General features: G+C 60.0%; 180 protein-coding genes, 2 tRNA genes and 3 pseudogenes (1 of these 185 only partly in view). 82 read left to right on the top strand and 103 right to left on the bottom strand.

Annotated features, from left to right (window positions below; translation table 11 throughout):
* Positions 1-261: 261 nt before the first annotated feature.
* A complete protein-coding gene (locus tag QRN48_RS10280; protein ID WP_285350393.1) occupies positions 262-1,629 on the bottom strand; it encodes a CYTH domain-containing protein in 1,368 nt (455 codons plus the stop codon).
* A gap of 166 nt (positions 1,630-1,795) precedes the next feature.
* Here QRN48_RS10280 and argE point away from each other — a divergent pair, with 166 nt between their 5' ends.
* Both argE and argA read left to right on the top strand, forming a co-directional pair.
* A complete protein-coding gene (gene argE, locus QRN48_RS10275; RefSeq protein ID WP_037016459.1) occupies positions 1,796-2,944 on the top strand; it encodes an acetylornithine deacetylase in 1,149 nt (382 codons plus the stop codon).
* A 129-nt stretch (positions 2,945-3,073) separates the two neighbouring features.
* Positions 3,074-4,372, top strand: coding sequence for an amino-acid N-acetyltransferase (gene argA / locus QRN48_RS10270; protein ID WP_285350391.1), 1,299 nt, complete (start codon positions 3,074-3,076; stop codon positions 4,370-4,372).
* Between the two features lie 950 nt (positions 4,373-5,322).
* On the opposite strand, the gene gshA is transcribed toward argA, so the two are convergent.
* From gshA to QRN48_RS10255, 3 genes are all read right to left on the bottom strand, one after another.
* Positions 5,323-6,909: a glutamate--cysteine ligase gene (gshA, locus tag QRN48_RS10265; protein ID WP_285350390.1), complete on the bottom strand. Its 1,587-nt coding sequence runs from the start codon at positions 6,907-6,909 to the stop codon at positions 5,323-5,325.
* Positions 6,910-7,107: 198 nt separating this feature from the next.
* Entirely contained in the window at positions 7,108-7,491 is a 384-nt protein-coding gene (locus QRN48_RS10260) for a PaaI family thioesterase (RefSeq protein ID WP_037016450.1), read from the bottom strand.
* Entirely contained in the window at positions 7,491-9,815 is a 2,325-nt protein-coding gene (locus tag QRN48_RS10255; protein WP_285350389.1) for a Tex family protein, read from the bottom strand. Before QRN48_RS10255 ends, QRN48_RS10260 begins: the two co-directional genes overlap by 1 nt.
* 281 nt (positions 9,816-10,096) lie before the next feature.
* On the opposite strand from QRN48_RS10255, the gene ompR reads away from it, so the two are divergent.
* Together ompR and QRN48_RS10245 are read left to right on the top strand one after the other, a co-directional pair.
* Positions 10,097-10,837 carry an osmolarity response regulator transcription factor OmpR gene (gene ompR, locus QRN48_RS10250; protein WP_037016444.1) on the top strand — a complete coding sequence of 247 codons (741 nt, stop codon included), beginning with the start codon at positions 10,097-10,099 and terminating at the stop codon, positions 10,835-10,837.
* Between the two features lie 167 nt (positions 10,838-11,004).
* Positions 11,005-12,318, top strand: coding sequence for an ATP-binding protein (locus tag QRN48_RS10245; RefSeq protein ID WP_037016441.1), 1,314 nt, complete (start codon positions 11,005-11,007; stop codon positions 12,316-12,318).
* Between the two features lie 66 nt (positions 12,319-12,384).
* Here QRN48_RS10245 and rimK read toward each other — a convergent pair whose 3' ends face one another.
* The 3 genes from rimK to rimA are packed head-to-tail and all read right to left on the bottom strand — an operon-like array spanning position 12,385 to position 14,558.
* Positions 12,385-13,290 (bottom strand): 30S ribosomal protein S6--L-glutamate ligase, encoded by a 906-nt coding sequence (rimK, locus tag QRN48_RS10240; RefSeq protein WP_037016438.1) that lies wholly within the window; start codon positions 13,288-13,290, stop codon positions 12,385-12,387.
* A complete protein-coding gene (gene rimB, locus QRN48_RS10235) occupies positions 13,287-13,769 on the bottom strand; it encodes a retropepsin-like aspartic endopeptidase RimB (RefSeq protein WP_037016436.1) in 483 nt (160 codons plus the stop codon). The genes rimK and rimB overlap by 4 nt, the downstream gene beginning before the upstream one ends.
* A 15-nt stretch (positions 13,770-13,784) precedes the next feature.
* Complete coding sequence (gene rimA, locus QRN48_RS10230; protein WP_191944097.1) at positions 13,785-14,558, bottom strand: S6 modification regulatory phosphodiesterase RimA; 774 nt, start codon at positions 14,556-14,558, stop codon at positions 13,785-13,787.
* A gap of 118 nt (positions 14,559-14,676) precedes the next feature.
* Between rimA and QRN48_RS10225 the strand changes: the two genes are divergently transcribed.
* On the top strand, positions 14,677-15,078 hold the full coding sequence (locus QRN48_RS10225; protein ID WP_037016432.1) for an RNA-binding S4 domain-containing protein: 402 nt from the start codon (positions 14,677-14,679) through the stop codon (positions 15,076-15,078).
* 67 nt (positions 15,079-15,145) lie between these two features.
* On the opposite strand, the gene QRN48_RS10220 is transcribed toward QRN48_RS10225, so the two are convergent.
* Positions 15,146-15,955 carry a phosphatase PAP2 family protein gene (locus QRN48_RS10220; protein WP_191944096.1) on the bottom strand — a complete coding sequence of 270 codons (810 nt, stop codon included), beginning with the start codon at positions 15,953-15,955 and terminating at the stop codon, positions 15,146-15,148.
* A 98-nt stretch (positions 15,956-16,053) separates the two neighbouring features.
* Between QRN48_RS10220 and hslO the strand changes: the two genes are divergently transcribed.
* Both hslO and QRN48_RS10210 read left to right on the top strand, forming a co-directional pair.
* On the top strand, positions 16,054-16,956 hold the full coding sequence (gene hslO, locus QRN48_RS10215) for an Hsp33 family molecular chaperone HslO (RefSeq protein ID WP_191944095.1): 903 nt from the start codon (positions 16,054-16,056) through the stop codon (positions 16,954-16,956).
* 191 nt (positions 16,957-17,147) lie between these two features.
* Entirely contained in the window at positions 17,148-18,689 is a 1,542-nt protein-coding gene (locus tag QRN48_RS10210; RefSeq protein ID WP_037016423.1) for a phosphoenolpyruvate carboxykinase, read from the top strand.
* A gap of 142 nt (positions 18,690-18,831) precedes the next feature.
* Here QRN48_RS10210 and QRN48_RS10205 read toward each other — a convergent pair whose 3' ends face one another.
* Positions 18,832-19,371: a hypothetical protein gene (locus tag QRN48_RS10205; RefSeq protein WP_285350381.1), complete on the bottom strand. Its 540-nt coding sequence runs from the start codon at positions 19,369-19,371 to the stop codon at positions 18,832-18,834.
* 529 nt (positions 19,372-19,900) lie between these two features.
* Positions 19,901-20,713 (bottom strand): hypothetical protein, encoded by an 813-nt coding sequence (locus tag QRN48_RS10200; RefSeq protein ID WP_285350379.1) that lies wholly within the window; start codon positions 20,711-20,713, stop codon positions 19,901-19,903.
* Positions 20,714-20,949: 236 nt separating this feature from the next.
* On the opposite strand from QRN48_RS10200, the gene QRN48_RS10195 reads away from it, so the two are divergent.
* Together QRN48_RS10195 and QRN48_RS10190 are read left to right on the top strand one after the other, a co-directional pair.
* Complete coding sequence (locus QRN48_RS10195) at positions 20,950-22,881, top strand: RecQ family ATP-dependent DNA helicase (protein ID WP_285350377.1); 1,932 nt, start codon at positions 20,950-20,952, stop codon at positions 22,879-22,881.
* A gap of 53 nt (positions 22,882-22,934) precedes the next feature.
* Complete coding sequence (locus QRN48_RS10190) at positions 22,935-23,363, top strand: acyl-CoA thioesterase (protein WP_191944091.1); 429 nt, start codon at positions 22,935-22,937, stop codon at positions 23,361-23,363.
* Positions 23,364-23,432: 69 nt separating this feature from the next.
* Here the strand turns inward: QRN48_RS10190 and QRN48_RS10185 are convergent, their stop codons facing one another.
* From QRN48_RS10185 to QRN48_RS10170, 4 genes are all read right to left on the bottom strand, one after another.
* Positions 23,433-23,894 carry a YMGG-like glycine zipper-containing protein gene (locus QRN48_RS10185; RefSeq protein WP_037016408.1) on the bottom strand — a complete coding sequence of 154 codons (462 nt, stop codon included), beginning with the start codon at positions 23,892-23,894 and terminating at the stop codon, positions 23,433-23,435.
* A 215-nt stretch (positions 23,895-24,109) separates the two neighbouring features.
* Positions 24,110-26,440, bottom strand: coding sequence for an FdhF/YdeP family oxidoreductase (locus QRN48_RS10180; protein WP_285350411.1), 2,331 nt, complete (start codon positions 26,438-26,440; stop codon positions 24,110-24,112).
* A gap of 2 nt (positions 26,441-26,442) precedes the next feature.
* Positions 26,443-27,282, bottom strand: coding sequence for a formate dehydrogenase accessory sulfurtransferase FdhD (fdhD, locus tag QRN48_RS10175; RefSeq protein ID WP_037016404.1), 840 nt, complete (start codon positions 27,280-27,282; stop codon positions 26,443-26,445).
* A gap of 94 nt (positions 27,283-27,376) precedes the next feature.
* The gene (locus QRN48_RS10170; RefSeq protein WP_037016401.1) at positions 27,377-28,264 is read right to left on the bottom strand and encodes a LysR family transcriptional regulator; all 888 of its coding nucleotides are present in this window, start codon (positions 28,262-28,264) and stop codon (positions 27,377-27,379) included.
* Between the two features lie 159 nt (positions 28,265-28,423).
* Between QRN48_RS10170 and lysM the strand changes: the two genes are divergently transcribed.
* A complete protein-coding gene (gene lysM, locus QRN48_RS10165) occupies positions 28,424-28,870 on the top strand; it encodes a peptidoglycan-binding protein LysM (RefSeq protein ID WP_037016399.1) in 447 nt (148 codons plus the stop codon).
* A gap of 159 nt (positions 28,871-29,029) precedes the next feature.
* On the opposite strand, the gene yrfG is transcribed toward lysM, so the two are convergent.
* The gene (gene yrfG, locus QRN48_RS10160) at positions 29,030-29,692 is read right to left on the bottom strand and encodes a GMP/IMP nucleotidase (protein ID WP_285350373.1); all 663 of its coding nucleotides are present in this window, start codon (positions 29,690-29,692) and stop codon (positions 29,030-29,032) included.
* A 95-nt stretch (positions 29,693-29,787) separates the two neighbouring features.
* Here yrfG and nudE point away from each other — a divergent pair, with 95 nt between their 5' ends.
* Positions 29,788-30,354, top strand: a complete 567-nt coding sequence (gene nudE, locus QRN48_RS10155; RefSeq protein WP_037016393.1) for an ADP compounds hydrolase NudE — start codon at positions 29,788-29,790, stop codon at positions 30,352-30,354.
* A complete protein-coding gene (gene cysQ, locus QRN48_RS10150; protein ID WP_285350370.1) occupies positions 30,351-31,199 on the top strand; it encodes a 3'(2'),5'-bisphosphate nucleotidase CysQ in 849 nt (282 codons plus the stop codon). Before nudE ends, cysQ begins: the two co-directional genes overlap by 4 nt.
* Before the next feature lie 369 nt (positions 31,200-31,568).
* Here cysQ and QRN48_RS10145 read toward each other — a convergent pair whose 3' ends face one another.
* The 7 genes from QRN48_RS10145 to rfbB form a co-directional block, all read right to left on the bottom strand.
* Positions 31,569-32,036, bottom strand: a complete 468-nt coding sequence (locus tag QRN48_RS10145; RefSeq protein WP_285350368.1) for a YiiD C-terminal domain-containing protein — start codon at positions 32,034-32,036, stop codon at positions 31,569-31,571.
* Entirely contained in the window at positions 32,029-33,408 is a 1,380-nt protein-coding gene (locus QRN48_RS10140; protein ID WP_285350366.1) for a sigma-54-dependent transcriptional regulator, read from the bottom strand. Before QRN48_RS10140 ends, QRN48_RS10145 begins: the two co-directional genes overlap by 8 nt.
* Positions 33,405-35,219 (bottom strand): sensor histidine kinase, encoded by a 1,815-nt coding sequence (locus QRN48_RS10135; RefSeq protein ID WP_285350409.1) that lies wholly within the window; start codon positions 35,217-35,219, stop codon positions 33,405-33,407. The genes QRN48_RS10140 and QRN48_RS10135 overlap by 4 nt, the downstream gene beginning before the upstream one ends.
* An 89-nt stretch (positions 35,220-35,308) precedes the next feature.
* The gene (rfbD, locus tag QRN48_RS10130) at positions 35,309-36,190 is read right to left on the bottom strand and encodes a dTDP-4-dehydrorhamnose reductase (RefSeq protein WP_285350365.1); all 882 of its coding nucleotides are present in this window, start codon (positions 36,188-36,190) and stop codon (positions 35,309-35,311) included.
* Positions 36,187-36,732, bottom strand: coding sequence for a dTDP-4-dehydrorhamnose 3,5-epimerase (rfbC, locus tag QRN48_RS10125; RefSeq protein ID WP_037016381.1), 546 nt, complete (start codon positions 36,730-36,732; stop codon positions 36,187-36,189). Before rfbC ends, rfbD begins: the two co-directional genes overlap by 4 nt.
* Positions 36,729-37,604 (bottom strand): glucose-1-phosphate thymidylyltransferase RfbA, encoded by an 876-nt coding sequence (gene rfbA, locus QRN48_RS10120; protein WP_037016379.1) that lies wholly within the window; start codon positions 37,602-37,604, stop codon positions 36,729-36,731. The genes rfbC and rfbA overlap by 4 nt, the downstream gene beginning before the upstream one ends.
* Positions 37,601-38,680, bottom strand: a complete 1,080-nt coding sequence (gene rfbB, locus QRN48_RS10115; RefSeq protein ID WP_285350361.1) for a dTDP-glucose 4,6-dehydratase — start codon at positions 38,678-38,680, stop codon at positions 37,601-37,603. The genes rfbA and rfbB overlap by 4 nt, the downstream gene beginning before the upstream one ends.
* A 279-nt stretch (positions 38,681-38,959) precedes the next feature.
* On the opposite strand from rfbB, the gene QRN48_RS10110 reads away from it, so the two are divergent.
* The 7 genes from QRN48_RS10110 (at position 38,960) to QRN48_RS10080 (ending at position 47,374) form a co-directional block, all read left to right on the top strand.
* Positions 38,960-41,881 carry an aminotransferase gene (locus QRN48_RS10110; protein ID WP_285350407.1) on the top strand — a complete coding sequence of 974 codons (2,922 nt, stop codon included), beginning with the start codon at positions 38,960-38,962 and terminating at the stop codon, positions 41,879-41,881.
* A 159-nt stretch (positions 41,882-42,040) separates the two neighbouring features.
* A complete protein-coding gene (aguA, locus tag QRN48_RS10105; RefSeq protein ID WP_285350359.1) occupies positions 42,041-43,147 on the top strand; it encodes an agmatine deiminase in 1,107 nt (368 codons plus the stop codon).
* Between the two features lie 178 nt (positions 43,148-43,325).
* Positions 43,326-43,556 carry a hypothetical protein gene (locus QRN48_RS10100; RefSeq protein ID WP_081955421.1) on the top strand — a complete coding sequence of 77 codons (231 nt, stop codon included), beginning with the start codon at positions 43,326-43,328 and terminating at the stop codon, positions 43,554-43,556.
* Between the two features lie 247 nt (positions 43,557-43,803).
* Positions 43,804-45,072, top strand: coding sequence for an OprD family porin (locus QRN48_RS10095; protein ID WP_191944082.1), 1,269 nt, complete (start codon positions 43,804-43,806; stop codon positions 45,070-45,072).
* A gap of 221 nt (positions 45,073-45,293) precedes the next feature.
* Complete coding sequence (locus QRN48_RS10090) at positions 45,294-46,070, top strand: AraC family transcriptional regulator (protein ID WP_191944081.1); 777 nt, start codon at positions 45,294-45,296, stop codon at positions 46,068-46,070.
* Between the two features lie 132 nt (positions 46,071-46,202).
* Entirely contained in the window at positions 46,203-46,376 is a 174-nt protein-coding gene (locus QRN48_RS10085; RefSeq protein WP_081955420.1) for a DUF1427 family protein, read from the top strand.
* Positions 46,377-46,414: 38 nt separating this feature from the next.
* Entirely contained in the window at positions 46,415-47,374 is a 960-nt protein-coding gene (locus QRN48_RS10080; RefSeq protein ID WP_191944080.1) for a quinone oxidoreductase family protein, read from the top strand.
* Positions 47,375-47,413: 39 nt separating this feature from the next.
* Here QRN48_RS10080 and QRN48_RS10075 read toward each other — a convergent pair whose 3' ends face one another.
* The 8 genes from QRN48_RS10075 to QRN48_RS10040 all read right to left on the bottom strand — a co-directional run bounded on the left by QRN48_RS10075 (position 47,414) and on the right by QRN48_RS10040 (position 54,484).
* A complete protein-coding gene (locus tag QRN48_RS10075) occupies positions 47,414-48,163 on the bottom strand; it encodes a substrate-binding periplasmic protein (protein WP_191944079.1) in 750 nt (249 codons plus the stop codon).
* 142 nt (positions 48,164-48,305) lie between these two features.
* Complete coding sequence (locus QRN48_RS10070) at positions 48,306-48,626, bottom strand: hypothetical protein (RefSeq protein ID WP_037016364.1); 321 nt, start codon at positions 48,624-48,626, stop codon at positions 48,306-48,308.
* 199 nt (positions 48,627-48,825) lie between these two features.
* Positions 48,826-49,311 (bottom strand): P-loop nucleotide/nucleoside kinase family protein, encoded by a 486-nt coding sequence (locus QRN48_RS10065; RefSeq protein WP_285350355.1) that lies wholly within the window; start codon positions 49,309-49,311, stop codon positions 48,826-48,828.
* A gap of 53 nt (positions 49,312-49,364) precedes the next feature.
* Positions 49,365-50,183 carry a carbon-nitrogen hydrolase family protein gene (locus tag QRN48_RS10060; protein WP_285350353.1) on the bottom strand — a complete coding sequence of 273 codons (819 nt, stop codon included), beginning with the start codon at positions 50,181-50,183 and terminating at the stop codon, positions 49,365-49,367.
* A 51-nt stretch (positions 50,184-50,234) separates the two neighbouring features.
* On the bottom strand, positions 50,235-51,980 hold the full coding sequence (locus QRN48_RS10055; protein ID WP_285350351.1) for an OPT family oligopeptide transporter: 1,746 nt from the start codon (positions 51,978-51,980) through the stop codon (positions 50,235-50,237).
* 164 nt (positions 51,981-52,144) lie between these two features.
* Positions 52,145-52,546 (bottom strand): nuclear transport factor 2 family protein, encoded by a 402-nt coding sequence (locus QRN48_RS10050; protein ID WP_285350349.1) that lies wholly within the window; start codon positions 52,544-52,546, stop codon positions 52,145-52,147.
* A gap of 123 nt (positions 52,547-52,669) precedes the next feature.
* The gene (locus tag QRN48_RS10045; protein ID WP_285350347.1) at positions 52,670-53,632 is read right to left on the bottom strand and encodes a quinone oxidoreductase family protein; all 963 of its coding nucleotides are present in this window, start codon (positions 53,630-53,632) and stop codon (positions 52,670-52,672) included.
* A gap of 102 nt (positions 53,633-53,734) precedes the next feature.
* Positions 53,735-54,484 carry an SDR family NAD(P)-dependent oxidoreductase gene (locus QRN48_RS10040; protein WP_285350345.1) on the bottom strand — a complete coding sequence of 250 codons (750 nt, stop codon included), beginning with the start codon at positions 54,482-54,484 and terminating at the stop codon, positions 53,735-53,737.
* 159 nt (positions 54,485-54,643) lie between these two features.
* Between QRN48_RS10040 and QRN48_RS10035 the strand changes: the two genes are divergently transcribed.
* On the top strand, positions 54,644-55,549 hold the full coding sequence (locus tag QRN48_RS10035) for a LysR family transcriptional regulator (protein WP_285350343.1): 906 nt from the start codon (positions 54,644-54,646) through the stop codon (positions 55,547-55,549).
* A 151-nt stretch (positions 55,550-55,700) separates the two neighbouring features.
* On the opposite strand, the gene QRN48_RS10030 is transcribed toward QRN48_RS10035, so the two are convergent.
* From QRN48_RS10030 to QRN48_RS10000, 7 genes are all read right to left on the bottom strand, one after another.
* Positions 55,701-55,776: transfer RNA gene (locus QRN48_RS10030), tRNA-Thr, on the bottom strand.
* A 283-nt stretch (positions 55,777-56,059) separates the two neighbouring features.
* Positions 56,060-57,277 (bottom strand): methyltransferase, encoded by a 1,218-nt coding sequence (locus QRN48_RS10025; RefSeq protein ID WP_285350341.1) that lies wholly within the window; start codon positions 57,275-57,277, stop codon positions 56,060-56,062.
* Positions 57,278-57,434: 157 nt separating this feature from the next.
* Positions 57,435-58,124, bottom strand: a complete 690-nt coding sequence (locus QRN48_RS10020; RefSeq protein WP_285350340.1) for an ABC transporter permease — start codon at positions 58,122-58,124, stop codon at positions 57,435-57,437.
* Entirely contained in the window at positions 58,121-58,816 is a 696-nt protein-coding gene (locus QRN48_RS10015; RefSeq protein WP_285350338.1) for an ABC transporter permease, read from the bottom strand. Before QRN48_RS10015 ends, QRN48_RS10020 begins: the two co-directional genes overlap by 4 nt.
* A 67-nt stretch (positions 58,817-58,883) precedes the next feature.
* Positions 58,884-59,648 carry an ABC transporter substrate-binding protein gene (locus QRN48_RS10010; RefSeq protein WP_191944067.1) on the bottom strand — a complete coding sequence of 255 codons (765 nt, stop codon included), beginning with the start codon at positions 59,646-59,648 and terminating at the stop codon, positions 58,884-58,886.
* Positions 59,649-59,661: 13 nt separating this feature from the next.
* Complete coding sequence (locus QRN48_RS10005; protein ID WP_285350336.1) at positions 59,662-60,435, bottom strand: ABC transporter ATP-binding protein; 774 nt, start codon at positions 60,433-60,435, stop codon at positions 59,662-59,664.
* A gap of 149 nt (positions 60,436-60,584) precedes the next feature.
* Positions 60,585-60,899 (bottom strand): hypothetical protein, encoded by a 315-nt coding sequence (locus QRN48_RS10000; protein WP_285350334.1) that lies wholly within the window; start codon positions 60,897-60,899, stop codon positions 60,585-60,587.
* A 26-nt stretch (positions 60,900-60,925) separates the two neighbouring features.
* Here QRN48_RS10000 and gabP point away from each other — a divergent pair, with 26 nt between their 5' ends.
* Positions 60,926-62,317 (top strand): GABA permease, encoded by a 1,392-nt coding sequence (gene gabP / locus QRN48_RS09995; RefSeq protein ID WP_285350331.1) that lies wholly within the window; start codon positions 60,926-60,928, stop codon positions 62,315-62,317.
* A gap of 66 nt (positions 62,318-62,383) precedes the next feature.
* Here the strand turns inward: gabP and QRN48_RS09990 are convergent, their stop codons facing one another.
* The 8 genes from QRN48_RS09990 to QRN48_RS09955 all read right to left on the bottom strand — a co-directional run bounded on the left by QRN48_RS09990 (position 62,384) and on the right by QRN48_RS09955 (position 69,528).
* Positions 62,384-63,538 carry a Fic family protein gene (locus QRN48_RS09990; protein WP_285350330.1) on the bottom strand — a complete coding sequence of 385 codons (1,155 nt, stop codon included), beginning with the start codon at positions 63,536-63,538 and terminating at the stop codon, positions 62,384-62,386.
* Between the two features lie 157 nt (positions 63,539-63,695).
* Complete coding sequence (locus QRN48_RS09985) at positions 63,696-64,238, bottom strand: cytochrome b (RefSeq protein ID WP_285350329.1); 543 nt, start codon at positions 64,236-64,238, stop codon at positions 63,696-63,698.
* Positions 64,239-64,326: 88 nt separating this feature from the next.
* Positions 64,327-64,821 (bottom strand): hypothetical protein, encoded by a 495-nt coding sequence (locus tag QRN48_RS09980; RefSeq protein WP_285350328.1) that lies wholly within the window; start codon positions 64,819-64,821, stop codon positions 64,327-64,329.
* Between the two features lie 63 nt (positions 64,822-64,884).
* Positions 64,885-65,520: a hypothetical protein gene (locus tag QRN48_RS09975; protein WP_285350327.1), complete on the bottom strand. Its 636-nt coding sequence runs from the start codon at positions 65,518-65,520 to the stop codon at positions 64,885-64,887.
* Between the two features lie 96 nt (positions 65,521-65,616).
* Positions 65,617-65,692, bottom strand: a tRNA-Phe gene (locus tag QRN48_RS09970).
* Positions 65,693-65,794: 102 nt separating this feature from the next.
* On the bottom strand, positions 65,795-66,067 hold the full coding sequence (locus QRN48_RS09965; RefSeq protein ID WP_285350325.1) for an oxidative damage protection protein: 273 nt from the start codon (positions 66,065-66,067) through the stop codon (positions 65,795-65,797).
* Positions 66,064-67,131: an A/G-specific adenine glycosylase gene (gene mutY, locus QRN48_RS09960; protein WP_285350323.1), complete on the bottom strand. Its 1,068-nt coding sequence runs from the start codon at positions 67,129-67,131 to the stop codon at positions 66,064-66,066. The genes QRN48_RS09965 and mutY overlap by 4 nt, the downstream gene beginning before the upstream one ends.
* Positions 67,132-67,290: 159 nt before the next feature.
* Positions 67,291-69,528 (bottom strand): AsmA family protein, encoded by a 2,238-nt coding sequence (locus QRN48_RS09955; RefSeq protein WP_285350321.1) that lies wholly within the window; start codon positions 69,526-69,528, stop codon positions 67,291-67,293.
* 330 nt (positions 69,529-69,858) lie between these two features.
* Here QRN48_RS09955 and QRN48_RS09950 point away from each other — a divergent pair, with 330 nt between their 5' ends.
* From QRN48_RS09950 to QRN48_RS09920, 7 genes are all read left to right on the top strand, one after another.
* On the top strand, positions 69,859-71,520 hold the full coding sequence (locus QRN48_RS09950; RefSeq protein WP_037016298.1) for an OFA family MFS transporter: 1,662 nt from the start codon (positions 69,859-69,861) through the stop codon (positions 71,518-71,520).
* Positions 71,521-71,787: 267 nt separating this feature from the next.
* Positions 71,788-72,381 (top strand): imidazoleglycerol-phosphate dehydratase HisB, encoded by a 594-nt coding sequence (hisB, locus tag QRN48_RS09945; RefSeq protein WP_037017551.1) that lies wholly within the window; start codon positions 71,788-71,790, stop codon positions 72,379-72,381.
* A complete protein-coding gene (hisH, locus tag QRN48_RS09940; protein WP_191944059.1) occupies positions 72,381-73,019 on the top strand; it encodes an imidazole glycerol phosphate synthase subunit HisH in 639 nt (212 codons plus the stop codon). The genes hisB and hisH overlap by 1 nt, the downstream gene beginning before the upstream one ends.
* On the top strand, positions 73,019-73,279 hold the full coding sequence (locus QRN48_RS09935; RefSeq protein WP_285350316.1) for a DUF2164 domain-containing protein: 261 nt from the start codon (positions 73,019-73,021) through the stop codon (positions 73,277-73,279). Before hisH ends, QRN48_RS09935 begins: the two co-directional genes overlap by 1 nt.
* A gap of 162 nt (positions 73,280-73,441) precedes the next feature.
* Positions 73,442-74,179, top strand: coding sequence for a 1-(5-phosphoribosyl)-5-[(5-phosphoribosylamino)methylideneamino]imidazole-4-carboxamide isomerase (gene hisA, locus QRN48_RS09930; RefSeq protein WP_285350314.1), 738 nt, complete (start codon positions 73,442-73,444; stop codon positions 74,177-74,179).
* 171 nt (positions 74,180-74,350) lie between these two features.
* The gene (gene hisF, locus QRN48_RS09925) at positions 74,351-75,121 is read left to right on the top strand and encodes an imidazole glycerol phosphate synthase subunit HisF (protein ID WP_037016289.1); all 771 of its coding nucleotides are present in this window, start codon (positions 74,351-74,353) and stop codon (positions 75,119-75,121) included.
* 81 nt (positions 75,122-75,202) lie between these two features.
* Positions 75,203-75,958, top strand: coding sequence for a substrate-binding periplasmic protein (locus tag QRN48_RS09920; RefSeq protein ID WP_191944057.1), 756 nt, complete (start codon positions 75,203-75,205; stop codon positions 75,956-75,958).
* 7 nt (positions 75,959-75,965) lie between these two features.
* On the opposite strand, the gene QRN48_RS09915 is transcribed toward QRN48_RS09920, so the two are convergent.
* The 5 genes from QRN48_RS09915 to gpmI all read right to left on the bottom strand — a co-directional run bounded on the left by QRN48_RS09915 (position 75,966) and on the right by gpmI (position 83,555).
* Positions 75,966-77,927 (bottom strand): acyltransferase family protein, encoded by a 1,962-nt coding sequence (locus QRN48_RS09915; RefSeq protein WP_285350312.1) that lies wholly within the window; start codon positions 77,925-77,927, stop codon positions 75,966-75,968.
* Positions 77,928-78,395: 468 nt separating this feature from the next.
* Complete coding sequence (locus QRN48_RS09910; RefSeq protein WP_191944282.1) at positions 78,396-79,184, bottom strand: divergent polysaccharide deacetylase family protein; 789 nt, start codon at positions 79,182-79,184, stop codon at positions 78,396-78,398.
* A 13-nt stretch (positions 79,185-79,197) separates the two neighbouring features.
* A complete protein-coding gene (locus QRN48_RS09905; protein ID WP_037016279.1) occupies positions 79,198-80,529 on the bottom strand; it encodes a S41 family peptidase in 1,332 nt (443 codons plus the stop codon).
* A 30-nt stretch (positions 80,530-80,559) separates the two neighbouring features.
* The gene (locus tag QRN48_RS09900; protein ID WP_191944055.1) at positions 80,560-81,882 is read right to left on the bottom strand and encodes a murein hydrolase activator EnvC family protein; all 1,323 of its coding nucleotides are present in this window, start codon (positions 81,880-81,882) and stop codon (positions 80,560-80,562) included.
* Between the two features lie 137 nt (positions 81,883-82,019).
* Entirely contained in the window at positions 82,020-83,555 is a 1,536-nt protein-coding gene (gpmI, locus tag QRN48_RS09895) for a 2,3-bisphosphoglycerate-independent phosphoglycerate mutase (protein WP_285350309.1), read from the bottom strand.
* A 160-nt stretch (positions 83,556-83,715) separates the two neighbouring features.
* Between gpmI and QRN48_RS09890 the strand changes: the two genes are divergently transcribed.
* From QRN48_RS09890 to secB, 3 genes are all read left to right on the top strand, one after another.
* The gene (locus QRN48_RS09890; RefSeq protein ID WP_285350405.1) at positions 83,716-84,129 is read left to right on the top strand and encodes a rhodanese-like domain-containing protein; all 414 of its coding nucleotides are present in this window, start codon (positions 83,716-83,718) and stop codon (positions 84,127-84,129) included.
* A gap of 1 nt (position 84,130) precedes the next feature.
* Positions 84,131-84,385: a glutaredoxin 3 gene (grxC, locus tag QRN48_RS09885; RefSeq protein ID WP_285350308.1), complete on the top strand. Its 255-nt coding sequence runs from the start codon at positions 84,131-84,133 to the stop codon at positions 84,383-84,385.
* Between the two features lie 76 nt (positions 84,386-84,461).
* Complete coding sequence (gene secB / locus QRN48_RS09880; protein WP_191944052.1) at positions 84,462-84,956, top strand: protein-export chaperone SecB; 495 nt, start codon at positions 84,462-84,464, stop codon at positions 84,954-84,956.
* Positions 84,957-85,034: 78 nt separating this feature from the next.
* Here secB and QRN48_RS09875 read toward each other — a convergent pair whose 3' ends face one another.
* Complete coding sequence (locus QRN48_RS09875) at positions 85,035-85,490, bottom strand: tRNA (cytidine(34)-2'-O)-methyltransferase (RefSeq protein WP_065987374.1); 456 nt, start codon at positions 85,488-85,490, stop codon at positions 85,035-85,037.
* Here QRN48_RS09875 and QRN48_RS09870 point away from each other — a divergent pair.
* Positions 85,489-85,929, top strand: coding sequence for a hypothetical protein (locus QRN48_RS09870; RefSeq protein WP_191944051.1), 441 nt, complete (start codon positions 85,489-85,491; stop codon positions 85,927-85,929). The genes QRN48_RS09875 and QRN48_RS09870 overlap by 2 nt on opposite strands.
* A gap of 696 nt (positions 85,930-86,625) precedes the next feature.
* On the opposite strand, the gene tauD is transcribed toward QRN48_RS09870, so the two are convergent.
* From tauD to tauA, 4 genes and pseudogenes are all read right to left on the bottom strand, one after another.
* A complete protein-coding gene (gene tauD, locus QRN48_RS09865; RefSeq protein WP_285350305.1) occupies positions 86,626-87,459 on the bottom strand; it encodes a taurine dioxygenase in 834 nt (277 codons plus the stop codon).
* Between the two features lie 59 nt (positions 87,460-87,518).
* Positions 87,519-88,283, bottom strand: a pseudogene (gene tauC, locus QRN48_RS09860) (taurine ABC transporter permease TauC); the annotation flags it as partial.
* 77 nt (positions 88,284-88,360) lie between these two features.
* A complete protein-coding gene (gene tauB, locus QRN48_RS09855) occupies positions 88,361-89,152 on the bottom strand; it encodes a taurine ABC transporter ATP-binding subunit (protein WP_285350300.1) in 792 nt (263 codons plus the stop codon).
* A 648-nt stretch (positions 89,153-89,800) separates the two neighbouring features.
* Positions 89,801-90,778, bottom strand: a complete 978-nt coding sequence (gene tauA / locus QRN48_RS09850; RefSeq protein ID WP_285350299.1) for a taurine ABC transporter substrate-binding protein — start codon at positions 90,776-90,778, stop codon at positions 89,801-89,803.
* Between the two features lie 791 nt (positions 90,779-91,569).
* Here tauA and QRN48_RS09845 point away from each other — a divergent pair.
* The 6 genes from QRN48_RS09845 (at position 91,570) to QRN48_RS09820 (ending at position 96,978) form a co-directional block, all read left to right on the top strand.
* The gene (locus QRN48_RS09845; protein ID WP_191944049.1) at positions 91,570-92,952 is read left to right on the top strand and encodes an OprD family porin; all 1,383 of its coding nucleotides are present in this window, start codon (positions 91,570-91,572) and stop codon (positions 92,950-92,952) included.
* Positions 92,953-93,094: 142 nt separating this feature from the next.
* Positions 93,095-93,733 carry a peroxiredoxin gene (locus QRN48_RS09840; protein WP_285350297.1) on the top strand — a complete coding sequence of 213 codons (639 nt, stop codon included), beginning with the start codon at positions 93,095-93,097 and terminating at the stop codon, positions 93,731-93,733.
* Between the two features lie 391 nt (positions 93,734-94,124).
* The gene (locus QRN48_RS09835; protein WP_285350295.1) at positions 94,125-95,090 is read left to right on the top strand and encodes a sulfonate ABC transporter substrate-binding protein; all 966 of its coding nucleotides are present in this window, start codon (positions 94,125-94,127) and stop codon (positions 95,088-95,090) included.
* Between the two features lie 26 nt (positions 95,091-95,116).
* Positions 95,117-95,905, top strand: coding sequence for an aliphatic sulfonate ABC transporter permease SsuC (gene ssuC, locus QRN48_RS09830; protein ID WP_285350294.1), 789 nt, complete (start codon positions 95,117-95,119; stop codon positions 95,903-95,905).
* Positions 95,902-96,711, top strand: a complete 810-nt coding sequence (gene ssuB / locus QRN48_RS09825) for an aliphatic sulfonates ABC transporter ATP-binding protein (RefSeq protein WP_037016235.1) — start codon at positions 95,902-95,904, stop codon at positions 96,709-96,711. Before ssuC ends, ssuB begins: the two co-directional genes overlap by 4 nt.
* A gap of 51 nt (positions 96,712-96,762) precedes the next feature.
* Positions 96,763-96,978 carry a TOBE domain-containing protein gene (locus QRN48_RS09820; RefSeq protein WP_037016233.1) on the top strand — a complete coding sequence of 72 codons (216 nt, stop codon included), beginning with the start codon at positions 96,763-96,765 and terminating at the stop codon, positions 96,976-96,978.
* A gap of 1,160 nt (positions 96,979-98,138) precedes the next feature.
* Here QRN48_RS09820 and QRN48_RS09815 read toward each other — a convergent pair.
* Entirely contained in the window at positions 98,139-98,777 is a 639-nt protein-coding gene (locus QRN48_RS09815; RefSeq protein ID WP_191944045.1) for a TetR/AcrR family transcriptional regulator, read from the bottom strand.
* Positions 98,778-99,025: 248 nt separating this feature from the next.
* Entirely contained in the window at positions 99,026-100,402 is a 1,377-nt protein-coding gene (locus QRN48_RS09810; RefSeq protein WP_037016229.1) for a glutamine synthetase family protein, read from the bottom strand.
* A gap of 276 nt (positions 100,403-100,678) precedes the next feature.
* Here QRN48_RS09810 and QRN48_RS09805 point away from each other — a divergent pair, with 276 nt between their 5' ends.
* From QRN48_RS09805 to QRN48_RS09770, 8 genes are all read left to right on the top strand, one after another.
* Positions 100,679-100,987, top strand: coding sequence for a hypothetical protein (locus tag QRN48_RS09805; protein WP_191944044.1), 309 nt, complete (start codon positions 100,679-100,681; stop codon positions 100,985-100,987).
* Positions 100,988-101,053: 66 nt separating this feature from the next.
* Positions 101,054-102,412: a glutamine synthetase family protein gene (locus QRN48_RS09800; protein ID WP_037016227.1), complete on the top strand. Its 1,359-nt coding sequence runs from the start codon at positions 101,054-101,056 to the stop codon at positions 102,410-102,412.
* Positions 102,413-102,492: 80 nt separating this feature from the next.
* Complete coding sequence (locus QRN48_RS09795; RefSeq protein WP_285350291.1) at positions 102,493-103,857, top strand: aspartate aminotransferase family protein; 1,365 nt, start codon at positions 102,493-102,495, stop codon at positions 103,855-103,857.
* 72 nt (positions 103,858-103,929) lie between these two features.
* A complete protein-coding gene (locus tag QRN48_RS09790; RefSeq protein ID WP_037016222.1) occupies positions 103,930-105,027 on the top strand; it encodes a polyamine ABC transporter substrate-binding protein in 1,098 nt (365 codons plus the stop codon).
* A 254-nt stretch (positions 105,028-105,281) separates the two neighbouring features.
* A complete protein-coding gene (locus QRN48_RS09785; protein WP_037016219.1) occupies positions 105,282-106,376 on the top strand; it encodes a polyamine ABC transporter substrate-binding protein in 1,095 nt (364 codons plus the stop codon).
* 56 nt (positions 106,377-106,432) lie between these two features.
* Positions 106,433-107,575, top strand: a complete 1,143-nt coding sequence (potA, locus tag QRN48_RS09780; protein WP_285350290.1) for a polyamine ABC transporter ATP-binding protein — start codon at positions 106,433-106,435, stop codon at positions 107,573-107,575.
* A complete protein-coding gene (locus QRN48_RS09775) occupies positions 107,572-108,492 on the top strand; it encodes an ABC transporter permease subunit (RefSeq protein WP_191944041.1) in 921 nt (306 codons plus the stop codon). Before potA ends, QRN48_RS09775 begins: the two co-directional genes overlap by 4 nt.
* Entirely contained in the window at positions 108,489-109,379 is an 891-nt protein-coding gene (locus QRN48_RS09770) for an ABC transporter permease subunit (RefSeq protein ID WP_285350289.1), read from the top strand. The genes QRN48_RS09775 and QRN48_RS09770 overlap by 4 nt, the downstream gene beginning before the upstream one ends.
* Before the next feature lie 440 nt (positions 109,380-109,819).
* On the opposite strand, the gene QRN48_RS09765 is transcribed toward QRN48_RS09770, so the two are convergent.
* Positions 109,820-112,213 (bottom strand): penicillin acylase family protein, encoded by a 2,394-nt coding sequence (locus QRN48_RS09765; protein ID WP_285350287.1) that lies wholly within the window; start codon positions 112,211-112,213, stop codon positions 109,820-109,822.
* Positions 112,214-112,375: 162 nt separating this feature from the next.
* On the opposite strand from QRN48_RS09765, the gene bipL reads away from it, so the two are divergent.
* Positions 112,376-113,317 (top strand): phospholipase BipL, encoded by a 942-nt coding sequence (bipL, locus tag QRN48_RS09760; protein WP_285350285.1) that lies wholly within the window; start codon positions 112,376-112,378, stop codon positions 113,315-113,317.
* A 44-nt stretch (positions 113,318-113,361) separates the two neighbouring features.
* Here the strand turns inward: bipL and QRN48_RS09755 are convergent, their stop codons facing one another.
* Entirely contained in the window at positions 113,362-114,102 is a 741-nt protein-coding gene (locus QRN48_RS09755) for a DUF2059 domain-containing protein (protein ID WP_191944038.1), read from the bottom strand.
* A 195-nt stretch (positions 114,103-114,297) separates the two neighbouring features.
* Here QRN48_RS09755 and QRN48_RS09750 point away from each other — a divergent pair, with 195 nt between their 5' ends.
* The gene (locus QRN48_RS09750; protein WP_037016200.1) at positions 114,298-114,936 is read left to right on the top strand and encodes a 2OG-Fe(II) oxygenase; all 639 of its coding nucleotides are present in this window, start codon (positions 114,298-114,300) and stop codon (positions 114,934-114,936) included.
* A gap of 342 nt (positions 114,937-115,278) precedes the next feature.
* On the top strand, positions 115,279-115,716 hold the full coding sequence (locus QRN48_RS09745; RefSeq protein WP_037016197.1) for a DUF4399 domain-containing protein: 438 nt from the start codon (positions 115,279-115,281) through the stop codon (positions 115,714-115,716).
* Between the two features lie 653 nt (positions 115,717-116,369).
* On the opposite strand, the gene serA is transcribed toward QRN48_RS09745, so the two are convergent.
* A complete protein-coding gene (gene serA, locus QRN48_RS09740; RefSeq protein ID WP_191944037.1) occupies positions 116,370-117,599 on the bottom strand; it encodes a phosphoglycerate dehydrogenase in 1,230 nt (409 codons plus the stop codon).
* A gap of 170 nt (positions 117,600-117,769) precedes the next feature.
* Between serA and QRN48_RS09735 the strand changes: the two genes are divergently transcribed.
* The 4 genes from QRN48_RS09735 to QRN48_RS09720 all read left to right on the top strand — a co-directional run bounded on the left by QRN48_RS09735 (position 117,770) and on the right by QRN48_RS09720 (position 121,815).
* Positions 117,770-119,164, top strand: coding sequence for a D-2-hydroxyglutarate dehydrogenase (locus QRN48_RS09735; RefSeq protein ID WP_285350402.1), 1,395 nt, complete (start codon positions 117,770-117,772; stop codon positions 119,162-119,164).
* Between the two features lie 37 nt (positions 119,165-119,201).
* Positions 119,202-119,870 (top strand): fumarylacetoacetate hydrolase family protein, encoded by a 669-nt coding sequence (locus QRN48_RS09730; RefSeq protein ID WP_285350283.1) that lies wholly within the window; start codon positions 119,202-119,204, stop codon positions 119,868-119,870.
* On the top strand, positions 119,867-120,766 hold the full coding sequence (locus QRN48_RS09725; protein ID WP_285350282.1) for an SdiA-regulated domain-containing protein: 900 nt from the start codon (positions 119,867-119,869) through the stop codon (positions 120,764-120,766). The genes QRN48_RS09730 and QRN48_RS09725 overlap by 4 nt, the downstream gene beginning before the upstream one ends.
* A 137-nt stretch (positions 120,767-120,903) precedes the next feature.
* A complete protein-coding gene (locus QRN48_RS09720; protein ID WP_285350280.1) occupies positions 120,904-121,815 on the top strand; it encodes an SdiA-regulated domain-containing protein in 912 nt (303 codons plus the stop codon).
* 41 nt (positions 121,816-121,856) lie between these two features.
* Here the strand turns inward: QRN48_RS09720 and rpiA are convergent, their stop codons facing one another.
* Positions 121,857-122,528, bottom strand: a complete 672-nt coding sequence (rpiA, locus tag QRN48_RS09715; protein ID WP_285350278.1) for a ribose-5-phosphate isomerase RpiA — start codon at positions 122,526-122,528, stop codon at positions 121,857-121,859.
* Positions 122,529-122,794: 266 nt separating this feature from the next.
* On the opposite strand from rpiA, the gene ilvA reads away from it, so the two are divergent.
* Positions 122,795-124,309, top strand: coding sequence for a threonine ammonia-lyase, biosynthetic (gene ilvA / locus QRN48_RS09710; RefSeq protein ID WP_285350276.1), 1,515 nt, complete (start codon positions 122,795-122,797; stop codon positions 124,307-124,309).
* A gap of 660 nt (positions 124,310-124,969) precedes the next feature.
* Positions 124,970-125,398, top strand: a complete 429-nt coding sequence (locus QRN48_RS09705) for a DUF2269 family protein (protein WP_191942631.1) — start codon at positions 124,970-124,972, stop codon at positions 125,396-125,398.
* A gap of 105 nt (positions 125,399-125,503) precedes the next feature.
* Here QRN48_RS09705 and QRN48_RS09700 read toward each other — a convergent pair whose 3' ends face one another.
* Entirely contained in the window at positions 125,504-126,160 is a 657-nt protein-coding gene (locus QRN48_RS09700; protein ID WP_285350274.1) for a histidinol-phosphatase, read from the bottom strand.
* A 166-nt stretch (positions 126,161-126,326) separates the two neighbouring features.
* Here QRN48_RS09700 and QRN48_RS09695 point away from each other — a divergent pair, with 166 nt between their 5' ends.
* Together QRN48_RS09695 and ptsP are read left to right on the top strand one after the other, a co-directional pair.
* A complete protein-coding gene (locus QRN48_RS09695; RefSeq protein ID WP_037017543.1) occupies positions 126,327-126,806 on the top strand; it encodes an RNA pyrophosphohydrolase in 480 nt (159 codons plus the stop codon).
* Between the two features lie 21 nt (positions 126,807-126,827).
* Positions 126,828-129,107 carry a phosphoenolpyruvate--protein phosphotransferase gene (gene ptsP, locus QRN48_RS09690; protein WP_037016168.1) on the top strand — a complete coding sequence of 760 codons (2,280 nt, stop codon included), beginning with the start codon at positions 126,828-126,830 and terminating at the stop codon, positions 129,105-129,107.
* Positions 129,108-129,237: 130 nt separating this feature from the next.
* Here ptsP and QRN48_RS09685 read toward each other — a convergent pair whose 3' ends face one another.
* Positions 129,238-129,984: an NRDE family protein gene (locus QRN48_RS09685; protein ID WP_285350271.1), complete on the bottom strand. Its 747-nt coding sequence runs from the start codon at positions 129,982-129,984 to the stop codon at positions 129,238-129,240.
* 266 nt (positions 129,985-130,250) lie between these two features.
* On the opposite strand from QRN48_RS09685, the gene lgt reads away from it, so the two are divergent.
* From lgt to QRN48_RS09670, 3 genes are all read left to right on the top strand, one after another.
* Positions 130,251-131,063 carry a prolipoprotein diacylglyceryl transferase gene (gene lgt / locus QRN48_RS09680; protein ID WP_037016162.1) on the top strand — a complete coding sequence of 271 codons (813 nt, stop codon included), beginning with the start codon at positions 130,251-130,253 and terminating at the stop codon, positions 131,061-131,063.
* Positions 131,064-131,129: 66 nt separating this feature from the next.
* Positions 131,130-131,963: a thymidylate synthase gene (locus QRN48_RS09675; protein ID WP_037016160.1), complete on the top strand. Its 834-nt coding sequence runs from the start codon at positions 131,130-131,132 to the stop codon at positions 131,961-131,963.
* A 204-nt stretch (positions 131,964-132,167) separates the two neighbouring features.
* Positions 132,168-133,616 (top strand): catalase, encoded by a 1,449-nt coding sequence (locus QRN48_RS09670; protein WP_037016158.1) that lies wholly within the window; start codon positions 132,168-132,170, stop codon positions 133,614-133,616.
* A 265-nt stretch (positions 133,617-133,881) separates the two neighbouring features.
* Here QRN48_RS09670 and cadR read toward each other — a convergent pair whose 3' ends face one another.
* Positions 133,882-134,340 carry a Cd(II)/Pb(II)-responsive transcriptional regulator gene (cadR, locus tag QRN48_RS09665; protein WP_285350268.1) on the bottom strand — a complete coding sequence of 153 codons (459 nt, stop codon included), beginning with the start codon at positions 134,338-134,340 and terminating at the stop codon, positions 133,882-133,884.
* A gap of 84 nt (positions 134,341-134,424) precedes the next feature.
* On the opposite strand from cadR, the gene QRN48_RS09660 reads away from it, so the two are divergent.
* A complete protein-coding gene (locus QRN48_RS09660) occupies positions 134,425-136,749 on the top strand; it encodes a heavy metal translocating P-type ATPase (protein ID WP_285350267.1) in 2,325 nt (774 codons plus the stop codon).
* A gap of 888 nt (positions 136,750-137,637) precedes the next feature.
* Here QRN48_RS09660 and hutG read toward each other — a convergent pair.
* From hutG to hutC, 13 genes are all read right to left on the bottom strand, one after another.
* The gene (hutG, locus tag QRN48_RS09655) at positions 137,638-138,441 is read right to left on the bottom strand and encodes an N-formylglutamate deformylase (protein WP_285350266.1); all 804 of its coding nucleotides are present in this window, start codon (positions 138,439-138,441) and stop codon (positions 137,638-137,640) included.
* Positions 138,442-138,454: 13 nt separating this feature from the next.
* The gene (gene hutI / locus QRN48_RS09650) at positions 138,455-139,660 is read right to left on the bottom strand and encodes an imidazolonepropionase (protein WP_285350265.1); all 1,206 of its coding nucleotides are present in this window, start codon (positions 139,658-139,660) and stop codon (positions 138,455-138,457) included.
* A 140-nt stretch (positions 139,661-139,800) separates the two neighbouring features.
* Positions 139,801-141,195, bottom strand: a complete 1,395-nt coding sequence (locus QRN48_RS09645) for an L-histidine transporter HutT (RefSeq protein ID WP_285350262.1) — start codon at positions 141,193-141,195, stop codon at positions 139,801-139,803.
* A 185-nt stretch (positions 141,196-141,380) separates the two neighbouring features.
* Positions 141,381-142,931 carry a histidine ammonia-lyase gene (gene hutH / locus QRN48_RS09640; RefSeq protein ID WP_502944589.1) on the bottom strand — a complete coding sequence of 517 codons (1,551 nt, stop codon included), beginning with the start codon at positions 142,929-142,931 and terminating at the stop codon, positions 141,381-141,383.
* Positions 142,928-144,580 (bottom strand): histidine ammonia-lyase, encoded by a 1,653-nt coding sequence (gene hutH, locus QRN48_RS09635; protein WP_285350261.1) that lies wholly within the window; start codon positions 144,578-144,580, stop codon positions 142,928-142,930. The genes hutH (QRN48_RS09640) and hutH (QRN48_RS09635) overlap by 4 nt, the downstream gene beginning before the upstream one ends.
* 13 nt (positions 144,581-144,593) lie before the next feature.
* Positions 144,594-145,436 (bottom strand): quaternary amine ABC transporter ATP-binding protein, encoded by an 843-nt coding sequence (locus QRN48_RS09630; protein WP_081955433.1) that lies wholly within the window; start codon positions 145,434-145,436, stop codon positions 144,594-144,596.
* Positions 145,437-145,447: 11 nt separating this feature from the next.
* The gene (locus QRN48_RS09625; RefSeq protein WP_037016142.1) at positions 145,448-146,299 is read right to left on the bottom strand and encodes an ABC transporter permease; all 852 of its coding nucleotides are present in this window, start codon (positions 146,297-146,299) and stop codon (positions 145,448-145,450) included.
* 208 nt (positions 146,300-146,507) lie between these two features.
* Positions 146,508-147,473, bottom strand: coding sequence for an ABC transporter substrate-binding protein (locus QRN48_RS09620; RefSeq protein ID WP_037016139.1), 966 nt, complete (start codon positions 147,471-147,473; stop codon positions 146,508-146,510).
* A gap of 138 nt (positions 147,474-147,611) precedes the next feature.
* Positions 147,612-149,081 carry a purine-cytosine permease family protein gene (locus QRN48_RS09615; RefSeq protein ID WP_191942641.1) on the bottom strand — a complete coding sequence of 490 codons (1,470 nt, stop codon included), beginning with the start codon at positions 149,079-149,081 and terminating at the stop codon, positions 147,612-147,614.
* 190 nt (positions 149,082-149,271) lie between these two features.
* Positions 149,272-150,966 (bottom strand): urocanate hydratase, encoded by a 1,695-nt coding sequence (gene hutU / locus QRN48_RS09610; RefSeq protein ID WP_037016133.1) that lies wholly within the window; start codon positions 150,964-150,966, stop codon positions 149,272-149,274.
* A 635-nt stretch (positions 150,967-151,601) separates the two neighbouring features.
* Positions 151,602-152,780, bottom strand: a complete 1,179-nt coding sequence (gene nhaA / locus QRN48_RS09605; RefSeq protein WP_285350258.1) for a Na+/H+ antiporter NhaA — start codon at positions 152,778-152,780, stop codon at positions 151,602-151,604.
* A gap of 66 nt (positions 152,781-152,846) precedes the next feature.
* Positions 152,847-153,440: a HutD/Ves family protein gene (locus tag QRN48_RS09600; protein WP_285350257.1), complete on the bottom strand. Its 594-nt coding sequence runs from the start codon at positions 153,438-153,440 to the stop codon at positions 152,847-152,849.
* The gene (hutC, locus tag QRN48_RS09595) at positions 153,437-154,147 is read right to left on the bottom strand and encodes a histidine utilization transcriptional repressor HutC (RefSeq protein ID WP_191943077.1); all 711 of its coding nucleotides are present in this window, start codon (positions 154,145-154,147) and stop codon (positions 153,437-153,439) included. The genes QRN48_RS09600 and hutC overlap by 4 nt, the downstream gene beginning before the upstream one ends.
* Positions 154,148-154,348: 201 nt before the next feature.
* On the opposite strand from hutC, the gene QRN48_RS09590 reads away from it, so the two are divergent.
* The gene (locus QRN48_RS09590; protein ID WP_285350256.1) at positions 154,349-155,713 is read left to right on the top strand and encodes a formimidoylglutamate deiminase; all 1,365 of its coding nucleotides are present in this window, start codon (positions 154,349-154,351) and stop codon (positions 155,711-155,713) included.
* A 160-nt stretch (positions 155,714-155,873) separates the two neighbouring features.
* Here the strand turns inward: QRN48_RS09590 and QRN48_RS09585 are convergent, their stop codons facing one another.
* Positions 155,874-156,368 (bottom strand): lipocalin family protein, encoded by a 495-nt coding sequence (locus QRN48_RS09585; RefSeq protein ID WP_285350399.1) that lies wholly within the window; start codon positions 156,366-156,368, stop codon positions 155,874-155,876.
* Between the two features lie 86 nt (positions 156,369-156,454).
* A complete protein-coding gene (gene bamE, locus QRN48_RS09580) occupies positions 156,455-156,709 on the bottom strand; it encodes an outer membrane protein assembly factor BamE domain-containing protein (protein WP_191942646.1) in 255 nt (84 codons plus the stop codon).
* Between the two features lie 220 nt (positions 156,710-156,929).
* Here bamE and QRN48_RS09575 point away from each other — a divergent pair, with 220 nt between their 5' ends.
* Together QRN48_RS09575 and QRN48_RS09570 are read left to right on the top strand one after the other, a co-directional pair.
* Positions 156,930-157,202 (top strand): type II toxin-antitoxin system Phd/YefM family antitoxin, encoded by a 273-nt coding sequence (locus tag QRN48_RS09575; protein ID WP_191942647.1) that lies wholly within the window; start codon positions 156,930-156,932, stop codon positions 157,200-157,202.
* On the top strand, positions 157,199-157,531 hold the full coding sequence (locus QRN48_RS09570; RefSeq protein ID WP_285350253.1) for a type II toxin-antitoxin system RelE/ParE family toxin: 333 nt from the start codon (positions 157,199-157,201) through the stop codon (positions 157,529-157,531). Before QRN48_RS09575 ends, QRN48_RS09570 begins: the two co-directional genes overlap by 4 nt.
* 111 nt (positions 157,532-157,642) lie before the next feature.
* On the opposite strand, the gene QRN48_RS09565 is transcribed toward QRN48_RS09570, so the two are convergent.
* From QRN48_RS09565 to QRN48_RS09550, 4 genes are all read right to left on the bottom strand, one after another.
* Complete coding sequence (locus tag QRN48_RS09565; protein WP_037016107.1) at positions 157,643-158,653, bottom strand: class 1 fructose-bisphosphatase; 1,011 nt, start codon at positions 158,651-158,653, stop codon at positions 157,643-157,645.
* 236 nt (positions 158,654-158,889) lie between these two features.
* The gene (locus QRN48_RS09560) at positions 158,890-160,230 is read right to left on the bottom strand and encodes a DUF3999 domain-containing protein (RefSeq protein WP_285350397.1); all 1,341 of its coding nucleotides are present in this window, start codon (positions 160,228-160,230) and stop codon (positions 158,890-158,892) included.
* Positions 160,231-160,286: 56 nt separating this feature from the next.
* On the bottom strand, positions 160,287-163,157 hold the full coding sequence (locus QRN48_RS09555) for a DUF2339 domain-containing protein (protein WP_285350251.1): 2,871 nt from the start codon (positions 163,155-163,157) through the stop codon (positions 160,287-160,289).
* A gap of 603 nt (positions 163,158-163,760) precedes the next feature.
* Positions 163,761-166,244, bottom strand: a complete 2,484-nt coding sequence (locus tag QRN48_RS09550) for a glycogen/starch/alpha-glucan phosphorylase (RefSeq protein ID WP_037016103.1) — start codon at positions 166,242-166,244, stop codon at positions 163,761-163,763.
* A 378-nt stretch (positions 166,245-166,622) separates the two neighbouring features.
* Here QRN48_RS09550 and pip point away from each other — a divergent pair, with 378 nt between their 5' ends.
* The 4 genes from pip (at position 166,623) to mdoH (ending at position 172,854) form a co-directional block, all read left to right on the top strand.
* Positions 166,623-167,594 carry a prolyl aminopeptidase gene (gene pip, locus QRN48_RS09545; protein WP_285350248.1) on the top strand — a complete coding sequence of 324 codons (972 nt, stop codon included), beginning with the start codon at positions 166,623-166,625 and terminating at the stop codon, positions 167,592-167,594.
* Positions 167,595-168,032: a D-aminoacyl-tRNA deacylase gene (dtd, locus tag QRN48_RS09540; RefSeq protein ID WP_285350247.1), complete on the top strand. Its 438-nt coding sequence runs from the start codon at positions 167,595-167,597 to the stop codon at positions 168,030-168,032.
* A gap of 258 nt (positions 168,033-168,290) precedes the next feature.
* A complete protein-coding gene (locus QRN48_RS09535) occupies positions 168,291-170,264 on the top strand; it encodes a glucan biosynthesis protein G (RefSeq protein WP_191942653.1) in 1,974 nt (657 codons plus the stop codon).
* Positions 170,257-172,854, top strand: coding sequence for a glucans biosynthesis glucosyltransferase MdoH (mdoH, locus tag QRN48_RS09530; RefSeq protein WP_191942654.1), 2,598 nt, complete (start codon positions 170,257-170,259; stop codon positions 172,852-172,854). Before QRN48_RS09535 ends, mdoH begins: the two co-directional genes overlap by 8 nt.
* A 785-nt stretch (positions 172,855-173,639) precedes the next feature.
* Here mdoH and QRN48_RS25375 read toward each other — a convergent pair.
* The 13 genes and pseudogenes from QRN48_RS25375 to ubiE form a co-directional block, all read right to left on the bottom strand.
* On the bottom strand, positions 173,640-174,506 hold the full coding sequence (locus QRN48_RS25375; RefSeq protein WP_420806912.1) for a methyl-accepting chemotaxis protein: 867 nt from the start codon (positions 174,504-174,506) through the stop codon (positions 173,640-173,642).
* A pseudogene (locus QRN48_RS25370) lies at positions 174,498-175,457 on the bottom strand (methyl-accepting chemotaxis protein); the annotation flags it as partial. The pseudogene QRN48_RS25370 and the gene QRN48_RS25375, both read right to left, overlap by 9 nt.
* Before the next feature lie 530 nt (positions 175,458-175,987).
* Entirely contained in the window at positions 175,988-176,701 is a 714-nt protein-coding gene (locus QRN48_RS25365; protein WP_502944591.1) for a methyl-accepting chemotaxis protein, read from the bottom strand.
* Between the two features lie 144 nt (positions 176,702-176,845).
* Positions 176,846-177,871 (bottom strand): annotated as a pseudogene (locus QRN48_RS25360) (methyl-accepting chemotaxis protein); the annotation flags it as partial.
* A gap of 297 nt (positions 177,872-178,168) precedes the next feature.
* The gene (locus QRN48_RS09515) at positions 178,169-178,876 is read right to left on the bottom strand and encodes a 16S rRNA (uracil(1498)-N(3))-methyltransferase (protein WP_285350241.1); all 708 of its coding nucleotides are present in this window, start codon (positions 178,874-178,876) and stop codon (positions 178,169-178,171) included.
* Complete coding sequence (tatC, locus tag QRN48_RS09510) at positions 178,873-179,667, bottom strand: twin-arginine translocase subunit TatC (protein WP_037016084.1); 795 nt, start codon at positions 179,665-179,667, stop codon at positions 178,873-178,875. The genes QRN48_RS09515 and tatC overlap by 4 nt, the downstream gene beginning before the upstream one ends.
* Complete coding sequence (gene tatB / locus QRN48_RS09505; RefSeq protein ID WP_285350239.1) at positions 179,664-180,227, bottom strand: Sec-independent protein translocase protein TatB; 564 nt, start codon at positions 180,225-180,227, stop codon at positions 179,664-179,666. Before tatB ends, tatC begins: the two co-directional genes overlap by 4 nt.
* A 10-nt stretch (positions 180,228-180,237) precedes the next feature.
* A complete protein-coding gene (locus QRN48_RS09500; RefSeq protein WP_037016078.1) occupies positions 180,238-180,537 on the bottom strand; it encodes a twin-arginine translocase TatA/TatE family subunit in 300 nt (99 codons plus the stop codon).
* Positions 180,538-180,604: 67 nt separating this feature from the next.
* Positions 180,605-180,934: a phosphoribosyl-ATP diphosphatase gene (locus QRN48_RS09495; RefSeq protein WP_037016075.1), complete on the bottom strand. Its 330-nt coding sequence runs from the start codon at positions 180,932-180,934 to the stop codon at positions 180,605-180,607.
* Positions 180,935-180,936: 2 nt separating this feature from the next.
* A complete protein-coding gene (gene hisI, locus QRN48_RS09490) occupies positions 180,937-181,329 on the bottom strand; it encodes a phosphoribosyl-AMP cyclohydrolase (RefSeq protein WP_285350236.1) in 393 nt (130 codons plus the stop codon).
* 56 nt (positions 181,330-181,385) lie between these two features.
* Positions 181,386-183,005 carry a ubiquinone biosynthesis regulatory protein kinase UbiB gene (gene ubiB, locus QRN48_RS09485; protein WP_037016069.1) on the bottom strand — a complete coding sequence of 540 codons (1,620 nt, stop codon included), beginning with the start codon at positions 183,003-183,005 and terminating at the stop codon, positions 181,386-181,388.
* Positions 183,002-183,625: a ubiquinone biosynthesis accessory factor UbiJ gene (locus QRN48_RS09480; protein ID WP_191942660.1), complete on the bottom strand. Its 624-nt coding sequence runs from the start codon at positions 183,623-183,625 to the stop codon at positions 183,002-183,004. The genes ubiB and QRN48_RS09480 overlap by 4 nt, the downstream gene beginning before the upstream one ends.
* On the bottom strand, positions 183,625-184,395 hold the full coding sequence (gene ubiE / locus QRN48_RS09475) for a bifunctional demethylmenaquinone methyltransferase/2-methoxy-6-polyprenyl-1,4-benzoquinol methylase UbiE (protein WP_285350231.1): 771 nt from the start codon (positions 184,393-184,395) through the stop codon (positions 183,625-183,627). The genes QRN48_RS09480 and ubiE overlap by 1 nt, the downstream gene beginning before the upstream one ends.
* 141 nt (positions 184,396-184,536) lie before the next feature.
* Here ubiE and QRN48_RS09470 point away from each other — a divergent pair, with 141 nt between their 5' ends.
* Positions 184,537-184,815 (top strand): polyhydroxyalkanoic acid system family protein, encoded by a 279-nt coding sequence (locus QRN48_RS09470; protein ID WP_037016061.1) that lies wholly within the window; start codon positions 184,537-184,539, stop codon positions 184,813-184,815.
* Between the two features lie 362 nt (positions 184,816-185,177).
* Here the strand turns inward: QRN48_RS09470 and QRN48_RS09465 are convergent, their stop codons facing one another.
* From QRN48_RS09465 to QRN48_RS09440, 6 genes are all read right to left on the bottom strand, one after another.
* Positions 185,178-185,555 (bottom strand): gamma-butyrobetaine hydroxylase family protein, encoded by a 378-nt coding sequence (locus tag QRN48_RS09465; RefSeq protein WP_037016055.1) that lies wholly within the window; start codon positions 185,553-185,555, stop codon positions 185,178-185,180.
* Positions 185,556-185,786: 231 nt separating this feature from the next.
* Positions 185,787-187,124, bottom strand: coding sequence for an ATP-dependent protease ATPase subunit HslU (gene hslU / locus QRN48_RS09460; protein ID WP_037016053.1), 1,338 nt, complete (start codon positions 187,122-187,124; stop codon positions 185,787-185,789).
* A 69-nt stretch (positions 187,125-187,193) separates the two neighbouring features.
* Positions 187,194-187,724 (bottom strand): ATP-dependent protease subunit HslV, encoded by a 531-nt coding sequence (gene hslV / locus QRN48_RS09455; protein WP_037016051.1) that lies wholly within the window; start codon positions 187,722-187,724, stop codon positions 187,194-187,196.
* Between the two features lie 177 nt (positions 187,725-187,901).
* Positions 187,902-188,591: an SPOR domain-containing protein gene (locus QRN48_RS09450; protein ID WP_037016048.1), complete on the bottom strand. Its 690-nt coding sequence runs from the start codon at positions 188,589-188,591 to the stop codon at positions 187,902-187,904.
* A gap of 1 nt (position 188,592) precedes the next feature.
* Positions 188,593-190,338, bottom strand: a complete 1,746-nt coding sequence (gene argS, locus QRN48_RS09445; RefSeq protein ID WP_285350226.1) for an arginine--tRNA ligase — start codon at positions 190,336-190,338, stop codon at positions 188,593-188,595.
* Between the two features lie 120 nt (positions 190,339-190,458).
* Positions 190,459-192,678: a primosomal protein N' gene (locus QRN48_RS09440; protein WP_191942662.1), complete on the bottom strand. Its 2,220-nt coding sequence runs from the start codon at positions 192,676-192,678 to the stop codon at positions 190,459-190,461.
* A gap of 168 nt (positions 192,679-192,846) precedes the next feature.
* Here QRN48_RS09440 and rpmE point away from each other — a divergent pair, with 168 nt between their 5' ends.
* The 3 genes from rpmE (at position 192,847) to QRN48_RS09425 (ending at position 195,353) form a co-directional block, all read left to right on the top strand.
* Positions 192,847-193,080 (top strand): 50S ribosomal protein L31, encoded by a 234-nt coding sequence (rpmE, locus tag QRN48_RS09435; RefSeq protein WP_037016040.1) that lies wholly within the window; start codon positions 192,847-192,849, stop codon positions 193,078-193,080.
* Between the two features lie 23 nt (positions 193,081-193,103).
* Positions 193,104-193,907: a thermonuclease family protein gene (locus tag QRN48_RS09430; protein WP_285350224.1), complete on the top strand. Its 804-nt coding sequence runs from the start codon at positions 193,104-193,106 to the stop codon at positions 193,905-193,907.
* Between the two features lie 177 nt (positions 193,908-194,084).
* Entirely contained in the window at positions 194,085-195,353 is a 1,269-nt protein-coding gene (locus tag QRN48_RS09425; protein WP_037016034.1) for a malic enzyme-like NAD(P)-binding protein, read from the top strand.
* A 1,174-nt stretch (positions 195,354-196,527) separates the two neighbouring features.
* On the opposite strand, the gene QRN48_RS09420 is transcribed toward QRN48_RS09425, so the two are convergent.
* Positions 196,528-199,002 (bottom strand): penicillin-binding protein 1A, encoded by a 2,475-nt coding sequence (locus QRN48_RS09420; RefSeq protein WP_502944590.1) that lies wholly within the window; start codon positions 199,000-199,002, stop codon positions 196,528-196,530.
* A 209-nt stretch (positions 199,003-199,211) separates the two neighbouring features.
* On the opposite strand from QRN48_RS09420, the gene QRN48_RS09415 reads away from it, so the two are divergent.
* The 10 genes from QRN48_RS09415 to QRN48_RS09370 all read left to right on the top strand — a co-directional run.
* Complete coding sequence (locus tag QRN48_RS09415) at positions 199,212-200,276, top strand: pilus assembly protein PilM (protein WP_037016028.1); 1,065 nt, start codon at positions 199,212-199,214, stop codon at positions 200,274-200,276.
* Positions 200,276-200,842 (top strand): PilN domain-containing protein, encoded by a 567-nt coding sequence (locus QRN48_RS09410; protein ID WP_037016026.1) that lies wholly within the window; start codon positions 200,276-200,278, stop codon positions 200,840-200,842. The genes QRN48_RS09415 and QRN48_RS09410 overlap by 1 nt, the downstream gene beginning before the upstream one ends.
* Positions 200,839-201,486: a type 4a pilus biogenesis protein PilO gene (pilO, locus tag QRN48_RS09405; protein ID WP_285350217.1), complete on the top strand. Its 648-nt coding sequence runs from the start codon at positions 200,839-200,841 to the stop codon at positions 201,484-201,486. Before QRN48_RS09410 ends, pilO begins: the two co-directional genes overlap by 4 nt.
* Positions 201,483-202,010 carry a type 4a pilus biogenesis lipoprotein PilP gene (pilP, locus tag QRN48_RS09400; protein ID WP_037016021.1) on the top strand — a complete coding sequence of 176 codons (528 nt, stop codon included), beginning with the start codon at positions 201,483-201,485 and terminating at the stop codon, positions 202,008-202,010. The genes pilO and pilP overlap by 4 nt, the downstream gene beginning before the upstream one ends.
* A gap of 53 nt (positions 202,011-202,063) precedes the next feature.
* Positions 202,064-204,139, top strand: a complete 2,076-nt coding sequence (locus QRN48_RS09395; RefSeq protein ID WP_191943079.1) for a type IV pilus secretin PilQ — start codon at positions 202,064-202,066, stop codon at positions 204,137-204,139.
* A gap of 4 nt (positions 204,140-204,143) precedes the next feature.
* Positions 204,144-204,662, top strand: coding sequence for a shikimate kinase AroK (gene aroK / locus QRN48_RS09390; RefSeq protein ID WP_285350214.1), 519 nt, complete (start codon positions 204,144-204,146; stop codon positions 204,660-204,662).
* A 132-nt stretch (positions 204,663-204,794) separates the two neighbouring features.
* The gene (gene aroB, locus QRN48_RS09385; protein ID WP_285350213.1) at positions 204,795-205,898 is read left to right on the top strand and encodes a 3-dehydroquinate synthase; all 1,104 of its coding nucleotides are present in this window, start codon (positions 204,795-204,797) and stop codon (positions 205,896-205,898) included.
* Between the two features lie 10 nt (positions 205,899-205,908).
* Positions 205,909-207,546 (top strand): AAA family ATPase, encoded by a 1,638-nt coding sequence (locus QRN48_RS09380; RefSeq protein WP_037016012.1) that lies wholly within the window; start codon positions 205,909-205,911, stop codon positions 207,544-207,546.
* Positions 207,547-207,905: 359 nt separating this feature from the next.
* On the top strand, positions 207,906-212,351 hold the full coding sequence (gene gltB, locus QRN48_RS09375) for a glutamate synthase large subunit (protein WP_285350212.1): 4,446 nt from the start codon (positions 207,906-207,908) through the stop codon (positions 212,349-212,351).
* Positions 212,352-212,465: 114 nt separating this feature from the next.
* Positions 212,466-213,179, top strand: partial view of a glutamate synthase small subunit GltD family protein gene (locus QRN48_RS09370; RefSeq protein WP_285350210.1) — the 5' portion only. The gene runs 705 nt beyond the window's last position; only the first 714 of its 1,419 coding nucleotides appear in the window; the start codon lies at positions 212,466-212,468; its stop codon lies beyond the right edge, outside the window.

The raw sequence follows: 213,179 nt of genomic DNA, 5'->3' as shown, positions 1-213,179 counted from the left end.
CGGCTGAAGCCGGTCCTACGTGTACACAGTATGTTGTCAGTGGGACCGGCTTTAGCCGGGAAGGCTTCGGTAGGCACACTGTAAATTGAGAGTGCTGTCGCTGGCCTCTTCCCGGCTGAAGCCGGTCCTACGGGTACACAGTATGTTGTCAGTGGGACCGGCTTTAGCCGGGAAGGCGTCGGTAGGCCCACTGCAAAAATGAGAGTGCTGGCTAGAGCAGGTCCCACTGAAACAGCATCAGCGGGTCCTGCCGACCGCGGATTACAATTTCAACAACGTCTTCCATGCCCGGCTTTGCAGCACGGTGATGGTTTGCTGCACCCGGGCATCCAGAATTTCATCCGTGATATCCAGGTGCGCCAGTTGCTCAAGCTTGTTCAGCTCGCCATACAACCGGTCCAACTCGGGCAGGTCGAGCGCCTGACGGGCGTAATGCAGCCATACCTGAAGCCGCTCAATACGTGGCAACTGTTCGGCGAGGTCTTCAGGTTGCTGTTGGTAGCGCGGCAGGTTCAGCGCGGTGGCCTCATCGCCCAGGAAACGCGGTACCCAGCTGCTGAGCATCGCGTGGCCCTGACGATTGCCACGGTTGTTGCGCTCGACCGTCCAGCTGCGTTCCATCAGCCAGCGAGAAGTGGTCAGCGAGAACAGGCCCCAGCGAGTGTCCTGCAGCTCTTCGACGAACTGCTCATGCGCGGCGGCACGGACGTCGCCATCTTCCTGACCGGCCAGCACTAGCGTGCGCCAGTCTTCCAGCAAAGCGTCCAGCGCCGCGCGCAGATCGTGGGTTGTCGCGCGCGGAGCGGCCTGACCGAGGCTGCCAGCCAGGGCACGCAGCTCGGCAAGCACTTCAACCCATTCCTGCAACAGGCTCCAGTGACCGTTGAAACGGTACTGCTCGGCCAGACGCTGGCTGCTGCCGAGCAGAAACCAGGCGATGGCGCTGAAAGCGTCGTCCACCGACACTTCACCATGCAGTTCAGGCGCCGGCAGTTTGATTGAGTAGCTGCCGGCGTCGAACAGACGATAGCCACGCTCGGCTTTGCTGATATCGCATGGCATTAGCGGCAGTTTCTCGGCCAGCTCAGCAGCGAGTTCCAGCAGCGCGGCGGGATCACCTTCGCGCAGCTCTAGTTCCAGTTCGCAAATTTCTTCCTGCTGCTTGCCCGCGATCACCTTGCCCAGATCCAGCGCGGCCTCGATCACCACTTTGGACTTGCCACGGCCCCAGGCAATTTCTGCCTTTTCGCGGACAAAATCAGTGGTGAACAGCGGCTTGATGGTTTTCTTATCCAGGTCCGCCAATTGCTCCGGCCAGCATTCGCCGTCGAGCTTCTTCAGATCGAGCTTGGCTTTGGGCACGTCCCAGTTGTACTCGTTACGTTCGGACAGACCCGCCATGCTCTGGCCGCGGGTTTTCAGGGTCTGAATGATCGCGCCGCCGTCACGGCGCAGGCGTAGCGCAACCTTGGCCTGGGCCAGCTCACGCTCAGGGGTGTCGAAGTACTGATTGAACAGCTCAAGCCGCTCCCAGCCGCTCTTGTTGCGCTTCTTCAGCAGCGGGTGCTCGCGCAGGGCTATGAGGGTTTCGCGGCTGACGCGGAGTTTGATTTCGGTTTCTTTGTGCATGGCCGGAGAATCCAAACGCTCTATCGCTGATAACAGGGGACACAGCCGGAATCGACACAGCTGCGTGGGCCGTGCAGTGTACAGGACATCAACCGACACAGTTTATTCATGCGGCCGAATCGACCTATGATGGCTCGCACGTAGCACCCCATCACCGGAGTCGCCTATGCCGTTGCCGTCCCTGAAAGACCAGTTCGCCGCCCTGATCGCCGCTCCGTCCGTAAGCTGCACGCAGCCGGCGCTCGACCTGTCCAATCGCGCCGTTATTGATTTGCTGGCAGGGTGGCTGGGTGATCTTGGCTTTGCCTGTGACATCCAGCAGGTAAGCCCCGGCAAGTTCAATCTGGTCGCGACGTTTGGCACCGGCCCCGGCGGGTTGGTGCTGGCCGGGCACAGCGATACGGTCCCCTACGACGATGCGTTGTGGAAAACCGATCCGCTGAAGCTGACCGAGGTCGACGGCAACTGGGTAGGACTGGGCAGCTGCGACATGAAAGGCTTCTTCGCGCTGGCCATCGAGGCGTTGCGGCCTTTGCTCGACCAGCCGTTCAAACAACCGCTGATCATCCTCGCTACCTGCGATGAGGAAAGCTCGATGGCGGGCGCAAAGGCCTTGGCTGCCGCAGGTGGCGTGCTCGGGCGCGCGGCCGTGATCGGAGAACCGACTCGTCTCAAGCCGGTTCGTCTGCACAAGGGCGTGATGATGGAGCGCATCGAAATTCTTGGCCGCAGCGGTCACTCTTCCGACCCAAGCCTGGGGCGCAGCGCGCTTGAAGCCATGTACGACGCCATTGGCGAGCTCAAAGGCCTGCGTCGCCAGTGGCAGGAGCAATACCGCAACCCGCAGTTCAGCGTGCCGCAACCGACCCTGAACTTCGGCTGCATACACGGAGGCGACAACCCGAACCGGATCTGCGGGCAGTGCTCGCTGGAGTTCGACCTGCGCCCGCTGCCGGGCATGGACCCCGACGTGCTGCGCGACGCCATCAGGCAGAAACTGCACCCCGTTGCCGAACTGCATCAGGTACAGATCGATTACGCGCCGCTGTTCTCGGAAGTGTCCCCGTTTGAAGAAAGTGCCGATGCGGAACTGGTGCGAATCGCCGAGCGTCTGACCGGTCATACGGCCGAAGCAGTGGCATTTGGCACCGAAGCGCCTTATCTTCAGCGCCTTGGTTGCGAAACCATCGTGCTGGGTCCAGGTGACATTGCCTGCGCGCACCAGCCAGGTGAGTATCTTGAAATGTCACGTTTGCAGCCTACAGTGCGTCTGTTACGTCAGTTGATCGAACACTATTGTCTGACGCCTGCGTGAGTCGGCGACTACCCCCGAAATACCCGAAAAAGGAGAGTACGCGTGTTGCGATGCCTGTTCCGACGATAAAGCTCATGCCGTCTTGAGTGTTTTCACCCTTCGTCCATCTACCACAGGCTCCTTTCGGATATGCCCGATTACGTTAATTGGCTCCGCCACGCTTCTCCCTACATCAATGCCCACCGGGATTGCACCTTTGTCGTCATGCTGCCGGGAGACGGCGTCGAGCACCCGAACTTCGGCAATATCGTTCATGACCTTGTGTTGCTGCACAGCCTGGGCGTTCGTCTGGTGCTGGTGCACGGTTCGCGTCCGCAGATTGAAAACCGACTGCAGGCGCGCGGTCTGACGCCGCACTTCCATCACGACATGCGCGTGACCGACTTCGCGACGCTTGAGTGTGTGATCGACGCGGTCGGGGCGCTTAGAGTCGCCATTGAGGCGCGCCTGTCGATGGACATGGCTGCTTCGCCCATGCAGGGTTCTCGCTTGCGCGTCACAGGGGGCAATTTCGTCACGGCGCGCCCGATTGGCGTGCTCGAAGGTGTTGATTTTCAGCACACCGGCGAAGTCCGCCGCATCGACCGCAAAGGTATCAGCCGACTGCTCGATGAGCGCTCCATTGTGCTGCTATCGCCGTTGGGCTACTCGCCCACGGGTGAAATCTTCAATCTGGCCTGTGAGGACGTCGCGACCCGCGCGGCGGTCGATCTGGGCGCAGAAAAACTGCTGTTGTTCGGCGCCGAATCAGGCCTGCTGGACGAGCAGGGCCGTCTGGTACGTGAACTGCGCCCACAGCAAGTGCCCGCGCACCTTCAACGCCTGGGCAGCAATTACCAGGCCGAGCTGCTGGATGCGGCGGCGCAGGCCTGTCGCGGCGGGGTCGCGCGCAGCCACATCGTCAGCTATGCCGAAGACGGCGCGCTCCTGTCCGAACTGTTCACCCGTGCAGGCGGCGGGACGTTGGTGGCGCAGGAGCAATTCGAGCTGGTGCGCGAAGCGTCCATCGGTGACGTCGGCGGGCTTATTGACCTGATCACGCCGCTGGAGGAGCAGGGCATCTTGGTGCGCCGCTCGCGTGAAGTGCTGGAGCGTGAGATCGAGCAGTTCAGCGTAGTCGAGCGAGAAGGGCTGATTATCGCCTGCGCTGCGCTGTACCCCATTGCTGACTCCGAGGCGGGCGAGTTGGCGTGTCTGGCGGTAAACCCTGAATACCGTCACGGCGGGCGCGGCGACGAGTTGCTCGAGCGCATTGAAGAGCGCGCCCGGGCGGTCGGCCTGAAAACCCTGTTCGTGCTTACCACTCGCACGGCGCACTGGTTTCAGGAGCGCGGCTTTGAGCCAAGCAGTGTCGATCGTCTGCCCAGCGCACGCGCGTCGCTGTACAACTACCAGCGCAATTCGAAGATCTTCGAGAAAGCGATATAAGCGGGCGATGAAGGCCTCACATCGGCTTCAAGCCTGACGCCGCTTTTCTATTGTAGGAGCGCGCTTGCCCGCGATATCGGTGTGTCAGGCGACGTTGATGTCGTTGCCGGAATCCATTCGCGGGCAAGCGCGCTCCTACAACCGGGCGGTGTGGTGGCAGAAGGTGAAGTCAGCGGGGACTGAGCGATTCCGCCGGCTTCAAGCCTGACGCCGCTTTTCTATTGTAGGAGCGCGCTTGCCCGCGATATCGGTGTGTCAGGCGACGTTGATGTCGTTGCCGGAATCCATTCGCGGGCAAGCGCGCTCCTACACCTGGATCGAGTCGTGTCAGAAAATGAAGTCAGCGGGGACTGAGCGATTCCGCCGGCTTCAAGCCTGACGCCGCTTTTCTATTGTAGGAGCGCGCTTGCCTGCGATATCGGTGTGTCAGGCGACGTTGATGTCGTTGCCGGAATCCATTCGCGGGCAAGCGCGCTCCTACACCTGGATCGAGTCGTGTCAGAAAATGAAGTCAGCGGGGAGTGAGCGTTTCCGCCGGCTTCAAGCCTGACGCCGCTTTTCTATTGTAGGAGCGCGCTTGCCCGCGATATCGGTGTGTCAGGCGACGTCCACGTTGGTGCCGAAATCCATTCGCGGGCAAGCGCGCTCCTACACCCGGGCGGTGCGGTGGCAGAAGATGAAGTCAGCGGGGAGTGAGCGATTCCTCCGGCTTCAAGCCTTGCGCCGCTCCTACACTCGGATAGGGTCGTGGCAGAAGGCGACGTCAGCCTGCACCGAGCGCTCACGCCGGATATCAAATGGCGCCGATGCACTCACCCGTAGGAGCCGGCTTGCTGGCGAACGCGGTGGTTCAGAGAGAAGAGAGTGACTGATCCGACGCTTTCGCCAGTAAGCCTGCTTCTACAGGTTTAATTGGCGTCGTGTCAGTTGCTGACACGACGCCCTGCCGGTCAGTTACTGATTGCCAGAATGCTCGCCTGATACGCACCCACGAACGTATCAAAATCCACCTTTTCCTCGGTCTGCTCCAGTTCCGCTTGCGCGGCCAGTGACTCACGTGCCGTGGTTTCGAAGCGGCTCTGCTCTTCGGCACTCAGCGGACGGCTGCGGAAGTCTTCGGCGTGGACCTGTGACTGGCGAAGGGAAAAGGCGGTGAAGCCCTCCTTGTGCTCGGTCATGGCGGCGAGGACTTGCGCAGACGGTGTGAGTGAGGCGTCCGCAACCTTCGCCCGCTGAACCTCCAGCGATTTGACGTGCTCATCCGTGCCATGGCTCGCATCAAGCAATTCACAGATCGGCCGGATGGTGTCCAGCATCTCGTTGGCCCAGGCTTTCAGGTCCACCGTCGTATCGTTACGGCTCAGTTGCAGCCCCGGGCGGCGACCTTCCTTGACCACGGTCAGGAAGTTCGAACTGGCGTTCCCACATTCGTTATTCGCCAGTTGCGGGCTGTCGTGCAGCGCGCAGTACAGAATGAACGCGTCGATGAAACGTGACTGCTGAAGGTCTATGCCCACTGGCAGGAACGGATTGATGTCCAGGCAGCGGACTTCAACGTACTGCACGCCGCGCGCGACCAGCGCCTGAATCGGGCGCTCGCCGGAATAGGTGACGCGTTTCGGGCGGATCGTCGAGTAGTACTCGTTTTCGATCTGCAGCACGTTCGTGTTGAGCTGAATCCACTCGCCATCCTTGTGCGTGCCGATTTCGACGTAAGGCGCGTAAGGCGTCGCCACCGCACGGCGAAGGCTGTCGGTGTAGGTCAGCAAGTCGTTGTAGCAAGGCGTCAAGTCCGCCTGGGCATTGCTCTGGTAACCCAGATCGCTCATCCGCAGGCTGGTGGCATACGGCAGATAAAGCGTCTCGGCGTCGAACTGCTCAAGCTGGTGCGAGCGGCCGCGCAGGAAACTGGCGTCCAGGGCCGGCGATGCGCCGAACAGGTACATGAGCAGCCAGCTGTAGCGACGGAAGTTGCGGATCAGCCCAATGTAGCCCTCGGATTGGAAGTCGCGGTCGTCGCCGTCAAAGTTCGCGTCCTGCCGCAGGACCGGCCAGATGGCCTCAGGCAGCGAAAAGTTGTAATGAATGCCTGCGATGCACTGCATGGTTTTGCCGTAGCGCAGTGCGAGGCCCTGACGATAGACGTACTTGAGCTTGCCGATATTGGACGTGCCGTAATAGGCAATCGGGATATCAGCTTCGGCCGGCAACGGACACGGCATCGAAGGGCTCCAGATGTATTCGCTGCCCAGCTTGCTGTAGGCAAAGCGATGGATCTTGTCCAGGCTGTCGAGCGTATCGGCCGGGTTGGACAATGCCGGAGTGATGAACTCCAGCAGCGACTCGGAGTAGTCAGTAGTGATTTGCTCGTTGGTCAACGCGGCACCGAGCGCTTCCGGGTGCGGAGTTTGCGCCAGACGGCCTTCGCCCGTAACGCGCAGGCATTCACGCTCGATGCCATGCAAGCACTTCTCCAGAAGAGAGAGATTGGAGTGCTCGCCAAGCAAGGTCAGGCGGCGGTTGAGAAGTTCGCTCAAGTTGGAATCCTTCACGCGTCAGTCGGCCCTATATGGGGGCGATATGGCGGTCTACAAGGGTGAAGAAAGGAACTGGCGTTTTCGCCTCGTCGATGGCCCTAACGCCGATGCCCGTCGCTGATTGTTCCTGATAAGGAAATCAGAAAATTTCGACACTGCTTAACAGTGCCGAAACTAACTCATAACGCCATCGGACAGCTAGACGATCGCGAACGTGCCCTGCGCTTTGGCAACAAGCTTGTCGTGCTGCCGAACATCGGCCTCGACCACCAGCGTTCGCCGTCCGGCATGCAGCACAGTGCTGGTGCAGATGACTTCGCCGTCGGCCACGGCGCGCATGTAGTTGATTTTGCACTCTACCGTGACGCTTTGCTTATCGAAGCCGTGAGAACTGGAACAAGCCAGCCCCATGGCGATGTCGACCAGGCTGAACAACGCGCCCCCGTGCATGACGTTACCGCGATTGCGCAGGTGCGGTTCCAGTGGCAGCGCCACCACAGCGACACCTTCATCCAACTGCACCACGCGGCAACCGAGCGTCTTGAAATAGGCGCTCTGGGTCAATTCGTCCGGGATGTCCATTAGCGTTTCTTCAACTGCTTGGCGTTGGCGAACAGCGAAGCCATCGCATTATTGCTCGGTGCTGCCGCAGCGGTTTCCTTTCGCGGGGCACTGCTCTGCTGTTGGCGCGGAGCCGCGCCGGGACGGGCGCCGCGAGCACCATCGACTTTCTCTCCGGGGGTATCGCCCATGCGCATCGACAGACCGACGCGCTTGCGCGGAATATCCACCTCCATCACCTTGACCTTCACCACATCGCCCGCTTTTACCGCTTCGCGAGGGTCCTTGATGAATTTCTCCGAAAGCGCAGAGATATGCACCAAACCGTCCTGATGGACACCGATATCGACAAATGCACCGAAGTTGGTGACGTTGGTGACCACGCCTTCCAGAATCATGCCCGGCTGGAGGTCCTTGAGGTCCTCGACACCGTCCTGAAATTCAGCGGTCTTGAACTCCGGACGCGGATCTCGCCCCGGTTTTTCCAGCTCTTGAAGGATGTCGGTCACGGTAGGAAGACCAAAGGTTTCGTCCGTGAATTTCTTTGGATCCAGGCGCTTCAGGAACCCGGCATCACCGATCAGCGAGCGGATGTCGCGATCGGTCTGGGCCGCAATGCGCTGCACCAGCGGATACGCCTCAGGGTGAACGGCCGACGAGTCCAGCGGGTTGTCGCCATTCATGACGCGCAGAAAACCTGCGGCCTGTTCAAAGGTTTTTTCGCCCAGACGCGGCACCTTCTTCAACGCCGCGCGGGTCTTGAACGCGCCGTTCTGGTCGCGGTGGGAAACGATGTTCTGTGCCAGCGTGGTGTTCAAGCCCGAAATCCTCGCCAGCAAGGCGACGGAGGCGGTGTTCACATCAACGCCCACAGCGTTCACACAATCTTCCACAACGGCGTCAAGGCCGCGGGCCAGTTTGAGCTGAGAAACGTCGTGCTGATATTGGCCGACGCCGATGGATTTGGGGTCAATCTTCACCAGCTCGGCCAGTGGGTCCTGCAACCGCCGGGCAATGGAAACAGCACCCCGAATGGAAACATCAAGGTCCGGGAATTCTTTGGACGCCAGCTCGGATGCCGAATAAACCGAAGCGCCGGCCTCAGAAACCATGACTTTGGTCATCTTCAAGCCTGGATACTTTTTGATCAGATCGCCTGCCAGCTTGTCGGTCTCACGACTGGCCGTGCCGTTGCCGATCGCGATCAGGTCCACCGAATGCTTGGCGCAGAGTGCGGCGAGCACGGCGATGGTCTGGTCCCACTGGTTTTTCGGTACGTGCGGATAAACCGTCGCGTAGTCCAGCAGCTTGCCGGTGCTGTCGACCACGGCGACCTTGCAGCCGGTACGCAGGCCCGGGTCAAGGCCCAGTGTGGCGCGCGGCCCCGCCGGTGCGGCCAGCAGCAGGTCATGCAGGTTGTGAGCGAATACATTGATCGCTTCGGTCTCGGCACCTTCACGCAGCTCGCCGAGCAGATCCGTCTCCATGCTGGAGTACAACTTGACCTTCCAGGTCCAGCGCACGACTTCGGCCAGCCATTTATCCGCAGGGCGATTCCGATTCTGCAGACCGAAGCGCTCGCTGATCATCATCTCGCACGGGTGCAGGGTGCCCGGAAGCTCTTCGCCGACCTTCAGCGCCGAGCTCAGGACGCCCTCGTTGCGACCACGGAAGATCGCTAGCGCGCGGTGCGAAGGCATGCTTTTGAGGGGTTCGTCGTGTTCGAAATAATCGCGAAACTTGGCGCCTTCCTCTTCCTTGCCTGGCACCACTCGAGCGCTGATCACGGCTTCGTGCTTGAGGAAGCTGCGCAGTTTTTCAAGCAGCGTGGCGTCTTCAGCAAAACGTTCCATCAGGATGTATTTGGCGCCATCAAGCACGGCCTTGACGTCGGCAAAGCCTTTTTCGGCATCGACGAAGCGCGCGGCTTCAGTCTCCGGCGTCTGGTCGGGGTTGTTGAAAAGCCCGTCCGCCAGCTCGCCCAAACCGGCTTCCAGGGCGATCTGCCCTTTGGTGCGGCGCTTCTGCTTATACGGCAGGTACAAATCTTCAAGGCGCGTTTTGGTGTCGGCAAGCTTGATGTCGCGGGCCAGCTCAGGGGTCAACTTGCCTTGCTCCTCGATGCTGGCAAGGATGCTGACGCGGCGGTCGTCGAGCTCGCGCAGGTAACGCAGGCGCTCTTCCAGATGACGCAGTTGCGTGTCATCGAGGCTGCCTGTGACTTCCTTACGGTAACGAGCGATGAAGGGCACGGTTGAGCCTTCATCCAGTAGCGCGACGGCCGCTTCGACCTGTTGCGGGCGGACGCCGAGTTCCTCGGCGATGCGGCTGTTGATACTGTCCATAAAACCACCTGGCAAATGTGTGTGCATAAAATCAGCTGCTGGCGAACCGCCTTGAGCGAGCGTTGCCTGACTTTGAAGGCGGCGCATTATACCCAGTGCGTCCTGAATAGGGGATTGGCCCGTCGAGACGACGGTTTGAGCCAGCGCGGACAACGTGAATCCAGCGCAAAACACTCGGCAAAAGCACTCATGTGGATTCAGGAAAAATCTGCTAACAATGCACACGGTGCGCATAACTGCAGCTACGCCATAATGCGCGCCGAGATCAAAGGAGCTTCCCAATGAGCAGCACTGCACAAACGGCTGAAGGCGAGAAAATCCTCATCGTTGACGATGACCCGGGCTTGAGCAGCCTGCTAGAACGCTTTTTCAACAGCAAGGGCTACCGTGCCCGGGCTGTGCCCAACGTGGAGCAAATGGACCGGCTGCTGGCACGCGAAGTGTTCCACCTCGTGGTACTGGACTTGATGCTGCCGGGCGAAGACGGCCTGTCCGCCTGCCGCCGCTTGCGCGCCGCGAACAATCAAGTGCCCATCATCATGCTGACTGCCAAGGGCGACGAGCTGAGCCGCATCAAGGGACTTGAGCTCGGCGCCGATGACTATCTGGCCAAACCCTTCAACCCCGACGAGCTGATGGCCCGCGTTCGCGCAGTGCTTCGCCGTCAGTCCGCACCGGTACCTGGCGCACCCGCCAGCGAAGACGAAACCGTCACCTTTGGCGACTACGCACTGTCCCTCGCGACTCGCGAGCTCAAGCGCGGCGATGAAGTGCACATGCTGACCACCGGTGAATTCGCCGTGCTGAAGGCATTGGTCATGCACGCCCGGGAGCCGTTGACTCGCGACAAACTCATGAACCTCGCCCGTGGGCGTGAGTGGGACGCTCTGGAACGTTCAATCGACGTCCAGATTTCGCGTCTGCGCCGTCTGATTGAAGTGGACGCTGCCAAGCCGCGTTACATCCAGACCGTCTGGGGAGTGGGTTATGTGTTCGTACCAGACGGCGCCAACAAGCAGTAACAGCAAATTCGACGGTAATCTGCCGGGCTTGCCTCACGCCCGCCTACGTTAGCCAGTCACCTCGGTGTTCGCCAAAGCGATCACCGACGTGACTGGTTTTTGCTGTGCCATGTGTTCCGCAAATTCGCGAGCCCGGCTCGCTTCTCGCAAAGTGTGTAGCAGCTGTTATGAAGACACCGGTCTGGTTCCCGCAAAGCTTTTTCTCTCGCACCCTGTGGCTGGTGCTCATCGTCGTGCTGTTTTCAAAGGCGCTGACGCTCGTTTATCTGTTGATGAATGAAGACGTTCTGGTCGATCGTCAATACAGCCACGGCGTTGCACTCACTTTGCGGGCTTACTGGGCAGCCGATGAGAGTGACCGGCAGACCATCGCCGACGCTGCCGGGCTGATCCGTGTCGTAGGCGGCGGCGTGCCAGAGGGCGAGCAGCATTGGCCTTACTCCGAAATCTATCAGCGACAGATGCAGGATGAGCTGGGTGCCGACACCGAAGTGCGTCTGCGTGTCCATGCGCCTCCCGCGTTGTGGGTGCGCGCGCCCAGCCTTGGCGATGGCTGGCTGAAGGTGCCGCTTTATCCGCATCCGTTGCGAGGACAGAAAATCTGGAGCGTGCTGGGTTGGTTCCTGGCGATTGGCTTGCTCTCTACCGCTTCGGCATGGATCTTCGTCAGCCAGCTCAATCAACCTCTCAAACGGCTGGTTTTCGCGGCGCGGCAGTTGGGGCAGGGGCGCAGCGTGCGTTTGCCGGTCGGAGACACGCCGAGTGAAATGACCGAGGTCTATCGCGCTTTTAACCAGATGGCTGAGGATGTCGAACAGGCCGGGCAGGAGCGTGAGTTGATGCTGGCCGGGGTTTCCCATGACTTGCGCACGCCGCTGACCCGCTTGCGTCTGTCGCTGGAGTTGATGCCCGCCAACAACGAGTTCATGGATGGCATGGTCCGTGACATTGAAGACATGGACGCGATCCTCGACCAATTCCTGGCATTCATCCGGGACGGACGGGACGAAGAGGTGGAGGAAGTGGATCTGGTCGAGTTGGTCCACGAAGTCGTCGCGCCGTACAACAGTCCGGTGGAGCAGGTTCGCCTCTGCCTGGAGTCCATTCCGCCATTTCCCTTGCGGCGGGTATCCATGAAGCGGTTGCTCAATAATCTGATAGGCAACGCGATGCACCATGCGGGTGACGGGGTTGAAGTGGCGGCCTATGTCTCCGGCGACAGCGGGGCGCCTTACGTGGTGCTGAGCGTGCTGGATCGCGGCGCGGGAATTGATCCATCGGAACTGGAGGGGATTTTCAACCCGTTCATCCGTGGCGACCGCGCCAGAAGCGGCAAGGGGACGGGGCTGGGTCTGGCAATCGTCAAGCGCATCGCGGCGATGCACGGCGGCAATGTCGAACTGCGTAACCGTTCGGGAGGCGGGCTGGAGGCGCGGGTTCGGCTGCCGCTGGGGCTATTGCTACCCAGAGATGCCGATTGACCATCCTGGCGCCGTGATCGCGGGCACCTTGCTCGCGATTACGGCGCTTGGGCATGTACAGGCGCGCTAGCCTTTGCCCTTGGTGCGGGTCATGTGCGGCGCGCCGTTTTTCTCGATGTACTCGATGATCATGCCAGCGACATCCTTGCCGGTGGTTGTCTCGATCCCTTCAAGGCCTGGAGACGAGTTGACCTCCATCACCAGCGGTCCGTGGTTGGAGCGCAGAATGTCTACACCCGCGACACTCAACCCCATGACCTTGGCCGCGCGAATGGCTGTCATGCGCTCTTCGGGGGTGATTTTGATCAGGCTGGCGGTGCCGCCACGGTGCAGGTTCGAGCGAAACTCTCCAGGCTTGGCCTGACGCATCATCGAGGCGATGACCTTGTCGCCCACCACGAAGCAACGGATGTCTGCACCACCGGCCTCCTTGATGTACTCCTGCACCATGATGTCCTGCTTGAGCCCCATGAACGCCTCGATCACCGATTCGGCGGCCGTTGCGGTTTCGCACAGCACAACGCCGATGCCTTGGGTGCCCTCCAGCACCTTGATCACCAAAGGCGCGCCATTGACCATTTGGATCAGGTCGGGGATGTCATCCGGCGAGTGGGCAAAGCCGGTGACGGGCAGGCCGATTCCACGCCGTGACAGCAGCTGCAGCGAGCGCAGCTTGTCGCGCGAGCGCGCAATCGCAACCGATTCGTTGAGTGGGAACACCCCCATCATTTCAAACTGACGCAACACGGCGCAGCCGTAGAAGGTCACGGACGCACCGATGCGGGGTATGACTGCATCGAAGCCTTCCAGGGGTTTCCCCCGGTAATGGATCTGCGGCTTATGACTGGCAATGTTCATATAGGCGCGCAGAGTGTCGATCACCACGACCTCATGGCCGCGCTGAATACCCGCTTCGACCAGGCGACGAGTTGAATACAGACGCGGGTTTCGCGAAAGCACAGCGATCTTCATGCAGCACCTGTGGCAGAGAGATTTGAAGCCGGAGAAACCGGCTTGTCCTGAACGTAAGTAACACCCGGATTGACGACCAGCTGGCCATCAATCAAAGCCTTGGAACCCAGCAACAACCGATACCGCATCGCCTTGCGGCAGGCCAGCGTGAACTCCACCGGCCAGACCCGATCCCCCAGCGCCAACGTTGTACGTATGACGTACCGGACCTGAGCGTGGCCATTGGAGCTTTTGATGGTTTTCATCGCAACGAGTTGAGCCTCGCAGCGGCGGTGGCGCAGCTGGACCACCGTCCCCAGGTGCGCGTTGAAGCGCACCCATTTTTCTCCGTCTCGCTCAAACGGTTCGATTTCAGTTGCATGCAAGCTGGAAGTACTTGCGCCGGTGTCGATTTTTGCACGCAAACCGGCGACGCCCAGATGGGGCAACGCCACCCATTCGCGCAGGCCAACGACTGTCAGATGATCAAATGTTTTCAAAGCGTTTCCGTTGGTTTACGCGTTTTGCCAAACGCTGGCATCTATGGGCGGCAGTGCCTGGAATGCAGGCTTGGCGAACCAGTAGCCTTGCATCAGATAAATGCCGCAATTGGCGAGGAAGTCCCGCTCGCCTGTGTGTTCGATGCCCTCGGCAATCACTGTAACGTTGAGGTCCTTACACATTGTGACAACGCCGCGAACGATTGCCTGCCTCGCCCGGTCCAGATGAACATTGCGCACCAGTGCCATGTCGAGCTTGATCAGGTCGGGCTGGAAGTCGGCAAGCAGCGTCAGGCCCGAGTGACCGGCGCCGAAATCATCAATCGCTGTTTTGAAGCCAAACTCCCGGTATTCGCGAAGGATATTGGTCAGGTGTTTGTTGTTGCCCAGCTGTTCACTCTCGACGGTTTCAAAGATCAGCCGGTCAAGCGGAAAGTTATTCGCCTTTGCCGCTTCCAGCGTGCTGCGAATGCACATCTCCGGCCGATACACCGCATTGGGCAGAAAATTGATCGAGAGATAGCTGGCCATTCCCAGCCGGGCGGCAGTTGAAATTGCACGGGTTCGGCACAATTGATCGAAACGGTAACGGTTGGTGTCGTCAACGCGGCTGAGCACGGTTAGTGCTCCTTCACCATTGACGCCACGTACCAAAGCCTCATGGGCAAATACCGAGCGGTCTCGGACATCCACAATAGGTTGATAGGCGAATTCGAATTCGAAATCCAGTGCCGGGCTTTCTTTGCAGCCCTTGCACCCACCCGTCAATGCCGTTGGAAAGTCTGTCACGTCGTACTCCAGAAGCAGGTACTTGAATCCTGGTGGGCAGTGTAAACGAGGGTGGGCGTAACTGCGCCCCCGACGTGACGTAGTACTGTTCTGACATTTACACGATCGAGGAATTCAGATGACACAGAAGTCAGATGAGGACGACAAAGTCCGTCTGGACAAGTGGCTATGGGCAGCGCGCTTTTTCAAGACCCGTGCATTGGCCAAGGCCGCTATCGAAAGCGGCAAGGTTCATTGTCGAGGGGAGCGTTGCAAACCGGGTAAAGAACCGCGCGTAGGCGATGAGTTGCAAATCCGAATGGGCTTTGATGAGCGCACGGTAGTGGTTCAAGCGCTGTCCATCGTTCGACGTGGAGCCCCTGAAGCCCAATTGCTGTACAGCGAGACCCCGGACAGCATCGCCAAGCGTGAGCAAGCGGCCGAGATGCGCAAAGCAGGCAATCTGGGGATTACCACCGATGGCAAGCCGAGCAAAAAGCAGCGCCGGCAGCTGTTCCAGTTCCGCTCTGGCGATGATTAAGTACACCGCCGCGGCAATGACCGCGGAGCGAACACACGGTCAAGGCGGGGAGCAACGCGGGTAGTGGTTACAGATGAGCGCCCGGCTTCATGATGCTCAGGCAGCGGAGCAGTGGCAGGCGGCCAAAGATGTTGAACAGCGGTGCGGTCAGGCGCAGGAAGAACCCGGTGGCCTTCGCCACGAACGGGGTGTAGCAGCTCCAGCCCAGCGCCAGGAGTGCGATCATCACCCCGCCGATGTAATCGTCCTGACCCCAATGCGCGCCAGCCACCAGACGCGGCATCATGAACAGCAACGCCAGCGCCCAGATGACCACACGCTGGCCTAAGGTGCGGCTATAGACGCTCATGAACATCGCCCAGATCAGCAGCACGGAAGCATGGTCGCCCGGAAAGCTCTGGCTCGAGCGGTCCTTGAGCTGCCATTTGTCTTCCAGCGTCGGGAATATATCGCTGAGCTTGATAGCGTCGGGGATCACCATGGACGCGCTGTCATGTTGCAGCGAGCTGTGATCGATGATTTTGGAAAAAACCGTGCGGATGATCAGCAGCAAGATCAGCGTCAACACGAAGCCGATCAGTGCGGCACGCGTTTGCAGGGTTTTGAATACCCACTCGCCTTTTATAAGCAGCGTGAGGAGAATCAGCCCGACCACGACATCGAAGGGCCGCATGCTGGCGATTGTCCAGATCCACAGCCACACTTTGTTCTGCTCCAGCGGGCGATTGAGGACATGAAACAGACCTTCGTCGAACTGGGTAAAAGCTGCGTGCCCTGTTGGCCAGATCCACAGCAGCAGCAGGGCCAGTGCGACGAGATTGCACAGCAGGAATTTTTTGCCGTTCCACTTGGGTTGGAACAACGCGGGATAGTCCATAAAATGCCCCCATCGGCATGACAGTGCACCCGTCGGTGCTAAACCGCGCTTTATAAGCGCTTGTCATCACTTTGTCATCCATTCAGATACCTTCTCCTATGCACGATTTTGCGGACACCGATTACACCCAGCGTTTCATCTTTGACGAAAGCGACGTTCGCGGTGAGCTCGTCGCCCTCGAGCGCAGCTACGCCGAGGTGCTTGCCAAGCACCCGTATCCCGAACCGGTCGCCCAGTTGCTCGGCGAAATGCTCGCCGCTGCCGCACTGCTGGTGGGCACGTTGAAGTTCGACGGGCTTCTGGTCTTGCAGGCCCGGTCCCTCGGCCCTGTGTCGCTGCTGATGGTCGAATGCTCCAGCGAGCGCGAGTTGCGCGGCATTGCCCGTTACGATGAGGCCCTGGTCAAGCCGGACGCGACGCTTCTTGATCTGATGCCTGATGGCGACCTCACCATGACCATTGATCCGCGCCAGGGCAAACGCTATCAGGGCATTGTCGGACTGGATGGCGTTGACCTGTCTGCCTGTCTGTCCAGTTACTTCGTGATGTCGGAGCAGCTGCCGACTCGCTTCTGGATCAAGGCCGATGGCAAGCGTGCCCGGGGCCTGCTGCTGCAGCAGTTGCCAGCTGAAAAGCTCAAAGAGCCCGAGGAGCGTGAAGCCAGTTGGCAGCACGTCAACACGCTGGTCGATACCCTGACCGCTGAGGAATTGCTCGGTCTGACCAACGAAACCGTGCTGCACAGGTTGTTCCACGAGGACGCGGTGCGCATGTTCGACGTGCAGCCTCTGGTGTTTCGTTGCAGCTGCTCGCGCGAACGTTCTGGCAACGCGCTGGTCAGTCTTGGTCTGGAAGATGCACAGCAATTAGTGATCGAGCATCATGGCGCAGTCGAGATCGACTGCCAGTTCTGCAATCAGCGCTATTTCTTCGACGCAACCGATGTAGCGCAGCTGTTTGCAGGGGGTGGGGTAGATACTCCGTCCGATACCCGCCATTGATGTAGTGCGGGTTCTGGGCTGAATGCTTTCCGCCCGGCCCGCTTGACTCTTCTTCATGTAGTTCTGACAAGAGGGCCCTACCTTTTTTGGGCTTTTCTGGCATAATCCGGCCACTTTTTAGCTGTAGTAGTGTCGGTTTTTCTACTACAAAACGTTTGGAGCACTCGGCCATCGAGCCGACGGGGAATCTCATGACGCAAGCCAATAACGCCGTTCATACCGATCTCAGTGTCGACGATCTGGTGAAAGAAGCCCTCAAACGCGAAGAAGGCGTGCTGTCCGATACTGGCGCACTTGTCGTCGAAACCGGCCACCGTACAGGCCGTTCGCCAGCCGACCGCTTCATCGTAGACGAACCATCCACTCAGGCTGCGATTGCATGGGGTGCGATCAACCGGAAATTCCCGGCGGACAAGTTCGACGCCCTCTGGGCGCGTGTCGAGGCGTTTAACAATGCCCAGGAACACTTCGTTTCCCACGTCCACGTAGGCGCGGCCGAAGACCACTACCTTGCAGTCAAGATGACCACACAGACTGCCTGGCAGAACCTGTTTGGTCGCTGCCTGTTCATCAATCCGGCTCAATACAACCCGGCCGGTCGTGAAGAGTGGCAAGTGCTCAACGTTGCCAACTTCGAGTGCGTGCCTGAGCGTGACGGCACCAACTCCGATGGCTGCGTCATCATCAACTTTGCCCAGAAGAAGGTACTCATTGCCGGCATGCGTTACGCCGGTGAAATGAAGAAAGCCATGTTCTCGGTGCAGAACTTCCTGTTGCCAGCGTCCGACGTTCTGCCTATGCATTGCGCCGCCAACATTGGTGAAGAAGGCGACGTAACGTTGTTCTTCGGCCTGTCCGGCACCGGCAAAACCACCCTGTCGGCTGACGAAACCCGCTACCTCATCGGTGACGATGAACACGGCTGGGGCGAAGGCGTGGTCTTCAACATCGAAGGTGGTTGCTACGCCAAGTGCATCGACCTCTCCGAGAAGAACGAGCCGGTTATCTGGAAAGCCATCAAGCATGGCGCGGTTCTGGAAAACGTAGTGCTGGACGCCGCCGGCCACGCCGACTACGCCGACAGCAGCCTGACTCAGAACAGCCGCGCGGCCTACCCGCTCGAGCACGTCGAGAAACGCTCCGAGAAAAACCTGGGTGGCGAACCCAATGCTGTGATCTTCCTGACGTGCGACCTGACCGGCGTATTGCCGCCAGTGTCGATTCTCAGCGAAGAACAGGCGGCCTATCACTTCCTGTCGGGCTACACCGCACTGGTGGGCTCCACTGAAATGGGTTCGGGCGCGGGCATCAAGTCGACATTCTCCACCTGCTTCGGCGCGCCGTTCTTCCCGCGCCCGGCTGGCGAATACGCAGAGCTGCTGATCAAGCGTATCCGTGGCTTCGGCTCCAAGGTCTACCTGGTCAACACTGGCTGGACCGGCGGCGGCTATGGTGTTGGTAAACGCTTCAACATCCCGACCACCCGTGGCGTCATCGCGGCCATTCAAAGCGGTGCGTTGATCGGTGCGGCAACTGAGCATCTGGACACCATTAACCTGGACGTCCCGACCTCCGTACCGGGCGTAGAGACCGGTCTGCTCAACCCGCGCAACACTTGGGCTGACAAAGCGGCCTACGACGAGGCTGCCAAAGCGCTGGCTGGCCTGTTCATCGAAAACTTCAAGAAGTTTGAAGTGAGCGACGCGATCAAGGCAGCGGGTCCGAAGTTGTAAGATCGGCTCCCGCAACAAGAAACCGCCCCTCGGGGCGGTTTTTTTATGCACGGCGTTTATACATGCAGTTGTGTTTGAACGGCTTCAGCGGAGAGGGGCGGTGTCAGCGCTTCGGGCGCGCCGCCGCCCAGACAGTCGGCGGTCACTGCCCGTCCGTCTTGGCCGTGACAGGAAAGTCCTGGGTAATGTCGAAACTTCCCTTTGCCACAACGCTTTTGGCGCTGCATAGCTTCGCGTCGAACCCTGGATGGCGTTCGCCGTGCTCGGCCGCATACGCAGCCGCTTCGCGGGTGCATTCGTCGCTGGGTTGCTCCGGGGAAAGCGCGGCATTGAACTGGAAAGTCCCGATCAGCCGGTAGCGGTCGAGCAGCTTGTTGGCGGAGCTGAGTTTTTCGATTTTTGTGAAGCTGAGTTTGACGTTGCTGTTGCCGCCGGCTTTGTCGGTATCAAAGTACTGATAGTACGAACCGGTATCGTAGGACGCGCTGTTTTCATCGTGCGCGACTTCGACCCGACCGCCCTGAAACATGATGGCCTGCTTTTCCTGATCGGGATTGTCGAAGGAGAAACCAAGAATAGGCCCGATACTCACTTCGTTGCGGTCGCCTTCGGCCTCTTGATCGGCGCTCAGTGTCAGCCAGTTGGAACCCGGCAGTTTCCCAGGTAAAAAGCCGACCGCCACCTGATCGCCTCTGGCTTCGTAATGCAGGTTCAAAGCGCCACTGACATCGACAGTCATCACTTTTTGCGGAGTCGCGGCGGCGGTAGTTGCAGTGTCGGGAGACTTGGCATCATCGCCGCAGCCTAAAAGGGTAGCGGTTGTGGCAGCCAGTAGCAGCTGGAGCAGGCGGGAAGGGGTTCGCGAGGCTGCTTGTGGCATAGGTTCTGTCCATGTGGCTGCGGTTGTTTCTGACTGTAGCTTCCTATGACCGCAGAAACCTGAGACGGATCAATGCAGCAGAGACAAAAAGCGGAATGAGAAACCGCCCCTATAGGGCGGTCTCTGCAGGAATTCGATGTTTTCGTCTGCGTGGCACTCGGCGTGGAGGCCATGGACGATGGACTGGACAGCACTTGGCCTGTCTGGCTCCAAATAAAAGGGGTGAGCGTAAAACGTCAGAGAATATCTTTATAAGCTTCGTTCCCTTTCGCGAGGCTCTGCGCTCGATACATCAGCAGACGGATTTACCGCAGGACTGCTTGGCCATCCGTCAGGCTGAATAGTCCCTGGCCGCGGTGCAGTACTGCTCTTGTGCAAGTTTGTTCTTGTCGCTTTTGTCTTTGGCGACGCGCTTGCTCCAGTCACTGCACATGTCTTTGAAATAGGGAACGGCAGCGCGCCGGCATTCGCGGTGCTCGACGCTGTCACTCAGGAAGTTCATGCAGACACTCTCTGTTTCAATGTGATTGTTATAAATACGATAACGAGCTTCATAGCGGTTGCGTCCGTCAATTTCACGGATGAATACCCCTGCCACTTCGTAGCGACGTGCGGCTTCGGTTTTAGGCTTGGCGGCAACCGCCTTGTAGTTGGCCATGTAGCGATCTGAAACCATGCCCTGTGGACGCGATGCCTGGGCGTCACCGGGTTGAGCATTGCCGAAGCGGCAGTTGATGACATCCCTATCAATAACGTTGCCGTCTTTGAGGCAGGTGTCGAGTGATCGTGCAGTGGCAGGCGGTGCCAGATCCTGTTTCGGGGCGACGTATATGACTTGTTCGACAGCACGTACTTTGGCTGCCGGCTCCACGGGTTCCGGTTCGCTGACAAGGTCTGCAACCGGTGGCGCAGGTATGGCTGCGGCGGCAGGCTTGGGCGTATGAAACATCTGCACGATGAAAAAGATAATTGCGATCAACAGCGCAAGGCAGATCATCAGGCTACCAAATGGCCAGTGCCCGTTGCTCTTCCCGGTTGGGGCATTGCGTCGAACGGGATGAGCGCCGAGCACAACGTCGAACTGCCCTGGCGCCAGGCGTTTCATGGTGAGCCCGTCATCCTCGGGCTGGGGTGTGGATTGCATGGCCTCTCCTTGGCAAGTATTCAGATTTCCAATAGCCGCGGTCGACCGGGCTTGACCGGCGCCACGTAACATTTCGCGCGAGATTAAACTGAGGCATGCCGTTTTGCCAGCATTTGCACGCGTTGGTCCGCCCGGATGTATCCTGCGCGATATTTCTGTAACGGTTTAGGTGTATTGCGCCCAGACCCACCGCGCTATGGTTCACGCCCTCGCGACGGTCAAAGGAGTGACAGCATATGCATCAAACCCTCGAGCAGGTTTTCGGTTATCGGCAGTTTCGCGCCGGACAAGAGGTCGCCATCAGCGCGGTGCTGGCGGGACGCTCCGCCGCGGCAATCTTCCCCACAGGTTCCGGGAAATCCCTCTGCTACCAACTGCCGGCATTGCTTTTGCCGCACCTGACGCTGGTCGTGTCACCTTTGTTGGCGCTGATTCAGGACCAACTGGCGTTTCTTCAGCGACATGGCATCGCTGCCGCGAGCATAGACTCGGCGCAAAGCCGAGACGAGGTGGCCGACGTCATGGCCCGCGCGCGCTCCGGTGAGTTGAAGATTCTGATGATCTCCGTCGAGCGCTTAAAAAATGAGCGCTTCAGGCATTTCATCACGCAGGTGCCGATTTCCTTGCTGGTGGTGGACGAGGCACATTGCATATCCGAATGGGGCCACAACTTCCGACCCGATTACCTCAAACTTCCCGACTACCAGCGGGAATTCAATATTCCCCAGGCGTTGCTTCTAACGGCAACTGCGACGCCCCAGGTTATCGACGACATGCAGCGCAAGTTCGGCATTGCGCTGGACGATGTCGTGACCACCGGTTTCTACCGACCCAACTTGACCCTGGCGGTCGAGCCGGTTGCGGGCCGTGACAAGCGGCGGCGGCTGGTGGAGTGGCTTGGCGAGCGGGCCGGGCAGCCGAGCATTGTCTACGTCACGCTGCAGAAGACGGCCGAGTTTGTCGCGGCTCATTTGTCACAGAACGGCATCCCGGCGTATGCCTACCATGCAGGCCTGCCTCACGATAAGCGGGAGTCGATCCAGCGGCAGTTCATGGACGGTCGGCTGAATTGCATCGTCGCCACGATTGCCTTCGGCATGGGTATCGACAAGAGCGACATTCGTAACGTCGTGCACTTCGATTTGCCCAAGTCCATCGAGAATTACAGTCAGGAGATCGGTCGCGCGGGGCGCGACGGCGCGACCTCGGAGTGTCTGGTCCTGGCCAATCGCGACAGCCTGAACGTGTTGGAGAATTTTGTGTACGGCGATACGCCGGAGCTGGAAGGTATCCGGTGCGTGCTGGAGGATCTGCAAGGTGCGCGGCGTGACCCTCAGTGGGAGTTTTTGCTGGGGCCTTTGTCGGACCTCAGTAACATTCGCCAGCTGCCGCTCAAAACGCTGCTGGTGCAGTTGGAGCTGCGCGGGATCATCGCACCGCGCTACTCGTATTTCGCGGAATACCGCTTCAAATACCTGATCGAACCCGAGGTGCTGGTGCAGCGGTTTCAGGGCGAACGCCGCGAATTTGTGCAGGCCCTGACCGAGACGTCCAGTCGGGCACGCACGTGGGCCACGGTCAACTTCGACGCGATGTATCAGCAGTATCAGGCCGAGCGCGGGCGAGTCGTGACGGCGCTGGATTTCTTTCAGGAGAAGGGCTGGATCGAACTCGAAAGCAAGCAAATGACGGAGGTGTACAACCTGATCGCAGCGGACTTCGACGCCCAGTTGCTGAGTGAGGAGTTGCATGCTTACTTCGTCCATCACGAAACGACTGAAGTCGCCCGCATCCACGCGATGCTCGAACTGTTTGCCAGTGAACAGTGCCTTAGTTATCGCCTGGCGCATTATTTCGGCGATGACCGTGCGCCTGAGCACTGCGGGCATTGTTCGGTCTGTGCGGGGCGAATCGCGCGGCTTCCCGAGCCTCCCGCGCTGGCGCCGCTGACCGAGCAGGATTTTGCAAGCGTGTGCGGTGAGTTCGTCGGCAAACATCTTGAGGGCCGAGGGCATGATCCGAGCGTGGAGTGCCTGACGCGGTTTTTATGCGGCATCAGCGTGCCGTTATTCACCCGGCTCAAGGCGCGGAACATCGGTGGGTTCGCGGCCCTGGAGGCGTATCCATATGCGCAGGTGCGCGAGTGGATTCAGCGCCATGTTCAGTAGCGCTCGCGGCTTGCATAACCAGGCAATACGACAGACAAACCGGAGGGAGCCACATGAACGACACACCACAGCGCGCCGACTATCGCCACTTCCAGCCGATCGTGACGCGCTGGCACGACAACGATGTGTATGGCCACATCAACAATGTCACCTACTACAGCTTTTTCGACAGCACCGTGAACACCTACCTCATCGAGCAGGGCGGGCTGGACATTCACGACGGCGCGGTCGTGGGTTTTGTGGTGAGTTCGTCATGCGACTACTTTGCCTCGGTCGCGTATCCAGAGCCCATTGAGGTTGGCCTGCGAGTGGGCAAGCTGGGCAACAGTTCGGTGCAGTATGAGCTGGCAGTGTTCAGAGCGGGGGAGGAGGAGGCGCGCGCGGCAGGGCGCTTCGTGCACGTGTTTGTGGATCGAGCGACGAATCAGCCGGTGCCGATACCTGCCGGGTTGCGGCAGGCGCTTGAGCGTCTAGTGCCCTGAAATGAAACCGGCCGCGTTATCGGCGGCCGGTGTTCAGCGGATCAGACACGAGCGTCCTGCTCGTCAGTCTCAGTCGCGATGGTGCTTGCGATGGCCATATGCGTGGCCACGGCCATGCTTGTAGTCGCGGCGATCGCCACGATAGCCCCGACCACGGTCGTCGTCACGGCGGCTTTCGTCGCCCATGTAGTTACCGAGTGCGCCGCCGGCACCGCCACCCGCGGCCGCGCCGATCAGACTGCCAGTGCTGCCACCAACGCTGCGGCCAATGACGTTGCCGCCTGCAGCGCCCAGGCCGCCGCCGATGGCGGCTTCGGTACGGTTGCGACGGTTGGCGCCCACTGCGCCACCGGCTGCGCCGCCAAGCCCGGCGCCAATGGCCGAACCTGTGCTGCCGCCGACCTGCTGGCCGACGACGGAGCCGAGTACCCCACCCAATGCACCGCCCACGCCGGCCGTCACGTTATCGCCTGCTGAGGCAAAACCGCTGACCAGTGAGAACGACAACAACAGAATCGAGGAATACTTCATGTATGGATGCTCATAGGGATGACGCCGCGATCCTGCAATTATGAAGAAAATGTCACAATCGAATTCCGACGAATAACACGACCTGTATACAAAACGCTAACTTATTGTTTTGACACGGGAACCTAAATCGGGTTGGCGAGTCATACGCTACTTGATAAAGGCCCGAATCTCGCGATTCGGGCCTTTTTTTGTGGCGTTGTTTTTCGCAGCACCGATCAGATGATCCGTGCGGTCTCAACATGCCGCTCCAGCTTGATTGCCACGAACTTCGACGTCGGCGTGCTGCTGCCGTCGCCCACGCTCTCCAGCGGTACCAGCGGGTTTACTTCCGGGTAATAAGCTGCGGCCTGGCCAGCCGGAATGTCGAACGGCAGCAGGGTGAAGCCCCTCACGCGACGCTCGATGTTGTCACCCCAGATCGAGATGATGTCGGCCTTCTGACCTGGCACAAAGCCCAGACGGATAATGTCGGCCTCGTTCACAAACATCACGTCGCGCTGACCTTTCACGCCGCGATAGCGGTCGTCCAAGCCATAAATAGTGGTGTTGTACTGGTCGTGCGAGCGCATCGACTGCATGATCAGGTCCGGCACGATACCGGTGCCGCGCACGCTTTCGTGAACCAGATCGCTCGGCAGCACGTTCGCCTTGAAGTTGGCGCGCGCACTTGGCGTGTTCCAGCGACGGGAGCCTGCAGCGTTGCCCAGGTAGAAACCGCCCGGGTTTTTGATCTTCTCATTAAAGTTCTGGAACGACGGAATGGTGTCGGCGATCAGGTCGCGGATGCGGCTGTAGTCTTCCACCAGCCAGAGCCAGTCCACAGGCTTCTTGCCCAGCGTCGCGTTGGCGATGCCGGCCAGAATTGCAGGCTCCGAACGCATTTGGCGCGAGAGCGGCTTGAGCTGACCGTTGGACGCGTGAACCATGCTGAACGAGTCTTCGACTGTCACGGCTTGCGGCCCTTCGGCCTGGATATCGATATCGGTACGGCCGAAGCACGGCAAAATCAGTGCTTCCTTGCCGTGCGCCAAGTGGCTGCGGTTGAGCTTGGTGCTGATCTGCACCGTCAGGTCGCAGTTGCTCAATGCTTCAAAGGTACGCGGGCTGTCCGGCGTCGCTTGAGCAAAGTTGCCGCCCAGGCCGATGAAGACCTTCGCGCGGCCTTCGAGCATGGCGTGGATGGCTTCAACAACGTTGTGGCCGTTTTCGCGTGGGACTTTGAAGTCGAAGCGCTTTTCCAACGCATCAAGGAAGAACGCCGGCGGACGCTCGTTGATACCCATTGTGCGGTCGCCCTGCACGTTACTGTGACCGCGTACCGGACACAGGCCTGCGCCTGGCTTGCCGATGTTGCCGCGCAGCAACATCAGGTTGGAGACTTCCTGGATGGTGGGCACCGAGTGACGATGCTGGGTGATACCCATCGCCCAGCACATGATCACGTTCTTGCCTTTGGCATACATCCGCGCAGCGCGCTCGATGTCCGTCAGTGGCAGCCCGGATTGCTCGACAATGAATTCCCACGAGGTGTCATCGATAGCGGCCAGGTATTCCAGCACGCCATTGGTGTGTTCGTTGAGGAACGCATGGTCGAACACCGACTCCTCGTTCTTCGCCTGGGCTTCACGCTCCCACTGCAGCAGAAACTTGGCCATGCCGCGCAGCAAGGCCATGTCGCCGCCCAGTGCTGGACGGAAGTATGCGGTATTGGTCGGCTCCGAACCGTTGCTCAACATTTCCAGCGGGTGCTGAGGGTGCTGGAAACGTTCCAGGCCGCGCTCTTTCAGCGGGTTGACGCAGACCACTTGAGCGCCGCGCTTGACCGCTTCACGCAAGGGTTCAAGCATGCGCGGGTGGTTGGTCCCTGGGTTCTGGCCGAGAACAAAAATCGCATCCGCATGTTCGAAGTCGTCGAACGTCACAGTGCCTTTGCCCACGCCAACGCTTTGCGACAACGCAACGCCACTGGCCTCGTGGCACATGTTCGAGCAGTCGGGGAAGTTGTTGGTGCCGTAAGCGCGCACGAACAACTGATACAGATACGCCGCTTCATTACTGGCGCGGCCGGAGGTGTAAAACTCGGCCATATTCGGGCTTGGCAGGTTGTTCAGATGCTTGGCAATCAGCGCGAAAGCATCGTCCCACGCGATAGGCTTGTAGCGATCGGACGGGGCGTCGTACACCATTGGCTCGGTCAGGCGGCCCTGATATTCCAGCCAGTAATCACTTTGCTCAAGCAGCGAACTGACGCTGTAGCGGGCGAAGAAAGACGGGTCGACGCGGCGCTTGGTCGCTTCCCAGTTCACTGCCTTGGCGCCGTTCTCGCAGAACTTGACCATGCCACTTTCCGGCGAATCGCCCCATGCGCAACCAGGGCAGTCAAAACCGCCGTTCTGGTTGGTTTTAAGCATGGTGCGGATGTTTTTCAGGGCGTTGTCACTGGTCAGCCAGAAGTGGGCGACGCTGATCAATGCGCCCCATCCGCCGGCCGGGCCTTTGTAGGGCTTGAAGCGGGGGGTCGATACCTTGTCGGCTTCTTTATGCATGCTCACGCTTGATTCTCCAACGCGGGACTGTAAACCCGCGGCGCACTGTGTTTAGGCAGATGAATGAGGTTGAGGTTGTGGCGGCGAGCCCATTGCAGCGCCAGCCCGGTGGGCGATGACAGGCTGACAAGGGTCTGGATACCGGCACGGAGTACTTTTTGAATCAATTCGAGACTGCAACGGCTAGTGACGATGGCCAGCCCGCCCGTGGTCGGGATGTTCTGGCGAATCAGTGCGCCGATCAGCTTGTCTAGTGCGTTATGTCGGCCGATGTCTTCGCGACCTAAGAGAATTTCACCGCGAGCGTCCATGAACATCGCTGCATGAACGGCGCCGCAGTGTTCACCCAGTGGCTGAAACTCGCCCATGCGCGCGCGCAGGCCCTTGAGCCATTCTGCGGGAGGCAGCGGAGCGCCTGGCAACACGTTGAGTTCAGGCAGCGCCTGTTCGACTGCTTCAACACCGCACAAACCGCAGCCGCTGGTGCCGGCCAGTTGCCGACGTTGAGTCTTCAAATTCCAGAACGCGCGGCTGGCGATTTCGACTTCTGCTGTCTGCGCAGAACCACAACCGCCGAGCTTGACGTCGTAGATTTCATCCGGGGATTCGATGATGCCGCTGCCGATACTGAAGCCGACGATGAAGTCTTCCAGATCGGAGGGGGTGACCAGCATGACCGCCTGGCTGATGCCGTTGTAAGCGATCGCCAACGCCACTTCCTCGGCAAGCACGTTGGGCTCGCTGACGTCATGTTCAAGGTTTGAATAACTGTAAGACTGGCTTGCGGCAGGCGCGGGCAGCTTGGGTGCAGGCGCCGTAGACTCCGTGTACTTGGCGTGCATCGGGAATTACCGGCAGATTGAATAGGCGTAAGCCTAGGCTCCCGGTGGGATAACGTCTAATTGCTAGTACTGATGCCCCGATAGATGACGTCGATCAAGAACCTTCCATCATCGTGTGGTAGAGCGCCAGGCAGGCCTCGGCGAGCGCAGAACGCGGGGCAGAGCGGCGCATGATCAGGCCGAGGCGCGCCAGGGTCTGGGCTTCTTCAATAGGCTGCAGCCGCAAATGCTCGGTGAGCGATTCAAGGCCTCCATCCAGCGGCATGATCGCGCAACAGAATCCGCCATGCACCGCTTGAAGCAATTGATGCACTGCATCGGTTTGGATGATCGGCGTCGGATGCAGGCCGCGGCTGTGGAAGTTGTGATCGATTGATTGTCGAAAATGCATGCCGCTGGTGAGCAGCCCCAAAGGAAGCTCGGTCAGGCTCTCCCAGCTGGAGGTCGGTTGCTCAAAGCTGAAATAACGCTGGTCGTACATCAAACCCATTCGGGTTTCTGCCAGCTGCAGCGAATCGAAGCGGTCGGTGTCGAGGCGGTCCAGATAAGACACCCCGAGGTCCAGCCGATTGCTCGCCAGTTGGTCAAGGATCTGTTCCGAGCTCAGCGACGAAAGCTCGTAGCGCATATTCGGGTGCAACGCGTGCAGGCGCTGCAACAAGGGCAGTGGATCGAAGTTTGAGAGCGGCACCACGCCCAGTCGTAGAGTGCCGACCAGATGCCCGCGGCACGCCGCTGCTTCGGCCTGCAGGCCGTCATACGCCGCCAGGACCGTGCGCGCCCACGCCAGCACCCGTTCGCCCGGCGCCGTGAAGCCTTCAAAACGCTGGCCGCGATTGACCAACGGCAGTTCCAGCTCTTCTTCCAGGCTGCGCAGGCGCATGGACAGCGTTGGCTGGGTGATGTGGCAGCGCGCTGCGGCTTGACCAAAGTGACGGGTCTCGTCGAGGGCAATCAGGAATTTCAGCTGTTTGATGTCCATCGTCACTCCTTGAGACGCAGGCTGGCCGGCGGAGTTTATCGCGACCGAGCGTCGAATGGCTTGAAACCTTGGCGCAGCGAAGCGGGTCGGACCTTTGTCGGGCAATGTCAGCGGATCAGATGTTGCGCGGGAAACCACAACGACCCCAAGGAGAAACCCATGAGTTTGTTCAGTTTTGTGAAAGAAGCCGGCGAGAAGCTTATCGACCTGCTCACTCCCGGGAACGCCAATGCCAGCGATGAGTTGAAAAAGCACATCGAGACAGTCGGTTTGGGCAATCCCAACGTCCATGCAACGGTTGAAGGCGACAAGATCACATTGACTGGCGAAGTCGCCAGTCAGGAAGAAAAAGAGAAGATCGTGCTGGCCGCAGGCAACATCTCCGGTGTTGGCAGCGTCGATGACCAGCTGACCATCGCTGCAGGTGCTCCCGCTGTCACTGCTGCTAAGTTCGTGACTGTTGAGTCGGGCGATACGCTTAGCGCTATTTCGAAGCGCGTGTATGGCGACGCCAACAAGTACCAGAAGATCTTCGACGCCAACAAGCCGATGCTTAAGGACGTGAACAAGATCTACCCGGGTCAGGTTCTGCGTATTCCTGAGTAAGGCGGCGGTCGCATTAACAGTGCAATCGGTATTCGCACTGATCGTATGGCAACCCATTGTAGGAGCGCGCTTGCCCGCGAAAATCGTCCATCCGGTCATTCTTTATCGGGTGTACGATTTTTCGCGGGCAAGCGCGCTCCTACAGTCGTTACGCGCAGTTTATAAGCCTTGGATTAATGTCCGATAGTCTTCAACGGCCTCGAACTCCTCGGTGTCCTTGGGGCCTTTGCGGCTGTCCGGCTCACTGACAGCCAGCAGATAACCGATGCCATAGCGTCCAGCGCTGCGAAGAATGGGCAAGGTGTCGTCGATGAACAGGCTCCGCGCCGGATCGAATTCAATGTCAGCCTGTAAGGCGTCCCAGAACTGTGGGTGTTCTTTGGGATAACCGTAGTCGTGGGAGCTGATCAGGCGCTCGAAGTACGGGGCCAGCTCCAGCCTTTCCATCTTCAGAGACAGTGAGTCGCGGTGGGCGTTGGTGATCATGATCACCCGCTTTCCGGCCTGCTTGATGGCAGCGAGAAAGGTTTCGGCGTCAGGACGCAGGGCAATGAGGTGGGCGATCTCGACTTTGAGGTCCTTCACCGGCAGGTTCAGTTCTGCGCTCCAGAAATCAGTGCAGTACCAGTTGAGCGTGCCGGCGTTTTTCTCGAAAAGCGGCACCAGTTCAAGTTGTGCCATCGCCAAGCTGATCCCGTGCACCTGCGCATAGCGCTTGGGCAAATGCTCCAGCCAGAAATGGTTGTCAAAGTGCAGGTCGAGCAGGGTGCCGTCCATATCCAGCAGGACGGTGTCGATATCGCGCCAGGGCAAAGAAGGCATACAAATCACTCGGCGTTGGAGAGGTGCGTGGGATTGCGGCGAAGACATCCGCAAAAGCCACGGTATAGTAACCCGTCAACGCCAAGGAGCTCGTCATGCAGCAGAAACCTACCGTTCTCTCCCGCGAAATCGTCGCGAGCAGCCGTCTGTTCCGCGTTGAAGAAGTGCAATTGCGCTTTTCCAATGGTGTCGAGCGAACCTACGAGCGACTGGTTGGCAGCGGAAGCGGCTATGGCGCGGTGATGATCGTGGCGATGCTGGATGCCGATCACGCTGTGCTGATCGAGGAATACTGCGGCGGCACCGACCAATACGAACTGTCGCTGCCCAAAGGTCTGATCGAACCGGGCGAGGACGTGCTGGCCGCGGCCAATCGCGAGCTCAAGGAAGAAGCTGGCTACGGCGCCCGGACGCTGGTGCATCTGACCGAGCTGTCGCTGTCGCCGGGTTATATGAGCCAAAAGATTCAGGTGGTTCTGGCGACTGATCTCTACGAAGAAAGCTTGCCCGGAGACGAGCCTGAGCCAATGCGCGTCGACAAGGTCAACCTGCGTGAGCTTTCCAGCCTGGTCCAGAACCCGCAATTTACCGAAGGCCGTGCCCTGGCGGCGCTTTACCTGGCTCGAGACCTTCTGTCTGAGCGCGGGGAGTTTTTGCCATGACGTTGTCTTTTGCCACATTGCCCCATCCGCTGCTTGAACCGGTGATCGAGCTCTGCCGCAAAGCGGGGGACGCTATCCTGCCGTTTTGGCGCGCGGGCGTTGAAGTCAACGTCAAATCGGACGACTCGCCTGTCACGGCCGCCGATCTTGCCGCCCATGAAGTATTGGTGGCAGGCCTCAAGGCGCTGGATCCGAGTATTCACATCTTGTCGGAAGAAGACGCCAATATCCCGTTAAGCGAACGCAGCCAGTGGCAACGCTGGTGGCTGGTTGATCCGCTGGATGGCACCAAGGAATTCATTTCCGGCAGTGAGGAATTCACCGTTAACGTTGCGTTGATCGAGAACGGGCAGGTGGTGTTTGGCGTGGTGTCGATGCCCACCAATAACCGATGCTATTTCGGCGGATCGGGGCTTGGGGCATGGCGAAGTGACGATGCAGAGCATTTGGCGCCGATCAGTGTTCGCGATGAGCCCGCAGCGGGGGAAGCCTTTACGGTGGTTGCCAGCCGCCGTCATTCCAGCCCCGAGCAGGAAAGGCTGCTGACCGGGCTGTCGGCAGTCGTTGGTGAACTGAAACTGACCAATATCGGGAGTTCCCTGAAGTTTTGTCTGCTGGCCGAAGGGGCTGCCGATTGTTATCCGCGGCTGGCGCCAACGTCCCAGTGGGACACCGCCGCTGCCCAAGGCGTGCTGGAGGGCGCGGGAGGCGTGGTGTTGGGGTTGGACGGTGCAACATTCGGCTATCCCGCACGGGAAACGCTGCTGAATTCACATTTCCTGGCCCTGCCAAGTGAAGCCCCGTGGCGCGAAGCACTGCTGAATCTGGCCACGCCACAGAGTTGATCGACGGCTGCTCCAAGTCGCTGACTAAGGACTAAGGACTAAGGACTAAGGACTAAGGACTAAGGACTAAGGACTAGGGACTGCCGATTGCCCATTGCTGACTGCTGACGACTGTGGGTATCGCTCACGTAGGCCCGCCATTGAACCTGTAGGAGCCGGCTTGCTGGCGAACGCGGTGTGTCAGGCAATGCAGGTGGCGCTGGGCGATTGCGTTCGCCAGCAAGCCGGCTCCGGACGTCATACCTCAACCTCTGCGGGTGTGTCACGTTCTGATTCGCTGGTGGCAAATCTTCCGCGGGCAAGCGCGCTCCCACAATTGATTTGCGCCGAACGCTGCGGCCTCCAGGCCAGAAAATGCAGGCGGTCAGGTCACCGGTGCAGCACGAACTGTCCGACGAATTCCACAGCCGTCTCTTCTGAGCCTTCGGCCATGATCCGGGTGTTCAGGGTCATTCGCGCGCGGCCGCGACGCTGGTAAAGCTTGATGAATTTCTCCCAGCTGGCTTCGTCCGTGCCCTCGCACACCGCGACTCCATCCCGTCTAACGGGCAGCGGATAGCTGATCTGCCCGTCCTGAATCACGATGTGACCGTCATCGATCCCTGCTTCTTTAAGACGCAAATACAGCCAGCCCCAGCCTGCCAGCACGGCGCCGCAGTAGAGGCTGCCGCCGAACAGCGTGCTCTTGTGGTTGATGTTCGGTGCCAGGGGCAAGCGCAGCCGAAGTTGATGGTTCTGCCAGCCGAGCACTTGGACGCCCATCTCGCGGGTAAGCGGAATATCGTGATGCAGCACCGCTTCGAGGTCAGCAGCGGTCAGGTGGTGCAAGTCATTCATTGTCGTCCGACCCCGCGCCGTTAAACGTCAAACCATGCTTGCGCAGCTTGTCGTGCAGGGTTTTGCGGGGCACGCCCAATGCCTCTGCCAAACTGCGCACCGAGCTGTGCGGGCGCGTCAGTTCGGCGGCGATCAACGCGCGCTCGAACGCTTCGACCTGCTCACTCAAACCGCCATTGGACGGCACCATGTCCGGCTGCGCAGCGCCTTCCAGTTCCAGCTCAAGCCCCAACGCAAAGCGCTCGGCGGCGTTCTGCAGCTCACGCACGTTGCCCGGCCAGTTGTGACGCAACAGCAGCGCCCGATGCCCTGGCTGCAGTTCATGCCGGGGCAGGCCATGGCGCAGGCTGGCGGTGTCGGCGAAATGCTGAAACAGCACCAGGGCATCTTCGCCACGCTCGCGCAGCGGCGGTATGCGCAAGGGCGCGACGTTGAGGCGGTAATACAAGTCGGCACGGAACCGACCCTGATCCGCCGCCTGGCGCAGGTCTTCCTTGGTGGCTGCGATTACGCGGATGTCCAAGGGAATCTGCTGATTGCCGCCCAGACGCTCAACCACTCGCTCCTGCAACAAGCGCAGCAGCTTGACCTGAACGTCCAGGCTCATGCTTTCGATTTCGTCCAGAAACAGCGTGCCGCCGTTGGCGAACTCGAATTTGCCGATGCGACGTTTCTGCGCGCCCGTAAAGGCGCCCGGTTCGTGCCCGAACAACTCGCTCTCCACCACCGACTCGGCCAGCGCACCGGCATTGATTGCCACGAACGGGCCGTTACGCCTGTTGGACAGATCATGCAATGCCCGGGCGACGACCTCTTTGCCGGCGCCGGTTTCGCCAAGAATCAACACTTCTGCCTTGGTGGCCGCCAAGGCGCCGATCTGATCGCGAAGGCGTTGGATAGGCGCAGACAATCCCACCAGTCGGGTACTGAGCTGCTGGCGATCACTGAGTTCAAGCCGCAGGCTGCGGTTGTCGAGCACCAGCCGGCGCAGCGCGATTGCCCGGCGCACGCTGTCGAGCAACGCGTCGCTGGCAAAGGGCTTCTCCAGAAAGTCGTAAGCGCCCGCGCGCATGGCCTGTACGGCAAGCGGCACGTCGCCATGGCCGGTGATGAGCAGCACGGGGAGTTCCGGGTCTTGGGCGTGAAGCTGATCGAGCAGCTCAAGACCGTCGATGCCGGGCATGCGAATGTCACTGACGATGACGCCCGGCCAATCGCGGTCGATGCGCGCTTGCAGGCCTTTGGCATCACTGAGCGGCAGGATTTTCAGTCCTGCCAGGTCCAGCGTCTGACTCAGTGCCTGACGCAAATGCGGGTCGTCATCGATCAGCACCACCTGAATCCGGCTGTCGATGGCGGTCTCGGTGCTCATGCAGATAGGTCCTCTGACGGTTGAAGGTTGACGCCCGAGGCGCCCGTGCGCATGCGCAACGTCAGCAGTGCGCCGCCTTCCGGATGATTGGCGAACAACAATTCGCCGCCCAGTGCGCGCATCAGCGTATCGCAAATAGCCAGGCCCAGGCCTAGTCCCTGAGTCCGCGTCTTGGTGGTAAAGAACGGTTCGCGCGCATGCTCCAACGCCTCTTTTGAAAACCCCGGGCCATTGTCCCGGATGTACAGGCTGACCTCTTCGGCGTTATACGCGGCACTGATCCACAGTTTGCGCGGCGGGCCTTTCTCGGTCAGCGCATCCAGCGCATTGGCCAATAGATTGCCCAGCACCTGACGCAAACGCGTTTCGCCGGCCTGCACCCACAATGTCGCGGCCGGCAGGTCACGGATCAACTCCACTTCCATGCCTCGCCGCCGTTTGGCGAGCAGGGCGAGTGCGTCATCCAGCGCCGGTTGCAGCGCCACGCTTTCGGGTGCGTGACGGTCGCGTCGGGCAAAGGCGCGCAGGTGCGCGATGATCGACGCCATGCGCCCGGTGAGTTCACTGATCAGCTTGAGGTTGCCGCGTGCGTCTTCCGTGCGCTGATGATCGAGCAGCACCTCGGCGTTTTCGGCGTAGCTGCGAATCGCCGCCAGCGGCTGATTGAGCTCGTGGCTGATGCTTGCGGACATGGTGCCCAGCGCCGACAGCTTGCCCGCCTGAACCAGTTCATCCTGGGCGCGGAAAAGCTCTTGCTGCGCCTGTTCGCGCTCCAGTACCTCCTGACGCAGGCGCTGGTTGACCCCCTCCAGGTCACGCGTCCGTTCGGCCACACGCACCTCCAGCTCGCGCCGCGCCTTGGCCTCGAAGTTGATGCGGTCCAGGTAATGCCGTCGACGCTGCATCATCAGCCCCAGCAAGAGCATCAGCACCAGCAATGTCGCGCCGCCAATGGCTACCACGGTTCTCACCGGCCTGGAGACCAGCACTTGCGGGGCGAGGATATTGACGCTCCAGCCGGTCTCGTCGATCTGTTGGGTTTGCTTCAGCCAGCCGTTTTCATCCAGCTGCAGCGGGCGCGGGTCCCGGGTCGGGTAGGGCTGGATGGCGACGATGGCCTGCTTTTCTTCTTCGCTGAGCGGCCGTGTGGCGCGAAAACGCCACGCCGGGTTGGAGGTGAGGATCACCACCCCGTTGTGGTCGGTGACCAGCAGTTGTTCCGGCGTTTTGCCCCACAGGGTTTCGGTGAGGTCCAGGTCGACCTTGACCACCAGCACACCGATCACCGTGTCGCCATCGCGCACGGCCGCAGCAAAGAAATAACCGCGCTTGGCCGACGTCGTGCCAAGGCCAAAGAAGCGACCCAGGTTGCCGGCCATGGCGTTGCTGAAATACGGGCGGAAGGCGAAGTTGCGGCCCACGAAGCTGTCGCGCTTGTCCCAGTTCGAGGCGGCCAGGGTGTCGCCGTTGGGTGCCATCAGGTAGATCACTTCTGCGCCGGTCTGGCGGGCGGTGTTCATCAGCAGCACATTGGCTTCGGCTTGAGCCTGGGTGTTCTGCGGGTTTGCCAGGGTCGCGCGCAAACCGGGCAGGTCGCCGAGAATCTGTGGCAGGACCTCATAGCGATGCAGCGTGCCCAGCAGGTTGGCGACGTACAGGTCCAGCGTTTGCCGGTTCTGGCTTAGCAGTTCATTGCGGTAATAGTGTTCGGCCAGGCGTTCGAGCGGCCACAACAGCGGGGCGAGGATCAGCGCCAACAGAGCAAGGCTGCGCCAGCGGGGGCGGCGGGGAAGGGTGTGCGTGCTGATCATGGAATCGCCGGTGGGTTCGTTGCGATGCAGGGCGGCTGCGGACGATCCAGTCGGTCGCAGCCGCTCGACATCGAGTCGGCCCATTATGCCTACCGCTGCAGCGCTAAGCACTCCAGCAACGCATCGTGCCAGTCGGGCTGGCTGACGCCCCATTCACGCTGCAAGCGGCTGCAATCCAGGCGCGAATTGAGCGGACGGGCGGCGGGCGTCGGGTACGTACTCGAAGGGATGGGTTCGAGCGCTGCGCACGGTTTGCCGCGCTTGATCAATTGCTGACCAATCGCCTGTGCGAAGCCAAACCACGAGGTCTCTCCGCTGGCCGTCAGATGATAGACGCCCCATGCCCCTGGCGTTCCGTCACGCCAACGCTCGATCAGCCCAAGTGTGCTGGCGGCGATGGTGCCGGACCACGTGGGCGCGCCGATCTGATCCGCAACGATCGTCAGTTTGTCGCGCTCTTGCAACAAACGCTGCATGGTCAGCAAAAAGTTGCGCCCGGTCAGGGAATACACCCAGCTGGTGCGCAAAATCAGGTGCTGTCCGCCGACTGCTGCGATTGCCTGCTCGCCGGCAAGCTTGCTGCTGCCGTAAACACCCAGCGGGTTAGGCTCGTCGGATTCGGTCCACAAGCCTTGCTTGCTGCCGTCGAACACGTAGTCGGTGGAGTAGTGGATCAGCGGAATGCCCAGTGCAGCGGCCTCCTCTGCAAACACTCCCGGAGACAGGGCGTTGATGGCAAACGCCAGTTCCGGCTCGCTTTCAGCCTGATCCACAGCCGTATGAGCGGCCGCATTGATGATCAGATCCGGCTTCACGTCCCGAACCACCGGCCGAATGGATTCTGGCTGGCTCAGGTCGAGGTGGTCGCGGCCCAGCACGATCAGCTCGCCCAAGTGCTGCAGGCGCTGTTGCAGCGCCTGGGACACTTGGCCGTGCTGCCCGCTGATCAGAATCCGCAGGGGCGCATTCATGGAAACAGGTCCGCTTCTTTCAGGCTTTTGCCCACCTGATCCTTGGCCGATAACTGCGGCGCCTCGTCCAGGCCCCAGTCAATGGCCAGATCCGGATCGTCCCAACGAATGCAGCGTTCAGCAGACGGCGTGTAGTAATCGGTGGTCTTGTAGAGGAATTCTGCATAGTCGCTCAGCACCACGAAACCGTGAGCAAAGCCCTTCGGAATCCACAGCTGACGCGCATTCTCGGCAGACAGTTCGAGGCCGAACCATTTGCCGAAATGTGGCGAGCTGCGGCGAATGTCCACAGCGATGTCCAGCACGCGCCCAGCGGTTACTCGCACGAGTTTGCCCTGAGGGTTTTCGATCTGGTAATGCAGGCCGCGCAGCACGCCTTTTTGCGAACGTGAGTGATTGTCCTGTACGAACGCATCACTTACCCCGGTGGCCTCGGCAAAGGCACGGGCGTTGAAGCTTTCGTAGAAGAAGCCTCGCTCATCGCCGAACACTTTAGGTTCGATGATGAGGACTTCAGGCAACTCACTGGTGACGACTTTCACTGATTTTCCCCTGCGATCTTGAACAGGTACTGACCGTAACCGGTCTTGCCGAAATAGTCAGCACGGTTCAACAGGTGGGCGCGGTCAATCCAGCCGTTCTGGTAAGCGATTTCTTCCAGGCAGGCGACCTTCAAGCCCTGACGGTGCTCGATGGTCTGCACGTACTGGGATGCCTCCAGCAAGCTGTCGTGGGTGCCGGTATCGAGCCAGGCAAAACCGCGACCGAAGCGCTCGACGCGCAGGTCGCCACGCTTGAGATAGGCATTGTTGACGTCGGTAATTTCCAGCTCACCCCGCGGGGACGGTTTGACGTCCTTGGCGATCTGGATGACTTCGTTGTCGTAGAAGTACAGACCGGTCACGGCGTAACTGGATTTGGGCGCCTTGGGTTTTTCTTCGATGGACAGCGCGTGGCCGTTCTCATCGAAATCGATCACGCCGAAGCGCTCTGGATCCTTGACCCAGTAACCGAACACGGTCGCGCCTGACGTGTTGTCCGCCGCGCGTTTGAGCTGCTCGCTGAAATGCTGACCGTGGAAGATGTTGTCGCCCAGAATCAGGCACACCGAGTCATCGCCGATGAACTCTTCACCAATCAGAAACGCTTGCGCCAGCCCGTCCGGCTTGGGCTGCTCGGCATAGTGAAAGTGCACGCCGAACTGGCTGCCATCGCCGAGCAGTGCCTTGTATTGCGGCAGGTCGAGCGGAGTGGAAATCACCAGGATGTCTTTGATGCCGGCCAGCATCAGCACGGAGATCGGGTAGTAGATCATCGGCTTGTCGTAGATTGGCAGCAGCTGTTTCGAGACCCCGAGGGTGATCGGGTGCAGGCGCGTGCCCGAACCGCCAGCCAGAATAATTCCCTTTGTCATGCGATCAGTTCCTTCACGTTGGTGCCCAGGCGTTCGCCCTGATAACTGCCGTCTTGCACGTTGCGACACCATTCGAGGTTGTCGAGGTACCACTGCACGGTTTTGCGCAGGCCGGACTCGAATGTCTCTTCCGGTGTCCAGCCCAGTTCGCGTTCAATTTTGCTGGCGTCGATAGCGTAGCGCATGTCATGGCCAGGGCGGTCGGTCACGTAGGTGATCAAGTCCGCATAGTTGGCCACGCCTTTACGCTGTTCAGGCGCCAGCTCTTCGAGCAGCGCACAGATACCGCGAACGACGTCGATGTTCTTTTGTTCGTTGTGACCGCCGATGTTGTAGGTCTCGCCGACCTTGCCCTCGGTGACAACCTTGAGCAGCGCGCGGGCGTGATCTTCGACGAACAGCCAGTCGCGTACTTGCAGGCCGTTGCCATACACCGGCAGTTTCTTCCCGGCCAGTGCGTTGAGAATCACCAGAGGGATGAGCTTCTCGGGGAAATGAAACGGGCCGTAGTTGTTCGAGCAGTTGGTGACCACCACCGGCAGACCGTACGTACGCTGCCAGGCGCGAACCAGATGGTCCGACGCCGCTTTGCTGGCCGAGTAAGGCGAGCTTGGTGCATAAGGGGTGGTTTCGGTGAACAGGTCGTCCACGCCATGCAGGTCGCCATACACTTCGTCGGTGGAGATGTGGTGGAAGCGGAACGCCGCACGCTCGTCTTCTGGCAAGGCCAGCCAGTAACTGCGGGTCGCTTCCAGCAGGCTGTAGGTGCCGACGATATTGGTCTGAATGAACTCCGACGGGCCGTCGATGGAACGGTCGACGTGGGATTCGGCCGCCAGGTGCATGATTGCGTCAGGCTTGAAGCGCGCAAGCACTTCGCTCACGGCTGCCTGGTCAACGATGTCCTTTTGCACGAACTCATAGCGGGTGTTAGTGGCAACGCCCTGCAGCGACTCAAGATTGCCTGCGTAGGTCAGCTTGTCGAAATTGAGTACGTCGTGCTCGGTGTTGTTGATCAGATGACGGATCAGTGCGGAGCCGATGAAGCCGGCGCCACCAGTAACAAGAATTCGCATGGGTAAGCCTTCTTCCCTGGAAAGATGTAAGACGATGAGGCATAGCTTGTGGGGCGTCGCCGCCTCGCGCAAGGAGCAAACCGCCCACAGGCGATGATATTAATTGATGGCCCATCGCAATTAGCGCCATAAAACCGCCGCAGGTGTTTCACCTGCTTAACGGCTCGAGGGTTTATCGGCCGGGGCGAGGGTTTGTTGACGCCGGCTCCCAGGGGTTGATTAACGGCTGCGCAACTGGCGATAGTGTTCAGGCCACTCTTTAAGGACCTTTCCATGTCGCTGCCACTCGATACCTTGATCCGTCGCTCCAGTCTGCCATGCCCGGATGTGGATGCAGCGCAGGCTGCCGAATGGCTGACGACGCATTACGGGCTGGCAGGGGCTTTGAAAGCGCTGGGCAGTCATCAGGACTGCAACTTCCGACTGGACGCGGGCGATGGTCGCCGGTTCGTGTTGAAAATCTGCCACGGTGATTACGCGACGACCGAGCTTGAGGCCCAGCATGCTGCGCTGCGTCACTTGAGCGGTGTGCCGTCGGTGCGAGTCCCGGCGGTGATGCCTGCGCTGAACGGCGACGATCTTTTAACCATCGAGCACAACGGCAAGCCGGTGCATCTGCGCCTGCTTGAGTTCATCGACGGACACTCGCTGGCCTACGTCGCGCATCTGGACCGGCATATCGTGACAGGCCTGGCGCAGCTCTGCGCCCATGTCGATGTGGCACTGGCCGGATTCGAGCATCCAGGCCTGGAGCGGGTGCTGCAATGGGACCCGCGCCACGCCTTCGCGTTGATCGAGCACCTGCTGCCGGTCATCACCGATGCGGACAAGCGTGCCTGCATCGCCGAGGCAGCCGAGCAAGCGCAGGCTTATTTACTGCCGCTGGAAGCGTCTCTCCCAACGCAAGCCATCCACATGGACATCACCGAGTACAACGTGGTCTGGTCGCGAGATGACCATCGCCAATGGCAGTTGCAAGGCCTGATCGATTTCGGCGATCTGGTTCGCACCTGGCGAATCGCGGAGCTCTCGGTGACCTGCGCTGCGCTGCTGCACCATGCCGACGGCGATCCGTTCTTCATCCTGTCCGCGGTTCAGGCTTATCACCGTATTAATCCGCTGCAAAGCGAGGAGCTTCTGGCGCTGTGGCCATTGATCGTCGCCCGTTCGGCCGTCCTGGTGTTAGGCAGCGAGCAACAGGCAAGCATCGAACCGGATAACGCTTACATTCAGGCGAACCTGGCGAGTGAGTGGAATATTTTCGATGTTGCCACATCGGTGCCCATCGCCCTGATGGAGGCTGCGATTCTGAACGCTGTGGGTGAGTCGGAAGCAGCCGACCAGGAGCCCGCGTTTTCTGCGCTGCTGCCAAGCTTGAGCGGGCAAGCGTTTACCCTCGTCGACCTAGGGGTGCTGAGCGAGAACTTTGTGGCCGGCAATTGGGAGCTCGGCGGGGTCGACGAACGTCTGCTTGCCGAGGCGGCACAACGCGACGGCTTGGCCGCGAGTCGTTACGGTGAGTACCGACTGTCCCGCACGTTGCCCGACTTCGCAAAGGAGCCGGACACTTTTGCGCTGCACACTGAATTGCATATCCCTCTCGGCACACCTGTCCATGCGCCTTTTGAGGGACGCCTGCGTCTTACCGCAGATGGCGCGCTGTTGCTGGTGAACGCTGAATGGAGCCTGCGACTGTGGGGCGTGCAGTGCGATTCCGGCTCCGATGCCGCCGAGTTCGATGCAGGCGCTGTGATCGGGCGAAGCAGCGGTGCATTGATCGTGCAATTCTGCTCCGAACCGGACGTGAGCCCGCCGCTGTTTACCGCGCCCTCAAAATCGGCGGCCTGGCGTGCGCTGTGTCCCTCGCCCAAGGGGCTGCTGGGGTTCGATTGCGATGCGCCTGCATTGGCAGATGCCGCTGCGTTGCTTGCCCGGCGCGATGCCAGTTTTGCCCGTTCGCAAAAATATTATTACCAGGCCCCGCCGCAGATCGAGCGCGGCTGGCGCAACCATTTGATCGACATGCACGGTCGCTCGTATCTGGACATGCTCAACAACGTAGCGGTGCTGGGTCACGGCCATCCGCGCATGGCCCAGGTCGCGGCGCAGCAGTGGTCGCTGCTGAACACCAACTCGCGTTTTCATTACGCGAGCGTTGCCGAGTTTTCCGAGCGACTGTTGAAGCTGGCGCCTGCCGGCATGGATCGGGTGTTTCTGGTCAACAGCGGTACCGAGGCGAATGATCTGGCCATTCGTCTGGCATGGGCCTACAGCGGTGGTCGAGATGTCCTGAGCGTACTAGAGGCTTATCACGGCTGGTCAGTGGCGACCGATGCGATTTCCACGTCTATCGCCGACAACCCGCAAGCCTTGAGCACGCGTCCGGAGTGGGTGCATCCGGTGGTCGCGCCGAACACCTATCGCGGTGAGTTTCGTGGGGCAGACAGTACGCCGTTTTACCTGCGCAGCGTGGAGGCTCATCTGCATGCGCTGGCGGAGAAGGGGCGCCAGTTGGCCGGCTTCATCTGCGAACCGGTGTACGGCAACGCGGGCGGGATCTCCCTGCCGCCAGGTTATTTGCAACAGGTCTACGCCAAGGTCCGTGCCCATGGCGGCGTGTGCATCGCCGACGAGGTCCAGGTGGGCTACGGCCGTCTGGGCCACTACTTCTGGGGTTTCGAAGAGCAGGGCGTGGTGCCGGACATCATCACCATGGCCAAGGGAATGGGCAACGGGCATCCGCTGGGTGCCGTCATCACCCGCCGCGACATTGCCGAAGCGTTGGAAGCCGAAGGGTATTTCTTTTCGTCGTCGGGCGGCAGCCCTGTCAGTTGCCGCATCGGCATGGCCGTACTCGATGTCATGGAAGAAGAAAAACTGTGGGAAAACGCACGAGTGGTGGGCGACTACTTCAAGGACCGCTTGCTGGCGCTGATCGATAAGCATCCGCTCGCAGGGGCGGCCCACGGCTCCGGCTTTTATCTGGGCCTTGAGCTGGTGCGCGACCGCCAGACGCTGGAACCTGCCACCGAGGAAACGACTTACCTGTGTGATCGGCTACGTGAGCTGGGTATCTTCATGCAGCCGACTGGGGACTACCTCAATGTCCTCAAGATCAAACCGCCCATGGTCACCACTCGGCGCAGCGTGGACTTCTTCGTCGACAGCGTGTCCAGAGTGCTGAGTGAGCTGGAGGGTTAAGGCAGCAGACACCTTCCGTTAATAGCCGATAAATATCGGCTAATTTTACTGGCTGGCGCGGCAAATTCCGGTTAACTGTGTTTAAATTCGATTTTTATCGTCTGGCAGGTCTTCTTCGCAGGCCTGGGCGTCTTCGTCGTTCATGGAGTTCTGATTACTGTGACTACTCTCAACAGCCCCCCCCGCGTCGATGGCTTCTACATGCCAGCCGAATGGGCGCCGCAAACGCAAATCTGGATGGTCTGGCCAGAGCGCCCGGACAACTGGCGCCTGGGCGGCAAGCCGGTGCAGAACGACCACGTCGCTCTGGCCAAGGCCATCGCCCGCTTCGAGCCGGTCACTGTCGGCGTATCCGCTGCCCAGTACGACAACGCCCGTGCGCGACTGAACGTACCGAATATCCGCGTCGTCGAGATCAGCAATAACGACGCCTGGGTGCGTGACACCGGGCCGACCTTCGTCATCAACAACGACGGTGAAGTACGGGGCGTCGATTGGGGCTTCAATGCCTGGGGCGGCTTCAACGGCGGGCTGTACGCCCCCTGGAACCTGGATGAACAGGTCGCCAGCAAAGTGCTGGAAATCGAACGCTGCCCACGCTACGTCACCGATGACTTCGTGCTCGAAGGCGGCTCGATCCACGTAGACGGCGAGGGCACGCTCATCACCACAGAAGAGTGTCTGCTCAATACCAACCGCAATCCGCACCTGTCCCGCGAAGACATCGAAGCCGTGTTGCGTGATCACTTGTCGGTCGAGAAGATCATCTGGTTGCCTGACGGTCTGTACAACGACGAGACCGACGGCCATGTGGACAACTTTTGCTGCTACGTACGCCCCGGTGAAGTGTTACTCGCCTGGACAGATGATCCGAAAGACCCCAATTTTTCGCGCTGCCAGGCGGCCATGACCGTGCTGGAAAATGCTCGCGACGCCAAGGGACGTCCGTTCGTCGTGCACAAGATGCCAATCCCGGGACCGTTGTTTGCCACCGAAGAAGAGTGTGCCGGAGTGGATCAGGTGCATGGCAGCCAGGAGCGCAACCCATCGGTGCGCCTGGCCGGTTCGTACGTGAACTTTCTGATCGTCAATGGCGGCATCATTGCTCCCTGTTTCGACGATCCGATGGATGACACGGCCCGGCAGATCCTGCAGCAGTTGTTCCCGGAACACGAGGTGGTGATGGTGCCGGGGCGTGAAATGCTCCTCGGCGGTGGCAACATTCACTGCCTGACTCAGCAGCAACCGGCACCCCATCGCAGCTGAGTTGGTTCACTTCTTGCTGTTATCAAGCCCATCAGACGATGGGCTTTTTTATGGGCGGACGCCTCACCGCTGGCCGTCATGCGATGGATCCCGATTCGGCGCAATGTCCTTTCCGGTTAGTCCGTCTGTCACAAAAGCTCCGTAGATTTCGCAGTCCACGACATAAGAGGTTGTCCTTATGAACGCAGGTCATGAGTTGCGAGTGACTCGAGGTTTTTCTGCGAGCAGTGAAGCACGGCAGATGATGGCGGACTGGTTAAGGACGACCCAGATCCCGACGGAGCGCATGCACGATGCGCAAGCCCTGGCTCAGGCCGGGGACTTCCGCGAAACGCTGTCAAAGCGTTATCCCTGCGGATTGATCACTGACGCGGAGATCGAAGCACTGGTGGGCGTGCTGCAGCGCTGATCACAGAGTGGGTGCAGGCACCAGGGCCTGGCCTGCCTCAGTTTGGTTTCCATCAAATTGACACCCCGATAGGCCGCGGATAGGATTCGCGCCTCCACCGCCTGTGGCCAGGCGCCATGTACGTGCATCAGTCGTCCACTGCGATGATTTCGTGCGGGCTTCCGGGACTGTTCAAGTCCCGGGGACGCAATTGCCCCACCGGGTATTTGCCACAGCGCGCGATTAATCCGCTCACAAGGACAACACGATGAAACAGCGTATCGGCCTGCTCACTCTGGGCATCCTCGCCGCCACTCACGCCATGGCGGACGGTCAGGCAGATTCCAAAGGCTTTGTTGAAGACAGCAGCTTGAAGATCAACCTGCGCAACGCCTACATCAACCGTGACTACAAAAATGGACCGCAAGACCGCTCCGAGTGGGGCCAGGCGTTCATGGCCGGCTATTCCTCCGGTTTCACCCAGGGCGTAGTCGGCGTCGGCGTTGATGCCTTCGGTCTGTACGCGGCGCGTCTGGATGGCGGCAAGGGCAAGAGCGGCGCGGGCGGTATCGACTTTTTCAAGCAGGGCGACAGCGGCAATGCTGCTGACGACCTGTCGCGCTTCGGCGGCGCGGTAAAATTCCGTGTGTCGAACACCGAACTGAAGTACGGCGACATGATGCCGGAACTACCAGTTCTGAATTACGACAACTCGCGCCTGCTGCCTGAGTCCTACACCGGCACGATGATTACCTCCAAAGAAATCAAGGACCTCACGCTGGTGGCCGGCCGCTTCACCGCCGAGACCCGCAAGAGTGCTGAAGGCCGCGACAGTGGCGACCTGAAGAGCATCAACGTCTACGGCGGCAGCTACAAATTCAGCGACGCGCTCACCGCGGCGTTCTACGCCTCCGATGACGAGGACGTGCTGAAGAAGCAGTACGTGAACGTGAACTATGTCTGGGCCATGCCGAAAGATCAGTCACTGACCTTCGACTTCAATGGCTACAAGACCAAGCTGGACAAGGACTTCGCGGTCGACGACGCCCGCGACAACAAGATTTGGAGCCTGGCCGCGACATGGGCCGTGGGCATTCACTCGTTCACCCTCGCGCATCAGCGCAGCACGGGCGAGACCGGCTACACCTATGGCGGCTATCGCAACGCAGGCGGCACCGGCGATGGTGGCAACACCATTTACCTGGCCAACTCGTACTGGTCGGACTTCAACGGCAAGGACGAGCGTTCGTGGCAAGTGGGCTACGGCGTGAACCTGGGCACTGTCGTGACCTCCGGCCTGAGCTACCGAGTGGCCTACGTGCGCGGCGACAACATCGACGACGGCAGCGGCCGTGGTCGTGGCGAAGAGCGTGAACTGTTCAGCCAACTGACCTATGTGGTGCAGAGCGGCCCGGTCAAAGACCTCTCGGTGCGCCTGCGCAACTCGTTCCTGCGCGTGTCCAACGATGTCGATCAGTACAACGTCGGCGGTAATGAAACGCGAATCTTCGTGGATTACCCGATCAACGTCTTCTGATGCCCAAGACTTCTCGCTGATATAAATCGGGAGCCGGCTTGCTGGCGAACCATCATGTCAGACACCGCAGCGGTGTCTGACATGACGGTTCGCCAGCAAGCCGGCTCCTACGAATTAAGCCAATCCCGTATTTAATGGCAGTGGTTGATAATCCGCCGCGCTGGCGATTGCTCCCTCTCTCCCGCTACCATCGCCGCACCACCCTTTCAGCCGGTTTGACCATGGCACTTGCCGCGCCACCCGACCTCTCCGATACCGCCGTCCCTGTGCAGCCTTTGTCACGGACCTACCCGCGTGGGCTGTACATCGAGCCCCACGAGCATGAGTGGGGCCAGGTGCTGTATGCCATGTCGGGTGTGATGTGGGTGGAAACCCCCAATGAAGCGCTGGTAGTGCCGCCGCAGCGCGCGGTGTGGTTGCCGCCGGGCGTACCACATGGCATCCGTGTGGTGTCGGACCTGGAGATGCGCAACATCTACCTGCGCCCGACACTCGCCGTCACCCTCGACCCTACCGTTCAGGTGCTGGAGGTCGGACGCCTGCTGCGCGAGTTGATCGTGAGCCTGGTCGCGGAGCAGGACAAGGTTTCCGCCTACTACGATGCTGTGGCTAACCTGGCTTTGCTCGAACTCCAGCGCGCCCGGCGTTCGCTGCTCAAGGTGCCGATGCCGGATGACAGCGACCGCAGGCTCATGAACGTCTGTCAGGCGGTGATGATCGAGCCCTCCATCGATGTGTCCTTCGAGCAGCATGCTGAAAATGCCGGCGCCAGCGTGCGAACGCTCTCTCGGCTGTTCCAGGCGGTGCTGGGGATGGGCTTCGCCGAGTGGCGGCGGCAGGTGCAGCTGGCGACGTCGGTTGCCGAGATCATTCAGGGTGTCCCGGTCAACACCATCGCCCGCTCCATGGGCTATTCGCCCAGCAGTTTCAGTGACATGTTCCGCCGCGAGCTGGGCGTGGCGCCCTCCCAGTACCCGGTCATCGATCCTGCAAGCTGACCCCACCGCTACTCTGTCCGAAATTCAGAAGCACTTGGCCGGTAGCTTCTGCTCTGCCTTCTTACACTCTGGTCATCGCTTAACGCAGTCGCGCCGCAATCGAGCCGCGCGCCAGATGCCCCGGAGTTTTTTATGAGCTACGTCATTTCCCTCGCAATCGGTATCGCCGTCGGTTTGCTGTATGGCCTGCTGGATTTCCGCTCACCTGCGCCGCCCCTCGTCGCTCTCGTTGGTTTGCTCGGCATGCAGGCCGGTGAATGGCTATGGCCGGTGGGCAAGCAGTTCTTCGCCAACCTGGCGGCTTGAAGCAACGACCTCTTTTCACACTTCTGGACGAACTCACCATGAAAGCACTGCAATTTTCACGTACGGGCGACCTGGCTGCGCTGCAAGTGGTCGAGCTGCCTACGCCTGTTCCGGCCACTGGCGAAGTACTCGTGCAAATCAAGGCTGCGGGCCTTAACCCCAGCGACGTCAAAAACGTGCTTGGCCGCTTCCCCTACACCACGATGCCCCGTGTGCCGGGTCGCGACTTTGCAGGCGTTGTGGTTGAAGGCCCGCAGGCGCTAATCGGTCAGGAAGTCTGGGGCACGGGCAAGGAAATCGGCTTTCTTCGCGACGGCTCGCATGCCGGCTACATCGCGCTCTCCGCTAAAGGCGTGGCGCTCAAGCCGGCATCACTGAGTTTTGTGCAGGCGGCCAGCCTGGGCGTGCCGTACACCACAGCGTGGGACGCGCTTGAGCGCAGCCTGGTGAAGGCGGGTACGCGTTTGCTGGTCATCGGTGCCAATGGCGCTGTAGGGAGCGCAGCCATTGCGCTGGCCAAGGTGCGCGGGGCCCAGGTGCTGGCTGCGGTGCGTAAACCGGATCAGCTGCGAGCGCTGCAAGCGCAAGGCTTCGACGCCATCCAGCTCGACAAGCCGGAAGACCTTGGCGCTCAGGTGACTGATGTGTTTGCAGGCGGCGCCGATGTGATCTTCGACACCACCGGTTTTTGGCTTCCGGCAGCGGTGCCTGCGCTGGCTCCATTTGGCCGCATCGCCATTATCGCCGCCCCGGTAGACGGTCACGTTCAGCTGCCAGCGCTGGCGCTGTACCGCAAAGGCGGTTCAGTGGTGGGCATCAATTCGCTGCTGTACGGCGTTGAGGCCTGCGCACGCATGCTGGAGCAGTTTGGCAAACTATTCGACGAGGGGACTCTGCCGCTGCCGACCGGGCTGTTGGAGTCGCCGCTCGACGAGGGCGTGGCGCGCTATGCCGATGTGAATCAGGGCGGTGCGGAAAAGGTCATCCTGGTGCCGTGATCAAGGTGGCCTTCACGGCCAAGGCTGATTTTGCCCGGTTTATCGGGCGGACAGGTCTTTCAGGTATTCATGCTGCACGCGTTTGATGGTGCCATTGGATTGCAGCGTATCGATTGCGGCCTTCAGCTTCTCGACCATCTGAGGGTCGCAGTCCTTTGAACACGCCAGATACAGATCGGCGGTCATGAGCGTTCTGCTCATCAATAGCGGGCGATCGCTGATCTGCTTCCAGATAGAAAGCGTTTCCGGTACGCCGTTGAACCAGGCATCCACCCGGCCTTTAAGCAGCATCAGCGCCGGGTTTTCACCGATCTTCAGCGGGTAAATCTGCGCCGCGGAAAAACCTTCCTCCAGCAGGCGCACTTCCTGAGCAGAGCCGCTGCCCACGGCAATCATCTTGAAAGTCTTGCGCGCTTCTTCAAAGCTCTCGACGTGGTGATTCAGGCTGAAAAATGCCCGGTCCATCGGCATCAGCGCAGCGATCCACGTGTAATGACTTTCCCGACTCTGGGTGCGCGTAAGCGGTGCAATAAGCTTGTTGGCGCCCAGCATCACATCGCGTTGTGCGCGCGGCCAGGGTGGCGACAGGATGTTGGGTAAATACCCCGCCATGGTCATGGCCTTTAGCGTGATGTCGCCGGCCACGCCGTGCTGATCACCTTGGGTGACCATGGTCAGCGGCGGCGCCTCAGCCATGTACAAGTCAACGGTGGGCAGGGCGAATGCAGCCGACGAGCACGCAATAAGCGCAGCGGCCGCAGAACGGATGCAACGGGAAATCCATTTCATGGCAGTTGTGCTCAAAGAGAAGAGGGCGTCAGAACAGGTCTTGTGCCTGGTGTGCTGTCGAGTCTGGCATCGGTTCGTTATCTCTGCCGGGCACAGTGCGCATCCTGCGCACATTCCAGAGACATATCCGCCCAACTGCGTGTCAGGTCTTGTTGTGCTCGTTGGTGTAGCGGCCGCTCAGCACCCATCCGCATTCAAGCAACGTTTCGATCCAGTCTTCGTACGAGTCATCGACGTCCAGCAAGTTCATGAATTGATCTTCGATATGGCACCGAAAGGTCTGCTCCTCGACGTTCCACTCCACATCCCGGATCCGCCAGACACGCTGCATGGGCAGCTGAATGTTCAGCCCGTGAAAAGGGACGAACGGCAGTTCGACTTCGTAGAGCAGCTTGGACCACTCCGAAGAAATCTCCGGTGTCTGGTGAGTCCAGACGTACTTGATCAATCGGACTTTATGCACGGTTGGGCCTTCTATCGTGTTTCTGATGGCGGGTCGCTGTCTTGGCGCAGACGCGAGGGCCCGTTGGATGGGTATACGTTACTAGATGGGCGCGGTATGGGGGAGGGGGCGCGAGCAATCTAACCAATGCCAGGCGCCCTACCCGTTATCGCCAAAAGAACATGAGGAAGCTGACCTGTTATCCGGTGCCTCAGGGCAATCACATCCGATGCACAACCACATCAAGCCCCTCCTGCTCATTCGGCGGCTGAAAGTAGCTTGTAATCAAATCGAACTCGGCATCAGTCGCTGCAAAGTCATGCTCGTCGCGCTCGTTTCTGCGGTGCAAGCGGGCCCGGCACGTGTCATCGTCGATGTCGATGAAGTGGAGGCAGTGACTGGCCTGTGCGTCGTCGGCCAAGCCGCGCAACCACTGGCGGTCTGCGGGGGTATTGGCAGGGAAGTCGAGAACCACAGTCACGCCCGCTCTCAACAGATCAATCACCAGAGGCCCTGTGACGTTCCGCAGCTGGAGGGCAAGACGAACGTAGTCGGTGACCGAACGGATCTGCTCCGGGTAGAGCCTTGAAAGCCATTGATCTTCAGTGAGCAAAATCACGCTGTGCTCGGCGCTCAGAGCCTTCGCCAGCGTGGACTTTCCTGATGCGATTTTTCCGCATAAAAGATGAAGTATGGGGTTGGCCATTTCAACCTCCTGTATCTGGGTCACGCAGGGTAATCGGGCGCTCGTCCGTGAAGTCAGCAGTGGTGAGACGGTGAGATTAACGATACGACTTCGGTGGCGCGGTTAATACCGTGAGCACTTTTTAGGGTCTGCAAGACTTCACCTTCCCAAACCCCTTGCCGCCTGCGCGCAATGACCAGGCAGTCCCCCGTTCCGGTCGCGCTCACGATATGTTCCCCATCCGGCGACCAGAACGCGCTGCGCCCGGCGCAGGCCCATCCTCCAGAAGGCCCGCCGTGGTTGGCCATCAACACGCCAAAAGCATGTTGCTGCGCGTAGCCCTGCAGCAAACCACTGTCGTGCGCATAGCCGTTGTTGCTGATCAACACGCTGGCGGCGTAGATACCGGCGCCTGCCTGCGCGGCAGCCTCGGCGTGACTGGCATGACTGAAATCCGCGCAGACTGACAGCGCGATTTTCTCACCGCTGACTGCCAGCAGCGGGCCGCCTTGGCCCGGACTGAAAACGACCTCTTCGCCTGGATGAAGGTACTGTTTGGTGTAGGTGATTTGTGAACCGTCAGCGCCAAACACCAATGCGCCAATGAAGACTGCTTCCGCCCCCGCCTGGCGCAGAGGAACGCCGACCACAGTGGTCATCCCGGACTGTTTCGCCAGGTCTCGCAGCGGTTGAAGCAGTTCGGAGTCAGCGCTAAGGGCAAGCTCGCTCGCGAGCGAGGGCTCGTAACCGGTCAATGAAAGTTCCGGGAACAAGAGGAATTTCACGCCGTGATGGGCGGCAAGCCGCATGAGCTGAGCATGTCGGTCGAGGTTGGCATTGAGGTCGCCTGCCACGGAGCAATATTGGGCGGCGCATAGGTTGAGGTCAGTCATAAAGCTTCCCGGCTTAAATGAGCGTCAGTAAAGCATGATGCGCCGCCCGGCTTACACGTTGCGCAGCATCTCCCAGAACGAGGCGCCCACGCCGGTGATGCTCTCGCCCGCGATCAGGCCCGCCGCTGCAGTGATCGCAAAGCGCTCGGTGATGCTCGGCCAGCGGCAGCTGACCAGCCAGGTCAATACTGCGCCCAGTCCCATCATCACCGAGGTGGAGGCCGGTAAAACAAATGCCAGCCCCAATGCGGCGGTGCTCGGCAGCCAGCGGGCGGCGCGTTGCGGCAGCAGGCTGTCCAAGGCGCCGAGCAGCACGCCACACACACTGCCGATCACGATTGCCCAGCGCACTTCGGGCGACAGCGACGCAAGCCCGTTAGTCAGCGTTTGCGCCACTGCCTTCCAAGTCGCAACGGCAGGCGCCGGCCATTGCTCAGTGAGCAACATCGTCTGCGGGTCTGGGATGAGTGCCAGATACACCAGGACGCCAACCACGCTGCCAATGGAAATGCCGATGCACTGGGCAATGAGTTGCTTGTGCGGCGTCGCGCCAATGGCGAGGCCGACCTTGAAGTCGTTCATCAGGTCGGTGGATTGGCCCGCCGCGCCGCCGGCCGTGTTGGCGCTCATCAGATTGATGCCGACCTGACCCGGCGCAACCAAGCCAAAGCTCAACTGCGACAGCTTGCCGATGGCGCCAATCGGCGCAATCCCTGTGGCGCCCACGACTCGCGCGGCGACCACCGCCAGGCAAATTGCCAACGGAATGCTCAGCAGCGCCATCCACAGGTCAATGTCAAACAACTGGGCCTGCAGAAACACCACCAAAGCGACCGCGAGCAGCATCCCCAGCGCGGGCATGGGCGAGAAGCGTACTTTGGCGCGCGGACCTTGGTCGGCCGGCATGCGCTTGGGCGCTTGAAAGAGCCGCACCGCCAATGACGTGAGGGTGGCGCACACCATCAAACTCACGCCCGGCCACAACAACCATTCCACCAGTTTGGCAAATTGCGGACCGCTGGCATTCGGGGCGAGCACCACCAATGCGTGGTCGATGAGAAACGGCGCGAGGCCGCCCCAAGCCAGCGCCGCGCCGAGCAACAGCGTCAGGCCCACGCGTATGCCGATGATGCCGCCGAAGCCGATGAGCAATAGCGAAGGGTCCAGCGTAAACGTCAGGCGCTCCATAGCAGGAGTGGGCGCCCAGCGCGGGATTGCCCAGATAAACTCGTCGACCCATTTCAACCCGCCGGACAGCAATGCGGCCACGGAAAGCACTTTGATCCGCGCCACGGCTTCTTGTCCGTGGTTGTAAATGTGCTGCAGGGTTTCCAGCGTTGCCATGCCCTCGGGGAAGGTGAGCCCGTGGTCATTCAGCAGGGTAGGACGCAGGTACCACGCGATCCAGATGCCCAAAAAGCTCACGGAAAACACCCAGGCCATCATCGGCAATGGGTCGAGCTGGTTACCGGTCAGCAGCGTGTAAGCCGGGATCGGCGCGACCAGACCGCCGGAGATAATCGAGGCCGCTGCCGACGCCACCGTCTGGTTGATATTGCTTTCATGCAGCGACCATGCGGGCCCGTTGTCCCGATTCCTGGCCAGGCCTTGCCACACACCAAAACCGATCAGCAACGCGATGATCGACATGTTGAAGGACCAGCCAATCTTCAGCCCGGCGTAGACGTTTGACGGCGTCAGCAAAATGCCCAGCACTGCACCTGTAAGCACCGCGCGCGCACTCAGCTCACGCTGCACGCGAGGGGAAGGCAAGGCTGAAAGAGCAGGGTTGGGCATGACAGATCCTTCTTGGCGATCGCAAGAGTGACTCTGCACAACTGAGCCCCGACACCGCCGAAGGTTCACCGCGCCCCTTACGCCAGACGCTTTCACGCCTGGGTTCCACGCCTGGCTCCCACGACTGTCTATCACGTAGGGAATGCCGGAGATGTTCTGTGGATTTACTGCGCCGGCGGATCCAGCAATACCCACAAGCGGACGATCTTGCCGTCAACGACTTCCGCCACATCGGCGCCCGTGACAACCACCGGACCTTCCATGGGGCCGGCATGCCAACGCAAGCAAGCCATCCCGTGATGCCCCACCGCCACGCCCTGCGCGACGAAGGAAAAGTCGGGACCGAACTGCTCAAGCAGCGCGCCTGCGACGTCGGAAATAGCAGCCTGCCCGGTGACGATGCCGTCGGGCTCGTACATCGTGGGTTCGGCGGAGAACAGCTGCTGGATGGCAGCAATGCGCTTGTCGGCGTCGCGTTCGTTGAACACCTGTTCCAGGTTCGCGCGCAGGAGTGCGTTGAAGTCGGGTGGTAATGAGGCGGATGGGTTTTCGTGTGATTGAGCCATGGCAAGACCTTCGATTGGGAAGACAGGAGACTAGACGCGAAACGGACGCAGCACCGATGACTCGCTCAGACGGTCGATGAGACCCGCCCATTGGCTGGAAAAAGGCGCGGTGGCGGCACACGTTCAGGGCATCAACAAGATCGATCCGGTGTGCTTGCGCGCTGCGATGGCCTGATGCGCCAGTACTGCGTCTTCCAGCCGGTAGCGTGACAGCTCCAGCGGGCCCAACGCCCCTTCTCGGAATCGCTCGAAGACCTCGGATGCCGCCGTGTTCTGGTTTTCGGTATTGACGTACTGCGGCGTAGAAGGCTGGACATATCGAATGCCTCGCGTGGTCAGAAGCGTGCTGTCCGGTGCTGCCATCCCGGAAGCGTTGCCGACGTGGACCAGATCACCCCCGTCGCGCAGCGCATGGATCGAAGCCTCAAGGGTCTGCCGCCCGACCAGGTCGTACACCACGTCAACGCCTGCACCGCCATTCGCCGCTTTTATCCGGTCTGCCAGGTGCGGTTCATCCGAACGCAGCACCGTATTGATTCCCCAGCTTTCGACGATCCGCGCCTTCACTGCTGAGCCGACGGTAGCGATCACTTTGGCGCCTATGGATTTGGCCCAACGCGTCAGCAACGTGCCGACGCCACCGGACGCACCATGCACCACAACGGTCTCGCCTGCCCGCAGAGCATGAACCTGTTTGACCAGTGCCCAGGCCGTTAGCCCTTTGGAGAGCAGTCCTGCAGCCTGCTCGCTGGAAATATCGGCCGGGAGCTTGATCAGCGCAGCGGCGTCAATCACTCGGCTGTCTGCATAGGCGCCCGGCGCGAAGAAATAACCGACACGATCACCGGTCTTAAGATGCTGCACATCGGCGCCTACTGCTTCGACAACACCGGCGGCCTCGACGCCCATGCTGAACGGCAGCGGGATCTTGAATGTGCCATCCCTGAACATCGTGTCGACGTAGTTCACGCCAATCGCCTCATGGCGTATCGCGACTTGCCCACGCTCGGGTTTTTCGAGCGTGAAGCTTTCGTACGTGAGCACAGCGGGAGTGCCCTGTTGGTAAATGCGGATGCGTTGATTCATGGCTGCCTCTGAGGAAAACGTTGGGAAGAACCCGAGCCAATCGCGCCGCACCGCTGAACGCAGCGTGGCCCACCGACTGTAAGTTCGCTCGTGATGTATTGATCAGGCGCTCTGGCCGCCGTCGACATTGAGTGTTGCGCCAGTGATGTATGAAGCGTCCGGGCCCGCGAGGAACGACACCGCAGCGGCGATATCTTCGGGCTGACCGTAGCGGCCCAGTGCTGCGAGGCCTGCAAGGAACGGCGCGTGACCAGCGGTTTCAGGGTTCATCTCGGTGTTGATGGCGCCAGGCTGAATGACATTGACCGTGATATTGCGCGGGCCCAGATCCCGAGCCCAACCACGGCTGTACGCCGCAATTGCCGCCTTGGTGGCGATGTAATCTGCAGCGCCCGGAAATGGCACGTGGTCGGCGCCCGTTGTCCCCAGAGAAATGATCCTGCCGCCATCATTCATCAGACCCACTGCAGTGCGCACCGCGGTGACCACGCCACCGACGTTAACGGCTTGCTGGCGATCAAACGCCGCGATATCGGCATCAGGTGCGTCCACCGCACCGGTGACGAACACCCCGGCGCTGTTGACCAGAATATCCAGTCGGCCGAAGTGGGCATGGACCTGTTTCACCAGCGCGGTCACTTGCGCGGTATCGCCCTGGTCAGCCTGAATTGCCAGCGCCTCCACGCCCTGGCTTTGAATGTCGGCAACCACCGTCTGCGCCTGATCTGCGGATTTTGCGTAGCTGAACGCAACGTGAGCGCCATCAGCGGCCAGGCGCTTGGCGATTGCAGCGCCAATGCCACGTGAGCCGCCGGTTACCAGTGCCACTTTTCCTTTCAGATGCTGAGTCATTTCGTTTGATCTCTGTTAGCGCCAGCCGGGATGGCTGGCTGCGTTTCGGTGAGATCAATGTAAAAGATCGTCAGGGCGGGATAAATTGCCTAAAAACGACTCCACTGTTCCTGTAGGCGTGCTAATAGTGAGCGCAGGTTTTGCTGAGCGAGTCGTAGCGTGGATTACTTCACAGCCGTTAAGGCGTTCATCCAGGTGGTGCAAGCGGGGAGCTTCGTCAAAGCCGCACAGACGCTGAATCTTCCGCGCAACACCGTCACCAAGCACATCCAGTTGCTGGAGAGCCATCTGCGGGTCAAGCTGCTCAACCGCACCACGCGGCGCATCTCGCTGACCAACGATGGCACCGCCTACTACGAACGCATGGTGCGGGTGGTGGATCAGTGGCTTGAAGCGGAATCGGATCTGGCCAGCGCTCAGGCGCGCCCCCATGGACGGTTGCGCGTAGACATGGGCTCTACCATGGCAACGATGCTGGTCCTTCCCGCACTGCCGGACTTCCAGAAACGCTACCCCGAACTGCAACTGGACATCGGCGTGAGCGACCGGCCCGTTGACCTGTTGGGTGACCGCGTCGACTGCGTCATTCGCGGTGGCACACTCAACGACCCATCGCTCATCGCCCGCCGCCTGGGCAGCCTGCCCTTCGTCACCTGCGCAACGCCGGACTATCTCGCCCGCCACGGCACGCCCCTACACCCAAGCGACCTGGAAAAGGGCCACCAGATGGTCCGCTATTTTTTCGCAGGCACCCATCGCAGGCTGCCGGTGGAATACGTCAAAGCGGGAGAGCGCATCACCGTCGACGCGAACTATTACGTGGCGGTGAATGACTCCAACGCACTGCTCGCCGCCGCGCTCGCAGGCATGGGCGTGGTGCAGACACTGATGTTCATGGCAGAGCCGCACCTCACGTCAGGGGCGATGATTCGGGTTTTGGAAGACTGGTCGCTGGAGCCGAACCCGATCTACATCGTTTATTCGCCTAATCGACATTTGAGTGCGCGCGTAAGGGTTTTTGTGGAGTGGTTGGTGGAGTTGTTTGAGGGGAAGGGGTTGCGGTGAGGGGGTTGCGGTGAAGGGTGGCTTTTCGTGGCTGATGTTTGGGGCGTTTGGCTGGGCCGTATGCCTAGGGTAACGGCTTGTTGTCAGCGGGGGAGGGTGGATCGAGCCAAACAAAAAAGGCCCACCTTTCGGTGAGCCTTTTTGCTAAATCTGGTGCCGGCACCAGGAGTCGAACCCGGGACCTACTGATTACAAGTCAGTTGCTCTACCAACTGAGCTATACCGGCGTTGTGGGCGCTGATTATAGGGATTTGATTTCCCGAGTAAAGCCCTAATTTCAGTTTTTTTGCGCCGCTTATGCCTTAACGCGATTACCGTTATTCACAATCCGCTCCAAGCGAAGCGGACGACCGGTCATTTTCCGGAATTATTCTCAATCGTTCGCAAGCTACTGTTTTTGCGCAAATTTTACATTGGCCAAAAAATGAACAATTGGTTACATCCCCGCCAAAGCCTGATTTACGGGCCTTCCCGGAAATTTAGTCAACAGACTTATCCACAGGCTGCTCGTTAAAAATCGCCTAACCCTAGCTCGGCAATAATCAGCAAATTGCGCGGGGTGATGTGGCTGTCGCAAAACGTACCCACTCGGACGTCGTATCCCCGCTCCCCGAGGTAAAGCGCCCGGTCGAGGATGAGCCACAGCTCCAGCGGCCGTCGGAACAGGTTGCGCAGCAGTTCCAGATTGCGCACTTCGGCAAGGCGCGCCCAACCGTCTCCTTCAAGCGCCGCCCAATCGTGCTGGCCGGGCGAGGGCAGTCCTTTTAGAGCAGCGAGGTCGCGGCAGTAGGCGGCGAACGGTTTGTCGAGCCAGGCGCCGGGCAGGGAGGGCGTTGGCAGGTAGTCATCGATGCCGCGCAGCTGACGTTGTAGCAGGTCGAAGGCGAGGCGGCGGGACATGGAGGTGTCTCGCTGGCGGCGCACGCGAGCGCCCGCTGTGACCGTTTCGCTAAGGGGCAGGCCAAGGTCGTCGAGGGACAGCGTGAGCGCAGAGGCCTTGGCCTGTTCGGAGATCGGCTGGTAGCGATCGCCAGCAATGCGGTTGTAGCAGCACGGTGCGATCGCGAGTTGTTGGCAGCGGGCATCGCTGGCGAGGTGCATGAGGCGCACATGCAGGTCGCCGCATGCGTGCAGGGCGACGGGTGTGTGGTGCGTTTGAAGCTGCGCGGCTGCATTGTCGGCCATGACGTCCTGATGTTGATGCTTCGCGCGAATGCCCAGTTTGTCGCTGAGGTGCTGCCCCGCTTGTACCAGGTGTTCATCGTATTCAAGCAGGCTGAGCGCTTGGCCGCCGTGGGCGAGGCGGCGGCCAAGGTGGCCTTTGCCCGAGCACCAGTCCAGCCAGTGCGTCGGCTGTTGTTGAAAGCTCAAGCTGCTGGCGAAGGCTTCGATCTGTTGCCACTTGCGGCCGGGCACGTCCACGCCCATGCGGGATGAGACCGCCTTCAGAGTAACGGGCGGTAGGGCCTCTACTTCGCTCAACGCCTTCGACTGCAAAGCCAGCTGAGCAAAAGGCTGAGGTGCATCGAGAAGTTCGGGGTGGTTGTGCGCAGCTTCTGCCTCTTCAAGCGAGCGTTGCCGCAGCCAGGCGGACAATTCCGGGTGCTGCGACTCCCACGGCAGGTGGCGGTGGGTAAAGGGGCGTGGACGCCACAGGGCCTGATGCTCTAGGAGGAAGGCATCAAGCGCGGCGAATCGGGATTGGAGTTGCGCGGGTGTGAGTGGCATTGGTTTATGGCAGTTGAGCTGTGCAGTGCAGCATACGGTGAATCAGTGCCTGAGCGGGTTTATCAGGCAGAGCGATGTTTAGCGGCTGAAATGCCGCTGTCGCGAGCAAGCTCGCTCCCACATGGGCCTTTTCCTCTGTGGGAGTGCGCGACGATCCTCACCGCCCCTGGCTGGCGTCCACTCGCAGATACCGCTCCAGCAGTTTGAAGCCCTGCACCAGCACGAACGACATAACCAGATAGATCAACCCAGCGATGAGGAAGGTTTGCTCCGGCATGTAGGTTCGGGCGTTGATGGTGCGGGCCATGCCGGTGATGTCGAGCAGGGTGACGGTGCTTGCCAGCGCGCTGGCCTTGAGCATCAGGATGACTTCATTGCTGTAGGCCGGCAGGCCGATGCGCGCCGCGCGGGGCAGGCTGATGTACAGCAGCGCTTTGCCTTTGGACATGCCCAGTGCACGGGCTGCTTCGATTTCCCCGGTCGGTACGGCCTGGATGGCGCCGCGCAGGATCTCCGCGATGTACGCGGTGGTGTGCAGGGTCATGGTCAAGGCTGCGCAAAAGAACGGATCACGCAGATAAGGCCACATCGGGCCTTTGGTGATGACCTCAAACTGCGCCAGCCCGTAATAGACCAGAAACAGCTGCACCAGCAACGGCGTGCCACGGAAGAAGAAGATGTAGGCGTAAGGGAGCGCCCGAACGTAGGCATTACGCGAGGCGCGAGCGATGCCCAGCGGAATGGCGAGGATGAGCCCGGCGATCACCGCGACGGCGACCAGCTCCAGCGTCACCGTTGCGCCATGCAGCAGCTTCGGCAGCCATTTGAGGACGAATTCCCAACTCATGACGCGCTCCTCACAAAGCCGACCGATGCGCGCTTTTCCAGCCATGCCAGGCCGATCATCGACAGCGCGGTCATGCACAGGTACATCAGCGCAGCGACCATATAGAAGGTGAACGGCTGCTTGGTGGAGGTAACCGCGATCTGTGCGTGACGCATTACCTCTTCAAGCCCGATGACCGAGACCAGTGCGGTGTCTTTCATCAGGATCATAAAGAGATTGCCCAGCCCGGGCAGCGCAATGCGCCACATCTGCGGCATCACCAGTTTGAAGAAGATGCGTGAGCGCGACATGCCCAGTGCCAGCCCGGCCTCGCGGTGGCCCTTTGGGATCGACAGCATGGCGCCGCGAAACACTTCGGTGGCGTAGGCGCCAAAGCACAGGCCCAATGCGATGACACCTGCAGCAAACGCGCTCAGCGACAGGTTCGGGATGTCGAACAGCTGGCCGAGGGCGCGCATGGAGCTGACCGTGCCGAAGTAGATCAGCAGCACCCACAACAATTCGGGGATGCCGCGCACCAGCGTGGAGTACGTACCGCCGAGCCATCGCAGGGCCCGGTTCGGCGAGGTCTTCGCCAGCGCACCGAGCAGGCCGAGGACGAGCCCAAGGCACAGGGCCGAGAGCGCGAGTTGGAGGGTCATCAGCATGCCGGCGGCGAGGGCCGGGCCGAATCCATAGAGATCGAAGTTCATAACGTCGTTGGGCTAGAGGATGGGCGCCGCTGCCTGCAGGCGCAGGCAGCGGCGAGGGTCTGGCAGGTCAGAGGATGCTGAACGGGAAGTACTTGTCGTTGATCTTCTTGTAGGTGCCGTCGGCGATGATTTCTTTCAGGGCTTCGTTGAGCTTGTCGCGCAGCGGGTCGCCTTTGCGTACCGCGATGCCGATCTTGTCGTCGCCCTGCAGTGGCTCGCCTTTGAACTCGTAGTTCTGGCCTTCTTTGCTTTTCAGCCACTCGTAGCTTGCGTATTTGTCACCCAGCAATGCATCGAGACGGCCCGAGGCCAGGTCGAGGAAGGCGTTTTCCTGGGAGTCGTAGAGCTTCAGGGTGACGTCGTCGCCCCAGTTGTCCTCCAGCCAGGTGCCGGACAAGGTTGCACGCTGGGCGCCGATGGTTTTGCCGTTGAGCGCTTGTTTGATAGCAGCGGCGTCACCGGTGAGGTTGGTCGACTTCGGCGCAATGAACTGCAGTTTGTTGGAGTAGTACGGGTTAGTGAAATCCACCGCCTGCTTGCGTTCTTCGGTGATCGACAGCGAAGAAATGAGGAAGTCGAACTTCTGCGCGTTCAACGCAGGAATGATGCCGTCCCAGTCCGATGTCACAACTTCGCAGGTCACTTTCATCTTGGCGCACAGTGCGTTGCCGATCTCCACGTCAAAGCCCACCACCTGTCCGCTGGCGTCCTTGTTGTTGAACGGGGGATAGGCGCCTTCAATGCCCATTTTCAGGGTCTCGTCGGCAAAAGCGCTGGAGACCATCGCCAATGTGGCGGCAGCGGCCAACAGAATGTTTCTCAGGGTCTGCATCGATGTTGCTCCGTTAGCGATTGCTGGACATGAATTGTTTGCAGCGCGCCGAGCGCGGGTCGTTGAAGACCTGCTCCGGCGAGCCTTGTTCTTCTATCAGCCCTTGATGCAGGAAAACCACTTCGCTGGAGACCTGCCGGGCAAAATTCATTTCGTGGGTCACCATCAGCATGGTCCGGCCTTCCTCGGCCAGTCCACGAATGACGTTAAGCACTTCTTGCACCATCTCGGGGTCGAGGGCAGAGGTGGGTTCGTCGAACAGAATGACCTTGGGCTGCATGGCCAGCGTGCGTGCAATGGCGGCACGTTGCTGCTGGCCGCCAGACAGCTGCGCCGGGTAAGCCTGGCGCTTGTCGGCGATACCGACTTTGGCCAGCAGTGCTTCGGCGACTTCGGTGGCCTCTGCTTTGCTCTGCCCCAGCACGCGTCTTGGCGCCTCGGTGATGTTATCGAGGACGGTCATGTGCGGCCAGAGGTTGAAGTTCTGAAAGACGAAGCCGATGTCGCTGCGCAGCCGGTTGATCTGACGGTTGTCTGCGGCAATCAGTTCACCCTTGCGGGTGGCTTTGAGCTTCAGTTCCTCGCCGGCAATCAGGATTTGCCCCTGGTGCGGGTTTTCCAGCAAGTTGATGCAGCGCAGCAGCGTCGACTTGCCCGAGCCGGAAGAACCCAGAATTGAAATCACGGCGCCATCCTGCGCGCTCAACGAGATGCCTTTAAGCACTTCGAGCTCGCCGTAGCGTTTGTGCAGATCGCGGATTTCCAGGGCAGGCGTGGCCTGGGCCATGTTCGGTCCTCGTAATTCGGTGGGCTCATCGGGCTGATTCAGCGACACCACGGTGCGGTGCCCCGGGCATGGGTAGCCAGCCTTCAGGATGAGCTTGATGGCGCAGGCACAGAGTGCCGTTGCGCAAAAAGGGCGCGATGGTGCCAGCTTTACCCGCCGTGGGGAAGGGTATTTCCGCCACTCAGTCGATGCTTGCCCCGTTTTTGCGCACTTAATGGGTGCTGGCCTGTAGGCAGTGTGTATTTTCGGTGCGCTTGAGCGTCTTCTTCTTGTTGCGCTAGGTAACGCTTCCTACGTGGCTGGCAAATCGCTAGCGCATTCAGGAACTTGCGTAAGACGGCAAGACCGGGCGTATCCGCCTGCGACGTCGTATCTGAAACATTTTGGCGTAATTCTTGCGTAAAAAATAAATAACAGCGCTGTTGTGTTCTTTTTACGAAGGGCTTCAGCACGTACTGATCCATATAAAAATCCTTCTAAGGTTGGTTCCATGAGCACACCCAACGCTTCAAACCTTGAACAAGGGCTAAAACCGCGGCACATCACCATGCTCTCGATTGCAGGCGTTATCGGCGCCGGCCTTTTCGTTGGCTCGGGCCATGCAATCGCTGAGGCAGGGCCGGCTGTACTGCTGGCCTACGGCGCTGCGGGTACGCTGGTGGTGTTAGTGATGCGCATGCTGGCGGAAATGGCCGTGGCCTCGCCGGACACCGGGTCCTTTTCGACCTACGCCGATCGCGCAATCGGCCATTGGGCGGGTTTCACCATCGGTTGGTTGTACTGGTGGTTCTGGGTGTTGGTGATTCCGCTGGAGGCCAACGCCGCTGCGACCATTCTGCACGCCTGGTTCCCGAACGTTGCTATCTGGGCTTTCACGCTGGTCATTACCTTATTGCTGACGGCCACCAACCTGTTCAGCGTGAAGAATTACGGCGAATTCGAATTCTGGTTCGCGCTGATCAAGGTGCTGGCGATTATCGGCTTTGTGGTGCTGGGCGTGGCCGCAGTGTTCGGTCTGCTGCCGAACAGCCAGGTCAGCGGCGTCAGCCATCTGTATGACACGCAAGGCTTCCTGCCCAACGGCATGGGCGCGGTGCTCGCAGCGATGCTGACCACCATGTTCTCGTTCATGGGAACTGAGATCGTCACCATTGCGGCGGCGGAATCGAAAAACCCGGGCGAGCAAATCACCAAGGCCACCAATTCGGTGATCTGGCGGATTTGCCTGTTTTACCTGTTGTCGATCTTTCTCGTCGTCGCGCTGGTGCCCTGGAATGACAGCCGACTGGCTGAGGTGGGTTCGTATCAGACTGTGCTCGACCTGATGGGCATTCCGAACGCCAAGCTGATCGTCGACATCGTCGTGCTGGTGGCGGTGACCAGTTGCCTGAACTCGGCGCTCTACACCGCCTCGCGCATGCTCTTCTCCCTCGGCAAGCGGGGCGATGCGCCTACGGTGTCCCAGCGCACCACCAAAGCCGGCACGCCTTACTGGGCTGTCCTGCTGTCGACCGGCGCCGCCTTCGCTGCGGTGTTCGCCAACTACGTCGCACCTGCTGCGGTGTTCGACTTCCTTCTGGCGAGCTCCGGCGCAATCGCGTTGCTGGTGTATCTGGTCATCGCGGTGTCGCAGCTGCGCATGCGTCGCAAGCGTGAAGCGTCAGGGCAAGCCATCGACTTCCGCATGTGGCTGTTCCCGGGTCTGACCTGGGCGGTGATCGTCTTCATCGTCGCGGTGTTGACCATCATGCTGTTCCAGGAAGGCCATCGTATGGAAATCATCGCCACCGGCCTGCTGAGCATCATGGTGGTTGCGGCGGGCTTGATCGTGTCGAATCGCCGCAAGACGGCGGCCAAGGCAGGGAAGGTCGTGTTGAATTGATGAGTCTTTGAGTCGCTTTGAGCGACTGCTGTCGAGAAGCCGCGATCAGGGATGATGGCGGCTTTTTTATGGGTTTTCCAACGGCGCAGGTATGAACCCTTGTTCCCGAAGCGCCTTGATGACACCGCGGATCAAATAATTGTTTGAAAACCCTATGGTGTATTGCCTGGCTCCCTCGCTGATAGGTAAGAGCATTCCTTGACCCACCAGCTTTTTAATAAGATAGGTGCGTTGAGCGCTGTTCAGGTTTGGCACGACGTTGGCCAAGTCCGCAGATTTCACCACCCTCGCTTTGATGGCAAGAGCCAGTAATAACTCCTCCGTTTCCGTGATCCAATCGCGTTGACGAGCAAACGCTATAGCGGGGGTTAAAACGTGGCGAGTGAGATATTCGTAACGTGTAAGCAGATCTACCTTATTCAGTTCGTCACGTATCCCCTGCAGCACGTAAGTGCACCATACTTCCAACCCCTGGCTGGTCCCGGCATCGGCAGTCGTCAACATGGCGTAGTAGCGTTCACGGTCGTTACAAAACACGGCCGTCGGATTTAGCACCCGCCCGCCGGTGTTAACGTTGAATCCGTATTTCATCAGCAGTGCATAAGTGATGAGCCGGACTACCCTACCGTTACCATTGCTAAAGGGGTGAATCCATCCAAATCTGTGATGCGCCAAGGCGACCTTCATGAGGTCATACTTCGGGGAGTCGGGTTTGTTAACGAACTCGACCAGATCTCGCATGTATCCAGAAATAAGGAGTGCGTCAGGTGGTAAATGCTCTGATTGAGATATTCGTACCTGACTCTGTCGGTACGCCCCCGGCGTTTTGTCTCCCTCACGATCGAGATCATGAACAGTCATCGCGTGCAATTCGCGAATGAAATGCTCAGTGAGCTGACTTCCATGAGTGATCCTTTCCTCAATGTAATCCATCGCTTTTTCGATGTTTGCGACTTCGCGTAGCTGATCTGTGTCTTCGTTTTGGCCCCCCACTTTGCTGTCAATGTAGTCAGCAAGGGTGGTGTGATTGCCCTCGATACGGGCTGATCCGAGACTTTCCAGGGTATGAAAGATGGATTTCAGTTGAAAGAACACAGGCGCAGGCGTGTCGCCCTCCAGTCTTAGCTTACGGAGGTGCTCCAGCTCGCTCAGGACGTCCACAAGCTCAGAGTCGAATGTAGGATTGAGCAATTCAAGATCGTGATGAAAGAAAGCCAGCATGCACAATATCTCGAAGCGGGAATTTGTTATCTCTAAATCTGAGCGTGAGACGCCCGGATTCATGAGGCCCTGGTGAGGGTCTATGAAAAATTATCTCAAATCAAGCTCTGCGTTAACTGTAATCGTGAGCAGGGTCTCTGTGAGCACTGGTGCGCTGTTAACGCATTCTTCTCAACACCGACTGCCCGCGCATCTGATGCAGCACCACCGCTGCCAAGTGCAGCGCCACCAACCCGGCCAATACCGCGCACAGGACGTGATGCACTTCATGCAACTCCAGCAGCGCCACCGGCGAATGGATCAGCTGGGGCATCGGGATCAGCGCCAGGAGCGTGACCGGATGGCTCATCATCAGGACGCCTGTGATCAGCACGCCCGCCACCGCCGCGTAAATCGCCGTGTGCGCAGCACTTGCCAGGCGCGCCTGCAGGTCGTGGGAGATTGGATGGCGGGGTGCGTTGAATGCCAGCCATAGCCGCCATGCAAAGAAGGGGATGAAGAGGCTGGTCAGCTGTGGATTGAATGACTCGACCCACTGCCGAAGAGGATCGTTCTGCTCAAGCAAGGCAACGCCGAAGCCGCTGAACGTCGCCCACAGGATGACGGCAGCGGAAAGCCAGTGCAGGAAAATGCGGGTCTTGGAGTAACGCCTAGCATCGCCTGAAGCATGTTCAGGCGAAGAGGGAAGATGACGAGTCAAAACGGCGAGCCTTTATTGAGAAGGAGTTGCATTCTCGTGGTGGCGCAAAGCTACCGTTTTGACGGGGGTCATGTAAATCAAAAACGTATCAAGGACGCGCGAAGGCTCCACGGGCGTTCTTTTTTTGCAGGATGACGGATGCTTCGTTGTAGGCGGTCTGAAATGTGTCACTGCCAAGCCACTCGACGGCAGTGTCTTCGTCTTCCTCATGGAAGAGCCCGCGGTAGGTGATCAGCAGGCCCATCATGAAATCGGTCGCCGGCTCCTCGTCTTGTTCGGAGATCACCAGCTCCAGCACCGGGTATTGCAAAAACACTACGCACATCGCCAACAGGCTCACCGATTCCGCCTGCTTCATGGCTTGGAACAAGTCATCGAAATCCGCCGGGTCGAAACCGTTTTCTTCGATGTCTTTAAAATCGAACGTACTCAGGTCGATTTCGACGTCATCGAAAGGATCGTTGACGAACGCGTGGTTGAGCACCGGGTGAATGACGCTCGGCCGGGCCTTGCCGGAACGGTTCTGCTTGGCCTTGGCCTTTGCCCGCTGGGCGCGTTTTTGCTGTTTGTCGGGGGAGGCCATGACGGCGGTTCCTTGTTCGGTGCAGCCATTCGCATGGCCCAGATCATCGGGCGCGTATTGTATTCAGTCTTGCGCCGGTTCGTCGTGCTCGTTGCGGTCGATTCCCAGCATCTGCATCGTGGACTCCATCTCGATCTCGCCAAGAACGGCGCGGAAGGCTTCATAGAAATCGTCGTCGTCGATGCGCGCCCTGACAGTCGCCTCATCCAGTCCGTGGGCCCACATCATGTAGGCGCCAAGCGTGTTCACCAGGACGTCGAGGTAATGATCGAAATCGATGTCGTAGAAGGCGTGGGCGGCTATCGGACCTCTGGCGAAGGCATCAAGTAGATCGAGAAACCCTTGCTGCTCGGCACGCTTGAGCACTTCGTAATGGGCGAGGCGTTGCTCCTCGGACGGCTCCGGCGCAGCGACCAGGTAAACCTCCGTCAACAGCATTTCGTCCTCGGTGAACGGCATCCCGGAATCGCCTCTTATCAGCGACGCCATCGCCTCGCGCTCTTCCTCATTCAAGGCCTCAAGGATGTCGGGCTCGACGTAACTGTGGAGCAGGGTTTCGTCGTCGTCGAACACGTCAGGCATGAAGTAATCCGGGACGATCGGATTGACCGTTTGCGGATGCTGGCGGGCGACACGCTGCGCTTTGGCTTTGGTCTTGGCGCGCTTGGCTCGTTTCTGCTGCTTGGTGACAGATGCCATGACGGGCTCCTTGATAGGGTCAAGTCGGCAATGTTAATAAATCGCGCCCAATAAAAAACCCCTGAATCTTTCGATGCAGGGGTTTTTCGGTATTTGTGGTGCCCAGAGACGGAATCGAACCGCCGACACGGGGATTTTCAATCCCCTGCTCTACCGACTGAGCTATCTGGGCAACGGGGCGCATTAAACGTGTTTTTCAGAAGGTCGTCAAGCGTAGCGTTGAAAAAAATCTGAATTATTTCCTCCGCTTACGACGAACACTGTCTGCGAAGGATTATTCAGACGGCGGAACGTAGCCGTCGGCCTTGGCGTATTCCTCGCCGGACAGGTATTTGTCCATCTCGGTCTGCAGGAATTTGCGATCTTCGGCGTTCATCATGTTCAGGCGGCGCTCATTGATGAGCAGGGTCTGGTGTTTCTGCCAGTCAGCCCAGGCCTTTTGCGAGACGTGATTGTAGATGTCTTCACCTTTGGCGCCCGGATAGGGCGGACGGTCCAGGCCGGGCAGTTCTTCTTTGTATTTGCGGCACATCACGGTGCGGGTCATGCGGACTCTCCTGCATTCAGTACGTCGGCTGCGTTTTTCAGCAGTTTCTTCACCGGGGCGGCAAGGCCCAGGCGCGGCGGGGTGGCGAGGTTATACCAGAGCCAGTCATCCTCGGCCACGTGATGGGCGGACTCCCGAACCCTGACCAGCCAGGGTTCGATGGTCAGCTGAAAGTGGCTGAACGTGTGCACCAGCCCCGGCAAGGCCAGGTGCTCGCCCATCTCGAGTGCGTGTTGGTTGGCCAGGTGCTGCATGTCGGTGAAGTCATCCAGTTCCGGCAGGCTCCACAGCCCGCCCCAGAGCCCGGTGGAAGGGCGGCGATAAAGCAGGATCGCGCCTTCCTGGTTGGCGAAGATAGGCATCAAGGTGCGTTTTTGCGGCACGACCTTGCGCGGCTTGGGGATGGGGTAGCGGGTTTCCTGGCCCAACATGTGCGCTTCACAGCCGCGCTCCAGCGGGCAGAGCAGGCAACTGGGTTTGCTGCGAGTGCAGAGTGTGGCGCCCAGATCCATCATGGCCTGGGTGTAATGGTTGACGCGGCTGTGCGGTGTATAACGCTCTGCCGTGGCCCACATCTGCTTCGCCACCTTGGGCTCGCCAGGATAGCCTTCCTGGGCGGTGAAGCGGGCGAGCACGCGCTTGACGTTGCCGTCGAGGATCGGCGCTCGCAGGCCCATGCTGATGCTGGCAATGGCACCTGCTGTCGAGAGGCCAATCCCGGGCAGCTCGACGAGCTTATCCACGTCCCGGGGAAACTCACCGCCGTGTTCGGCCACCACGATTTTCGCAGCTTTCTGCAAATTGCGCGCGCGGGTGTAGTAGCCAAGCCCCGTCCACAGGTGCAACACCTCATCTTCCGGCGCTTCGGCCAACGCTTGCACGGTCGGAAGGGCTTCCATGAACTTGTCGAAATAGCCCAGGACGGTGCTGACCTGAGTTTGCTGCAGCATGATTTCCGACACCCACACGCGGTAAGGGGTGATGTCGTGTTGCCAGGGAAGGTCATGACGGCCGTGACGGTCGTACCAGTCGAGAACGGCGGAGGAGAACTGCTCGGGTTGCATCAAGGGTTCCGGTAATCGAATAGAGTGGGGTTGCACCCATGTCTGGATTAACGCTAGTCCGCGAGTGTGTTGAGTCAGCCACCATGATGGTTTATGACCCAACGCCTTTGCGGGCAAGCGCGCTGCTACAGTTCGTTCAGCAGCGCCTGCTGAGTGAAGTTAACGCTTGAACAGTCCCTTGATTGCGTCCTTGAGCTCGGGACTGACCTTGTCCCCCAGTTTTTCGTCGATCTTGTCACCAATGCGGTCGCCCGCGAGTTTGGCGGCGACCTTGCCCAGGCCGTCGTTGTCCAGCCGACAGGCCTTGGCGCCCAGTTCCAGCGGGCCACGGCATAGAACCGGCCATTCAATCCCGACAAACCGAGGATTCACTTCACAGGCCGGGTCCGGCATATCGCTCTTGTCGCCCTCGATGATCACACCGATCCGGTAGTTCATGCCCATCACGCGCAGGTCGATGTCCCCGTCGCCATTGACGCTAAGGCCGGGGGTGCGGACTTTGAGGTCAGGATTGCTGGCCACGCCGTTACGGAACACCAGATTGCCGTTGAGCTGCTGGAAAGGCGTGTCTTTGCCGCGCGGTTCGCCACTCAGGGTTTTGCGATTGAGCGTCGAGATCCCGCGGCACAACTGCTGTTCGAGGTTGGCGTTGACCAGCACGCCGTCGTTCAGCGCAAAGCTGGCGGTACCGTTGAGGCTTTCGACCAGCGCCTTCTCACTGTTGCCTTTGGCGGTCACGTCGCTGGTGAGGTTGAGCAGGCCGCGCAGTGGCGGCGTGGTGCCCTGACTCTGGATGAAGTGCTCCACGGGGACCTTCACGATACGGGTCTGAACGCTCGCCAACGGCACTTCGGGGCGGGCGTCATAATTGCCTTTGACTTCGAAATTGCCGTTGTACAGATCGCCGCGCAGACTGCTGAGCGTGACCACCCCGTCGAGCGCAGAGGTTTTCAGCGCCGCGTTTTGAATGGGCAGTTTTTCCAGCGTCAGCTTGCCAAAACTGAGGTCAGCGTCCACATCGAGTTTGCGCAGGCGCTCCACTGGCAACAGCTTCGCGTCGCTCCAGGCGCCTTGCGTGGGCTGGTTGGGCAGCGGCGAGGTACCTGACGCAACCATGGCCTCGGCTTCGGCGCCTTGAACTTCGGACTTGCGAGCAGCGCCAGCGCTTTTCGCCTGTTCGCCCTCGGGCGCACGATAGCGGTCGGCGTTGAACGTGTCGGCCTTGAGCTGGACGCGCAAGGACTGTTTGGCGAAGTCTTCCACAGCGACGCGGCCGGTGATGGTGCTGTCGTCGAGCTTCATCGTCAGGTTGTCCAGCGACACGCTGTTGGGCGTCGCGGCAATACGGGTGACCAGCTCCAGTTTGTTCAGGCTGCCGCTACCCAGTGCCGGCGCAGGCTGACCGATGTTGTCGAGGAAATCACGCAGGTTGAATTGCGCGATTGACAGGCCGCCCGTCAGTTGCGGGGTCTTGTCCAGATCGCGCACATGCAGCTCGCCGATGGCGCGCAACTGGTTGGCCGAGAGTTTCAGATTGGTCCATTCGGCGACGTTGGCGGACATGTCTGCCAGCAACTGACCCTGGGCCGAGAACGTCAATGTCTTGCCCTGCAGCGGATCGCCCGCCGCTTCGCCGGAGAAGCGCATGTCATCAAGTTGATAGCGCTTGAGCACGCGGTCGAAACGCAGCTTGCCGGTCAGCTCGGTTTTGGTTCGGACGACCGGCTGGTTGGTGCTCAAGAAAGCCGTCAGCTTCAACGGGATATCGGTCGCGTTGTGGATCGGGCCAGTGCTCAGCTGGATGCTCTCGGCGGTCAATTGCCGGGCCTTGGGAATGTCGTTGTAATCGATGCGCGCGTTGTTCACGGTCAGGCTGTCGATGTCCAGCTTGAGCGGCTGCCATGGTTTGTCAGGCTTGGTCGAAGCGGGATCGGCCTGAGCGTCAGCCGGGGCGGGCGTGGCAGGCGGCTGGGCAGGGTTGGCCGCAGTCGCAGGCACCTTGCCGATGTCTTCCCAATTGCCGTGGCCGTTTTCGTCGCGCGTCAGGGTCAGGTTCAAGCCCTCGACCCGCACATCGCTCATCTGCACTTCCTTGCGCAGCAGCGGCAGAACGCGGACAGAAAGCCCCAGCATCTGCAAATCGGCGAAAGGTTTGGTCGGCTCGCTCAAGGTGGCGACGCTGGCGTCATGCAGCTCCAGGCCCAGCCATGGAAACAGGCTCCAGCCGATGTCACCGTTGAGCGTCAGCTCGACATGGGCGCGGTCGCGAACCAGTTTTCGAATCTCGTCTTTGTAATCGTTGGGATCAAACAGATGGGTCAAGGCAAAGCCAAGAGCCACGATGATCAGCAACAGCCCGAGAAGGGTGAGTCCCAGGATTTTGCCGAACGCTTTCATGGGCGAGTCCTTGTGTCGAGTCGTTCAAAATTTAGCCCGCGAGTATAGCGTTCTCACGCAGGCACCGGGTTTTGGATCGTCAATGGCGCTGGAGAGGCGACTGCCTGCTCCCTGCGCGGTGACAGACGGCGCAAAAAAGGTAGTAGCAGAATGCTTTCTTTTGACCCGCAAATGGTAATCTCGCGCCGTTCGCCAGCCTTGCTGCGTCGAATTGTCACGTAAAGAGACTGCCTGCCGATAACCCACCGAGGCCTGCGTGCTTAACAGAGTGGGGGCGGAGCAACGTCGCCGTTCTTGCGGGATACAACTAAAAATTGGGGGCAACATTAGATGACTACGAGCACTGCTCTGGGCGGTACTTCCGCTCAGCCTGCGTTCTTGTCCAAAGAGCGCATCATCGCCAAGCGCGGGTTCAACCGCTGGCTGGTTCCACCGGCTGCATTGGCTATTCACCTGTGTATCGGCATGGCCTACGGCTTCTCGGTGTTCTGGCTGCCACTGTCCAAGGCCATCGGCATCAAGACCGCTGTCGCTTGCGCACCGGACATGGGCTTTTTCGAGCAAGTCTTTTCGTCCAGCTGCGACTGGCCGATCTCCATGCTCGGCTGGATCTACACCCTGTTCTTCATTTTCCTGGGTTGCTCCGCAGCCATCTGGGGTGGCTGGCTTGAACACGCAGGCCCACGCAAGGCGGGTGTCGTATCGGCCCTGTGCTGGTGTGGCGGTCTGCTGATCTCGGCGCTGGGTGTGTATACCCACCAGATATGGCTGATGTGGATCGGCTCGGGCGTGATCGGCGGTATCGGTCTGGGCCTGGGTTATATCTCGCCGGTGTCGACGCTGATCAAGTGGTTTCCGGACAAGCGCGGTATGGCCACGGGCATGGCGATCATGGGTTTCGGCGGCGGCGCAATGGTTGGCGCTCCACTGGCAACCGCACTGATGAGCCATTTCGCTACGCCTGACAGCGTTGGCGTGTGGCAAAGCTTCGCGGTGATGGCGGTGATTTACTTCATCTTCATGATCGGCGGTGCTCTGTCGTACCGCGTTCCGCCTACCGGCTGGAAGCCTGAAGGCTGGACCGCTCCGGCAAAGAAAGCCAACAGCGCGATGATCACCAACCGCCACGTACACGTCAGCGTTGCGTGGAAAACCCCGCAATTCCGTCTGGTCTGGCTGGTGCTGTGCCTGAACGTTTCGGCGGGTATCGGCATCCTCGGCATGGCTTCGCCACTGCTGCAGGAAGTATTCGGCGGCAAGCTGCTGGGCACCGATCAACCGTTCGGGCAGCTGGATGCTTCGCAACTGGCCGCCATCGCAGCCATCGCGGCAGGCTTCACCGGTTTGCTGAGCCTGTTCAACATCGGCGGTCGCTTCTTCTGGGCGTCATTCTCGGACTACATCGGCCGTAAAGCCACGTACTTCGTGTTCTTCGCGCTAGGCTTCCTGCTCTACGCGTCGGTGCCGACCCTGGGTCATCTGGGCAGCGTAGCGCTGTTCGTGGCGGCATTCTGCGTGGTGCTGTCGATGTACGGCGGCGGTTTTGCAACCGTTCCGGCTTACTTGGCCGACCTGTTCGGTACACAAATGGTGGGCGCGATCCACGGTCGTCTGCTGACCGCATGGGCAGCTGCCGGTGTGCTGGGTCCAGTGCTGGTCAACTACCTGCGCGAGTACCAGTTGAGCCACGGCGTTGCGCGGGCGGATGCCTATGACATCACCCTGTACATCCTTGCGGGTCTGCTGGTGCTGGGCTTTATCTGCAACCTGCTGGTTCGTCCGGTGGCCGACAAGTACTTCATGACCGACGAGCAACTGAAGGCTGAACAAGCCATCGGTCACGATGCCGGCGCTGATCACAGCACTTCGCTGGAATGGAAAGCCGACCCGAGCACCAAGCCGCTGGCCGTTCTAGCCTGGTTGGCGGTGGGCATTCCGTTGGCGTGGGGCGTGTGGATCACTCTGCAGAAGACTGCCGTACTGTTTCACTAAGAGCCTGTCCGTGCTGGCCTGAGTCCTTCAGGCCAGCGCGCACCATAGGCGCCGGCTTGCTGGCGAAGCTTGATGTATCAGGCAAATCACTTGCACTGACGCAGAATATTCGCCAGCAAGCCCGCTCCTGCAGCCCATATGTACAGACATGTACATCCTCGTACGTGCCATTTCCCCCTGTCTGTCATTCCTCGCTTCATGTTTCTGTTTCCCCGCCACCCGCCTATAATGGCCGCCTTTTCGCCCAATGATTTTGCGGAGCTGGTGATGGCCGAACGTATGGTGTTCGTCGAGCGCGACACTCTGGAAACCCAGATCAAAGCCTCGATCAACCTGGATGGCACCGGAAAGGCCCGATTTGATATCGGCGTTCCTTTTCTTGAACACATGCTCGACCAGATTGCCCGTCACGGGCTGATCGATCTGGATATCGAATGCAAAGGCGACCTGCACATCGACGATCACCACACTGTGGAGGATGTCGGCATCACGCTGGGTCAGGCATTCAGCAAAGCCATCGGCGACAAAAAAGGCATCCGTCGCTACGGTCACGCCTATGTCCCGCTGGATGAAGCGCTTTCGCGCGTGGTCATCGACTTCTCCGGTCGTCCCGGCCTGCAGATGCACGTCCCTTACACCCGTGCCACCGTCGGCGGCTTTGATGTGGACCTGTTCCAGGAGTTCTTCCAGGGCTTCGTCAACCACGCCAATGTCACGCTGCACATCGACAACCTGCGCGGGCACAACACCCACCACCAGATCGAAACCGTCTTCAAGGCCTTTGGCCGCGCGTTGCGCATGGCGGTAGAGCTCGACGACCGCATGGCCGGCCAGATGCCTTCCACCAAGGGCGTGCTGTAATGCAGACCGTTGCCGTTATCGACTATGGCATGGGCAATCTGCACTCGGTGGCCAAGGCGCTGGAGCACGTCGGCGCCGGTCGTGTGCTGATTACCAGCGACGCCGACGTTATTCGTGAAGCTGACCGCGTCGTTTTTCCCGGTGTCGGCGCGATTCGCGACTGTATGGCTGAAATCCGTCGTCTGGGCTTCGATGCGCTGGTCCGCGAAGTCAGTCAGGACCGTCCATTTCTCGGCATCTGCGTGGGCATGCAGGCGCTGATGGATCACAGCGAGGAAAGCGCCGGAGTCGACTGCATCGGTGTGTTCCCGGGCCAGGTTCGCTTCTTCGGCAAGGATCTGCACGAAGACGGCCAGCATCTGAAAGTCCCGCACATGGGCTGGAATGAAGTGGCGCAGGCAGTGGATCACCCGCTGTGGGCCAACATCCCGGACATGGCGCGGTTCTATTTCGTGCACAGCTACTACATCGACTCGCCAAACCCTCAGCAGGTCGCCGGTCGAGGTCATTACGGTCATGACTTCGCCGCTGCGCTGGCGGACGGCTCGCGCTTTGCCGTGCAGTTTCACCCGGAGAAGAGCCACACCCATGGCCTGCAGTTGCTGCAGAACTTCGCCGTGTGGGACGGCAGCCGGTAATGAGCAAGAAAACCAAACCGCCGATTCTGACCCTCACTCCCGAGCAGGAGAGTGAGGCGTGTCACACGATCAAGCGGTTCATGGAAGAGCGTTTCGAGCTGGACCTGGGTTCGTTCGAAGCGGCTGAAATTCTGGAGTTGTTCACCCGCGAGATCGCACCGCATTACTACAACCGCGCGATCTTCGATGTGCAGACGCACCTGAAAGAGCGTTTCGAAAGCATCGAAAGCGACCTGTGGGCGTTGGAGAAGAGCAGCTGAAAGCCGCAAGCCGCAAGCCTCAAGAAAGGGCGTGCCTGCCGCGGTCTTGAGGTCGCATACATCACAGCAGAATCAAGGCAGCATCAGGCTGCGAGAATTAGTGGAGATGCCTCTTGCAGCTCATGGCTTGCAGCTTGCAGCTCCTTTGACCAAGGAAAAACCATGCTTATTATTCCCGCGATCGACCTTAAAGACGGCGCATGCGTGCGTCTGCGCCAAGGCCGAATGGAAGATTCCACAGTGTTCTCCGATGATCCGGTGAGCATGGCTGCCAAATGGGTTGAGGGCGGCTGCCGTCGTTTGCATCTGGTCGACCTCAATGGTGCGTTTGAAGGCCAGCCGGTCAATGGTGAAGTCGTGACGGCGATTGCCCGTCGCTACCCAAACCTGCCGATCCAGATCGGTGGCGGCATTCGCTCGCTGGAAACCATCGAGCACTACGTCAAAGCCGGCGTAAGTTACGTCATCATCGGCACCAAGGCGGTCAAGGAGCCTGAATTCGTCGCAGACGCCTGCCGCGCATTTCCGGGCAAAGTGATTGTCGGCCTGGATGCCAAAGATGGCTTCGTCGCCACCGACGGCTGGGCTGAGGTCAGCACCGTGCAGGTGATCGATCTGGCGAAGCGCTTCGAAGCCGACGGCGTCTCGGCGATCGTTTATACCGACATCGCCAAAGACGGCATGATGCAGGGCTGCAACGTCCCGTTCACCGCCGCGCTCGCTGCCGCCACACGCATTCCGGTGATCGCCTCCGGCGGTATTCATAACCTGGGCGACATCAAGGCGCTGCTCGACGCCAAAGCGCCCGGCATCATCGGCGCCATTACCGGCCGCGCCATTTACGAAGGCACGCTGGATGTCGCTGAGGCCCAGGCGTTTTGTGATTCGTACAAAGCCTGACTGGCACACCCCGGTGTAGGAGTGAGCTTGCTCGCGATAGCAGGCGTGTCAGACGTATGTTTGCTGACTGACCAGGCGCATCGCGAGCAAGCTCACTCCCACAGGGGCGTCCTTCAAATCAGAATGTTGTGATGTTGGGCAGATTCCCAACCGTCTTCGGAGAACCGGCCCATGGCCCTCGCCAAACGCATCATCCCTTGCCTTGACGTCGACAACGGCCGCGTAGTCAAAGGCGTCAAGTTCGAGAACATCCGCGACGCCGGCGATCCGGTGGAAATTGCCCGTCGCTATGACGAGCAGGGCGCCGACGAGATTACCTTCCTGGACATCACGGCCAGTGTCGACGGCCGCGACACCACGCTGCATACCGTTGAGCGCATGGCCAGTCAGGTGTTCATTCCGCTGACGGTGGGTGGCGGCGTGCGCACGGTGCAGGACATCCGCAATCTGCTCAATGCCGGCGCCGATAAGGTGTCGATCAACACCGCTGCCGTGTTCAATCCCGAGTTTGTCGGCGAAGCCGCTGCGCGATTCGGCTCCCAGTGCATCGTCGTGGCCATTGATGCCAAGAAGGTTTCGCTGCCCGGTGAAGAGCCGCGCTGGGAGATCTTCACTCACGGCGGTCGCAAGCCGACAGGGCTGGACGCCGTCATGTGGGCCAAAAAGATGGAAGACCTGGGCGCTGGCGAAATTCTGCTGACCAGCATGGATCAGGACGGCATGAAGAACGGCTTCGATCTGGGCGTCACCCGCGCCATCAGCGATGCACTCGGCATTCCGGTGATCGCGTCGGGCGGCGTCGGCAACCTTGAGCACCTGGCCGCCGGCGTGCTGCAGGGACATGCCAGCGCTGTGCTGGCGGCGAGCATTTTCCATTTTGGCGAATACACCGTGCCCGAAGCCAAGGCCTACATGGCCAAGCAGGGGATTGTGGTTCGCTGACCGGCCGTGACGACCGCGAACTAGACTTTGCCGCGGGTTAGCGGCACTCTCTTGCGGTCGTCAGGATCGGGTGCCAGGGATATGTTCAAAGGTGTTTTTCTTGCGCTGATCAGCGCCGTGACGCTGCTCTCGGGCGCGGCCCGTGCCGACGATTCACCAGCTTATTCGATGGTCCTGCTGACCGAAAACTTCCCCCCGTACAACATGGCCGCCGACGGCAAGAACTTCGCCCAGGAAGCCAACATCAAGGGCATCGCCGCGGAGGTGGTGCGCGAGACCTTCAAGCGCGCCGGGATCGGCTACAGCATGACCCTGCGTTTCCCGTGGGAGCGCATCTACAAACTGGCGCTGGAAAATCCCGGTTACGGCGTCTTCGTGACCGCGCGATTGCCCGAGCGCGAAAAACGCTTCAAATGGGTCGGCCCGATCGGTCCGGACGACTGGGTTTTGCTGGCGCGTGCTGACAGCCCTATTGAGCTAAGTTCACTGGAGGCCGCCCGACCTTATCGAATTGGTGCCTACAAAGGCGATGCCATCGCCGTGGAACTGGCGCGTCAGGGCATGAAGCCTGTCACGGTGCTCAGCGACAAGGACAACGCCAGGAAGCTCGTCGATGGCCAGCTCGATCTTTGGGCAACGGGCGATCCGGCAGGGCGTTATCTGGCCCGGCAGGAAGGCATCACCGGATTGAAAACCGTGCTGCGCTTCAACAGCGCCGAGCTGTTCCTGGCGCTGAACAAAGACACCCCCGACGCCGTGGTCGCCCGACTGCAGGGCGCGCTGGATCAACTGCGCAAAGAGGGCGTGGTCGATTCCATTTTTGCCGAGTTTCTGTAGGCACATTTCATGGGTTGATCGCCATCTTCAACGGCTCGCTCAGCAGCTTGGCGCCCGACGCGCTCAGATGGTTGTCGTCCAGGTAGTAAAAGCGCTTGTCTTTGCCGATCTCGCAGCTGGCCGCGTTGCAAAAGTACTGTTTGGTCCTGATCACCCTAAGCGCCCCGCCGTTGGCCTCATCGGCCAGCATGGACATCTCGCCCTCGTCCCAGGCGTCGATGGCGGTGCGCGGAACGCTGTCTCCCAGTGCGCTGACAACCGCCTTCACATGCCCGAACATCTGGATGTCGGGCACCTGCTCAAGAATGAACAGCGTGCTTTGCGGCGCGGTACGGCCAAAGAACTCCACCGTGGCATCCACGCCTCTGGCAACGACCTGTTGAGGCGTCAGCCCGGTCTCGCCAGTCTCCAGTTGCAGTAAATGATGTTTTTTCTGCAGCACGTTCTTTTTCTGCCAGCCATGCATGTACAGCGTCCAGCGCCCCACGAGGATGATCTTCTCCGGCTGCAGGCTGGCGATCTGCTGGGCGTAGTGCGCCAGCTGTCCCGGCTTGTCGCAGTTGGAGCTGTTGCCGATGCCGTCGTAGCGCTCTAGCCCGACCAGCGGCGGGCAACCGGGAATCGACACAAACATGTACGTCATGGCCGGGTCCTCGCTGAAGGCGTCGACCAGCGGCAGTACGTGGGAGTCACCGAACAGGACCACCAGTCTGCTGCCGGTGCCGATCTTCTTGCAGGCCAGCTCCGAGCCTCCCGCGTCATAGCCTTCGCAGTCCTGCACCTGAACGGCCATGGGGTCAGCCACCGGCTTGTAGACCGCGTTGAGTGTCCCGCCGATGCCCAGCAACAGCACGATGCTCGCCACGGCCCAGCGGAAAACGCCTTTTTGTGAAATACGGTTTTTATAGCGGAAGGGCGCCTCAATGTATTTCCAGCTGAACCAGGCGAGCAGGAACACCACGACAATCAACATCGGAAAAACGATCTGATCATGATTCGAGAACTGCAACGGCGACAGGCGATACAGCGCAAAGAGCGGCTGATGCCACAGGTACGCGCTGTAGGACAGCAAGCCGATCCAGACCATCGGCTTGAGCGATAACACTTTGCCCGTCACACAGTGCGGCGAAGCGAACAGGATGATCAGGCACGTACCGAGCACCGGGACAACCGTGTACAGGCTCGGAAAGGGAGTGGTCTCATCAAAACCGAACACTGAATACAGCACCAGACCCGCGCCGGTAATTGCCAGGGCGGCTTTGACCGGACTAAATCCGTCGGCGGTTGCGGGCGTGCCGGGCTGACGAAACAGCACCATCGCCGTGAGTGAACCGGCGAGCAGTTCCCAGGCTCGGGTTGGCAACAGGTAGAAATTCACGGCGGGATGGTACGTCGCGCCCCATTCGGCCAGAGCGAGCGAAACACAGGTAATGACCAGAATGAACAGCGTCAGGCCGGGTTTTTTCAGCTTCCACGCCATCAGTAAGAACAGCGGGAAGAAGATGTAGTACTGCTCCTCCACCGCCAGGCTCCACGTGTGCAGCAGCGGTTGTTCGCCAGCGGCAGGGTCGAAGTAGTCGGTATTGCGCCAGAAGAATAGGTTGGAGGCAAAGACCGCCACCGACATGATGCTGCGCCCCAGGTTCTGGATATCGCTGTCGAGCATCCACAGCAGCGCAAACGGCAGCGTGGCGATGATCACGAAAAACAGCGCGGGCAGGATGCGACGGGCGCGCCGCTCGTAGAACTTCAAAATCGAGAAGTGACCCTGGGCTATCTCCGCCGCCAGGATCGAGGTGATCAGGTATCCCGAAATGACAAAGAAGATATCGACACCGACGAAGCCACCCGAGAAAAACATGAACCCGGCGTGAAAAAGGATCACCGGGAGCACGGCTACCGTACGCAGCCCGTCTATCTCGGGCCGATAGGCGAGCACGCGTGGGCTTGGAGCAGTGGTTGAATTCATGAGCGCCTTGATTCCGTAAAGGTGTGGGTCGCTGAGGCACTCCCACTGCATTCGGGCGCTGCATCCGTTCGAGTCTCACCATAGAGGACGGGCGCGCACAGTCCAATGAATGCGTTGCATCGGCGCGCTGAAACAGGGTGGTTATGGAGGTGCCAGAATTACGGCGCGGCGGCGGGCATTAATTGAAGGCGATGAATCGAGTCCATCCGTGGAGTCTTCAGTGACCGGACTGCCGCCTTCGCGGGCAAGCGCGCTCCTACACCGGTCGTCTGCGATTCATGATCCGTACGCCGAGGCGCCCAATCGTCGCCTTAACCCGGCGTAATCGATACGATCATCTTGCGCAATCGATCCTTGCGCCCGGCGCGATCTTTGGATTCACCTGTAGGAGCGCGCTTGCCCGCGAAAAATTCTGGCAGCGCCGCAGCAATTCAGGATGTACTCCGCTCCGCTCGGCCCGTCACAGGCTCAACGATAAACGCCATTCTTGCCATGGCCCGCCATGGCCTCATTACCCCGAATGCTGATCATGTGGCGCAGTTCGATCCACTCGACGCCCTGGGCTTTGAGCTTGGGCAGCTCGCGCTCAAGCACGTCCATCGTCACGGGGTAGGGGTGGCCGATCATCACAGCCGAACCCTGCTTGTGGGCCAGCTTGATCGCCGTCTGCAGCTGACCCGAGATGGCTTCGGCAGTGCGTTCATCATCCAGAAAGACGTCGCGGGACACACTTGCCAACCCGATCTTCTGGGCTTCGGCTGCCGCGACAGTTTTCGCGCTGGTACGGCTGTCGACCAGAAACAGATGACGGCGTTGCAACTCGCCCACCAGCCAGCCCATTGCCACCGGCTCGGCCGTCATGCGGCTGCCCATGTGGTTATTGATGCCAGCGGCGTAGGGGACTTTCAGCAGCGCTGCGTTCAGACGGGATTCGAGCTCGGGCAGTGGCAGTTCCGGGTGCCAGGCATAGGGTCCGGTGGCCGGGTCCATCGGCATGTGCAGCATCACGGTTTTACCGGCCTTGTGCGCCTGACGGGCAAAGTCCGTTGCGTGAGGCGTGTCGGGCATGATCGCCAGCGTCACGGGGCCGGGCAGGGCCAGCGCGCGGTTGTCTCGATCAGGGCTTTGCCCGAGATCGTCGATGATCAGGCTCAGGTAAGCGACCTTCGGCGCCTTGCCACCGGTCACTGAGGATTCCGCCGGGGCGGCGTGCGCAGCCCCGGTGGTGACGACTAGAGCCCAGATAAGCCCGATCAGCCAGACGCGCACATCAATTGCCGCGCGTGACACTCAATCCCTTGAGCAAGCTGAGGGCCTGGTTCATCTGGTAGTCATCGTCCTGCGGACGCGCCTTGCCAGCCTTGGCCTTGGTAGTCGGTTTGTCCGCACCGCCGTTGCCATTCCCCAGGTGACCAAGCAGATCAGCCTCTTTGTAATTGTCGCCATCGGCTTCAGCGGTCAGTTTGGCGCGTTTGACTTCGATGTCCGGGTTGATGCCCTGAGCCTGAATCGAGCGACCGTTTGGCGTGTAGTACAACGCGGTGGTGATCTTCAAGGCGCGGTCGTTGGCCAACGGCAGAACCGTCTGCACCGAGCCTTTGCCGAACGTATCAGTCCCCATCAAAATGCCGCGCTTCTGGTCTTGCAGCGCGCCGGCGACGATTTCCGAAGCCGAGGCACTGCCGCCGTTGATCAGCACCACCAGCGGTACGCCTTCGCTGGCGTCTGCCGGATCTGCCGAGAAGCGCAGCTCGGAGTTGGCGATGCGGCCTTTGGTGTAGACGATCAGACCCTTGGTGAGGAAGTGGTCAGCCACTTCGACCGCCGCCTGCAACACCCCGCCCGGGTTGTTGCGCAAGTCCAGGATCAAGCCGCTCATCTTCTTGCCGTTATCCTTGCGCAGCTTGGCCAGTGCCTTGCCGACTTCCTCACCGGTCTTGACTTGGAACTGGGTGATGCGGATGTAACCGTAACCGGGCTCCAGCATCTGCGCTTTCACGCTCTTGACCTGAATGGTCGCGCGCGCAAGCGTCACGTCGAACGGGTTGCCGCCGTCACGCACCAGCGTAAGGGTGATTTTCTCGCCGATCTTGCCGCGCATCTTGTCCACGGCTTCCTGCATCGTCTGGCCCTGAGTTGGCGTGCCGTTGATCTTGACGATCAGGTCACCGGCCTCGATGCCTGCCTTGGAGGCAGGGGTGTCGTCGATAGGCGAAACGACTTTGACGAAACCGTCCTCGACTCCGACCTCGATGCCCAGCCCGCCAAACTCGCCGCTGGTGCTCTCCTGCAATTCCTGGAAGTCTTCCGGGCCCAGATAAGCGGAGTGCGGGTCGAGGTTGCTGAGCATGCCCTTGATGGCGTTTTCCAGCAGGGTCTTGTCGTCCACAGGTTCAACGTACGCGGCTTTGATCCGGTCCATGACCTCGGCGAAGGTGCGCAGCTCGTCGAGCGGCAGCGGCGCCTTGACGTTCGCGGCGCTGGCAGGCGAGGAAGCGGTTGGCGCGGGAGCAGGGGCGGCACCGGCAGCCTGGGCCAGAGGCGCGCCGATAATCACGGCGATAGTCAGGGCCAGCGAGGTGAGGCGGGACGAAAACAGCATGTCTTACGAACTCCTGAGTGAGGTGTCGACTTATCCTTGAGTGCGACACCATTGGGCCGGATCACTGGGGCGACCCTGCTGACGAATAGCGAAATACAACGCCGGAGTGTCCTGACCACCACCACTGTTACCGACAGTGGAGATCGCATCTCCGGCTTTTACGACGTCACCGGCCTCTTTCAGCAGGCTTTGGTTGTGACCGTACAGACTCAAATAACCATTGCCGTGGTCGAGAATGACCAGAAGCCCGGCGCCGCGCAACCAGTCGGCGAAGACCACCCGACCGCCGTGCACCGCTCGCACCTGGCTGCCTGCAGCAGCACTGATCATCACGCCATCCCACTTGGTTCTTTCGTCGTCGCCACGGCTTTCGCCAAATCGCGCCAACAATCGACCATCGACAGGCCATGGAAGTTTTCCCCTGGCCTGCTCAAAGGGTCCGCCGTACGACTGACCGGTGCTGGAAACCATGGTGCCGGGCGCCTTGGCGGGACGGCGCGGCGCGTCATCGCTGTCGTCCTTCGCATCGTCTTTAGCCCGGTTTTTTGCCAGCGCTTCCTGCTCGCGCTGGCGTTTTTCGGCTTCCTGCTGAGCCAGCAGCGCCTTTTGACGCGCTTCTTCGGCTTCGCGCGCCTGTCGGGCGAGGGTTTCTTCAATGGTTTTGAGGACTTTGGTCAGGTCAGCCTGATCCTGCTGCCGCGATTGCAGTTTCTGGTCGCGGGCCTTGTAGTCCTGGTTCAGCTTGGCCAGCGCCACTTGACGTTCCTGGCGAACGGTGTCGAGTTGGGCCTTCTGATCATCCAGCGAGCTCTTCTGTACCAGCAGTTGCGCCTGTTGCAGGTCGATGTCTTTTTCCACGCCTGCCAGCTGGCGCAGGGTTTCATTGAAGTTGCGCAACTGCTCCAGGCGGGCCTGGCTCAGGTAGTCGTAATAGGTGAGGGTGCGAGCGAATTTTTCGGGGTTCTGCTGATTGAGCAACAGCTTGAGGTATTCCTGGCGGCCGCTCTGATAGGCGGCGCGAGCCTGAATTGCGATCAGCCTTTGCTGTTCAACGCGCGCGCTCTGGAGTTTTTTTTTCTCCTGATCGAGCCGTTGCAGCTCGCTTTCACTCTTTTTTAGTTCCTTTTGCAGGGCCTCCACCTGCTTTTCCAGCTTGCCCATTTGCGTTTCAGTGGAGCGCAGGTCTTTCTGGACGCCGGATTTTTCTTCCTGCAACTGGCTCAGCGCTTTTTTGAGTTCGGTGATGTCCTGACGCGTGGCATCGAGCTGTTTCTGCGTTTGTGCGCGATCATCGTCGGCGAACGCCGGATTGAGCAGACAAATCAAAGCGAGGGTGATCAGGGCGCGAAGCATGAGGTTGGGCGATACCAGGAGTGAAGACCGGCCTAGTATGCCCGGCGATGGCTGCAAAAAAAACGCTCGGACGACGTGGCCGTCAGACATTTCATACAAAACCGGCCCGCCAGCGACTGGCGGGCCGGTTCAAGGGCTTACTCGGCGACCAGAATCGGCGTGCCGGTCATCTCGTTGGGGATGTCCATGCCGAGCAGCATGAGCATCGTCGGCGCGACATCCGCCAGGACGCCGCCTTCACGCACCTTGAACACACGCTTCCCCACGTAGACGAACGGTACCGGTTCGGTGGTATGCGCGGTGTGCGGCTGGTGAGTCTGCTCGTTGGTCATTTGCTCGACGTTACCGTGGTCGGCGGTGATCAGCGCTTCGCCGCCGACTTTTTCCAGCGCCTGAGTGATGCGACCGACGCACACGTCCAGGCATTCCACCGCCTTGACAGCGGCTTCCATGATCCCGCTATGGCCCACCATGTCGCCGTTGGCGTAGTTCACGACGATCACGTCGTAGCGCTGGTTCTCAATGGCATCGACGATTCTGTCGGTGACTTCCGGTGCGCTCATTTCGGGCTGCAGGTCGTAAGTCGCCACTTTTGGGGAAGGGATCAGGATGCGTTCTTCGCCGGGGAACGGCTCTTCACGGCCACCCGAGAAGAAAAACGTCACGTGGGCGTATTTCTCGGTCTCGGCAATGCGCAGTTGGGTTTTGCCGTTATTCGCCAGGTACTCGCCCAGCACGTTATGCAGCCCGCCTTTTTCGAAGGCCGCCGGGGCGTCGATGTTGGCTGCGTACTTGGTCAGCGTGACGAACCCGGCCAGCCGGGCCTGACGACGACGCGCGAAGTCAGCGAAATCGTCTTCGACGAACACGCGGGTCAGTTCGCGGGCACGGTCAGAGCGGAAGTTCATGAACACGACCGCATCGCCGTCTTCTACCGTCACCGGCGCGCCGATGCTGGTGGCCTTGACGAATTCGTCGTTTTCACCCCGCTCGTAAGCCGCGTCCAGCGCAGCTTTGGCGGTGTCTGCGTGGAATTCCGAAGTGGCGTCCACAATCAGGTTATAGGCGGATTCGACTCGGTCCCAGCGATTGTCACGGTCCATGGCGAAGTAGCGGCCGATGACCGAAGCCGTGCGGCCTTTGCCAAGGCGCGCATACGTCGCTTCCATGGTGGCCAGGTACGGATGAGCGCTGCGTGGTGGCGTGTCACGGCCATCGAGGAAGGCGTGCAGGTAAATCTTGTCGGCGCCGCGTTTTGCCGCCAGTTCGACCATCGCTACCAGGTGGTCTTCATGGCTGTGGACGCCGCCGTCTGACAGCAAGCCGAGGATATGCACGGCTTTGCCCATGCTTACTGCCTGATCCACTGCTTTACAGATGTTGGGGTTTTCGAAGAACTCGCCGTCGCGGATGGCTTTGGTGACCCGCGTGAAGTCCTGATACACCACGCGCCCGGCGCCGAGGTTCATGTGGCCGACTTCAGAATTGCCCATCTGCCCGTCCGGCAGACCGACATCCATGCCCGACCCGGAGATCAGGCCGTTCGGCATCGTCTGGTACAAGCGATCGAAGACCGGCATCTTCGCGGCGTAGACGGCATTGCCGTGGTGGCTGTCGCTGTGACCGAAGCCGTCCAGGATGATCAGAACCAAAGGTTTAGGCGTGGTAGTCATGAATCCCACTCTTGGCTAATAGGTGAAGTAGAAAAAGATCGACAGTTTAGGGACAAGTTCAAATCAGCCACAAGCTAAACGGCGTCACTGCCGTACGGGCTTTGGCCCACCTTGGGGGCTGTGTATACTGGCCGACATTTTAACGCCCTGGAACCTGATGATGGTTGCTCACCTGATTGAATTTGCCACGAACCACTATTTGCTGACGGGTGCTTTCGTCATCTTGCTGGGCCTGCTGATCGCAACGGAGCTTAGCAAAGGCGGCCGCAGCCTGAGCACTGGCGAACTGACTGCTCTGGTCAACCGCGATGAAGCGATTGTCATCGATGTGCGCGCCAAGAAGGAATTCACCTCAGGCCACATCGTGGGCTCCGTGAATTTCCCTCAGGACAAAATCCTGACCCGCACTGCGGAGCTGGAAAAATTCAAGCCCAAGACTCTGATCATCGTCGATGCCGCTGGCCAGCACGCCGGCCATACCGCCCGTGAGCTGCTGAAGTCGGGCTTCAACGCCGCCAAGCTGTCCGGCGGTATTTCGTCGTGGCGCGGCGACAACCTGCCTCTGGTGAAGTGAAATGACCGACGTCGTCGTCTATTCCAGCGATTATTGCCCCTACTGCTCCCGCGCCAAGTCGCTGCTGGGAAGCAAGGGCGTCGGCTTCCAAGAGATCAAAGTCGACGGCAAGCCACAGTTGCGCGCTGAAATGACCAAACAATCCGGACGTACCTCGGTGCCGCAGATCTGGATCGGCTCGGTCCACGTCGGCGGTTGCGATGATCTGTTTGCCCTGGAGCGCGCCGGCAAGCTCGATAAGCTGCTGAACGCCTGAATTCGAACCAGCCTGTGAACAACGCTCGTCGTCGCACAGGCCGGAAGCCTACAAGACCTCAAAGTAAGGATCTGAGATGACTGATCAACCGAACAACGGCGCCACTTCCAACGAAGAAGAAGCACCGCAGTTTTCCCTGCAGCGCATCTACGTTCGCGACCTGTCCTTCGAAGCGCCGAAAAGCCCGGCTATCTTCCGTCAGGAATGGACCCCAAGCGTCAGCCTTGATCTGAACACCCGCCAGAAGCAGCTCGAAAATGACTTCTACGAAGTCGTGCTGACCCTGTCGGTCGAAGTGAAGAACGGCGAAGAAATCGCCTTCATCGCCGAAGTCCAGCAAGCGGGTATCTTCCTGATCAAGGGCCTGGATGCCGGTTCCATGAGCCACACCCTGGGCGCGTTCTGCCCGAATATCCTCTTCCCGTACGCTCGCGAAACCATCGACAGCCTGGTTGTCCGCGGTTCGTTCCCTGCGCTGATGCTGGCACCGGTGAACTTCGACGCCCTGTACGCGCAAGAGCTGCAACGCATGCAGGAAAGCGGCGAAACGCCAACGCCTACCGTTCAGTAAGCGTTTTTGCTGCGACAAAAAAAGCGCCTGTAATGGGCGCTTTTTTGTGGGGCATCGGATGACGGTGTCGCGTGTCGGCTACCTGAACCCCAACTGCCGCCAACCTTCATACACGGCAACGGCGACGGTGTTTGACAGATTCAGACTGCGGCAGCCTTCGCGCATGGGCAGGCGCAGGCGCTGGTCGCTCGACAGCGGGTCTAGCACCTCCGGCGGCAACCCCCGGCTTTCCGGCCCGAAGAGGAAGGCATCGCCCTCCTCGAATTGCGCGTCGTGGAAAACCCGCGAGCCCTTTGTGGTAAAAGCAAACAGGCGAGGGTGGCCGATGCTTTCAAGGCAGCTGGGCAGGTCGGCGTGACGATGCAGCGTGGCGTATTCATGGTAATCAAGGCCGGCCCGACGCAGGCGCTTGTCATCCAGCTCGAAGCCCAGCGGCTCGATCAAATGCAGGCTGCAGCCGCTGTTGGCGCAGAGCCTGATGATGTTGCCGGTGTTCGGCGGAATTTCTGGTTGAAAAAGGATCACGTGAAACATGCACGGCTCCGAACGAAAGGACGGGATGCATTCTACCCCTGAAGAAGACCCGAGACCGAAGCTGTGGCCCAAGTTTCTGGGATCGGTGGCGATCGTTGGTGTGATGGTCGGGCTGATGATCGGCCGGGTGACGACGCCGGACCCAATCCAGCTGCAAACCATTGAAGCGCTGCCTGGCGGTGTTGCCGTCTGGTTCAACCGCGAGCCGCAACTGCACGGCGAACACATCGACGGCGCGGTGGCGTTGCTGTTCAACGCCCAGGGTCAGCCCCAGAAAGGCGAACTGAAGCTCAACGGCAAAGATGTACGCTGGAGGGTGCAACGGAGTGATAAGGGATTGCTGCTGAACCTGCTGGCGGCCCGTCCGTTGCACGGCGACTGGCGCGGTGCAACCCAGGACGGGCGCTGGAGACTGGAGGTCAGTCTCCGGGAGGAATAAAAGAGGGGAATCCCCGGCCTGCCTGTACCAAGGTCCCCAAAACTGGTGATGCTTAACCTATTGCAGCGTGCGTGCCAGTTTTGGGAAAACGCTGTAGGAAATTTCTGCAATCCGTCGCGAGGCCTCCCGCGAGCCTCATTTCTCAGGCGTTTGTTACCTCAGGCCGTCCTAGGGCTCCAGCCCAGCCTTTGGAGTCGGCGTTCACATCCGGTAATTCCTTGCTCGTTTTTGCACGCTATTCGCGCATTTTCGAACGTGCCCTAACCAAAGTGATGCACGTTCGATCAGGGCGGCGATTATTGCGGGCTAAAGCCGCAGCCCGCGCCCGTTGCTGATGCTGATGCTGATGCTGATCCCAAATCCCAAATCCTAAATCCCGATCCAGCCGCTGATGTCGATGCTGACGCTGACGCTGATGCTGATGCTGATGCTGATGCTGATGCTGATGCTGATGCCGATGCCGATACCGATGCCGATGCTGATGCGCCGCTGATCTTGATGCTAACGCTGACCTGTAGGAGCCGGCTTGCTGGCGAACCGGGGGGTGTCAACCGGCATTGATAGGGCTGACACAATCGGTTCGCCAGCAAGCCGGCTCCTACAGTGGTTCGGCGCAGGCGCAACAGGCAGAGTCGATGCGGCGCATGAAGCAGTGAAGGAGTGCGCCAGGGTGCACACCACTCCCGACGCCACGACTTAAAACGGCACGTCGCCCAGCATCGTTGCGCGATGCATCACCCGGCGCTGCGGTCGGTAATCATCCACTGCGTAATGCTGCGTCACGCGGTTGTCCCACATCGCCACGTCGTCCGCCTGCCAGCGCCAACGCAGGGTGAACTCCGGCCGAGTGCCATGGGCAAACAGCAGTTTCAAAATCGCCTCACTTTCGGCGGCCTCCAGCTCATTGATGCGGGTGGTGAAACCCTCGTTAATGAACAATGCCTTGTGACCGCTGACCGGATGCGTGCGGATGACCGGGTGCGACAACGGCGGGTTCTTGCGGCGTGTTTCCTCCCAGCGTGCGAGGTCTGCTGGTGTGTTGCCAAAGCGCTCCAGCGGAAATGACCGCGTGAAGTCATGAGTGGCGGTCAAGCCATCAAGCAATGCTTTCATTGGGCCGGACAGCGCCTCGAACGCAGCAATGCCGCTCGCCCATAACGTATCGCCACCGTAAGTCGGCACCTGCTTGGCACTGAGTACCGCACCCAGCGCAGGCGTCGGCAAAAAGGTCACATCGGTGTGCCAGATGGCGTTGTCGCGCACGTCGGTCACCGCCGTGTCGAGGATCAGCACTTCTGGCTGCTCCGGCACATTGGGGTAAATCGGATGGATGTGCAGGTCGCCGAAGTTGGCAGCGAAACGTGCCTGTTGCCGAGGCGTGATCGGCTGATTACGAAAGAACAGCACCTGATGAGTGAGCAACGCCTGTTTGATGACAGCGCGTTGATCACCGGTCAGGTCGCGGCTCAGGTCAACGCCGCTGATCTCTGCGCCCAATGCCGGGCTGAGCGGAATAATGTCGATGCTCATGATGTACTCGTTGTGTTCGGCGCCGAAATGTCGGCGTGGCCAGTTGTAAAGCCGTGTTCTCAGTGATTCTGGCCGTGCCAGGGCACCAGCTTGCGTTGCAGCGCGCGAAGGCCCATTTCCAGGGCGAAGGCAATCAGTGCGATGACCAGAATTCCCAGCACGACGACGTCAGTCACCAAAAACTGCGCGGCTGACTGCACCATGAAGCCGAGGCCGCTGGTGGCGGCGATCAACTCGGCCGCCACCAGTGTCGACCAGCCCACGCCGAGACCGATACGCACGCCGGTGAGGATGTCAGGCAGGGCGCTTGGCAGGATAACGTGACGGATCAGTTGCCACCGGCTGGCGCCTAATGATTGCGCCGCGCGCAGTTTCGCGGTGTCGACAGTGCGCACCCCTGTCGCAGTCGCGATGGCAACCGGCGCGAGGATCGCCAGATAAATCAGCAGCACTTTGGAAAATTCGCCAATGCCACACCAGATGACGATCAAAGGCAGGTATGCCAGCGGCGGCACCGGACGATAAAACTCGATCACCGGGTCGAAAATCCCTCGCGCGATTCGGTTATGGCCAATCGCAATACCCACCGGAATGGCCGTCAGCACAGCGAAAAACAGCGCCAGGCCGATGCGCTGCAGACTCGCCCCCAAGTGCTGCCACAGGGTCGAGTCCATGTAGCCCTTGGTCATCAGCAGCCAGGCTTTTTCCAGCACGGCCGAAGGTGGCGGCAGGAACAGCGGCTCGACCCACTCAAATGCCGTGACCAGCCACCAACTGCCCAACAGCACGGCGAGCGTCAGCACACTGATGGCGCGAGTGCTTACATAAATAGAGGAGCCCTGACGCGAAGCGGTTTTTACCGGCACGTGCGTGAGCGCGGGCTCTGGCGATGGATAAAGACTCATGCCCGTTGCTCCCGAACGCTTTGCCGCTGGGAGAATACCCGCGCCAAAACGTGCTCGCGGGTTTCAATGAAGCGGGGGTCGGATTTAATCGCGCGGGCCGATTCACCTGCGCTGTAACGCTGACCGAAGTCCAGTTTCAAGTGCTCGACGATATGACCTGGGTTCGGCGCGAGCAGAATCAGATCCGTCGACAGGAACACCGCTTCTTCAATGTCGTGGGTGATGAGGAACACCAGCTTGGCGCTGCGTTGCCAGACTTGTAGCAGCAACTCTTGCATCTGTTCGCGGGTGAAGGCGTCCAGGGCGCCAAATGGCTCGTCCATCAGCAGCACGCTCGGGTCGGCTGCCAATGCACGGGCCAGACCGACGCGTTGCTTCTGCCCGCCCGACAACTCCCAAATACGCCTCTGCTCGAAACCGGCGAGGTCAACCAGCGCGAGCATGTCCCGCGCCTTGGCCTCGCGTTCGTCACGGGCAACGCCGGCGAGTTGAAGCCCGAATGCGACGTTGGCCAGCACATTCTGCCAAGGCAGCAGCGCGTCATCCTGAAACACCACGCCGCGCTCGGCGCCAGGACCGTTTACCGGCGCGCCATCGAGAGTGATGCGGCCTGCGCTTGGGGGGACGAACCCGGCGATCAAGTTGAGTAGCGACGTCTTGCCGCTGCCGGACGGACCAAGCGCTACCAGCAATTGCTGCGGACCGAGGGCGAGGGAAATATCCGACAGCACCGGCTCGGCCGCACCGGGATACCGTGCGCTGATGCGCTCCAGCTGTAACAAGGCCATGGCATGGGCTCCGATGAATGTAAGGACGTGCTTGAACGGTTGTGTAACTGATGTCGCTGAGAGTGGTTTCTCCGCAATGGCTGCAAGCGTTGCTGCTCATTCACCCTAACGCCCACTGCGAGTGGCACTGCTTGTGCGGCGTCACATCGCTGCGGCCGGCACTGCTTTTTACGGCATCACGTCGCCTGCGGGGTATGCCTTGTGACGGCCTCACGCCGCATGTTGTAGGAGCCGGCTTGCTGGCGAACGGGTCGGGTCAGTCACCTCACAGCGAGTGACAGACCGGGTTCGCCAGCAAGCCGGCTCCTACAGAAACGGGCGCGCCAACGGGATGTGATTACTGCTTTTCAACGTCACGCCGCCAGCGGGCAGTACTGCTTTTTTGCGGCATCACATCGCATGCGGGTAGAGCTGCTTTTTGCGGCGTCTCATCGTCTGCGGGCGGTATGCCTTATGCGGCTTCACACCGCGCGTTGTAGGCGCCGGCTTGCTGGCGAACGCGTCGGGTCAGTCACCTCACAGCGAGTGGCAGACCGGGTTCGCCAGCAAGCCGGCTCCTACAGAAGCGGGCACCCGACGGACGTGAGTCCGCGTGTGAATCGCGGGGATACGCGGCTAATCCCATTGGTACACAGCTTCTGGCCAGCATCACTGGGCGACGAACTTGGTGGTCACGTAGGGCGCGTAATCGGCCAGCACGGCGTCGACCTTGCCCTGTTCTTTGAGGAATGCTGCGGTCTTGGTGATGGCGTCGGTGGTCGGCGCGCCCAGTTCGGTCACTTGGTCAGCCGCCAGCGGATAGACGTTGCCCTGCAACAGACCAGGTATGTCGCCAGGTTTGGCGCCGGACAGCTTCACCAGCTTGTCGACGTTGCTGGCATCGGCCAGCCAGGCCGCTGGGTCCCTGCGGTAGGCGGCGTAGGCATCCAGGGTCGTTTTGGCGAAGGCACTGACGACTTCGGGATGCTTGTCGGCGAAATCCTTGCGCACAATCCATGCATCGAAGGTCGGTGCCCCGAGCTTCGCCAACTCACCCGAGGTAATCAGCACTTTGCCGGTCTCTTTGGCGACGCCCAATGCCGGGTCCCAGACGTAGGTGGCATCGATGTCGCCACGTTTCCACGCGGCGGCGATGGCCGGCGGGGCGAGATTGAGGATCGTCACTTTCGCCGGATCAATCTTCCAGTACTTCAGAGCGGCGAGAAGGCTGTAGTGACCCGTCGACACAAACGGCACGGCGACTTTCTTGCCAGTCAGATCCTGCGGACTGTTGATCCCGGAGCCATTACGCGCCACCAACGCTTCGGCGGCGCCGATTTGGGTGGCAATCAGGAAGATTTCGATTGGCACCTTTCGCGTCGCTGCTGCTGTCAGGGGGCTGGACCCCAAGTAACCAATCTGCACGTCACCCGACGCAATGGCGCTGATCACATCCGCGCCGTTATCGAACTTCCTCCAGGAAATTTTGGAATTGGTGGCCTTTTCGTAAGCGCCGTCAGCCTGCGCAACCTTGGCGGGATCCACAGTGGTCTGATAGGCAACGGTGAAATCTGCCGCTTGAGCAAGCAGCGCTGAACCGGCAAGCGACAAGGCTGCCAATAGGCGAAATGGGTTGAGCAGCTTCATGGGTGACGCTCCGATAATGGCAAACCAGCAGGAATGCGAACGAGCGTAAATGATCTAAGAAAGGCTAAATAAATAACATTTTGGAATTTGCTTAGTGGGAATTGAAACGTTGCGAGAGGTGGACTTCGTCATCGACAGATCAATGGCTATCGAGAAGCGGATGGATTCATCCAAACGTCACATTTTGTAAATACGATCTCGACGCGCGCCTACTGGATGCACCGCATGCGGCCTTGGGACGGGTAGGCGTAGCAGACGGGCCACGCCCGAAAAAATCGCCTGAAGGGGCAGGTCTGACTTGTTACTGAAATATTGGCTGGCGCTAGCAGAAGATAGACGAACAGCAAGGTGACAATTGCAATATTTGCGACTACCAACGCTAAATTCCAGTCTTTTCATGGGCTTAGAGAGGCAAATCTCACCCTGTTTCGCAGGCAGACCGTGACTTGCTGGTCAAGTTCCTGAGGCGGGGGACAGCAAAACCAAACGATCTGACGAATGGCACTGAAATATTTTTTGGGAATTAGGGAATAGGGCCGATACACTCCGCAACGGACGGCTGAAACGGCTTGTGACATATAACTGCTTGGCATAAAAGCAGGTCCAACAAGTCTTTTTAGGTTTAAAGGATTTACCTTACCTTGCAGCCAGCTGTTACGCGGTCTAGTCAATTAGTCTTGGGGCCATTGACTCGCCGAGTCAGGTCCGGCGCTAATCGCGCATCCTCGGTTTTGAGCCTTAGGCTCTAGCCCGGGAACTACAAAAATTAGATTCATGAGGAGCGATACACAATGAAGAAGTCCACCCTGGCCTTGGCCGTATACGCAGGTGTCTTGGCCACTCAGGCTGGTGCAGCTGGTTTCCTGGATGACAGCAAAGCGACACTCAGTTCTCGTACTCTGTATTTCGAACAAGATCCTCGCGAAAACCCGGCTACCGGTAAAGCCCAGGATCAGCGTCAGACCGCCCAGGGGTTCCTGTTCAACTTCATCTCGGGGTACACCCCGGGCACCGTGGGCTTCGGTCTTGACGTTCAAGGCATGTACGGCATCAACCTGGGCGGTGGTATCGACAATCGCAACCCTAACGGCAGTACGGCAAACACCGTTTCGCCTACCACCTCCGACGGTACGCCAGTCGCTGACTGGGCCCGCGCTGGTGCCAACGCCAAGGTCAAGATTTCAAAGACCGAGCTTAAAATCGGTAACGCTCTGCAGCCAAACCTGCCAATCCTCGTCTCGAACGATGGCCGTCTGCTGCCGCAAACATTTGAAGGTGGCATCGTCACTTCCAAAGAACTGGACGGCCTGACCCTGACCGCCGGTAAACTGACCCAAGCAGCAGGCCGTGCCTCCAGCAACTACGCTGATATGTCCCTGGCCGGTGGTTATAAAGGCTCCAACAACTTCCAGTTTGCTGGCGGCGACTACAAAGTCACCAAAGACCTGACCGTCCAGTATTACTACGCCAACCTGGAAGACTACTATAAGCAGCACTTCCTGGGCCTGGTTCACATTCTGCCGATCGCGGAAGACCAGTCGTTCAAAACCGACCTGCGTTATTTCCACAGCACCTCTGATGGCAAGAACGGCCATCAGGAAGTGAACAACGGTTACCGCTTCGCCAACGGCTACAGTAAAGATGGCCAGGGCGAAGTTGATAACGACACCTGGACTGCCATGTTCACCTACACCCTGGGTGGCAACGCATTCCTGTTGGGTTACCAGTCGGTAAGTGACGACGGCGGTATGCCAGTCATGAGCAACGGCAACGTTACCCGCAACAACGCCTCCAATGGTCGTAACGAAGGCGAGGGCGGTAACAGCGTTTACCTGTTCACCGACAGTATGATCACCAACTTCACCCGTGCTGGTGAGAAGACTCGCTTCGGCCAGTACTCTTACGACTTCGCACGCTTGGGCGTCCCTGGTCTGAAGGCTGCCGTTGCTTACCTGAAAGGCGATCAGATCCGTCTGCAGAACGCGGCCTTGGGTCGTGGCTCGGAGTGGGAACGCGACATGCGTATCGACTACGTGTTTCAGGACGGTTTCATGAAGGGCTTCGGTGTGACTCTGCGTCGCGCCAACCTGCGCTCTGACTCCGATCTGTACGCTAGCCAGCAAGATACCGACCAGACTCGTCTGGTCCTCAACTACACCTACGCCTTCAAATAAGCGTGATGTGTTGAAAAGAGCCCCGCTTCGGCGGGGCTTTTTTATGCCTTAAACAACGTAATTCAGCACCAATCGTTCCTTTTGTTTTCAGATGCCCAGATGCACAGTAAACCGATGACTCACCACCAAGGAGCACGACTGTATGGGCCTTAAACTCGGCGACATCGCCCCCGACTTCGAGCAGGATTCCAGCGAGGGACCTATCAGGTTTCACGAGTGGCTGGATGGCAAATGGGGTGTCTTGTTCTCGCACCCTGCGGATTTCACCCCGGTGTGCACCACTGAGCTGGGCTTCACCGCAAAGCTCAAGGACGAATTCGACAAGCGCAACGTCAAGGCAATTGCCCTGTCCGTAGACTCGGCCGAGTCCCACACCAAGTGGATCGGCGACATCAACTCGACACAAAACACCCTCGTCAACTTCCCGATCCTGGCGGATGAAGATCGCAAGGTCTCAGAGCTCTACGACCTCATCCACCCTAATGCCAGCGAGACGCTGACTGTGCGTTCGCTGTTCGTGATTGACCCGAACAAAAAGGTGCGTCTGACCATCACCTATCCGGCCAGCACGGGCCGTAACTTCCACGAAATTCTGCGGGTGATCGATTCGTTGCAGCTGACCGACAACTATAAGGTCGCAACGCCAGCAAACTGGAAGGACGGTGAAGACGTGGTAATCGTGCCGTCGATAAAAGACGAAGCAGAGATCAAGGAACGCTTTCCTAAAGGCTATACCGCCGTCACGCCGTATCTGCGCCTGACCCCTCAACCGAATCGCTGATACTCGCGCTTTGCGCATCGCATGAGGGCCGATTTGTCGGCCCTTTTTTTTGAGCTGCTCTGTTCGATTATCCGCGTATATCCGAAGCGTCTGAACGGCCCGCCACCTGTAGGAGCGCGCTTGCCCGCGATAGCGGTCCACCCGTGACATCAAACTTCCTGACACGATGCCTTCGCGGGCAAGCGCGCTCCTACAGAAAAGCTACCCCTACCTTTTCATATATTCTATTTGGTGCTAAACAAATGAATAAATATGATTTTAGAGAATAAACATCCCCTGTTATGTTCTCTCAGTCCTGGCGAGATCGCCGGCAATGAATCCCGTCTCACCTTACTGGTCCGCCATCGGACGAGCAGGTGCCACCTGTTAGCTACAAGCAAAGGAGCGTGCCATGCGCACCGTTATTTTGCGTCGAGGCCTGGTCGCTCTGTTTGCTGCGGCAGTCTCCTTCGGCGTACTCAATCAGGCCCAGGCCGATACGTTGCGCATCGGTTATCAGAAGTACGGCACGCTGGTGTTACTCAAGGCCAAAGGGTCGCTTGAGAAAAAACTCGCTGATCAGGGCGTGCAAGTTCAGTGGACTGAATTTCCGGGCGGCCCGCAGTTGCTCGAAGGCCTGAACGTGGGCTCGATCGACTTCGGCGTGACCGGTGAAACCCCGCCCGTATTTGCTCAGGCCGCTGGCGCAGATCTGCTGTATGTAGCCTCCGAGCCGCCGGCGCCGACCAGTGAAGCGATTCTGGTGCCCAAGGATTCGCCGCTCACCTCCGTCAAAGATCTCAAAGGCAAGAAGGTCGTCCTCAACAAAGGCTCCAACGTTCACTACCTGCTGGTGCGCGCATTGGAAGACGCCGGCCTTAAATACACCGACATCCAGACCGTATTCCTGCCGCCCGCCGATGCCCGTGCAGCGTTTGAACGCGGCAGCGTCGATGCCTGGGTGATTTGGGACCCTTACCAGGCCGCCGCCGAGCAGCAATTGCAGGCGCGAACCCTGCGAGACGGTAAAGGCATCGTCGACAACAACCAGTTTTACCTCGCCACCAAGCCTTATGCGCAGCAGCATCCCAAGGTCATCCAGACCCTGGTTGAAGAAGTGCGCGCTGTCGGCGAATGGTCCAAAGCCAACCCGGAGGAGGTGACCAAACAGGTCGCGCCCCTGCTTGGCCTCTCGGAAGACATCACGCGTACTTCGGTAAAGCGTCAGGGCTACGGCGCTTTGTTTATCACCCCCGAGACGGTCGCCGCACAGCAGAAAATCGCTGACACGTTTTACCAGCTCAAGCTGATCCCTAAACCGTTGCGCATCGCTGATGTGATCTGGACGCCACCTGCTGCTGTTGCGAAAGCGCAGTAAGCCCGGCATTGGAAGGAGACAACTCCATGAGCGTAGAAACAATCACCCACAGACTGGCGCCCTGGCTGCTACCGGTCCTGTTGTTGGCGATATGGCAACTGGCAGTCAGCGCTGGCTGGCTCTCGACCCGCATTCTGCCCGCCCCGAGCGCTGTGATTGAAGCCGGCGTGTCGCTGGTGCGCAGCGGTGAAATCTGGACCCACCTGGCAATCAGTGGCTGGCGCGCAGGGATCGGTTTTGCCATCGGCGGTGGGATCGGCTTGGCTCTGGGCTTTATCACCGGGCTGTCGAAATGGGGCGAACGCCTGCTCGACAGCTCCGTGCAGATGATCCGTAACGTGCCCCATCTGGCGCTGATTCCGCTGGTCATCCTGTGGTTCGGCATCGACGAAACCGCCAAGGTGTTTCTCGTCGCGCTGGGCACGCTGTTTCCGATTTACCTGAACACGTATCACGGTATTCGCAACATCGATCCGGCGCTGGTGGAAATGTCCCGCAGCTATGGCTTGAGCGGCTTCGGGTTGTTCTGGCATGTGATCCTGCCAGGTGCGATGCCTTCGATTCTGGTGGGCGTGCGCTTTGCGCTGGGGTTCATGTGGCTGACGCTGATCGTCGCAGAAACCATCTCGGCCAGCTCCGGTATCGGCTATCTGGCGATGAACGCCCGGGAGTTTCTGCAGACCGACGTCGTGGTGCTGGCGATCGTGCTCTATGCCGTTCTCGGCAAACTGGCAGACCTCGCGGCGCGCGGTCTGGAACGGGTCTGCCTGCGGTGGCACCCGGCGTATCAAGTGGCAAAAGGTGGCGCCCAATGAGCAATCTCCAACAACCGGCAAACCTGTTGCGCGGGATTCCCTTGCAGGTTCGCAAACTGAAAAAAACCTTTGGCTCGCGGGAGGTGTTGAAAGACATCGATCTGCACATCCCGGCCGGCCAATTCGTGGCGGTCGTGGGCCGAAGCGGCTGCGGCAAGAGCACCTTGCTGCGCCTGCTGGCAGGGCTTGATCTGCCGTCGAGTGGTCAGCTGCTGGCAGGCAACGGGGCGTTGGCTGATGCGCGGGAGGACACGCGCCTGATGTTTCAGGAAGCGCGTCTGCTGCCCTGGAAAAAGATCATCGATAACGTCGGGTTGGGGCTCAGCGGCGACTGGCGCGGCAAAGCGCTTGAAGCGCTGGAGGCGGTAGGTCTGGCCGAGCGCGCCAATGAGTGGCCGGCGGCGCTGTCGGGTGGACAGAAGCAGCGTGTGGCGCTGGCCCGCGCGCTCATTCATCAGCCGCGCCTGTTGTTGCTCGACGAACCCCTCGGTGCGCTGGACGCTCTGACCCGAATTGAAATGCAGCAACTGATCGAAAATCTGTGGCGCAAGCACGGTTTCACCGTGTTGCTGGTGACCCACGACGTCAGTGAAGCCGTGGCCATTGCCGACCGGGTTTTGCTGATTGAAGAGGGACGCATCGGCCTTGATCTGCAGGTTGATCTGGCCCGTCCAAGGGCGCGTGGCTCCTATCAGCTCGCTGCGCTGGAAACCGAAGTGCTCAACCGCGTGTTGTCCCTGCCAGGCAACCCCCCCGAACCCGAACCGACTTCACCGCTGCCCACGCAATTGCGATGGGCCAACTAACTCCGCAGGGCAATTTTGCTCCCGGACTGATCTTTCAAAGGAAGCCTTACCATGACTATCAAAGCGATCAACGTGCGTAACCAGTTCAAAGGCACCATCAAGGAAATCGTTACGGGCGACGTACTGTCCGAAATCGACGTGCAGACCGCCTCGGGCGTTGTCACCTCCGTGATCACCACCCGCTCCGTCAAAGAGCTGGAACTGGTGGTCGGCAGCGAAGTGATCGCGTTCGTGAAATCCACCGAGGTGTCGATCGCCAAGTTGTGATCGGTCCTGAATGGCAAGCGCCCCCTGTACAGGAGCGCGCTTGCCCGCGAATGCAGAATGTCAGCCACTAATCATTTGGCTGACCCACCGCAATCGCGGGCAAGCGCGCTCCTACATTTTGGTCTCCGTCCAGACCTCAGCTCCGCGTCGCCTTCAGGGCTCTGCTGGTCGGAACCTGAATCAGGGCGTCCGCAAAACTGATCCTGGTGGAGCCCGAAATGTTCAACCTGTAGGAGCCGGCTTGCTGGCGAACGCGGTGTGTCAATCGCCATCGACATCTCTGACCCGCTGCCTTCGCCAGCAAGCCGGCTCCTACGGACCCAGATCAGCCGCAGCATTTGGATGACACAGATCCATTGTAGGAGCGCGCTTGCCCGCGAATGCAGTGTGTCAGCCACTGAACATGTGGCTGACACACCGCAATCGCGGGCAAGCGCGCTCCTACATTTTGAGCTCCGTCCAGACCTCAGCTCCGCGTCGCCTTCAGGGCTCTGCTGGTCGGAACCTGAATCAGGGCGTCCGCAAAACTGATCCTGGTGGAGCCCGAAATGTTCAACCTGTGGGAGCCGGCTTGCTGGCGAACGCGGTGTGTCAATCGCCATCGACATCTCTGACCCGCTGCCTTCGCCAGCAAGCCGGCTCCTACGGACCCAGATCAGCCGCAGCATTTGGATGACACAGATCCATTGGAGGAGCGCGCTTGCCCGCGAATGTAGCGTGTCAGCCACTGACCATATGGCTGACCCACTGCAATCGCGGGCAAGCGCGCTCCTACATTTTGATCTCCGTCCAGACCTCAGTTCCGCGTCGCCTTCAAAATTGACCAGATCGAGGCCTGAATACGGGGCGTCTACAAAAACTGATCCTGGTGGAGCCCGAAATGTTCAACCTGTAGGAGCCGGCTTGCTGGCGAACGCGGTGTGTCAGTCGCCATCGATATCTCTGACCCGCTGCCTTCGCCAGCAAGCCGGCTCCTACGGACCCAGATCAGTCGCAGCATTTTTGGATGACACGGTTCCATTGTAGGAGCGCGCTTGCCCGCGAATGCAGGGTGTCAGCCACTGACCATTTGGCTGACCCACCGCAATCGCGGGCAAGCGCTCCTGCATTTGATCTACGTCCAGACCGCTCCACGGTTTATGGAGCGTGGATGTGACTGGCTATGGCTGCTGCGTGCGCTTGGGCAGATAGGGCGGCAGGTACAAGCCCAGGTAGGCATCGAACACGCGCATGCCTTCTTCGGCCATGCGCTCGGTGATTTCATCATGCAGCTGTACCGAGCGGGCGTAGACCCGGTCGGCCAGTTCGATGGCCAGGGCGAAGACGTCGACGTCGTCCGGCAGGGTGGGCAATTGGAAGTGTCGGGCGAACAGCGCATGCAGCAGCTTCCCCAACTCAATGTCATGTTGGCGATCGGCCTGAGTCACTTCAGTCAGCCCGTGTTGGGCGAGGATCAATTGCTGGGCAGCAACGTCTTCCCTGTAGATCGCCAGCATGCGGGCTTCGACCAGCATGGACAGATCAGGCCATCTGTTGAGACGTTCATGATCAATGGGCTGCTGCAGGCTCTCGCGAAAGGCTTCATGGACGTCGGCAGTAAGCGCTTCAAGCAACGCCGGCACGCTGGCAAAAAAGTGATAAACCGAAGAGGGCGGAATGCCCGCGCGTTCGGCAACGCTGTAGATAGAAAGGCTGGCCACGCCGTCCGCAGCCAGGAGCGCGCGCGCGGCATCAAGGATCGAATCGATGCGTGCCTGGCTGCGTGCGCGTGGTTTACGAGGAGGGGCGAGGCGGGTCATCGGTGCTCTCTTGATCGGGGCCGCGAGCATTCTACAGTGACAGCCGACACATTGCCTTCGCGAGCAAGCTCACTCCCACCAAGGTAGCGGCGGGCTCGATGGCCAGGGACTGCGCCACTTCCGATGATCCCGCCGCGCTCTGCGGCTCGACAGCCTCTGCGATTCGTCAGCCCTTCAAACGAAAACGCCACCGGTTCTTCCGAAGCGGTGGCGTTTTTCATAGCTCTGACAACTAGGTCAGGCAGGCATCAAACCGTGTGCAGATACCAGTTGTACTCAAGGTCGGAGATGGAGTGCTCGAACTCTTCCAGCTCACTTTCCTTGCACGCAACGAAGATATCGATGTACTTGGGATCGATGTACTTGGCCATGACTTCGCTGTCGTCCAACTCGCGCAGGGCATCGCGCAGGTTGTTCGGCAGGCTCTGCTCGTTCTGCTCGTAGGAGTTGCCTTCCACGGGCGGGCCGGGCTCGATCTTGTTGGTCAAGCCGTGGTGAATGCCCGCCAATACCGATGCCATCAACAAGTACGGGTTGGCATCTGCGCCGGCAACCCGATGCTCGATACGCACCGAATCTGCTGTTCCAGTCGGAACCCGCACGGCAACAGTCCGGTTATCCAGACCCCAGCACGGAGAGTTCGGAACATAGAACTGGGCACCAAACCTGCGATACGAATTGACGTTCGGGCAAAGGAACGCCATCTGCGCGGGTAGGGTCTCGAGCACACCGCCGATCGCATGACGTAATGCGGCGTTCTGCTCGGGATCCTCGCTGGTGAAGATATTTTTGCCATCGCGATCAAGGATCGAAATGTGAACATGCAGACCGTTGCCCGCCTGGCCCGGATAAGGCTTTGCCATGAAGGTGGTGTCCATCTCATGGTCGTAGGCGATATTTTTGATCAGGCGCTTGAGCAGCACTGCGTAATCGCAGGCTTTGAGCGCATCGGCAGTATGGTGTAGGTTGACTTCGAACTGCGCCGGAGCGCTTTCTTTAACAATCGCGTCAGCCGGGATGCCTTGTTCTTTGGCGCCTTCCAGAATGTCCTGAAGGCAGTCGACGTACTCGTCCAGATCGTCGATCAGGTAGACCTGAGTCGAGTGCGGGCGTTTGCCGGAGATGGGCGAGCGTGGAGGCTGCGGACGACCGTTCACGTTTTCCTGATCGATCAGGTAAAACTCGAGTTCGAATGCAGCGCAGATGGTCAGACCCATCTCGTCGAACTTGCTGACAACCTGACGCAGCACTTCACGAGGATCGGCGAAGAAGGGCGTGCCTTCCAGCTCGTGCATGGTCATCAAAAGTTGTGCGGTAGGACGCTTCTGCCAGGGCTCATTGCAGAGAGTGTCGGGGATCGGATAACAGATTCGGTCAGCATCGCCGATGTCCAGACCCAGGCCGGTGCTTTCCACCGTCGAGCCGTTGATATCCAGTGCGAATAGAGAAGCTGGGAGGTTGATGCCTTTCTCGTAAACCTTATGAAGGCTGGTGCGTTCGATGCGCTTGCCGCGCACCACTCCATTCATATCTGCAATCAGAAGGTCAACGTATAGAACCTCAGGATGTTCCTTAAGGAACGCGTTCGCTTCGTTGAGCTGAACGGCACGCGGGGGTACCGACATGATGCAACACCTTTGTTGTTGAAAATATCAATCATCGAGCATTACGGGTTTCAGTCAATCCGAAAGGCCAGACGAAGTCAAGGAGCCATGATTTGCCCTAAAAGGGCGCCAAAGAGCCATTTTTGCCGCACTTTAGGGCAAATGTTGTGCGCTGGAACACTCGCAAACTGCGGGCTTGAGCAGGGCGTGTTTTATTTTTTACGGGCGTGTTGTGGAAAAAAATGAACAACGCTAAGCTCGATTGCAACCCATAACAGCAATAATACCGGGGGTCTCATGTTTCGCCTTCCGCTGATCGGCTTCACCGCCTGCACTCAGCACATCGGGCTCCCGCGCTCCACGTCCAAGCCTTTCACTGTTGCGGCCCAGCTCGGGCGCCGGATGCTGTTCATGTTCCTGCGCAACATCCCGTCACCTTACTCTTTAACCGCGCAGCGGTTCCAGCAGGCGCGCCTCTTGCTTCGGCCGTTATTCGGCTGTCCAGAATTTTTACCGCATGCGAAGTGGCACCTGATGCGTGACCGCGACTATCTTTCAGTCTTCCGGGCAATTGGCAATGCCGGGCCGAGGCCTGCAACACCCTGATGCCAGCGTTTCAAAGAACGCCTGACCGCCATGACGGCGACCAGGAATCAAAACCCTGAGGTATTTATGAGTACCAACCTCGACCAGCTCACCGATTGGTTGAAAGAACACAGGATTACCGAAGTCGAATGCATGATCGCCGACCTCACCGGCATCACGCGGGGCAAGATCTCACCGACCAACAAGTTCATTGCTGAAAAGGGCATGCGCTTACCGGAAAGCGTACTGCTCCAGACCGTGACCGGCGATTACGTCGAAGACGACATCTACTACGAATTGCTGGACCCTGCAGACATCGACATGTTCTGCCGCCCAGACCAGAGCGCGGTGTTTCTGGTGCCCTGGGCCATCGAGCCGACCGCGCAGGTGATTCACGACACCTACGACAAGCAAGGCAATCCTATCGAGCTGTCGCCGCGCAACGTCCTCAAGAAAGTGCTCAAGCTCTACGCCGATCAAGGCTGGCAGCCTATCGTAGCGCCGGAGATGGAGTTCTACCTGACCAAGCGCAGCGACGACCCCGACTATCCGTTGCAGCCGCCAGTAGGCCGCTCCGGTCGCCCGGAAACCGGGCGTCAGTCTTTCTCCATTGAAGCCGCCAACGAATTCGACCCGTTGTTCGAAGACGTCTATGACTGGTGCGAGCTGCAGAACCTGGACCTCGACACGCTGATTCACGAGGACGGCACTGCGCAGATGGAGATCAACTTCCGTCACGGCGACGCGCTGTCGCTGGCGGATCAGATTCTGGTGTTCAAACGCACCATGCGCGAAGCCGCGCTCAAGCACGATGTGGCCGCGACCTTCATGGCCAAGCCCATGACCGGCGAGCCCGGCAGCGCAATGCACCTGCACCAGAGCATCATCGACATCGAGACCGGCAAGAACATCTTCTCCAACGAAGACGGCACGATGAGCCAGCTGTTCCTGCAGCACATCGGTGGCTTGCAGAAGCTGATTCCCGAGCTGCTGCCGTTGTTTGCCCCCAACGTGAACTCGTTCCGCCGCTTCCTGCCTGATACATCCGCACCGGTCAACGTGGAGTGGGGCGAGGAAAACCGCACCGTTGGCTTGCGCGTGCCGGATGCCGGCCCGCAGAACCGTCGCGTGGAAAACCGCCTGCCCGGCGCCGATGCCAACCCTTACCTGGCCATTGCCGCCAGCCTGTTGTGCGGCTTCATCGGCATGGTCGAAGGTTTGAACCCCAGTGCTCCCGTGGTCGGCCGTGGTTACGAGCGACGCAACCTGCGCTTGCCGTTGACCATCGAAGACGCGCTCGAGCGCATGGAAAACAGCAAGACGGTCGAAAAGTACCTCGGCAAGAAATTCATCACCGGCTACGTCGCGGTCAAGCGCGCCGAGCACGAAAACTTCAAGCGTGTGATCAGTTCGTGGGAGCGGGAATTCCTGCTATTTGCCGTCTGACTCCCGGGGCACCGTCAGAGCCGAGCGAATTCCAAGCGGATCGACGGCGCCCCACACGCGATATTTCTATGGAGTGATTCATGAGTTCCAACAACCCGCAAACCCTCGAATGGCAAGCGCTCAGCAGTGATCATCACCTGGCGCCGTTCAGCGATTTCAAACAGCTCAAAGAAAAAGGCCCGCGCATCATCACCAAGGCCAAGGGCGTTTATCTCTGGGACAGCGAAGGCAACAAGATCCTCGACGGTATGGCCGGCTTGTGGTGTGTCGCCATCGGCTATGGCCGTGAAGAGCTGGCGGACGCTGCCAGCAAGCAGATGCGTGAATTGCCCTATTACAACCTGTTCTTCCAGACCGCTCACCCGCCGGCACTTCAGTTGGCCAAAGCCATTTCCGACATCGCCCCGGAAGGCATGAACCACGTGTTCTTTACCGGTTCAGGCTCCGAAGGCAACGACACGGTGCTGCGTCTGGTTCGTCACTACTGGGCGATCAAGGGACAACCGAGCAAGAAAGTCATCATCAGTCGCGTTAACGGTTACCACGGCTCAACCGTCGCTGGCGCGAGCCTGGGCGGCATGACCTACATGCACGAGCAAGGCGACTTGCCCATTCCCGGCATCGTCCACATTCCGCAGCCTTACTGGTTCGGTGAAGGCGGGGACATGACCCCCGACGAGTTTGGCGTGTGGGCAGCCGAGCAACTGGAGAAGAAGATTCTCGAACTGGGCGTCGAAAACGTGGGCGCGTTCATCGCCGAGCCGATTCAAGGCGCGGGTGGCGTGATCGTTCCGCCTGACACTTACTGGCCGAAGATCAAGGACATCCTCGCCAGGTACGGCATCCTTTTCGTCGCCGATGAAGTGATCTGTGGTTTTGGTCGTACCGGCGAGTGGTTTGGCAGCGATTTCTACGACCTCAAGCCGGACCTGATGACCATTGCCAAGGGCCTGACCTCGGGCTATATCCCCATGGGCGGCGTCATCGTGCGCGACGAAGTGGTCAAGGTGCTGAACGAAGGCGGCGATTTCAACCACGGCTTTACCTACTCCGGCCACCCGGTGGCGGCAGCGGTTGGGCTGGAAAACATCCGCATCCTGAGTGAAGAAAAGATCGTCGAGCGGGTGAAATCCGAAACGGCACCCTATTTGCAAAAGCGTCTGCGCGAGCTGAGCGATCACCCGCTGGTGGGTGAAGTGCGGGGCGTCGGCATGCTGGGCGCGATCGAACTGGTGAAGGACAAGACCACTCGTGAACGCTATGCCGGCCGAGGCGCAGGCATGATTTGCCGCACTTTCTGCTTCAATAACGGCCTGATCATGCGGGCCGTGGGCGATACCATGATTATCTCGCCGCCGCTGGTGATCACGTTCGCCGAGATCGACGAGTTGGTCGAAAAAGCACGCAAGTGCCTTGATCTGACGCTTGAGGCATTGCAAGGCTGAATTTTTATCGGGAAATTGCCAGACTGTCCGCCGTCTTGACGCCGCTTACGTAAAAACACTGGAGCCGTACGAATGAAGAAATTTGGCAAAACCCTTCTGGCCTTGTCCCTCATGGGTGCAGCGGCCGCCGCCGCACATGCCGATGACAAGGTTCTGCACGTCTATAACTGGTCCGATTACATCGCACCGAACACCATCGCCGACTTCGAGAAAGAGTCGGGCATCAAAGTGGTGTACGACGTGTTCGACAGCAACGAGACTCTCGAAGCGAAGTTGCTGGCGGGTAAATCGGGTTACGACATCGTCGTTCCGTCGAACAACTTCCTGGCCAAGCAGATCAAGGCCGGCGTGTACCAGGAACTGGACAAGTCCAAACTGCCAAATTACAAAAACCTCGATCCTGCTCTGTTGAAAGCCGTGTCCATCAGCGACCCGGAGAACAAGCACGCCTTCCCGTACATGTGGGGCTCGATCGGCATCGGCTTCAACGCCGAAAAGGTCAAAGCTGCACTCGGCGCTGACGCACCGGTGAACTCCTGGGACCTGCTTTTCAAGCCTGAAAACGCTGCCAAGCTGAAAGGCTGCGGTATCAGCTTCCTCGACTCGCCCACCGAAATGCTGCCGGTGGCGCTGCATTATCTGGGGCTGCCAACCGATACTCAGAAGAAGGAAGACATTCAGAAGGCCGAGGATCTGTTCAAGAAGATCCGTCCTTCGATCACCTACTTCCACTCGTCCAAGTACATCTCGGACCTGGCCAACGGCAACGTCTGCGTAGCCGTGGGCTATTCGGGTGACATCTACCAGGCCAAGGCACGCGCCGAAGAGGCGGGCGGCAAGGTCAAAGTCAGCTACAACATTCCGAAAGAAGGTGCAGGCAGCTTCTACGACATGGTCGCCATCCCGAAAGATGCTGAAAACGTCGAAGGCGCCTACAAGTTCATGAACTTTATCCTGCAACCCAAGGTAATGGCCGAGATCACCAACTCCGTTCACTTCCCGAACGGCAACAAGGCTGCGACCGAGTTCGTCGACAAGGACATCACGTCTGACCCGGGCGTGTACCCGCCGGCAGACGTCCTGGCCAAGCTGTACGCGATCGCCGATTTGCCTGCGGCCACTCAGCGCTTGATGACCCGCAGCTGGACCAACATCAAGTCGGGTAAATAAGCCTGACCGGGTGGGGCGCATGCCCCGCCCAAACTGTAGGAGTGAGCTTGCTCGCGAATGCGTTCTGCCTGAGCCGGATGCAGGACTGACACACCGCGTTCACGAGCAAGCTCACTCCCACACACCCGCGTCACAAAAAGTTTTTTTGCGAGAAGGGTTTATCGAAGGTAAGTTGCGCGCCGGATGGGTCACAGGCAGTCGTTACTGTCATCGGTACGGGCAATAGGCCCACCTACTAAAAAAGGACAGCACACGTGTCTATTTCTTTATTTTCGAAAGGCTTGCTGCTCGGCGCCGGCCTCATGGTCGCTGCCGGTGCCTACGCGGATTCCACTGTCCGCATTTATAACTGGTCCGATTACATCGGCACCACGACGCTGGACGACTTCACTTCCACCACCGGGATCAAGACCAAGTACGACGTCTTCGACTCCAACGAAACCCTGGAAGGCAAGCTGCTCGCGGGCCACACCGGGTATGACGTGGTCGTGCCGTCCAACCACTTCCTCGGCAAGCAGATCAAGGCCGGCGCTTTCCAGAAGCTCGACAAAAAGCAGCTGCCTAACTACTCCAACCTTGACCCTGAACTGCTCAAACGCCTCGAAAAGAACGACCCGGGCAACCAGTACGCAGTGCCGTACCTGTGGGGCACCAACGGCATCGGCTACAACGTCGACAAGATCAAGGAAGTGCTGGGCGTCGACACCATCGACTCGTGGGCCACGCTGTTCGAGCCGGAGAACATCAAGAAGCTGCAAAAATGTGGCGTCGCGTTCCTGGACTCGGCTGACGAGATGATGCCGGCGGTCCTGAACTACATGGGGCTTAACCCCAACAGCACCGACGAAAAAGACTACAAAGCCGCTGAAGCCAAGCTGCTGAAAGTCCGCCCATACGTGACCTATTTCAACTCGTCCAAGTACATCACTGACCTGGCCAATGGCGACATCTGTATCGCTGCCGGTTTCTCCGGCGACGTATTCCAGGCCAAGGCCCGTGCCGCAGAGGCCGGTAAAGGCGTCAACATCGCCTACGCCATTCCGAAAGAAGGCGGCAATCTGTGGTTCGACATGCTCGCCATCCCTGCGGATGCGCCGGACGTGAAGGCCGCTCATGCGTTCATCAATTACATCCTCAAGCCCGACGTCATCGCCAAGGTCAGTGATCAGGTGGGTTATGCCAACCCGAACCCGGCTTCAGGCGCGCTGATGGACCAGGAAATTCGCAACGATGAGGCGGTGTACCCCTCAAAAGAGGTGCAGGCACGTTTGTACGTCAACTCCGAACTGCCGCCCAAGATCCAGCGCGTGATGACGCGCAGCTGGACGAAGATCAAATCCGGTAAATAAAGACCTTGGCGCCCGGCCGCATTGGCCGGGCGCAAAAACAGTTGGGAGTTTCACCCATGGCAGTTGCCTCCGGCGCCTACAAGAAAGCCCTTGAGGGCGGTCAGCAACCCAAACAGGTGCTGGTCAAGATCGATCGGGTCACGAAGAAGTTCGATGAGACGATTGCTGTGGACGATGTGTCTCTGCAGATCAACAAAGGCGAGATTTTCGCCCTGCTCGGCGGTTCCGGCTCGGGGAAATCCACCCTGCTGCGGATGCTCGCCGGCTTTGAGCGCCCGACCGAAGGGCGCATTTTCCTCGACGGCGTCGACATTACGGACATGCCGCCGTACGAACGACCGATCAACATGATGTTCCAGTCCTACGCGCTGTTTCCGCACATGACCGTGGCGCAGAACATCGCGTTCGGTTTGCAGCAGGACAAGCTGCCCAAGGCGGAGATTGAGGCGCGGGTTGCCGAGATGCTCAAACTGGTGCAAATGACCCAGTACGCCAAGCGCAAGCCGCATCAGTTGTCGGGCGGTCAGCGTCAGCGTGTAGCACTGGCGCGTTCCCTGGCGAAAAAACCAAAACTGCTGCTGCTCGACGAACCCATGGGCGCACTGGATAAGAAGCTGCGCTCGCAAATGCAATTGGAGCTGGTGGAAATCATCGAGCGCGTGGGCGTGACCTGCGTGATGGTGACCCACGACCAGGAAGAGGCCATGACCATGGCCCAGCGCATTGCGATCATGCACCTGGGGTGGATCGCGCAGATCGGCAGTCCTATCGATATCTACGAGACGCCGACCAGTCGGTTGGTCTGTGAATTCATCGGCAACGTCAACCTGTTCGAAGGCGAAGTCATTGAAGACATGGAAGGCCATGCGCTGATCAGCAGCCCCGAGCTGGAACGCAAAATCTACGTCGGCCACGGCGTGACCACGTCGGTGGAAGACAAGCGGATCACCTACGCGCTGCGTCCTGAAAAGCTGTTGGTGACCACTGAACAGCCATCGTTCGAACACAACTGGTCGCGCGGCAAGGTTCACGACATCGCTTATCTGGGCGGTCACTCGGTGTTCTATGTTCAGCTGCCATCGGGCAAGCTGGTGCAGTCCTTCGTTGCCAACGCCGAGCGCCAGGGCACGCGGCCCACTTGGGACGACGAAGTCTTCGTCTGGTGGGAAGACGACAGCGGTGTGGTACTGCGCTCATGAAAATCCGAAAAATCAAACGGGCTTTCAACCGAATAAAACCCACCGGGCGTCAGGCCGTGATTGGCGTGCCGTTCCTGTGGCTGTTTCTGTTTTTTGCGCTGCCGTTTCTGATCGTCATCAAGATCAGCTTCGCTGAGGCCGATGTGGCCATTCCGCCGTACACCGAGATTTTCACGTACGTCGAGCAGAAGCTGGACATCGTGCTCAACTTCGCCAACTACGCGCTGCTGACCAGTGATGATTTGTACATCTCGGCGTATTTGGGCTCGTTGAAGATGGCGTTCATCAGCACGCTGTTGTGCCTGTTGATCGGCTATCCGATGGCCTACGGCATTTCCATTGCCCGTAAAGAAATGCAGACCGTGCTGTTGCTGCTGATCATGATGCCGACCTGGACCGCGATTCTGATTCGGGTCTACGCGTGGATGGGCATCCTCAGCAATAACGGACTGCTCAATGCGTTCCTGATGTGGCTGGGGGTGATCAGCGAGCCGTTGCAGATACTCAACACCAACCTGGCGGTGTACATCGGTGTGGTTTATTCGTACTTGCCGTTCATGATCCTGCCGCTGTACGCCAACCTGGTGAAGCACGATCAAAGCTTGCTTGAGGCGGCGTCCGACCTGGGTTCGAGCACCTTCAACAGCTTCTGGAAGATCACTGTTCCGCTGTCCAAGAACGGCATCATCGCCGGCTGCATGCTGGTGTTCATTCCAGTGGTGGGCGAGTTTGTCATCCCTGAATTGCTGGGCGGTCCCGAGACGCTGATGATCGGTAAAGTGCTGTGGCAGGAATTCTTCAACAACCGTGACTGGCCGGTAGCCTCGTCTCTGGCGGTGGTCATGCTGCTGATCCTCATCGTGCCGATCATTCTGTTCAACCGCAGTCAGGCCAAAGAGCTGGAGGGCAAGGCATGAGAGGCTTCCGATTCTCGAACCTGATGTTGGTACTGGGCCTGATCTTCATCTACGCGCCCATGGTCATTCTGGTGATTTACTCGTTCAATGCCTCCAAGCTGGTGACAGTCTGGGGCGGCTGGTCGGTGAAATGGTACGTCGGCCTGCTCGACAACACCCAGCTGATGAGCGCAGTCATGCGTTCGCTGGAAATCGCGCTGTATACCTCGATAGCGGCGGTAGCGCTGGGCACCATGGCGGCGTTTGTGCTGACACGCATCACCCGCTTCAAGGGCAAGACGTTTTTTGGCGGTCTGGTTACCGCGCCGCTGGTCATGCCTGAGGTCATCACCGGTCTGTCGCTATTGCTGCTGTTCGTGGCGATGGCGCAGTTGATCGGCTGGCCCCAGGAGCGTGGCATCGTCACCATCTGGATCGCCCACACCACCTTTTGTGCGGCCTACGTGGCGGTGGTCGTCTCGGCACGTCTGCGCGAGCTGGACATGTCCATTGAGGAAGCGGCAATGGACCTGGGTGCGCGGCCGTGGAAGGTGTTCTTCCTGATCACCATCCCGATGATCGCGCCGTCGCTGGCAGCGGGCGCGATGATGTCCTTCGCGCTCTCGCTGGACGATTTGGTTCTGGCGAGTTTTGTGTCCGGCCCTGGCTCGACGACGTTGCCGATGGAGGTGTTCTCGGCGGTGCGTCTGGGTGTGAAGCCGGAGATCAATGCGATTGCCAGTCTGATTCTGCTGGCCGTGTCGATCGCTACCTTCCTGGTGTGGTTCTTCAGCCGCCGCGCGGAGAACAACCGCAAGCGCGCCATTCAGTTGGCCATCGAAGAAGCTGCAGCAGACGGCTGGAAACAACCGGACGTCCGCCGCGCGAAGGTGGTCGAGTCGGTTTGATCCCGATCACTGCTCCAGTGAGATGTTCTCACTGGATGCACGCGATGCTGTACTGGAACTCCAGCCAGCCCCACTGAATGCACGCGATGCATTCAGTGGAACTCCAGCCAGCTCCACTGGATGCACAGCGATGCTGTCAGTGGGACCGGCTTCAGCCGGGAAGAGGCCGGTATGTGCGCTACAGATATGCGGCTTAACGTCCGACGCCTTCCCGGCTAAAGCCGGTCCCACAGTTGAGTCCACGTTCACTGCATGATCTCACTGGACGGATGCATTCCTCTGTAGGAGCCGGCTTGCTGGCGAATTGGTCCAGACACCGCAGCGGTCAATGATCAATCCCGTTCGCCAGCAAGCCGGCTCCTACGGGCCCTGATACCTGCCGTTGATGGGCAATCTCTGCTTCGCCGCTAAAGCCGACTCCCGCAGTGCCGTCGGGGTTGTCATGGCACCAGCTCCAACACCTCCTTGCTGTTCCCCTTCACATCCCCTTCGCTGAACCGCTCTGGCGCGTACTCGCCTTTTATGTAGCGCTGCGCCTGATCGGCATAATGCTTGTCGAACAAAACGCCGCTCTGGCCCACAGGATTGATCCCGAGTGCGTGGGCCGGGTCGGCAAAGTCGATGAGGCGGCGCGTTGACGGTCCGTAAGTCACCGGCCACGGCGCAGGCCCCATACTCGCGGAGAGGTTGTTCGGCACCTCATGGGTGCCCGGCGCTGCGAACGGGCCGACATTGAACAGCATGTCCAGCGGCGGTTGTTTGCCCAGCGGGTGCTCATGGGTAAGGGTGTGAGCCTTGCCCCACGTCCATTCATCCGGGTTCTGCCCGTACAACGATTTCAAATGCGAAACCGCTGCGTGCCAGGCAACTTTAACGGTGTTGTCCCGGCTCTCGGGCTCACGCGAATGGCGATTGTTCCACCACGGCGAAGCGGGGTCGGCGGCCAGTCGCGGTAGCGCTGAATCGATAAGCCGAGTCGACAACAGCGTGTTGAACAGCCCGTCGCCCAGTTCGTCGTGGAAGGTCTGATCCGCCAGGTTGAAGAGGAACTGATTGAACAGCGTTGCGCCCACCGAATCCACCGAATAGTCGCCTTCCCACGCTGCCAGTCGTTCGAGCAGGTCGTGCTCCTCCGGCTCGCTCACCACTCGACGTAGCACCGGAATCAGCGGTTCGAGAATTTGCGCCGCGTAGTCAGTCCGGATGCCCAGTTGCAGCGCCTGGCTGTTCTCCAGGTTCCATCTCACCTTGTCGTCGCTCAGTTGGCGATCAAGCTGTCGCCCACGCTCGGGAAGGTTGTAGTAACCCGGAATCTCCATGCCGATAGGCGATACCGGCTGGAAGTTAGCCGAGACAATGTAGCCACGCGCCGGGTTTTCTTCCTGCGGATTGGCGCTGAAGGGATAGAACCCATTCTTGTCGGCCTGCTCCGAACTGCCGTCGAGAATGAAAGCTGGATCCACGCCGGCGGGGCGCTTGGGCAGTTGCGCTGCCGCCCACCAGCCGATATCGCCCTTGGCGTTGGCGTAGACGATATTCAGGCCTGGCGATTGAATCTTCTCCGCGGCACCCCGCATCTTGGCCAGCGTGTCAGCACGGTTGGCCTCGTAAAAGCCCTGCAGGATCGGATTATCCGATTCCAGGAACGACCACCACATTGCGATCGGTGTGTCGCTCGGCTGTTGCGTGCCGTTGGCGCCCATTGCGTCGTTGACGATCGGGCCATGGGGTGACTGGCGCAGAGTAACCACGACAGGCGACTCGCCCTTCACGTCGATCTGTTCAGTGCGGGACGTCATGTCTACCCAGGCGCCGTGATACCAGACCTGATTCGGGTTGTCGGGGTTGGTCTTTTCTGCGACCAGGTCCAGATCGTCGTTCTGGAACATCGTCAGGCTCCAGCCGAAATCCAGGTTGTGGCCGAGCAGCGCGAAGGGGTTCAGTGCCTGGAAGTGCCCATACAGTTCGAAACCCGGCGCTGTGAGTTGGGCTTCGTACCACACCGCTGGCACCGAAAAGCGAATGTGCGGATCACCCGCCAGCAACGGCTTGCCACTCTGGGTGCGACTGCCGGACACCGCCCAGGCATTGCTGCCTTCAAACTGCGGCAGGCCGGCCTTCTCCAGGGCCTGTTGGCTGAGCAGCGCCAAGTCATCGAGGTTTTTCCAGTCGTTGCTCGTCAGCGCGGGCGACTGGCCGAGCGCCCCCTGAGGCTGCCACTCAAGGTCGAAAATTTTGAGGTAATCCGGCCCCAGTTGATTGCGCACATAGGTCATCAACGGCTCGGTACGAAAGGCCGCCGCGAAGCTGTAGGCCAGATAACCGCCGACGCTGAGGGTGTCCTGTGCGGTGAATGGCCGCTCGCGTATGCCCAGCACGTCGAATTCGACTGGCTTCGGGTGCGTTGCCTGAAACTGGTTGATGCCGTCGAGGTACGCCTGAAGCGCTTTCCACGCGGGCGTGTTCTGATCCTGACGAGCCACGTAGGCGTCGGCGTGCTCGCGAATGCGCAAGCTGCGGAAGAGCTTGTCGGTGTTGATCAGTTTCGGGCCAAGCACTTCAGCCAGTTCGCCACGCGCCAGCCTGCGCAGAATTTCCATCTGGAACAGGCGATCCTGCGCGTGAACATAGCCAAGCGCGCGGTACAGATCGTCCTGGTTTGCGGCGCGAATGTGCGGCACGCCGCGCTCGTCGTAACGTACCGTTACGGGAGCCTGCAGCCCTTTCAGGCTCATCTGGCCATCGCGAACCGGCTGCTTGCTGTGGATATACCAGACGCCGGCGCACCCGATGACTACCAGCAGTGCGACGACGACGTAAAGGCTGCGTTTCATCCGGGGGCTCAAATGAGAATCGGGAAGGTTCGCAGGCTACAGATTTGTCGCGTCACTGGGTAGACGGTGGGCCCAGGATGCAAGCGAGGTAACTTGCCACGCCGCAACGGACAGATGACACTTCCGTGCCCCCGCTCCTATGAACCCAGAACAGGAATACCGATGTCTGACACGTTCGATCCCGATCACTTGCGCGCCGAGGCAGTGCCGCTGAGTGTTTTCCGAGAGCTGTCGTCAGAGGCCCGGGCTTACCAGCGTTTCTATGGTCTCAACGCCGTGGGTCCGAAGGGCGCATGCAGCGGGCAGATGGGGCGCTTCGAAGTGGGTGGCTATGAAATCGTCACGCAGCTCTGGAAACCCGAGCATCCGGTCGGCACGCTGGTGCTGATGCATGGGTTTTACGACCATGTGGGCTTGTACGGGCATGTCATCGACTGGGCGCTGGGGCTAGGGCTGGCGGTGATTACCTGCGACCTGCCGGGCCATGGTCTGTCCAGCGGAGCGCGGGCAAGCATTACCGATTTCTCTGAGTATCAGACGGTACTGAATCGCCTGTTCATCGAAGCCGAAACCCTGCAGCTGCCCAAGCCATGGCACTTGTGCGGGCAGAGTACCGGCGGGGCAATTGTCATCGACCATTTGCTTCATCATGGCGACGACAGCCCGGCGCAGGGGCAGACGATCCTGCTTGCGCCGCTGGTGCGGCCACGCGGCTGGGCACTGTCGAAGCTCAGCTATTACCTGCTGCGCAGCTTCGTCAAAGGGATCGACAGGCGTTTCAGCGAAAACTCCAACGCGCCGGCATTTCTGCCGTTCCTGCTGGCGGACCCCTTGCAACCCCGACGCCTGCCAACAGTCTGGGTGGGGGCGTTGGCCAAGTGGGTCGAAATCATCGAACGCGCGCCTCGCAGCCGCCGCAGCCCGCTCATCGTGCAGGGCGAGTCGGACATGACCGTGGACTGGAAACACAATCTGGCTGTGCTCAAGGACAAATTTGATCAGCCGCAGATTCTCATGCTGGAAGAGGCGCGCCACCACCTGGCAAACGAGACGCCTGAGTTGCGGGCGCGGTTCTTTGAGTTCCTGACGGAGCGAATGGAGTAAGACTCCACGGGCACGTTTCCCGGCTGAAGCCGGTTCCACTGACGTTATTTCACATTCTGTCCGACCGCCAACCCTGCGCGAACAGAGGCCAGCGCTGCCTTGTAATAGGCTTTGCCTTCGTTTGACTCGGCAAAGGTAGCGAACTCGTCCAGTTCGCCGTCAGACAGATCGCGGTACACGTAGAGCAGCGTGTTGTTCACGTCTTTGCCGATCTGCCCCATAAGTCGCTGACGCTGACCGTCGAGCATTGCCTGGGTGGTGCTGCCGCCCATCAAGCCGGGGATCATCGAGCTCAGGCTGTCTGCAGCGACGCCGGCGATCGCGAGGCTGACTTCGGCGCCGGCCTCCTTGGCAGGCAGGGCGTTGGCCAGGTGGCCGATGATCAGCAGACGATTGTCGTCTGCCTGGATGTGCGGCAAGCCTTGAGCGTTTTTGGCCAGCTGGTCGGGGCGTGTGGCCGTGAGCTCGGCATTGACGATCTTGCGCCCCAGAGGCGTCTGGAAAAACTGCAGCGCAGGGTTTGGATCCGGCAGCGTCTGCCGCAGCATTTGCTCTGCGCGCTGGTCCATCGCCTGCGACGCGAAACGCTGATTGCTGTTATTCACCAGAGCCTCGAATACGGCAGGCGGGAGGCTGTTGCGGTAGCGCTGCTGAGCGGCTTTCAGGGCATCGACAAAATGAGCGCGTTGTTCCGGCCAGCCGGCAAGCTTGTACAGCTGATCGTGGCCGTCTGCCCAGACGGGCAGGGAAGAAATCATCAACAGCAGGAAAAACAGACGGCGCATTAGAGACTCCTGTCGGCAGGCCGCTATTCTCGGCGGGGCAGCGGGGATTTGTCGAGTTAACACTTGCCAGACCCCGCTAAAACTCGTGGGTTCGACCTGCCGTTCGGCAAAACCGCTCGGGCGTATTCCCTGTGCAGAAATATTCCTCATTCGCCGGGCTCCGGGCTCTGTCGGATTAACCGGCGTATGGATACTATGCGCGCCATGCGCATATCCCCTGATCACCCTCTGCTGTTGCGAATCGTCGACGACCTGGCCGAGCGTGGCTGGTCGCAGCAGAACATTTTCCTGCCCGATGCCCTGACCCGGGAGCTGGCCCTGGAATGCCGCACGCGTGCCGTTCAGGGTGAGCTCGCACCTGCTGCAGTGGGCCGAGGACCGGCGCAGGAGGTTCGCGAAGGGATTCGCGGTGATCACATTCAATGGCTGGAGGCGGGGCAGGCCGAACCTTGCGATCGCTATCTGGACTTGATGGATAGCCTGCGTCAGGCGCTCAATCGCGGGCTGTTTCTGGGGCTGGAAGACTACGAAAGCCACTTCGCGCTTTATCCCCCCGGGGCGTTCTATCGCAAGCATGTGGATCGGTTTCGGGATGACGACAAGCGCATGGTTTCAGCCGTCATCTACCTCAACGACGCCTGGCTGCCGGAGCACGGTGGTCAATTGCGCATGTACCTCAAAGGCGGCGTGGAATATGACGTGCAGCCCACCGGGGGATGCCTGGTGGTGTTTCTCTCGGGAGACATGCCCCACGAAGTCATGCCCTCAACCCGCGAGCGACTGTCGCTGACCGGATGGTTCCGGCGGCGCGGAAGTGAGCCGTTCGAGCTGTAGCAGGCTGACTCCCACACGTTCTGCGGCGGCCCGAGATTGCAACCCAACCCCGATCCCGATCCCGTGGGAGCGAGCTTGCTCGCGAAAGCATAGGTTCAGTCCCCAGAAAAAGCGGTTGAATCAACTGACCTCTTCGCGAGCAGGCTCACTCCCACAGGGGTTGTGGTCGTTGCGCGTCTGCGCATGGGCCCAACATGAAACCTTCTACATCCAGCCACTCCGCGAAATACTTCGCGGCCAACCGCAGCTAAGGTAAGGGTCGTTCCTGAGCGGTTGTCTGTCGGGATGGAAAAGCCTTCGAAGCCTGACCCCCAACTGCCTATCGATAAAAACGGAGAAATCATGAAGACGTTAGTTGCTAAAGCCGCCCTGACCGGACTGCTCCTTGGAGCAAGCTTGCTGGCTCATGCCGACGATATGCCACGCACGGCATCACCCGCAGGGGCCGAGGTTTACATCATTTCGCCGAAGGATGGCGCGGTCGTCAACGGCGCCTTCAAGGTGCAGTTTGGCCTCAAAGGCATGGGCGTTGCGCCTGCAGGCGTCGATGTACCTGATACCGGTCATCACCACCTGTTGATCGACGTCAAAGATCAGCCCGACATGAACGCGCCGCTGCCAACGACCGACAACATCCGCCATTTCGGCAAAGGCCAAACCGAAACCGAGCTGAACCTGACGCCAGGGCAGCACACGCTCCAGTTGCTGGTGGGCGACAAGAATCACGTACCGCTGAATCCGCCGGTCGAGTCACAGAAGATCACCGTCACGGTGAAGTAGGGCGCTCAGCGCTCCAGAGTCACGGCTTGCGTTGCCAAGTGCCGACGGCTCGCTTGGGACCTGAAGGAGCCGGCTTGCTGGCGAAACGTTTTATTCATCCACCATGGATGTGTCTGACTTGACGCCTTCGCCAGCAAGCCGGCTCCTACAGGTCGGGTACGGCGCGCAGAGTGTATGGCGCATTCCGTTGTAGGAGCGCGCTTGCCCGCGAATGCGGTGGGTCAGCGGTATACCCATAACTGACGAAACGCCTTCGCGGGCAAGCGCGCTCCTACAATTTTGATCGCCGTAAGCAGGCGTGAATCCGTCCAATTCTCCATCGTGCGGCAAGCGTGGATTGGTCCAATTCTCCATCGCGCGGCAGGCGTGGATTGGTCCAATTCTCCATCGTGCGGCAAGCGTGGATCCGTCCAATTTTCCATCGTGTGGCTAACGTCGGTTTGTTCGATCCCCCGCGCGATGGCTGGCGTGGGCCGGTATCTTCATTCGTATGGCTCAACTCAATCTGTAGGAGCCGGCTTGCTGGCGAAGGCGTCGCTTCAAGTGCATTGATGGTGACTGGATAAACCGGTTCACAGGCATCAGCACACGCCTGCTTGAGGCACAAAAAAAGGAGACCCGAAGGTCTCCTTTTGCACATCGAACGCCCGCGTTTAGAACAGAACGCGGCTGCGGATGGTGCCTTTGATGTGCTGCAGCTTCTCTTGCGCCAGATCGGAATACTCGGCGTCGACGTCAATCACCACATAACCGACTTTCTCGTTGGTTTGCAGGAACTGGCCGGAGATGTTGATACCGTTTTCGGCGAAGACCTTGTTGATCTCCATCAGCACGCCCGGGATGTTCTCGTGGATGTGCAGCAGACGGTGCTTGCCCGGGTGAGCCGGCAGGGCCACTTCGGGGAAGTTGACCGAGGAAACCGACGTACCGTTGTCGCTGTATTTGACCAGCTTCTCTGCCACTTCCAGACCGATGTTGGCTTGCGCTTCGGCCGTCGAGCCACCGATGTGCGGGGTCAGGATGACGTTGTCCAGGCCGCGCAGCGGGCTTTCGAATACGTCATCGTTGGAGCGTGGCTCAACCGGGAACACGTCGATGGCCGCGCCGATCAGGTGCTGATCCTTGATCGCGTCAGCCAGGGCGTCGAGCTCGACCACCGTGCCGCGTGCCGCGTTGATCAGGATGGCGCCCTTCTTCATGGCGCGGATTTCTTTCTCGCCGATCATCCACTGCGTTTCGCTGGTTTCCGGAACGTGCAGGGTGACGATGTCGGACATGCCCAGCAGCTCGTTCAGGCTGGACACCTGCGTAGCGTTACCCAGCGGCAGCTTGGTCAGGGTGTCGTAGAAATAAACCTGCATGCCCAGGCCTTCAGCCAGGACCGACAGCTGCGTGCCGATCGAGCCGTAGCCGATGATGCCGAGCTTCTTGCCACGAATTTCAAAAGAGTTGGCCGCGCTTTTGATCCAGCCACCACGGTGGCAGGAAGCGTTTTTCTCCGGGATACCGCGCAGCAGCAGGATGGCCTCGGCCAGCACCAGCTCCGCCACCGAACGGGTGTTGGAGTAGGGGGCATTGAACACGGCGATACCGCGTTCGCGGGCTGCGTTGAGGTCAACCTGATTGGTACCGATGCAGAAGCAGCCCACCGCGACCAGTTTCTTGGCGCAATCGAACAGCTCTTCAGTCAGTTGGGTGCGGGAACGAATACCGATGAAATGAGCGTCGGCAATCTTTTCCTTCAGTTCGGCTTCCGGCAGAGACTTGGTGTGGTACTCGATGCTGGTGTAGCCGGCGGACTTGAGGACGTCGACCGCGGACTGGTGGACGCCTTCGAGAAGAAGGAACTTGATCTTGCTCTTGTCGAGGGAAGTCTTGCTCATCTGCGTAAACCTGTGTCCCGGAGAGAAATGGCAGTAAGTGAAGCGCCCGCAAATCGGCCGAAAGCTCGTTTGGCGGGGGGCGTATGCTAGCATATGCACCCCGCGAAACACCCCATTCCTGGACGTGAGCCGTTCTCAGGATGACCATGAATTGTTCGAGAGTTCTGTTGATGACCCATCCTGCGCTGATAGATGAGCTGAAGACCCTGGTTGAGCCTGGCAAGGTGCTTACCGACGCCGATTCCCTCGAAACCTACGGCAAGGACTGGACCAAACATTTCGCCCCGGCGCCCACCGCCATCGTGTTCCCCAAGACCACCGAGCAGGTTCAGGCCATCGTCCGTTGGGCCAACGAACATAAGGTTGCGCTGGTCCCTTCGGGTGGCCGTACCGGGTTGTCGGCCGCCGCCGTTGCCGCCAATGGCGAGGTGGTCGTTTCGTTCGATTACATGAACCAGGTGCTCGAACTCAACCTGACCGATCGCACCGCCATCTGCCAGCCAGGGGTGGTCACCAAGCAATTGCAAAATCTCGCGGAAGAAAACGGCCTGTATTACCCGGTCGATTTCGCCTCGTCCGGCTCCAGCAACATCGGTGGCAACATCGGCACCAACGCCGGCGGGATCAAAGTGATTCGCTACGGCATGACGCGTAACTGGGTGGCGGGCCTCAAGGTTGTCACGGGCAAGGGCGACCTGCTCGAACTGAACAAAGACCTCATCAAAAACGCCACCGGCTACGACATGCGGCAGCTGTTCATCGGCGCCGAAGGCACGCTCGGTTTCGTGGTCGAGGCGACCATGCGCCTGGACCGCGCCCCGAAAAACCTCACCGCGATGGTTCTCGGGACCACCGATTTCAACGCCATCATGCCGGTGCTGCACGCGTTTCAAAGCAAGCTGGACCTGACCGCGTTCGAGTTCTTCTCGGACAAGGCATTGGCCAAGGTCATGGCGCGCGGCGATGTGCCGTCGCCGTTTGAAACCGAATGCCCGTTCTACGCGCTGCTGGAGTTTGAAGCGACCACTGAAGAGGTGGCCAACCACGCGTTGGAAACCTTCGAGCACTGCGTCGAGCAGGGCTGGGTGCTTGACGGCGTGATGAGCCAGAGCGAACAGCAACTGCACAATCTGTGGAAGCTGCGCGAATACATTTCTGAAACCATCTCCCACTTCACGCCGTACAAGAACGACATCTCGGTCACCGTTTCAAAGGTCCCGGCGTTCCTCGCCGAAGTGGATGCGATCGTCGGCCAGCATTACCCAGATTTTGAAATCGTCTGGTTCGGGCACATTGGCGACGGCAATCTGCACCTGAACATCCTCAAGCCGGAAAACCTGAGCAAGGACGAATTCTTTGCCAAGTGCGCCACGGTGAACAAGTGGGTGTTCGAGATCGTGCAAAAGTACAACGGCTCGATTTCGGCCGAGCACGGCGTTGGCATGACCAAACGTGACTATCTGCACTACAGCCGCTCGCCGGTTGAAATCGAATACATGAAGGCCGTCAAGGCGGTGTTTGACCCGAACGGCATCATGAACCCCGGTAAAATCTTCGCGCTGTAAGCGGTTTCCCATTACAACAAGCTTTTCAGGAGCGCTCATGAGCTACCAGCACAAATACGTCGACGGCACCAAGGTTCATTTTCCGCTCGGTAAAGTGGTCTGCATCGGCCGCAATTACGCCGAGCACGCCAAGGAACTGGATAACCCGGTGCCGACCGAGCCGTTGCTGTTCATCAAGCCGGGTAGCTGCGTGGTCGGGATCGAAGGCGGTTTCAGCATCCCGCAGGACCGTGGCTCGGTGCATTACGAAGCCGAGATCGTGGTGCTGATCGGCAAGCCGCTGAGCAAGAATCCGAGCCGTGAGGAAGTGCTCGATGCCATTTCCGGGTTCGCTCCTGGCCTGGATCTCACGCTGCGCGACGTGCAGTCGAAGCTGAAAGAAAAAGGCCTGCCGTGGGAAATCGCCAAGTCGTTTGACGGCGCAGCAGTAATCGCACCCTTTGTGTCGGCCGATACCTATCCCGACCTGACCGACATCGCGATCCGCCTGACCATCAACGGTGAAGTCCGTCAGGATGGCAACAGCAGCCAAATGCTCAACCCGATTGTGCCGATGATCCAGCACATGGCCTCGCAGTTCTCCCTGCAAGCCGGCGACCTCATCATGACCGGCACGCCTGCCGGTGTTGGCCCTTTCAACATCGGCGATGAAATCGTGCTGGAGCTGACAGGTCATAGCCGATTCGAAAGCGACGTCCGCGGATGACACAGCGCCAACGCCGTGTGCGTTTCCGTTGGTGGTGGCTGCTTGTCGCCGCCTTGGTGATCCTCGCGGGCCTTTCCTTCGCCTGGCACTGGGATGATCGCGGTCTGTTGTGGCTGCGCGAGCATAACGTCACCTCGGCTGAGCGCGCGGCGGGCATCTGGCTGCCGGATTACAAGGTCGACATTGATGGCAAGCCGTTGGCGGGCATGGAAAAGGACGAGGCCTCGGATCTGTCTTACGACTCCGAGAGCAAAACCTTGTATTCGGTGATGGGCAAGAACCCCTTTCTCTCCGAGCTGACGCTCACCGGCGACGTCATCCGCAAGATTCCGCTGGTAGGCTGGGGCAACCCCGAGGGTGTGGCCGTGCTGGGCAAGGGGCTGATCGCCATCGTTGACGAGCGCCAGCACTTGATGACCATTGTCCAGGTCACGCCTGAGACCAAGAGCCTAAACCTCGCCGACTTCCCCAAGTACGACCTCGGTGTGTCCAAAGATCAGAACAAGGCCTTTGAAGGCATCGCCTGGGACCCTCGGGACCAACAATTCCTGTTTGGCGAAGAACGCCCCCCTGCGCTGTATAGCTGGAAGGCCGACGGCAGCAGTGAGGTCAAGGGTGAAAAGCGCAAGCTGATCAACGACAACCTCATCGTGCGTAACCTGTCTTCGTTGTTTGCCGACCAGAAGACGGGCCACTTGCTGGTGTTGTCCGCCGAGTCGCACATGCTGCTGGAGCTGGACGGGCATGGAAATGAGGTTAGCTTTATGACGCTGCTGAGCGGATTCAATGGCCTGCGCCAGACCATTCCGCGTGCCGAAGGCGTAGCCATGGACGAGAACGGCACCATTTACATGGTCAGCGAGCCGAATCTCTTTTATACCTTCAAGCGTCAGTGACCGACGCCCGACCTTCCGGGCAACCCGGCCGGCCGCTGGGTGCGCTCGGAAAATGCAAACGAGATGCGACGCAGTGTTCAGTTTGGCTTCAGAATACGGTGCTATTAAAGCCGCCCCACTGAAGTCGAGCCCCTTGCATGCGTCGTGTGTCCCCGTTTCAGACCGTTGTGCTCACCCTGGCTGTGGTGTTGATCCTCACGGCCTCTTTTTTTCTGGCACGCGAATACCGGGTCATCGAGCGCCTCTGGTTCAACTGGTACGTTTTCTGGCAATCCAGCGATGCCCAGGCGTTGGGCCTTGATGATTATGAAGTCGTGATCGAGGCGCGCGCCATTGATGGGCTTGAGTACAACGTCTCGGCCCTCAGCTTTGATCCCCAGCGCAAAACCCTCTTCACAGTCACCAACAAAGACCCGGAACTGGTGGAGCTCAGCCTCGAAGGGCGGATCCTGAGAAGGATTCCGTTGACGGGTTTCGGTGATGCCGAGGCTGTCGAATACATCAGCCCGGGCATTTACGTTATCAGTGACGAGCACAGCCAGCGCCTGATTAAGGTGCATCTGGATGACGACACCACTTTCCTTGATGCGGCCGATGCCGAGCAGCTGACACTGGGTATCGACGCCGGCGGCAACAATGGCTTCGAGGGCCTGGCTTACGATAATCAGGGCCGCCGGTTGTTCGTCGCCAAAGAGCGGCGGCCGGTGCAGATCATCGAAGTGCGCGGCTTCCCCGACGCTGGCACGGATTCACCGAACATTCTGGAAGTGACGTCCAGCAAGCAGCGGGACGCGGGGCTGTTTGTGCGCGACCTTTCCAGCTTGCAGTTCGACGAGCGCAGCGGGCACTTGCTGGCGCTGTCTGATGAGTCTCGGCAAATCCTGGAGCTTGATACGCAGGGCAAGCCTGTCGGCAACGTGTCACTGACCAAGGGCAGCATGGGCCTGAGCAAAAGCGTGCCCCAAGCGGAGGGCATCGCGATGGGCGACGACGGCACCTTGTACGTCGTCAGCGAGCCGAATCTGTTTTACGTGTTCAAGAAGCGCTGAGGCCAAGGCATCTCCGGAAGGATTTGCCTGGCCCTCAACAATCAACGCTTGAGTGTTTTCACGCCTTCCTGTGTGCCCAGCAGCAGCAAATCTGCCGAGCGCGCAGCGAACAGGCCGTTGGTGACGACGCCGACGATGTTGTTGATCAGCGCTTCCACCTCGACCGGGTTGCTGATGTTCATGTTGTGCACATCGAGGATGATGTTGCCGTTGTCGGTCAGAACACCTTCGCGATAAACCGGGTCGCCACCCAGTTTCACCAACTGGCGGGCCACGTGGCTCCGGGCCATCGGGATCACTTCGACGGGCAGGGGGAACGCACCCAGTACCGACACCAGCTTGCTGCCATCGGCGATGCAAATAAACGTTCTGGCGACAGCAGCGACGATTTTCTCGCGGGTGAGGGCTGCGCCGCCGCCCTTGATCAGGTTCAGGTGTTCGTCGCTTTCGTCGGCGCCGTCGACATAAAACTCAAGGTCGCTGACCGTATTCAGCTCGTACACCGGAATGCCGTGCCCCTTCAGGCGCGCAGCCGTGGCGTCAGAGCTGGCGACTGCGCCGTCAAACGCGCCTTTGTGCCGGGCCAGTGCGTCGATGAAGCAGTTGGCGGTAGAGCCGGTCCCGACGCCCACGATGCTTTTGTCGTCCAGCTTCGGAAGGATGAAATCGACCGCGGCTTGGGCAACGGCCTGTTTGAGTTGATCCTGGGTCATGCGAGGTGGGCTCCGGTTATGAATGACAAACTGAAAGAGCGCGCTTGCCCGCAAAGGGCGTTGCAGGGGCGACGAATCGGCGACCGCGCAGGGGGTCGTTCGATTTCAGCCCATTCCTGCCGCGCTGCAACAGTGGAATGACGATAACGCTTGGGGGCGGCAGTATAACGACATGCCCTCATCAAAGCCTGAGTCTTGGTGTGGTCGTACGTGAGGTCGAGGGGTAGACTTCCGGGCCTTGCCCCTTCGCCAGTGATCTTTCCCCGATGCTCGAACACTACGTCAAGAAAATCCTCAACTCCCGTGTCTACGACGTCGCCGTGGAAACCCCGCTGCACGCCGCCCGACAGCTGTCCGAGCGCTTGGGCAATCAGGTGCTGCTCAAGCGTGAAGATTTGCAGCCGGTGTTCTCGTTCAAGATCCGCGGCGCGTACAACAAGCTCGCGCAATTGAGCCCGGAAGAGCTGGCGCGGGGCGTGGTCACGGCGTCGGCCGGCAACCACGCGCAGGGCCTGGCGCTGGCGGCGAAGACCCTGGGCGTGTCGGCGACCATCGTGATGCCCAAGACCACCCCGGAAATCAAGATCGAAGGCGTCCGCTCGCGCGGCGGAAAGGTCGTACTGCACGGCGACTCATTTCCCGAGGCGCTGGCGCATTCGCTGCAGCTGGTCGAGGAACACGGCTACGTTTACGTCCACCCGTACGACGACCCCGACACCATTGCCGGGCAAGGCACGGTGGCAATGGAGATCCTGCGTCAACATCAGGGCCCGCTGGACGCCATATTCGTCCCGGTGGGTGGCGGCGGGTTGATCGCCGGCATTGCGGCGTACGTGAAATACCTGCGCCCGGAGATCAAGGTGATCGGCGTGGAGCCGGACGATTCCAACTGCCTGCAGCAGGCGATGGCCTACGGCGAGCGGGTGGTCTTGCAGCAGGTCGGGCTGTTTGCCGATGGGGTGGCCGTGGCGCAGATCGGCCATTACACCTTCGAGATCTGCAAGGACTACGTCGATGAGGTGATCACCGTCAGCACCGACGAGATTTGCGCGGCGATCAAGGACATCTACGACGATACCCGCTCAATCACCGAACCCTCCGGCGCCCTGGGCGTGGCCGGGATCAAGAAGTACACCGAACAGTATGAAGTCTCCGGGCAGACGTTTGTCGCCATCGACTCCGGCGCCAACGTCAATTTCGACCGTTTGCGTCATGTGGCAGAGCGCGCCGAGCTGGGCGAAGGCCGCGAAGCCATCATTGCCGTGACCATTCCCGAACAGCCGGGCAGCTTCAAGGCGTTCTGCGAAGCCATCGGCAAGCGGCAGATCACCGAATTCAACTATCGCTACCACACCGATCGCGAAGCGCACATCTTTGTCGGCGTGCAGACTCATCCCGACACCGACCCGCGCAAGGCCTTGATCGCAAGCCTCACCGAGCAGGGCTTTCCGGTGCTCGACCTCACCGACAACGAACTGGCCAAGCTCCACTTGCGCCACATGGTGGGTGGCCATTCGGAGCGAGTGAACGACGAGGTGGTGATGCGTTTTGAATTCCCCGAACGGCCGGGCGCGCTGTTCAACTTTCTCAACAAGCTGGGCGGTCGGTGGAATATCTCGATGTTCCACTACCGCAACCATGGCTCGGCGGATGGACGAGTGGTCGCGGGCCTGGTGGTGCCGGAGGACGAACGGCATCTGGTGCCGCAGGCGCTGGCCGAGATTGGCTATCCGTACTGGGACGAAACCAGGAACCCTGCGTACAAGCTGTTTTTGGGGTGATGGCTGGCCAATACAATTTGCCCGCACCATTAGCATCGCCTGACCCAACGCATTCGCGGGCAAGCGCGCTCCTACAGGGGATCTGCGGCAGATGATGTATCGGTGGGGTACGCATGCGTACGCCGGGATCTGCGGCGAACGACGTATCGGCGGCGGTACGCGTGTAAACGGGATCTGCGGCGGATGACGTATCGACGCGGTACACGCGCGTAAACGGGATCTGCGGCGAATGACATATTGGCAGGGGTAGGCGATCCGTAGGAGCCGGCTTGCTGGCGAATGCATTCTTCCAGCGGCATCATCGTTGTCTGACACACCGCATCGCGGGCAAGCGCGCTCCTACACGGGGTCTGCAGCGAACGACGTATCGACGGGGCGCACGCGTGTACACGGGATCTGCGGCGGATGACGTATCGACGGGGTACGCGCGCGTAAACGGGATCTGCGGCGAATGACGTATCGGTGGGAAATGACGTCCGTAGGAGCCGGCTTGCTGGCGAATGCGATTCACAATTCACAATTCACCGTTGAGGTTGTTGGGCCCCGCGCATTCGCCGGCACGCCGGCTACGGTTGCATTCCCTTCAACCGGTGCGCACGGCCGCAACCGACGATGTGTTGCTACGCTTCAAACACCGCTAGATACAGGGATACGAACACAATGGAACACTTTGCTGCACTGAAAATCCTGCACGTCGTCAGTACGGCGCTGTTGTTCATCTGCGCGCTGGCATTGACGGTGTGGATCGTGCGCGGGCGTCGTGCGGGCGATGCGACGGTGCAAAACCGTGCCATGCAGCGGCCTTGGGTGTTTGTCTGGCTTTTAATGGGTTTGTGTTTGCTGAGCCTGCCAATTAGCGGTTGGTGGCTGGTCCACTTCGCAGGCTGGCCATTGGGGCAAACCTGGCTGCTGGCGGCGAGCGTGTTGTATCTATTCGGCGCATTGAGCTGGGCGTGGCTGGCCGTGCGGGTCAATCGCCTGCGGCGACCCGCCATTGTCGGCAACACCCGGTTTACGCTGGCCCTGGCGGTGTTCAGCGTCGTCTGTTTCGTTACGATTGCCGGACTGATGGGCGCCAAGCCGGTGTAGGGCGCCTCGCCCCTTAACTCCGCGCCAAGTAGATGTTTCGCGGGTAAGCGCGCTCCTGCGTCCCGCTGCGGTCTCTTGCAGGAGCGCGCTTACCCGCGAAGCTCTTCAGTCCCGCAGTGAAATCACCGGCCAGCCGCGGCGGGTGGCCTCGGCGCGCAGCTTTTCATCAGGATCAACCGCGACCGGATTAGCCACTTGCTCCAGCAGTGGCAAATCATTCATCGAATCACTGTAGAACCAGCTGTCGTCCAGGTTGAAGCCGTTCTCTTCGATCCAGCGGTTCAGGCGTGTCACTTTGCCCTCGCGGAAGCACGGCACGTCGGTGGTCCGACCGGTGTAGCGGCCATCGACCACCTCGCACTCGGTTGCCAGCAGCGTGTCGATTCCCAACCGTGCAACGATAGGCGCGGTCACAAAGCGGTTGGTGGCCGTAATCACTACCAGCTTGTCGCCGGCATCGCGGTGTTTGGCGATAAGCGCCATGGCCTTGGGCAGGACCAATGGCTCGATGCAGTCACGCATGAATGCCTGATGCCATTGGTCAAGCTGCGCCATATCGGTACGGCCCAGAATCTCCAGACTGAAATTCAGGTAGTCGGTCAGGTTCAGCGTGCCGGCCAGATAATCCTGATAAAAGGCATCGTTGCGTGCCTTGTAGGCCGCGCCATCCAGAATGCCGCGCTCACACAGGTAATCGCCCCAGGCGTGGTCGCTGTCGCCGCCGAGAAGGGTGTTGTCGAGGTCGAACAGGGCCAGACGCATGAGCTTTACTCGCTGAAATATCAGAAAAAAGAGCACAAGAATACGAGGTTTGCCCAAGAGATCGCATCTATTAATGCGCTTGTCACGATAAGCTGTCGCAGCCTCGTTGCTGCCTTCACGATCTTTGTGGAACAATGCGACGACATGCGTTTGCGAGGTTGTGGCCGTGATCGACCCCGATGGTTTTCGCCCTAATGTCGGGATAATTCTGACAAATGATGTTGGCCAGGTCTTGTGGGCTCGGCGCATCAATCAAGACGCCTGGCAGTTTCCGCAGGGGGGTATCAACCCTCAGGAGACGCCGGAAGACGCGCTTTACCGTGAATTGAATGAAGAAGTCGGGCTGGAACGGCATGATGTTGAAATTCTTGCCTGCACCCGTGGTTGGTTGCGCTATCGTCTGCCGCAACGACTGGTCCGTACCCACAGTCAGCCGCTGTGCATCGGCCAGAAGCAAAAATGGTTTCTCCTGCGCCTGATCTCCGACGAGCAGCGGGTGCGGATGGATTTGACCGGCAAACCGGAGTTCGATGGCTGGCGTTGGGTCAGTTATTGGTATCCGTTGGGCCAGGTGGTGACATTCAAGCGCGAGGTATATCGCCGCGCACTCAAAGAGCTTGCCCCGCGCCTGTTGGCGCGCGACTGACACGGAGTTCGACCCCGAGCCATGCTCAATACGCTGCGCAAGATCGTCCAGGAAGTTAACTCCGCCAAGGATCTAAAGGCGGCGTTGGGCATTATTGTGTTACGCGTCAAAGAGGCGATGAGCAGCCAGGTCTGCTCGGTCTACCTGCTCGACCCCGAATTGAACCGCTTTGTGCTGATGGCCACCGAAGGCTTGAACAAGCGCTCGATCGGCAAGGTGAGCATGGCCCCGAACGAGGGCCTTGTGGGTCTGGTCGGTACGCGCGAAGAACCGCTGAACCTCGAAAATGCCGCCGATCACCCCCGTTATCGCTATTTTGCGGAGACCGGCGAAGAGCGCTACGCCTCCTTCCTGGGCGCGCCGATTATCCACCACCGGCGGGTTGTCGGGGTGCTGGTCATCCAGCAGAAGGAGCGGCGTCAGTTCGACGAGGGAGAAGAAGCCTTTCTGGTCACGATGAGCGCGCAGCTCGCCGGCGTTATTGCCCACGCGGAGGCCACCGGGTCGATTCGCGGGCTGGGTCGGCAGGGCAAGGGGATTCAGGAAGCCCGATTTGTCGGCGTCCCGGGCTCGCCGGGTGCTGCGGTCGGTACCGCACTGGTCATGCTGCCGCCTGCCGACCTTGAAGTGGTGCCGGACAAGACCGTCACCGATATTACCGCCGAGCTAAAGCTATTCCAGACCGCGCTGGAAGGCGTTCGCAATGATATGCGGACCCTTTCGGCGAAGTTGGCCACACAGTTGCGCCCGGAAGAGCGAGCGCTGTTCGATGTGTACCTGATGATGCTCGACGATGCTTCGCTCGGCAGCGAAGTGACCAATGTCATCAAGACTGGCCAGTGGGCACAGGGCGCCTTGCGATCTGTAGTCAACGAACACGTCAAACGCTTCGAGCTGATGGACGACGCCTACCTGCGTGAACGTGCATCGGACGTGAAAGACCTCGGTCGCCGCCTGCTCGCCTATCTTCAGGAAGCGCGGCAGCAAACCCTGGTTTACCCCGACAACACCATTTTGGTCAGCGAAGAGCTGTCGCCTGCCATGCTCGGCGAAGTGCCTGAAGGCAAGCTGGTGGGTTTGATCTCGGTACTCGGCTCGGGCAACTCCCACGTTGCCATTCTTGCCCGTGCCATGGGCATCCCCACCGTCATGGGTGTGGTGGATCTGCCGTATTCTAAAGTCGACGGCATCGAGCTGATCGTCGACGGCTACCATGGTGAGGTCTTCACCAACCCCTCCGAGATTCTCAAAAAGCAGTATTCGGTCGTCGTTGAAGAAGAGCGGCAGCTCTCTCAAGGCCTTGATGCGCTGCGCGAGTTACCGTGCGTGACACTTGACGGTCATCGCATGCCGTTGTGGGTCAACACCGGCCTGCTGGCTGACGTGGCACGTGCGCAGCAGCGCGGCGCGGAAGGGGTCGGGCTGTATCGCACCGAAGTGCCGTTCATGATCCAACAGCGCTTTCCCAGTGAAAAAGAACAGCTGGCGATCTATCGCGAGCAACTGGCGGCCTTCCACCCGCTGCCCGTGACAATGCGAACCCTGGACATCGGTGGCGACAAATCGCTGTCGTACTTTCCGATCAAGGAAGAAAACCCATTCCTGGGCTGGCGCGGCATCCGCGTGACGCTGGATCACCCGGAAATCTTCCTGGTGCAGACTCGCGCAATGCTCAAGGCCAGCGAAGGCCTCAACAACCTGCGCATTCTGCTGCCGATGATTTCCGGTACCCATGAAACCGAAGAGGCGCTGCACCTTATCCACCGCGCGTGGGGCGAAGTGCGCGACGAAGGCACCGATGTGCCGATGCCGCCGGTTGGGGTGATGATCGAAGTGCCCGCAGCGGTCTACCAGACCCGTGAGCTGGCGCGTCAGGTGGATTTCCTGTCGGTCGGTTCCAATGACCTGACTCAGTATCTGCTGGCGGTCGACCGAAACAACCCGCGGGTGGCCGACCTGTACGATTACCTGCATCCAGCGGTGCTGCAGGCGTTGCAGAGCGTGGTGCGCGACGCCCACGCCGAAGGCAAGCCAGTGAGCATCTGCGGTGAAATGGCCGGTGATCCAGCGGCAGCCGTGCTCCTTATGGCGATGGGCTTCGACAGTCTGTCAATGAACGCCACCAATTTGCCGAAAGTGAAATGGATGCTGCGTCAGATCAACCTGAGCATGGCCAAGGATCTCTTGGCCCAGTTGATGAAAAACGACAACCCGCAAGTCATCAGCAGTTCGTTGCAACTGGCGCTGAGGAATCTGGGGCTGTCGCGGATGATCAACCCGGGGTCCGTGAAGGGGCATTAAAGGTTGGTTGGCCGCTGGCCGTAGGAGCCGCCTTGCTGGCGAACGCGGTGAATCAGCCGCCTTTACAGTGCCTGACACACCCAGATCGCCAGCAAGCCGGCTCCTACAGTGAGTACTTTTACAGTATCGGTTAAATCTCTAGATCCACCTCGCCCAACCTCCCGCCACACGGCCCGAAGCTGCGCTCGACCAGGCGTCGGCTGCCGTCGGCATTTGCCACCAATACCGTACTTGCCCGTGTGCCGTAATTGGGGCTGGCGATAAATACGCTCGACAACAACTTCTCCGTCGCAATACCCACACCCGTGCTGGGCAGTTCGGCTTCTGGCGCTGGAGCGCCGTCTTCAAGCAGATCGAACAACCTTTCCGGCCGTGGATCTTGTAACTGCGCGGACAGTGCCGCTTTGGCCTTGACCAACTTCGGCCATGGCGTATCCAGCCCTGCGTTGGAAACGCCGTACAGCCCCGGCGCCAGGCGGCGAGGTTCGGGGTCGCCTGAGTGGAGGAAATGCAGTTGCTCATGATCCCCTACGATCAGGTTGAATCCGCTGTACTCCGATGATTGCCCCGCGACATCCTGCAAATACGCCTCGACAGACACATCACTGGTTAAAAAACGAGCAACCAGTTCCCCCCGTGAGCGCCGACCACGCGGCTTGCCGGGCTCACGAATATTGGTCAGCGCGGCGAAACGTCCGTTGGCGTTGATGCCCAGCCAGGTCCCGCCCGCTTCCAGATCCCGCCCTGCGTACACCTCTGGCGCATCTTCCCACTGCGCCAATGGCAGCGTCGGGCGCGCGTAAAACTCGTCGCGATTGGCCGCCAGAATAAAAGGTTGAGCCTGCGATGGCCGCCAGGCAAACACGATAAGGCACATGGATGGCTCCTTTTTGCGCCACTTTACCCACCCTGCCGGCCGACATCCATCGCGCGCCGCTAGAGCGGATCGGCGCGGTCCGGTAACATGCCGCACTGCTTTTTTGGGATGCCCGGTGAGAAGCTGTGGTGACATCACCGGCGTGCAGCGTCCCCATCGAGGTCGCCGCTGCAAAGATTTCATGATTATTGGGTGGCACGGCCTGCACCGCCGCCGCATAGTTCTGCTTCGTCGCTCAATGAGCGCTTCTATTTCAAGGAGTCGCAATGCTGCCTTACCCGCAGATTGACCCGGTAGCCGTGGCCATCGGTCCGCTGCAAATTCATTGGTACGGCCTGATGTATCTGGTCGGTATCGGCAGTGCCTGGTACCTGGCCTCCCGTCGCTTGAACCGCTTTGATCCGACCTGGACCAAGGAAAAGCTCTCGGACATGATCTTTTGGGTGGCCATGGGCGTTATCGTCGGCGGGCGACTCGGTTACGTGTTGTTTTACGACCTGCCCAACTACATCGCCAATCCGCTGCTCATCTTTGAGGTGTGGAAGGGCGGGATGGCGTTCCACGGCGGCTTTATTGGCGTGATGATCGCGACGTACTGGTTCGGCAAACGCAACGGCAAGTCGTTCTTCCAGCTCATGGACTTTATCGCGCCGCTGGTGCCGATTGGTCTGGGCGCCGGGCGTATCGGCAATTTCATCAACGCCGAGCTTTGGGGCAAACCCACTGATCTGCCCTGGGCCATGGTGTTCCCGCCTTACAGCGATCCCGCGCAGTTGGCGCGCCACCCGTCACAGCTCTATCAGTTCGCGCTTGAAGGCGTGGCGTTGTTCGCGATTCTGTATTTCTATTCCCGCAAGCCGCGTCCGACCATGGCGGTGTCCGGCATGTTCGCGCTGTTCTACGGCATCTTCCGCTTTGTGGTGGAGTTCGTTCGCGTGCCGGACGCGCAGCTTGGTTATCTCGCCTGGGGCTGGGTCACCATGGGGCAGATCCTCAGCCTGCCGATGATCATTGGCGGTCTGGTGCTGATCTGGCTCGCTTATCACCGCGCGCCCGCTGCCAACAACGCTGCAGCTTGACGCCACCCATGCTGAACGCCGGGCCCCGAGGTCCGGTGGATTCACCGAAACAGAGGACCTTTGGTCATGAAGCAATACCTTGAGCTGTTACAGGACGTGATCGACAACGGCACCCGCAAGGGCGACCGTACCGGCACCGGTACCACGGCGGTGTTTGGTCGTCAGATCCGCCATAACCTGGCCAACGGCTTCCCGCTGCTGACTACCAAAAAGCTGCACTTCAAGAGCATCGCCAACGAGCTGATCTGGATGCTCAGCGGCAACACCAATACCAAATGGCTCAACGAAAACGGCGTGACCATCTGGGACGAGTGGGCCACCGAAGACGGCGACCTGGGCCCGGTATATGGTGCCCAATGGACAGGCTGGCCCACCAAGGATGGCGGCAAGATCAACCAGATCGACTACATGGTCGATTGCCTGAAGAACAACCCCAACAGTCGCCGTATCCTGTTCCATGGCTGGAATACCGAATACCTGCCGGACGAGAAGCTGTCCCCGCAGGAGAACGTCAAGGCCGGGCGCCAGGCGCTCGCGGTGTGTCATCTGCTGTATCAGGCGTTTGTCGCGGACGGTAAGCTGTCGATGCAGCTGTATATTCGCAGCTCTGACGTGTTCCTCGGCTTGCCGTACAACATCGCCGCACTGGCGTTGCTGACCCACATGCTGGCGCAGCAGTGCGATCTGATCCCCCACGAGATCATCGTCAGCCTGGGTGACACCCACGCGTACTCCAATCACGAAGAACAGATCGCCACGCAGCTGACGCGTACCCCAAGACAGCTCCCGCAGTTGAACATCAAGCGCCGCCCGGACAGCATCTACGATTACCGTTTCGAAGATTTCGAAATCGTAGGCTACGACGCTGATCCAAGTATCAAGGCGCCCGTCGCGGTTTGATGGCGGCACCCGTTTCGGTGGGCTCACCGCCCATCATGGGTGCGGGCTATCGATCAATCGCTAGTCGATTGAAAACCTCTATTCCCTCAGTGCGCAGTGACAATGAGCTTAAGCGCGCTGATATCTCTATCTTTCTCCCCATCGGACAGCCAACGGTCGGCCTCATCAAGGTCGCCCGAGACAGAACTTTGTGGAGTAGCACGCATGAGCAACAAACTGACGACCGCTTTCGGCGCCCCTGTAGTCGATAACCAGAACATCCAGACAGCCGGCCCGCATGGCCCCGCGCTGCTGCAAGACGTCTGGTTCCTCGAAAAGCTTGCGCATTTCGATCGTGAGGTCATCCCGGAGCGTCGCATGCACGCCAAAGGTTCTGGCGCATTTGGCACCTTCACGGTTACCCACGACATCACCCGTTATACCCGCGCCAAGCTCTTCTCCGAGATTGGCAAAACCACTGAAATGTTTGCCCGGTTCTCCACCGTTGCCGGTGAGCGCGGCGCTGCCGACGCCGAACGTGACATTCGCGGTTTCGCGCTCAAGTTTTACACCGAGGAAGGCAACTGGGACATGGTCGGCAACAACACGCCGGTATTTTTCTTGCGCGACCCGCTGAAGTTTCCCGACCTGAATCACGCGGTCAAACGCGATCCGCGCACCGGTATGCGCAGCGCTGAAAACAATTGGGACTTCTGGACCCAGTTGCCTGAAGCGCTGCACCAGGTAACCGTTGTCATGAGCGAGCGTGGCATCCCGCGTAGCTACCGTGAGATGCACGGGTTCGGCAGCCATACCTACAGCTTCCTGAATGCGCAGCACGAGCGTTTCTGGGTCAAGTTCCACTTCGTTTCGCAGCAGGGCATCGCCAACCTGACCGACGCGGAAGCGCAGGATCTGGTGGGTCGTGATCGTGAGTCGCATCACCGCGATCTGTACGAAAACATCGAGCAGGGCAACTTCCCACGCTGGAAGCTGTTCGTGCAAATCATGCCGGAGAAAGAAGCGGGCTCGTACCCCATCAACCCGTTCGACCTGACCAAGGTCTGGCCAAAAGGCGACTACCCGCTGATCGAAGTCGGCGTTGTGGAACTGAACCGCAACCCGGAGAACAACTTCGCCGACGTCGAGCAGGCAGCATTTGCCCCGTCCAACGTGGTACCCGGCATCAGTTTCTCGCCCGACAAGATGCTTCAGGGGCGTCTGTTTTCCTACGGCGATGCCCAGCGCTATCGCCTGAGCGTCAACCATCATCAGATTCCGGTGAACTCGCCACGCGCTGCGCTGCACGTGAACAGCTACCATCGGGACGGGCTGATGCGCATCGACGGTAACCGCGGCGGCATGACGTCCTACGAACCGAACACCAAGGGTGCGTTTCAGGAGCAACCGGACTTCAGAGAGCCGCCACTGTCCATTGAAGGTGCGGCAGGTCACTGGAACCACCGGGTTGACGGCGATTACTATTCGCAGCCGGGCAATCTGTTCCGTTTGATGAACGCGCGTGAAAAGCAGTCGCTGTTCGACAACACCGCCCGCTCTCTGCGTGGTGTGTCAGCGCCGATCATCCAGCTGCACATCGAGCACTGCTCGATGGCTGATCCTGAATACGGGATTGGCGTGGCGGCGGCGGTTGAGCGTATTCACAACGCTTGATGCTGGCTGAATGCAAAGCCCCCGGCTGAAGAGGCCGGGGGCTTTTTTATGGGCGCGGTTTAATGCGGTTGCAGGCTGAACCAGGGTCATTGCACGGCTCGGTGTCGTACATAAATTTCGTAGGAGCCGGCTTGCTGGCGAACGCGATTAGCCTGAAACGGGGATGTCGCCTGACACAATGGGTTCGCCAGCAAGCCGGCTCCTACAGACCCAGTCGGACGCAGCATCCGTGAGCAGAAGGGATCAGGACGGCCGCGGCATCCGGTCAATGCCCGTGGCTACGGCCTACGTGGGAGTGCTCGACATCTGCCGCGACGACGCTTCCGCTGATTTCCAGTCGATCAAGAATCCCGCAATGGTCCGGCGCGCCTTCGCTGCAGCGTTGGCGCAAGTCCACCAATTGCTGCTGCAGGGCTTGCAGGCTCGCCACTCGTGCGTTCACGTGCCGGATGTGCTCATCGATCAAGGCGTTGACGTTTTCGCACTGATCCTGCGGGCTGTCGCGCAACGCCAACAGGCTGCGGATCTCGTCCAACGTCATGTCCAGGCTGCGGCAGTTGCGGATGAAAGTCAGCCGCTCTACGTGTTCCTGGGTGTATAGCCGGTAGTTGCCATCACTGCGCGCGGGTTCGCTGAGCAAACCCTCGCGCTCGTAGTACCGGATGGTTTCCACCGGACAATCGGTGAGTTTTGCCAGTTCGCCGATTTTGAATGAAGGGTTCATGCGCAAAGTTCTCAACGGGAGGCTTGACCCTATAGTGGCTACAGGGTGTTCACTTGGCAACACGCACACCTAGAGACTCAACCCATGAGTGACTCTGCACACAAATCTTCCACGCAAAAAAAATCTGCCCACGATACTCACAATCATCACGAGCACGAGCACGAGCACGAGCACGCCGCTCACGAACACGCTGGTCATGACCACGGGCAATCAAGACTCACGCCGGTGCAGAAACACGACCACGCTGCCCACGCTTGCTGCTCTCACGACAGCGCGCCCGCCGTCGTAACCATCGATGGTGCGTCAGGCGCCGAGGGTCAGCTCAGCAGTTTCCGCATTGAAGCCATGGATTGCCCTACCGAGCAGACACTAATCCAGAACAAGCTCGGCAAGATGAAGGGCATCCAGAAGCTCGAATTCAACCTCATCAACCGCGTGCTGGGCGTGTGGCATGAGCTGCCGTCGACCGACCCTATCCGCGACGCCATTGGCGCGCTGGGCATGCAGGCCGACCTGATCGAGGAAGGTACGGACAGGGAAACCGCTTCACTGCCGCCAGCCAACAAACCCTGGTGGCCGCTGGCGCTGTCGGGCGTTGCGGCGTTGGCCGCTGAAGTCATCCACTTCACTGAAGCGGCACCGACGTGGGTGGTTGCCATTGTCGCGCTGATTGCCATTTTCAGCGGAGGCCTTACCACTTACAAAAAGGGCTGGATTGCCCTGAAGAACTTCAATCTCAACATCAACGCCCTGATGAGCATCGCTGTCACCGGTGCGGTGCTGATCGGGCAATGGCCGGAAGCTGCCATGGTGATGTTTCTGTTCACCGTCGCCGAGTTGATCGAGGCCAAATCGCTGGACCGCGCCCGAAACGCCATCGGTGGTCTGATGCAGCTGACCCCGGAAACTGCGACAGTGCAGCAAAATGGCGAGTGGCTCGAGCTTGACGTGAAAAACGTCGTGTTGGGCAGCGTCGTCCGCGTCAAGCCGGGCGAGCGCATCGGCCTGGACGGTGAAGTGGTGGCGGGGCAGTCGTCCATTGATCAGGCACCCATCACTGGCGAAAGCTTGCCGGTGGAGAAGACCGTGGGCGACAAGGTCTTCGCCGGAACGATCAACCAGGCCGGCTCGCTGGACTACAAAGTGACTGCCGCAGCCGGCAACTCGACGCTGGCGCGAATCATCCATGCCGTCGAAGCAGCGCAGGGCGCGCGAGCCCCCACACAGCGATTCGTCGACCGTTTCTCCAAGGTCTATACGCCTGCAGTGTTCGCTTTGGCACTGGCGATCGCAATCATCCCGCCGCTGTTCATGGGCGCAGTGTGGTTCGACTGGATCTACCGCGCGTTGGTGCTGTTGGTGGTCGCATGCCCGTGTGCTTTGGTGATTTCGACGCCAGTGACCATTGTCAGCGGGCTCGCAGCGGCGGCGCGCAAAGGGATTTTGGTCAAGGGTGGCGTCTATCTGGAAATGGGGCACAGGCTCGATTATCTGGCCCTCGACAAAACCGGGACCCTAACCCATGGCAAGCCGGTGCAGACCGACTATGTGTTGCTTGACCCGTCTCTGGGTGAGCAAGCAGTGGCGATTTCCGCGAGCCTGGCCGGCCGCTCGGATCATCCGGTGTCTCAAGCGATTGCCAAGGCGGCGCAAGATGGCGCCCCGTTGCCGGTGGAAGCGTTCGAGGCCCTTGCGGGTCTTGGCGTGAAGGGCGAGGTGCAGGGGCGCGTGTACCACTTGGGCAATCATCGTCTGGTGCATGAGGCCGGGTATTGTTCGCCGCAGCTCGAAGCGCAGCTTGAAGCGCTGGAGAGCGAGGGCAAAACCGTGGTGCTGCTGTTCGATGCTTCAGGACCTCTAGCCTTGTTTGCGGTTGCCGATACGGTCCAGGACAGCAGCCGTGAAGCCATCTCGCAGCTGCACGCCCTGGGCGTGAAGACGATGATGCTGACGGGCGATAACCCGCACACCGCCAAAGCGATCGCGGCCCAAGTGGGCATAGATCAGGCGCAGGGCAATCTGCTGCCCACTGACAAGCTGCAGGCCATCGAAGCCTTGTACGCGCAGAACCATCGGGTGGGCATGGTCGGCGACGGCATCAACGACGCACCGGCGCTGGCCCGGGCCGAGATCGGTTTTGCCATGGCGGCAGCGGGTACGGACACCGCCATCGAAACCGCTGATGTGGCGCTGATGGACGATGATCTGCGCAAGATTCCTGCGTTCATTCGCCTCTCGCGCGACACTGCTGCAGTGCTCAAGCAGAACATCGCGCTGGCGCTGGTGATCAAGGTTATCTTTCTGGGCATTACCTTCGCCGGCATGGCCACCATGTGGATGGCCGTGTTCGCCGACATGGGCGTGAGCCTGCTGGTGGTGTTCAACGGGCTGCGGTTGTTGAAGAAGTAGCCCTAGGTCTGGCTGAGCCCCACGCTCCGCGAGGTACGCACTCATTGAGTATCCGGATGCTGCAAACAACCGTAGGAGCCGGCGTGCTGGGGAAGGCATTGGGTCAGTCACATGTTTGGTCGACTGACACACCGTATTCGCGGGCAAGCGCGCTCCTACACCGGCTCAGCGTCGGGTGAAGGATTGATGTCAGGCATCACATACGAGGATGACGGAGCAAGGTTGGCGGATGACGGATCAAGGTTGACCGCTGTCTGTAAGAGCCGGCCTGCTGGCGGATGCTTCGGGTCAGTCACCTGTTTTGTCGACTGACACACCGTATTCGCGGGCAAGCGCGCTCCTACACCGGCTCAGCTTCGGGTGAAGGATTGATGTCAGGCACCACATACGGCGGATGACGGGTCAGGTTGGCGGATGACGGATCAAGGTTGACCGCTGTCTGTAAGAGCCGGCTTGCTGGCGAAGGCATTGGGTCAGTCACTGCTTTGTCGACTGACACACCGTATTCGCGGGCAAGCGCGCTCCTACACCGGCTCAGCGTCGGGTGAAGGATTGATGTCAGGCATCACATACGAGGATGACGGAGCAAGGTTGGCGGATGACGGATCAAGGTTGACCGCTGTCTGTAGGAGCTGGCTTGCTGGCGAATGCGTCGGGTCAGTCACCTGTTTTGTCGACCGATCCACTGTGTTCGCCAGCAAGCCGGCTCCTACAATTCGATTCCCAACCCAAGTCCCAACCCAAGTCCCAAGCCCAAGCCCAAGCCCAAGCCCAAGCCGAAGCCGAAGCCGAAGCTCAAGCCGAAGCCCCGACTCTCCTTGATGATCGTGCCCACGCTCTGCGTGGGCACGCGGCTGGTGGGCGCTCCGCGTCCTTTGACGCGCCAGGCTACTTCCCGTACTTCTCCCGTCCCCACGCGATCATCTCGTGCAGCAAAGTCTTCAATACCTCCCGCGTCGGCTCGGCTAGGTCGGGGCGATAGTGGAAAGGCACGAACTCGTCCATGTAGGTGCTCTGGGCCAGCTCCAGTTGCACGGCATGGACATGGTTAGCCGGGTCGCCGTAGTGACGGGTGATATGGCCGCCCTTGAAGCGACCGTTCAGGACATGGCTGTACTGCTTGGCGGCGGCGCAGGTCGCATCGAGACGCTGGGCCAGCGCTTCATCACAGCTGGCGCCATTGAAGGTGCCAAGGTTGAAGTCCGGCAGCCGGCCGTCGAACAAATGGGGGATGTGCCCGCGAATGGAGTGCGCGTCGAACAACAGCGCATAACCGAACTCGGCGCGCAGGCGCTCCAGCTCGTTGCGCAGCGTGTTGTGATACGGCGTCCAAATCTGCTCCAGATACGTCGCGCGTTCTTCCTTGCTCGGCGCCAAACCGTCCTTGAACAAGGGATCGCCTTCAAACAGCGTGGACGGGAACAGGCCGGTGGTGGCTCCCGCGTAAAGAGGCGTGTCGTCGGAAGGGCGATTGAGGTCGATCACGTACCGCGAATATTCTGCCGACAGCACGCTGGCGCCCAGGTCATCAGCGAAGTCGTACAAGCGTGGAATGTGCCAGTCGGTGTCCGGCAGGCTCACGGCTTCGTCCACCAGACCGTCACGCACGGCGGGCGTCAGGTGCTGGCCGGGGTGGGGCATGCTGATCAACAGCGGTACACGACCGCGAGTAAAACTCAGAACCTTGTCCACAGTATTCTCCTGATTAGAGGGCGCGTTCCACGCCATGACGCACGACGCGTTTATCCAGATCGCCGCCCAGCCAATAGGCCAGATCAGCGGGACGTTCAATGTTCCATGCCACGAAGTCGGCGGTTTTGCCGACCTCCAGCGAACCATGGGTATCCGCCATGCCCAGCGCTTGAGCGGCGTGAATTGTGGCGCCGGCCAAGGCCTCTTCCGGCGTCATGCGAAACAGCGTGCAGGCCATGTTCAGCATCAACCTCAGTGACAGGCCTGGCGAGGTGCCCGGGTTGAGGTCGGTGGAGATGGCAATCTTCACACCGTGTTTGCGCAGGGCGTCCATGGGCGGCAACTGCGTCTCGCGCAGGAAATAGAATGCGCCGGGCAGCAACACAGCGACCGTGCCCGCGGCGGCCATCGCGATGGCGTCTTCTTCGGTCATGAACTCCAGATGATCAGCCGACAGCGCCTGGTAGCGCGCCGCGAGGCTTGAGCCATGCAGAGAGGAGAGCTGTTCGGCATGCAGCTTGACCGGCAGGCCCAGCTGGCCCGCCGTGATGAAAACCTGCTCGACCTGGGCCGGTGAAAACGCCAGGTACTCGCAGAAGGCATCAACCGCATCCACGAGATTCTCGGCCGCAAGCGCCGGCAGCATTTCGCTGCAGATGTGGGCGATGTAGTCGTCGGCGCGGTCTTGGTATTCCGGGGGCAGGGCGTGGGCGGCCAGGCAGGTGCTGCGCACGGTGACCGGCAGATTTTCACCCAACTGGCGAATCACCCGCAGGATCTTGCGCTCGCTGACCAAGTCCAGGCCGTAGCCGGATTTCATTTCAATGGTGGTGACGCCGTCCTTGAGCAAATGCAGCAGGCGACGCTCGGCGCTGGCGTAGAGTTCTTCTTCGCTGGCGGCGCGGGTGGCGCGCACGGTGCTGGCGATGCCGCCGCCTGCAGCGGCAATCTCCGCGTAACTGACCCCTTGCAGGCGTTGCTCGAATTCACCGCTGCGGTTCCCGCCAAACACCGTGTGCGTGTGGCAATCGATCAGACCTGGCGTTACCCACGCGCCATTGAGGTCCACACGCTTGAGGTCGCGCTGCTCGGGCAGCGCATCAAGAGGCCCGATCCAGATGATCTGCGCGCCGTCGGTCACGATGGCAGCGTCTTCGATAATCGAGTAGCTGCCGTTCGCCATGGTTGCTGCGTGACAGTGGTGCCAGAGAGTTTTCATCAGTACCTCCAGAGAAAAAATCATCCTGCGTCGGGCACCGGCCGTAGGAGCCGGCTTGCTGGCGAAGCAAGTGCATCATTGAACGCAAATTCACCTGCCCCAACCCGTTCGCCAGCAAGCCGGCTCCTACAGGTTCTGCATCAGCTGTTCGACGTAGCCTTCATCAGGTTCTGCTTCGGTTTGACCCAAATCCAGTAGGCAACCACCAGCAACACGATCCATACCGCCCCGACCACCAGCGCGGCCTGGCTGTCCGGGAAGTAACCCAGCACGCCAAACACGAACACCATGAACAACGTGGCGACAATGGGGGCCACGGGCCAGAACGGCACCGGGAATTTAAGCTGTGCCACCTCTTCTGCGCTCATCGAACGGCGCATGGCAATCTGCGTGACCAGAATCATCAGCCACACCCAGACCGTTGCAAATGTCGCGATTGAAGCAATCAGCAGGAACACGTTTTCAGGGATCAGGTAATTCAGCACGACGCCGCAAAGCAGCGCGGCGCCCATCACCAGCACGGTCATCCAGGGCACGCCATGGGCAGACAGCTGCGCGAATCCTTTCGGGGCCTGACCCTGTTTCGCCAGGCCGTACATCATGCGTCCTGCGCCAAAGACATCACTGTTGATCGCCGATACGGCCGCTGTAATCACCACGATGTTGAGAAGCGTCGCAGCGGAGGAAATCCCCAAGTGGTCGAAGATCTGGACGAACGGGCTGCCTTGGCTGCCGATCTGCTGCCATGGATACAACGACATCAGCACGAAGAGGGTAAGCACGTAAAACAGCAAGATGCGCAGCGGCACGGCGTTGATGGCACGGGGAATCACGCGCTCGGGGTTGCGCGCTTCCCCGGCCGTGATGCCGATGATTTCGATGCCGCCAAAGGCGAACATCACCACGGCCAGCGAGGCGACGAGCCCACCGACGCCGTTGGGCATGAAACCGCCATAGGCCCAGAGATTGCTCACGCTGCTGACACCGCCCCCGGCCACCGAGCCAATGCCGAACAGCATGATGCCGAAGCCCGCCAGAATCATCGCGATGATGGCACCGACCTTGAGCAGCGACAGCCAGAACTCCAGCTCACCGAAGACTTTGACACTGCACAGGTTGAGTGCGCCGATCAGAAAGACGATGCCCAGCACCCAGATCCAGCGTGGAACATCGGGGAACCAGAAGCCCATGTAGATACCGAACGCCGTGACATCGGCCAGACAGACGATGATCATTTCAAAGGCGTAGGTCCAGCCGAGGACGAATCCCGCCAGTGGACCCAGATAGGTGGTTGCGTACTCGCCGAATGACCCGGACACCGGGTTGCGGACAGCCATTTCGCCAAGGGCGCGCATAACCATGTACACCGCAGCGCCAGCGATGATGTACACCAGCAAGACCGCGGGGCCGGCCAGTTTGATCGCTGACGCCGAACCGTAGAACAACCCGGTACCAATGGCCGAGCCCAGCGCCATGAAGCGAATGTGACGGGCGCTGAGCCCGCGTTTCAGATCTGTAGCGTTTTGCGATGTCATTTCACACGTTCCTAGTCTTACTTTTTGCTGCGAAATGAGTGCCTTTGTAGGAGTGAGCTTGCTCGCGATTAGGTTGTGTCAGATGGCAAATGCGTTTCTGACCCATTGCATCGCGAGCAAGCTCACTCCAACAGGGGACGATCCCCCCACTCATTTCAACGACGGGCCATCCTGGCCCGTCCCGATCAGAAACTCGGCAGCAGGTCAGCAGAAACCAGTTCGCTCAGGCAGTTGGAAGCCAGCAGCTCGGTGGCGGCTTCGATATCAGGGGCGAAAAAGCGGTCTTTCTCGTAGAAAGGCACTTTGCCGCGCAGGGTAGTGCGGGCAATTTCCAGTTTCTCGGAGGTTTTCAGACCGTTGCGCAAGTCCAGACCCTGACACGCAGCCAGCCATTCTACAGCCAGCACGCCGCGAGTGTTCTCCGCCATTTCCCACAACCGCTTGCCAGCGGCAGGTGCCATCGACACATGGTCTTCCTGGTTGGCGGAGGTCGGCAGGCTGTCGACACTGTGCGGATGGGACAACGCCTTGTTTTCACTGGCCAGCGCTGCGGCCGTGACCTGAGCAATCATAAAGCCTGAATTCACCCCGCCATTGGCCACCAGGAACGGCGGCAGCTGCGACATGTGCTTGTCCATCATTAGCGAAATGCGACGCTCGCTGAGCGAACCGATTTCGGCAATGGCCAGCGCCAGGTTGTCGGCGGCCATGGCAACCGGTTCGGCATGAAAGTTACCGCCGGAGATCACTTCGCCCTCAGCGGCAAAGACCAGCGGGTTGTCCGACACCGCGTTGGACTCGATCGCCAGCACTTCGGCGGCCTGGCGCATCTGAGTCAGGCAGGCGCCCATGACTTGGGGTTGGCAACGCAAAGAGTAGGGGTCCTGAACCTTGTCGCAGTCGCGGTGGGAATCAGACACCTGGCTGCCCTCGCCGAGCAGGTCGCGAAGGGCTGCAGCCGAATCGATCTGCCCGCGCTGGCCGCGTGCCGCATGGATGCGTGCGTCGAACGGCGCGCGCGAACCGAGCACCGCTTCTACGGTCAGCGCACCGCAGCTCAGGGCGCCGGCAAACAGGTCTTCGGCCTCAAACAGGCCGCGCAAAGCGTAAGCCGTCGAAACTTGGGTGCCGTTGAGCAGCGCCAGTCCTTCTTTGGCCGCCAGCGTCAGCGGCGTGAGCCCGGCGATCGCCAGCGCTTCGACGGCGTTCAGCCACTGGCCCTTGTGACGCGCCTTGCCTTCGCCCAATAGCACCAGCGACATATGCGCCAGCGGGGCCAGGTCGCCGGATGCGCCCACTGAGCCTTTCAGTGGAATGTGCGGATAGACCTCGGCATTGATCAGGGCAATCAGCGCGTCGATGACCTGACGACGGATCCCCGAAAAGCCGCGGCTCAGGCTGTTGACCTTGAGCACCATGATCAGGCGCACCAGCGCATCACTGATCGGCTGACCCACCCCTGCAGCGTGAGACAGCACCAGCGAGCGCTGCAGGTTTTCAAGGTCGGCGCTGGCAATGCGCGTCGAGGCGAGCAAGCCGAAGCCGGTGTTAATGCCGTAGGCAGTGCGGTTCTCGGCGAGGATTTGCTCGACGCAGGCCACGCTGTCCTCAATCTGCCGATTGGCGCTGGCGTCCAGGGTCAGCGTCACAGGTTGCTGATAGATCGCGCGCAATTGAGCCAGAGTCAGCTGGCCGGGGATCAGATTCAGCGGGGTCGCCTTTTGGGTGTTGGTCACGATGCTGCTACTCCTGAAGGGGTTTCGGTCGTCTGCACTGAACCGGCTCCTGCCTGTCCTGCGCGGGTTGCGCTTGCCCAGCGACCGTTGTTGTCGGTGTCGGTGTCGGTGTGAGCTGTCGCGTAATCGCGGCAGCACTGAAATACGGTTTCCAGTGACTCTTCGTTTTTGAGCAGGGTCACGCTGCTGGCGATGTCCGGCGCCAGCCAGCGGTCTTCGTCGTACGCCGGTACGCGCTCACGCAGCAGCCGCCACGCGGCCTCGGTGCCGACGCCGAAACGCGGGCCCTTGAAGAACTCGAACGCCTGCGCGGCCAGCAAGTACTCGATGGCGAGGATCTGCGTCACGTTTTCCAGCACCTTGTGCAGCTTCAAGGCAGCGCTGGTGCCCATGCTCAGATGATCCTCCTGCAGCCCGGAGGTCACGTAGTTGTCGATGACCGCCGGTTGTGCCAGCTGGCGGTTTTCGGCGCACAACGAGGCAGCCACGTACTGGGTGATCATCATCCCGGAGTTGACCCCCGGCTGACTGACCAGAAACGCCGGAAGACCGCTGACGGTCGGGTTGATCAGCCGGTCGAGGCGTCGCTCGGCAATCGAACCCAGCTCGGCCATGGCAATCGCCAGCAGGTCAGCCGCCATCGCCACTGACTGGCCATGGGGGTTGGCCTGGGAGACGACGCGACGCGCCTCGGGCGTGCCGAGCAGCAGCGGGTTGTCGGTGGCGGAGTTGAGCTCGATCTCGATCTGGCGCGTGGCGTGGGCCAGCTGATCGCGGGTAGCGCCGTGCACCTGCGGGATCGAGCGAATGCTCAAGGCGTCCTGAGTGCGGATGCCCTGACTGTTGGCCAACACTTCACTGCCCGCCAATAGCCCGCGCAGGTTCCTTCCAACCTGCTGCATGCCGGGGTGCGGCTTGAGCGCAATAATGGTTTCGTCGAAGGCATCCAGCTGACCGCGCAAACCCTCGAAAGTCATGGCGGCGATCACATCAGCCCACTGCATCAGGCGATTGACGTCGCCGATGGCCAAGCAGCTGAGGCCGGTCATGCACGGCGTGCCGTTGACCAGGCACAAACCGTCTTTCGCGCCGAGTTCGACTGGCGACAGGCCTTCTTCGCTGAGCGCCTGCAACGCCGACATCGTCTGCCCGCGATAACTGACCTGGCCCACGCCGAGAAGCGCTACGCCGATGTGCGCCATGTGCGTCAGATACCCCACCGAGCCCTGCGAGGGCACTTGCGGCGTGATGCGTCGATTGAGCAATGCGAGCAACGCGTCGACCACCCGGCGATGAATCCCGGACTTGCCCTGGCTGTAGTTGATGATCGCGGCGCACGTGATGGCGCGAGTCTGTTCATCCGGTAACGCCGGGCCGACGCCGCAGGCATGGCTGAGCAATGTATTGCGCGACAGTCGGCTCAGCTGTTCACCGGCCAGGGACACGTTGCACAACGCGCCTAGCCCCGTGTTCACGCCGTAGGCGCGCTCGCCGTTGGCAACAATGCTTTGCACGATCGCCTGCGCATTATCGATGCGCGCCCAGGCGGTGTCCGACAACGAAAGTATGGCGCCATGGCGGGCAACGGCCACCACATCCTGCCAACTGACCGGGCCATCGCCGATGATGATCTGCTCTGCTCGCGACATCGCCACTGCGTCCTTAAAGAGTCGCCACGCGCCGCTGCACGAAACGATCAACGTAATCGTCGGCAGGCGAGTAGAGGATTTCCTTTGGCGTCCCGACCTGAATCAGCCGGCCGTCCTTGAGGATGGCAATGCGGTTCCCGATGCGAACGGCTTCGTCCAGGTCGTGGGTGATGAAGACGATGGTTTTCTTCAGGTTCGATTGCAGCTCCAGCAACTGGTCCTGCATCTCGGCGCGAATAAGGGGGTCGAGTGCGCTGAACGCCTCGTCCATCAGGATGATGTCGGTATCGGCCGCCAGTGCGCGCGCCAGGCCAACGCGTTGGCGCATGCCGCCGGAGAGCTGGTGCGGATACTTCTTTTCGTAGCCCTGCAAACCGACCGTGGTGATCCAGTGCTGCGCGCGCTCGGCGCACTGCGCTTTGCTTTCGCCGCGAATCGTCAGGCCGTATGCCACGTTGTCGATCACGGTCTTGTGGGGCAGCAGGCCGAAGCTCTGGAAGACCATGCTGATCTTGTGCCGCCGGAAGTTGCGTAGCGCTTCCATGTCGTAGGTCAGAATGTTCTCGCCATCGACCAGAATCTCGCCGCTGGTGGGATCGATCAGGCGATTGAAGTGACGCACCAGTGTCGACTTGCCCGAGCCGGACAAACCCATGATCACGAAGATCTCGCCGCTGGAGATCGACAGCGACAGGTCGTTCACTCCGACCACACAGCCCGTCTGCGCCAGGACCTGATCCTTGCTCTGGTTGTTCTGGACCATCGTCAGCGCGTCTTTGGCGCGGTTGCCGAAGATTTTGTACACGTTCTTGACGACGATCTTGCCGTCCGTGGTTAGCGGATTCCCGGAATTCATGGTCTCTACGCTCATTTGTTCGCCTCATGCCGTGGGCGGCCGTAGGCCTGCGTAATGCGATCAATCACGACCGCCAGAATAACGATGGCCAGCCCCGCTTCCAGACCGCGTCCGACGTTGAGGGTCTGAATGCCGACCAGAACGTCTTCGCCCAATCCGCGGGCGCCGATCATCGAGGCGATCACCACCATCGACAGCGCCATCATGGTGGTCTGGTTAATGCCCGCCATGATGCTGGGCAGGGCCAGCGGTAGCTGCACGCCGAACAATTGCTGCCAGCGGTTGGCGCCGAACGCGTTGATCGCTTCCATGACCTCGCCGTCCACCTGACGAATGCCCAGATCGGTGAGGCGGATCAGCGGCGGTGCGGCATAAATGACGGTAGCGAAAATGGCCGGCACCTTGCCGAGGCCGAACAGCATCAGCACCGGGATCAGGTACACGAAACTGGGCATGGTCTGCATGATGTCCAGCAAGGGCATCAACACCGAGCGCAGGCGATTGCTGCGCGCCGAGAGTATGCCCAGCGGAATGCCGATGATCACCGAGATCAGCGTGGCGACGAGCATCAACGCCAGCGTCTGCATGAGCTTGTCCCACAGCCCGACGGCACCGACCAGAAACAGCAGGCCGACGATGACCACCGTGGTGGTGATCTTGCGCGTGGCGTGCCAGGCGATCAGCCCGACGATTGCCAGCAACAGCCACCAGGGTGCGATGCGCAGCAGGCCTTCGAGCTTGACGATGGCCCACAGCAACGTGTCGGAGATGTGCCGGAACACATCGCCGTAGTTGGTGACCAGCTTGTCGACCCAGTCATTGACCCAGTCGGCGATGGAAAACGTGAAGCTTTCGGGGAACATAGGGTTATCTCATTCAAATACTGGGCGCGGGTACGCTGCTCTGGTTGATGCCGAGGTCAGTGGCTGACGGCAAATGTGTGGGAGCGAGCTTGCTCGCGAAATGCTTGCATCCACCCCCATTTTCGCCGCCTGACCCTCCGCATTCGCGAGCAAGCGAAGGCCCACAGGTTCGAGTGCCGTCGTGTCGCATGGCACCCGGATCAAGGTCTTACAACGAAGCATCCACCTTCTTCGCCGCATCCTCGCTCACCCACTGATGCCACACTTCCGGGTGTTCCTTGAGGAAGATCTTCGCCAGCTTCGGCGACTCGATGCGCTCCTTGGTCATGCGCGCCAGATTCTGGTTGAGCAGATCGATCGGGATATTGACCTTCTCCATCACCGATACCAATTCAGGGGCCTGCTCGTGGAACGCCTTGGACAGCCCTACCTTGATCTCGATGGTTTTGTTCACGCCGGCTTTTTCTTCCAGACGCACCATGTCCACCTGGCCCATCAGCGGCGTTGGCGACCAGTAATAAGCCAGGATCGGCTCGCCACGTTTGTAGCTGGAGAGAATTGCGGCATCCAGCGCCGGACCGGTGCCAGGGCGGAAGTTGGTGTACTTGTTTTCCAGACCGTAGCTTTTCAGCATTTCGCTGTTTTCCAGCTCACAGGTCCAGCCGGCGGGGCAGTTGTAAAAACGGCCCTTTTCCGGTTCTTCAGCGTCTTTGAACAGTGCAGCGTACTTGCCCAGGTCAGCGATCGATTTCAGGTCCGGCGCCTTGGCTTCCAGCTTGCGTTTGGCGTCGCCTTCAATCACATAACGCGGCACGTACCAACCTTCCACGGCGCCCTTGACCGGTGAACCGACGCCGACCACTTTGCCGGCCGCCTGCGCCTTGTTCCACACCTCGCTGCGGCCCACCCATTCTTCTGCGAATACCTGAATGTCGTTGGTGCTCAGGGCGTTTTCCATGGTGATGGAGTTGCCCGGCAGGCTGTCCACTTCGCACCCGTAGCCCTTGTTCAGCACGACTTGCAGCACATCGGTCAGCAGCATCGCGCTTTCCCAGTTCAAGCCGGCGAATTTCACCGGTTTGCCGGACTCGCACCATCCCGCAGCCTGACTGGCGCCACTGGCGAGCACGCCAGCGGTGAGCAACGTGGATAGCAGGGCTTTTTTCGTGTTCATTGAGTGACGCTCCGGTCTTGTAGTGGATGGCGGCAGTAGCGAAAACAGATGGCGTCCAGCCCTGGGGAGAGGCACTTGTCGGCCTCGTCCCGCTTCTCTCTCCAACATGCCCCTTCAACAGACGTGCATGACGAACGGTCAGTTCACCGCCGTATGCTCCGGGGCACCGGTGCGGCCGGCGTGAGTCGTGTTCGGCTCCGGCGGCAAAATCAAGCGATCGGCCACGTTGCCCGGCCACCGCTTCGCCGCCACGTAGTACAGCACAGCAGGCACAACCAGGCCGATGATCCACGAGATATCCGTATCGTCGAGGCTTGCCACCAGTGGGCCGGTGTAAAAATGCGTTGAGATGAACGGCATCTGGATCAGCACGCCCAGCACATAGATGCTGATGCCCATGGCGTTCCAGCGGCCATACCGACCGTTGGGGTCAGACAATGCCGGAATGTCGTAGCGTTCTTTGGTGATGCAGTAAAAATCCACCAGATTGATTGCGCTCCATGGCGTGAAAAACGCCAGCAGGAACAGGATGAAGGCCGAGAAATCCTTCAGGAACGAATCTTTGCCCAGTAACGCAAGCGCCGTTGCAATTCCGACCATCGCGAAAATGTATGTCAGGCGTAGCGCGCTGGAGATGTGCCGATTGCCCCGGAAGCCGCTGACGATGGTGGCAATGGACATGAAGCTGCCATAGGCATTGAGCGTGGTGATGGTCACCTTGCCGAACGCGATGCTGAAGTACAACGCGGCTGCGACGGCGCCGGTCCCGCCAAGCCCGACGATGAACGAAACCTCATGATGCGCGAAGTTCTTGCCCGCCAGTGCGGCGGCAAATACTCCGAACACCATGGACGCTTGCGCGCCAATCACGGAGCCCAGGCCCACTGCCCAGAAGGTCTTGCCGGCTGGCGTGGTGCGCGGCAGATAGCGTGAGTAGTCCGCGACATATGGGCCGAAGGCGATTTGCCAGGAGGCTGACAAAGAGATGGCCAGCAGGAAACTGCTCAGCGAGAAGTGCCGGTTGTCCAGCAACGCGCCTACATCGTTGCCCGTCAACAGCGCGGCGAACAGGTAAACGAAGGCGATGACCCCGATGATGCTGGCGACCCGGCCAATCATGTGAATCACGCGGTAGCCGAACACCGTCAGCACCACGATGGCTGCGGCGAAGATCAGCACGCCTTGCCAGTCCGGTACGTTGATCAGCTGTGCCACTGCCTGGCCTGCGAGCAGCGAACCGCTGGCGGAAAAACCGATGTACATCAGGCACACCAGCACCAGCGGAATAACGGCGCCGTAGACGCCGAACTGCACTCGACTGGAAATCATCTGCGGAAGCCCCAGCTTCGGGCCTTGCGCCGCGTGCAGCGCCATGACACCGCCGCCGATGAGCTGACCGATAAGCAGACCGATCAGCGACCAGAACACATCGCCCCCCAGCACGACGGCAAGTGCGCCCGTGACGATGGCGGTAATCTGCAGGTTGGCGCCAAGCCACAGGGTGAACTGGCTGAACAGACGCCCGTGTCGTTCGGCATCAGGGATGTAATCGATCGAGCGCCGCTCGATCACGGAAGCAGGTGCAGCGCGGTCATCTGTGACAGCCATGGCGAATATCCCCGTAAAGCGAATGTTGGCACGCGTACGTGCGCTGCCGAATCCCTGTAGGAGCGCGCTTGCCCGCGATAAGGGCCGAAGGACCTTCACGCGGTGTGTCGCCTGCCACTTTTGGGACGGCTGACGTGATTTAGCGAGCAAGGTGGAGCGCCACCCGGTTACTCCGACAGTGGCCTGCGTATCAGCGGATCATCGGCAGGTTCAAACCCTGCTCTTTGGCGCAGTCGATCGCGATCTGATAACCGGCATCGGCATGACGCATCACCCCGGTGGCCGGGTCGTTGTGCAGGACGCGGGCAATTCGCTCGGCCGCTTCATCGGTGCCGTCACAGACGATCACCATGCCCGAATGTTGCGAGAAGCCCATGCCGACGCCACCACCGTGATGCAGCGACACCCAGGTCGCGCCGCTCGCGGTGTTGAGCAAGGCATTGAGCAGCGGCCAGTCGGACACGGCGTCAGAGCCGTCCTGCATCGATTCGGTCTCACGGTTCGGGCTGGCGACCGAGCCGGAATCCAGGTGATCGCGACCGATCACGACCGGCGCTGACAGCTCGCCGCTGCGGACCATTTCATTGAACGCCAGGCCCAACTTGGCACGCTGACCCAGGCCGACCCAGCAGATACGCGCTGGCAGGCCCTGAAAGCTGATGCGCTCACGGGCCATGTCCAGCCAGTTGTGCAGATGTGCGTCGTCCGCGATCAGCTCTTTGACTTTGGCGTCGGTCTTGTAGATGTCTTCAGGGTTGCCTGACAACGCTGCCCAGCGGAACGGGCCTACGCCACGGCAGAACAACGGACGGATGTAGGCGGGTACGAAGCCCGGGAAGTCGAAAGCATTGGTCACGCCTTCTTCCTTGGCCATTTGACGGATGTTGTTGCCGTAGTCGAATGTCGGCACGCCCATTTTCTGGAACGCGAGCATGGCTTCGACGTGCTCGGCCATCGACTGCTTCGCGGCCTTGACCACGGCGGCAGGCTCGGAGGCGGCACGCTCGCGGTACTGCTCCCAGGTCCAGCCCTTTGGCAAATAACCATTGAGCGGGTCGTGGGCGCTGGTCTGGTCGGTGACCATGTCCGGACGCACGCCCCGACGGACCATTTCCGGGAGGATTTCGGCAGCGTTTCCGCACAAGGCGATGGAGATCGCCTTGCCTTCGGCGGTGTATTTGGCAATGCGGGCAAGCGCGTCGTCGAGGTCGGTGGCTTGCTCGTCGACGTAGCGGGTTTTGAGGCGGAAATCGATGCGGCTCTGCTGGCATTCAATGTTCAGCGAGCAGGCGCCGGCCATCCCGGCAGCCAGCGGCTGCGCGCCACCCATGCCGCCCAGGCCTGCGGTCAGCACCCAACGGCCGTTGAGGTTACCGTCGTAGTGCTGGCGACCGGCTTCGACGAAGGTTTCGTAAGTGCCCTGAACGATGCCCTGGCTACCGATGTAGATCCAGCTGCCGGCGGTCATCTGGCCATACATCGCAAGGCCCTTGGCGTCCAGTTCGTTGAAGTGTTCCCAGCTCGCCCAATGCGGCACCAGATTGGAGTTGGCGATCAGCACGCGGGGCGCGTTGCTGTGGGTTTTGAACACGCCGACCGGTTTGCCGGACTGCACCAGCAGGGTCTCGTCATCGTTCAGGTGGGTCAGGCTTTCGACGATCTTGTCGTAGCACTCCCAATTACGTGCCGCGCGACCGATCCCGCCGTAGACCACCAGTTCGTTCGGGTTCTCGGCGACCTCCGGGTCGAGGTTGTTCATCAACATGCGCAGCGGCGCCTCGGTCAACCAGCTTTTGGCGGTCAGCTGAGTGCCACGGGCTGCGCGGATTTCCACATCGCGGCGTTTGGTCCATTGCTGAGCAGGGGTCTTGTTGTCAGTAGTCACTTAACGATCCTCGATGGTCAATCCGCCGCGACGCAAGGGCCGTGACGAAAGCGGTAACAGGGTTCTGCAATGAGCCTTTCCCGAGCGGTAGGGCAGGGATGATCGCCCCAAGAGAACTCATGCTTACTTGTACATACAAGCATATGCAACCAAGGGGCCAATGTTGATCGAGCGCGCGTAGAAATCCCGTCGGCCTGCTCTGCGGCGGGCCTGACGAAGTTTGAAGGGGCACGAGGTAGAGCCTGCGATAGAGGCGACAGGAAGGAAATTGTTACTTTTCGGTGCGCATGCCCCAGCGCAGTGCGTGGCTGGGGTAACAAAAAAGTTGCGAACGCCTCAGTCCTCTGTAGGAGCCGGTTTGCTGGCGAACGCAGTGGATCTGGCATGAAGATGTTGAATGACACATCGCTTTCGCCAGCAAGCCGGCTCCTGCAGACCGCCTAAGGCTTCGATCCATCATTTATCGCGAAACCGGTGTAGGAGCGCGCTTGCCCGCGATTTGGTGTGTCAGCCGACGCAGCAGTCACTGACCTGGCGCGTTCGCGTGCAAGGCGTCGCCACCCGGTCGCTCCTACAGACCGAGGTGACTTCGCTCCCATCATCCGTTGCAAGGCGCTGGGGATCGACGAATGGGTTCAGTGCTTGGCCATTTTGCTGCGCAGCAACAGTACGCCGGCAATGGCCGAGGCGATTGAGCCCAGCAAAACGCCCACTTTCACCTCGTCAATCAGATGCGCTGCACCCGGAAAGGCTAGGTTGCCGATGAACAGGCTCATCGTGAAACCAATCCCGCAGAGCAGGGCGACGCCATAAAGCTGCGTCCAGTTACTGCCTTCCGGCAACGTCGCAAGCCCTGCTCGAATCGCCAGCAGCGCAGCGAGAAATACCCCGACCTGCTTGCCGATAAACAGACCCAGCGCCACACCCAGCGGGACCGGGTCGACCAGATTGCCGAGGCTGATGCCTGACAGCGACACGCCCGCGTTGGCGAAGCCGAAAATCGGCACCACCGCGAACGCCACCCAGTAGTGCATCTTTTCTTCCAGAAACAGCAGCGGCGAGCGCGCCTCTTCCTTGCGTGTGCCCAGCGGAATGCACAGCGCCAGCGCGACGCCCGCCAATGTTGCGTGGACCCCGGATTGCAGAACGAAAAACCACAGCAGCAGACCGAGTAGCAGATACGGCAGCAAGCGCTGCACCCCCGTGCGGTTCATGATCACCAGCACGGCCAGCGTCGCAAAGGAGGCGCCAAGCATCGTCATGTTCAGGCCGCTGCTGTAGAACAGCGCGATGATGGTCACCGCGCCCAGGTCATCCAGAATCGCCAGCGCGGCGAGAAACACCTTCAACGACGTCGGTACCCGGTTGCCCAGCAGCGAGAGCACGCCCAGTGCGAAGGCGATGTCTGTGGCCGCCGGAATGGCCCAACCGCTTAGCGTTTCGGCATTACCCATGTTGACGCCAATGTAGATCAGCGCTGGCACCAGCATGCCACCCACTGCTGCAAAACCAGGCAGTGCGCGCTGTCCCCAGGTGGCGAGACCACCGGCGAGCACTTCGCGTTTGATTTCCAGACCGACCATCAGGAAGAAGATCGCCATCAACCCGTCGTTGATCCACAACTCGACCGACAACCCGCCCCACACGCTGTGCAGTGCGGCGAAGTACGTGGAGGCGAGAGGGGAGTTTGCGACGATGATCGCAGCGAGGGCGGCGCCCATCAGAATCAGGCCGCCGGCCGACTCCGATGCGAGAAAGCTGGCAAGAATGGCGAGGGCTCGTGGGCTTTCTTTATCGGTGTTGAGCGTCGTCATGGTCGTCCCTGTGCTGGCGAAAAAAACGCAACTTAACACAGGGCGCGGCGTATCAGGCGGCGAGGCTCAGCGGCGCGTCAATTCGAGCACGCACACCCGGCTTGCACGGGGCGCGTAAAGCACCACTTCAAGCAGTTCACCTTCGGCGTTGTCCAGCTGCAGACAATCATGTTTACCCAGTAATTGCGGGGGATGCTCGCCGATATTGGCAGCCATTTGCTCAGCAGTGCTGAACACCAGAAACGCGTCTGCCGAGCTGAAAAACCGCTGCGGCTGAAGTACGTCAATCCATTGCAAACGCGCACGGTAGCGCGCGGGCGAATAGATCAGGTTGAAGTCGCGTATCGGGCCGTCAAGCAGCGTGCACGCCACCTTGCTGTCGCCGCTGAATGCAAAAGGGTCGGATGGCAACAGCGGTTCACTGTCCAGGCCGTCGATGTTCAGCGTCATGCCCGCCCCTTGGAGCACCGTGATAATGCGCTGGTACCCCGCGAACACTGAAAACCCGCCCGATTCGGCAATGTCGGCGATCGACAGCCGCCAACCGAAGCCGTCGAGACCCTCGCCCGCATCCCGCGTGATTTCCTCAGTGCTGCCGCCCCCGTTCTTCCAGGGCATACGGGGATAGTCGGCGGCGCGCAGAACAGTCAGTCGGGTCATTTGCTGAAGCGTCCTTCCAGGCGGTGGCGTGAGCCGGGATGAATCAGGCGGGCGGCGGTCACCGGCTGGCGCCCCGACCACGTGCGGCGCCGAACCAGCAGGCACGGCTCGCCCTTTTCGATCTGCAGCAATTTGCATTCATCAGGCTCGGCGAGAATGGCCTCGACCACGTGCTCGCCCTCGGTCAGCGGCGCGACCTGGGAAAGGTAGGCGTACGGCGTCTGCTGAGTGAAATCTTGTTGCAGGTAATCCGGAGCGACCAGCGCATTGACGAACCGGTCTTCGATTTGCACGGGAATGTCGTTTTCGAAATGCACGATCAGCGAATGAAACACGCGCTGGCCTTCACGCATGTCCAGCGCCAGCGCACGCTCGGAACCTGCGGCTTCTTCGGTCAGGATAATCACCTGACAGGTGTGGATGTGACCGCGGGCGGCGATTTCATCGGCGATGTTATGCACTTCAAACAGCGCGGATTGAGTCTTGGGCTCGGCGACAAACGTACCGACGCCCTGCATGCGCACCAGCAGGCCTTCGGCAGTCATCTCACGCAGTGCGCGGTTGATGGTCATGCGGCTGAAGCCCAGTTGCGTGACCAACTCGCTCTCGGAGGGCACGCGATGATGGGGCGGCCAGGTGCCGTTCTGGATCTGCTGGGTGATCATGTGCTTCACCCTGGCGTACAGCGGAGCCGGACTGTCACCCATGTGGGAAGCCAGCGGCAAGTTGGCAGGCGGAGTCGGCACAGAGAAATCCTTGTTATGGCGTTATTCAGGCGAGCAAGCATACATACCGCTCACGGTCTCCACGCTAACCATTAACGCGTGTGCCGACAAGCGCGGCGCGGTTTACCGTCTCTCCAAACGTCTGTATATGTATAGACAAATTTTTGTCAGGGGTGCAGAGCCATGTCCGTTTTCTTTGCCGAACGCGCGTTGTTGCCCAACGGTTGGGCCACGAATGTGCGCTTTGAGGTCAGCGTTGATGGCCTGTTGAGCCGCGTCCAGACCGGCGCTGAATCCCATGGCGCTGAGCGGCTGAATGGCCCAGTCGTGCCGGGCATGCCCAATCTGCACTCCCATGCCTTCCAAAGGGCCATGGCAGGTCTCGCGGAAGTGGCGGGCAATCCCAATGACAGTTTCTGGACATGGCGCGATCTGATGTATCGCCTTGTGGGGCAGATCAGCCCGCAACAGCTCGGTGTCATCGCGCGACAGCTCTACATCGAGATGCTCAAGGGTGGCTTTACCTCGGTCGCGGAATTCCACTACGTCCACCAGAACATCGACGGCAAGCCCTACGCTGATCCTGCGGAGCTGGCGCTGCAGGTCAGTCAGGCGGCGGCTTCCGTAGGCATTGGCATGACCTTGTTGCCCGTCCTCTACAGCCACTCAGGCTTCGGCGGTCTGGCGCCCAACGAAGGCCAGCGCCGGTTCATCAACAGCACCGACAGTTACCTGGAGCTGCAGTCCCGGCTCAAGCCGATCATCGCGGCGCAACCCGCCCAGGCCCTGGGGCTCTGTTTCCATTCCTTGCGCGCCGTGACGCCACAGCAGATCAGTGACGTGACGGCTGCCAGTGATCCCCATTGCCCCATCCATATCCACATCGCCGAGCAGCAGAAAGAAGTGGACGATTGCCTGAGCTGGAGCGGTCGCCGGCCGTTGCAGTGGCTGTATGAACACGTCGATGTCGATGCACGCTGGTGCCTGGTTCATGCAACGCATGCCGAGCCGGACGAAGTGGCACTAATGGCGCAGAGCCATGCAATTGCCGGGCTATGCCTGACCACCGAAGCCAACCTGGGCGACGGGATATTCCCGGCGGTGGACTACATCGCCCAGGGCGGACGCTGGGGCATTGGTTCTGACAGCCACGTGTCGCTGAGCGTGGTCGAGGAATTGCGCTGGCTTGAATACGGACAGCGTCTGCGAGACCAGCGTCGCAATCGCTTGTATCGGGCCGATCAACCCATGGTCGGGCGGACGTTGTACGACGCCGCGCTGGCAGGCGGTGCCCAGGCGATGGGGCAACCGGTTGGTGCGCTGGAAGCGGGAAAGCGTGCCGATTGGCTGGTGCTCGACGGCAACGACCCGTACCTGGCGACTGCGTCGGATGATGGCATCCTCAATCGTTGGCTCTTTGCGGGAAGTGATCGTCAGATCAAGGATGTGATGGTCAATGGTCGCTGGGTCATCCGCAACGGCCATCATGACGATGAGGCGCAAAGCAGCCGCGCCTTTGCTCAGGTTTTGCGGGAGCTGCTGGGCTGATGCTTCTTCGCTGAAATGAGCCAACAACTTCGCGAGCGAGCTCGCTCCCACAGGATCGATGTACTGACTGTGAGAGCAGGCTCAGCCCTTAGGGCCGCGGCGCAATTGCAGCGCATATATCGTGGGGCGAGCCTGGTCTGGGCCGCATTCGGACGAAGGGTCAGTCCGCCTTGCCGACCTTGGAATCCGCCACGCGCCAGATCAGCTTGGTGGTGTCGTAGCCCTGTTGCTGGGCTTTCATCAGCAGATCATTGCGCACGAACTGCGGCACATGGGCTGTCCGCGACAGCAGCCACAAGAACTTGCGGTTCGGGCTGCCGACCAGTGCCACTTTGTAGTCGGGGCTCACGTATAGGACCCAGTATTCGCCTTTTGTCAGACCGGGGAAGAGGTTCGAAAACCAGTTGTCGAACACCACCCACAGCTTGTCGGTCTTGCCCTGAACCTGCGGCGAGGCTGTTCCGGTTGCCTCGTTCCATTTGCCTTCGATCGTGCGGCAGCGGTTGGTGACAGCGATGTTGCCGTCGTCCTTCAACGTGTAGTGCGCTTCGGATTGCGCGCAGTTGCGCTGGAAGAACATCGGCAGCCGCGCCAGTTCATACCATGTGCCCTGATAGCGCTTGAGGTCTACATGATCCACCGTCTTCGGCGCCATCGAGTCCTCTTGCGGGGTGACGGCGCAAGCGGTCAGCCACAATGCAGCCAGCGCCACAGCGCCATATTTCATTGCCCGACGAATAGTCATTCAAGACCCTGCCCGGAAAACAACACAACCTTATCAGCGGCGTACTGAACGCTGATAAACGTCTTGGCATCGCCCCAGGTGCAGCTCGACATCCCCAGCGCGCCGGAGCATTGCGTCGGGCTGCCGAGCAGTTGTTCGACCTGCGCCTTGGGCATGCCGGCAGACAGTTTCGAGTAATTTTCCTGCGTGACCTTGCTGCAGGCCGCCAGCAATAAGCAGAACGACAACACCGCGAGAGTGCGCAAAGACATGAGATGAAGCTCCTGAATCGAAGAAAAGCAGCGTCATAGCGCCCGGCGATAGCCGGACAGCACCGACATGATGCAGCGAGTTTAGAGGAGAGAACGCGAGGACGGGTTCCCGGAGGAATATCTTTGTCCATCGGATGCGCTGCGACACCAGACGAACAGTCTCGCTGACTGGACCAAATTCAGACTAAAATCAGTCTTTTTGGCGCGGGGAGTCGGACAGATGAAATTCTCATCGCAAATCAAACCGATCAGTTATCTGAAAAGTCACACCGCAGAAATCGTAAAGCACCTCTCAGAAAGCAGGGAGCCTCTGCTGATCACCCAAAACGGCGAGGCAAAGCTTGTGGTCATGGACGTCAAGTCCTACGAAGAGCAAATGGAGACTTTTGCACTCCTGAAGATATTGGCGTTAGGAAGCAGGGAAATCGAGAAGGGCGAATATGAAAGCGTTGAAGACGTGTTTGATGAGCTAGACAGGATTGGCAAGGAATGAGTTTGAAGGTCGTGATCCTCAACTCCGCAAAGCAGGATTTGAAGGAGCTACGCAGCTATGTGTTGGCCAGATTCTCCGACTCGGTCTGGTCAGATACCTCGATGCAGCTAAAGAAAGCGATGCAGCTGCTCTCCGTAACTCCTTACGCTGGGGCCGTTCCTGAAGAAATAGAGACGCTGAACCTGAGTGAGTATCGCCAGATCGTGTCGGGTAAAAACCGCATCATTTATGAGATCAGGCAGGAATTCGTTTTTATTCACGCAGTAATCGATGTGCGCCGAGATATGGTCTCGCTGCTGACGAGGCGTCTGCTACGCATCAGTCATTGATTTTTATCGCGCTTCTTTGGCCGCCGCTATTGTGAGGCGGGCATCAAGACTGCGACATGACAAACGTCGGCCAACAAGGGGAATGGCCGCCAAAGGCGGCCATTCAGGACGTTATTCCTTGTGATACGCCGTTGCGCGTTCTACTTCTTCCTTCGAACCCAGGAACACGGCGACGCGCTGATGCAAGCCCTCCGGCTGGATGTCGAGGATGCGCTGATGGCCATCGGTGGAGGCGCCGCCGGCCTGCTCAACCAGGAACGACATCGGGTTGGCTTCGTACATCAGGCGCAGCTTGCCGGGCTTTGAAGGCTCGCGGGAGTCGCGCGGGTACATGAACAGACCGCCGCGGGTCAGGATGCGGTGCACGTCGGCAACCATTGCCGCGACCCAGCGCATGTTGTAGTTCTTTTTCAGAGGGCCGTCTTCGCCCGCCAGCAACTCTTCCACGTAGCGCTTGACCGGGGCTTCCCAGTGGCGCTGATTGGACATGTTGACGGCGAATTCCTGAGTGGACTCCGGGATCTGGATGTCTTCGTGGCTGAGCACGAAGCTGCCCATTTCACGGTCCAGCGTGAAGCCTTTGACGCCGTCGCCAAGCGTCAGCACCAGCATGGTCTGCGGGCCGTAGATGGCATAACCGGCGGCGACTTGCTGGGTGCCTGGCTGCAGAAATGCTTTTTCGTTCAGCGCTTCGTTCTGGCTCAAGTACTCGTTCGGGCAGCGCAGCACCGAGAAGATCGTACCGACGGGGGCGTTGATGTCGATGTTGGACGAACCGTCCAATGGGTCAAATACCAGCAGGTAGGCACCTTTGGGGTATTTGCCGGGAATCTGGTACGCGTTGTCCATTTCTTCGGACGCCATACCGGCCAGGTGGCCGCCCCATTCGTTGGCTTCGAGCAGGATCTCGTTGGACATTACGTCCAGCTTCTTCTGCACTTCACCCTGGACGTTTTCCGTACCCATGCTGCCGAGTACGCCGCCCAGCGCGCCTTTGGAAACAGCGTGGCTGATTTCCTTGCATGCACGCGCCACCACTTCAATCAGAAAGCGCAGATCGGCAGGGGTGTTGTTGGTGCGGGTCTGCTCGATCAGATAACGACTCAAGGTAACGCGGGACATGGATAGCTCCGAAATGGGGGATAAAAACGCGCACAGTCTAGCGCGAGCGGGAATTTAATACTGCCAGTCAGACCGGTCAGGTAGTGATTGAGTTCACGGGCTACATAAGCCTAACGCGATCAGGGCAGAGAATTGGCAAACAGCGTCCGTAATTTTTTCGATGCAGGGGCGACGCAGCGCCATCACCCCGGCAGTTATTATTTGGCGCGCGTTCATTCAGCGAGCTATTCAGTCCGTCATTTGGCGCGGGAGCTGCGCAGAGTGCCCAGCGCCATCCAGGCCAGCAACATCACGCCGAGTACCAGTACGGCCCACAAGCCGATGCGCTTCATGTCCAGTCCACTCGCTTCTGCGGGTGTAACGGGTGCAGCGGGCGCCACGGGCGTTGAGGCCATGCTGGCGCGGCTCAGTGTGGCCAGTTTTTCCAGGCTGACACCGGGTATCAGCGTGGTCAGCGGCAATGCGGCACTTTTGACCGTGGGATTGCCGACGGCCAGGCTGTAAGGCGGCGCACTGCGGCCCAGGAATACCAGCTGCGTAACGCGCACGGCAAAGCTTAACGCTGGTGCGTCCTTGCCCAAGCCACCGCCTCGGTCGTCGACCTCCAGTTTCAATTGCTGGACGAGGTTCCCGGACAGCTCCATTTCGTCCTGCACGACGTCCTGACCGTTTTGGCTTAGTCGATAAAGCAGCCCGTTGTCGATCAGCTGCCACGGTGCATTGCTGTCGCGACGTCCATACAGCGTGGCCGGCGCAAGGCTGTTGGGCTGGGTGATGTCGACCTTCATCCGCTCCAGCGGCAAGGCCACAGGCAGTTGCCAGACATACACCCCGGACTTCTCGGTACGGCCGCTAATGGGTGGCGACCAACTCAGCGGCAGTACGCCGGGTTGCGTGCTGATCAGTTGCACCGCGTTGAGGGTCGGTGCCGACAACGGTGATTTCCATAGCAGCCGCAGGTAGCGGGCGCTGCGTCCCGGCAGATTGACGACGCGTTGCTCAACCAATTCCTCGGCAAATGACAGCCTCGCCACCTGACCGTCGCCCCAGCGCTGCCAATGCTGCAGGTCGTCGCTGGCCTCGATGCTGAATCGCTGAAAACCGTCGCGCTCGCTGCTCCAGTCCAGAATCAGCTGGTCCAGCGGGGCGTTGATCGCGCTGGTGTCGAGCAACCAGCCACGCAGGATTTCTTCTCCCGCTTCGATTTCGCCCTGAGGCTGGACCTCGACCAGCGTGCCGTTGGGTGTACGTTCAACGCGGATTTTCGGCTCGGCTTCCCTGGCGCCATCGCTGTTGTACAGCGGGAACCATTTCACCGCGATGGGGGTTTGATCAACTGCGCGTTGCGGCGGGCTTTGGGTAATCGCGTAGGGCTGGGCCTGGCCATCGGCATTGAACACACGCACGTCATTGAGCGTGCTTTGACGCGCGTTCAGCTGGACGCCCAGCGGCAACTCCAGTCGATACCACGGCCCCTCGCCACTGAGGGTAAGGGGGGCGTGGACAGTGAAATCATCCGGCAGGTCTTCCGCCTGACTGAGCGACGCCGCGCACAGCAATGCACCCAGCAGCGGCATGAAGAGAATGGCCTTGATGACGAACTGACGACTCAACTCAACACTCCTCACGCGCTTCATTTCAGTACAGGGTCCGCGGAATCAGCATCTGCCAGCCCCTCGTTTCGGGCCGTCTGCCGCGGCGGCAAGGGGGCGAAATATCCCACCACCAACAACAGAACGCCAACGCCGATGAAAGAGATAATCCGCTCCAGACCGCCGCGATTGCTCAGTTCGACGAAAAACAGTTTGGCCACGACGATGCCGATCAGCGCTGCGCCCACAATCCACACGTCGCGGCGCGCCCGCAGGTGACCGCCGATCATCAGCGCCAGCGCCATGAGCGTCCAGACGATGGAGAGTCCGGCCTGCACGCGCATTGATTCAAACAGCGCGTCCGGATACCAGGCGACGTCGGCCCAATGGTGAGCGGTGCGCAGGACCATGGCTGTGATCAGCGCGAATAACGACGCGCCGGCGATGGCTAACGCTGTTTTCTCGGCGCGCTCATGGCTCACGCCCAGTTGCGGCAGCTGTTGGCGGGTCCAGGCAAAGAGGGCGCCAAGGGTGATCAGCAAGCCCAGTTCAAGCGGATTCAGCAGTGGCAGGTAGGGCAACGGGTCGGCAGCGCCCTCGCTCAGCCCGTTGGCCAGCCAGAACCAGGCGAGCATCATTGCAGCCAGTGGCGCAGCGGCCAGGACGCGGTATTCGCGTGGGTACGCCGCGAGCGGCCAAGGCCAACTGCGTGAAGAGGTTATTGCCAGCAGATACAGGCTTGGCAGCAGCGCCCAGCCCAACCAGCGCCATGCGTTATACGCCTCGGACAGCACCAGCAATCCGTAACGAAGCTGCAGCGATAGAACGCCGATGATCAACCAGCAGCCGATTACGTGGGCGACGCTGCGCAAGCGGGGATGCAAGCTGCTGTCGAGTCGTTTGAGCGACCACAGGTGAGCCGCGAAAACCGCGACCCAGCCCAGCCACCCCCAGTTGGCTGCGGGGTTGTAATAGCTGCTGAAGCTCATCAACGCGAGCAAGACCGCGCTGGCCGGCGTCAGCAGCGTGCACAGTTGAGCAATGCCGGTCCAGTTCAGTTTCAGTGCGGTGACGGTCCACAGCCCGACGCTGATGGCGCCGAGAAGCAGCAGCGTCGAAAACTCGACCTCTCCCGGTACGTAATGGGTGCTGACGCACAATGCCGCCGACCACCACAGCGCGCCCCAGATCAGCAGCATGGGTTGTAACACTCGCTCGCTCAGGGAGAACCGCAGTGTGCCGACGCGCTCGACGGTGAATGCACTGACCAGGCCAGCCAATGCGATGATCAACGGCGTCCAGAAGTCGCCGTGGTTGAAGTTCGGAACGTACCAGCTCCCGATCACGCCGCAGAAGGCGACACCGGCACCCAGCTGCAGCAACAGCCCGAAGCCGCGCGCCAATAGACGGTTCTGACGCATCCCGAGCCAGAACACCGCTGCGCCTTCGACCGCCCAGGCAACGGTAGTCCATTGCGCGCTGAGGCCAAGCGGAATCGCCAGTGTGCCGAATACCACACCCAGGGAGAGGCAGGTTTCCACCAGCAGCAATGCCCGGCCCGGTGCGCGTCCGGCCAGAAACCGGGCAATGCCCATGTACAGCAAACCGAGCACCAGCGCGCTCAGCGCAGCGCCGAATTCGAGGTGTTGAACGAGCGCGTATTGCAGGCCGAAACCGACAATGGGCGTTCCGAACAACAGGCTGCCATCGACGTAGTGGGTTTGGCGCGCCGACCAGCGCAGCGTAGCGTCGCGGCTGTCATCATCAGGCCCGGCGGCATGCGCCTGCAGCGTGCGTCGGGCGAACAGCAGACCGATGGCCAGGTACATCAGGAAGAACAGAATCAGGAAAGGTTCGGTGCTCCAGAACAGCTCGGGCGTGTACGCGTCCATGCCCCAGGCGAAGCCGATGCCGAAGGTGCCGATGAAGCCGATCAGATTGAGTGGCCGCCAGGCTTTGAACCACGCGATGGCCAGAATGCCTGCATTGAGCAAGGCGAAATAGCTGAACAGTGCGACGTGGCTGCCTTCCCCGGAGGACGTCAGCAGTGGCGCGGCAAAGCCGCCCAGCGCGGCGACACAGGCAAGGGCCAGAGAGTTTTGCGTGACGGCGAGGATCGCGGAAAACGTCGTGACCGCTACCAGAAAAGTGAACGCCATTCCCGGCGCCAGCAGGGTGTGGACCTTCATTGCGGCGAACACCGTCAGGTACAGCACCGCGACGCCCGTGCCTTGCATCATCAGCGCGAACGATTCATTGCGTTGACGCAGCCACCAACCCAACGCCAACAACGCCAGCGCTGCCGCCGCTACCCCGGCATAGCGGGCCTCGATTGGAATGACCATGCCTTCGGTTGCGTAGCGCAGCAGGAACGCCAGGCCGAGGAACAGCAGTACCACGCCGACCCGCAGCACAGTGTTGCCGCCCAGCATCCAGTTTTTGGCACGCAGGATCGCGCTGTCGAACAGATTGGGTTGCGCTGAACCCTGCCATGAATCAGGCGCGTCAGCAGGTCGAGGCGGCGGAGAAGTCTGCTCGGGGCGACGCCACTCAGCGTCATGGGTGGACGCGGCTATCGGTTCAGGATCGGGAAGATCCCAAAGCAGCTCCGGCCCATCGTCGGCAAGCGGTTGAACATCCAGTGGCACGACGTCAAGCGGTGCCGGAGCCGGGGACTCCGGTAATTGCACGGCGGTGGAACTCAGTTGGCTGAGGCGCTGCTGCACCGCGTCGAGGTCCCGACGAGTTCTGGCGAGTTCAGTTTGGTGGGCGGCGCTTTCGCGCGCCAGTGCGCTCAGCCGAAGGCTCAGGCCAGCGGCGAGGCCGATGACCGCACCCACGGCACCGCCGAGTAGCGACTCGTCAAGAAGCGCACCGATAAACAGACCGACCAGCAGAAGAATCCATTGCACGCGACGACATTCCATTTTCGGCCGATTAACGGCGATGGCGGAAGTATATCGGGCATCGAGAAAGGGGAAACATTTTGTGTCGGGGAGGGAGAACTGGTCGCGGTTGCATCTGGGTCCACAAGATCCAGCGATTCCGGATTCAACGGTTAAAACGTGAGCTATAGGAGTCGATTTGCTGGCGAACACATCCGGCCAGTTACCTACCATGCGGCTGACCCAGCGCGTTCGCCAGCAAGCCGGCTCCTACAGAGGACTTCGGTGCCGCGCACAACCGCCCGCGCCCATACGACCCGCGCCGACACAATCGTCGGCGCCTAACCGGCCGTCTGCGCATGCGCTGTGTAGGAGCGCGCTTGCCCGCGAAGGCGTCAGCACATCCAACCACGTGCTTGGCTGAAAACCGCGTTCGCCAGCAAGCCGGCTCCTACAGGAGGTTTCAGTATCGCCCACAACCGGCTGCGCCCATCCGACCCCCCGCCACCGCATTCGCGGGCAAGCCGGCGCCTACAGAGGATTTCGGTACCGCACGCAATCGTCTGCGCCGACACCACTGTAGGAGCCGGCTTGCTGGCGAACGCGTCCGGCTAATCACCTCGCGCGTCCTTAATCCAGCGCGTTCCAGATTTCAGTGGCGTATTCGCGGATGGTCCGGTCCGAAGAGAACCAGCCCATGCGCGCGGTGTTTAGCACTGCCGAGCGCCACCATTCTTTCGAATCGTGCCAGCGCGCCTCCACTCTCGCTTGCGCGTGCCAGTAAGACTCGAAGTCAGCGCAGACAAAGAAGCGGTCGTAGCTGATCAACTGGTCGATCAACCCTGCGTAACGATACGGATCATCCGGCGAGAACACCCCGCCCCGGATCGCCTGCAGGACGTCATTCAATCGGCCCGATGCCGCGATGTCCTGATGGGCATTGAACTCACCGGCGTGCTTGCGCGCTTCGACTTCCTGCGCGGTCATGCCAAAGATGAACATGTGCTCAAGCCCGACCTGCTCGCTCATTTCGACGTTGGCGCCGTCGAGCGTACCGATGGTCAGCGCGCCGTTGAGGCCGAACTTCATGTTGCTGGTGCCGGATGCTTCAAGGCCCGCTGTGGAAATCTGCTCCGACAAGTCCGCCGCCGGAATGATGCTTTCCGCCAGGCTGACGTTGTAGTTGGGCATGAACACCACTTTCAAGCGGCCACGCAGCGTTGGGTCGTTATTGACCGTACGTGCGATGTCGTTTGCCAGCTTGATGATCAGCTTGGCCGAGTGATAACTGGCCGCTGCCTTGCCCGCGAAGATCTTCACGCGCGGTACCCAGTCGGTGCTTGGATCAGCGCGCATGGCCTGATACAGCGCCACTGTGTGGAACAGGTTCAGCAGCTGGCGCTTGTACTCATGGATGCGCTTGACCTGCACATCGAACATCGCCTCCGGGTTGACCACGATGCCCAGGCGCTCCTGAATAATCGTGGCCAAGGCTTGCTTGCTTTGCAGACGCTGCGCGGCAAACTCCTGCTGAAACCTCGGCTCGTCCGCCAGTGGCGCCAGCTTGAGCAACGCCGTCTCGTGGTTGTCGAGCACTTGCTCGCCTAGCTCGTTGACCAGCATCGAGGTCAGTTGCGGGTTGGACTGGAACAGCCAGCGGCGGAAGGTGATGCCGTTAGTTTTGTTATTGATGCGGTCCGGGTGCAGTTTGTGCAAATGGGCGAAGACGGTCTTGCGCATCAGCTGTGTGTGCAGCGCAGAAACGCCGTTCACGCTGTGCGAGCCAAGGAATGCCAGGTTGCCCATACGCACGCGACGGCCGTTGTCTTCTTCAATCAGCGATACGGCGCGCAGCAGGTCAAACAGGGCAGGGTCGTCCTTGAAGTCGAGACGGACCTTGTCGATGTGCTGAGCGTTGATCATGTAAATGATCTGCATGTGGCGCGGCAACATCCGCTCCATCAGCCCGACAGACCAGGTTTCCAGTGCTTCGGGCAACAGCGTGTGGTTGGTGTACGCCAAGGTACCGACGGTGATGCGCCAGGCCTCGTCCCACTCCACGTCATGCAGGTCGATCAGCACGCGCATCAGCTCCGCTACGGCGATCGACGGATGGGTGTCGTTCATCTGGATCGCAGCGTGTTCCGGCAGACTGTTGACGCTGTAGCCCATGTTCTTGTGACGGCGCAGCAAATCCTGCAGCGACGCCGAAACGAAGAAGTACTCCTGACGCAGACGCAGTTCCTGGCCCGCTTCGGTGCTGTCGTTTGGATAGAGCACACGAGAAATACTTTCCGCCCGCACGACCTCGGCAACAGCGCCGACGTGGTCGCCGGCGTTGAAACGCTCAAGGTGCAAGTCTTCAACGGCACGCGCACGCCACAGGCGCAGGGTGTTCACCGCCTTGCCGCGCCAACCCACAACTGGCGTGTCATAAGCGATGGCCCGGACGGTTTCGCCCGCGGTCCAGACCTGACGTGTTTCGCCCGAAGCATCAAGCACAGGCGCACCAGCAGCATCCAGCTGCGGCTGCACACTGCCACCGAAGCCGATCTGGTAAATCACTTCAGGGCGCTCGAATTCCCACGGGTTGCCGAAGTCCAGCCAGTTTTCGGTCTGCTCCTGCTGCCAGCCGTCAACGATGGCCTGGCGGAAAAGCCCATGCTCGTAGCGAATACCGTAGCCGTGACCCGCGACGCCCAAGGTCGACATGCTTTCCATGAAGCAGGCGGCCAGACGGCCCAGGCCGCCGTTACCCAGCGCAGCGTCGGGCTCAAGGGAGCGAATTTGCTCTAGGTCGACGTTCAAACCCTTCAACGCTTCACGTGCCGTTTCGAGGATGCCCAGGTTGCTCAGGCTGTCGAACATCAGGCGCCCGATCAGGAACTCAAGTGACAGGTAATAAACCCGCTTTTTCTCCTGCCGGTAGACGTAGCGCGTGTGGTTCATCCACCGCTCAGCCATTTTGTCGCGAGTCGCCAGGGCGATTGCCATAAACCAGTCATGGTCGAAGGCATGGTCGGGATCTTTCCCGACGGCAAACTCGAGTTTGTTCAGCACAGCTTCTCGGAAGGCTGCCACTTCAGCGTCACGAACGTTGGGTTCCGGAGACATCGGGTACGACCTCAAGTTGGTTTGACGATTAAATGGGTGGGTAGACTGTAGGGCGTGTCATTGGTTATTTCCTCCCGTTCGGATGAAAATACGCGGCTGCACGACCCCCGGTTCGACTCAAACAAGCTACCTCGGTTCGCCGACATTACCTACCGGCGGCAAAACTCTGGCGCTTTCCCCTGTCTTCAGCGATGGCTTGCATTGATCGTTCCACTCTTGGCGTCGGGCCGGCGGACGCTCTGCAATGGCCACTCAGGGAGACGAAATTGCAGGTGACAACATGCCAGGATCAGGCAAGCATGTTCATTCGCCGATTCGGGTTTATGATGCCCCTCGGCAGATAGACCGCAGCCCCTGAATTGGACTTTTGGAGCACCTATGCAGACTTTGTACCCGCAGATCAAACCTTATGCCCGGCACGATCTGGCCGTGGAAGAGCCGCATGTGCTGTATGTCGATGAAAGCGGCTCGCCGGACGGCCTGCCGGTCATCTTCATTCACGGCGGACCGGGTTCGGGATGCGACGCGCAAAGCCGGCGTTATTTCGATCCGAACCTCTATCGCATCATCACGTTCGATCAGCGTGGCTGCGGCCGTTCCACGCCCCATGCCAGCCTGGAGAACAACACCACCTGGCATCTTGTCGAGGATCTCGAACGCATCCGGACCCATCTGGGCATCGAACAATGGGTCGTGTTTGGGGGCTCATGGGGTTCCACTCTGTCTCTGGCGTATGCGCAGACTCATCCCGACCGCGTGCATGCACTGATTTTGCGCGGCATCTTTCTGAGCCGCCCTCAAGACATCAAGTGGTTCTATCAGGAAGGTGCCAGCCGTCTGTTCCCCGATTATTGGCAGGACTACATGGCGCCGATTCCGCCGGACGAACGCGGCGATGTGCTCGGCGCCTTTCACAAACGCCTGACCGGCAGCGACCAGATCGCACAGATGCATGCCGCAAAAGCGTGGTCGACGTGGGAAGGTCGTACCGCCACGCTGCGTCCGAACCCGCAGGTGGTGGATCGCTTCACCGAGCCGCATCGTGCGCTGTCCATCGCGCGAATCGAATGCCACTACTTCACCAACAACGCCTTCCTTGAAGAAAACCAGTTGCTGCGCGACATGCCGAAAATCGCGCATCTGCCGGGTATCATCGTGCATGGGCGCTACGATGTAATCTGTACGCTGGACAATGCCTGGGAGCTGCATCAGGCATGGCCCAACAGCGAGCTTCAAGTGATCCGTGATGCCGGCCACTCGGCGTCCGAACCGGGCATTACTGACGCACTGGTACGCGCGGCGTCACAAGTGGCCCGCCGCTTGCTGGATCTGCCGCCGGAAGAGGCTTGAATGAAAGCCTTGCTGCAGCGAGTGACCCAGGCGCGGGTCGACGTGGCCGGCGAGACGATCGGCGCGATTGATCAGGGTTTGATGGTCTTGATCGGCATTGAACCTCAAGACACACAGGCCGCCGCCGACAAGATGTTGCACAAGCTGCTTAACTATCGGGTGTTCAGCGACGCCGACGGGAAAATGAACCTGTCGTTAGTGGACGTGGATGGCGGGCTGTTGCTCGTCTCGCAATTCACGTTGGCGGCCGATACCAAAAGCGGGATGCGGCCAAGTTTCTCGAAAGCAGCACCTCCAGCCTTGGGCGCCGAGTTGTTTGAATACCTGGTCAGCAGGGCGAAAGCTTCACATTCGGCGGTTGAAACGGGCCGGTTTGGTGCGGATATGCAAGTTCATCTTGTGAACGACGGCCCTGTGACATTTTTGCTCGAAACCTGAATCTTGCTGTGCTTCTGATGACGCCGGATTTGCTTGCTGGAAAAGCTGTAAATAGTTTGTTTCCCCTGATGCGTTGTAACGCGCGCTACTAGATAATCGCGCGCTACAAGGACGGGCCAAAGCCCGTCAAATCGGTAAAACGCAGACTGGTCCGACGCCGCTTGGGGAATCATTGGCCCCTTTTGGAGTCGGAACAATGCTCGCCAACCCGGCATTTGATAGCTGGCCGTTGGTTTCTTCATCTGTTTTCGGCGAGGGTTGCTCGTGATTGTTAGTCCATGTAATGCACCAAAGAACCCGGGCAGGCGCTTACGCGGCGCACTGTTGGCAGGGTCGGCTTTGTTTTGTCTGTTCGGCGCCAGTCAGCTGTGGGCGTTCGATCTCGACGACGTGGCGACAAAGGCCAAAGATCTGGCCGGACAGAAATTCACAGCGCCGAAGAGCAATCTTCCGGCCGAATTCCGCGACATGAAGTTCGCGGATTATCAAAAGATCCGCTTCTTGCAAGACAAGGCCGAATGGGCCAATGACAAGACCCCGTTCAAGGTGTCGTTCTACCACCAGGGTATGCACTTCGACACCCCGGTCAAAATCAACGAAGTCACCGCCAATTCCGTCAACGAGATCAAGTACGACCCGACTCGTTTCGACTTTGGCGATGTGAAATTCGACCCCAAGTCGACCGAAAACCTGGGCTACGCCGGTTTCCGTGTCACCTACCCGATCAACAAAGACGACAAGCAAGACGAAATCATGACCATGCTGGGCGCGAGCTACTTCCGCGTCATCGGCAAAGGTCAGGTGTATGGTTTGTCTGCGCGCGGCATGGCCATCGACACGGCAATGCCGTCGGGTGAAGAATTCCCCCGTTTCACTGAGTTCTGGATCGAAAAGCCGAGCGCGGATGACAACCACTTGGTCATCTTTGCCTTGCTCGACTCCCCACGTGCCACCGGCGCCTACAAGCTGACACTGCGTCCGGGCACCAATACGCTGGTGGACGTCCAGTCGCGCATGTACCTGCGTGACAAGGTCGGCAAACTGGGCGTAGCGCCACTGACCAGCATGTACCTGTTCGGCGCCAACCAGCCGTCGAAGGTTCTCAACTACCGTCGTGAACTGCACGACTCCAGCGGTCTGTCCATTCAGGCAGCCAATGGCGAGTGGATCTGGCGTCCGTTGAACAATCCTAAGCACCTTTCTGTCAGCAGCTTCTCGGTCGAGAATCCGCGCGGTTTCGGTCTGCTTCAGCGCGGCCGTAACTTCAGCCACTACGAAGACCTCGACGACCGTTACGACAAACGTCCGAGCGCCTGGATCGAGCCGAAGGGCGATTGGGGCAAAGGTACGGTTGATCTGGTAGAGATCCCGACTGCCGACGAAACCAACGACAACATCGTTGCGTTCTGGAAGCCCGAGACTCAACCGGAGCCTGGCCAGCCGATCGACTTCAACTATCGCCTGCACTGGACCATGGATGAGGACGCCATTCACTCGCCTGATCTGGGCTGGGTCAAGCAGACCCTGCGCTCTACCGGCGACGTGAAGCAGTCCAATCTGATCCGTCAGCCGGACGGCAGCGTGGCTTATCTGGTCGACTTCGTTGGCCCGACACTGGCCAAGCTGGGTGAAGACCCGTCGATTCGCAGTCAGGTCATTACTGATGACAACACTGACCTGGTCGAGAACAACCTGCGCTACAACCCCGTGACCAAAGGCTGGCGTCTGACGCTGCGCCTGAAGGTCAAGGATCCGGGCAAGGCCGTCGAAATGCGTGCTTACTTGCTGCGCGAGACCCCTGCCGAGCCTGGCAAGGAACCTGCGGTGATCACTGCCGACAAGTCTGACAAGAAGCCGGCTGCCAAGGCTGATGCCAAGGCCGTTGCCGCTGCGCCTGTCGTGACAGCGCCGAAGGACGAGAAAGCCGAGATCGTCAAGACTGACGCGTTGAAAGCGGGCGATCAGAAGGACGCCAAGGCGCCGAAAGCTGACGGCAAGGATGTTGCCAAAGCTGACGCGGCCAAACCGGCGGACGCCAAGGTTGCCGAAGTGAAGTCCGACGAGGCCTCCAAGCCGGAAGCCGCCCTGGGCGATGCCGCGAAGGCGAACAAAGGCAGCAAGGAAACCCCGCAGCCAGCGGTAGAGGCTGCATCCACCACCCAACAGGGGCCGGCCATGATTCAACAAGTCCTGACCGAAACCTGGAGCTATCAGTTGCCAGCCGATGAGTAATTCAAATGCGGTGCCAGAGCCTCTGAATGAGTCTCTCAGCGAGTACCTGGCGCATTTGCCGATGACCGATGTGCAGCGGGCAGAACTTGCCAGCTGCACCTCGTTCGCCGAGCTGCACGAGCGCCTCTCCGCGCAGACTGTCGCTGACCCTGCCGAGGCCGCTCAGGCTTCGGTAGAGCGTCGTCTGACGCTGACGACCGCTGATGAGCTGCACGAAGCCGAGATGCTGAGTGTCGACGCCAGCGGCCGTGTTCGCCTGAAAGCCACGCCACCGATCCGTCGTACCAAAGTGGTGCCGGAACCGTGGCGCACCAATATCCTGCACCGCGGATGGCGCCGTCTGACCGGCAAAACCAATCCGCCGCCGCCCAAGGATGATTTACCCCGTGATCTGCCCAAGGCGCGCTGGCGCACCGTGGGTTCGATCCGTCGTTACATCCTGCTGATCCTCATGCTGGGCCAGACCATCGTCGCCGGCTTCTACATGAAGGGCATCCTGCCGTATCAAGGCTGGTCGCTGGTTTCGTTCGACGAAATCAGTCATCAAACCCTGTGGCAGACGGCTGTTCAGGTCATGCCGTACGCACTTCAGACCAGCATCCTGTTGTTGTTCGGGATTTTGTTCTGCTGGGTCTCGGCAGGTTTCTGGACCGCGCTGATGGGCTTCCTCGAACTGCTGACTGGCCGCGACAAGTACCGTATTTCCGGTGCAAGTGCGGGCAATGAGCCGATCGAAGCGGGTGCCCGTACAGCGTTGGTGATGCCGATCTGCAACGAAGATGTGCCGCGTGTGTTCGCAGGTCTGCGGGCCACGTTCGAGTCGGTCAAGGCCACGGGTGACCTGGACCGTTTCGACTTCTTCATCCTCAGCGACTCCAACGAGACCGACATTTGTGTGGCCGAGCAACAAGCCTGGCTGGACGTGTGTCGTGAAACCGGCGGGTTCGGCAAGATCTTCTATCGTCGTCGCCGCCGTCGCGTTAAGCGCAAAAGCGGCAACCTGGATGACTTCTGCCGTCGCTGGGGCGGTGAGTACCGCTACATGGTCGTCCTCGACGCTGACTCGGTCATGAGCGGTGAGTGTCTGACCAGTCTGGTGCGCCTGATGGAAGCCACGCCGGATGCCGGGATTATCCAGACCGCGCCGCGTGCGTCGGGCATGGACACCTTGTATGCGCGCATGCAGCAGTTCGCTACCCGTGTGTACGGCCCGCTGTTCACGGCCGGCTTGCACTTCTGGCAACTGGGTGAATCGCACTATTGGGGTCACAACGCGATCATCCGCATGAAACCCTTTATCGAGCACTGCGCCCTGGCGCCATTGCCCGGCAAAGGCGCGTTCGCCGGTGCCATTCTGTCCCACGACTTCGTTGAAGCAGCGCTGATGCGACGTGCTGGCTGGGGCGTGTGGATCGCCTACGACCTGCCTGGCAGTTACGAAGAGCTGCCGCCGAACTTGCTGGATGAGCTCAAGCGTGACCGTCGCTGGTGCCACGGTAACCTGATGAACTTCCGCCTGTTCCTGGTCAAGGGCATGCACCCGGTTCACCGTGCGGTGTTCCTGACGGGCGTGATGTCGTATCTGTCAGCGCCGTTGTGGTTCTTCTTTCTGGTGCTGTCCACTGCGTTGCTGGCGGTGAACACACTGATGGAGCCGACCTACTTCATGGAGCCGCGTCAGCTGTATCCGTTGTGGCCGCAGTGGCACCCGGAAAAAGCCGTCGCATTGTTCTCGACGACCGTTGTGCTGTTGTTCCTGCCGAAACTGCTCAGCGTCATTCTGATCTGGGCGAAGGGCGCTACCGGTTACGGCGGGCGGATCAAGGTCACGATGTCGATGCTGCTGGAGATGCTGTTCTCCATGCTGTTGGCACCCGTGCGTATGATCTTCCACACCCGCTTCGTGCTGGCTGCTTTCCTGGGCTGGGCCGCCACCTGGAACTCTCCGCAGCGTGACGATGACTCGACGCCCTGGAGTGAAGCGGTCAAGCGTCATGGTCCACAGACGTTGCTCGGTTTTTGCTGGGCGCTGTTGGTGGCCTGGCTTAACCCAAGCTTCCTGTGGTGGCTGGTGCCGATTGTGGGTTCGTTGATGTTGTCGATCCCGGTGTCGGTGATTTCCAGTCGCACTAACCTGGGCCTGAAGGCACGTGACACCAAGCTGTTCCTGATCCCGGAAGAGCACACGCCTCCGCAGGAACTGGTGTCTACCGACAAGTACACGCACGAGAACCGCTGGCACGCGCTGAACGATGGATTCGTCCGTGCGGTGGTTGATCCACAGCAGAACGCCTTGGCGTGTGCGCTGGCGACTTCACGCCATCGTCACGCCGAGCCGATCGAATGGATGCGCGTTGAGCGTGTACGTCATGCCATCAAGGGTGGCCCTGAGCTGCTGAACAACCATGAGCGCCTGCAATTGCTGAGCGATCCGGTTGCGCTGGCTCGCTTGCATGAGCTGGTCTGGAGCGAAGGCAACTCCGCCTGGCTGAATGCATGGCGGGCGTCAGTGGATGCAGACCCACATGCGCCTTTGCTGCCGCTGCAGCCAGCGACGCATGTGAACGAGTCCACCCTCGTAAACGCCTGATTCAAGCGCCAAACAAAACGCCGCCGAAGAGCAATCTTCGGCGGCGTTTTTGTTTGGGCATGGAAGCTCGTTTGTGCAGGGCTGATTACCGCGCGTAAATCAACTGTAGGAGCGCGCTTGCCCGCGATGCGGTGTGTCAGTCACCCGCCATGTGGCAGGCAGATCATCTTCGCGGGCAAGCGCGCTCCTACAGGGGTACGACGTTGTTTAATTCCCCGGAAACCTGGCTACCATCTCCTGTAACTGCATACCTAACGATCTGGGCGTTTTGCACGTTCGATGGCATACGTAAATCAACTGTAGGAGCGCGCTTGCCCGCGATGCGGTGTGTCAGTCATCCGCCATTTCGCAGACAGATCATTTCGCGGGCAAGCGCGCTCCTACAAGGGTAAGACGGTGTTCAATTCACCCGAAATCTGCCCACCATCTCCGCAGCTATACACCTAGCGATCTGGGCGTTGTGCACGTTCGATGGCATACGTAAATCAACTGTAGGAGCGCCCTTGCCCGCGATGCGGTGTGTCAGTCACCCGCCATGCTGCAGATAGATCATTTCGCGGGCAAGCGCTCTCCTACAGGGGTACGACGTTGTTTAATTCCCCGGAAACCTGGCCACCATCTCCTGTAACTGCATACCTAACGATCTGGGCGTTTTGCACGTTCGATGGCATACACAAATCAACTGTAGGAGCGCGCTTGCCCGCGATGCGGTGTGTCAGTCATCCGCCATTTCGCAGACAGATCATTTCGCGGGCAAGCGCGCTCCTACAAGGGTAAGACGGTGTTCAATTCACCCGAAACCTGCCCACCATCTCCTGCAGGTGCACGCCCAGCCGCGCCAGCTCGATGCTCGACGCTGCTGTTTCTTCACTGGAGGCGGCGGTCTGTTCGGAGACGTCTCGCACGCTCATCACACTGCGATTGATCTGTTCTGCCACGCTGCTTTGTTCTTCCCCGGCCGCAGCGATCTGCTGATTCATGGTCTGAATCGTCGACACGGTGCGTGCGATGTGCCCAAGCGCTTGACCCGCTTGGCGACTCAGCTCGACGCTGCTGTCAGTCAACGTCCGGCTCGCATCGAGCGTGGTCACCACCTGTTGAGTGCCGCTCTGAAGCGCGGCGATCAGTACTTCGATTTCTTCGGTGGATTCCTGAGTGCGCTGCGCCAGGCCACGAACTTCGTCCGCCACGACGGCAAACCCACGTCCTGCCTCGCCGGCACGGGCCGCTTCGATCGCCGCATTGAGGGCCAGCAGATTAGTCTGTTGCGAGACCGACTTGATCACGTCGAGCACGCCGCCGATCTTGTCGCTCTCCAGCTTGAGCTTGCCCATGGCCTCGGTCGAATTGTTGACCTCCAGTGCGAGGCGTTCGATCTGCGCGATGGCGTCGTTGACCACTTTGTCACCGTCGCGCGCCTGTTGATCGGCATGCCGCGCTGCCTCGCTGGCTTCCTCTGCGTTGCGCGCCACTTCCATGACCGTCGAGGTCATCTGGTTCATTGCGGTCGCCACGCAGTCGGTTTCGTCTTTCTGGCTGTTCACGCCAACACTGGTCTGCTCTGTCACCGCCGACAGTTGCTCCGCCGCGCTGGCTATCTGCGTAACGCCATCACTGATGCCGGTGATGAGTTGGCGCAGGCTCACGGTCATTTCCTGCATGCTCCGTTGCAGCATGCCCATTTCGTCGCGTCGGCCGACTTCCAGGTCCTGACTCAAATCACCGTTGGCGATGCGCGCTGCTGCACTCAGCGTGAGCCGCAGCGGCGCAATGATCTGCTGAGTAATCAACCAGGCCGCCAGCAGTCCCAAGAGTATTGCCAGCCCGGCCACGGCGCTCAGCGTCTGGCGCGATTGAGTGGCCTCGGCATCGCGCCGCTGGCCTTGCAGCGCAATGATCTCCCCGGTGGACGTCAGCAGGCTCTCGCTCAGCGTCTCCATGACTTCCTGGGCCGCCTCCACCTTGACTTGCAGATCTTTGAACAAACCCATGTGCTCACGGTACTTGAGCAGCGTCTTGCGCGCTTTGAGCAGCCCGCTGACATTGCTGTCAGCCTGATCACTGGCGATTTGTTCTACCTCCTTCAATGCTTCATCGATGGCGGTCACGGCGGCGATTTCGTAGGACTCTTTGCCGCTGAACACGTACGCCTGAACCTCATAGCGAGCATTCTGCACCTGCCCCCGCAACTGTTGCAGGTTGGTGAACTCGTCCAGACGCTCACTGCTGTCCTGCTCTTGGCTGACTGCCTTCAAGACTTCGCTTTCAACCTCGCCGATGGAGGTGATTGCCTCTTCGGAGAGCTTTCCCAGCTGCGTCCGAGCGTCCGCTCGCGCAGTTAACAGCCTGGCCAGATCAGCGAAAGTGGTCTCCAGCGCCCTTACCGTGTCGCTCTGCCCGTTGAGCAATTTGAGGATGTCGGGTGGCGGCGCGTCTTCCCGCAGCACTACCAGATGCGCTTCAATTTCGTTGATACGGGTGACAACGCGCGAGGCGCTTTCAGGGGTGTTCTCCCCGCGGAAAACGATGCGCTCGGCGCGCAGGTCTTTGGTCATCGCGTTGAGCTGAGCGATGGAGGTCAGTGACTCCGAGCGCTCGATCATGGTGTCAAGCCCATGCCACCCCGTCAGGGTAATGGCCAGCGTCAGAAGCAAAACTAGGCCGAAGCCCAGCGAGAGTTTGAGTTTTACGCTGGTGTTGGCCAGCGCTCTGTTGATTCCATGGAACATGAGGCATCTCCTGCCGATGAGCGATAAACGCGCATCGGCAGGGGACGCGGAGGCGTGACCTGATCAGGCCGTAGGACATTTCTGAGCGGGTAGAAGGGGTGACGCGTGTCACAGATTCGGCCCTGCACCGGGGTGATTCCGGACGATCCATGACTGAGTGGTAAGTGGCTGAGGGCGTGATGGCTGCGCTAAATCCGTAGGAGCCGGCTTGCTGGCGAACGCGTAAGGTCAGTCAATATCTGCGCAACTGATCCACCGCCTTCGCCAGCAAGCCGGCTCTTACGGACGGCTTGGGGTCAGTCAATATCTTTGCAAGTGATCACCGGGGTCGCCAGTTCAAGCCGGCTCCTACAGGCGAATTGCGTACCTCCAGAAAGCGTGCGCGAATCGCTCCCGGTGTTTGATCAGACCCTGAACCGGCCAACCAGTGCCTGCAGGTGGCTGCCCAAACGGGCCAGCTCCACGCTGGATGCGGCCGTTTCTTCACTGGCGGCGGAGGTCTGTTCCGAAACGTCTCGCACGTTCAACACGCTGCGGTTGATTTCTTCAGCGGTGGCGCTTTGTTGCTCGGCTGCGGCAGCGATCTGCTGGTTCATGGACTGAATTGCCGAGACGGTGCGGGTAATGCTTCCCAGCGAACTGCCGGCACGGCGGGTCAACTCGACGCTGCTGACTGTCAGCTCTCGGCTGTTGTCCATGATCGTCGCGACCTGCCGAGTCCCGTTCTGCAAACCGGAAATAAGCTCTTCGATTTCCTCGGTCGATTTCTGCGTGCGTTGCGCCAGGCTACGGACCTCGTCCGCCACCACGGCGAAACCACGCCCGGCTTCGCCTGCCCGAGCGGCCTCGATGGCGGCATTCAGTGCCAGCAGGTTGGTTTGCTGTGCGACCGACTTGATCACATCCAGGACGCTGCCGATCTTGTCGCTCTCGCGTTTGAGTTCGGCCATGGCTTCGGTGGAATGCCCCACCTCACTGGCCAGCCGCTCGATCTGCACAATGGCTTCATTGACCACTTTGTCGCCCTCGCGGGCTTGAAGGTCGGCGGCTACCGCCGCTTCGGAGGCTTCTTCCGCATTGCGCGCAACTTCCTGCACAGTGGCGGTCATCTCATGCATCGCCGTCGCGACTTGGTCGGTCTCGATTTTCTGACTGTTCACGCCGGCGCTGGTTTGTTCGGTGACCGCGGACAGCTCTTCGGCAGCGCTGGCGATCTGGGTAACGCCTTCGCCGATGCCGCTGATCAGCTCCCGCAGCCCCACCGTCATGCGCTGGATGCTGCTTTGTAACTGGCCGAGCTCGTCACGCCGATCGACACTGAGGTTATGGGTGAGGTCGCCGGAGGCAACGCGCTCGACGGCAATTAGTGTCTGGCTCAGCGGCACGGTAATTTGCCGTGTGATGATCCATGCGGCGAGCAAGCCAAGAATCAGCGCCAGCACCGTTGCGATACCAAGCGTTGACTGGGCCTGGCTGCTGTCGACATCACGTTTGGCATTTTGCGAGACGTTCAGTTGGTCGCTGACATCGAGCAGTTGCTGGCCCAGGCCGGTCATCTTTTCCAACGCCTGACGGCTGTTCTGTTGTGCGTCCCGGTACTGGCCCACTGCGGCGCGATAGCCCTTGAGTGCCAAGTTGGCCTTTTGCAATTGCGGGATGTACTGGGAGGAAACGTCGCCTGCGAGCGTGTTGACCCCGACGATGGCTTCGTCGATGGCGGCCGTGGCGTTCTTCTCGAAATCCGGGTTACCGCTGAAGGTGTAGCCACGCACCTGGAAGCGGGCCTGCTGGATCTGCTTGCTCACGTCTACAGCGCCATTGAATTGCAGGATATTGTCGTGCTGAATCAACGCTTCTTCGATTTTCTTGACGCTATCCACTGCAGCGTCGGCCGAAGCGCCCAGGTTGGTACGGCTGGCCTCACGGGCCTGGATGGCCTTGGTCATCTCGCCAAAGGCATTGCGGTAGTCGGCAGCGGCTTGGATCTGGATGCTTAGCAACTTAAGGTCGTCAGCGCCCTTGATCATGGTGCCAGCGGTTTTCAGGTCGGCGTCGAGCTTGTCCAGTGCGGTCATGACCGCCGTCGCAGCCTCGGCGCTGTACTGGGTCTCATAGGCCATGCGCGCGGCGCGCAAGTCCATCGTGCGCTCACTGGTTTGCGAGATCATGCCCAGCTTGTCGCCGCGCTCGATCAGCGCATTTACGCTCCACCATCCCGTGGCGGTGATGAGTAGCGTCAGCAGCAGCACCAGCCCGAAGCCGATACCCAGTTTGAGACTGACGCTCATATTTCCGAGGCGATGGGCAAACCAGCGAGACATGATGATTCCTTGGGCGTTTGTTGTTATGGACGCCTGTACATCGGCTGATGCGCGTCGAACTGAAGCGAGGAGAGATGAAGTGTCTGGGGGACGACTGCTGCGCAGCCCTTCGCGGGCAAGCGCGCTCCTACGCCTTAGGCAGAAGCACAAGCGCGAGCGAAAGTTTGTAGGAGCGCGCTTGCCCGCGAACTGGCGCAAAGCGGCAGCAAACTGGCCGCCTCGCAGCGTCAGATAAAACGTATTACCGGGCGCCGACTGCGGACCTTAGAACAGCCGGGCCAGCAGCGCAGTCACGGCGGTCTCGACGCGCAGGATTCGCGAGCCCAGCTGCACCGGATTCAGCCCGGACCCTCGCAACAGGTCCACTTCGTACGGAATCCAGCCGCCCTCAGGGCCGATGGCCAGCGTGACGGGCTGCTCAACGGCACGGGGACAGGCCGGGAACTCTCCCGGATGGCCAACCAACCCCAACGTCCCGCCTGCGATGGCAGGCAGGCGGTCCTCAACGAAGGGTTTGAAGCGCTTTTCGATGACGATCTCCGGCAGCACACTGTCCCGGGCCTGTTCCAGGCCAAGAATCAACTGCTCGCGAATCGCAGCGGGCTCCAGAAAAGGCGTCTGCCAAAAGCTTTTTTCAACGCGGTAGCTGTTGATCAGGACGACCTTCGGGACACCCATGGTGGCCACGGTCTGGAACACCCTGCGCAGCATCTTCGGGCGCGGCAGGGCAAGGATCAGCGTCAGCGGCAATTTGGCGGGAGGAGCATGCTCGAAGCTCACCGACAGCTCGGCTTCTCGAGCCTCCAGACGCAGCAATTGTGCGCTGCCCAGCAACCCGTCCACGCGCCCAACCCTCAGGCTGTCGCCCACCTCGCTGCGATGGACTTCCTGCATATGCGTGAGGCGGCGATCGCGCAAGACAACCCGGTCAGCCGCAATGAAGTCAGCTTCCTCCAGCAACAGCAGATTCACGGTTGGGTCGCTGGCGGCTGGCTTTGTTCGTCTTCGGCTTTTTCGTCATCTTCGTGGTCGCCGCGCTTGGTGATCATTGAGCTGCACAGCACACCGATCTCAAACAGCAGCCACATCGGCACGGCAAGCAAGGTCTGCGAAAAGATGTCCGGCGGGGTGAGAATCATGCCGACCACGAAGCAGCCGATCACCACGTAAGGGCGAATCTTCTTCAGGTATTTGACGTCGACGATGCCGATCCACACCAGCAGCACCACGGCAACCGGGATCTCGAACGCCACACCAAACGCCAGAAACAGCGTCATCACGAAGTCGAGATAGCTGGCGATGTCCGTCATCATCGACACCCCTTCCGGCGTAACGCTGGCGAAGAAGTGAAAAATCAGCGGGAAGACCAGGAAGTAGGCAAACGCCATACCGGCGTAGAACAGAATGATGCTGGAAATCAGCAACGGGACCGCCACGCGCTTTTCATGCTTGTAGAGCCCTGGCGCGATGAAACCCCAGATCTGATACAGAATCACCGGCATTGCCAGAAACAGCGCCACCATCATCGTCAGCTTGAACGGCGTGATGAAGGGTGAAGCCACATCGGTCGCGATCATCGTCGCGCCTTCAGGCAAAAACTTGCGCAGCGGGGCGGAGACGAAGGTGTAGATCTTCTGCGTGAAGTAAAACAGCGCGCCGAAGATTACGAAGATCGCGAGTACGCAGCGCAGCAGTCGTGAGCGCAGTTCTGTCAGGTGCGAGACCAGCGGCATTTGCTGGTCGTTTTCCGGAATTTCGCTCATGGGGCTCTTGGTGGCAGTGACGAATCGTTGGCAGAAGGCGCGCTGTGCACCGCCGTGGCTGCAGTGATCTCAGGTGCAGGTGCAGGTGCAGGTGCAGGCGCAGGTGCAGAAGCGGGAGTGGACTGTGTAGCTGGTGCCGCGGCTGCCGGCGTCGGCGTCACCGATGCAGTCTCGGCCGGGGCGGCAGGGCCGAGGTCCGCGCTCTGTAGCGGCGAGGAGGCGCCCATGACCGGTGCGGCCGGCGTGTGTGGCTGCGAAGCAGGCGAGGCGACAGGAGCGGCCGATGGCGGCGTGGCAGGGGCTCCCGGGGGCTGCTGCGGCTGCATGATTTTGCGTGCTTCCTCTTCGAGCGAAAGAATGTGCTCGTTGTGCAGCTGACGCCGAATTTCATCGGCGCCGATCTCGCGTTCAACTTCCTGTTTGATCGCATTGAAGCTGCGTTTCAGACGGCCGATCCAGAGCCCGGCCGTCCGTGCTGCGCCTGGGAGGCGTTCCGGGCCGAGCACGAGCAGGGCAACCAGACCGACCAGCAGCAGTTCAGAAAAGCTGATACCAAACATGCGTCACGACCTAGTCTTTGCGGATGGGGTCTTCGACTCGTTGCGCCTGAGCGTCGATGGTGTGCGGTTGATGCGGCGCCTGCGCAGGGGGAACAGGCTGCTGCGGCTGAACCGTAGGCTGAACCGTCGGTTGCGCCGTTGGCTGTACTGGCGGCTGTTCTGGATGCTTCTCGTCGTCGTTCATGGCCTTGCGGAAGCCCTTGATCGATTCACCGACGTCAGTGCCCAGGTTCTTGAGTTTCTTGGTGCCGAATACCAGCACGACGACCACAAGAATGACGATCCAGTGTTTCCAGTCAAAAATGCCCATGACGCTTTCCTCACAAAAGATTTGGGCCGCAGCCCCTGTGTTTATTTCGCCGAGCTGTTTCGCCGAGTCATTCCGAGCGAGACGCTTTCTCGGCGTGGCCGGACAAGCCGAAACGGCGGTCCAGCTCATCCAGCACGGCTTGCGGGTGTTGGCCAAGCTGGGCAAGCATCACCATGCTGTGGAACCACAAGTCAGCGGTTTCATAGATGACGTCGCTGCAGTCACCGCTGACGGCAGCGTCCTTGGCAGCGATTATGGTTTCGACCGACTCTTCGCCGACTTTCTCCAGAATCTTGTTCAGTCCCTTGTGGTAGAGGCTGGCGACGTAAGAAGAGTCGGCAGCCGCACCCTTGCGTGATTCAAGCACCTCGGCAAGGCGTGACAAGGTATCAGTCATGGTCAGTGTCCTGCTTGATAAATAGCGTCCGGGTCTTTGAGCACCGGGTCCACGGTCTTCCAGCCGGCGTCGTCGTAAACGCGATAGAAACAGCTTTCGCGGCCGGTGTGGCAGGCGATGCCACCGATTTGCTCGACCATCATGATGATGACGTCGGCATCACAGTCCAGGCGCAGCTCGTGAAGTTTCTGCACATGGCCCGACTCTTCACCCTTGCGCCATAACTTGCCACGCGAACGTGACCAATAGATAGCGCGCTGTTCACGGGCGGTCAGGGCCAGGGCTTCGCGATTCATCCAGGCCATCATCAGCACGCGACCGGTTTTGCGGTCCTGTGCGATGGCGGGAACGAGACCGTCCTTGTCCCATTTGATTTCGTCCAGCCAGTCTTTCATCGTCGGCTCCGGCCGCTCCAGGGGAGGGTTAGTGTGCCAGCGGCTCGCGCTGATGGCTATCGGCGAACGACCAGATAGACCCCCGCCGCCAGCATCAGCAGCGCCGGCCAGGCATTCAGGCTGGCCAACGCTTCGCCCGTCTGGGTATGCGTTAACGCCAGCAACACGCCACCGGCCAGCAGGCCGGCCCCGAGCAGCCGCAGGGCCCAATGGTCACCGTCGCGGCGGTAAGGCGGTGGCGGATCATGGCGGTGGGGCTGCGACAGGCGTTCGAGCAGGTCACGGGTCATGTTGGCCAGGTGCGGGATCTGCTCGACCTGCGATTGCAGGTTGCCAAGCAGGGTTTTGGGGCTGACCCGCTCACGCATCCACCGCTCCAGGAAGGGTTGGGCGGTGGCCCAGAGATCGAGCTCGGGATACAGCTGACGACCCAGGCCTTCAATGTTGAGCAGCGTCTTCTGGAGCAGCACCAGTTGCGGCTGCACTTCCATATTGAAGCGGCGAGCGGTCTGGAACAGACGCATCAAGACCTGCCCGAAGGAGATGTCCTTCAGCGGCTTCTCGAAGATCGGCTCGCACACCGTACGGATGGCGGCCTCGAACTCATTGAGCTTGGTCTCGGCCGGCACCCAGCCTGAGTCAATGTGCAATTGCGCCACACGGCGATAGTCTCGCTTGAAAAAAGCAAACAGATTGCGCGCCAGATAGTCCTGATCCTCAGGGGTCAGGCTGCCGACGATGCCGCAGTCGATCGCGATGTATTGAGGGTCCCACGGCGCGACGGTGCTGACGAAGATGTTGCCCGGGTGCATGTCTGCGTGAAAGAAGCTGTCCCGGAAGACCTGAGTGAAGAACAGTTCGACGCCGCGCTCGGCGAGTTTTTTCATGTCCGTGCGTTGATCGGCGAGGGTCGCCAGGTCCGTCACTTGCACGCCATAAATGCGCTCCATGACCAGGACCTTCGGCCGGCACCAGTCCCAATAGACCTGCGGCACGTAAAGCATGTTGGAGCCTTCGAAATTGCGGCGCAGCTGGCTGGAGTTGGCCGCTTCGCGCAACAGATCGAGCTCGTCGTAGATGGTTTTTTCGTAATCGGCAACGACATCGACCGGGTGCAGCAGGCGCGCATCAGCGGAAACCCGTTCGGCAATTTTCGCCAGAATAAACAGCCATGCGAGGTCCGAGCCGATGATCGGCTTCAAGCCGGGGCGGACGACTTTCACCACCACTTCTTCACCGGTTTTCAGACGCGCAGCATGCACCTGAGCCACCGACGCCGATGCGAGCGGTGCGATGTCGAAGCGGCTGAAAACCTCGCTGATCTTCGCGCCCAGCTGCGATTCGATGAGCGCGACCGCCTTGGCAGAATCGAACGGGGGCACGCGGTCCTGAAGCATCATCAGCTCGTCGGCGACGTCTTCAGGGAGCAGATCGCGACGGGTGGACAGCAGTTGCCCGAACTTGATGAAAATCGGGCCCAAGTCCTGCAGCGCCAACCGCAAACGCGCACCCCGGGTCAGTTCGTTCTTGCGACGAGGGAGCCAGCGCCACGGCAGTACGAAGCGCACCGCCAGAAGCCACCACGGCAAGGGGAGGGCGAATATCAGGTCATCGAGGCGGTAACGGATTACGACACGCTGGATGCGAAACAGGCGGCGGACGGCAAGCAGGCTCATGCGTTATCGCTGGATTTGAGAGAGTGGGCCAGACGCTCGAAGCGGGCTTCGAGGCGTTCCAGGTCTTGTTGGGTCTGATCCAGTTCGGCGAAGCGGGCTTCGGCCTCGCGTTTACCGACCAGCGTGCGTGACTCTTCGGCCAGGTACTCAGCCAGGTTGTTGCTGAGACTGGCCACGCTTTCATGGGTCCAGCGGGCGCTGTTGCGCACATGGCCACCAATCAGCGGCGCGGCGACCGGGCCCAGCCAGCGCTGCAGCTCATATTCCCAGTCAAGGTCCAGGTCCTGCAATATACCCACCAGCTCAAGCAGTACGCCGCTTTCGCCGTCCAGGTCGACTTCCGGGCTATGCAGCACCGCGTTCTTGTCTTTACTCAGCGCCAGTCGCATCAGGCTCGCAGCGGGTGCCCGCAGCGTCACATCAGCGCCGCCTTCCCAGTGGGCGGCGAGCATCAGGCCATCATCGCCGGGCAGCACGTGCAGACGAAACGCCGGGCGGGTGCACTCGATGGCGATGACCTTGCCGCTCAGCCTGTCCAGGCGCGGCAAAGCCGTGCTGTCCAGGCGCAGCACGCGATTGATGCCGTGTTCGGCACTGGCGAGCAAGCCGTTGATCAGCATCAGGGCTTGATGCCTCGGTGCAGAGCAACGATGCCAGAGGTCATGTTGTGGTAGGTCACGCGGTCAAAGCCCGCCTGAACCATCATCGACTTCAGTGTTTCCTGATCAGGGTGCATGCGGATGGACTCCGCCAGATAGCGGTAGCTTTCCGAATCGTTGGTGATCAGTTTGCCGGCCAGCGGCATGAACGCGAACGAATAGGCATCGTAGATCTTGGACATCACCTTGCTGGTCGGTTTGGAAAATTCCAGCACCAGCAAACGGCCGCCCGGCTTGAGCACGCGCAACATCGAGCGGATGGCGTCTTCTTTGTGCGTCACATTGCGCAGGCCGAAGGCAATGGTCACGCAATCGAAATGATTGTCGGGGAATGGCAGCTTTTCAGCGTCGGCCTGGACGAACTTGATGTTGCCGGCCACACCGCGATCCAGCAGCCGGTCGCGACCGACCTTGAGCATCGAGGCGTTGATGTCAGCCAGTACGACTTCGCCAGTCGGCCCCACCAGGTGGGAAAACTTCTTCGCCAGATCCCCGGTGCCGCCTGCGATGTCGAGCACGCGGTTGCCGCTGCGAACACCGGACAGCTCGATGGTGAAGCGCTTCCAGAGGCGATGCATGCCGCCGGACAGCACGTCGTTCATCAGGTCATATTTGGCCGCGACGGAGTGGAACACCTCGGCGACTTTCTCGGCCTTCTGGCTTTCCGGTACGTTTTTGTATCCGAAGTGGGTGGTGGGTTCGGCATTGCTGCCTTTGCGCGGATCATTCATATCGCTGTCACCGGAATAAAGTGGCGCCATTCTAATCGTCAGGGCTGGCTTTGTCTTGACAAGGCTCACGGCGAACAGTTTCTTCACAAGAGGCCGCTGGTATAGTGCGCCGACGATTCAAGCCGAAACAGGAGCCTTTAAGTGGCCAGAATTACCGTGGAACGCCCGCACACGCTGGGAAAGGAAAAGGCCCGCGAGAAGGCTGAGATCATGCTGCAGAAGCTGTCTGACAAATACGGCATTGAGCACGAATGGACAGGCGATACGGTTGCGCTGGAAGGCAAGGGCGCCAAGGGCACCGTCGACGTCGAAGACACGCTGGTGCGGGTGACGATCGAACTCAACTTCTTTCTCTCTGCCATGAGCGGTTCGATTCAAACGGAAGTTGAGCGGCAACTGGACAAGGTGCTGACCGCCTGAGGGGCCGCAAGCATAGATCCCCCACCTGAATCACTGCCGACGTCACGCGGCGTCTGCCGCCGCAACGACGTCTTTCGCCTCAATAACGTCTGGCGGTGCAACGACGTCTGTCGCCGCAATAACGTCTGCCGCCCCAACGACGTCTGTCGTCGCAATAACGTCTGCCGCCGCAACGACGTCTGACGCCTCAATAACGTCTGTCGCCGCAATAACATCTGGTCGTGCGCAAATCTGTAGGAGCCGGCTTGCTGGCGAATGCGTTTTGTCAGTCAGCATCGCTTCGTCAGACATACCGGTTCGCCAGCAAGCCGGTTCCTACAGTCGCGGGTTGTCGCGGATTACAGGGAATTCAACACGGTCAGTCAGAGCATCAGCTTGATGACTTGCTCGGAAGGATCGCGGGATTTGCCGGCGGCTTTGAGGTCGGCCAGGTATTCGTCCCACAGTTGCGTCTGACGTTGCGCCAGTTGCTCCAGGTATTCCCAGGTGAACAAGCCGCTGTCATGACCGTCATCAAAAGTCAGCTTCAGCGCGTACTGGCCGGCTGGTTCGACTTTGAGAAGCCCGACGCCCAACTTGCCGAATTGCAGAATCGGATTGCCATGGCCCTGCACCTCCGCCGATGGGGAGTGCACCCGCAGGAATTCGGCTGGCAAGCGGTACTCCTCGTCCGTCCCGTATTTCAGACTGAGGACCTTCGAGGCTTTATGCAGCTGGATAGCGGTGGGAATTCTCGACATGGGGCTAGGCCTTGGACCGTTGGTGAAACGCTGCTGTGTCCGCCGCGACCATGCGGCGAGGCGCCAGACCCTGACCGTCTAGCGGATATAACGCTGCGAACTGCCGGACATTATGCTGCAAAACCTGTAGGAGCCGGCTTGCTGGCGAAAGCGGCCTGCCAGACGCAGATGATCGCCTGAGAGACTGCGTTCGCCAGCAAGCCGGCTCCTACAAAGTCGGGTTGCAGCGCGTTAGAGGATATAACGCGACAGATCTTCGTCTTCCGCCAGCTCACCCAGGTGGCTGTTGACGTACTCGGCATCGATCTGGATCGTCCCTCCATCCTGCGCGCCTGCCAAGTCACCGGCACTGAACGAAACCTCCTCCAGCAACCGCTCCAGCAGCGTGTGCAAGCGACGAGCACCGATGTTCTCGGTCTTCTCGTTGACCTGCCAGGCAATTTCGGCCAGACGCTTGATGCCATCCGGCAAGAACGCAATGTTCAGGCCTTCGGTCTTCAGCAGCTCGCGGTACTGTTCGGTCAGAGACGCGTGCGGCTCGCTGAGAATGCGTTCGAAGTCCTGCGGGGTCAGCGCTTTCAGCTCAACACGGATAGGCAGACGACCCTGCAACTCAGGCACCAGATCGCTTGGCTTGCTCAGATGGAACGCACCGGATGCGATGAACAGGATATGGTCGGTCTTGACCATGCCCAGCTTGGTATTAACGGTGCAGCCTTCGATCAGCGGCAGCAAGTCGCGCTGCACACCTTCGCGGGACACGTCGGCGCCGCCGACATTGCCGCGCTTGGCCACTTTGTCGATCTCGTCGATGAACACGATGCCGTGCTGCTCGACCGCTTCCAGCGCCTTGCCTTTGAGCTCCTCGTCATTGACCAGGCGGCTCGCTTCTTCATCGCGAACCATTTTCAGGGCATCTTTGACCTTGAGCTTGCGGCTCTTTTTCTTGCCCTTGCCCATGTTGGCAAACAGGCTCTGCAACTGGTTGGTCATTTCCTCCATGCCCGGCGGCGCAGATATGTCGACGCCGCCCATTTCAGCGACTTCGATTTCGATTTCCTTGTCGTCCAGCTGACCTTCACGCAGACGCTTGCGGAACAGCTGTCGAGTGTTGGAATCGCTGCCCGATGTCGACTCCTCGCTGAAGCCCGCGCGTGCAGGCGGCAGGAGTGCATCGAGGATGCGGTCTTCGGCAGCGTCTTCGGCGCGATGACGCACCTTGGTGATTTCCTGTTCGCGCAGCAACTTCATTGCAGCGTCTGCCAGATCGCGGATGATCGACTCGACGTCACGGCCTACATAACCGACCTCAGTGAACTTGGTCGCTTCAACCTTGATGAACGGGGCGTTGGCGAGCTTGGCCAAACGACGGGCGATCTCGGTTTTACCAACGCCTGTCGGGCCGATCATCAGAATGTTCTTTGGCGTCACTTCGACGCGCAGCTCTTCGGGCAGCTGCATGCGGCGCCAGCGGTTACGCAGGGCAATGGCGACGGCGCGCTTGGCATCGTCCTGGCCGATGATATGGCGGTTGAGTTCGTGGACAATTTCGCGGGGAGTCATGGACATGGTTTTCAACGGTCCTCGGCGCTAGGCAAGGCGGGCAGGCTGCGGTGAACGGCGGCCATGCCCAGCGGCTTACTCGGCGAGGTCCTGCTCCTCAATGGTGATGTTGTGATTGGTAAAGACGCAGATGTCGCCGGCGATATGCAGGGCGGTTTCGGCGATTTCCCGGGCAGACAGTTCGGTCTTCAGCAGCAGCGCACGGGCAGCCGCCTGGGCAAAGGCGCCACCGGAGCCCATGGCGATCAGGCCGTCCTCGGGCTCAACGACGTCGCCGTTACCGGTAATGATCAACGACGCATCCTTGTTGGCAACGGCCAGCATGGCTTCGAGGCGGCTGAGCGAACGGTCGGTCCGCCAGTCTTTCGCCAGTTCGACGGCGGCGCGCACAAGGTGACCCTGGTGTTTTTCAAGCTGGGCTTCGAAACGCTCGAACAAGGTGAATGCGTCAGCGGTGGCGCCTGCGAATCCGGCGATGACCTGGCCGTGGTAAAGGCGCCGGACTTTCTTGGCGTTGCCTTTCATGACGGTATTGCCCAGGGAAACCTGGCCGTCACCGGCCATGACGACTTTGCCTTGGCGGCGCACTGAAACGATGGTGGTCAAGGGGAGAGTCTCCACGCTGCGGGGCGAAAATGCCCTGATGGAAACTCATATGGGGGTGGGGGCGGGTATTTCAACCGTTGAGTGGGTTGAGGGATGAATGGCGTTGCGTATCACTTCGTGATCGTTACCACGCAGTGCGCGGAACGATCACTCAATGATTAGCGCGAGTATCAGGCGTTAACGAGCCTGGCGCTGTTGCAGCAACAGGTTGCTGAATCCGCCGCCCGCCAGTTGCTTTTGCGCCGTGGTCAGCTGTTCACGGTTGCTGAACGGGCCGACCAGAACGCGGTACCAGGTCTCATCCTTGACCGTGCCCGACTCTACCGTCGCGGCCTGGCCCAGCAGGATGATCTGCGCACGCACCTTTTCGGCGTCGGCCTGTTTGCGGAACGAGCCCGCTTGCAGGAAGAACGTTGTCACCGCCGCAGGCTTGGCCACCGGAGGTGCAGGCGGAGGCGTCAAGCCGCTAAGCGCAGCCTGAGCGCGAGCGGTGTCAATCTTGGCGGCCTGTTCAGGCGAAACCGGAGTGCTCGGCGCAACCACCGGTGGCGTCTTCTCCGGCACCGCTTCGTTCGGCACGATGACTTCCGACTCAGGCAGCAGCGTGTAGAAGTCGTACTTGGGCTTCACCGGAGCGGTCGGGCTCGGCGGCGTCTTGTTCGCTTCGGCGATTTTCGCGGCCTTGGCTTCAGCCTTGACGCGCTTGATGTCGTCGCCACTGCCGGGTTCGAGTTTCATCAGGAAAACGACGAAAGCGCCGACGGTCAAGCCGATCGCCATCCACACCCAGCCTGGAATCGGCGTCTTCGCGGGAGCCTGATACCGGCTGGCGCCGCGCTTGGGAGCAGGTTTCTTTTTAACGGCCAACTTACATACGCTCCAGAGTGTCCAGACCCAACAACTGCAGGCCTTGCTTGAGGGTGCGACCGGTCAGGGCGGCGAGGCGCAAACGACTTTGCTGTTGCTCAGGGTTCTCTGCCGCCAAAATCGGGCAATTCTCGTAAAAGCTGGAAAACAGACCGGCGAGGTCATACAGGTACGCGCAGAGCACATGAGGCGTGCCCTTGTCGGCGACAGTGTTGAGGGTTTCGCCAAACTGCGCCAGACGTGCGGCGAGGTCTTGCTCTTGCGGCGCATCCAGGAGGATCCGTCCCTGGCTCGCGTCGAAGCTTTCGCCTTTTTCTTCCAGCTTGCGGAATACGCCGGCCACGCGGGTATAGGCATACAGCAAATACGGCGCAGTGTTGCCTTCGAAGCTCAGCATCTGGTCGAAGTTGAAGCTGTAGTCGCTGGCGCGATGCTTGGATAAGTCCGCATATTTCACGGCGCTGATGCCCACGGCTTTGGCGATTACGCGCAACTCTTCCTCGACGACGTCCGGGTTCTTCTCTTTGACTAGCGCGTAGGCGCGCTCTTCGGCTTCGTCGAGCAGGTCGACGAGCTTGACCGTGCCGCCATCGCGGGTCTTGAACGGGCGGCCATCGGCGCCGTTCATGGTGCCGAAGCCCATGTGCTCCATTTGCATGCCATTGGTGACAAACCCGGCACGGCGGGCGACTTCAAACACTTGCTGGAAATGTAGCGCCTGACGCTGGTCGACGAAATACAGCACTCGATCGGCTTTCAACACATTGCTGCGATAGCGGATGGCTGCCAGGTCCGTGGTGGCATAGAGATAACCGCCGCCGGCCTTTTGCACGATCACCGGAAGCGGTGTGCCCTCGGCAGTTTTGAATTCCTCAAGGAACACGCACTGCGCACCATTGCTTTCGACCAGAAGCCCGGTCTTCTTCAGATCGGCCACGACATTGGCGAGGTCGTCGTTGTAGGCACTTTCGCCCATGACGTCCTTCGGCGTAAGTTTGACGTTGAGGCGCTCGTACACTTCCTGGCAGTGCGAGAGGGAAATGTCCTTGAAGCGGGTCCACAGGCTCAGGCACTCGGCGTCGCCCGCTTGCAACTTGACCACCAGGCCACGCGCACGCTCGGCAAATTCCTCGGATGCGTCGAAGCGACCTTTGGCGGCGCGGTAGAAGTCTTCGAGGTCGGACAGCTCATCGCTGGTCGCGGGCGTTTCCTGCAGGTAGGCGAGCAGCATGCCGAACTGAGTGCCCCAATCACCTACATGGTTCTGACGGATCACGGTGTCGCCCAGAAACTCGAGTACACTGGCAACGCCGTCGCCGATGATGGTCGAACGCAAGTGGCCCACGTGCATCTCTTTGGCCAGGTTCGGCGCGGACAGATCGACGACGACCCGCTGGGCAGCACCAGCCTTGCGCACGGACAGCGTTTCGTCCGCCAAGGCCTGATCAAGGCGTGTGGCCAACGCCTGCGTGTTCTGGAAGAAATTAAGGAAGCCGGGGCCGGCGATATCAACCCGTGTGACCTGCTCGTCGGCAGGCAGCGCGGCAACGATCTTTTCAGCCAGATCGCGCGGTTTAAGGCCGGCAGGTTTGGCCAGCATCATCGCAATGTTACTGGCGAAGTCGCCGTTCTTTTTGTCCTTGGCGTTCTCCACCTGAATCGCCGGCGTCAGCCCTTCCGGCAAGACGCCATCGGTGACGAGTTGGCTCAGAGCTTGTTGAATCAGCTGGCGAATGGTGTCTTTCATGGTGCTCTCTTTCGACCGCAAGCGCGGCAGCGCCTGGATGCGCGGGTGGAAAAACTGGGCATTATCCGTGGCCGGGGCGCCCTTGCCAACCGCGTTGGATGTGCGGTCTGGGGATCCGGGTCAATAAAGATCCACCGGGTCGACATCCAGTGACCATCTCACCTGTCGCCCGCTTGGCATGTTTTCCAGTGCCAGCAGCCAGGTCGCGAGCAGCTTGTGCAGTGGTGCGCGGGCGTTGGCTTGAACCAGCAACTGGGCGCGATAGCGTCCGGCGCGTCGTTCCATGGGGGCTGGAACCGGCCCCAGTAATTCGATGCCACCCAGTGCCATGTCCTTGAGCAAGCGCTCTGCTTCGCTGCAGGCTTCGTCCAGAAAACCCTCGGCCTGGCCTGGCTTGTGCGCCTCTGCGCGCAGCAATGCCAAGTGCGAAAAGGGCGGCAGCCCTGCGGCGCGACGTTCGCTGAGGGCCTGCTCGGCAAAGGCGAAATAGCCCTGCTCGGTGAGCTGGATCAGCAGCGGGTGGTCAGCCAAATGGGTCTGGATGATGACTTTACCCGGCTCTTCTGCGCGACCAGCCCGGCCTGCAACCTGCACAATCAGCTGGGCCATGCGCTCGCTGGCGCGAAAGTCGCCCGAAAACAGTCCGCCGTCGGCGTCCAGAATCGACACCAGAGTTACGCGGGGGAAATGATGCCCTTTTGCGAGCATTTGGGTGCCCACCAAAATGCATGGCTGACCCTTCTGGATGGTGGCAAACAGTTGATTCATCGCGTCCTTGCGCGAGGTGCTGTCCCGGTCCACGCGCAGCACGGGGAAGTCCGGAAACAGTATCGCCAGTCGCTCTTCGGCGCGCTCGGTACCCGCACCCACAGGGCGCAGATCGACTTTGCCACACGCCGGGCAGTTGCGCGGCACGCGTTCGACATGCCCGCAGTGGTGGCAACGCAGCTCGCCCGAGCGTTGATGCACCGTCATGCGCGCGTCGCAGCGCGTGCATTCCGATAGCCAGCCACAGTCATGGCACAGCAGCGTCGGCGCAAAGCCGCGACGGTTGAGGAACACCAGCACCTGCTGGCCTGCTGCCAGGGTCTGGCCGATGGCTTGCTGCATGGGGCCCGATATGCCGCTGTCCAGAGGACGGCTTTTTACATCCAGGCGCAGGAAACGTGGCTGCTGAGCCCCGCCTGCACGCTCGTTCAAACGCAGGAGCGCGTACCGCCCGGTGTAAGCGTTGTGCAGGCTCTCCAGCGACGGTGTGGCCGAGCCGAGCACAATGGGAATGTCTTCCTGACGCGCCCGTACCAGCGCCAGATCACGGGCGTGATAGCGCAAGCCTTCCTGCTGTTTATACGAGCCGTCGTGTTCCTCATCGATGATGATCAGCCCCGGGTTTTTCATCGGGGTGAACAGCGCCGAGCGGGTGCCGATGATGATGTCGGCTTCGCCATCGCGGGCCGCCAGCCAGGCATCCAGTCGATCGCGATCATTGACGGCCGAGTGCAGCAGCGCGATGCGTGCGTTGAATCGTTGCTCGAAACGCGCAAGGGTCTGCGGGCCCAGGTTGATTTCAGGAATCAGCACCAACGCCTGTTTGCCTGCTTCCAGCGTCTCGCGGATGAGTTGCAGGTACACCTCGGTCTTGCCGCTGCCCGTCACGCCTGCCAGCAAAGACGCATGAAAACTGCCGAATCCTGAGCGAATCGCCTCATAAGCGGCGCGCTGTTCGGTATTGAGCGGAAGCTCCGGCTGCGCCAGCCAATGTTCGTGCCGCTCCACCGGAGCATGACCGCGCACCTCGACGGTCACCAGGGCCTTGGCGAGCAGTAGATTGAGGCTCTCGCGGTTGAGCATCAGTTTGCTCAACAGCTGGTGGGCCACCCCATGCGGGTGCTGGGCCAGCGTGCGCAGCGCCTCTTTTTGCTTCGGTGCGCGGGCGATGCGCGGATCATCGATGCTGGCGTCTGGCGCGACCTGCCAGAAGCGGTCCTGCCGTGCTTCCGCAGGCTCGCCCTGACGCAGCAGCACGGGCAGCGCCCAGCTTAGTGTGTCGCCGAGGCTGTGCTGGTAGTACTGCGCCGTCCACAGACAGAGCTTGAAGAGCGCGGGCGGCAGCGGCGGTTCGCTGTCGAGCACGGCGATGGCGGGTTTGAGTTTGTCGGCCGGCACATCGCTTTTATCGACGACTTCCACCAGCACACCGATCATCTCCCGGCGGCCGAAGGGCACCCGCAGGCGCATTCCCGGCTGCAGTGCACTGCGCGCAACACCTGCGGGAGCGAGGTAGTCGAACAGGCGACGCAGCGGCGAGGGCAGGGCGAGGCGCAAGATGGCGTCGGGCACGCGGGGGATATCCTGTTACGGGGTATGACGAAGGGCGCGATCTTAGCAGACGGCCGGCCTCAACGTTCCCTTGCGTGATTGGCAATGTCTGTTAATATGCGCGGCCTAATTCCGTGCGGTATTCAACAATAGTGTTGGGTGGCGGCACGATAGCCCGAGGAAATACCCATGAAATCCGATATCCATCCAGTTTACGAAGCCATTGACGCAACCTGCAGCTGCGGCAATGTCATCAAAACCCGTTCCACACTGGCCAAGCCTCTGAGCCTGGACGTGTGCAACGAGTGCCACCCGTTCTACACCGGCAAGCAAAAAACTCTGGACGTCGGCGGTCGTGTCGACAAGTTCAAGTCGCGTTTCGGTGCGTTCGGTCCAACCAAAGCTCCTGCTGCTGCAGAGTAAGGTTGGCCGTTCTGGAGTTACCAGTGCGTTTCTCCAGGCTGCTTGAAAAGGCGTCCCTCGCGGGCGCCTTTTTTATGTCTGCGTTTTGGCTTTCCACAGCCCAGGCGCTGTGTCCGGCGCCACCTTCGTTGCCTGTGGTCAGCGTGCAGCGAGTGGTTGATGGCGACACGTTGCGCCTCAGTGATGGGCGCAGCGTTCGCATGATTGGTCTGAACACACCTGAAACCGGCAAGAAAGGTCAGGCCGCCGAGCCTTTCGCCGAAGCCGCCAAGCGTCGCTTGCAGACGCTGGTAGACGCTAGCGACGGAGAGGTCAGGCTGCGTGTGGGTGAGCAGCCGGCCGATCACTACGGCCGCACGCTGGCCAACGTGTATGGGCACGATAACGCCAATTTCGAAGCGCAACTTCTCTCGGAAGGGCTGGGCTACCTCGTCGCGGTGTCTCCGAACGTCGCCCTGGTGAATTGCCAGAAGGCTGCAGAGCAGTCAGCTCGTCAGGCCCGCCTTGGTCTTTGGCGCAACTCGCCGGTCGTGCCGGTCGAGCGCGTCAACAGCGGCGGCTTTGCAGTGCTCAGCGGCCGCGTGACCGAGGTGCAGCGCAATGGCGGCGGCGTATGGATCGAGTTCGGCAACTCTGTGGTGCTTCGCATCGCCCCCAAGCTGGTCGGCCAGTTTGATGTGCCTGCCATCCAGCGCCTTAAAGGGCAACAGGTCGAAGCGCGGGGCTGGGTCGTTGATCGATCCCGTCGCGGCGGTCTGAAGTCAGGCCAGCCACGCTGGATGATGCCAATCACTCATCCGGTCATGCTGGATACAATCAATAAATAAATTGTAGACACTTATAGGCGGGATTGTGGACTCGCTAAGCCGCGTATGCTGCGGTTCTACGCTGAAAGTCGTAGATGCGGCCTCTTGACACAGATGACCCGCCAGTCTTGTTAGGACTTTATGACTTGCGTATGCTCGGCGGTCCGTCTGTCCAACACCAAAAAGCGGAATGCCCCCATGTCAGATTTGAAAACTGCCGCTCTCGAATATCACGCCCATCCGCGTCCCGGGAAACTCAGCGTCGAGCTCACCAAAGCCACCGCCACTGCTCGCGATCTGTCGCTGGCCTACAGCCCGGGTGTGGCTGAGCCGGTCCGCGAAATCGGTCGCGATCCGGAGCTTGCCTACAAGTACACCGGCAAAGGCAATCTGGTAGCGGTCATCTCTGATGGCACTGCAATTCTGGGGCTGGGTAACCTTGGTCCGCTCGCGTCCAAGCCAGTCATGGAAGGCAAGGGGGTGCTGTTCAAGCGCTTTGCCGGTATCGACGTGTTTGACATCGAAGTCGACTCTGAAAGCCCGCAGGCCTTCATCGACACCGTGCGCCGCATTTCCATCACCTTTGGTGGCATCAATCTGGAAGACATCAAGGCACCTGAGTGCTTTGAGATCGAAAAAGCGCTGATCGAGCAGTGCGACATTCCGGTGTTCCACGACGACCAGCACGGTACCGCGATCGTGACTGCGGCCGGCATGATCAACGCCCTGGAAATCGCTGGCAAAACCCTGGAAGCGGCAAAGATCGTCTGTCTGGGCGCTGGTGCGGCGGCCATTTCCTGCATGAAGCTGCTGGTGAGCATGGGCGCGAAGATCGAAAATATCTTCATGATCGATCGCAGCGGCGTCGTTCACGACGGCCGGACCGACCTGAACCAGTACAAGGCTCAGTTCGCCCACTCCACCGACAAGCGCACCCTGGCCGATGCACTGGAAGGCGCTGACGTATTCGTCGGCCTGTCCGGTCCGAACCTGCTGAGCGCTGAAGGCCTGAAGTCGATGGCAGCCAACCCGATCGTGTTCGCCTGTTCGAACCCGGATCCGGAAATTTCGCCAGAGCTGGCCCACGCCACGCGCGATGACGTCATCATGGCGACCGGTCGTTCGGACTACCCTAATCAGGTCAACAACGTGTTGGGCTTCCCGTTCATCTTCCGTGGCGCATTGGACGTTCGTGCCAAACGCATCAACGAAGAGATGAAAATCGCCGCGGCCAACGCCCTGCGTGAGCTGGCCAAGCTGCCGGTTCCTCAGGAAGTATGCGATGCCTACGGCGGCATCGCCCTGGAATTCGGCCGTGAGTACATCATTCCAAAACCGCTGGATGTGCGCCTGCTGACCGTTGTTTCCGATGCCGTTGCAAAAGCTGCCATCGAAAGCGGCGTCGCAACCCTGCCGTATCCAAAGCACTACCCGCTGAAGAGCGTGGATGACGTGTTCAACGGCTGATAGCCAAGCGGCGTAAAAAAAAGCCCTGCGCAGATGCAGGGCTTTTTTGTGGTCGCTGGTTTTGCGTCGTGCCGGGGGGGCTCGGACCTTCCCCCGGTAATCGTAGGAGCCGGCTTGCTGGCGAACCAGTCGTGTCAGCCTACGCGTTTATCGCTGACCCACCGCCTTCGCCAGCAAGCCGGCTCCTACAGGTTGGTGTATATCCTGCTGACGGGAGCGTAGAGGCCGACGCAAAACTGTAGGAGCGCGCTTGCCCGCGATGGCGGTGGGTCTTCGAAGTTGCTATCGACTGCCCCGACGCCTTCGCCGGCAAGCCGGCTCCTGCGGAGGGTGCGTCGCGCCGAGATCGTCGGCGTGCCAGTCAACGGCTATTGGCTGAGCGGCATAAAAAAGCCCTGCACAGCTGCAGGGCTTTTTTGTGGTCGCTGGTTTTGCGTCGTGCCGGGGTGCTGGGACCTTGCCCCGGCAATCGTAGGAGCCGGCTTGCTGGCGAACCAGTCGTGTCAGTCGACACTTTTATCGCTGATTAATCGGGTTCGCCAGCAAGCCGGCACCTACAGATCGGTGTATATCCTGCTGACGGGAGCGTAGAGGCCGACGCAAAACTGTAGGAGCGCGCTTGCCCGCGATGGCGGTGGGTCAGCGAAGTTACTATCGACGGCCCGACGCCTCGCCAGCAAGCCGGCTTCTACAGAGGGGTCGAGATCGTTGGCGTGCCAGGTTCAACGGCTATTGGCTGAGCGGCATAAAAAAGCCCTGCGCAGATGCAGGGCTTTTTTGTGGTCGCTGGTTTTGCGTCGTGCCGGGGGGGCTCGGACCTTCCCCCGGCAATCGTAGGAGCCGGCTTGCTGGCGAACCAGTCGTGTCAGCCTACGCGTTTATCGCTGACCCACCGCCTTCGCCAGCAAGCCGGCTCCTACAGATTGGTGTGTATATCCTGCTGACGGGAGCGTCGAGGCCGGCGCAAAGCTGTAGGAGCGCGCTTGCCCGCGATGGCGGTGGGTCAGCGAAGTTACTATTAGCTGCCCCGACGCCTTCGCCGGCAAGCCGGCTCCTGCGGAGGGTGCGTCGCGCCGAGATCGTCGGCGTGCCAGTTCAACGGCTATTGGCTGAGCGGCATAAAAAAGCCCTGCGCAGATGCAGGGCTTTTTGGTCACAACGCTCTATTCCATGATTAGAACAGATCGATCGGGGCCGATTCGTCCGCTGGCAGTGGGCTGCCTGAAGGAGGGCTGCCACCGAGTTCGTTGACGCTGGGCGGGGTGTCCTCGCTCTTGAACAGCTCGAAGAACGCACCGGGCGTGCTTGGCGTTGCGGAGCGGCCGCTGATCGGGTCGATACGCAGGCTGAGGATACCGTCCGGCTCGGCCTGGACATGAGGCGGTTTGTCTTTCAGTGCAGCGCTCATGTACTTCATCCAGATCGGCAGCGCGACGGTGCCACCGAACTCATGGCGCCCCAGACTTTCCGGCTGATCGAAGCCGGTCCACACCGTGGTCACGTAATCAGCGTTGTAGCCGGTGAACCACGCATCCTTCGAGTCGTTGGTTGTACCCGTTTTACCAGCAATATCCGGACGATTCATTGCCAGTGCGCGGCGACCGGTACCCCGCTTGATCACGTCCTGCAGCATGCTGTTGAGGATGTACGTTGTGCGGCCGTCAACAATCCGTTCCGCCACCACAGGTGCAGGTGCGCCGCCCGGGGCATCCAGGGCGTTCGGTACGACGTTGGCGGTCAGTGGCGGTGTTTCCGGGGCTGCGTACGTCGACGCGCTGCTGATTGCAGCTTCGCTGACGGCTTTGGGGTTCGGGTCGTTGGCCGGGACGGTCGGCGGATTGGCGACGAACAGCGTCTTGCCCTCTCGGTCTTCGATCTTCTGGATAAGGTACGGGCTGATCTTATAACCGCCATTGGCGAACGCGCTCCAGCCGCTGACGATTTCCATCGGCGTCAGGGTTGCGGTGCCCAGTGCGAGGGACAGGTTGGGCGGCAGGTCCTGCTTGTTGAAGCCAAACCGGGTGATGTAATTGATCGCAGTGTTCACCCCCAGGCTTTGCAGCAGGCGGATCGACACCAGGTTGCGCGACTTGTACAGCGCTTCACGCAGGCGGATCGGGCCCAGGAAGGTGCCGGTGTCATTCTTGGGGCGCCACACTTTGTCGATGGCTTCGTCGACAAATACGATCGGTGCGTCATTTACCAGGCTTGCGGCGGTGTAGCCGTTGTCCAGCGCGGCCGAATAGAGGAACGGCTTGAAGCTGGAACCCGGTTGGCGCTTGGCCTGCATGGCGCGGTTGTAGTTGCTCTGCTCGAACGCAAAGCCGCCAACCAGAGCCCGGATCGCGCCGTTTTGCGGATCCAGCGAAACCAGCGCGCTCTGCGCCACGGGAAGCTGGCTGAACTTGAGCGAGTTATCCGGCTGACGCTGCAAGCGCACCAGATCGCCGACGTGGGCGATGTCTGCGGGCTGCTTGGGATTGGCGCCAACGCTGTTGGTGTTCAAAAACGCCTTGGCCCATTTCATACTGTCCCAAGCCACGCTTTCTTCATTTTCGCCACTGCGCGTCAGCACACGGATACCGGTTTTGTCGACCTGCGTAACGATGGCCGGCTCCAGGCCGCTGATTGGACGCTGTTTGCTCAATTCCTGCACCCAGCCGTCGCGCGTCAAACCGGGAAAACGGCTCTCCGGCCCACGGTAGCCATGGCGCTGGTCATACTCGATCAGCCCGTCCTGGACGGCCTTGTTGGCGTCTTCCTGAAGGTTGCTGGGCACGGTAGTCGTGACCCGAAAACCTTCTGTATAGGCTTCGCTGCCATAACGGCCGACCATTTCGGCTCGGGCCATTTCGGCGATGTACGGCGCGTTCACTTCCGGGCTCTGGACGTGATAGCTGGCGTTGATGGGCTCGACGAGTGCGGTCTGGTAGGTGTTCTGGTCGATTTTCCCGAGTTTGAACATGCGCCCCAGGATCCAGTCGCGGCGCTCTTTGGCACGCACCGGGTTCGCCAGTGGGTTGAATCGTGACGGCGCCTTTGGCAGGCCCGCGATCATCGCCATTTGTGCGACGCTCAGGTCACGAATGGATTTGCCGTAGTAAACCTGTGCCGCGGCCTCGATGCCGTAAGCACGGTTGCCCAGGTAGATCTTGTTAACGTACAGCTCGAGAATCTCGTCTTTCGTAAGTTGGCGCTCGATTTGCAAGGCCAAGAGAATCTCGGTGGTTTTGCGCGAAAAACTGCGCTCGCTGGTCAGGAAATAGTTTTTCGCAACCTGCATGGTGATGGTCGAGCCGCCGGACTGGATGTGACCGCTCTTGACCAACTGACTCGCCGCGCGCATCAGGCTGCTTGGGTCCACGCCATAGTGGTTTTCAAAGTTGTCGTCTTCGGCCGACAACAGGGCGTGTATGAAATTGGGCGGAATATCGGCGAAACGGATCGGAGAACGGCGCATTTCGCCAAACTCTGCGATGAGCTTGCCGTCGCTGCTGAACACCCGCAGCGGGATCTGCAGCTGAATATTGCGCAGGGCATCGACCGAAGGCAGATTGGGCGCCAGATAGAGAAAGGCGCCGCTCAGGCCGAGCAGCAGCCCACAGACGACCGCGACGATGGACCACCAGAAAAACTTCAGCAGGCGTATCAAGGCTTTTGGATTTCCAGAAAAAAGAATGGGTTAAGCGCAGGCATTTACAAATGAACACGCCTTGAAGCTTTGCTACACGAAAAAAACGCTGGGCATTATAAGCATTTTTCGTCGACGAGCGTTATTTGCGCTACTGTCAAGTCAGCCGACAATGACGTGGCACCAGAAATCATCCGTAAGTGACGGAAACGCATAGGGAATCGGTTGTGTTCGAACTCTTCAGTAAGAAGGCCAACACCCTTCTAGGGATCGATATTAGCTCCACCTCGGTAAAGCTCCTTGAATTGAGTCGTTCCGGCACCCGTTACAAGGTCGAGTCTTATGCGGTCGAGCCGCTGCCTGCCAATGCGGTCGTCGAAAAGAACATCGCGGAGCTTGAAGGGGTCGGCAGTGCTTTGACGCGTTTGCTGGTAAAAGCGAAGAGCAACGTCAAAATCGCGGCGGTTGCGGTCGCCGGATCGGCTGTTATTACCAAGACGATCGAGATGGATGCGGGCCTTTCCGACGACGAGATGGAAAACCAACTCAAGATCGAAGCCGATCAGTACATTCCCTATCCCCTTGAAGAAGTCGCTATCGATTTCGAAGTCCAGGGCTATTCGGCGCGCAATCCCGAGCGCGTTGAGGTGCTTCTGGCAGCATGCCGCAAGGAAAACGTCGAGGTCCGGGAAGCGGCGTTGGCATTGGCGGGTCTCACTGCACGCGTGGTGGATGTCGAGGCCTATGCGCTGGAACGCTCGTTTGGCCTGTTGTCCGCACAGTTGGGCCAGGATCACGAGCAGTTGACGGTCGCCGTCATCGACATCGGCGCGACGATGACCACCCTCAGCGTGCTGCACAACGGCCGCATCATCTATACCCGTGAACAGTTATTTGGCGGTCGTCAGCTCACTGAGGAAATTCAGCGCCGCTATGGTTTATCGGTGAGTGAAGCCGGTCTTGCCAAAAAACAGGGTGGACTGCCTGACGACTATGTCTCCGAAGTGCTGCAGCCCTTCAAGGATGCGGTGGTTCAACAAGTGTCCCGCTCGCTGCAGTTTTTCTTTGCGGCCGGCCAGTACAACCGCGTCGACTACATCATGCTCGCGGGAGGCACTGCCTCTATATCGGGTCTTGATCGGCTGATTCAGGAGCGTCTTGGCACACCGACGCTGGTTGCAAACCCTTTCGCTGATATGGCGCTGAGCGCCAAAGTCAACGCCGGCGCCCTCGCCAGCGACGCTCCCGCACTGATGATCGCATGCGGTCTTGCATTGAGGAGCTTCGACTAATGGCACGGATCAACTTACTACCCTGGCGCGAGCAGCAACGTGAGGCGCGCAAGAAGCGCTTTATCCTTGCGCTGGCCGGCGTATTGGTCGTCGGCGTAGGTGCGGTTCTTCTGGCTGATCAATATTTGAGCAGTGCCATCGCTCACCAGAATGCGCGCAACGAGTTTGTCAGAACCGAAATCGTTCAGCTGGACGCTCGTATCAAGGAAATCAGCGAGCTGAAGGCGCGCCGCAAGCAATTGCTGGAACGCATGAAGATCATCCAGGACCTGCAGGGCAATCGACCCATCATCGGCCGCGTATTTGACCAGCTGGCTCGCACACTGCCAGACGGCGTGTTCTTCAACGACGTAAAAATGACGGGGCAGATGATCAGCATCTCCGGTGCAGCCGAGTCCAACAACCGGGTCTCGGATCTGCTGCGTAACCTGGACGCGTCCGACTGGCTGGAGTCTCCGAGCCTGACGGAGGTCAAGGCCAATACCGCGGGCGGCGTGGATCAAACCAACACCTTCCAGTTAACGGTACGTCAGACGCAGCCGGCGGTTGAGGGGGTCAAGCCATGAACATGAGTGAATGGCTGGACAGCCTGCGCAAGATCGACATCAACGATCTGGACGTCAACAACCTGGGGTCCTGGCCTGCGGCCGTAAAAACCATCGCTGGCGCTCTGTTGTTGGCGCTGGTGCTGGCAGGTGGCTATTTCTTCTACATCCAGGACATGCAGGCTCAGCTGGATCAGGCGCGCAGTGAAGAAGTAGCGCTTAAAGAGCAGTTTGCGACCAAGGCCTATCAAGCGGCGAACCTTGCGGCTTACAAGAGCCAAATGGTGGAGATGGAAAACACCTTCGGTGCGCTGCTACGTCAGTTGCCGAGCGATACCGAAGTCCCGGGCTTGCTGGAAGACATCACCCGTACGGGCCTGGGCAGCGGTCTTGAGTTTGAGGAAATCAAGCTGCTCCCCGAGGAAGCGCAGCAGTTTTATATTGAATTGCCTATCCAGATCACTGTGACCGGCAGCTATCACGACCTGGCAACCTTCGCCAGTGGGGTGGCCAGTCTGCCGCGAATCGTCACGCTGCATGACTTCGAGATCAAGCCGCTGGATGCCAAGTCCCCGGCGAAACTGCGCATGAGCATTCTGGCCAAGACCTACCGTTATAACGATAAAGGCGTTCAGAACATCGACACGAAAGGGCCTGCGAAATGAGGGCGATGCGTTGGTTGTACCTCGGCGTCACGCTGATGGGGCTCGCAGGCTGTGGCAGCTCGGATGAATTTGACGATCTGAAGCAGTACATGGGCGAGGTTCGCGCGCGTCCGGTCGGCACCATTGAGCCAATGCCCAAGTTCCGGCCATATGAAGCCTTTACCTATGCGGCGGCGAGCCTGCGCAGCCCGTTTCAGCCGCCGGTCAAAATCGATCTGGTCAACCGTCAGAGGGGCTCGCATCTGGTCCAGCCCGACCCGACCCGGGTCAAGCAGTTCCTTGAGGGCTTCAACATCGATTCCTTTGAAATGGTGGGTACGTTGAGTAACGAAAGCGGGACGTTCGCGTTGCTTCGCGGGGCGGGCGGCGTGCATAGGGTGAAAGTGGGCGATTACCTGGGCCGCAACGATGGCCGGATTACGGCAATCAGCGATTCCGCAGTTCAGGTGATGGAAATCGTGCCGGATGGTGAGGGGGCGTGGCTGGAGCGTCCGCTCAGCATCTCGCTCAAGGAACGCTCATGAAGACGGCAAGCAAGCGCAGCACCTTCGAATCTGCACAGTGGTGGAATGTGAACATGAACAGGATTCTTTCGATTATCGGCGTGTCGCTAGGGATGGCGCTGCTTTCACCGATTCTTCAGGCAGCGAACCTCAAGACGCTGGACGTAGCAGCACTGCCGGGGGATCGAGTCGAATTGAAGTTGTCCTTCGATGGCCCAGTGGCGGCGCCGCGTGGTTACACCACCGAGCAACCGGCGCGGATCGCGCTTGACCTGCCGGGTGTCACCAGCCAGTTGGCGATCAAGAGCCGTGACCTGGGTTCAGGCAATGCGCATAGCGTGGTGGTCGTCGAGGCCAAGGATCGCACGCGGGTGATCATCAACCTCACCACGCTCGCGCCGTACAGCTCTCGGGTAGAAGGCAACAACCTGTTCGTGGTCGTGGGCCAGGGTGCGGCTGCGGCGCAAGGCTCACAGCCCAGTACCGCCCTGGGCGCGCCGCGGGTGAGCGTGCCCCCCGCGCAATCGAAGCCTGTCGCCCGTTCCTACGCTCCCGGCCCGCGGTCGGTGAAAAATGTCGATTTCCAACGCGGAGAGCTCGGTGAGGGCAACGTCATCATCGAACTGAGCGACACCGGTATTGCTCCGGATATTCAGGAGCAGGGCGGCAAGATTCGCGTCGACTTCGCCAAGACTCAGTTGCCGGATCCGTTGCGCGTGCGCCTCGACGTGAAGGATTTCGCCACGCCGGTGCAGTTCGTCAATTCAAGTGTCAGCGGCGACAAAGCCAGCATTTCGATCGAGCCGTCTGGCGCGTTCGATTATTCCGCCTACCAGACGGAAAACAAGCTGACCATCAGCGTGCGTCCATTGACCAACGAGGATCAGGAGCGCCGTAACTCGGAAAAACTGGTCTATACCGGCGAGAAACTGTCGCTGAATTTCCAGGACATCGATGTCCGGTCGGTTCTGCAGCTGATCGCCGATTTCACCAACCTCAATCTGGTTGCCAGTGACACGGTCCAGGGCGGTATCACCCTGCGCCTGCAAAACGTGCCGTGGGATCAGGCGCTGGATCTGGTGCTTAAAACCAAAGGTCTGGACAAGCGCAAGATCGGTAATGTTTTGCTGGTCGGGCCCGCTGATGAGATCGCCGCCCGTGAGCGTCAGGAGCTGGAGTCGCTGAAGCAGATTTCCGAGTTGGCGCCGCTGCGTCGTGAGTTGCTGCAAGTGAACTATGCCAAGGCTGCCGATATCGCCAAGCTCTTTCAGTCGGTGACCAGTGCGGAATCGAAAACCGACGAGCGCGGCTCGATCACGGTCGATGAGCGTACCAACAACATCATTGCCTACCAGACTCAGGATCGCCTGGATGAGCTGCGCCGCATCGTTTCGCAGCTGGATATCCCGGTGCGTCAGGTCATGATCGAGGCGCGCATCGTTGAAGCGAATGTCGACTATGACAAAGCTCTGGGCGTGCGCTGGGGCGGATCGAGCAACCGGGGGAATTTCACCACTGGCGGCAATGGCACAGTCACCGGCGCAGCGGCGACCAACGGACCTTATGTGGACATGGGCGTGACCGATGCCACCTCGTCGATCGGTCTGGGTTTCCTGACCAACAATACGATTCTCGATCTCGAACTGACGGCGATGGAGAAGAGCGGGAATGGTGAAGTCGTTTCGCAGCCGAAGGTCGTTACGTCGGACAAGGAAACCGCGAAAATCCTGAAAGGTACGGAGGTGCCGTATCAGGAGGCCAGTTCGAGCGGCGCGACGTCGGTGTCGTTCAAAGAGGCTTCGCTGTCGCTGGAAGTAACGCCACAGATCACTCCGGATAACCGCATCATCATGGAGGTCAAGGTCACGAAGGATGAACCGGACTACGTGAACACGGTGCTTGGAGTTCCGCCCATCAAGAAAAACGAGGTCAATGCCAAGGTGTTGGTAGCCGACGGCGAGACCATAGTTATTGGCGGGGTGTTCTCCAACACGCAAAGTAAAGTCGTCGACAAGGTGCCATTTTTGGGCGATGTGCCGTATGTTGGCCGCCTTTTCCGGCGCGATGTGGTCTCGGAGTCAAAATCCGAGCTATTGGTCTTCCTCACTCCGCGTATCATGAACAACCAGGCGATTGCTGTGAGTCGTTGATTCTGTGCGAAATTTAATACTTGTGGGGCCGATGGGGGCGGGTAAGAGCACCATCGGCCGCTTGCTGGCCAAAGAGCTTCGACTGCCGTTCAAGGATTCCGACAAGGAAATCGAACTGCGAACGGGCGCCAATATCCCCTGGATCTTCGATAAAGAAGGTGAGGCAGGCTTTCGCGACCGGGAGCAGGCAATGATTGCCGAGCTCTGCGCGCTCGATGGCGTGGTGGTGGCTACCGGCGGCGGCGCGGTCATGCGCGAAGAAAACCGCCGCGCATTGTACGCCGGTGGTCGGGTGGTGTATCTGCATGCCTCGGTCGAGCAGCAAGTGGGCCGGACTTCCCGGGACCGCAACCGGCCATTGCTGCGCACCGCCGACCCCGCGCGCGTGCTGCGCGAACTGCTGGCTATCCGCGATCCGCTGTACCGGGAAATCGCCGATGTGATCATCCAAACCGATGAGCGGCCGCCCCGAATGGTGGTCATCGACATCCTTGCCCTTCTGGCCGAGCTTCCTCCCCGTTAAAGCGCAGACGGAAATGCGCTATCCTCGGCGACCATAAAAAGCGGGGTCGTGAAATGGCCTTGCGCCATAGCCAGTGTTGGCGTTTCGTGACGCACAGACACAGGCAACCAATTGTTAACAGCGTGGGGACACATGCAGACACTCAAGGTCGAGCTTGGCGAACGCAGCTACCCGATTCACATCGGCGAAGGCTTGCTGGATCAGCCCGAGTTGCTCAAGCCATACATAGCCGGGAAACAAGTGGCGATCGTTTCAAACGCCACGGTCGCTCCGCTGTACATGGAGCGCCTTACTCAATCCCTCGCCGGTTACAGCGTCTTGCCGATTGTGCTTCCCGACGGCGAAGCCTTCAAAAACTGGGAAACCCTGCAAACCATTTTCGACGCGCTCTTGACTGCGCGCCATGATCGTCGCACCACCGTGATTGCGTTGGGCGGTGGCGTGATCGGGGACATGGCCGGCTTCGCGGCTGCCTGTTATCAACGTGGTGTGGAATTCATTCAGGTACCGACCACGCTGTTGTCTCAGGTAGATTCATCGGTCGGTGGTAAAACCGGCATTAATCACCCGCTGGGCAAAAACATGGTCGGCGCGTTCTACCAGCCAAATGCAGTCTTGATCGACACAGCTTCGCTGAACAGCTTGCCCGAACGGGAACTGTCGGCCGGTCTCGCCGAGGTCATCAAATACGGCCTGATCTGTGACGAACCCTTCCTGACATGGCTCGAAGAGAACGTGGACAAGCTGCGCGCGCTGGATCAGGTCGCGCTGACCACAGCCATCGAGCGTTCTTGCGCGGCCAAGGCTGCGGTGGTGGGTGCCGATGAGCGGGAATCCGGTGTGCGTGCCACACTCAACCTGGGCCACACGTTCGGCCACGCCATCGAAACGCACATGGGGTATGGGGTATGGCTGCACGGCGAGGCAGTGGCGGCAGGTACGGTAATGGCCCTTGAAATGTCCGCACGTCTGGGGTGGATCACCGAGCAAGAGCGCGACCGTGGCATCCGTATTTTTCAGCGTGCCGGTTTGCCGGTCGTTCCGCCTGAAGACATGACGCCCGAGCATTTCCTCGAGCACATGGCGGTGGACAAAAAGGTCATAGACGGTCGTCTGCGCCTGGTGCTGTTGTGTCGCATCGGCGAGGCAGTAGTGACCGACGAATATCCACAAGAAGTACTACAGGCCACACTGGTCGCGGATTACCGCGCCTTGGTGGATCAGCTTAGAGGTTAATGAGAAATCCATGACTAGTTTGCACGCCGATGAGGCCTTCCTCGGTCATTACCAGTTGAGTCATGACCCCTTTGCAACGCGGGTCCCCGGCTTCAAATTCTTCCCTGCACAGCGCAAGCCCGTGCTGGGTCAGCTGCATCATCTCGCACGCTACAGCCAGTTGCTGTTGGTGGTCACGGGCCCCCAGGGCAGCGGCAAGACGTTGCTGCGTCAGGCGCTGGTGGCGAGCACCAACAAACAGTCGGTGCAAAGCGTCGTGGTCTCGGCGCGCGGTGCAGGCGATGCGACAGGCGTGTTGCGCCAGGTTGCGCAGGCGCTGAACGTCGCACAGGCGGAAATGCGTCCGATCCTGTCACAAGTCGTGCAGCTGGCGCTGACAGGCCAGGAGGTCTACATCCTGGTGGACGATGCCGAACAACTGGGCGAATCCGCACTCGAAGCGTTGTTGGGATTGGCGGCAGGTACCCCGGAAGGGCGCCCGCATGTCTTCCTGTTCGGCGAGGCTTCGATCATTGATCGCCTGGATCAATTGTGCGCCGAGAGCGGTACGGAGGAAGAACGCTTCCACGTTATCGAACTCGCGCCGTATACCGAAGAAGAAACCCGTGAGTATCTGGCTCAGCGTCTCGACGGCGCCGGGCAGGGCGTTGGATTGTTCAGCGCCGAGCAGATCAGCGATATCCATGAGCAGTCCGGTGGATGGCCAGGTGCGATTAATCAGGTCGCGCGCGATTCGATGATCGAAGCCATGATTGCCAGCCGCTCTGCGGTCAAGCGTCCAAGTATGGGGTTCAAGATGCCTAAGAAACACGTGTTGGCTTTGGGTGGGGTTGTTGTCGCGGCGGTCCTCGCTGCGTGGTTGATTCCAGGTCGCAGCAACGCACCCGCTACGGCGCCAGCCAACTCTCAGGCTCAACTGCCTCTGGGTCAGGGCCAGGCGCCGGCTCAACAATCGAACAACGGTGGCCCGGCGATCGAGTTCGCCGGCAATTCGCAGCCAATGCCGTTGCCGATGAACGGGAGCTCGCAACCGGTTACACGCACACCTCTGGCTGAAGCGGCGGGCTCGGGTGAGGGTGACGGTGAAGACGGCGGTGCCGCCGCCAATCAATCGCTGCAGCCGCCGACGGTAACCACCACTGCGCCACCTGCGGGTGCATCGGCAGGGCCTGCTCCAAGCATGGCGCAGCAGCCGGTTCCAGCGCCACGCCCGGCGCCCGCCGCCAAGCCTACACCTGCTCCGGCGCCCGCTCCTGCCGCCAAGCCTGCGCCTGCGCCGACTCAGGTGGCGACTGCCAAGCCTGCTCCGGCCCCGGCAGCCAAGCCTGCTGCTCCGGCAGCTGCAGCGTCTGGCGCAGCGGGCAGTGGCTGGTATTCAGGTCAGGCTCCCACGCATTACGTGGTGCAGATCCTGGGCACGAGCTCTGAAACCACTGCCCAAAGCTACGTAAAAGAGCAGGGCGCCGAGTACCGTTATTTCAAGAAAACCCTGCAGGGCAAGCCTCTGTATGTGGTGACCTACGGCAGTTTCGCTGATCGCAATGCAGCGCTCACTGCTATCAAGGCCTTGCCAGAGAAGGTTCAGGCTGGTAAACCTTGGCCTCGTACCGTCGGCAGCATCCAACAGGAACTCGCTGCCGCACGCTGATGACGCAGGGATCTTATCCGGGTCCCTCGCTTGGCTCCCCCGATTATCACGCATGAGCGTGCTGCCAATGAGCAGCGCGCCTTGCGCTGTCTGCGTCTCAGACACACATTGATCTTCGGGCTCTCATTGGTCAGACTCGCAAAAGAGCTCTGGCTAGCACGAGAATCGATATAAAACCTTTCATGAATGCGACATAAATTTGCGACAGTTCGTCGCCAAATTTGTGAGGACTTGTGTCGCTGTGTACAATGACCTCCCTTTTGCTCCCGCAAAGCCGGCGTACGTTCGGCGTGGATGGTAAATGGTTGAATTGAAAAGAAATTTGTCTCGTTAAGAGGCAGCCTGGTGAGAATGTGTCTATGAAAGCAGGTCTGTACCATCCGGAAGAATTCAAGGATAACTGTGGTTTCGGCCTGATCGCCCATATGCAAGGCGAGCCCAGTCATCACCTGTTGCAGACGGCTATCGAAGCCCTGACCTGCATGACCCACCGTGGTGGTATCAATGCCGACGGCAAGACCGGCGACGGTTGCGGTCTATTGATGCAAAAGCCCGACGCTTTCCTGCGTGCGGTGGCTACCGAGCACTTTGGTGTCGACCTGCCGCGCCAGTATTGCGCAGGCATGGTCTTCCTCAATCAGGACGACGCCAGGGCCGAAGCGGCCCGCGAGAACATGAACCGAGAAATCCTGGCGGCCGGGCTGACGTTGATCGGCTGGCGTCAGGTGCCGATCGACACCAGCGTGCTGGGCCGGCTGGCGCTTGAGCGTCTGCCGAAGATCGAACAGGTCTTCATCGGCGGCGAAGGCCTCAGCGATCAGGAATTCGCGATCAAGCTGTTCTGCGCCCGTCGCCGTTCATCGGTCGCCAACGCTGCCGACACCGACCATTACATCTGCAGCTTTTCGCACAAGACCATCATCTATAAAGGCCTGATGATGCCGCGTGATCTCACGGCATTTTTCCCGGACCTCAACGACGAACGCCTGCAAACCGCGATCTGCGTGTTCCACCAGCGTTTCTCGACCAATACCCTGCCGAAGTGGCCGCTGGCTCAGCCATTCCGCTTCCTCGCCCACAACGGCGAGATCAATACGATCACCGGTAACCGCAACTGGGCACAGGCCCGTCGCACCAAGTTCAGCAACGATTTGATGGACCTCGACGAACTGGGCCCGTTGGTCAACCGCGTGGGCTCCGACTCTTCGAGCATGGATAACATGCTGGAGCTGATGGTCACCGGCGGCATCGACCTGTTCCGTGGCGTGCGCATGCTCGTGCCGCCTGCGTGGCAGAACGTCGAGACCATGGACCCGGACCTGCGCGCATTTTACGAATTCAACTCCATGCACATGGAGCCGTGGGACGGCCCGGCCGGTATCGTCATGACCGAAGGTCGCCATGCTGTCTGCCTGCTCGACCGCAACGGCCTGCGCCCTGCACGCTGGGTCACGACCAAGAATGGCTATATCACTCTGGCGTCGGAAATCGGCGTCTGGAACTACAAGCCCGAGGACGTGATTGCCAAAGGCCGTGTCGGGCCGGGTCAGATCTTTGCTGTGGACACCGAAACCGGGCAGATCCTCGACACCGATGCCATCGACAGCCGTCTCAAGTCGCGCCACCCGTACAAGCAGTGGCTGCGCAAAAATGCGCTGCGCATTCAGGCGACGCTGGAAGACCACGACCACGGCTCGGCGTTTTACAACCCGTATCAGCTCAAGCAGTACATGAAAATGTTCCAGGTCACGTTCGAAGAGCGTGATCAGATCCTGCGCCCGCTGGGTGAGCAAGGTCAGGAAGCGGTCGGCTCCATGGGCGATGACACGCCAATGGCGGTGCTGTCCCGTCGCGTCCGCACGCCATACGACTATTTCCGTCAGCAGTTCGCGCAGGTCACCAACCCGCCGATCGACCCGCTGCGCGAAGCCATAGTCATGTCGCTGGAAGTCTGCCTCGGTGCCGAGCGCAATATTTTCCAGGAGTCGCCGGAGCACGCTTCTCGCGTGATTCTCAGCTCGCCGGTTGTTTCTCCGGCCAAGTGGCGCTCGCTGATGACCCTTGATCGTCCGGGCTTTGATCGTCAGATCATCGACCTGAATTACGACGAAACCATGGGCCTGGAAGCGGCCGTGCGCAACGTCGCGGATCAGGCTGAAGAAGCCGTGCGTTCGGGCAAGACCCAGATTGTCTTGAGCGACCGCCATATCGCGCCGGGCAAGTTGCCGATCCACGCATCGCTTGCCACCGGCGCGGTGCACCACCGCCTGACCGAAAAAGGCCTGCGCTGCGACAGCAACATCCTCGTCGAGACCGCTACAGCACGCGACCCGCACCATTTCGCCGTATTGATCGGCTTCGGTGCGTCGGCGGTGTATCCGTTCCTGGCATACGAAGTGCTGGGTGACCTGATCCGCACCGGTGAAGTGCTGGGCGATCTGTACGAGGTCTTCAAGAACTACCGCAAAGGCATCACCAAGGGCCTGCTGAAAATTCTCTCGAAAATGGGGATTTCCACCGTGGCGTCGTACCGTGGCGCGCAACTGTTCGAGGCCATCGGGCTGTCCGAAGAAGTCTGCGAGCTGAGCTTCCGGGGTGTGCCAAGCCGCATCAAGGGTGCTCGTTTCGTCGACATCGAAGCTGAGCAAAAAGCGCTGGCCTTCGAAGCCTGGAGCGCGCGCAAGCCGATCCAGCAGGGCGGCCTGCTGAAGTTTGTCTATGGCGGCGAGTACCACGCCTACAACCCTGACGTGGTGGCGATGCTGCAAGCCGCCGTACAGCAGGGCGATTACAGCAAGTTCAAGGAATACACAGCGCTGGTGGACAACCGTCCCGTGTCGATGATCCGCGACCTGCTCAAGGTCAAGGAGCTTGATACACCGCTGGGCATTGATGAGATCGAGCCCCTCGAAGGCATCCTCAAGCGTTTTGACTCGGCGGGGATTTCGCTGGGCGCACTGTCGCCTGAAGCGCACGAGGCGCTGGCCGAAGCGATGAACCGTCTGGGTGCGCGCTCCAACTCTGGCGAGGGCGGCGAAGATCCGGCGCGCTACGGGACCATCCGCAGCTCCAAGATCAAACAGATCGCGACGGGTCGTTTTGGCGTGACGCCTGAATACCTGGTCAACGCCGACGTGCTGCAGATCAAGGTTGCGCAAGGCGCCAAGCCGGGCGAGGGCGGGCAATTGCCAGGCGGCAAGGTCAATGGCCTGATCGCCAAACTGCGGTATGCGGTACCGGGCGTGACGTTGATTTCGCCACCGCCGCATCACGATATCTACTCGATCGAAGACCTGTCGCAGCTGATTTTCGACCTCAAGCAGGTCAATCCGGCGGCGCTGGTTTCGGTCAAGCTGGTGGCCGAGGCAGGTGTGGGCACGATTGCGGCGGGTGTGGCCAAGGCTTACGCTGACCTGATCACAATTTCCGGCTACGACGGCGGCACCGGTGCATCTCCGCTGTCGTCGATCAAATACGCAGGTTCGCCGTGGGAAATCGGTTTGGCCGAGACCCACCAGACCCTGCGCGGCAACGACCTGCGCGGCAAAGTCCGTGTGCAAACCGACGGCGGTCTGAAAACCGGTCTCGACGTGATCAAGGCCGCCATTCTCGGCGCTGAAAGCTTCGGCTTCGGCACCGCGCCAATGATCGCGCTGGGCTGCAAATACCTGCGCATCTGCCACCTGAACAACTGCGCCACCGGCGTGGCCACGCAGAACGACAAGCTGCGCAAGGATCACTACATCGGCACCGTCGACATGGTGATCAACTTCTTCACCTACGTGGCCGAAGAAACCCGTGAGTGGCTCGCCAAGCTGGGTGTGCGTTCTCTCGAAGAGCTGATCGGGCGTACAGACCTGCTGGAAATCCTGCCGGGCGAAACCGCCAAGCAGCAGCATCTGGACCTGACGCCGCTGCTGGGCAGCGATCACATCCCGGCCGACAAACCGCAGTTCAGTCAGGTTGATCGCAACCCGCCGTTCGACAAAGGTCTGCTGGCCGAGAAAATGGTCGAGCTGGCGATCTCGGCCATTCAGGGCAAGAGCGGTGGCGACTACGAACTGGATATCTGCAACTGCGACCGCTCCATCGGCGCGCGGATTTCTGGCGAGATCGCCAAGCTGCACGGCAATCAGGGCATGAATGATGCGCCGGTGACGTTCCGCTTCAAGGGCACCGCCGGGCAGAGCTTCGGCGTGTGGAATGCCGGCGGCCTGAACATGTATCTGGAAGGCGACGCCAACGACTACGTCGGCAAAGGCATGACCGCGGGCAAGTTGGTGATCGTGCCGCCAAAAGGCAGCCCGTTCAAAACCCAGGACAGCGCGATCATCGGCAACACGTGCCTGTACGGCGCAACCGGCGGCAAGTTGTTCGCGGCGGGCACGGCGGGCGAGCGTTTCGCGGTGCGTAACTCCGGCGCTCACACGGTTGTCGAGGGCACTGGCGACCATTGCTGCGAGTACATGACCGGCGGTTTCGTCTGCGTCCTGGGCAAGACCGGCTACAACTTCGGCTCTGGCATGACCGGTGGCTTTGCTTACGTGCTCGATCAGGACAACACATTCGTTGACCGGGTCAACCACGAACTGGTCGAAATCCAGCGCATCAGCGGTGAAGCGATGGAGGCCTATCGCAGCCATCTGGAGCGCGTGCTGGCTGAATACGTGACGGAAACCGACAGCGAGTGGGGCCGCAATCTCTGGGAAAACCTGGATGACTATCTGCGCCGCTTCTGGTTGGTGAAGCCGAAAGCTGCGAGCTTGAAGTCACTGTTGTCCAGCACCCGCGCGAATCCGCAATAAAGCAGCCGCAAGCTGCAAGTTTGGAGCGTCAAACTTGTAGCTCGTGTACCGAATGAATTTGATTTTCTTGCAGCTTGAAGCGTGTCGCTTGAAGCTGCCGCGAAGAGGCTCCAAATGGCTGAACGTCTCAGTAACGACTTCCAGTTCATCGAAGTCGGGCGTAAAGACCCGAAAAAGAAACTGCTGCGGCAACGCAAGAAAGAGTTCGTGGAGATCTACGAACCTTTCAAACCTCAGCAGTCGGCCGATCAGGCCCACCGTTGCCTGGGTTGCGGCAACCCATATTGTGAATGGAAATGCCCTGTGCATAACTTCATTCCCAACTGGCTCAAGCTCGTCTCGGAAGGCAACATCCTGGCGGCGGCCGAGCTGTCGCACCAGACCAACACGCTGCCGGAAGTCTGCGGCCGTGTCTGTCCGCAGGACCGTCTGTGCGAAGGTGCGTGCACCCTTAACGACGGCTTCGGTGCTGTCACCATCGGGTCGGTCGAGAAATACATCACCGACACCGCATTTGCCATGGGCTGGCGCCCGGACATGTCCCGCGTCGTACCGACCGGCAAGCGCGTGGCGATCATTGGTGCAGGCCCTGCGGGGCTGGGCTGCGCCGACATTCTGGTACGCGGTGGCGTGGCACCGGTAGTCTTCGACAAGAACCCGGAAATCGGCGGGCTGCTGACGTTCGGCATTCCCGAGTTCAAGCTTGAGAAGAGCGTATTGAGCAACCGCCGCGAAGTCTTCACCGGGATGGGTATCGAGTTCCGCCTCAATACCGAGATCGGCAAGGACATCACCGTCGAGCAGTTGCTGGAGGAGTACGACGCGGTG

Source organism: Pseudomonas sp. ME-P-057 (assembly GCF_030208975.1).
In the GTDB taxonomy this organism is placed as follows: domain Bacteria; phylum Pseudomonadota; class Gammaproteobacteria; order Pseudomonadales; family Pseudomonadaceae; genus Aquipseudomonas; species Aquipseudomonas lutea.
Note: the sequence above shows the minus strand (reverse complement) of the source record. Positions and strands in the feature narration are given on the sequence as shown.

What these genes read in the sequence shown, in the direction of transcription:
- QRN48_RS10280 (WP_285350393.1), bottom strand. Translation starts at nt 1,629, where the DNA reads ATGCACAAAGAAACCGAAATCAAACTCCGCGTCAGCCGCGAAACCCTC.
- argE (WP_037016459.1), top strand. Translation starts at nt 1,796, where the DNA reads ATGCCGTTGCCGTCCCTGAAAGACCAGTTCGCCGCCCTGATCGCCGCT.
- argA (WP_285350391.1), top strand. Translation starts at nt 3,074, where the DNA reads ATGCCCGATTACGTTAATTGGCTCCGCCACGCTTCTCCCTACATCAAT.
- QRN48_RS10260 (WP_037016450.1), bottom strand. Translation starts at nt 7,491, where the DNA reads ATGGACATCCCGGACGAATTGACCCAGAGCGCCTATTTCAAGACGCTC.
- QRN48_RS10255 (WP_285350389.1), bottom strand. Translation starts at nt 9,815, where the DNA reads ATGGACAGTATCAACAGCCGCATCGCCGAGGAACTCGGCGTCCGCCCG.
- ompR (WP_037016444.1), top strand. Translation starts at nt 10,097, where the DNA reads ATGAGCAGCACTGCACAAACGGCTGAAGGCGAGAAAATCCTCATCGTT.
- QRN48_RS10245 (WP_037016441.1), top strand. Translation starts at nt 11,005, where the DNA reads ATGAAGACACCGGTCTGGTTCCCGCAAAGCTTTTTCTCTCGCACCCTG.
- rimK (WP_037016438.1), bottom strand. Translation starts at nt 13,290, where the DNA reads ATGAAGATCGCTGTGCTTTCGCGAAACCCGCGTCTGTATTCAACTCGT.
- QRN48_RS10225 (WP_037016432.1), top strand. Translation starts at nt 14,677, where the DNA reads ATGACACAGAAGTCAGATGAGGACGACAAAGTCCGTCTGGACAAGTGG.
- QRN48_RS10220 (WP_191944096.1), bottom strand. Translation starts at nt 15,955, where the DNA reads ATGGACTATCCCGCGTTGTTCCAACCCAAGTGGAACGGCAAAAAATTC.
- hslO (WP_191944095.1), top strand. Translation starts at nt 16,054, where the DNA reads ATGCACGATTTTGCGGACACCGATTACACCCAGCGTTTCATCTTTGAC.
- QRN48_RS10210 (WP_037016423.1), top strand. Translation starts at nt 17,148, where the DNA reads ATGACGCAAGCCAATAACGCCGTTCATACCGATCTCAGTGTCGACGAT.
- QRN48_RS10200 (WP_285350379.1), bottom strand. Translation starts at nt 20,713, where the DNA reads ATGCAATCCACACCCCAGCCCGAGGATGACGGGCTCACCATGAAACGC.
- QRN48_RS10195 (WP_285350377.1), top strand. Translation starts at nt 20,950, where the DNA reads ATGCATCAAACCCTCGAGCAGGTTTTCGGTTATCGGCAGTTTCGCGCC.
- QRN48_RS10190 (WP_191944091.1), top strand. Translation starts at nt 22,935, where the DNA reads ATGAACGACACACCACAGCGCGCCGACTATCGCCACTTCCAGCCGATC.
- QRN48_RS10185 (WP_037016408.1), bottom strand. Translation starts at nt 23,894, where the DNA reads ATGAAGTATTCCTCGATTCTGTTGTTGTCGTTCTCACTGGTCAGCGGT.
- QRN48_RS10180 (WP_285350411.1), bottom strand. Translation starts at nt 26,440, where the DNA reads ATGCATAAAGAAGCCGACAAGGTATCGACCCCCCGCTTCAAGCCCTAC.
- fdhD (WP_037016404.1), bottom strand. Translation starts at nt 27,282, where the DNA reads ATGCACGCCAAGTACACGGAGTCTACGGCGCCTGCACCCAAGCTGCCC.
- QRN48_RS10170 (WP_037016401.1), bottom strand. Translation starts at nt 28,264, where the DNA reads ATGGACATCAAACAGCTGAAATTCCTGATTGCCCTCGACGAGACCCGT.
- lysM (WP_037016399.1), top strand. Translation starts at nt 28,424, where the DNA reads ATGAGTTTGTTCAGTTTTGTGAAAGAAGCCGGCGAGAAGCTTATCGAC.
- yrfG (WP_285350373.1), bottom strand. Translation starts at nt 29,692, where the DNA reads ATGCCTTCTTTGCCCTGGCGCGATATCGACACCGTCCTGCTGGATATG.
- nudE (WP_037016393.1), top strand. Translation starts at nt 29,788, where the DNA reads ATGCAGCAGAAACCTACCGTTCTCTCCCGCGAAATCGTCGCGAGCAGC.
- cysQ (WP_285350370.1), top strand. Translation starts at nt 30,351, where the DNA reads ATGACGTTGTCTTTTGCCACATTGCCCCATCCGCTGCTTGAACCGGTG.
- QRN48_RS10145 (WP_285350368.1), bottom strand. Translation starts at nt 32,036, where the DNA reads ATGAATGACTTGCACCACCTGACCGCTGCTGACCTCGAAGCGGTGCTG.
- QRN48_RS10140 (WP_285350366.1), bottom strand. Translation starts at nt 33,408, where the DNA reads ATGAGCACCGAGACCGCCATCGACAGCCGGATTCAGGTGGTGCTGATC.
- QRN48_RS10135 (WP_285350409.1), bottom strand. Translation starts at nt 35,219, where the DNA reads ATGATCAGCACGCACACCCTTCCCCGCCGCCCCCGCTGGCGCAGCCTT.
- rfbD (WP_285350365.1), bottom strand. Translation starts at nt 36,190, where the DNA reads ATGAATGCGCCCCTGCGGATTCTGATCAGCGGGCAGCACGGCCAAGTG.
- rfbA (WP_037016379.1), bottom strand. Translation starts at nt 37,604, where the DNA reads ATGACAAAGGGAATTATTCTGGCTGGCGGTTCGGGCACGCGCCTGCAC.
- rfbB (WP_285350361.1), bottom strand. Translation starts at nt 38,680, where the DNA reads ATGCGAATTCTTGTTACTGGTGGCGCCGGCTTCATCGGCTCCGCACTG.
- QRN48_RS10100 (WP_081955421.1), top strand. Translation starts at nt 43,326, where the DNA reads ATGAACGCAGGTCATGAGTTGCGAGTGACTCGAGGTTTTTCTGCGAGC.
- QRN48_RS10095 (WP_191944082.1), top strand. Translation starts at nt 43,804, where the DNA reads ATGAAACAGCGTATCGGCCTGCTCACTCTGGGCATCCTCGCCGCCACT.
- QRN48_RS10090 (WP_191944081.1), top strand. Translation starts at nt 45,294, where the DNA reads ATGGCACTTGCCGCGCCACCCGACCTCTCCGATACCGCCGTCCCTGTG.
- QRN48_RS10085 (WP_081955420.1), top strand. Translation starts at nt 46,203, where the DNA reads ATGAGCTACGTCATTTCCCTCGCAATCGGTATCGCCGTCGGTTTGCTG.
- QRN48_RS10080 (WP_191944080.1), top strand. Translation starts at nt 46,415, where the DNA reads ATGAAAGCACTGCAATTTTCACGTACGGGCGACCTGGCTGCGCTGCAA.
- QRN48_RS10075 (WP_191944079.1), bottom strand. Translation starts at nt 48,163, where the DNA reads ATGAAATGGATTTCCCGTTGCATCCGTTCTGCGGCCGCTGCGCTTATT.
- QRN48_RS10065 (WP_285350355.1), bottom strand. Translation starts at nt 49,311, where the DNA reads ATGGCCAACCCCATACTTCATCTTTTATGCGGAAAAATCGCATCAGGA.
- QRN48_RS10060 (WP_285350353.1), bottom strand. Translation starts at nt 50,183, where the DNA reads ATGACTGACCTCAACCTATGCGCCGCCCAATATTGCTCCGTGGCAGGC.
- QRN48_RS10055 (WP_285350351.1), bottom strand. Translation starts at nt 51,980, where the DNA reads ATGCCCAACCCTGCTCTTTCAGCCTTGCCTTCCCCTCGCGTGCAGCGT.
- QRN48_RS10050 (WP_285350349.1), bottom strand. Translation starts at nt 52,546, where the DNA reads ATGGCTCAATCACACGAAAACCCATCCGCCTCATTACCACCCGACTTC.
- QRN48_RS10045 (WP_285350347.1), bottom strand. Translation starts at nt 53,632, where the DNA reads ATGAATCAACGCATCCGCATTTACCAACAGGGCACTCCCGCTGTGCTC.
- QRN48_RS10040 (WP_285350345.1), bottom strand. Translation starts at nt 54,484, where the DNA reads ATGACTCAGCATCTGAAAGGAAAAGTGGCACTGGTAACCGGCGGCTCA.
- QRN48_RS10025 (WP_285350341.1), bottom strand. Translation starts at nt 57,277, where the DNA reads ATGCCACTCACACCCGCGCAACTCCAATCCCGATTCGCCGCGCTTGAT.
- QRN48_RS10020 (WP_285350340.1), bottom strand. Translation starts at nt 58,124, where the DNA reads ATGAGTTGGGAATTCGTCCTCAAATGGCTGCCGAAGCTGCTGCATGGC.
- QRN48_RS10015 (WP_285350338.1), bottom strand. Translation starts at nt 58,816, where the DNA reads ATGAACTTCGATCTCTATGGATTCGGCCCGGCCCTCGCCGCCGGCATG.
- QRN48_RS10010 (WP_191944067.1), bottom strand. Translation starts at nt 59,648, where the DNA reads ATGCAGACCCTGAGAAACATTCTGTTGGCCGCTGCCGCCACATTGGCG.
- QRN48_RS10005 (WP_285350336.1), bottom strand. Translation starts at nt 60,435, where the DNA reads ATGGCCCAGGCCACGCCTGCCCTGGAAATCCGCGATCTGCACAAACGC.
- QRN48_RS10000 (WP_285350334.1), bottom strand. Translation starts at nt 60,899, where the DNA reads ATGGATCAGTACGTGCTGAAGCCCTTCGTAAAAAGAACACAACAGCGC.
- gabP (WP_285350331.1), top strand. Translation starts at nt 60,926, where the DNA reads ATGAGCACACCCAACGCTTCAAACCTTGAACAAGGGCTAAAACCGCGG.
- QRN48_RS09990 (WP_285350330.1), bottom strand. Translation starts at nt 63,538, where the DNA reads ATGCTGGCTTTCTTTCATCACGATCTTGAATTGCTCAATCCTACATTC.
- QRN48_RS09980 (WP_285350328.1), bottom strand. Translation starts at nt 64,821, where the DNA reads ATGGCCTCCCCCGACAAACAGCAAAAACGCGCCCAGCGGGCAAAGGCC.
- QRN48_RS09975 (WP_285350327.1), bottom strand. Translation starts at nt 65,520, where the DNA reads ATGGCATCTGTCACCAAGCAGCAGAAACGAGCCAAGCGCGCCAAGACC.
- QRN48_RS09965 (WP_285350325.1), bottom strand. Translation starts at nt 66,067, where the DNA reads ATGACCCGCACCGTGATGTGCCGCAAATACAAAGAAGAACTGCCCGGC.
- mutY (WP_285350323.1), bottom strand. Translation starts at nt 67,131, where the DNA reads ATGCAACCCGAGCAGTTCTCCTCCGCCGTTCTCGACTGGTACGACCGT.
- QRN48_RS09955 (WP_285350321.1), bottom strand. Translation starts at nt 69,528, where the DNA reads ATGAAAGCGTTCGGCAAAATCCTGGGACTCACCCTTCTCGGGCTGTTG.
- QRN48_RS09950 (WP_037016298.1), top strand. Translation starts at nt 69,859, where the DNA reads ATGACTACGAGCACTGCTCTGGGCGGTACTTCCGCTCAGCCTGCGTTC.
- hisB (WP_037017551.1), top strand. Translation starts at nt 71,788, where the DNA reads ATGGCCGAACGTATGGTGTTCGTCGAGCGCGACACTCTGGAAACCCAG.
- hisH (WP_191944059.1), top strand. Translation starts at nt 72,381, where the DNA reads ATGCAGACCGTTGCCGTTATCGACTATGGCATGGGCAATCTGCACTCG.
- QRN48_RS09935 (WP_285350316.1), top strand. Translation starts at nt 73,019, where the DNA reads ATGAGCAAGAAAACCAAACCGCCGATTCTGACCCTCACTCCCGAGCAG.
- hisA (WP_285350314.1), top strand. Translation starts at nt 73,442, where the DNA reads ATGCTTATTATTCCCGCGATCGACCTTAAAGACGGCGCATGCGTGCGT.
- hisF (WP_037016289.1), top strand. Translation starts at nt 74,351, where the DNA reads ATGGCCCTCGCCAAACGCATCATCCCTTGCCTTGACGTCGACAACGGC.
- QRN48_RS09920 (WP_191944057.1), top strand. Translation starts at nt 75,203, where the DNA reads ATGTTCAAAGGTGTTTTTCTTGCGCTGATCAGCGCCGTGACGCTGCTC.
- QRN48_RS09915 (WP_285350312.1), bottom strand. Translation starts at nt 77,927, where the DNA reads ATGAATTCAACCACTGCTCCAAGCCCACGCGTGCTCGCCTATCGGCCC.
- QRN48_RS09905 (WP_037016279.1), bottom strand. Translation starts at nt 80,529, where the DNA reads ATGCTGTTTTCGTCCCGCCTCACCTCGCTGGCCCTGACTATCGCCGTG.
- QRN48_RS09900 (WP_191944055.1), bottom strand. Translation starts at nt 81,882, where the DNA reads ATGCTTCGCGCCCTGATCACCCTCGCTTTGATTTGTCTGCTCAATCCG.
- gpmI (WP_285350309.1), bottom strand. Translation starts at nt 83,555, where the DNA reads ATGACTACCACGCCTAAACCTTTGGTTCTGATCATCCTGGACGGCTTC.
- QRN48_RS09890 (WP_285350405.1), top strand. Translation starts at nt 83,716, where the DNA reads ATGGTTGCTCACCTGATTGAATTTGCCACGAACCACTATTTGCTGACG.
- grxC (WP_285350308.1), top strand. Translation starts at nt 84,131, where the DNA reads ATGACCGACGTCGTCGTCTATTCCAGCGATTATTGCCCCTACTGCTCC.
- secB (WP_191944052.1), top strand. Translation starts at nt 84,462, where the DNA reads ATGACTGATCAACCGAACAACGGCGCCACTTCCAACGAAGAAGAAGCA.
- QRN48_RS09870 (WP_191944051.1), top strand. Translation starts at nt 85,489, where the DNA reads ATGCACGGCTCCGAACGAAAGGACGGGATGCATTCTACCCCTGAAGAA.
- QRN48_RS09875 (WP_065987374.1), bottom strand. Translation starts at nt 85,490, where the DNA reads ATGTTTCACGTGATCCTTTTTCAACCAGAAATTCCGCCGAACACCGGC.
- tauD (WP_285350305.1), bottom strand. Translation starts at nt 87,459, where the DNA reads ATGAGCATCGACATTATTCCGCTCAGCCCGGCATTGGGCGCAGAGATC.
- tauB (WP_285350300.1), bottom strand. Translation starts at nt 89,152, where the DNA reads ATGGCCTTGTTACAGCTGGAGCGCATCAGCGCACGGTATCCCGGTGCG.
- tauA (WP_285350299.1), bottom strand. Translation starts at nt 90,778, where the DNA reads ATGAAGCTGCTCAACCCATTTCGCCTATTGGCAGCCTTGTCGCTTGCC.
- QRN48_RS09845 (WP_191944049.1), top strand. Translation starts at nt 91,570, where the DNA reads ATGAAGAAGTCCACCCTGGCCTTGGCCGTATACGCAGGTGTCTTGGCC.
- QRN48_RS09840 (WP_285350297.1), top strand. Translation starts at nt 93,095, where the DNA reads ATGGGCCTTAAACTCGGCGACATCGCCCCCGACTTCGAGCAGGATTCC.
- QRN48_RS09835 (WP_285350295.1), top strand. Translation starts at nt 94,125, where the DNA reads ATGCGCACCGTTATTTTGCGTCGAGGCCTGGTCGCTCTGTTTGCTGCG.
- ssuC (WP_285350294.1), top strand. Translation starts at nt 95,117, where the DNA reads ATGAGCGTAGAAACAATCACCCACAGACTGGCGCCCTGGCTGCTACCG.
- ssuB (WP_037016235.1), top strand. Translation starts at nt 95,902, where the DNA reads ATGAGCAATCTCCAACAACCGGCAAACCTGTTGCGCGGGATTCCCTTG.
- QRN48_RS09820 (WP_037016233.1), top strand. Translation starts at nt 96,763, where the DNA reads ATGACTATCAAAGCGATCAACGTGCGTAACCAGTTCAAAGGCACCATC.
- QRN48_RS09815 (WP_191944045.1), bottom strand. Translation starts at nt 98,777, where the DNA reads ATGACCCGCCTCGCCCCTCCTCGTAAACCACGCGCACGCAGCCAGGCA.
- QRN48_RS09810 (WP_037016229.1), bottom strand. Translation starts at nt 100,402, where the DNA reads ATGTCGGTACCCCCGCGTGCCGTTCAGCTCAACGAAGCGAACGCGTTC.
- QRN48_RS09805 (WP_191944044.1), top strand. Translation starts at nt 100,679, where the DNA reads ATGTTTCGCCTTCCGCTGATCGGCTTCACCGCCTGCACTCAGCACATC.
- QRN48_RS09800 (WP_037016227.1), top strand. Translation starts at nt 101,054, where the DNA reads ATGAGTACCAACCTCGACCAGCTCACCGATTGGTTGAAAGAACACAGG.
- QRN48_RS09795 (WP_285350291.1), top strand. Translation starts at nt 102,493, where the DNA reads ATGAGTTCCAACAACCCGCAAACCCTCGAATGGCAAGCGCTCAGCAGT.
- QRN48_RS09790 (WP_037016222.1), top strand. Translation starts at nt 103,930, where the DNA reads ATGAAGAAATTTGGCAAAACCCTTCTGGCCTTGTCCCTCATGGGTGCA.
- potA (WP_285350290.1), top strand. Translation starts at nt 106,433, where the DNA reads ATGGCAGTTGCCTCCGGCGCCTACAAGAAAGCCCTTGAGGGCGGTCAG.
- QRN48_RS09775 (WP_191944041.1), top strand. Translation starts at nt 107,572, where the DNA reads ATGAAAATCCGAAAAATCAAACGGGCTTTCAACCGAATAAAACCCACC.
- QRN48_RS09770 (WP_285350289.1), top strand. Translation starts at nt 108,489, where the DNA reads ATGAGAGGCTTCCGATTCTCGAACCTGATGTTGGTACTGGGCCTGATC.
- QRN48_RS09765 (WP_285350287.1), bottom strand. Translation starts at nt 112,213, where the DNA reads ATGAAACGCAGCCTTTACGTCGTCGTCGCACTGCTGGTAGTCATCGGG.
- bipL (WP_285350285.1), top strand. Translation starts at nt 112,376, where the DNA reads ATGTCTGACACGTTCGATCCCGATCACTTGCGCGCCGAGGCAGTGCCG.
- QRN48_RS09755 (WP_191944038.1), bottom strand. Translation starts at nt 114,102, where the DNA reads ATGCGCCGTCTGTTTTTCCTGCTGTTGATGATTTCTTCCCTGCCCGTC.
- QRN48_RS09750 (WP_037016200.1), top strand. Translation starts at nt 114,298, where the DNA reads ATGCGCGCCATGCGCATATCCCCTGATCACCCTCTGCTGTTGCGAATC.
- QRN48_RS09745 (WP_037016197.1), top strand. Translation starts at nt 115,279, where the DNA reads ATGAAGACGTTAGTTGCTAAAGCCGCCCTGACCGGACTGCTCCTTGGA.
- serA (WP_191944037.1), bottom strand. Translation starts at nt 117,599, where the DNA reads ATGAGCAAGACTTCCCTCGACAAGAGCAAGATCAAGTTCCTTCTTCTC.
- QRN48_RS09735 (WP_285350402.1), top strand. Translation starts at nt 117,770, where the DNA reads ATGACCCATCCTGCGCTGATAGATGAGCTGAAGACCCTGGTTGAGCCT.
- QRN48_RS09730 (WP_285350283.1), top strand. Translation starts at nt 119,202, where the DNA reads ATGAGCTACCAGCACAAATACGTCGACGGCACCAAGGTTCATTTTCCG.
- QRN48_RS09725 (WP_285350282.1), top strand. Translation starts at nt 119,867, where the DNA reads ATGACACAGCGCCAACGCCGTGTGCGTTTCCGTTGGTGGTGGCTGCTT.
- QRN48_RS09720 (WP_285350280.1), top strand. Translation starts at nt 120,904, where the DNA reads ATGCGTCGTGTGTCCCCGTTTCAGACCGTTGTGCTCACCCTGGCTGTG.
- rpiA (WP_285350278.1), bottom strand. Translation starts at nt 122,528, where the DNA reads ATGACCCAGGATCAACTCAAACAGGCCGTTGCCCAAGCCGCGGTCGAT.
- ilvA (WP_285350276.1), top strand. Translation starts at nt 122,795, where the DNA reads ATGCTCGAACACTACGTCAAGAAAATCCTCAACTCCCGTGTCTACGAC.
- QRN48_RS09705 (WP_191942631.1), top strand. Translation starts at nt 124,970, where the DNA reads ATGGAACACTTTGCTGCACTGAAAATCCTGCACGTCGTCAGTACGGCG.
- QRN48_RS09700 (WP_285350274.1), bottom strand. Translation starts at nt 126,160, where the DNA reads ATGCGTCTGGCCCTGTTCGACCTCGACAACACCCTTCTCGGCGGCGAC.
- ptsP (WP_037016168.1), top strand. Translation starts at nt 126,828, where the DNA reads ATGCTCAATACGCTGCGCAAGATCGTCCAGGAAGTTAACTCCGCCAAG.
- QRN48_RS09685 (WP_285350271.1), bottom strand. Translation starts at nt 129,984, where the DNA reads ATGTGCCTTATCGTGTTTGCCTGGCGGCCATCGCAGGCTCAACCTTTT.
- lgt (WP_037016162.1), top strand. Translation starts at nt 130,251, where the DNA reads ATGCTGCCTTACCCGCAGATTGACCCGGTAGCCGTGGCCATCGGTCCG.
- QRN48_RS09675 (WP_037016160.1), top strand. Translation starts at nt 131,130, where the DNA reads ATGAAGCAATACCTTGAGCTGTTACAGGACGTGATCGACAACGGCACC.
- QRN48_RS09670 (WP_037016158.1), top strand. Translation starts at nt 132,168, where the DNA reads ATGAGCAACAAACTGACGACCGCTTTCGGCGCCCCTGTAGTCGATAAC.
- cadR (WP_285350268.1), bottom strand. Translation starts at nt 134,340, where the DNA reads ATGAACCCTTCATTCAAAATCGGCGAACTGGCAAAACTCACCGATTGT.
- QRN48_RS09660 (WP_285350267.1), top strand. Translation starts at nt 134,425, where the DNA reads ATGAGTGACTCTGCACACAAATCTTCCACGCAAAAAAAATCTGCCCAC.
- hutI (WP_285350265.1), bottom strand. Translation starts at nt 139,660, where the DNA reads ATGAAAACTCTCTGGCACCACTGTCACGCAGCAACCATGGCGAACGGC.
- QRN48_RS09645 (WP_285350262.1), bottom strand. Translation starts at nt 141,195, where the DNA reads ATGACATCGCAAAACGCTACAGATCTGAAACGCGGGCTCAGCGCCCGT.
- hutH (WP_285350261.1), bottom strand. Translation starts at nt 144,580, where the DNA reads ATGTCGCGAGCAGAGCAGATCATCATCGGCGATGGCCCGGTCAGTTGG.
- QRN48_RS09630 (WP_081955433.1), bottom strand. Translation starts at nt 145,436, where the DNA reads ATGAATTCCGGGAATCCGCTAACCACGGACGGCAAGATCGTCGTCAAG.
- QRN48_RS09625 (WP_037016142.1), bottom strand. Translation starts at nt 146,299, where the DNA reads ATGTTCCCCGAAAGCTTCACGTTTTCCATCGCCGACTGGGTCAATGAC.
- QRN48_RS09620 (WP_037016139.1), bottom strand. Translation starts at nt 147,473, where the DNA reads ATGAACACGAAAAAAGCCCTGCTATCCACGTTGCTCACCGCTGGCGTG.
- QRN48_RS09615 (WP_191942641.1), bottom strand. Translation starts at nt 149,081, where the DNA reads ATGGCTGTCACAGATGACCGCGCTGCACCTGCTTCCGTGATCGAGCGG.
- nhaA (WP_285350258.1), bottom strand. Translation starts at nt 152,780, where the DNA reads ATGACGACGCTCAACACCGATAAAGAAAGCCCACGAGCCCTCGCCATT.
- QRN48_RS09600 (WP_285350257.1), bottom strand. Translation starts at nt 153,440, where the DNA reads ATGACCCGACTGACTGTTCTGCGCGCCGCCGACTATCCCCGTATGCCC.
- hutC (WP_191943077.1), bottom strand. Translation starts at nt 154,147, where the DNA reads ATGGGTGACAGTCCGGCTCCGCTGTACGCCAGGGTGAAGCACATGATC.
- QRN48_RS09590 (WP_285350256.1), top strand. Translation starts at nt 154,349, where the DNA reads ATGTCCGTTTTCTTTGCCGAACGCGCGTTGTTGCCCAACGGTTGGGCC.
- QRN48_RS09585 (WP_285350399.1), bottom strand. Translation starts at nt 156,368, where the DNA reads ATGGCGCCGAAGACGGTGGATCATGTAGACCTCAAGCGCTATCAGGGC.
- bamE (WP_191942646.1), bottom strand. Translation starts at nt 156,709, where the DNA reads ATGTCTTTGCGCACTCTCGCGGTGTTGTCGTTCTGCTTATTGCTGGCG.
- QRN48_RS09575 (WP_191942647.1), top strand. Translation starts at nt 156,930, where the DNA reads ATGAAATTCTCATCGCAAATCAAACCGATCAGTTATCTGAAAAGTCAC.
- QRN48_RS09570 (WP_285350253.1), top strand. Translation starts at nt 157,199, where the DNA reads ATGAGTTTGAAGGTCGTGATCCTCAACTCCGCAAAGCAGGATTTGAAG.
- QRN48_RS09565 (WP_037016107.1), bottom strand. Translation starts at nt 158,653, where the DNA reads ATGTCCCGCGTTACCTTGAGTCGTTATCTGATCGAGCAGACCCGCACC.
- QRN48_RS09560 (WP_285350397.1), bottom strand. Translation starts at nt 160,230, where the DNA reads ATGCCGCTGCTGGGTGCATTGCTGTGCGCGGCGTCGCTCAGTCAGGCG.
- QRN48_RS09550 (WP_037016103.1), bottom strand. Translation starts at nt 166,244, where the DNA reads ATGTCTCCGGAACCCAACGTTCGTGACGCTGAAGTGGCAGCCTTCCGA.
- pip (WP_285350248.1), top strand. Translation starts at nt 166,623, where the DNA reads ATGCAGACTTTGTACCCGCAGATCAAACCTTATGCCCGGCACGATCTG.
- dtd (WP_285350247.1), top strand. Translation starts at nt 167,595, where the DNA reads ATGAAAGCCTTGCTGCAGCGAGTGACCCAGGCGCGGGTCGACGTGGCC.
- mdoH (WP_191942654.1), top strand. Translation starts at nt 170,257, where the DNA reads ATGAGTAATTCAAATGCGGTGCCAGAGCCTCTGAATGAGTCTCTCAGC.
- QRN48_RS25375 (WP_420806912.1), bottom strand. Translation starts at nt 174,506, where the DNA reads ATGACCGTGAGCCTGCGCCAACTCATCACCGGCATCAGTGATGGCGTT.
- QRN48_RS25365 (WP_502944591.1), bottom strand. Translation starts at nt 176,701, where the DNA reads ATGCATGAGATGACCGCCACTGTGCAGGAAGTTGCGCGCAATGCGGAA.
- tatC (WP_037016084.1), bottom strand. Translation starts at nt 179,667, where the DNA reads ATGAGCGAAATTCCGGAAAACGACCAGCAAATGCCGCTGGTCTCGCAC.
- tatB (WP_285350239.1), bottom strand. Translation starts at nt 180,227, where the DNA reads ATGTTTGGTATCAGCTTTTCTGAACTGCTGCTGGTCGGTCTGGTTGCC.
- QRN48_RS09500 (WP_037016078.1), bottom strand. Translation starts at nt 180,537, where the DNA reads ATGGGCATTTTTGACTGGAAACACTGGATCGTCATTCTTGTGGTCGTC.
- QRN48_RS09495 (WP_037016075.1), bottom strand. Translation starts at nt 180,934, where the DNA reads ATGACTGATACCTTGTCACGCCTTGCCGAGGTGCTTGAATCACGCAAG.
- hisI (WP_285350236.1), bottom strand. Translation starts at nt 181,329, where the DNA reads ATGAAAGACTGGCTGGACGAAATCAAATGGGACAAGGACGGTCTCGTT.
- ubiB (WP_037016069.1), bottom strand. Translation starts at nt 183,005, where the DNA reads ATGAGCCTGCTTGCCGTCCGCCGCCTGTTTCGCATCCAGCGTGTCGTA.
- QRN48_RS09480 (WP_191942660.1), bottom strand. Translation starts at nt 183,625, where the DNA reads ATGCTGATCAACGGCTTGCTCGCCAGTGCCGAACACGGCATCAATCGC.
- ubiE (WP_285350231.1), bottom strand. Translation starts at nt 184,395, where the DNA reads ATGAATGATCCGCGCAAAGGCAGCAATGCCGAACCCACCACCCACTTC.
- QRN48_RS09465 (WP_037016055.1), bottom strand. Translation starts at nt 185,555, where the DNA reads ATGTCGAGAATTCCCACCGCTATCCAGCTGCATAAAGCCTCGAAGGTC.
- hslU (WP_037016053.1), bottom strand. Translation starts at nt 187,124, where the DNA reads ATGTCCATGACTCCCCGCGAAATTGTCCACGAACTCAACCGCCATATC.
- argS (WP_285350226.1), bottom strand. Translation starts at nt 190,338, where the DNA reads ATGAAAGACACCATTCGCCAGCTGATTCAACAAGCTCTGAGCCAACTC.
- rpmE (WP_037016040.1), top strand. Translation starts at nt 192,847, where the DNA reads ATGAAATCCGATATCCATCCAGTTTACGAAGCCATTGACGCAACCTGC.
- QRN48_RS09425 (WP_037016034.1), top strand. Translation starts at nt 194,085, where the DNA reads ATGTCAGATTTGAAAACTGCCGCTCTCGAATATCACGCCCATCCGCGT.
- QRN48_RS09410 (WP_037016026.1), top strand. Translation starts at nt 200,276, where the DNA reads ATGGCACGGATCAACTTACTACCCTGGCGCGAGCAGCAACGTGAGGCG.
- pilO (WP_285350217.1), top strand. Translation starts at nt 200,839, where the DNA reads ATGAACATGAGTGAATGGCTGGACAGCCTGCGCAAGATCGACATCAAC.
- pilP (WP_037016021.1), top strand. Translation starts at nt 201,483, where the DNA reads ATGAGGGCGATGCGTTGGTTGTACCTCGGCGTCACGCTGATGGGGCTC.
- QRN48_RS09395 (WP_191943079.1), top strand. Translation starts at nt 202,064, where the DNA reads ATGAACAGGATTCTTTCGATTATCGGCGTGTCGCTAGGGATGGCGCTG.
- aroB (WP_285350213.1), top strand. Translation starts at nt 204,795, where the DNA reads ATGCAGACACTCAAGGTCGAGCTTGGCGAACGCAGCTACCCGATTCAC.
- QRN48_RS09380 (WP_037016012.1), top strand. Translation starts at nt 205,909, where the DNA reads ATGACTAGTTTGCACGCCGATGAGGCCTTCCTCGGTCATTACCAGTTG.
- gltB (WP_285350212.1), top strand. Translation starts at nt 207,906, where the DNA reads ATGAAAGCAGGTCTGTACCATCCGGAAGAATTCAAGGATAACTGTGGT.